Annotated in this window: 182 protein-coding genes, 2 tRNA genes and 1 riboswitch (1 of these 185 cut by a window edge); of the genes, 91 read left to right on the top strand and 93 right to left on the bottom strand. The window is 61.1% G+C overall.

Going from position 1 to position 230686, the window contains the following annotated elements; all coding sequences use genetic code 11:
• Together AC0IXA_RS13555 and AC0IXA_RS13550 are read left to right on the top strand one after the other, a co-directional pair.
• On the top strand, positions 1–514 hold the 3' portion of the coding sequence (locus AC0IXA_RS13555; RefSeq protein ID WP_471813435.1) for a 2-oxoglutarate and iron-dependent oxygenase domain-containing protein. It extends 452 nt beyond the left edge of the window; only the last 514 of its 966 coding nucleotides appear in the window; the start codon falls outside the window, past its left edge; its stop codon occupies positions 512–514.
• 80 nt (positions 515–594) lie between these two features.
• On the top strand, positions 595–1548 hold the full coding sequence (locus AC0IXA_RS13550; RefSeq protein WP_024011466.1) for an adenosine deaminase: 954 nt from the start codon (positions 595–597) through the stop codon (positions 1546–1548).
• Between the two features lie 127 nt (positions 1549–1675).
• Here the strand turns inward: AC0IXA_RS13550 and AC0IXA_RS13545 are convergent, their stop codons facing one another.
• The 3 genes from AC0IXA_RS13545 to AC0IXA_RS13535 all read right to left on the bottom strand — a co-directional run bounded on the left by AC0IXA_RS13545 (position 1676) and on the right by AC0IXA_RS13535 (position 5167).
• Positions 1676–3058: an MFS transporter gene (locus AC0IXA_RS13545; protein WP_341638548.1), complete on the bottom strand. Its 1383-nt coding sequence runs from the start codon at positions 3056–3058 to the stop codon at positions 1676–1678.
• A gap of 127 nt (positions 3059–3185) precedes the next feature.
• A complete protein-coding gene (locus tag AC0IXA_RS13540; protein ID WP_471813432.1) occupies positions 3186–3920 on the bottom strand; it encodes an ArsR/SmtB family transcription factor in 735 nt (244 codons plus the stop codon).
• 317 nt (positions 3921–4237) lie between these two features.
• Positions 4238–5167: a LysR family transcriptional regulator gene (locus AC0IXA_RS13535; RefSeq protein ID WP_471813430.1), complete on the bottom strand. Its 930-nt coding sequence runs from the start codon at positions 5165–5167 to the stop codon at positions 4238–4240.
• A gap of 136 nt (positions 5168–5303) precedes the next feature.
• Between AC0IXA_RS13535 and AC0IXA_RS13530 the strand changes: the two genes are divergently transcribed.
• Complete coding sequence (locus AC0IXA_RS13530; RefSeq protein WP_471813428.1) at positions 5304–6317, top strand: zinc-binding alcohol dehydrogenase family protein; 1014 nt, start codon at positions 5304–5306, stop codon at positions 6315–6317.
• Between the two features lie 152 nt (positions 6318–6469).
• Positions 6470–6643, top strand: a complete 174-nt coding sequence (locus tag AC0IXA_RS13525; RefSeq protein ID WP_016771823.1) for a hypothetical protein — start codon at positions 6470–6472, stop codon at positions 6641–6643.
• Between the two features lie 17 nt (positions 6644–6660).
• Here AC0IXA_RS13525 and AC0IXA_RS13520 read toward each other — a convergent pair whose 3' ends face one another.
• A complete protein-coding gene (locus AC0IXA_RS13520; RefSeq protein WP_341638545.1) occupies positions 6661–7857 on the bottom strand; it encodes a multidrug effflux MFS transporter in 1197 nt (398 codons plus the stop codon).
• A gap of 87 nt (positions 7858–7944) precedes the next feature.
• Entirely contained in the window at positions 7945–8142 is a 198-nt protein-coding gene (locus tag AC0IXA_RS13515) for a heavy-metal-associated domain-containing protein (protein WP_341638544.1), read from the bottom strand.
• A gap of 148 nt (positions 8143–8290) precedes the next feature.
• On the opposite strand from AC0IXA_RS13515, the gene AC0IXA_RS13510 reads away from it, so the two are divergent.
• The 3 genes from AC0IXA_RS13510 to cueR all read left to right on the top strand — a co-directional run bounded on the left by AC0IXA_RS13510 (position 8291) and on the right by cueR (position 11686).
• The gene (locus tag AC0IXA_RS13510) at positions 8291–8674 is read left to right on the top strand and encodes a hypothetical protein (RefSeq protein ID WP_341638543.1); all 384 of its coding nucleotides are present in this window, start codon (positions 8291–8293) and stop codon (positions 8672–8674) included.
• 208 nt (positions 8675–8882) lie between these two features.
• Positions 8883–11276 (top strand): copper resistance metal-translocating P1-type ATPase CueA, encoded by a 2394-nt coding sequence (gene cueA, locus AC0IXA_RS13505; RefSeq protein WP_471813425.1) that lies wholly within the window; start codon positions 8883–8885, stop codon positions 11274–11276.
• The gene (gene cueR, locus AC0IXA_RS13500; RefSeq protein WP_323168513.1) at positions 11273–11686 is read left to right on the top strand and encodes a Cu(I)-responsive transcriptional regulator; all 414 of its coding nucleotides are present in this window, start codon (positions 11273–11275) and stop codon (positions 11684–11686) included. Before cueA ends, cueR begins: the two co-directional genes overlap by 4 nt.
• On the opposite strand, the gene AC0IXA_RS13495 is transcribed toward cueR, so the two are convergent.
• The 3 genes from AC0IXA_RS13495 to AC0IXA_RS13485 all read right to left on the bottom strand — a co-directional run bounded on the left by AC0IXA_RS13495 (position 11640) and on the right by AC0IXA_RS13485 (position 15650).
• On the bottom strand, positions 11640–12848 hold the full coding sequence (locus tag AC0IXA_RS13495; protein WP_471813423.1) for an MFS transporter: 1209 nt from the start codon (positions 12846–12848) through the stop codon (positions 11640–11642). The genes cueR and AC0IXA_RS13495 overlap by 47 nt on opposite strands.
• Positions 12849–13144: 296 nt before the next feature.
• Entirely contained in the window at positions 13145–14041 is an 897-nt protein-coding gene (locus AC0IXA_RS13490; RefSeq protein WP_016771829.1) for a PA4780 family RIO1-like protein kinase, read from the bottom strand.
• Positions 14042–14372: 331 nt separating this feature from the next.
• Positions 14373–15650 carry an acetyl-CoA C-acetyltransferase gene (locus AC0IXA_RS13485; protein WP_341638540.1) on the bottom strand — a complete coding sequence of 426 codons (1278 nt, stop codon included), beginning with the start codon at positions 15648–15650 and terminating at the stop codon, positions 14373–14375.
• 237 nt (positions 15651–15887) lie between these two features.
• Here AC0IXA_RS13485 and AC0IXA_RS13480 point away from each other — a divergent pair, with 237 nt between their 5' ends.
• The 5 genes from AC0IXA_RS13480 to AC0IXA_RS13460 all read left to right on the top strand — a co-directional run bounded on the left by AC0IXA_RS13480 (position 15888) and on the right by AC0IXA_RS13460 (position 22650).
• Positions 15888–17240, top strand: coding sequence for a 3-oxoacyl-ACP reductase (locus AC0IXA_RS13480; protein WP_341638539.1), 1353 nt, complete (start codon positions 15888–15890; stop codon positions 17238–17240).
• Between the two features lie 2 nt (positions 17241–17242).
• Positions 17243–18097 (top strand): MaoC family dehydratase, encoded by an 855-nt coding sequence (locus AC0IXA_RS13475; RefSeq protein ID WP_341638538.1) that lies wholly within the window; start codon positions 17243–17245, stop codon positions 18095–18097.
• Between the two features lie 302 nt (positions 18098–18399).
• Complete coding sequence (locus AC0IXA_RS13470) at positions 18400–19962, top strand: collagen-like triple helix repeat-containing protein (protein ID WP_471813419.1); 1563 nt, start codon at positions 18400–18402, stop codon at positions 19960–19962.
• A gap of 134 nt (positions 19963–20096) precedes the next feature.
• Entirely contained in the window at positions 20097–21767 is a 1671-nt protein-coding gene (locus AC0IXA_RS13465) for a ShlB/FhaC/HecB family hemolysin secretion/activation protein (protein WP_460154318.1), read from the top strand.
• A 520-nt stretch (positions 21768–22287) separates the two neighbouring features.
• Positions 22288–22650 (top strand): DUF6124 family protein, encoded by a 363-nt coding sequence (locus AC0IXA_RS13460; RefSeq protein WP_110603762.1) that lies wholly within the window; start codon positions 22288–22290, stop codon positions 22648–22650.
• Between the two features lie 789 nt (positions 22651–23439).
• Here AC0IXA_RS13460 and AC0IXA_RS13455 read toward each other — a convergent pair.
• Both AC0IXA_RS13455 and AC0IXA_RS13450 read right to left on the bottom strand, forming a co-directional pair.
• Positions 23440–23847 carry a response regulator gene (locus AC0IXA_RS13455; RefSeq protein WP_341638534.1) on the bottom strand — a complete coding sequence of 136 codons (408 nt, stop codon included), beginning with the start codon at positions 23845–23847 and terminating at the stop codon, positions 23440–23442.
• A gap of 70 nt (positions 23848–23917) precedes the next feature.
• Positions 23918–24124, bottom strand: coding sequence for a Flp family type IVb pilin (locus tag AC0IXA_RS13450; RefSeq protein ID WP_038861137.1), 207 nt, complete (start codon positions 24122–24124; stop codon positions 23918–23920).
• A 338-nt stretch (positions 24125–24462) separates the two neighbouring features.
• Between AC0IXA_RS13450 and cpaB the strand changes: the two genes are divergently transcribed.
• From cpaB to AC0IXA_RS13410, 8 genes are read left to right on the top strand one after another with little or no spacing between them, the layout of a single operon-like run.
• Entirely contained in the window at positions 24463–25404 is a 942-nt protein-coding gene (gene cpaB / locus AC0IXA_RS13445) for a Flp pilus assembly protein CpaB (protein WP_471813416.1), read from the top strand.
• A gap of 20 nt (positions 25405–25424) precedes the next feature.
• Positions 25425–26642: a type II and III secretion system protein family protein gene (locus tag AC0IXA_RS13440; RefSeq protein WP_024011445.1), complete on the top strand. Its 1218-nt coding sequence runs from the start codon at positions 25425–25427 to the stop codon at positions 26640–26642.
• Positions 26639–27829, top strand: a complete 1191-nt coding sequence (locus AC0IXA_RS13435) for a pilus assembly protein (protein ID WP_471813414.1) — start codon at positions 26639–26641, stop codon at positions 27827–27829. The genes AC0IXA_RS13440 and AC0IXA_RS13435 overlap by 4 nt, the downstream gene beginning before the upstream one ends.
• Positions 27826–29094 carry a CpaF family protein gene (locus AC0IXA_RS13430; protein WP_039763729.1) on the top strand — a complete coding sequence of 423 codons (1269 nt, stop codon included), beginning with the start codon at positions 27826–27828 and terminating at the stop codon, positions 29092–29094. Before AC0IXA_RS13435 ends, AC0IXA_RS13430 begins: the two co-directional genes overlap by 4 nt.
• 17 nt (positions 29095–29111) lie before the next feature.
• A complete protein-coding gene (locus tag AC0IXA_RS13425; protein ID WP_471813412.1) occupies positions 29112–29996 on the top strand; it encodes a type II secretion system F family protein in 885 nt (294 codons plus the stop codon).
• Between the two features lies 1 nt (position 29997).
• The gene (locus AC0IXA_RS13420; protein ID WP_471813410.1) at positions 29998–30882 is read left to right on the top strand and encodes a type II secretion system F family protein; all 885 of its coding nucleotides are present in this window, start codon (positions 29998–30000) and stop codon (positions 30880–30882) included.
• Positions 30883–30905: 23 nt separating this feature from the next.
• The gene (locus AC0IXA_RS13415) at positions 30906–31628 is read left to right on the top strand and encodes a tetratricopeptide repeat protein (RefSeq protein ID WP_471813408.1); all 723 of its coding nucleotides are present in this window, start codon (positions 30906–30908) and stop codon (positions 31626–31628) included.
• 9 nt (positions 31629–31637) lie between these two features.
• Positions 31638–31910: a DUF3613 domain-containing protein gene (locus AC0IXA_RS13410; RefSeq protein WP_110647083.1), complete on the top strand. Its 273-nt coding sequence runs from the start codon at positions 31638–31640 to the stop codon at positions 31908–31910.
• Positions 31911–32022: 112 nt separating this feature from the next.
• Here AC0IXA_RS13410 and AC0IXA_RS13405 read toward each other — a convergent pair whose 3' ends face one another.
• From AC0IXA_RS13405 to AC0IXA_RS13395, 3 genes are all read right to left on the bottom strand, one after another.
• Positions 32023–32385 (bottom strand): DUF6124 family protein, encoded by a 363-nt coding sequence (locus AC0IXA_RS13405; RefSeq protein WP_122508647.1) that lies wholly within the window; start codon positions 32383–32385, stop codon positions 32023–32025.
• Positions 32386–33409: 1024 nt separating this feature from the next.
• Positions 33410–34189: a response regulator gene (locus tag AC0IXA_RS13400; protein WP_166554736.1), complete on the bottom strand. Its 780-nt coding sequence runs from the start codon at positions 34187–34189 to the stop codon at positions 33410–33412.
• Positions 34190–34295: 106 nt separating this feature from the next.
• Positions 34296–34766, bottom strand: coding sequence for an A24 family peptidase (locus AC0IXA_RS13395; protein WP_471813406.1), 471 nt, complete (start codon positions 34764–34766; stop codon positions 34296–34298).
• A gap of 75 nt (positions 34767–34841) precedes the next feature.
• On the opposite strand from AC0IXA_RS13395, the gene AC0IXA_RS13390 reads away from it, so the two are divergent.
• Entirely contained in the window at positions 34842–35288 is a 447-nt protein-coding gene (locus AC0IXA_RS13390) for a TadE/TadG family type IV pilus assembly protein (RefSeq protein ID WP_471813404.1), read from the top strand.
• The gene (locus AC0IXA_RS13385) at positions 35285–38047 is read left to right on the top strand and encodes a PAS domain-containing sensor histidine kinase (RefSeq protein ID WP_471813402.1); all 2763 of its coding nucleotides are present in this window, start codon (positions 35285–35287) and stop codon (positions 38045–38047) included. The genes AC0IXA_RS13390 and AC0IXA_RS13385 overlap by 4 nt, the downstream gene beginning before the upstream one ends.
• Here the strand turns inward: AC0IXA_RS13385 and AC0IXA_RS13380 are convergent.
• The 5 genes from AC0IXA_RS13380 to AC0IXA_RS13360 all read right to left on the bottom strand — a co-directional run bounded on the left by AC0IXA_RS13380 (position 38032) and on the right by AC0IXA_RS13360 (position 42522).
• A complete protein-coding gene (locus tag AC0IXA_RS13380; protein WP_471813400.1) occupies positions 38032–40029 on the bottom strand; it encodes a pilus assembly protein TadG-related protein in 1998 nt (665 codons plus the stop codon). The two genes, AC0IXA_RS13385 and AC0IXA_RS13380, sit on opposite strands and share 16 nt — an antisense overlap.
• 218 nt (positions 40030–40247) lie before the next feature.
• The gene (locus AC0IXA_RS13375; protein WP_016771849.1) at positions 40248–40805 is read right to left on the bottom strand and encodes a DUF4136 domain-containing protein; all 558 of its coding nucleotides are present in this window, start codon (positions 40803–40805) and stop codon (positions 40248–40250) included.
• A 41-nt stretch (positions 40806–40846) separates the two neighbouring features.
• Positions 40847–41458 (bottom strand): DUF4136 domain-containing protein, encoded by a 612-nt coding sequence (locus tag AC0IXA_RS13370; RefSeq protein ID WP_471813398.1) that lies wholly within the window; start codon positions 41456–41458, stop codon positions 40847–40849.
• 12 nt (positions 41459–41470) lie between these two features.
• Positions 41471–42220: a methyltransferase gene (locus tag AC0IXA_RS13365; protein ID WP_471813396.1), complete on the bottom strand. Its 750-nt coding sequence runs from the start codon at positions 42218–42220 to the stop codon at positions 41471–41473.
• The gene (locus AC0IXA_RS13360) at positions 42220–42522 is read right to left on the bottom strand and encodes a MazG-like family protein (RefSeq protein WP_016771852.1); all 303 of its coding nucleotides are present in this window, start codon (positions 42520–42522) and stop codon (positions 42220–42222) included. The genes AC0IXA_RS13365 and AC0IXA_RS13360 overlap by 1 nt, the downstream gene beginning before the upstream one ends.
• A 245-nt stretch (positions 42523–42767) precedes the next feature.
• Between AC0IXA_RS13360 and AC0IXA_RS13355 the strand changes: the two genes are divergently transcribed.
• Positions 42768–43061, top strand: a complete 294-nt coding sequence (locus AC0IXA_RS13355) for a hypothetical protein (protein ID WP_016771853.1) — start codon at positions 42768–42770, stop codon at positions 43059–43061.
• A gap of 57 nt (positions 43062–43118) precedes the next feature.
• On the opposite strand, the gene AC0IXA_RS13350 is transcribed toward AC0IXA_RS13355, so the two are convergent.
• Positions 43119–43559 (bottom strand): ecotin family protein, encoded by a 441-nt coding sequence (locus AC0IXA_RS13350; protein WP_341638526.1) that lies wholly within the window; start codon positions 43557–43559, stop codon positions 43119–43121.
• A gap of 160 nt (positions 43560–43719) precedes the next feature.
• Between AC0IXA_RS13350 and AC0IXA_RS13345 the strand changes: the two genes are divergently transcribed.
• On the top strand, positions 43720–45069 hold the full coding sequence (locus AC0IXA_RS13345) for an MATE family efflux transporter (protein ID WP_471813393.1): 1350 nt from the start codon (positions 43720–43722) through the stop codon (positions 45067–45069).
• Between the two features lie 9 nt (positions 45070–45078).
• Here AC0IXA_RS13345 and AC0IXA_RS13340 read toward each other — a convergent pair whose 3' ends face one another.
• The 6 genes from AC0IXA_RS13340 to AC0IXA_RS13315 form a co-directional block, all read right to left on the bottom strand.
• Positions 45079–45870, bottom strand: a complete 792-nt coding sequence (locus AC0IXA_RS13340) for a DUF4123 domain-containing protein (protein ID WP_016771855.1) — start codon at positions 45868–45870, stop codon at positions 45079–45081.
• Positions 45867–47213: a type VI secretion system Vgr family protein gene (locus tag AC0IXA_RS13335; protein ID WP_471813391.1), complete on the bottom strand. Its 1347-nt coding sequence runs from the start codon at positions 47211–47213 to the stop codon at positions 45867–45869. The genes AC0IXA_RS13340 and AC0IXA_RS13335 overlap by 4 nt, the downstream gene beginning before the upstream one ends.
• A gap of 233 nt (positions 47214–47446) precedes the next feature.
• Complete coding sequence (speA, locus tag AC0IXA_RS13330; protein ID WP_016771856.1) at positions 47447–49360, bottom strand: arginine decarboxylase; 1914 nt, start codon at positions 49358–49360, stop codon at positions 47447–47449.
• 220 nt (positions 49361–49580) lie between these two features.
• Complete coding sequence (locus tag AC0IXA_RS13325) at positions 49581–49952, bottom strand: translation initiation factor Sui1 (RefSeq protein ID WP_007914613.1); 372 nt, start codon at positions 49950–49952, stop codon at positions 49581–49583.
• Between the two features lie 185 nt (positions 49953–50137).
• Complete coding sequence (locus AC0IXA_RS13320) at positions 50138–50695, bottom strand: NUDIX hydrolase (RefSeq protein ID WP_122508639.1); 558 nt, start codon at positions 50693–50695, stop codon at positions 50138–50140.
• A 3-nt stretch (positions 50696–50698) separates the two neighbouring features.
• On the bottom strand, positions 50699–51766 hold the full coding sequence (locus tag AC0IXA_RS13315; RefSeq protein ID WP_016771859.1) for a DUF2333 family protein: 1068 nt from the start codon (positions 51764–51766) through the stop codon (positions 50699–50701).
• A 415-nt stretch (positions 51767–52181) separates the two neighbouring features.
• On the opposite strand from AC0IXA_RS13315, the gene gcbA reads away from it, so the two are divergent.
• From gcbA to accC, 5 genes are all read left to right on the top strand, one after another.
• Positions 52182–53852: a diguanylate cyclase GcbA gene (gcbA, locus tag AC0IXA_RS13310; RefSeq protein ID WP_016771860.1), complete on the top strand. Its 1671-nt coding sequence runs from the start codon at positions 52182–52184 to the stop codon at positions 53850–53852.
• Between the two features lie 51 nt (positions 53853–53903).
• On the top strand, positions 53904–55850 hold the full coding sequence (locus AC0IXA_RS13305; RefSeq protein WP_471813387.1) for a methyl-accepting chemotaxis protein: 1947 nt from the start codon (positions 53904–53906) through the stop codon (positions 55848–55850).
• 241 nt (positions 55851–56091) lie between these two features.
• Positions 56092–56547: a type II 3-dehydroquinate dehydratase gene (aroQ, locus tag AC0IXA_RS13300; protein WP_016771861.1), complete on the top strand. Its 456-nt coding sequence runs from the start codon at positions 56092–56094 to the stop codon at positions 56545–56547.
• A 24-nt stretch (positions 56548–56571) separates the two neighbouring features.
• On the top strand, positions 56572–57030 hold the full coding sequence (accB, locus tag AC0IXA_RS13295; protein ID WP_016771862.1) for an acetyl-CoA carboxylase biotin carboxyl carrier protein: 459 nt from the start codon (positions 56572–56574) through the stop codon (positions 57028–57030).
• Between the two features lie 17 nt (positions 57031–57047).
• The gene (gene accC / locus AC0IXA_RS13290; RefSeq protein WP_024011424.1) at positions 57048–58403 is read left to right on the top strand and encodes an acetyl-CoA carboxylase biotin carboxylase subunit; all 1356 of its coding nucleotides are present in this window, start codon (positions 57048–57050) and stop codon (positions 58401–58403) included.
• 65 nt (positions 58404–58468) lie between these two features.
• Here the strand turns inward: accC and AC0IXA_RS13285 are convergent, their stop codons facing one another.
• Entirely contained in the window at positions 58469–62422 is a 3954-nt protein-coding gene (locus tag AC0IXA_RS13285; protein WP_471813384.1) for a type III effector 1, read from the bottom strand.
• A 194-nt stretch (positions 62423–62616) separates the two neighbouring features.
• Between AC0IXA_RS13285 and prmA the strand changes: the two genes are divergently transcribed.
• The 8 genes from prmA to AC0IXA_RS13245 all read left to right on the top strand — a co-directional run bounded on the left by prmA (position 62617) and on the right by AC0IXA_RS13245 (position 72971).
• Positions 62617–63495, top strand: coding sequence for a 50S ribosomal protein L11 methyltransferase (gene prmA, locus AC0IXA_RS13280; protein ID WP_471813382.1), 879 nt, complete (start codon positions 62617–62619; stop codon positions 63493–63495).
• A gap of 30 nt (positions 63496–63525) precedes the next feature.
• Positions 63526–64785: a DUF3426 domain-containing protein gene (locus AC0IXA_RS13275; RefSeq protein ID WP_471813380.1), complete on the top strand. Its 1260-nt coding sequence runs from the start codon at positions 63526–63528 to the stop codon at positions 64783–64785.
• Between the two features lie 184 nt (positions 64786–64969).
• The gene (gene dusB / locus AC0IXA_RS13270) at positions 64970–65980 is read left to right on the top strand and encodes a tRNA dihydrouridine synthase DusB (protein WP_016771866.1); all 1011 of its coding nucleotides are present in this window, start codon (positions 64970–64972) and stop codon (positions 65978–65980) included.
• Complete coding sequence (fis, locus tag AC0IXA_RS13265; protein WP_002555375.1) at positions 65977–66297, top strand: DNA-binding transcriptional regulator Fis; 321 nt, start codon at positions 65977–65979, stop codon at positions 66295–66297. Before dusB ends, fis begins: the two co-directional genes overlap by 4 nt.
• A gap of 83 nt (positions 66298–66380) precedes the next feature.
• Positions 66381–67988: a bifunctional phosphoribosylaminoimidazolecarboxamide formyltransferase/IMP cyclohydrolase gene (gene purH, locus AC0IXA_RS13260; protein ID WP_071174281.1), complete on the top strand. Its 1608-nt coding sequence runs from the start codon at positions 66381–66383 to the stop codon at positions 67986–67988.
• Positions 67989–68139: 151 nt separating this feature from the next.
• Positions 68140–69435 (top strand): phosphoribosylamine--glycine ligase, encoded by a 1296-nt coding sequence (purD, locus tag AC0IXA_RS13255; RefSeq protein ID WP_073471778.1) that lies wholly within the window; start codon positions 68140–68142, stop codon positions 69433–69435.
• A 99-nt stretch (positions 69436–69534) separates the two neighbouring features.
• A complete protein-coding gene (locus tag AC0IXA_RS13250; protein WP_122610421.1) occupies positions 69535–72312 on the top strand; it encodes a hybrid sensor histidine kinase/response regulator in 2778 nt (925 codons plus the stop codon).
• Between the two features lie 62 nt (positions 72313–72374).
• Complete coding sequence (locus tag AC0IXA_RS13245; protein ID WP_016771870.1) at positions 72375–72971, top strand: MarC family protein; 597 nt, start codon at positions 72375–72377, stop codon at positions 72969–72971.
• A 77-nt stretch (positions 72972–73048) separates the two neighbouring features.
• Here the strand turns inward: AC0IXA_RS13245 and AC0IXA_RS13240 are convergent, their stop codons facing one another.
• The 5 genes from AC0IXA_RS13240 to cobG all read right to left on the bottom strand — a co-directional run bounded on the left by AC0IXA_RS13240 (position 73049) and on the right by cobG (position 84872).
• Positions 73049–80155: a TcdA/TcdB pore-forming domain-containing protein gene (locus AC0IXA_RS13240; RefSeq protein WP_471813374.1), complete on the bottom strand. Its 7107-nt coding sequence runs from the start codon at positions 80153–80155 to the stop codon at positions 73049–73051.
• Positions 80156–80523: 368 nt separating this feature from the next.
• The gene (cobJ, locus tag AC0IXA_RS13235) at positions 80524–82224 is read right to left on the bottom strand and encodes a precorrin-3B C(17)-methyltransferase (RefSeq protein WP_341638516.1); all 1701 of its coding nucleotides are present in this window, start codon (positions 82222–82224) and stop codon (positions 80524–80526) included.
• Positions 82224–82958, bottom strand: coding sequence for a precorrin-2 C(20)-methyltransferase (locus AC0IXA_RS13230; protein ID WP_373877941.1), 735 nt, complete (start codon positions 82956–82958; stop codon positions 82224–82226). Before AC0IXA_RS13230 ends, cobJ begins: the two co-directional genes overlap by 1 nt.
• On the bottom strand, positions 82955–83581 hold the full coding sequence (locus AC0IXA_RS13225; RefSeq protein ID WP_024011415.1) for a precorrin-8X methylmutase: 627 nt from the start codon (positions 83579–83581) through the stop codon (positions 82955–82957). Before AC0IXA_RS13225 ends, AC0IXA_RS13230 begins: the two co-directional genes overlap by 4 nt.
• Positions 83574–84872 (bottom strand): precorrin-3B synthase, encoded by a 1299-nt coding sequence (gene cobG, locus AC0IXA_RS13220; RefSeq protein WP_471813371.1) that lies wholly within the window; start codon positions 84870–84872, stop codon positions 83574–83576. Before cobG ends, AC0IXA_RS13225 begins: the two co-directional genes overlap by 8 nt.
• Positions 84873–85003: 131 nt before the next feature.
• Between cobG and cbiE the strand changes: the two genes are divergently transcribed.
• The 10 genes from cbiE to AC0IXA_RS13170 all read left to right on the top strand — a co-directional run bounded on the left by cbiE (position 85004) and on the right by AC0IXA_RS13170 (position 94007).
• Positions 85004–86215, top strand: coding sequence for a precorrin-6y C5,15-methyltransferase (decarboxylating) subunit CbiE (gene cbiE, locus AC0IXA_RS13215; RefSeq protein ID WP_471813369.1), 1212 nt, complete (start codon positions 85004–85006; stop codon positions 86213–86215).
• Positions 86208–87305, top strand: a complete 1098-nt coding sequence (locus AC0IXA_RS13210) for a cobalt-precorrin-5B (C(1))-methyltransferase (protein WP_471813367.1) — start codon at positions 86208–86210, stop codon at positions 87303–87305. The genes cbiE and AC0IXA_RS13210 overlap by 8 nt, the downstream gene beginning before the upstream one ends.
• Entirely contained in the window at positions 87302–88030 is a 729-nt protein-coding gene (locus AC0IXA_RS13205) for a cobalt-precorrin-6A reductase (protein WP_471813365.1), read from the top strand. Before AC0IXA_RS13210 ends, AC0IXA_RS13205 begins: the two co-directional genes overlap by 4 nt.
• Before the next feature lie 158 nt (positions 88031–88188).
• Positions 88189–88491: a type II toxin-antitoxin system RelE/ParE family toxin gene (locus AC0IXA_RS13200; RefSeq protein WP_122606498.1), complete on the top strand. Its 303-nt coding sequence runs from the start codon at positions 88189–88191 to the stop codon at positions 88489–88491.
• Positions 88492–88494: 3 nt separating this feature from the next.
• Positions 88495–88785: an addiction module antidote protein gene (locus tag AC0IXA_RS13195; protein WP_007914567.1), complete on the top strand. Its 291-nt coding sequence runs from the start codon at positions 88495–88497 to the stop codon at positions 88783–88785.
• Between the two features lie 98 nt (positions 88786–88883).
• Positions 88884–89282 carry a DUF2946 domain-containing protein gene (locus tag AC0IXA_RS13190; protein WP_471813362.1) on the top strand — a complete coding sequence of 133 codons (399 nt, stop codon included), beginning with the start codon at positions 88884–88886 and terminating at the stop codon, positions 89280–89282.
• Positions 89283–89330: 48 nt separating this feature from the next.
• Positions 89331–89810 carry a copper chaperone PCu(A)C gene (locus AC0IXA_RS13185; protein WP_471813360.1) on the top strand — a complete coding sequence of 160 codons (480 nt, stop codon included), beginning with the start codon at positions 89331–89333 and terminating at the stop codon, positions 89808–89810.
• A gap of 21 nt (positions 89811–89831) precedes the next feature.
• Complete coding sequence (locus tag AC0IXA_RS13180) at positions 89832–90278, top strand: DUF2946 domain-containing protein (RefSeq protein WP_471813358.1); 447 nt, start codon at positions 89832–89834, stop codon at positions 90276–90278.
• An 84-nt stretch (positions 90279–90362) separates the two neighbouring features.
• Positions 90363–92483 (top strand): TonB-dependent copper receptor, encoded by a 2121-nt coding sequence (locus AC0IXA_RS13175; protein ID WP_471813356.1) that lies wholly within the window; start codon positions 90363–90365, stop codon positions 92481–92483.
• Positions 92484–92633: 150 nt separating this feature from the next.
• On the top strand, positions 92634–94007 hold the full coding sequence (locus tag AC0IXA_RS13170) for a PepSY-associated TM helix domain-containing protein (RefSeq protein WP_471813354.1): 1374 nt from the start codon (positions 92634–92636) through the stop codon (positions 94005–94007).
• Between the two features lie 46 nt (positions 94008–94053).
• On the opposite strand, the gene AC0IXA_RS13165 is transcribed toward AC0IXA_RS13170, so the two are convergent.
• Positions 94054–98862, bottom strand: a complete 4809-nt coding sequence (locus AC0IXA_RS13165) for a DUF4329 domain-containing protein (RefSeq protein WP_471813352.1) — start codon at positions 98860–98862, stop codon at positions 94054–94056.
• A 300-nt stretch (positions 98863–99162) separates the two neighbouring features.
• On the opposite strand from AC0IXA_RS13165, the gene urtA reads away from it, so the two are divergent.
• The 11 genes from urtA to ureC all read left to right on the top strand — a co-directional run bounded on the left by urtA (position 99163) and on the right by ureC (position 109502).
• Positions 99163–100428: an urea ABC transporter substrate-binding protein gene (gene urtA, locus AC0IXA_RS13160; RefSeq protein WP_016771886.1), complete on the top strand. Its 1266-nt coding sequence runs from the start codon at positions 99163–99165 to the stop codon at positions 100426–100428.
• Between the two features lie 229 nt (positions 100429–100657).
• A complete protein-coding gene (gene urtB / locus AC0IXA_RS13155; RefSeq protein ID WP_217864479.1) occupies positions 100658–102160 on the top strand; it encodes an urea ABC transporter permease subunit UrtB in 1503 nt (500 codons plus the stop codon).
• A complete protein-coding gene (gene urtC, locus AC0IXA_RS13150) occupies positions 102160–103239 on the top strand; it encodes an urea ABC transporter permease subunit UrtC (RefSeq protein ID WP_122751722.1) in 1080 nt (359 codons plus the stop codon). The genes urtB and urtC overlap by 1 nt, the downstream gene beginning before the upstream one ends.
• Positions 103236–104105 (top strand): urea ABC transporter ATP-binding protein UrtD, encoded by an 870-nt coding sequence (gene urtD / locus AC0IXA_RS13145; RefSeq protein WP_016771888.1) that lies wholly within the window; start codon positions 103236–103238, stop codon positions 104103–104105. Before urtC ends, urtD begins: the two co-directional genes overlap by 4 nt.
• Before the next feature lie 135 nt (positions 104106–104240).
• Positions 104241–104939 carry an urea ABC transporter ATP-binding subunit UrtE gene (gene urtE / locus AC0IXA_RS13140; protein WP_281881544.1) on the top strand — a complete coding sequence of 233 codons (699 nt, stop codon included), beginning with the start codon at positions 104241–104243 and terminating at the stop codon, positions 104937–104939.
• 44 nt (positions 104940–104983) lie between these two features.
• Positions 104984–105823: an urease accessory protein UreD gene (locus AC0IXA_RS13135; protein ID WP_471813350.1), complete on the top strand. Its 840-nt coding sequence runs from the start codon at positions 104984–104986 to the stop codon at positions 105821–105823.
• Positions 105824–105977: 154 nt separating this feature from the next.
• Positions 105978–106280: an urease subunit gamma gene (ureA, locus tag AC0IXA_RS13130; protein WP_003221215.1), complete on the top strand. Its 303-nt coding sequence runs from the start codon at positions 105978–105980 to the stop codon at positions 106278–106280.
• Positions 106281–106289: 9 nt separating this feature from the next.
• Positions 106290–106823 carry a GNAT family N-acetyltransferase gene (locus AC0IXA_RS13125; protein WP_422492388.1) on the top strand — a complete coding sequence of 178 codons (534 nt, stop codon included), beginning with the start codon at positions 106290–106292 and terminating at the stop codon, positions 106821–106823.
• Positions 106824–106828: 5 nt separating this feature from the next.
• Positions 106829–107365, top strand: a complete 537-nt coding sequence (locus AC0IXA_RS13120) for a GNAT family N-acetyltransferase (protein WP_073471741.1) — start codon at positions 106829–106831, stop codon at positions 107363–107365.
• Positions 107362–107670: an urease subunit beta gene (locus AC0IXA_RS13115; protein ID WP_016771893.1), complete on the top strand. Its 309-nt coding sequence runs from the start codon at positions 107362–107364 to the stop codon at positions 107668–107670. The genes AC0IXA_RS13120 and AC0IXA_RS13115 overlap by 4 nt, the downstream gene beginning before the upstream one ends.
• A gap of 131 nt (positions 107671–107801) precedes the next feature.
• A complete protein-coding gene (gene ureC / locus AC0IXA_RS13110; RefSeq protein WP_471813347.1) occupies positions 107802–109502 on the top strand; it encodes an urease subunit alpha in 1701 nt (566 codons plus the stop codon).
• A gap of 60 nt (positions 109503–109562) precedes the next feature.
• Here ureC and AC0IXA_RS13105 read toward each other — a convergent pair whose 3' ends face one another.
• The 3 genes from AC0IXA_RS13105 to AC0IXA_RS13095 all read right to left on the bottom strand — a co-directional run bounded on the left by AC0IXA_RS13105 (position 109563) and on the right by AC0IXA_RS13095 (position 112440).
• Positions 109563–110963: a hypothetical protein gene (locus AC0IXA_RS13105; RefSeq protein ID WP_471813345.1), complete on the bottom strand. Its 1401-nt coding sequence runs from the start codon at positions 110961–110963 to the stop codon at positions 109563–109565.
• A gap of 203 nt (positions 110964–111166) precedes the next feature.
• Positions 111167–111472, bottom strand: a complete 306-nt coding sequence (locus tag AC0IXA_RS13100; protein ID WP_016771896.1) for a chaperone modulator CbpM — start codon at positions 111470–111472, stop codon at positions 111167–111169.
• A 23-nt stretch (positions 111473–111495) separates the two neighbouring features.
• A complete protein-coding gene (locus tag AC0IXA_RS13095) occupies positions 111496–112440 on the bottom strand; it encodes a DnaJ C-terminal domain-containing protein (RefSeq protein ID WP_110603615.1) in 945 nt (314 codons plus the stop codon).
• A 292-nt stretch (positions 112441–112732) separates the two neighbouring features.
• Here AC0IXA_RS13095 and AC0IXA_RS13090 point away from each other — a divergent pair, with 292 nt between their 5' ends.
• Positions 112733–114007: an Hsp70 family protein gene (locus AC0IXA_RS13090; RefSeq protein WP_130929365.1), complete on the top strand. Its 1275-nt coding sequence runs from the start codon at positions 112733–112735 to the stop codon at positions 114005–114007.
• 176 nt (positions 114008–114183) lie between these two features.
• On the opposite strand, the gene AC0IXA_RS13085 is transcribed toward AC0IXA_RS13090, so the two are convergent.
• The 3 genes from AC0IXA_RS13085 to AC0IXA_RS13075 all read right to left on the bottom strand — a co-directional run bounded on the left by AC0IXA_RS13085 (position 114184) and on the right by AC0IXA_RS13075 (position 116565).
• A complete protein-coding gene (locus tag AC0IXA_RS13085; protein WP_016771899.1) occupies positions 114184–115197 on the bottom strand; it encodes an AI-2E family transporter in 1014 nt (337 codons plus the stop codon).
• Positions 115198–115401: 204 nt separating this feature from the next.
• Entirely contained in the window at positions 115402–115707 is a 306-nt protein-coding gene (locus AC0IXA_RS13080; protein WP_016771900.1) for a PsiF family protein, read from the bottom strand.
• A gap of 63 nt (positions 115708–115770) precedes the next feature.
• Positions 115771–116565: an AraC family transcriptional regulator gene (locus AC0IXA_RS13075; protein ID WP_341638499.1), complete on the bottom strand. Its 795-nt coding sequence runs from the start codon at positions 116563–116565 to the stop codon at positions 115771–115773.
• Positions 116566–116661: 96 nt separating this feature from the next.
• On the opposite strand from AC0IXA_RS13075, the gene AC0IXA_RS13070 reads away from it, so the two are divergent.
• Positions 116662–117549, top strand: coding sequence for a DMT family transporter (locus tag AC0IXA_RS13070; protein ID WP_341638498.1), 888 nt, complete (start codon positions 116662–116664; stop codon positions 117547–117549).
• 95 nt (positions 117550–117644) lie between these two features.
• On the opposite strand, the gene AC0IXA_RS13065 is transcribed toward AC0IXA_RS13070, so the two are convergent.
• Positions 117645–118523 (bottom strand): alpha/beta fold hydrolase, encoded by an 879-nt coding sequence (locus AC0IXA_RS13065; RefSeq protein ID WP_471813342.1) that lies wholly within the window; start codon positions 118521–118523, stop codon positions 117645–117647.
• Positions 118524–118816: 293 nt separating this feature from the next.
• On the opposite strand from AC0IXA_RS13065, the gene AC0IXA_RS13060 reads away from it, so the two are divergent.
• Positions 118817–119347, top strand: coding sequence for a ferritin-like domain-containing protein (locus AC0IXA_RS13060; protein WP_016771904.1), 531 nt, complete (start codon positions 118817–118819; stop codon positions 119345–119347).
• A gap of 101 nt (positions 119348–119448) precedes the next feature.
• Here AC0IXA_RS13060 and AC0IXA_RS13055 read toward each other — a convergent pair whose 3' ends face one another.
• On the bottom strand, positions 119449–121524 hold the full coding sequence (locus AC0IXA_RS13055) for an AsmA family protein (RefSeq protein ID WP_471813340.1): 2076 nt from the start codon (positions 121522–121524) through the stop codon (positions 119449–119451).
• 384 nt (positions 121525–121908) lie between these two features.
• Here AC0IXA_RS13055 and AC0IXA_RS13050 point away from each other — a divergent pair, with 384 nt between their 5' ends.
• The 7 genes from AC0IXA_RS13050 to AC0IXA_RS13020 all read left to right on the top strand — a co-directional run bounded on the left by AC0IXA_RS13050 (position 121909) and on the right by AC0IXA_RS13020 (position 127124).
• Positions 121909–122415: a hypothetical protein gene (locus AC0IXA_RS13050; protein WP_123443926.1), complete on the top strand. Its 507-nt coding sequence runs from the start codon at positions 121909–121911 to the stop codon at positions 122413–122415.
• A 154-nt stretch (positions 122416–122569) separates the two neighbouring features.
• Entirely contained in the window at positions 122570–123202 is a 633-nt protein-coding gene (locus AC0IXA_RS13045; protein ID WP_016771906.1) for a TetR family transcriptional regulator, read from the top strand.
• Between the two features lie 299 nt (positions 123203–123501).
• Positions 123502–124002 carry an urease accessory protein UreE gene (ureE, locus tag AC0IXA_RS13040; RefSeq protein WP_122699778.1) on the top strand — a complete coding sequence of 167 codons (501 nt, stop codon included), beginning with the start codon at positions 123502–123504 and terminating at the stop codon, positions 124000–124002.
• Positions 123999–124673 carry an urease accessory protein UreF gene (locus AC0IXA_RS13035; protein WP_258710931.1) on the top strand — a complete coding sequence of 225 codons (675 nt, stop codon included), beginning with the start codon at positions 123999–124001 and terminating at the stop codon, positions 124671–124673. The genes ureE and AC0IXA_RS13035 overlap by 4 nt, the downstream gene beginning before the upstream one ends.
• Positions 124674–124696: 23 nt before the next feature.
• On the top strand, positions 124697–125311 hold the full coding sequence (ureG, locus tag AC0IXA_RS13030) for an urease accessory protein UreG (RefSeq protein ID WP_016771910.1): 615 nt from the start codon (positions 124697–124699) through the stop codon (positions 125309–125311).
• A gap of 27 nt (positions 125312–125338) precedes the next feature.
• The gene (locus AC0IXA_RS13025; RefSeq protein WP_471813337.1) at positions 125339–125917 is read left to right on the top strand and encodes a HupE/UreJ family protein; all 579 of its coding nucleotides are present in this window, start codon (positions 125339–125341) and stop codon (positions 125915–125917) included.
• A 73-nt stretch (positions 125918–125990) separates the two neighbouring features.
• Complete coding sequence (locus AC0IXA_RS13020; protein ID WP_341638495.1) at positions 125991–127124, top strand: AGE family epimerase/isomerase; 1134 nt, start codon at positions 125991–125993, stop codon at positions 127122–127124.
• A 176-nt stretch (positions 127125–127300) separates the two neighbouring features.
• On the opposite strand, the gene AC0IXA_RS13015 is transcribed toward AC0IXA_RS13020, so the two are convergent.
• From AC0IXA_RS13015 to amaB, 9 genes are all read right to left on the bottom strand, one after another.
• A complete protein-coding gene (locus AC0IXA_RS13015; RefSeq protein WP_076565455.1) occupies positions 127301–128206 on the bottom strand; it encodes a cation diffusion facilitator family transporter in 906 nt (301 codons plus the stop codon).
• A gap of 177 nt (positions 128207–128383) precedes the next feature.
• Positions 128384–129148, bottom strand: coding sequence for an SDR family oxidoreductase (locus AC0IXA_RS13010; RefSeq protein ID WP_016771914.1), 765 nt, complete (start codon positions 129146–129148; stop codon positions 128384–128386).
• Between the two features lie 743 nt (positions 129149–129891).
• Positions 129892–130608: an ABC transporter ATP-binding protein gene (locus AC0IXA_RS13005; protein WP_016771915.1), complete on the bottom strand. Its 717-nt coding sequence runs from the start codon at positions 130606–130608 to the stop codon at positions 129892–129894.
• Positions 130605–131477: an ABC transporter ATP-binding protein gene (locus tag AC0IXA_RS13000; protein ID WP_016771916.1), complete on the bottom strand. Its 873-nt coding sequence runs from the start codon at positions 131475–131477 to the stop codon at positions 130605–130607. Before AC0IXA_RS13000 ends, AC0IXA_RS13005 begins: the two co-directional genes overlap by 4 nt.
• A complete protein-coding gene (gene livM / locus AC0IXA_RS12995) occupies positions 131474–132775 on the bottom strand; it encodes a high-affinity branched-chain amino acid ABC transporter permease LivM (RefSeq protein ID WP_016771917.1) in 1302 nt (433 codons plus the stop codon). The genes AC0IXA_RS13000 and livM overlap by 4 nt, the downstream gene beginning before the upstream one ends.
• A 3-nt stretch (positions 132776–132778) precedes the next feature.
• On the bottom strand, positions 132779–133693 hold the full coding sequence (locus AC0IXA_RS12990) for an ABC transporter permease subunit (protein WP_016771918.1): 915 nt from the start codon (positions 133691–133693) through the stop codon (positions 132779–132781).
• Positions 133694–133934: 241 nt separating this feature from the next.
• Complete coding sequence (locus AC0IXA_RS12985) at positions 133935–135068, bottom strand: ABC transporter substrate-binding protein (RefSeq protein ID WP_041480713.1); 1134 nt, start codon at positions 135066–135068, stop codon at positions 133935–133937.
• 368 nt (positions 135069–135436) lie between these two features.
• Complete coding sequence (gene amaA, locus AC0IXA_RS12980; RefSeq protein WP_471813334.1) at positions 135437–136720, bottom strand: L-pipecolate oxidase; 1284 nt, start codon at positions 136718–136720, stop codon at positions 135437–135439.
• 90 nt (positions 136721–136810) lie between these two features.
• On the bottom strand, positions 136811–138301 hold the full coding sequence (gene amaB, locus AC0IXA_RS12975; RefSeq protein WP_471813332.1) for an L-piperidine-6-carboxylate dehydrogenase: 1491 nt from the start codon (positions 138299–138301) through the stop codon (positions 136811–136813).
• A gap of 164 nt (positions 138302–138465) precedes the next feature.
• Between amaB and AC0IXA_RS12970 the strand changes: the two genes are divergently transcribed.
• The 3 genes from AC0IXA_RS12970 to nadE all read left to right on the top strand — a co-directional run bounded on the left by AC0IXA_RS12970 (position 138466) and on the right by nadE (position 141634).
• Complete coding sequence (locus tag AC0IXA_RS12970) at positions 138466–139365, top strand: LysR family transcriptional regulator (RefSeq protein WP_071174249.1); 900 nt, start codon at positions 138466–138468, stop codon at positions 139363–139365.
• A gap of 213 nt (positions 139366–139578) precedes the next feature.
• Positions 139579–140802 carry a nicotinate phosphoribosyltransferase gene (gene pncB / locus AC0IXA_RS12965; protein WP_024011382.1) on the top strand — a complete coding sequence of 408 codons (1224 nt, stop codon included), beginning with the start codon at positions 139579–139581 and terminating at the stop codon, positions 140800–140802.
• 4 nt (positions 140803–140806) lie between these two features.
• Positions 140807–141634, top strand: coding sequence for an ammonia-dependent NAD(+) synthetase (gene nadE / locus AC0IXA_RS12960; RefSeq protein WP_016771924.1), 828 nt, complete (start codon positions 140807–140809; stop codon positions 141632–141634).
• A gap of 166 nt (positions 141635–141800) precedes the next feature.
• Here nadE and azu read toward each other — a convergent pair whose 3' ends face one another.
• The gene (azu, locus tag AC0IXA_RS12955) at positions 141801–142244 is read right to left on the bottom strand and encodes an azurin (RefSeq protein ID WP_016771925.1); all 444 of its coding nucleotides are present in this window, start codon (positions 142242–142244) and stop codon (positions 141801–141803) included.
• Positions 142245–142586: 342 nt separating this feature from the next.
• On the opposite strand from azu, the gene AC0IXA_RS12950 reads away from it, so the two are divergent.
• Together AC0IXA_RS12950 and AC0IXA_RS12945 are read left to right on the top strand one after the other, a co-directional pair.
• Positions 142587–143174: an LOG family protein gene (locus AC0IXA_RS12950; RefSeq protein ID WP_024011379.1), complete on the top strand. Its 588-nt coding sequence runs from the start codon at positions 142587–142589 to the stop codon at positions 143172–143174.
• 68 nt (positions 143175–143242) lie between these two features.
• Positions 143243–143431 (top strand): hypothetical protein, encoded by a 189-nt coding sequence (locus AC0IXA_RS12945; RefSeq protein ID WP_039756918.1) that lies wholly within the window; start codon positions 143243–143245, stop codon positions 143429–143431.
• A gap of 209 nt (positions 143432–143640) precedes the next feature.
• Here the strand turns inward: AC0IXA_RS12945 and AC0IXA_RS12940 are convergent, their stop codons facing one another.
• From AC0IXA_RS12940 to AC0IXA_RS12925, 4 genes are all read right to left on the bottom strand, one after another.
• A complete protein-coding gene (locus AC0IXA_RS12940) occupies positions 143641–144531 on the bottom strand; it encodes a transglutaminase family protein (RefSeq protein ID WP_056787573.1) in 891 nt (296 codons plus the stop codon).
• Positions 144531–147017, bottom strand: a complete 2487-nt coding sequence (locus tag AC0IXA_RS12935) for a circularly permuted type 2 ATP-grasp protein (protein WP_471813328.1) — start codon at positions 147015–147017, stop codon at positions 144531–144533. Before AC0IXA_RS12935 ends, AC0IXA_RS12940 begins: the two co-directional genes overlap by 1 nt.
• Positions 147018–147105: 88 nt before the next feature.
• Positions 147106–150381, bottom strand: a complete 3276-nt coding sequence (locus AC0IXA_RS12930) for a transglutaminase family protein (RefSeq protein ID WP_471813326.1) — start codon at positions 150379–150381, stop codon at positions 147106–147108.
• Between the two features lie 352 nt (positions 150382–150733).
• The gene (locus tag AC0IXA_RS12925; protein WP_016771932.1) at positions 150734–153037 is read right to left on the bottom strand and encodes a YgiQ family radical SAM protein; all 2304 of its coding nucleotides are present in this window, start codon (positions 153035–153037) and stop codon (positions 150734–150736) included.
• Between the two features lie 226 nt (positions 153038–153263).
• Between AC0IXA_RS12925 and AC0IXA_RS12920 the strand changes: the two genes are divergently transcribed.
• From AC0IXA_RS12920 to AC0IXA_RS12910, 3 genes are read left to right on the top strand one after another with little or no spacing between them, the layout of a single operon-like run.
• Complete coding sequence (locus AC0IXA_RS12920) at positions 153264–155972, top strand: hypothetical protein (protein WP_471813324.1); 2709 nt, start codon at positions 153264–153266, stop codon at positions 155970–155972.
• Positions 155973–155975: 3 nt separating this feature from the next.
• Positions 155976–158657, top strand: coding sequence for a hypothetical protein (locus AC0IXA_RS12915; protein ID WP_471813322.1), 2682 nt, complete (start codon positions 155976–155978; stop codon positions 158655–158657).
• Positions 158658–158660: 3 nt separating this feature from the next.
• Positions 158661–163301, top strand: coding sequence for an NEL-type E3 ubiquitin ligase domain-containing protein (locus AC0IXA_RS12910; RefSeq protein ID WP_471813320.1), 4641 nt, complete (start codon positions 158661–158663; stop codon positions 163299–163301).
• A 38-nt stretch (positions 163302–163339) separates the two neighbouring features.
• On the opposite strand, the gene dnaB is transcribed toward AC0IXA_RS12910, so the two are convergent.
• The 7 genes from dnaB to rnr all read right to left on the bottom strand — a co-directional run bounded on the left by dnaB (position 163340) and on the right by rnr (position 170625).
• Positions 163340–164737 carry a replicative DNA helicase gene (dnaB, locus tag AC0IXA_RS12905; protein WP_016771936.1) on the bottom strand — a complete coding sequence of 466 codons (1398 nt, stop codon included), beginning with the start codon at positions 164735–164737 and terminating at the stop codon, positions 163340–163342.
• Positions 164738–164856: 119 nt separating this feature from the next.
• Entirely contained in the window at positions 164857–165303 is a 447-nt protein-coding gene (gene rplI, locus AC0IXA_RS12900) for a 50S ribosomal protein L9 (RefSeq protein ID WP_003221136.1), read from the bottom strand.
• 18 nt (positions 165304–165321) lie between these two features.
• Positions 165322–166215, bottom strand: coding sequence for a hypothetical protein (locus tag AC0IXA_RS12895; protein WP_122508589.1), 894 nt, complete (start codon positions 166213–166215; stop codon positions 165322–165324).
• A 36-nt stretch (positions 166216–166251) separates the two neighbouring features.
• Positions 166252–166482, bottom strand: coding sequence for a 30S ribosomal protein S18 (rpsR, locus tag AC0IXA_RS12890; protein ID WP_002551829.1), 231 nt, complete (start codon positions 166480–166482; stop codon positions 166252–166254).
• Between the two features lie 29 nt (positions 166483–166511).
• Positions 166512–166934: a 30S ribosomal protein S6 gene (gene rpsF / locus AC0IXA_RS12885; protein ID WP_016771938.1), complete on the bottom strand. Its 423-nt coding sequence runs from the start codon at positions 166932–166934 to the stop codon at positions 166512–166514.
• A gap of 296 nt (positions 166935–167230) precedes the next feature.
• Entirely contained in the window at positions 167231–167998 is a 768-nt protein-coding gene (gene rlmB / locus AC0IXA_RS12880) for a 23S rRNA (guanosine(2251)-2'-O)-methyltransferase RlmB (protein ID WP_095180954.1), read from the bottom strand.
• On the bottom strand, positions 167995–170625 hold the full coding sequence (gene rnr, locus AC0IXA_RS12875; RefSeq protein ID WP_471813311.1) for a ribonuclease R: 2631 nt from the start codon (positions 170623–170625) through the stop codon (positions 167995–167997). Before rnr ends, rlmB begins: the two co-directional genes overlap by 4 nt.
• A gap of 225 nt (positions 170626–170850) precedes the next feature.
• On the opposite strand from rnr, the gene AC0IXA_RS12870 reads away from it, so the two are divergent.
• The 4 genes from AC0IXA_RS12870 (at position 170851) to AC0IXA_RS12855 (ending at position 174080) form a co-directional block, all read left to right on the top strand.
• Positions 170851–170937: transfer RNA gene (locus AC0IXA_RS12870), tRNA-Leu, on the top strand.
• Positions 170938–171117: 180 nt separating this feature from the next.
• Positions 171118–171204 (top strand) — tRNA-Leu (locus AC0IXA_RS12865).
• 300 nt (positions 171205–171504) lie between these two features.
• Positions 171505–172515, top strand: a complete 1011-nt coding sequence (locus tag AC0IXA_RS12860; RefSeq protein ID WP_471813309.1) for an extracellular solute-binding protein — start codon at positions 171505–171507, stop codon at positions 172513–172515.
• Complete coding sequence (locus AC0IXA_RS12855) at positions 172515–174080, top strand: ABC transporter permease (protein ID WP_471813307.1); 1566 nt, start codon at positions 172515–172517, stop codon at positions 174078–174080. The genes AC0IXA_RS12860 and AC0IXA_RS12855 overlap by 1 nt, the downstream gene beginning before the upstream one ends.
• A 90-nt stretch (positions 174081–174170) precedes the next feature.
• Here the strand turns inward: AC0IXA_RS12855 and AC0IXA_RS12850 are convergent, their stop codons facing one another.
• From AC0IXA_RS12850 to AC0IXA_RS12795, 12 genes are all read right to left on the bottom strand, one after another.
• Entirely contained in the window at positions 174171–176105 is a 1935-nt protein-coding gene (locus AC0IXA_RS12850) for a methyl-accepting chemotaxis protein (RefSeq protein WP_110602740.1), read from the bottom strand.
• Between the two features lie 139 nt (positions 176106–176244).
• Entirely contained in the window at positions 176245–177534 is a 1290-nt protein-coding gene (locus AC0IXA_RS12845; RefSeq protein WP_016771943.1) for an adenylosuccinate synthase, read from the bottom strand.
• 54 nt (positions 177535–177588) lie between these two features.
• The gene (locus tag AC0IXA_RS12840; RefSeq protein ID WP_016771944.1) at positions 177589–178776 is read right to left on the bottom strand and encodes an ATP phosphoribosyltransferase regulatory subunit; all 1188 of its coding nucleotides are present in this window, start codon (positions 178774–178776) and stop codon (positions 177589–177591) included.
• A gap of 312 nt (positions 178777–179088) precedes the next feature.
• Positions 179089–179958: a protease modulator HflC gene (gene hflC / locus AC0IXA_RS12835; protein WP_016771945.1), complete on the bottom strand. Its 870-nt coding sequence runs from the start codon at positions 179956–179958 to the stop codon at positions 179089–179091.
• Positions 179958–181124, bottom strand: a complete 1167-nt coding sequence (gene hflK, locus AC0IXA_RS12830) for an FtsH protease activity modulator HflK (RefSeq protein WP_024011368.1) — start codon at positions 181122–181124, stop codon at positions 179958–179960. The genes hflC and hflK overlap by 1 nt, the downstream gene beginning before the upstream one ends.
• 96 nt (positions 181125–181220) lie before the next feature.
• Complete coding sequence (hflX, locus tag AC0IXA_RS12825) at positions 181221–182522, bottom strand: ribosome rescue GTPase HflX (RefSeq protein ID WP_016771946.1); 1302 nt, start codon at positions 182520–182522, stop codon at positions 181221–181223.
• Between the two features lie 12 nt (positions 182523–182534).
• The gene (gene hfq, locus AC0IXA_RS12820; protein ID WP_016771947.1) at positions 182535–182801 is read right to left on the bottom strand and encodes an RNA chaperone Hfq; all 267 of its coding nucleotides are present in this window, start codon (positions 182799–182801) and stop codon (positions 182535–182537) included.
• 95 nt (positions 182802–182896) lie between these two features.
• Positions 182897–183868: a tRNA (adenosine(37)-N6)-dimethylallyltransferase MiaA gene (gene miaA / locus AC0IXA_RS12815; RefSeq protein WP_471813304.1), complete on the bottom strand. Its 972-nt coding sequence runs from the start codon at positions 183866–183868 to the stop codon at positions 182897–182899.
• A complete protein-coding gene (gene mutL, locus AC0IXA_RS12810) occupies positions 183868–185775 on the bottom strand; it encodes a DNA mismatch repair endonuclease MutL (RefSeq protein WP_217879223.1) in 1908 nt (635 codons plus the stop codon). The genes miaA and mutL overlap by 1 nt, the downstream gene beginning before the upstream one ends.
• Complete coding sequence (locus AC0IXA_RS12805) at positions 185772–187151, bottom strand: N-acetylmuramoyl-L-alanine amidase (protein WP_471813447.1); 1380 nt, start codon at positions 187149–187151, stop codon at positions 185772–185774. The genes mutL and AC0IXA_RS12805 overlap by 4 nt, the downstream gene beginning before the upstream one ends.
• A 51-nt stretch (positions 187152–187202) precedes the next feature.
• A complete protein-coding gene (gene tsaE, locus AC0IXA_RS12800) occupies positions 187203–187673 on the bottom strand; it encodes a tRNA (adenosine(37)-N6)-threonylcarbamoyltransferase complex ATPase subunit type 1 TsaE (protein ID WP_016771950.1) in 471 nt (156 codons plus the stop codon).
• Positions 187661–189160, bottom strand: coding sequence for an NAD(P)H-hydrate dehydratase (locus tag AC0IXA_RS12795; RefSeq protein ID WP_471813302.1), 1500 nt, complete (start codon positions 189158–189160; stop codon positions 187661–187663). Before AC0IXA_RS12795 ends, tsaE begins: the two co-directional genes overlap by 13 nt.
• Positions 189161–189223: 63 nt before the next feature.
• On the opposite strand from AC0IXA_RS12795, the gene queG reads away from it, so the two are divergent.
• Positions 189224–190297, top strand: coding sequence for a tRNA epoxyqueuosine(34) reductase QueG (gene queG / locus AC0IXA_RS12790; protein ID WP_471813300.1), 1074 nt, complete (start codon positions 189224–189226; stop codon positions 190295–190297).
• Positions 190298–190322: 25 nt separating this feature from the next.
• Here queG and AC0IXA_RS12785 read toward each other — a convergent pair whose 3' ends face one another.
• The 6 genes from AC0IXA_RS12785 to orn all read right to left on the bottom strand — a co-directional run bounded on the left by AC0IXA_RS12785 (position 190323) and on the right by orn (position 201656).
• A complete protein-coding gene (locus AC0IXA_RS12785) occupies positions 190323–195092 on the bottom strand; it encodes an RHS repeat domain-containing protein (protein WP_471813298.1) in 4770 nt (1589 codons plus the stop codon).
• Between the two features lie 67 nt (positions 195093–195159).
• Complete coding sequence (locus tag AC0IXA_RS12780; RefSeq protein ID WP_471813296.1) at positions 195160–196146, bottom strand: hypothetical protein; 987 nt, start codon at positions 196144–196146, stop codon at positions 195160–195162.
• Positions 196147–196485: 339 nt separating this feature from the next.
• The gene (locus AC0IXA_RS12775; RefSeq protein ID WP_471813294.1) at positions 196486–199008 is read right to left on the bottom strand and encodes a leucine-rich repeat domain-containing protein; all 2523 of its coding nucleotides are present in this window, start codon (positions 199006–199008) and stop codon (positions 196486–196488) included.
• A 178-nt stretch (positions 199009–199186) separates the two neighbouring features.
• A complete protein-coding gene (locus AC0IXA_RS12770) occupies positions 199187–200221 on the bottom strand; it encodes a hypothetical protein (RefSeq protein ID WP_341638477.1) in 1035 nt (344 codons plus the stop codon).
• Between the two features lie 175 nt (positions 200222–200396).
• The gene (locus tag AC0IXA_RS12765; protein ID WP_016771956.1) at positions 200397–201008 is read right to left on the bottom strand and encodes a trimeric intracellular cation channel family protein; all 612 of its coding nucleotides are present in this window, start codon (positions 201006–201008) and stop codon (positions 200397–200399) included.
• Between the two features lie 105 nt (positions 201009–201113).
• The gene (gene orn, locus AC0IXA_RS12760; RefSeq protein WP_016771957.1) at positions 201114–201656 is read right to left on the bottom strand and encodes an oligoribonuclease; all 543 of its coding nucleotides are present in this window, start codon (positions 201654–201656) and stop codon (positions 201114–201116) included.
• A gap of 107 nt (positions 201657–201763) precedes the next feature.
• Here orn and rsgA point away from each other — a divergent pair, with 107 nt between their 5' ends.
• The 3 genes from rsgA (at position 201764) to AC0IXA_RS12745 (ending at position 204552) form a co-directional block, all read left to right on the top strand.
• On the top strand, positions 201764–202795 hold the full coding sequence (rsgA, locus tag AC0IXA_RS12755; RefSeq protein ID WP_024011360.1) for a small ribosomal subunit biogenesis GTPase RsgA: 1032 nt from the start codon (positions 201764–201766) through the stop codon (positions 202793–202795).
• A 312-nt stretch (positions 202796–203107) separates the two neighbouring features.
• Positions 203108–204067 (top strand): caspase family protein, encoded by a 960-nt coding sequence (locus tag AC0IXA_RS12750; RefSeq protein ID WP_341638476.1) that lies wholly within the window; start codon positions 203108–203110, stop codon positions 204065–204067.
• A complete protein-coding gene (locus tag AC0IXA_RS12745) occupies positions 204067–204552 on the top strand; it encodes a toll/interleukin-1 receptor domain-containing protein (RefSeq protein ID WP_341638475.1) in 486 nt (161 codons plus the stop codon). Before AC0IXA_RS12750 ends, AC0IXA_RS12745 begins: the two co-directional genes overlap by 1 nt.
• Positions 204553–204657: 105 nt before the next feature.
• Here the strand turns inward: AC0IXA_RS12745 and motB are convergent, their stop codons facing one another.
• Positions 204658–205698, bottom strand: a complete 1041-nt coding sequence (gene motB, locus AC0IXA_RS12740) for a flagellar motor protein MotB (protein WP_341638474.1) — start codon at positions 205696–205698, stop codon at positions 204658–204660.
• 3 nt (positions 205699–205701) lie between these two features.
• On the bottom strand, positions 205702–206553 hold the full coding sequence (gene motA, locus AC0IXA_RS12735; RefSeq protein WP_024011357.1) for a flagellar motor stator protein MotA: 852 nt from the start codon (positions 206551–206553) through the stop codon (positions 205702–205704).
• 166 nt (positions 206554–206719) lie between these two features.
• Between motA and AC0IXA_RS12730 the strand changes: the two genes are divergently transcribed.
• The 4 genes from AC0IXA_RS12730 to AC0IXA_RS12715 all read left to right on the top strand — a co-directional run bounded on the left by AC0IXA_RS12730 (position 206720) and on the right by AC0IXA_RS12715 (position 211809).
• On the top strand, positions 206720–208258 hold the full coding sequence (locus AC0IXA_RS12730) for an HDOD domain-containing protein (protein WP_341638473.1): 1539 nt from the start codon (positions 206720–206722) through the stop codon (positions 208256–208258).
• Positions 208259–208300: 42 nt separating this feature from the next.
• Positions 208301–209134, top strand: coding sequence for a thiosulfate sulfurtransferase (gene rhdA / locus AC0IXA_RS12725; protein ID WP_341638472.1), 834 nt, complete (start codon positions 208301–208303; stop codon positions 209132–209134).
• On the top strand, positions 209134–209994 hold the full coding sequence (gene asd / locus AC0IXA_RS12720) for an archaetidylserine decarboxylase (RefSeq protein ID WP_024011354.1): 861 nt from the start codon (positions 209134–209136) through the stop codon (positions 209992–209994). The genes rhdA and asd overlap by 1 nt, the downstream gene beginning before the upstream one ends.
• Before the next feature lie 66 nt (positions 209995–210060).
• Positions 210061–211809: a molecular chaperone gene (locus AC0IXA_RS12715; protein WP_341638471.1), complete on the top strand. Its 1749-nt coding sequence runs from the start codon at positions 210061–210063 to the stop codon at positions 211807–211809.
• Between the two features lie 91 nt (positions 211810–211900).
• Here the strand turns inward: AC0IXA_RS12715 and serB are convergent, their stop codons facing one another.
• Positions 211901–213115, bottom strand: coding sequence for a phosphoserine phosphatase SerB (serB, locus tag AC0IXA_RS12710; protein ID WP_041477650.1), 1215 nt, complete (start codon positions 213113–213115; stop codon positions 211901–211903).
• A gap of 134 nt (positions 213116–213249) precedes the next feature.
• Between serB and AC0IXA_RS12705 the strand changes: the two genes are divergently transcribed.
• Positions 213250–214755, top strand: coding sequence for an AhpA/YtjB family protein (locus tag AC0IXA_RS12705; RefSeq protein ID WP_341638470.1), 1506 nt, complete (start codon positions 213250–213252; stop codon positions 214753–214755).
• Between the two features lie 158 nt (positions 214756–214913).
• Here the strand turns inward: AC0IXA_RS12705 and AC0IXA_RS12700 are convergent, their stop codons facing one another.
• The 9 genes from AC0IXA_RS12700 to AC0IXA_RS12660 all read right to left on the bottom strand — a co-directional run bounded on the left by AC0IXA_RS12700 (position 214914) and on the right by AC0IXA_RS12660 (position 224292).
• Positions 214914–215624: a PqiC family protein gene (locus tag AC0IXA_RS12700; RefSeq protein ID WP_137215188.1), complete on the bottom strand. Its 711-nt coding sequence runs from the start codon at positions 215622–215624 to the stop codon at positions 214914–214916.
• A gap of 185 nt (positions 215625–215809) precedes the next feature.
• Positions 215810–218074, bottom strand: coding sequence for a DNA topoisomerase IV subunit A (parC, locus tag AC0IXA_RS12695; RefSeq protein WP_125917491.1), 2265 nt, complete (start codon positions 218072–218074; stop codon positions 215810–215812).
• A gap of 7 nt (positions 218075–218081) precedes the next feature.
• On the bottom strand, positions 218082–218606 hold the full coding sequence (locus tag AC0IXA_RS12690; protein ID WP_122601468.1) for a retropepsin-like aspartic protease family protein: 525 nt from the start codon (positions 218604–218606) through the stop codon (positions 218082–218084).
• Positions 218603–219592, bottom strand: a complete 990-nt coding sequence (locus AC0IXA_RS12685; protein ID WP_341638469.1) for an esterase-like activity of phytase family protein — start codon at positions 219590–219592, stop codon at positions 218603–218605. Before AC0IXA_RS12685 ends, AC0IXA_RS12690 begins: the two co-directional genes overlap by 4 nt.
• Positions 219592–221499 carry a DNA topoisomerase IV subunit B gene (gene parE / locus AC0IXA_RS12680; protein WP_024011346.1) on the bottom strand — a complete coding sequence of 636 codons (1908 nt, stop codon included), beginning with the start codon at positions 221497–221499 and terminating at the stop codon, positions 219592–219594. The genes AC0IXA_RS12685 and parE overlap by 1 nt, the downstream gene beginning before the upstream one ends.
• Positions 221500–221540: 41 nt before the next feature.
• Positions 221541–222149 (bottom strand): YqiA/YcfP family alpha/beta fold hydrolase, encoded by a 609-nt coding sequence (locus AC0IXA_RS12675; protein WP_016771970.1) that lies wholly within the window; start codon positions 222147–222149, stop codon positions 221541–221543.
• Between the two features lie 169 nt (positions 222150–222318).
• Entirely contained in the window at positions 222319–223134 is an 816-nt protein-coding gene (gene cpdA, locus AC0IXA_RS12670) for a 3',5'-cyclic-AMP phosphodiesterase (RefSeq protein WP_341638468.1), read from the bottom strand.
• Between the two features lie 97 nt (positions 223135–223231).
• Entirely contained in the window at positions 223232–223684 is a 453-nt protein-coding gene (locus AC0IXA_RS12665; RefSeq protein WP_016771972.1) for a DUF1249 domain-containing protein, read from the bottom strand.
• Entirely contained in the window at positions 223675–224292 is a 618-nt protein-coding gene (locus tag AC0IXA_RS12660; RefSeq protein ID WP_024011344.1) for an NUDIX domain-containing protein, read from the bottom strand. The genes AC0IXA_RS12665 and AC0IXA_RS12660 overlap by 10 nt, the downstream gene beginning before the upstream one ends.
• A gap of 228 nt (positions 224293–224520) precedes the next feature.
• On the opposite strand from AC0IXA_RS12660, the gene AC0IXA_RS12655 reads away from it, so the two are divergent.
• Positions 224521–225267, top strand: coding sequence for an RsiV family protein (locus tag AC0IXA_RS12655; RefSeq protein WP_186567420.1), 747 nt, complete (start codon positions 224521–224523; stop codon positions 225265–225267).
• Here AC0IXA_RS12655 and cytX read toward each other — a convergent pair.
• Positions 225236–226528 carry a putative hydroxymethylpyrimidine transporter CytX gene (cytX, locus tag AC0IXA_RS12650; protein ID WP_341638467.1) on the bottom strand — a complete coding sequence of 431 codons (1293 nt, stop codon included), beginning with the start codon at positions 226526–226528 and terminating at the stop codon, positions 225236–225238. The two genes, AC0IXA_RS12655 and cytX, sit on opposite strands and share 32 nt — an antisense overlap.
• A gap of 116 nt (positions 226529–226644) precedes the next feature.
• Positions 226645–228534: a phosphomethylpyrimidine synthase ThiC gene (gene thiC / locus AC0IXA_RS12645; protein ID WP_471813288.1), complete on the bottom strand. Its 1890-nt coding sequence runs from the start codon at positions 228532–228534 to the stop codon at positions 226645–226647.
• Positions 228535–228678: 144 nt separating this feature from the next.
• Positions 228679–228784: riboswitch (TPP riboswitch) on the bottom strand.
• 204 nt (positions 228785–228988) lie between these two features.
• Here thiC and AC0IXA_RS12640 point away from each other — a divergent pair.
• Complete coding sequence (locus tag AC0IXA_RS12640; protein WP_016771977.1) at positions 228989–230422, top strand: TolC family outer membrane protein; 1434 nt, start codon at positions 228989–228991, stop codon at positions 230420–230422.
• Positions 230423–230686 lie beyond the last annotated feature (264 nt).

Here is a 230686-nt window from a genome sequence, read left to right as displayed (position 1 = left end):
GCGGGCGATGACCATTGCGCTGGGCATCGAGCGCGACTTCTTCGATTCGCGCTTTGTCGACCCGGTCAGCGTGTTGCGCATGATCCATTATCCGCCGCGTCACACCGCCAGCTCCGCCGAGCAACAAGGTGCCGGCGCCCATACCGATTACGGCTGCATCACCCTGCTCTATCAGAACAGCGCCGGCGGTTTGCAGGTGAAGAACGTCAATGGTGAATGGATCGACGCGCCACCGATTGACGGCACGTTCGTGGTCAACCTCGGCGACATGATGGCGCGCTGGAGCAACGACCGTTATCGCTCGACGCCGCACCGGGTGATCAGCCCGCTGGGCGTGGATCGTTATTCGATGCCGTTCTTCGCCGAACCGCACCCGGACACGCGCATCGAATGCCTGCCCGGTTGCCAGGACGCACAGCATCCGGCGAAATATCCGACCACCACCTGCGCGCAATTCCTGCTGTCGCGCTTCGCCGATACCTACGCCTATCGCCGTGAACAAGAGGCGGTTTGATCGATCACCTGGTCAGGTTTTGCCAATTGTTGCGGCCAGCCTCTGTAGAATGCCGGCATTGCACCTGATGAGAAAAGACTATGTACGACTGGCTCAACGCCCTGCCCAAAGCCGAACTGCACCTGCATCTGGAAGGTTCGCTGGAGCCTGAACTGCTGTTCGCCCTGGCCGAACGCAACAAGATCGCCCTGCCGTGGAGCGACGTCGAAACCCTGCGCAAGGCTTACGCCTTCAACAACCTGCAGGAATTTCTCGATCTGTATTACCAGGGCGCCGACGTGCTGCGCACCTCGCAGGACTTCTACGACCTGACCTGGGCCTACCTGCTGCGCTGCAAAGCACAGAACGTGATTCATACCGAACCGTTTTTCGATCCGCAGACCCACACCGACCGGGGCATCCCGTTCGAAGTGGTGCTCAACGGCATCGCCGCCGCGCTCAAGGATGGCGAGACGCAACTGGGTATCAGCAGCGGTTTGATCCTCAGCTTCCTGCGCCACCTCAGCGAAGACGAAGCGCAGAAAACCCTCGATCAGGCGCTGCCGTTCCGTGATGCGTTTGTCGCGGTCGGGCTCGACAGTTCCGAGATGGGCCACCCGCCGAGCAAATTCAAACGCGTCTTCGATCGCGCCCGCGACGAAGGCTTCCTCACCGTCGCCCACGCTGGTGAAGAAGGCCCGCCGGAGTACATCTGGGAAGCCATCGACCTGCTGAAAATCCAGCGCATCGACCATGGCGTGCGCGCCATCGAAGACGAGCGCCTGATGCAGCGGATCATCGACGAGCAGATTCCGCTGACCGTATGCCCGCTGTCGAACACCAAGCTCTGCGTGTTCGATCACATGTCGCAGCACAACATCCTCGACATGCTCGAGCGCGGCGTGAAGGTCACGGTGAACTCAGATGACCCGGCGTATTTCGGCGGGTACGTGACCGAGAACTTCCATGCGCTGCACGAGCATCTGGGCATGACCCAGGATCAGGCCAAGCGCCTGGCGCAGAACAGCCTGGATGCGCGGTTGGTAAAACCGTAAGCAACTGCAAAATCACATCAATACCTGTGGGAGCGGGCTTGCCCGCGATAGCGGATTGTCAGTCAACATAGATGTTGAATTTTGCTGGCCCCATCGCGGGCAAGCCCGCTCCCACAGGGTGCTGCGTTTATTTGAATGGCTGCGCTTCGGTCAGCTCTTCCAGGGTCTTGCCCCGCGTCTCCATCCCGAACAGCCACACCACTCCCGCCGCGATCGCGAAGCACGCCGCGCCCAGCGCGAACACCCCGCCCTGCCCGGTAATCGGGAACACCAGCCCGGTCACCAGTGGCCCGAGCAGCGAGCCGACGCGGCCGATGGCCGAGGCGAATCCCGAGCCGGTTGCCCGCGCTGAAGTCGGATACAGCTCTGGCGTGTAGGTGTAGAGCACCGCCCACATGCCGAACAGGAAAAACTGCATCAACAATCCGGTGCCGATCAGCAACGCGACGTTGCCGCCGAACACCGCGCTCTGCCCATACAGAAACGCCATCACCCCGCCGCCGAGCAGGGTGACGATGCACACCGGTTTACGCCCCCAACGCTCGACCAACCATGCCGCCATGAGGAAGCCGGGAATCCCGCCGAGCGAGATCAGCACGGTGTAATACACTGATTGCGTCACGGCGAAACCTGACTGCTGCAGCAATGCGCTGAGCCAGGAAGTCAGCCCGTAGAAACCCAGCAATGCGAAGAACCACAGACTCCAGATCATTGTCGTGCGCTGGCGATATTGCGGCGACCAGATCTGCTTGAGTGCCGAGAAGAAATTACCCGGTGGCGTCACCGTGCGTGGCAAACGAACCGGTTCCGGTAACGCCGCACCGCTCAGCGAAGCACGCACCCGCGCTTCAATGCCGTTCAACACCTTGTCCGCGTCGGCGTCGCGCCCGGCCTGTTCCAGCCAGCGCGGCGACTCAGGGATGAAAAAGCGGATTGCCAGGACAAACACCGCAGGCACCGCCAGTACCAGGAAGATATCGCGCCAGCCAATCAGCGGCAGCAGGAAGTACGAGAGCACGCCCGCCGCGACAAAACCCAGCGGCCAGAAGCCGTCCATCAGGGCGATGTAGCGCCCGCGTCGTTGCGCCGGAATCAATTCCGACAGCATCGACTGTGCGATGGGAAACTCCATGCCCATGCCGATTCCGAGCAGGATGCGAAACAGCGTCAGCGTCTCCACCGTCTGCGCCGTCGAACACAGGTAACTGGCCACGCCCCACAACACGATGCTCCACTGAAACACCGGTTTGCGCCCGAAGCGGTCGGCGAGCATTCCCGACAGCGACGCCCCGAGCACCATGCCGAAGAAGCTCGAGCTGGCCAGCAGCCCTGCCTGTGCACTGCTCAGGCCGAACTCGGCTTTGATCGAGCCGAGCAGGAAAGTCATCATCGCCAGATCCATGGAGTCGAAGAAAAACGCCAAGGCAATGATGATGAAAATGACGCGGTGATAGCCGCTGAGCGGCAGCCGTTCCAGGCGTTCAGCCGCACTAAAGCGTTGTGTATTCATGTTGTGCTCCCCCATCCGGAAAATCCCCGGATCGAGTGTGCGCGATGGTCATACAGAGGTCGTACTGGATGAGACCTGTTCACAGCCGTGGACGACGTCAGCCTTCAGCTCATCGCCGAGCAACGCTCTAGAACGCTGTTACCAGCTCGGTTTCCTTGGCAAAGCGATGGATTTCGCGCTGGCCCGTCGCGGTCAACTGCAAGGCGCGGGAATCGTTGGGCAAGGTCAGCCAGCCGGACTGCATGAACAACTGCAACAGCGCCGCGCCCAGTGAACCGCCCATGTGCGGACGGCGCTCGCTCCAGTCCGGGCAGGCGCAGGCGACCTGCACGTTGCGGTGGGCCAGGGCCTGGATGAACACTCCGCGCTGCGCCAGTCGGGTGGAGCCCTTGTGCGTCACCACTACCCGCTGCTCAAGCTGCTCGATCCAGCCGGCATCGAGCAGGCGCTGATACAGGTCGGCCGCCAGGGTACCGCCCAGATGATCGTCGCAGAACCGCGCGCGCAACAGCGAAGACGGCGCCGCCTGCGGCCTGACCATGGGAGTCGTGCGTTTCAGCGCATCAGGGATTTGCCGTGGCGCGCTGGCAATGGTGGCGCTGGCCAGTGCTTCGATCGCCGCGCCGATTTCCGGTGCCGCCAGGCGAAAGAAGCGTTTGCGCCCACGCATTTCGATGTTCAACAGCCCCCCTGCGGACAGGCGTCCCAGATGCGCACTGGCCGACGACGGCGAGAGCCCGGCCAGCAGCGCCAGCTCTTCGGCTTGCCGGGCCGAGCCATCCATCAACGCCCACATCATCGCGCTGCGCTTGGGGTCGGCCAGCAATGTCGCGATCTGGCTGATGCACGGTGCATGTTCCATATGTTCACTCCCTGTTGAATCGTATCGTCTACCGCTCGGAGACATCCTGGCCGGTTATGGGGCATCGGCCAACACGCGAAAATCGCCCGGGATCGGTGGCAAGGGATGCCACCGACACCAGCTGCTCCGGCACACAACCTGGCAGCAGAAGTAGCAACCGTCACCAAAAGCCGGCAACGCGTTACGGGGTCTGCGCGCCGGGTGTCAGTGCAGGCATGAGGCGGGCGCTAGTATAAGCGGGTTAAGCCAGACGTCCTGCGCCTGGGCCTGGGCAGGTGGCGATTGTTCCTGACAGAAATTTCTCTAATTGCCTGCGACTAATGATCAACTTTGAGGAAACCGGGAAATTGACTACTCAATTCGGCGCATCGGCTGGCGAGCATCTCCCTCAGCAGGTTCACCGGCTTACTCAATTGTGCGCGATGGGCGCACAACAGATTCAGCGGTGCGCGCTCACACAGCAGTTCCGGCATCAGCACTTTGAGGCGTCCGGCGAGCACATCGGCGCCGACGTCGAGCCAGGATTTGTAGGCAATACCGGCACCGGCCAACGCCCATAGCCGCACGACGTCAGCGTCATCGCTGAAGCGGTCGCCACTCACGGTCAGGCCGACTTCACGCTTGCTATCGTGAAAACTCCAGTGGTCATGAACGCGGCTGCCGAGCATGTACAAAAGGCAGTTGTGCTGGGCCAGTTGTTCGAGCTGACGCGGCTCGCCATGCCGGGCCAGATAGTCGGGGGACGCGCACAACACCCGGCGATTGTGTGGCGCGATGGGCAAGGCGATCAGGCTGGAATCTTCCGGCTCGCCATAGCGCAGGGCGATGTCCACCGGTTGCCGAAACAGGTCGGCGATGCGGTCGCCAAGCAGCAGGCGCACCGTCAGTTTCGGGTGTTCACGCTGGAACGCGTCGAGCCACGGCAGCAGCAGATTGCGGCCGAAGTCCGAGGGCGCCGAAAGCTGCAAAATCCCGCTGACCTGATCCTGACCGCTGGCGAGCAGTCGACGCCCCTCGTCGAGATTACTCAGGGCGGCGCGGGCATACTCAAGAAAGCCTTCGCCCTCGGCGGTCAGGCGCAGGCTGCGGGTCGACCGCGCCAGCAGCCGCGCACCGAGTTGCTGCTCGATGCGCTTCAACGCCGCGCTGGCCACAGCGGCCGACATGTCCATCACCCGCGCCGCCGCTGAGAGACTGCCCAGATCCGCCGCGCGAACAAACAACTGCAAGTCATCAAAACGCAGCATGCACCGCCTCGATTATCAAAAAAATATTGAAAGAGCCTGCTCTTTTAGCCGGTTTTATCGCGCAGAGAAATAGCCAATGATGACCTCTATCGAATTCAGCCGTTTTCCTTCTTCTATCAACTGTACGGAGCCATCCATGAAAGCCATTGCCTATTACGCTTCCCTGCCGATCAGCGACGCCAAGTCCCTGCAGGACATTGAACTGCCAGAACCGGTCGCTGGCCCGCGCGACCTCTTGGTGGAGGTCAAAGCCATCTCGGTCAACCCGGTCGACACCAAAGTGCGGCAGAACGTGGCGCCGGAAAACGGCGCGGCGAAAGTGCTGGGCTGGGACGTTGCCGGTGTGGTCAAGGCGGTCGGCAGCGACGTCACCCTGTTCAAGGCCGGTGACAAGGTGTTCTACGCCGGTTCGATTGCCCGGGCCGGTGGCAACAGCGAGTTGCACGTGGTCGATGAGCGCATCGTCGGTCACATGCCCAAGTCCCTCGGTTTTGCCGAAGCCGCTGCGCTGCCGCTGACCGCGATCACTGCGTGGGAATTGCTTTTCGAGCGCCTGCAAATCAGCGAAGGCAGCAATGATGAAGGCCAGAGCCTGCTGATCGTTGGTGCGGCGGGCGGCGTGGGCTCGATCCTCACTCAATTGGCCAAGCAATTGACCGGCCTGAAAGTCATCGGTACCGCGTCCCGTGCGCAAACCCGTGACTGGGTCAGCGCACTCGGTGCCGATCTGGTCATCGATCACAGCCAGCCGCTGAGCGAAGAATTGAAACGCGCCGGCATTGCCAGCGTGACCCACGTCGCCAGCCTGACCCAGACCGACCAGCATCTGGCGCAACTGGTCGAAGCCCTCGCGCCGCAAGGCAAGCTGGCGCTGATCGACGATCCGAAGTCCCTCGACATCAGCCTGCTCAAGCGCAAGAGCCTGTCGCTGCACTGGGAGTTCATGTACACCCGCTCGCTGTTCGAAACGCCGGACATGATCGAACAGCACAAGCTGCTCAACCGCGTCGCTGAGCTGATTGACGCCGGCACTCTGAAGACCACCCTGGGCGAGCACTTCGGCGCGATCAACGCGGCCAACTTGCGCCGTGCCCATGAGCTGCTGGAAAGCGGCAAGGCCAAGGGGAAAATTGTTTTAGAAGGTTTCTAAAAAAATAAAGCCTCGCAAACGCTCGTGATGCCAGAGCGGTTGCGGGGCTTTTTGCCGTCAGTCGGTTGCTTGACCCTTGTCACAATTGCGCGGGTATCGGGGTCTACAATCGAAGCCTCTGCGATACATCTTTTACGCAAGGGAGGTCAGCAATGAAGATCCTGATAAAAGAAGTGGCAAAGTCTCAATGGCAGGTGCGTCTGGACCAGCACGTCGTGACCTTTCGCAGTGAAGCCGAGGCTCTGGCCTTCACTCGCACCCTCGAAGCGCGACTCTGCGCGCCCCACCGGATTCCCGAACCCAGCCAGCAGCGCGCCGCCGGCTGAGCTCCAAAGTCGAGCGTTCAGACCTGGGCTTGCGCCAGCGCCCGGGCATTCTGCAAGCGCCGGGTGAGCAGCGCGACGCTCACCACCAGCAAACCGCAAAGGCTGATGACCATGGCCATCGGCACGGCGCTGCCATCGTGCAACACCCCCACCAACGCGGCGGCACCGGCGGCGATGCTGAATTGCAGGCAACCGAGCATTGCCGATGCACTGCCGGCACGGGCGCCCTGACCGTTCATCGCGCAGGCCGAGGCGTTGGGAATGATGCAGCCGAGGCTGGCAATGCAGATGAACAGCGGAATCAGCAACGGCCACAAGGCCTCTGGACGCATCGCGCTCACCGCCAGCAACGTCAGCCCGGCGAGGAAGTACACCCACACCGCGCGCACCAGCAAAAACGCCGGACCACGCTTGACCAGCAAACGAGCATTGACCTGCGCCACCAGAATGAAGCCCGCCGCATTGGTGCCGAACAGCCAGCCAAAATGCTCGGCGGGTACACCGTAGAGCTTGATGAACACAAACGGTGAACCGGCGATGTAGGCGAACATGCCGGCGATGGCGATGCCACCGGTCAGGGCATGGCCGAGGTAGACCGAATCCTTGACCAGTCGCGCGTACTGGCGCAACGCACCGGACAACGGCTGGCGCGGCACGTGGGCCGGCATGCTTTCCGGCAGCCCCAACGCCACCGCCAGACCCGCCGCCGCACTGAACCCGGTGAGGACCAGAAAGATCGACTGCCAACCCGTGGTATTGACCAGCAGCCCACCGAGCATCGGCGCCAGAATCGGCGCCAGGCCCATCACCAGCATCAATTGGGAAAACACCTTCGCCGAGCCCACCGCGTCGCACTTGTCGGCAACCACCGCGCGGGAAATCACCATGCCCGCACAGCCACCGAGTGCCTGGACGAAACGCGCGCCGATCAGCCATTCCAGGCTCGGCGCGTAGGCGCAGGCCAATGACGCCAGGGTGAACAGAGCAACGCCGCTGAGCAGCGGAAGTCGCCGGCCGAAACGATCGGAAATCGGCCCGTAAGCCAGTTGGCCCAGAGACAGACCAAGGAAGTACGCCGCCAGCGTCAGCTGGACATGCTGCTCATCGGTGCCGAAGGCCAGCGCCATGGCCGGGAAGGCAGGTAAATAGAAGTCGATCGCCAAAGGACCGAAGGCGCTCAAGGCGCCGAGTATCAAAATCGTGCGGAAATTCATCAGGCATCCAGGTGGGCAAGTCGCAGCCCGACAGTCTAGCCGCGCCCGGACGCCTTGAACATTCCGATAGCTCGCTAACGATCAATTTCAGACGAGCTTCACCTCATAACCCTCTTCGCGGATCGCTGCGATGACCTGATCGGCACTTAGCGCGCTTTCGACGCCGACTTCCTTGGCTGCCAGATCGACGCGCACGCTGGCCGCCGGATCCATGGCTTGCACCGCTTGAGTAATGGCTTTGACGCAATGACCGCAGGACATGCCTTGAACATTGAACACTTGCATGGGAAGACTCCTTTGAGTGAGGTTGTCGGCAGTCTCAGGCTTGCCACGATGGCAAGGTCAAGTTCTGCGAAAAACTGCCGGGCTGGCAATCGGCGCCGCGCTCGGCCAAGCTGCGTGCATCAATGACTCGAATTCAGGAGATTCAGCCATGCGCTGGTCAGCTTTGGGCCTGTTTGGCTTGCTCAGCCTTTTCGCCGCCGTCCCGCAGGTGCAAGCCGCCGGCGAGGATTACGCGGTACTGATCATTTCCCGCGAGCGCCTCGAAGTGGCGACCTCGTGCGAGATCGGCGTGTATATCCAGGACCAACTCTCGGCACGCCTGTTCCAGGAGCAGAGCGCTTCGTTCAACCTGCCGCCGGGCAAGGTTTCGCTGCGCCTGAAACTGCTGCCGGGCCAGGCACCGGGTTGCAACCCCGGCATGCTCGCACCGGGTTCGCAGGAAGTCGTGCTGCGTGCCGGGGATGTGCTGAAGTTCCGCCTGGCGATGAATGCCGAAGGCGTGTACCTGAAGCGGGCTGGCCTGGGTTACTGAGCCAATCGCCGATCCGTTGCCGATCGTTCCCACGCTCTGCGTGGGAATGCAGCCATGGACGCTCTGCGTCCCGAAGCGTGACGCGGAGCGTCACAGGAGGCATTCCCACGCGGAGCGTGGGAACGATCAACATCTTGCGGAATGGTGCTTGACCTTGCCCGCATGGCAAGGTTGATCCTGTAGACATCCACTACAGGGAGCGCGACCGATGTCCGAATCCACCACTTTCGACCTGCCGATTGCCGGCATGACCTGCGCCAGTTGCGCCGGGCGTGTCGAGCGGGCGCTGCGCAAGGTCAGCGGCGCCAGTGCCGTCAGCGTCAACCTCGCCACCGAACAGGCCCGGGTACAGGCGCCCGGCGACAGCCTGCCGGCGCTGATGCAAGCCGTGGAGCGCGCCGGTTACAGCGTGCCCCGGCAAACCGTCGAATTGAGCATCGACGGCATGACCTGCGCGTCCTGCGTCGGTCGCGTCGAACGCGCCCTGAGCAAAGTCCCAGGCGTGAGCAGCGTCAGTGTCAATCTGGCCAACGAACGTGCGCACATCGAATTGCTCGGCCAGGTCGATACGCAATCCCTGCTCGACGCAGTGAGCAAGGCCGGTTACTCGGCCAGCGTCTGGCAAGCCGAACGGCCACAGTCCGATGACCAGCAAAAACGCCTGCACCGCGAGCGCTGGGCATTGATCTGTGCGATCGCCCTTGCTCTGCCGTTGGTGTTGCCGATGTTGCTGCAGCCGTTCGGCATTCATTGGATGCTCCCGGCCTGGGCGCAATTCGCCCTCGCCACCCCCGTGCAATTCATCTTCGGCGCACGCTTTTATGTGGCGGCGTGGAAAGCCGTGCGCGCCGGCGCCGGCAACATGGACCTGCTCGTCGCCCTCGGCACCAGCGCCGGTTATGGCCTGAGTGTCTATGAATGGGCCAGCGCGGCAGGACGCATGCCGCATCTGTATTTCGAGGCCTCGGCGGTGGTCATCGCTTTGGTGTTGCTCGGCAAATATCTCGAAAGCCGCGCCAAACGCCAGACCGCCAGCGCCATTCGCGCTCTTGAAGCGTTGCGGCCGGAGCGGGCGATTCAAGTCATCGACGGGCGTGAGCAGGACGTTGCGATCAGCGCCCTGCGCCTCGACGATCTGGTGCTGGTCAAACCCGGCGAACGCTTCCCGGTGGATGGCGAAGTCGTCGAAGGCCAGAGCCACGCCGACGAAGCGCTGATCAGCGGCGAAAGCCTGCCAGTGCCAAAACAACCGGGCGACAAGGTCACCGGCGGCGCGATCAACGGCGAGGGTCGTTTGCTGGTGCGCACCCAGGCGCTCGGGGCGGAAACGGTGCTGGCGCGGATCATTCGTCTGGTCGAAGACGCGCAAGCAGCGAAAGCGCCGATCCAGAAACTGGTGGACAAGGTCAGCCAGATTTTCGTGCCGACCGTGTTGCTGATTGCCCTGGCCACGCTGATCGGCTGGTGGCTGTACGGCGCACCGCTGGAAACTGCGGTGATCAATGCCGTCGCCGTACTGGTGATCGCCTGCCCGTGCGCCCTCGGCCTCGCCACTCCGACGGCGATCATGGCCGGCACCGGCGTAGCGGCGCGCCACGGCATTCTGATCAAGGACGCCGAAGCGCTGGAGCGCGCCCATGAAGTCAGCAGCGTGGTGTTCGACAAGACCGGCACGCTGACCTCGGGCACGCCGCGTATCGCGCACTTCAGCGCGGTCGATGGTGACGAGAATAATCTGCTGACCTTGGCCGGTGCATTGCAGCGCGGCAGCGAGCATCCGTTGGCCAGAGCGGTGCTGGATGCCGCCGCCGAACGCGGCTTGGACGTGCCCGATGTCAGCGACAGCCAGGCGCTGACCGGACGCGGCATCGCCGGCACGCTGGATGGCCGGCGCCTGGCGCTGGGCAATCGGCGGATGCTCGACGAAAGCGCCTTGAGTGCCGGTGAATTGAGCACATCCGCCGAAGCGTGGGAACGCGAAGGCCGCACACTGTCGTGGCTGATCGAACAAAGTCCTCAGCCGAAGGTGCTGGGTCTGTTCGCCTTCGGTGACACGCTGAAACCCGGCGCTCTGCAAGCGGTGCAACAACTCGCCGCACGGGATATCCAGAGCCACCTGCTGACCGGCGACAATCGTGGCAGCGCACGGGTGGTGGCCGAGGCTCTGGGCATCCAAAATGTCCACGCCGAAGTGCTGCCTGCCGACAAGGCCGCGACCGTCGCCGAGCTGAAGAAAACCGGCGTGGTCGCGATGGTCGGCGACGGCATCAACGACGCCCCGGCGCTCGCCGCCGCAGACATCGGCATCGCCATGGGCGGCGGCACCGACGTTGCCATGCACGCGGCCGGTATCACCCTGATGCGCGGCGATCCGCGACTGGTGCCGGCGGCGCTGGAGATCAGTCGCAAGACCTACGCGAAGATTCGCCAGAACCTGTTCTGGGCCTTTGTCTACAACCTGATCGGCATTCCGCTGGCGGTGTTCGGTTTCCTCAATCCGGTGCTGGCCGGTGCGGCGATGGCGCTGTCGAGCGTCAGCGTGGTGAGCAATGCGCTACTGTTGAAAACCTGGAAACCCAAGGACCTGGAGGAACACCGATGAACATCGGCCAAGCAGCCCGGCAGAGTGGCCTGAGCGCAAAAATGATTCGTTATTACGAGTCGATCGGCCTGCTCAAAGCGGCCAATCGCACCGACAGCGGCTACCGCGTGTACGGCAGCGATGACCTGCACACGCTGGCGTTTATCAAGCGCTCGCGGGATCTGGGCTTTTCCCTGGAAGAGGTCGGCAAGCTGCTGACCCTCTGGCAGGATCGCCAGCGCGCCAGCGCCGATGTGAAAGCACTGGCGCGCCAGCACATCGACGAGCTGAACCAGAAGATCCGCGAGCTCGGCGAGTTGCGCGACACCCTGCAGGATCTGGTCAAGCATTGCAGCGGCGACCATCGCCCGGACTGCCCGATCCTCAAGGAGCTGGCGTCGGGCTGCTGCGCGCAACCCGCCCGCGCCTGATCCCCAGCAGCGTCACCACGCACAACGTACCGAGGGGAATGCCGTGGAACAGCATGACCACGGCCCCCGGCGTCCACCACGCATAGAACGGCGCAGCGACCAACATGCCGATGCCGAAACCGCTCATCTGCAGCAAGGTCAGCACGCTGAAAATCGGCAGGCGCAACGCCGCAGGTTCCCGTTGCAGCCGTGACATCAGGCTGACTTCGGAAACCCCGTCGCCAAGCCCCGCCGGCAAGGCGAACAGCAGCAGACCGTAGAGGCTGTGCTGCTGGAACATCAGAATGAAACCGCAGGACATCAGCGCCACGCCGCAGAAAAATCTTCTTTCAAGGTGGCTGTTCTCCGAGCCCTTGAGGTGACTGGCGATGCGTGCGCCGAGCAGTTTGCCGCCGGCCCATACCGCAAGCGCCAGGCCCAAGGTCGTACTCGCCGCCTCGGGCGTGAGCAGTTTCGAAATGATCGGGAAGCCGACGTTATGCGCGGCACTGCCCAAGGTGTCGGCCATGGTCACCGCGAGCATGGCCGCGACCACTGGCACCGAACGCAGGCCTTGCCGCAGCGCAAACCATTCACCGCGTTGCGGCTGTTCGCTGACATCGGTTTTTTCGAAACGCAGCGGCACGATCAGCAGCGCCGCGAGCAAATAGGTCAGCGCGTTGAGGGCGAAGACCGTTTCGAAACCAAAAGCAGCCACCAGCAACCCCGACACCAGACTGCCGCCGACCATCGCCGCAGAAGAAGCTGAAGTGATCCAGGCATTGGCCTTGAGCAATTGCGCCGGCGCGATCAAACGCGGCAACTGGCTGTTGAGGCCGATGGCGAACATCGAATTGCCCAAGCCGAGGCCGAAGGCAATCAACGGCAACAGCCACGCCTGCTGATTCGCCGGTGTGATCAACAGCAGTCCCAGCAGTGCGGCGCGCAACAGATCGAAAGCAATCAGCGGCGCGCGGCCCTGCCAGCGCCGGTAGAAGCGCGTGCCGATCAGGCTGGCGAAAATTCCGCCACCGACGCGGCTGGCAAGGAAGATGCCGACGCTCATGGCGCTGTTGCTCAGCAAATAAACGTAAGTGGCCAGCGCGACCATGTTGAGGAAGGCGCCGAAATCGGAGATCAGCCGGGCGGTTACGATCAGGTGGATGTTGCGCGGGGTGGTCACATTCAGTCCTTGAGTGTGGTTGGAGCTGTGGACAGTAGACGCGAATAAGCCAGGATCCGAAAGCCCCCTCACCCTAGCCCTCTCCCAAAGGGAGAGGGGACCGATTGGGGGATATTTGGGAGATACACCGACCTGAACGTTTTTCTTTGAATCCATAATCGACTCGGTTTTTTCAGGTCGATGTATGGCTAAAGACACCTCGGTCGGCCCCCTCTCCCTCCGGGAGAGGGCTGGGGTGAGGGTGCTTTTTGACTCAAACAAAAAACCCGGCCGAAGCCGGATTTTTCATCACGCGATCACTGCATCCACGGCGGTGGAGGCGGTTCTTCGGGTTTGCCTTTCGGCGCGTCGTCCGCCGCGCGAATGGCCTGCTTGCGTTCCTCGTCGAGGCGCGCCGCTTCGATTTCGCGCAGCACCCCGCCAACATCGGCCAGGTCCTCCGGATCGTCGAACTCGCCGGTCAGCACACTGTTCGGGTGCAAGGTGCCGGCTTCGTACAACGCCCACATTTCCTTGGCATATTTGGTCTTCTTCAATTCCGGCGCGAAACGGCCGAAGTACGAAGCCATGTTGCCAACGTCACGCTCGAGCATGCTGAACGCGTGGTTGTTACCCGCAGCGTCGACTGCCTGGGGCAGGTCAATAATCACCGGACCGGTCGGGGTCAGCAGCACGTTGAACTCGGAGAGGTCACCGTGCACCAGACCGGTACACAACATCAACACGATCTGCGAAATCAGGAACGCGTGATACTCGCGCGCCTGATCCGGCTCCAGTACCACGTCGTTCAGACGCGGCGCGGCGTCGCCGAATTCGTCGGCCACCAGCTCCATCAACAGCACGCCGTCGAGGAAGTCATAGGGTTTGGGCACTCGCACACCGGCGCCGGCCAGACGGAACAGCGCCGCCACTTCGGCGTTCTGCCAGGCGTCTTCGGTCTCTTTGCGACCGAACTTGGACCCCTTCGCCATGGCCCGCGCCTGACGGCTGTTACGAACCTTGCGGCCTTCCTGATACTCGGCTGCCTGGCGGAAACTGCGTTTATTCGCCTCCTTGTAGACCTTGGCGCAACGTAACTGATTGCCGCAGCGCACTACATAAACAGCTGCCTCTTTGCCACTCATCAGTGGGCGCAGCACTTCGTCGACCAGACCGTCCTCGATCAGGGGTTCAATGCGTTTTGGAGTCTTCATCAGCTTTTATTGTGGGTCCTTTATTACCAAACACGCGAATGTCACTCGTTATACGGCAATCCTCGCCCGACGGGGAGGGGTTGCCGACCTGTGAACCTTGAAGATGCACACACTGTGCCGGATCAATCGCAGCGACCCGGGCGAATCATAGCCGAGACCGTGGCATTGATTGGTATCGGTCGGCAAGGGCATTTGCGACAGAATCTGACATGCACATGCATCGGAAACCCTGTGGGAGCGAGCCTGCTCGCGAAAGCGGTCTGTCAGCAGAGAATGATGGCGACTGACACGGCGCCTTCGCGAGCAGGCTCACTCCTACACGGGATCGCGTTTAGCGTTCGATAATCGCGGTGACACCCTGCCCGCCCGCTGCACAGATCGAGATCAACCCTCGCCCCTTGCCCGCCGCATCCAGCAGCTTGGCCAGATTCGCGACAATGCGCCCGCCCGTCGCAGCAAACGGGTGCCCCGCCGCCAGCGAACTGCCTTTGACGTTAAGCCGACTGCGATCAATCGAACCCAGGGCCGCGTCGAGCCCCAAGCGGGTTTTGCAATATTCCGGATCTTCCCAGGCCTTGAGCGTGCACAGGACCTGCGCAGCGAAGGCTTCGTGAATTTCGTAGTAATCAAAATCCTGCAACGTCAGCCCATTGCGCGCCAGCAAGCGTGGCACGGCATATACCGGCGCCATCAGCAGGCCCTCGGCACCGTTGACGAAATCCACCGCCGCCGCCTCTCCGTCGCGCAGATAAGCGAGGATCGGCAAGCCGCGCGCTTTGGCCCATTCCTCACTTCCCAGCAACACCACCGAAGCGCCATCGGTGAGCGGCGTAGAGTTACCCGCCGTCAGCGTGCCCTTGGCGCTTTTCTCGAAGGCCGGTTTCAGCGTGGCGAGTTTTTCCAGGGTCAGGTCCGGGCGCAGATTGTTGTCGCGGGTCAGGCCGAGGAACGGCGTCATCAGATCGTTGTGCCAGCCTTCGCTGTAGGAAGCGGCGAGTTTGTGGTGGCTTTCGAGGGCCAGTTGATCCTGTTCTTCGCGGGGAATATTCCAGGTCTGCGCCATCAGTTCGCAATGCTCGCCCATCGACAGGCCAGTGCGTGGCTCGCCGTTGCGCGGGAATTCGGGAATCAGATGCCGGGGGCGCAACTGCAAAAGGGTTTTCAGTTTGTCGCCGGTGCTCTTGGCGCGGTTGGCCTGTAGAAGAATCCTGCGCAGGCCTTCGCTGACGCTGATCGGCGCATCGGAAGTGGTGTCGACGCCGCCGGCGATGCCGCAGTCGATCTGGCCGAGGGCGATTTTGTTGGCCACCAGCAGCGCCGCTTCCAGACCGGTGCCGCAGGCTTGCTGGATGTCATAGGCCGGTGTCGCTGGAGACAGGCGCGAGCCGAGCACGCATTCGCGGGTCAGGTTCATATCCCGTGACAATTTGAGCACCGCGCCGGTAACCACCTCGCCGATGCGCTGGCCGTGCAGGTTGTAGCGTTCGATCAGGCCTTCCAGCGCGGCGGTGAGCATCGCCTGATTGCTGGCGGTGGCGTACGGCCCGTTGGAGCGGGCGAAAGGGATGCGGTTACCGCCGATGATCGCGACGCGGCGCAGCTGGGTCATGGATAACTCCTGTGGAATTTGCGGATTCACATGGAAACCTGTGGGAGCTGGCTTGCCAGCGATGGGGGCGGCATTTCCAACCCTTCAGCGGCTGGCACTCCGCCATCGCGGGCAAGCCCGCTCCCACAGGGTCAGTGGTCTACTCTGCTAAACCAGCGTAGGCCTTAATGCGCCGATCGAACGATTGATTGCCGTGGACAGTCCACACTTTGAACCCCAACTTCTGGAGAGCGTTCCATGTCTGACCGCTATATCGACTTCGCCAACTCATCCTTCGGCCATCGTCTGGTCGGGGCCTTGGGCCTGCCGTCGCCGGTGCGGCTGGAACGCTGGCAGGCGGGGCGTCTGCGGCCGATCGAGGGCGCCCTGTTGATCGGTGGCGGGCCGCTGGCCGAACGGATCAGCGGGTTTGCCAATCGCTTGACCGACGCGATCTACAGCTACGGCACCGAGCCCTCGCTGGCCACCGCGTGGATCCCCGGCCACGGGCCGAAAATCAAAGCGGTGGTGTTCGACGCCAGCGCTCTGCAACACACTGACCAGCTCAAGCAACTGCGCGAATTCTTCCAGCCATTGATGAAGAACCTCGACCATAGCGCGCATCTGGTGATCCTCGGTCGCGCGCCGGAATCCTTGAGTGATCCATTCGCCTCCAGCGCACAACGAGCACTCGAAGGCTTCTCCCGCTCACTGGCCAAAGAGCTGCGCGGCGGTGGCACCTTGCAGCTGATTTACGTCGGCGAAGGTGCCGAAGATCAACTGGAAGGCCCGCTGCGATTTTTCCTCTCGCCGAAAAGTGCATTCGTTTCCGGCCAGGTGATTCGCCTGACCGCGTGCGCTACGCCAGTCACTGACTGGACCCGCCCGCTGGCCGGGCGCAAGGCGCTGGTCACCGGTGCCGCGCGCGGCATCGGCGCGTCGATTGCCGAAACCCTGGCCCGTGATGGCGCCGAGGTGATCCTCCTCGACGTACCGCCAGCCAAGACCGACCTTGAGGCCCTTGCCGCGCGCCTCGGCGGCCGTGCGATCACCCTCGATATCTGCGCCGATGACGCCGCCGCGCAATTGATCGAACAGCTGCCCGACGGCCTCGACATCCTCGTGCACAACGCCGGCATCACCCGTGACAAAACCCTGGCCAACATGACCCCGGAATTCTGGGACGCGGTGCTGGCCGTCAACCTCAACGCGCCGCAAGTGCTGACCAAGGCGCTGCTCGACAGCGGCACCCTGCGCGACAACGCACGGGTGGTCCTGCTCGCCTCGATCAGCGGCATCGCCGGCAATCGCGGGCAGACCAATTACGCGGCGAGCAAGGCTGGCCTGATCGGTCTGGCCCAGGCCTGGGCGCCGACGCTGCTGGAACGCGGCATCAGCGTCAACGCCGTGGCTCCCGGTTTCATCGAAACGCAAATGACCGCGCACATTCCGTTCGGCCTGCGCGAAGCCGGGCGGCGCATGAGTTCGCTGGGCCAGGGCGGCTTGCCGCAAGACGTCGCCGAAGCCGTGGCGTGGCTGGCGCAACCGGGCACGGGCGCGTTCACCGGGCAGGCGTTGCGGGTCTGTGGGCAAAGCGTTCTGGGGGCTTGAGCATGAGCATCGAATGGCACACGCTGGATCGCGAACCGAGTCTGCCCGCGCTGTACTCGCGCGCAGCGACGCGACGCAAAATCACCGGTACGCAACTGCCCGACAGCGGCCTGCGCTGCTGGGTCGATATCGACGGCAAGCGGCTGGCGGCCTATCGCAAGGTCTGCGGTTTCGTCGATGACGGCCTGCTGCCGCCGACCTATCCACACATCCTCGCCTTCGCCTTGCAGATGCAATTGCTCACGGCCAGGGACTTTCCGTTCCCGCTGCTGGGGCTGATTCACCTGAGCAACCGCATCCGCGTGCTGCGGCCGATGGGCGCCATCAGTCGCGCGCAAGTCAGCGTGCGCGTGCACAACCTGCAACCACATGCCAAGGGCGCGACATTCGATCTGTTGACCACCCTCGACGATCAGCTCGGGCCGCTGTGGGAAGCCGAAAGCCGGATGCTCTGTCGCGGGGTGAAACTCGAGGGCGAGGCGCTGGCTCAGGACTGGCAGCCGTCACAGGATTTGCTCGAAGTGACGCGCTGGACTGCGCCGGCCGATATCGGTCGCCAGTATGCGAAAGTCTCCGGCGACTACAACCCGATTCACCTGAGTGCGGCGAGCGCCAAGCTGTTCGGTTTTCCCACGGCGATCGCGCATGGCTTGTGGAACAAGGCACGCACGCTGGCGGCGCTCTCTGATCACCTGCCCAAAGCCAACCTGGAAATCGCCGTGCACTTTCGCAAACCGGTGCGCCTGCCCAGTGAAGTGACATTGCTGGCCAGTGCCGCGGGCTCCAGCGGTGAGTTGCGCCTGGTCGGTGCCGGCGACCTGGAACATATGGTCGGTCAGTGGCAACCGATCGCCTGATCTGGCGGGGCGGAAAACCCGTTAATTGTGTATATATCACTTAAGTTTTTCCGCGCCCTGCCCGCCGCTTTGCAAAAAACCGAGCCTTGAATTTCAAGGCTTTTTTTTGCCCGTTTATTACTTGGGTACTAGTCCTTCGGCATAGCGCCGAGCCCTCTATATAAAGGGGTTAATACCAACTTGAGAATGGTGAAAAACCTGCCGTCGACTGAGATTACAGCCACGGACGAGGCATCGCCGACGACAGATCGGCGAGCCATCGAAGGCAACGTAACGTTGTGACAGGTGCAGGAATCTCAATCATGAAAACTCAAGTGATGTGGTCCAAATCGGCAATCGCGCTGGCACTGATTCTTTCGGTCGGCCTCGTCGGCTGCAGCAGCGGCGGTGGCGGCCATCGCAGCAGTTCGGGCAGCTCGACGGCGGACGGCACGGCGGGCACCGATGGCAGCGGTGGCGCGGGCGGCGGAAGCGGCGGCGATACTGCCGGCACTGGCGGCGGAACCGGTGGCACTGGCGGTACCGGCGGTGGCACTGATCCGACCAACCCAACCAATCCGACAGACCCGACCGATCCCACCAACCCGACCAATCCCGCTGCACCTTCGCTGGTGACCACAACACTTGTTCAGGATGTCGGCAAAACCGTCAGCGGTGTCGGTGATGGCGTCGGCCAGATCGGTGATTCGCTGAGCACGGTTCCAGTCGCTGGCGGCATCGTACAAAGCCTGGCCAACACCACCGGCAACGTCGTCAGTACCTTGGGCGATGGTGTCAGCAATGGCATCGGCAAACTGGCCACTGACCCCAACGGTCTGACCACCACAGCGGCCTCGCTTGGCGGCGTGGTTTCCGATGTTGGCGACGGCGTGTCGGACCTCAGCGTCAAACTGAACACAACGACCCGTAGCGTTCCCGTCGTGGGCGGCGTAGTCACCCGCGTGGCGCCGCTGGTCGATGGCATCGGTGAAAAAGTCACCATGCTTGGCGACACCCTCAACACCTCACTGACCAGCGGCCCGACCAGCCAGTTGACCAACAAGGTCGGCAGCGGCCTGGTGCCGGTGATCGCCATGGTCGAAAGCACCACCGACAAGCTCGGCGATGCCACCGGCCTGGGTGATCCGCTCAAAGGGGTGATCTCGAAAGTGGGCGGCACGGTGAACAGCCTCGGCGGCAAAGTTACCGACGCAGGCAGCGGCAATGCCCTGACCAACACCCTCGGCGGCGCGCTGAGCAACACCGGCACGGCGGTCGGCAAAGCGGGCGGCCTGGTGTCCAATGGCACTGGCTCGGGTACTGGCGGCATCGGTGGCATCGGTGGTGGCCTCGGCGGTACCGGCCTGCTGCAAACCGTCGGTGGTGCGGTGGTCAACGTCGGCAGCGGCCTGAATGCCGGCAGCACCAGCGGCGTGGTCAGTGCCGGCGGTGTTACCGCTGGCGGGCTGGGCACCACGATTGCGTCGATCAACACCGTACTCGGCGGCTCGGGCACACCGATCACTGCAACCACGTCGCCGCTGGCGAGTGTCGGCGCCGCAGTCGGTACGGGCCTCAATCCGGTCACCAGCGCGGTCACCACTGTCACTCAACAGGTCGGCGCCGCTACCGGTCTCGGCACTCCGGTCGCTGGTCTTACAAATCAGGTGGGCGCCGCAGTCGGCAATCTCGGCGGAGCGATTGCCGCCACCAACAACCCGGTCACCACTGCTGTCGGCGGTCTGGTTACCAACGTCGGCGGCACCGTGGCAGCGGTCGGTGGTCTGGTCAACAGCGGCACTGCCACTGGCGGCGGCACGGCAACCGGTGGTCTGGGCGGGGTACTCGGTGGCCTGACCGGCGCGCTGGGCGGCACTCAACGCTAAATTGCACCTGGCCGATTCGACGGCCTTACCTACAGCGCCTACGCTTGGTTGAGGGCGGAAGATTCCCACGAGTCTTCCGCCTTTTTTCTACGGAAAAACTTGCCCTGTGCTGTGTTCTGACCATGGAGTGTCCTATGCGCGTACTGGCATCCCTGCTGTGCCTGAGCCTCAGTTCCGCTGCCCTCGCCGACACCTTGCCCAGTTTTCTCAACAGTAACGAAACCATCCGCAACCTCCCCGTACCCAACCTGCCCGCCGACGCCTATCGGCCGAGCGCGGCGCCGCTGCAAGTGCCGGACCCGGGTGCGACCGCCGCGCAGCCACTGCTGATGGAAACCAAAGTCAACCTCAAGACCGTGCAGATCGAAGGCGGCACGATCTACCCGCTCAACGAACTCGCGGAAATCTACAAGCCACTGATCGGCCGCCAGGCCAGCCTTGCCGAACTGATCGAAGCCACGCGCAACATCACCCGTCGCTATCAGCAGGACGGCTATCTGTTGTCCTACGCGTTCCTGCCGCAACAGAGCTTCGATGACGGCGTGGCGCGGGTGGTGCTGGTCGAGGGCTACGTGCGCGATATCCAGATGCAGGGCGACATCGGCCGGGTCAAAGGCCTGCTCGACAAACTCGCCGCGAAAATCCAGGCCGAACGCCCGCTGACGCGCAAAACCTTCGAGCGCTACACCACGCTGATGAGCCGCATTCCCGGGGTAACCATTCAAGCGCAAGTGCCGCCACCGGGCACCACCGATGGCGCGACCACACTGGTCGCCCAGGCCAGTCGCAAACCGTTCACCAGCACCCTGAGCACCACCGAAGACAACCGTAACGGCCCGCAAGCGTTGCTCGGTGTCAGCAGCAATTCGCAGACGTCGATGGGCGAACAGTTGAGCCTCAGCGGCCTGTTTCCACCGGGCGACGATAAAGAGCATTACTACCGTCTCGACTACAGCCAGTTCCTCGATACCGAGGGCACGCAACTCAACGTCTCGGCCTCGCGTTACCGCGCCGACCCGGACACCGAAGTGCTGGTGGGCGGTGGCGGACGCCTGAGTACTCACCGCGAGAACGATCGCTACTCGATCGGCTTCAGCACGCCCCTGATCGCCTCCGCCAACGAACTGCTGACCGCCGGCTCGCGCCTGTATGCGGTCGACGACAAGACGCGCTACGACGGCATCAACTTTCCCTTCAGCACCGAACTGCGCACCGACGTCCGCGCCCTGGCTTTCGAAGGCGACTGGCGCAAGGCCGACGCCCGCCAACTGCGCATCCTCAGTGCCGGTGTCTACCAGGGCTTCGACAGCCTCGGCGCGCACACCAACTACGACGACATCGACCTGGATTTCTTCCGCGTCAGACTGTCCGGCGTGCAGAGCGACAAGTTTCTCGACAACTGGCAAGGCGTGCTCTCGGCGGCGCTGTACTGGAGCGACGACACCTTGCCTGACAGCGAACGCGCCGTATTCGGCGGGCAGAACTTCGGCCGTGGCTACCCCGACGACCAGGCCTCGGGCGACAAGGGTTGGGGCGTGGCCTACGAGGTCAACTACAGCTTCAACCGCGACGGCAACTGGGTGCGCATCCTGCAACCCTACGTCGTCGTCGACCGCTCGCGCAGCTGGTTCAACCAACTGCCGGTGCAGGCCAACAACCTGTCATCGACAGCCGTCGGGCTGAGGTTCGGCGATGCCAAGTACTACAACGTCGCCCTGGAAGTGGCGAAGGCCATGTCCGATGAAGCGCTGGATACGTTGAACCGCAAGCCTCGGTACAGCATCAGTTTCAGTTATCAGTTGTGATGGCCGAGCGGTGTGTCAGTCAGGATTTTTTTGACTGACGCACCGCCTTCGCGAGCAGGCTCGCTCCCACAGATTCGGCGGTGTTCACGGTTCCTCAGTACAACCGCCGGCCCTGTAGGAGCAAGCCTGCTCGCGAAAGCGTTCGGCTATTCAACCGATTTATCGCAGCGCTTAAACCAGCCGTTTAAACACACGCCCCGTTACCTCGCAACAGCCCACAAATCCTTGCGCCTTTGCCTACGGCTACGCCAGAATCCGCCGGCTTGTGCGCCTGGGGCGCGGGTTCTATCGTTTGCCTGCCACTGCTCATCAGTGGTCGGGTTTAGTCGCCCGCTTGTCCACGACGCACAGGTTCCTGTCAGCCAGGTATTGCATACCTGCACTTGATGGTGGCTGTGCGCAGGGCGCCTTCGGGCGCGCCGATTTCGTGGCTCATCGGTCGACTAACCTGCGTGCAGCTGCCTCCCTTTCGTTTAGTCGCGAACGGGTTGCGGCCCTACTCCATCAGGAGACTGAGCCCGTGAAAAAAATAACGCCCGATCCACCTCTTGCCGATCCAGCCTTCGCCGACCCGCTCGTCGAAGCGCAAAAACTCAAGGAAGCCGCCGACCGCGCCATCGATTACTACCTCAACCCCCGCCTCATCAAAGACCCTGCCGCACCGCGCAAACCCAGCACCCTGTTCATCGTCGACCCGGCTGCGGACAACGAAACCCTGTTGGTCCATGCCTGCGAATCACTGGCCTCGGCAAGCATCATGGCCAGCGACCTCGCCGGATTTATCGATGGACCGCAGCGCAGCTCCCTGCTGGGAATACAGCAAGTGATCATGCTGGGCGAACTGGCAGTCAACCGCGTACTGGACAGGCTCGTGCCGGAGTGACAAGAGCAAGAGGTTGATTGCGCAGGTGGTGAGTCAGGCAGAGCGTTGTCGGCTGGCAGGCCGCCTTCGCTGGCAAGCCAGCTCCCACAGTTTGAATCGAGTACATCAGCGAGAAACAGGTCGGCTGGCAGGCCGCCTTCGCCGGCAAGCCAGCTCCCACAGTTTGATCGGGTGCGTTCAGTGAGAAACAGGTCGGCTGTCAGGCCGTCTTCGCGAGCAGGCTCACTCCTACAGTTTTGATCGTGGGTGTTCAGTGAGAGACAGGTCGGCTGGCATGCCGCCTTCGCTGGCAAGCCAGCTCCCACAGGATTGATGTACATCAGGAAGAAAATGGTTGGCTGGCATGCCGCCTTCGCGAGCAGGCTCGCTCCCACAGAACAGCAAAATCAAAATCAAATCAAAATCAAAATCAAAAGATCGCAGCCTTCGGCAGCTCCTACACGATGAGCGTTAGCTCGAGTACCGCTTTTGATCTTGATCCACGGGCGACGTCGGAAGGCTGAGTGGAGGGATTGATCCGGGCGTGGGAGCGCAGCGACCGTTCGACGAAGTCGAACACAGCGGAAGGAGGTGCAGCGAAGCAAACCGTAGCCGCTGCGCCCGGATCAGTCACGGAGCGAAGGAACCCGAGCCTGCGAGGGCCGAACGCAGGAGCAAGCCTTTTCGGTTACCTTTTTGGCGTTTGAAAAAGGTGACCCGCCGTAAGGGCGGAACCGTAATCAGCCACCCCCACAGCAACGGATATTCACCCAAAACCCCACCAACACGGTCGGCCCAAAGGCCGCCGAGTCACCCGGCCTGCACCCGAGGCTCGGGAAACAGATTATTGAGAGTCTCCAACAACCTCACGTGATAAATCGGCTTGCGAAACAGATCCAGCACCTGCAACCGCAACATATCGCTGACATCCTCCATATCCGCATGCCCCGACATCACAATCACCGGCAAATGCTCCCGCGACGTATGCTCACGCAGCCGCCTGATCAGCGACATGCCCGACTCCTCGGGCATACGCAGATCAGTAATCACCAAAGCAATATCCGGATGCCGGGTCAACAGATGCAACGCCAGCTTCACCGACGTCGCGGTATGACAGGTAAAGCCCTCCCCCTCCAGCAACTCCGCCAACTCCAGCAACGCGTCTTCTTCATCATCAACCAGAAGCAGTTGTTGGCGGGGCGACGAAGACGCGTTCATAGGCAATACCTGAATACTGAAAGGTAAATCCAGTGTAGTGCGATATCAGCCAAGTGCAGAGTTCACAAAATCACGGCGTTGGCCGGGTCACAGCCGTACCATCGAGCGAGGTCAGAATATTGTTGAAGATCGCCAAGACCCTGTCTCCAAGCGGAGTGACGAACGCCACAACCACCACCGCCACCATCGCCACCACAATCGCATACTCGATCGCCGAAGCACCCTCTTCACTGCGGGCAAATGCGCGAGCCTTGGCCATCAGATAATCAAAAGTCATACCAAACATAGCTCCACTCCTTCGCGCCTCTGGCGCCGACATCACCACTGCGGCAAGGTTCCACCGTGCCACCTGAGCATTGTCAACAAACCCCCGCCCAACAACTGTAAGAACGCATTAATCACAAAGCATTAATCCCATCGTTTTTCCGCCGTTTCCGGCTGTTAACTGGCCAGAGTCATACTTTGGTACGGTTATTTCGCCTGTCATTAATGGCGCTTTTGCTTGGATCAGCTAGCTTGGAAATAGCGAAATAGTTGCATGTTCATAGCTGCCGAAGCAGTCCGCCTTTCGCAAGCAAATGCAATCGGTTGTGCAGCAGGAAAGGGAGAGCCGTCATGAACAGTCGCGTCACCATGGGCCTAGCCGCGTTGCTGTTGCTCGGCGCGGTTTTTGTCGGTTACTGGGGGCTGGTGCTCAGTCGTCAGCCGGCCCCGGTCGCCGAGGCGCCCGTCGCCCCAGCGGTCAGCATTGAACAGACTGTCGCGATTGCCGAAGACCAGACCCGCCAACCGGTGGTGGTGCTGCTCCACGATGTAGCGCCGTTCACGCCGTTGACCGCCGCCGATGTGACCGTGGAAAAACTGCGCAGCGCACCGGCCGGCAGCCTGACCAGCATTGAACAAGCAGTCGGCCGCACACCTTGGCGCCACCTCAGCGCCGGCACCTGGCTCAATGACGAAAGCTTCCAGGCTGGCGGTGCGTTGGCGCGGATGATTCGCCGCGACGAGCGCGCACTGACCGTGGCCGTCGATGAGGTGATCGGTGGCGCCGGGCAGTTGCTGCCGGGCGATTACGTCGATGTGCTGCTGTATCTGCGCGAGGACGCGAGCAATCTGCAGCAGTCGGCGCAGATCGCCGTTCCGGCCCTGCGCGTACTCGGGATCGGTGATCAGTACGGCCTGACCAACGATGGCCAACCGGCATCCCCCAACCTCAGCGCCGAAGAAAAACTCAAACAGGACCAGCGCCGCATCGCCGCACGCACCGTGGTGCTGGCGGTGCCGGAACAACTGCTCAGCCGCCTGATGCTCGCCACTCAAGTCGGCACCTTGCGCCTCGCGGTGCGCAGCAGCGAAGAACAACGGCTGGCCAAATACTGGGCCGGCGAAGCGCAATCGCCCGCGCACCTGGATCGCACCAACAGCCGGCTTTTCCAGTTCACTCAACTCGCCCTGGGCAGCGCCCAAAGAGCACCTGCCACCGCGAGTGCCGGCGCGGCGCCGAGGCCTGCGGTGGAAATCATTCGCGGCAACCAGATCAGCCAACAAACCCCATGACTGCGCAAGGATTCACGTGCATGCAGAGTCGACTCAGACCGACATTGAAACCGGCGCTCCGGGCCTTGCTGTTGTTGGGATTGACGATGGACAGCGCCTTCGCGGCGGTGGGCAACTGCTCGGCACTGCCGCGCCTGCCCTCGGTGATCGAAATCGGTGAAGGCTTCCAGCAGGACATGCAGTCACCGGTGGCAATCACTCGGCTGGCAGTGGGCGATCCGAAAATTGCCGACGTGCATGCCAATGGCGGTTCGTCCTTTTTGCTCACGGGCGTCGGCCCCGGCGCGACCAGCCTGATGGTCTGGACGGCCTGTTCGGCGCAGCCGCAACAAGCCATGGTCTTCGTCCAAGGCGCGGCGACCACGGCGCTGACCAGCAGCGTGCCGTCGGACGATCCGACCCTGCCGTCGCAAGTGCAGACCGACATCCGTTTCGTCGAAGTCAGCCGCACCAAACTCAAGGAAGCCACGGCGTCGCTGATCGGCACGCGCGGTAATTTCCTGTTCGGTTCGCCCGGCACGCTGCCACCAATTGACGGCGTGCCGCAGCCACGCCTGCCGGTGGATAACTCGCTGTTCAATTTCTCCTGGGTCGGCGGCAAGACCATGGCGATCATCAACGCCCTGGAAACCAGCGGCTTCGCCTACACCCTGGCGCGACCAAGTCTGGTGGCGTTGAACGGGCAGAGTGCAAGCTTCTTGGCCGGCGGGGAAATCCCGATTCCGGTGCCCAGTTCCGGCAGCGACAGCGTGTCGATCGAGTACAAGGAGTTTGGCATCCGCCTGACCCTGACGCCGACCATCATCGGCCGCGACCGCATCGCCTTGAAAGTCGCCCCGGAGGTCAGCGAACTGGATTTTGCCAACGCGGTGAACATCGCCGGCACCACCGTTCCGGCGCTGACCATCCGCCGCACCGATACCAGCGTGTCACTGGGTGATGGCGAAAGTTTCGTCATCAGCGGTTTGATCAGCACCACCAACAGCTCGCAAGTGAACAAGTTTCCCGGCCTGGGTGACATTCCCATCCTCGGCGCGTTTTTCAAAGGTTCGCAGATCAAACGCGAAGAGCGCGAGCTGCTGATGATCGTCACCCCGCACCTGGTCCAGCCACTGGCGGCGGACGCGCGACTGCCGTCGTTGCCGGGGGAGAAACTGCGCAATTACGACCCGAATTTCTATCGCATGTTCTTCCTCGAGAACGGCAACTTCGACAAGCGCAGCGGGTTGTCGCAATGAACCAGAATCTCAGTCAGACCTTCCTCGCCATCACCCGCAACAGCACCGATCTGGAATGGCTGCAAAGCGCCCTCGCGCCACTCGGCCAGGTCATCAGCGCCGGTGCCGGCAGCCTCGACGAATTGCTCGCACTGGTCGATGTAACGTTCGCCAATCTGGTCTTCGTCGGTCTCGACCGCGAGCATGTCGTGGCGCAGAGCGCGCTGATCGAAGGTGCGCTGGAAGCCAAGCCGATGCTGGCGATCGTTGCTCTTGGCGACGGCATGGACAATCAGCTTGTGCTCAATGCGATGCGCGCCGGCGCGCGGGATTTTGTCGCCTATGGCTCGCGTTCCAGCGAAGTCGCCGGACTGGTGCGGCGCCTGGGCAAACGCCTGCCCGCCGTCACTCCCAATACCCAGCTCGGCGGGCTTACCGTGATGTACGGCGTGCAGAGCAGTTCCGACGGTGCCTTGCTCGCCAATCACATGGCCATGGTCGTGCAGAAAAGCGGCCAGCAAACCCTGCTGCTCGACCTCGGTCTGCCCCGGGGCGACAGCCTCGCGTTGTTGGGACTGGAGAGTTCGTTTCACTTCGGCGATGCCCTGCGTCATTTGCGCCGCCTCGACGCGACGCTGATCGACAGCGCATTCACCAGCGCCGACCACGGCCTGCGCATTCTTGCCTACGCCAACACTGACGAGCCGCTGGAAACCACCAGCGCCGCCGAGCTGTACATGCTGCTCAGCGCCCTGCGCCAACACTTTCAGCACATTGTCGTGAACCTCACCGGGCAGGCCGACAGTGAGGCATTGCGCACCTTCGTCAGCCATTGCGACAAACTGCTGTGGTACACCGACCAGAACGTACTCAACTGCCGACGCAACCTCGCCGTGCTCAACCAGTGGCGCGAGAAAGGCATGAAACTCGAGCACGGGCGCTTGCTGATCGATCGCTACCTGAGCAACGTTGCGCCGGATGCCGATACCCTGGGCAAGACCTTCAATCTGGAAGTCATCGCCATGCTGGCGTTCAGTCCCGATGTGCGCCTGAACGCGAAAAACCAGGGCGTGAGTCTGTTCGAACTGGCGCCGCGAGAGAAACTCACCCAGAGCCTGCGCGCCCTCGGCGAACGTTTGGCCAAGCGTTCCGAAGGCCTGAGCAAACCGAAAGTCACCTGGTTTGATCGTCTGCGAGGTAACTCATGAGCGCAGAAAAACTCTTTGGCGCGACGCCACGCGGAGCGATCGGTAACAGCGATCACGAAGGCCTGAAACTGGTCCTGCACCGCTACATCATCGACGCCATCGAGGAGTCGGGGAAAAACCTGCTGGAAGGTTCGCGCCAGCAACTGGCGCAGTTCGTCACCGACAAGGTCGCCGAATACATCGCGCGTTTGCACCTGGCGATTTCGCGCTACGAGATGGAGCGCCTGGGCGAGGAAATCGTCGACGAACTCACCGGATTCGGCCCACTGGAAGTCCTGCTGCGCGACCCGTCGGTGACGGAAATTCTGGTCAACGGCCCGCACCGGGTGTTCATCGAGCGCGACGGCGTTTTGCATCAGAGCGATCTGCGTTTTATCGATGCGCATCACGTCGAGCGGGTCATGCAACGCATCCTTGCGCCGCTCGGCCGCCGCCTCGATGAGTCCTCGCCGATGGTCGATGCGCGCCTGCCCGATGGCAGCCGGGTCAACGCGATCATCCCGCCGATTGCCCTCGACGGCCCGTGCCTGTCGATCCGCAAGTTCCGCAAGGACATGCTCAAGAGCACCGACCTGATGGCGATGCAGACCATCGATCTGGCGATTTTCGAATTCCTGCAGAACGCCGTGGGCAGGCGCTGCAACATCCTGATCAGTGGCGGCACCGGCACCGGCAAGACCACGCTGTTGAACATCCTCAGCCAGTTGATCAACCCGCACGAACGGCTGGTGACCATCGAAGACGTCGCCGAACTGCAGCTCGGCCATCCGCATGTGGTGCGCCTGGAAACCCGTCCGCCGAATGCCGAGGGTCATGGCGAGGTCAAGGCCAGCGACCTGATTCGCAACGCCCTGCGCATGCGTCCCGACCGGATCATTCTCGGCGAGATCCGTGGCGTCGAAGTGGTCGACGTGCTCACCGCGATGAACACCGGCCACGACGGTTCGATGAGCACCGTGCATGCCAACAATGCGCAGGACGCGTTGCTGCGTCTGGAGACTCTGGTCGGCCTGACCGGGCGCTCGATCGCCGAACGCACCTTGCGCCAGATGATCTGCGCCGCCCTCGACGTGATCATTCAACTGACACGCATGCCCGACGGTCGACGCTGCGTCAGTGAAGTGGTGGAAGTGGTCGGCATCCGCGAGGACGTCTACGTCACCAACACCCTGTTCCGCCTCGACCGCCGCACGGGGTTCGGCTTTGTGCGCGAAGCGGTCAACCCGGCCGGCGACAAGCTGCGCCAAGACGCTCACCTGGGCTGACGGCGAGGAGCACGCAGATGCTGGGACCGATCATTCTTATCGCCATTTGCCTGATGCTGCTCGGGCTGTCGATCTATCTGTTCCTGCAAGGCCTGCGCAAGACCGCGACGGAAAAAGTCCTCAATCGACTCGCTGCGGGGCAACCGCAATTGGCCGTGGAACAGACGAAATGGGTGGGATTGGAGCGCATGTTTTTGCGTGCCGGCCTCGGTCAGCCGAGCGAGCGCTTCGGCCTGTGGCTGAGCCTGTGGGCGGCGGCCATGGGCCTGGGATTTCTGCTCGGGAGCTGGGTTGGTTTGCTGATCATGTTGCTCGTCCCGCCCGTGACGTTGCGGCTGTACATCGCCATTCGCTACCGACGGCGGATCCGCCGCATGATCGAACAACTGCCGCAATTGCTCGACCACACCGTGCGCAGTCTCAAGTCCGGGCGCACGCTGAGCGATGCGGTGCTGGGCGGCATAGAGGCCAGTGAAGATCCCTTGAAAGCGGCCATGGGCCGGGTGCAGCGCAACGTGCAACTGGGGGTGAACCTGCCCGATGCGGTCAGCGATTTTGCCGAGCTCTACGAGCAGGACGAATTGCGCATGTTCGCCCTCGGCCTGAAGGTCAATCACCGCTACGGCGGCAATGCCAGTGAACTGCTGGAGAACCTGATCAAACTGATCCGCGAACGCGATCAGGGCGCTCGACAGCTGCGCGCGTTGACGGGGGAAACGCGCATGACCGCTTGGGTGCTCGGTTTGCTGCCGCTGATTCTGGTGAGCTACTTCATGCTGACCAACCCCGGCTACATGCTCGGCATGTGGCACGACGAAAGCGGCCAGACCATGCTGCTCAGCGCCGCCGTATTGCAGGTGATGGGCAGTCTGGCGCTGTGGCGCATGTTGCGGAGCGTTTGAGATGGTCTGGCTCGCGGCGTTGCTGTTGCTCCTCGGTTCGCTGTTATTGCTGGGCAATCACCTGTTCACCGAGCGCCGCCGCGTGCGTCAGGTGCATCAGCGCTTGCACGGCCAATTGGTGCGGGAGAACCGTTTCGGCCACTGGCTGCGCGCGCTGGGCAACAGCCGTTTCGGCCGGGGTTCGGTGAGCATCGACAGCGAAACCCAGACCCTGCTCGGCCGCCTCGGCTGGCGCCGCGCCAACGAGCGCGCGCTCTTCGCCGCCTGCCAGATCGGCACGCCGCTGCTCGCTCTGGGGCTGGCGATCTTTTTGCAGGAAGTGTTTTTCCCGCAGACCAGCCACCGCTGGATGGCGCCGATGTTCGCTGCGGGCGGCGGCTATTTACTGCCCAAACGCCTGCTCGCCTACGCCGCCGCCCGCCGACAGAAAACCATCGCCGTGGAAATTTCCACGTTCATTCCGCTGCTGCGCATCCTCTTCGAATCCGGCATGGCCGTTGAACAAGCGCTGCGCGTGCTCAGCGTCGAAGCACAGAAACTGCTGCCGGAGCTGACCAGCGAACTGCGCCTGATCCTCAGCCGCGTCGACTCCGGTCTGGAGCTGGGTCAGGAGCTGAACAAGACCGCGGTGATGCTCGCGGTGGACGAATTCACCGACACCTGCGTGATTCTCCAGCAACTGATCCACCAGGGCGGCGGTGCGATGAAATCACTGCTGGCACTCAAGCAATTACTGGACGACCGACGCCTGACCCGGCTGCAGGAATACATCTCGAAGATGTCGGCGAAGATGTCGGTGGTGATGATGCTGTTTCTGTTTCCGGCCCTGCTGATCGTACTGGCCGGCCCGGGTTTCACCGCCATTGCCCGCGCGTTCGCAAACTGACCTTGGCTCATGGAGAGCGTTTGATGAAAGTACTGATAGTCATGGCAAGTCTGTTGCTGCTCAGCGGCTGCGCCACGGATGGCCAGGCGCCGTGGACCTCGCTGCTGTCGCCGTCCAGCTGCAGCAAACTCACGTCGGAGCAGGAACTGTCGCTGAACCTCGCCGATGATCTGACCAGCGACGGCAAGCTCCACGCCAGCCTGGCCAATCTGCAAAGCCTGCCGGACAACCTCAGCGAAGTGCGCCTGCGCAAAGCCAAGGTCTATCGCCTGCTCGGCCGCAGCGAAGCCGAGCCGCTCTACCGCAGCCTGCTCGGCGGCTGCCTCACCGCCCAGGCCGAACATGGCCTGGGCCAGGTCTACGCCGCCCGTGGCGACAACGGCCAGGCCCAGGCCCACCTGCAACGCGCCGCGCGCCTGGCGCCCACCGACGAAAAAATCCGCAATGACCTCGGCGTGGTCTACCTCAACCAACTGCGCCTCAACGAAGCGAAATTCGAATTCCTCACCGCCATCGAGCTGAGCCAGAACAATCAACTGGCGACGCTGAACATGGTCACCCTGCTGCTCTACCAGAACGACTGGCCGCAAGCTGCGGAAATCGTCAGCCGCTCGAAACTGAGCCCGGAACAATTCACCGAAGCGCAGCAACGCGCGGAAAAACTCAAAGCCCCGGCCCACGCAAAAGCCGCACCCGGCGACCGCGTCGCCGCCTTCATCGACCCGCTACCGCCGACGCTCGAATAGGAGACAGCCATGACCATCCGCAAAGGCCTGTGCTACCTGACCCTGCTCACCCTGCCCCTCAGCGCCCACGCCATCGACACCGGCCCTGCTTCTGCGCAGCAGCAGGAAACCGAAGGCTGGCTGGTCCTGCAAAGCCGCAACAAAGCCGCCTCGCCGAAACCGCAAAGCGCCACCGCCACCGAACGCGAACTGGCGATGCAGCGCTGGCTGAAGAAATACCAATACGAGATCCCGGATTTTTACGATCCGGATGCGGGCGGGAAGATCGAGAGCAAGAATTAGTTTGGTGGAGCCCTTGAAGGCCCCTTCGCGAGCAGGCTCGCTCCCACAGTTTGCAATGCATTTCCCCTGTGGGAGCGAGCCTGCTCGCGAAGAACGATAACGCGGTCGCAGGTCAGCTCTGCGGATCCACCCGATCCAGCGCCCGATTCACCGCCAACTCCGCCAGCATGACAATCTGCTGAATTGCCAACGCCGTGCTGCGCTGAAACCCGCTCAACTCGCCAGCGAAATTACTCGCCATCGCACTCGCTGACGCCAGCGACTCACAGGCATGCGCCAACAGGCTTTCGGTATCGACATTGGGCACCACCATGAACAGCGTGCTGGGCGGGTGCGGTTTTGCAGGTGCGGGGCAGAGATAGAAATCGAGCGCGCGTTTTATCGCTTCGCGGTTTTTCACCAGATCGTCGGCGCGCATGGCGTCTTCGAGCGGCGTGGTGGGGGATGGGGGTGGGTCTGGGATCAGTTTGTCCATGAGAACTCCTACTTGGCTGTGACGCCCTCTTCTGTCGTTTCCACACGACAAAAGGTGGCAGCTGTACGCAGGGTGGAAAACCGATAAGTAGGCAACCGGCCAGACCAAAGTCTGCCCACGCACAGCCGCCGCGACACAGTTTGCAGACGAACGAACACGCCGACAACGATTACGGTAGCAATGCAAAGCAACTACTTGAATTTCAGGTTTCCACACCTGGACGCTGAGTTGTCAGCGACAGCCAGAGACTAGTGACCCGACGTCCGACGGACAACCTGAAAACCTTGTGGGAAGGTTCTGGCAAATCAGACACAGATTTAAACAATCAAAATCAAAAGCACCCTCACCCTAGCCCTCTCCCAGAGGGAGAGGGGACCGACCCGAGTTGTTTGGGCGAAGTACACCGACCTGAAATACCGAGTTGAATACAGATTTTGAAGCAGATCAAAAGCACCCTCACCCTAGCCCTCTCCCAGAGGAGAGGGGACCGACCGAGTTGTTTGGGTCAGGTATGCCGACCTGAGATACCGAGTCGAATGCAAATTTTGAACAACCCGCAAATCGGCTCCCTCTCCCTCGGGAGAGGGCTGGGGTGAGGGGCGAATCCAGCGCAAAACAAAAGCCAGACACCGCATGCTTTTCACCACTCAAAACAATGAGCGCAAGCTCGAGTAGCTTTTGATCTTGATCTTGATCTGGGAGCCCGTCGGCAGGCTGAGTGGAGGGATTGATCCGGGCGTGGGAGCGCAGCGACCGTACGACGCAGTCGTACACAGCGGAAGGAGGTGCAGCGAAGCAAACCGTAGCCGCTGCGTCAGGATCGATCCCGGAGCGAAGGAACCCCGAGCCCCAGCGAGGGGCCGAACGTCAGGGCGAAGACCTTTTGGTTACTTTGGGCTGGGCCGGCATTCCGGCGTTTGCCAAAAGTGACCCGCCGTAAGGGCGGAACCGTAATCAGCGACACCAAAAAAAACGGATATTCACCCCAACCACCCAAAGCATGGTCGGCCCAAAGGCCGCCAATTCAATGCGCCGTAACCCGCTGCCGCCCCGCCGAACTACCAGGAGAAAGCGCCAAAGCCAACTGCGTCCGATTATGCATATGCGTCAACCGCAACACCTGCGACACATACAACTTCACCGTATTCTCGGTAATCCCCAACTCACAGGCAATCTGATAATTGGTCTGCCCCTTGCCCACCAACCGCGCCACATCCAACTGCCGGGGCGACAACTGACTGAACACCGCCGGCATCTCCACGGACTCAGGCTCACCATCACTCACCACCGGCACGGGCGAGCGCCGCACCTTGTCCAGATCCTGATAAAGGTCATCAATCGACTCGGACAAAAACTGCAACTTCTGATTCAAATGCCCCAGATGCAGATTCTTCTGCCGCTCCTGCAAAGCCAGTTCCTGGCGCTGCACACCCTCAAGCAACTCTGCCAGATCGATCGGCTTCTGATAGTAATCGGCAATCCCCGCACGCAACGCCTTGATCACATCCTGCTTGTCGGCGCGCCCGGTGAGCATGATCGCCTCGAACACCCGCTGCTTGCCGGCCAGACGCTGCAACGCCTGGATCAACTCGATGCCGTCCATGTCCGGCATGTGCAAGTCACTCAGCACCAGACCGATGTCCGGGTCCGCCCGGAACAGCTCGATGGCTTCAAGACTCGAGTCGCACGGCACGCAACGGTAGCCACTGCTCTCGAGAAACTCACAGAGTTCTTCAACGATCAGCGGCTGATCATCGACCACGAGGATTTTTACCGAATTAGGCTTGTTCACGAACCACTCCATTTGCTCGGCCAACGCTGACGATTCCTGCACTTTGGTGGCGTATTCGCCTGAATTGAAAGTAGACCCACTTTCCGACTATGTACATAGGACTAGTGGCACCCCGCGATCAGGTGATCCAGTACAGCGAAAGCACTACCCCTACCCACACGAACGGCGCAAATGGCAGCTTTTTTGACTTGTCCGGGGCCAGATGACGCACATGCTCTCTAACCCCTTGAGCCATATGAGGCCAGACTTTTGGCGCGAGCAGCAGCCACAGCACGCTGGCCACGCCCGCGCCGATAAACGCGCCAAGAACGAATATGCCGTTCGTCGCAAGAGCCAGGGCTGTCATTAATTTCACATCGCCGGCGCCCATGCGGCCCAAGAAATAACCCGGCAGCGTCAGCAGCAGAGCGATCAGGCAGGCCCAGCCGCCCTGCCCCGCGTCGGCGCCCAGCCAAGTAGTGCCAGTCGCCAACAACCAGACCAACGCCAGCGCGCCGACGCCTAACGTCAAAGCATTGGAAATTCGCCGCTGCCGGGCATCTTGGGCGGCGCAGATCGCCAGCCAGATCAGAACAAGGGAAATCTGCATCCGCTGAAAGCCGTCCGTTTTGCCTGATTGATTCTATGCTGATACTACGCAGTGACTGTCAGGGTAGACGCACGCATGAAAAACGGCTTTCGCAGGTCGCAAAAAGGTGTGGTGGCGATCGAATTCGCCTTGGTGTTCATCATCTTTTTCGCAGTGTTTTACGGGTTGGTCAGCTACGGCCTGCCCTTCGTGATGATGCAATCGTTCAACCAGGCCACCGCTGAGGCGGTGCGCCGCAGCGTTGCGGTGGACCCGACCACGCCGAACTATTCGACGGTGGTGGTCAACACCGCCAATGCCGCGCTGACCCAGCAACTGCAATGGCTGCCTTCGGCCTTGAATCTGGTGGTCGGCACCGACACCAGTGCGGCCTACGACGCGGGGACTGGCACCCTGACCGTCAGCGTCAATTACCCGGTGAGCAAGCTCAATCAGATCATGCCGTTTCTGGTGCTGCCCGGGATCGGCACGGTGCCCAATCTGCCCACGCACCTCACCGCCCGCTCGAGCCTGCAATTTTGACCGCCGGCGATAAGCTTTTCGGGCGCTTGCTCAAGCGCGCCCCCGTCGCAGCCCACGACTTGCCGGACCACCTCGGCGCGCCGCCGATCGGCCTGCATTTTTATCTGGACGGCAACGGCGATGTGTTGCAGATCGCCGGCCCGCTGCGGCATTTGCTCGCCCAGCACAAACCTCAGGGTCAGCCGCTGCCGCTCCGCGCCTACCTGCTGCCGCACAGTCTGCTGACCATCGAAGGTCAGCCGCGAGACTGGCAAGGGCAATTGCTCGATCTGGATTTCAGCGGCCTGAATGATCAGCCGCTGCACCTTCGCGGCTGGGTGCAGCCACTAAACGATGGCTGGCAACTGCAGATGCTCGACATCGCCGACCTGTTGCTCGAACGTCAGCAAGCGCGCGACCGCGACGCCTGCCAGACCCTCGCCGCGCAGGTCAGCGATCGTCTGCGCACGTGCAGCCTGACGCGTCTGCCGACGGTGCTTGGCGAACAATTGCAGGCCATCGCCCAGCGCTGGCACATCCCCTGCCTCGCCGTGGCGTTACTGGATGAACAGGCCCAGGGCTGGCAGATTCATCAACAGTTTCGCGGCCACGATGCCCCGCAGCTGTGGGAGGACGGCCAGCCGCTGGGCACGCCGCTGGACAGCCTCAACGGCAGCGCGCCGCAACGCCTCGCCGGCCCGCAGGGCCGCTATGAACACTCGCGATTGCAGGCCACGTTCGGCAACGCCAACGGTTTCGCCGTGCCCTACAGCAATGACCAGGGCGTGGTCGCCTGGCTGCTCTGCGGGTTTTATACGGTCGACAACGTGGCGCCATGGCTGACCGATCGCGACTGGCTGACCCTGGCCGGCGCGCTGGCCGGGCCGCTGCTCAGCCGCTTGCGCGAGCAGCGCCATGTGCAATCGATGGAGCGTCTTGATTCCCTGCAAAACCTGCTCGGCACCGGCTGGTGGGAAATCAGTGCCGAAGAGCAGATTGCACTGGCGCCGACGCTGGCCTCGGCACTGAATCTCAGCGATCGCCTGCTGCCGGTAGAAGACTGGCTGTCGCTGTTTCATCCCGCCGATCGCGCCGAGTTGCGCAGCCGCCTGCGCGCCCTGCAACTGCAAGGAGAAGCGCTGACCCTGAGCGTGCGTCTGCACCGCGCGGAGGTCGGCGCAGCAGCGACGTGGTATCGGATTCAGGGCCAGGTCAGCGGCACCGGTGAGCATCGGCGTCTGGTCGGGTTCATGCTCGACATCAGCGACATCCAGAATCAACAACAGCGCGCCGCTGCCGCCCATGCGCGGCTCGATAATCTGATTGCCAGCTCACCGGCGGTGATCTACGTGCAGCGCTATGCAGAAGGTGCACTGATCCCGGCGTTTTTCAGCGCCAGCCTGCAACCCTTGCTGGGCTGGACGCTGGAAGATTGCGATGCAGCAACACTGGTCGAGCGCGTGCATCCCGACGACCGTGAACTGTATTTCCAGCGCAACCGCCAGCTGCTGCGCGAAGGCTCGGTGCGCGCGCGTTATCGCCTGCGCGACAACCGTGGCGAGTATCACTGGCTGCTCGATGAGGCAAAACTGCTGCGCAACGATCTCGGCCTGCCGGTCGAGGCGGTGGGCCTGTGGCTGGACGTCACCGACGCAACGCTTGCCGCCGAGCAGGTGCGGCAAAGCGAAGAGCGCTATCGGATTCTGGTCGAGGACTCGCCGGCGATGATCTGCCGTTATCGCCCGGACCTGACGCTGATCTTTGGCAACCGACCGTTGGCGACTTATCTGGAATGCACCCCGGAACAACTGCCCGGGGTTGATCTGGGTGGCTGGATGTCCGAAGAACAGCGCGCAGCGTTCGTTCAACGCTTGAGCCAACTGACGCCGGAACAGCCAGTGAGTACAGCGGAAATCAGCCTGCAATTGCCCAGACGCGAACACGCCTGGTGGGTCTGGTCGGATCGCGGCGTGTTCGACGAGAGTGGGCAACTGCTCGAAGTGCAAGCCGTGGGCCGCGACAACACCGAGGTGCGCCGCTCGCAACAGCAACTCACCCAAAGCGCGAAAATGGCCACCCTCGGCGAAATGGCCACCGGCCTTGCCCACGAGATCAATCAACCGCTGAACGTGATGCGCATGGCCATCGTCAACGTGCTCAAGCGCCTCGGCAACGGTGAGGTGCAGGTCGATTATCTGACCGACAAACTCAACCGCATCGACGCTCAGGTTCAACGCGCGGCGAAGGTGGTTGACCACATGCGCGTGTTCGGCCGGCGCTCGGAAATCGAACAACAGCTGTTCAATCCGGCCCAAGCCATCGAAGGCACCCTGTCGCTACTGGCCGAAGGCATGCGCGGCAAAGGTGTCGATCTGCGCATCAGTGAGACCGGTTTCGAGGCGCAGGTGCGCGGCTACGTCGATCAGTTGGAGCAGGTGCTGATCAATCTGATGGTCAATGCCCGCGACGCCCTGCTCGGCAAACGCGAGGGCGACTCAACGTTCAAGCCGTGGATTTCGATCTACGCCGAGCGCGACGAGGAAAGCGTGCGGCTGTGGGTCGAGGACAATGGCGGCGGTATCGATCCGCGTTTGCTGGAGCGGATCTTCGAGCCGTTCTTCACCACCAAGCCGATTGGCGTCGGCACCGGTCTGGGCCTGTCGGTGAGCTACGGCATCATCGCCAACATGGGCGGGCAATTGAGCGTGCGCAACTCCACGGAGGGCGCACGGTTCTGCATCGAATTGCCTATTGCCACGGATGATCAGATCACCAGATAGGCCTTGCCGGTCTGCCCGCAGGTCATGTTGGCGCCCACCTCGGTGTTCATCAGATTGATGCCCAGGCCTTTGAGCAAATTATTCAACAACGGGTCGAGCAAGGGACTGATCAAACCGGTGACCACTGGCAACAAGCGGTTGCTGACGTCGCTGATCAACGAAGCCACACCGGTGACGACAGCGCCCAGCGGGTTGCTGCCCACGGGTTTGTAGACGATCAGGTTGATGCCCGACAGGGTGTTCGCCAGGCTGCCGACGATGTTGCTGGTCGGCGCGGCCGGTAGCACGCTGGGCGGCAGTTTCAGATTGGCCGGGGTGGCGAAGGGTGTGGTGCTGGAGAACAGCAGATTCTGCGTGGTCTGCGCGACGCTGGTGTCGAGTTTGATGGCGATGCCGCCCGCGCCGTATTGCACGTGGGAGGCGGCATCGCAACTGCCGATGCCGAGAATCCTGTGGCAGGTGATGATGCCGAGATCGACCAGCGGCAGCGGCGCCACCGTTGGTTCGGCGACTGAAGAGAACGCCGCGACAGGATCGATCTTGCCGAGTTTGAGATCTGCCAGAGAGGTCGTGGTGGCGGCAGTCAGGCTTTTGCTGCCGCTGTCGTCGGTCGGGCAGCGGTAATCGGTGACATAGCTTTTCGCCCCGCCGGCATCCAGCGCGATGTCGATCTGCGGTGAGGGCAGCAGCTTCGGATCGAGCTGTTGGCAACCGGCACCCAACAGGCAGAACACTGAATTGATTGTGTCCACCAGATTCAGGCTCAACAGCGCATTGAGCGTCGGCGTCAGCGTACCGACCAGGCCCAGCACCGCATTGGTCAGCCCCGTCACCCCCGTGAGCACCGGCAGATTCACCGACAGCAGCGTGCGCACCTGCGCAGTGCGCACATAAATTCGGTCCGGTCCCAGCGGGTCGGCCTTGGCCCGCGCCGGGTCGCCAATTGCCGAGAACTGCGGCGGTTCGATCACCTTCACCCGTACCGTGACACCTGCCAGCCCCAGCACGTTGACCGGCAAGTTCGCCGCCACCGCGCTCTTGCTGTTGGCCAGTTGCACCACGCCTTGCACCAGTTGCAGCAATTGCAGATTGGCATCCAGCCCCGCCGCCGTCGTGCCGGTCTGCAGTTGCAGGATCTCGCCGAGTCTGACCGGCGCCGCGTTGATCGCGGCGACCTGCAACTGGCCCAGCGCGGTGACCACTTGCGCAGTCGCGCCGTTGAGCTGCACCACCGTCGCTGCGGCCTGAATCAACTGCGTCACCGTCGCTTGGGTGTTGAGCAATTGCGTGTAGTTGCCGGCACCGACGTTGAGGTCGATGGCCAGTTGATCGAGGTATTTGAGCAGGTTGATATCGGTGTGCAGCAAGCCGTCCCAGCCCACCGCCGTGAGGTTGACGCTGCCGCCGAGCAACCCGGAAAACAGCGGATTGAGGATGTTCGACTGCGCCGTGTCGATGCTGGCGAGGGTGCTGCGAATATTCAGTTGGGCGACGGTCGGCTGCGGTTTGGCCGCGACTGCCGAAGCATTGAGCGTGGTATTGAGGCTGACCGGCGTGGCACTGAACAGCGCCTGCACACCGCCAGCAAAACTGCTGGTGACCGTACGACTGGCAACGACTTTGACTGCGCTTGATTGCGTGGCATCGACAGTGAAACTGCGCATACCGCTGGCAGCGGTGGCCAGTGTGCCGCAGGTGGTCGCGAGCGTATTGGCGGCATCCACCACGTAGCCATTGCGCAGCGCACTTTGCCCGGCATAACTGGCGGCGCTCAGCCCGGGCAGGCAATTGCCGCCGCGACTGACGGCTTCAAGGGCGGCGGTATCGACGACCCGCTGCAATTTGCGCTGTTCCATGTACAAGCGACCGCTGTCGACCACTAGCAGCATCATCACCAGCGCCAGACTCAAAGTGGCGGCTGCCATCAAGCCGATCGCCCCGCGTTGCCGGGCCGGGCCGTTGCCTTGCGATCCTGGCGACATGGCGCACTCCTTTGCCGGCGCAGTGCCGAGCGCTACCTCCGTTAATGAAAAAGAGTGTAGACGCGGTCGGTCGAGAGTGCTGGCGTCGCGCCATTCCTGTCAGCACCGCCACTGTGGGAGCGAGCCTGCTCGCGAAAGCGTCGTGCCAGAGGATTCATGCTGCATGACACACCGCCTTCGCGAGCAGGCTCGCTCCCACAGGGACGGTTCAGAGCGGTTCAACGCGGTGGATAGTTGGCCAGGATCCGTGCGACGGTCTCGCGAATGGCATTGCTGCGGTCAGCCGGATTCGGGCGGTTGCTGAGCATTTGTTCATCGCTGCCACGCCAGACCAGTTTGCCGTCCTTGCCGTCGAGCAGGTCGATCTGAATGGTCGCGACCTTGTAGGTGATGTTGCGCGTTTCGTTGTACATCGGTGCGCCCCAGTAGCCGTTCCACGGGCCGCCCCAACCGCCGCCGTAATTGGTCGTCACCTGCTGCTGCCGGTCCTCGACGATCAGGTAGGTCTGCACGCTAAGATCACCCTTGCCGCCGCCAGCAGCCGGGCGCAAACCGCGCTGATCGAGTTGATCGGCCACCGCCTGGCGGATGCGCTGTTCGGTCAAGTCACTCTTGATGCGTGGATCATCGGGGCGATATTGCAGGGCCGGGTCTTTCCAGCTCCAGCTGCGATAAGCGGCAAAGTCGCGGCTGGCGTCGAAATCGTGATTGACCTGATTGGCGGCGCAGGCACTGAGCAGCGCGGCAACAGCGAGTAGAGCGAGACGGCGGAACATGATTTTTCTCCGGGTGAAGGCATGAACCTGCTGACACGACGTCAGCTGGGAGGATACGCCGCCATGGCTTTTTCCACAGCCTCGCGGATCGCATCGGCGCGTTCGATCTGATTGCCCTGGGTGCCGGTCTCGGCGCTGGCGCTCCACACTGGCTGACCATTGCCGGCATCGAACAGATCGACCCGCACCACCACGACCTGCTCCTGATAGGTGCGCACGATCGGCACGCTGTTGTACATGCCGTAACCGCGACCATAACGATCATAGCCGCCGTATCCGCCGTAGTAGCCGTAGTCGTCGCGAACCTGACGCAAACGGGTTTCCAGACGCAGGTCGGCGCTGACCAGCAGGTCGGCCGGGCGGTTGTCGCGCATCGGCCGCAAGCCGCGTTGGTCGAGGGCGTTGCTGACCGCCTCGGCCACTTGCGCCGAATCGGCCCACGCCGTGCCCGGCGGCAACTGCCCGTCGCGCCAGGCCCAGTTGCGGTAGCGCCCGTAATCACGCCGCGGCGCCGGGTAGGCGCTACGGTCGAAGGTGGTGGCGGCTTGCGGCGGTGCCGGCGGCAACGGCCGTGACTGGGCCACGTAGGGGTTGCTGCCTTGGCAAGCGGCCAACCCCAGACTTATCAGCAATAACCCGCATCGAGCTTTCATGTCGCGCTCCGCTCAGATCGGCCGGCAGATCCAGTGCAAGTAACGCCCAAGCCCGGCGAAGCCTGGGTGACGACGGTGCGCGAGTTCCATTTCCAGCAAGTCCGCCAGTTCGGCGCGGGCCTGGAATTCCACCGGCATGTAATCGTGAAATACCCGTACGCCGCTCTCACTTTCGACCTGCCACATTCCGGCGAGTTGCGTTGCCAATTCCCGTGGGTCGAGAGGCTGCTGCGGGGTCAGGCTCTGCTTTTCGCCGGCCATGACGTTCTTGCGCATTTTCTTGAAATGGCCCTTGAGCAGATTGCGATAAATCAGCGCATCACGGTTGTAGAACGCCAGCGACAGCCAGCCGCCGGGCTTGGTCAACTGATGCAGCACCGGCAGGATTGCGTGGGGCTCGGCGAGCCATTCCAGCACGGCGTGGCAGATCACCAGATCGTAGGGCTCGGTGAGCTGGCCGAGCAGTTCCTGCCATGGCGCCTGAATGAATGTCGCGGTTTGTCCGGCTTCGGCAAAACGCTGACGCGCGCCTTCGAGCATCGGTTCCGCCGGCTCGGTGAAGGTGACGTCATGGCCGCGCTCGGCCAGCCACAGCGACATGTGCCCAAGGCCGCCGCCTATATCCAGCACGCGCAGCGGACGATCCGGCAAGGCCTCGCTCAGGTCGGCCTGCAACACGGCGAGGCGAATCGCGCCTTTGGCGCCGCCGTAGATTTTTTCGGCGAAGCGCGTGGCCAACTGGTCGAAATGACGGTCGCTCATCAGCTGAACCGCCGTTCGCTGTCGGCGAGCTTGGCGCGCACCACTTCATTCATGTCCAGACCCAGTTCGCTGCACAGCAGCAACAGATACAGAACGATATCGCCGACTTCCTGCCCGGCATGCGCGAGTTTGTCCGCCGGTAACTGGCGTGACTGGTCTTCCGTCAGCCACTGGAAGATTTCCACCAGCTCGGCCATTTCGACGCTGGCGGCCATGGCGAGGTTTTTCGGGCTGTGAAATTGCCGCCAGTCATTGCGGTCACGAATGGCGTGCAGGCGTTCGGTCAGTTCAACAAGGTTCATCGGGCTCTCCTGAAGACGCATAGCTTCGGGGGGATGCGGGCTGAAGGCAAGCAGCGCAGATGATCAATTGTGGGGGCAAGCCTGCTCGCGAAGGCGGTGGATCATCCAGACCGGATTTGCCTGACACGCCGCCTTCGCGAGCAAGCTCGCTCCCACACATGATCCGGGCAAACCTTCTATCATGCAGGGAACTCGGCCGCCCTCGGCGTGGCCCAAGGCTCAGCTCTTTCATCAGGGATGCACACATGCGTGTAGAAAGCTTTTTCGAATGGCTCGGCCAGGCACTCGGTTCGGTCATCCGCTTTATCGTCGATGGCCTCAGTGGCCTGTTCAACATGCTCAGCAATGCCGGCAGCAACTTTGTCGATGGCCTGGCGCAAACGCTGGGGATGGACACCTCGATCATCAGCATCATCGCGCTGATCGTTGGCTTGATGCTGTTATGGTCGGCGATTCGGGCGTTCATGAATGCGTCGATCATTGCCGGGATCATCTGGCTGTTGCTGGGGTTGTGGTTGTTGAGCTGGATTATTCACTGATCACCTTCCCCTCTTTCAGCTCGGCGAAGAGGGGAAGGTGGGACATCAATCAGGTTTTTACTCAATCGAGGTTGTTTTTTCTTCGACGACATACGAGATATCGATGTCCCGGTGAGCATGAATAACGATCGGATGCGCACTTGAATAGTCCAGTGTGTTATCCGTCAGGACCAATGCCATTGTTTCCACATGGGTCACCGGACAAGCTACTTTTGTGGAGTCGAAATACGGGTAATCCAGGCGGAAGTAACCCGACGGATTTTTTTTCAGCTTGGCAGGCGTCAAAAAAACCTGGTTGCAATCCACCGCTCGCTCGATCTCAGCTTTGATCACGACATTCAGACTCGCCTCGTCGCTACGCTTTTTCAACCAGATGATGTGCTTTCTGTAGGGTTGGCTGACCGGCGCGTTCTCTGCGCTGTCAAAGTAACCGGTCGAGCGAAGTGTTCTGGCTACAGCGTTGGAAACTTCGGTGATGATGCTCTGGGTATGGTCCATATATCGCCTATGCAGATTGGGTGGTAGTTAATTTCAAGGCGATTCAAACCCGGGCAAGGGCCACACGTGCGGTAGATATGTATATCGTGGAATTCAAAGACCACGGGTACAGCAAATCTTCAGCGAATGGATACAATCCCCGCTCCCCCAAGGAGCCTGCATGTCCTCTCTGATTACCGACTGGCGCGATCGCCCGACTCACCGCAAGGTCTGGGCGCTGGCTGCGCCGATGATTCTTTCCAATATTTCCGTGCCGCTGGTGGCGCTGGTCGACAGCACTGTCATCGGCCACCTGCCGCACGCCCATCAACTGGGTGCGGTGGCGGTCGGTGCAAGTCTGTACACGTTTCTGGCCTGGGCGATGGGTTTTCTGCGCATGGGCACCACCGGGTTTGCCGCGCAGGCTGCCGGGCGCAGCGATGGCGCGGCGTTGCGGCAGATTCTCTTGCAGGGCCTGCTGCTGGCGATGGGGCTGGCCGTCGTGCTCGGCACTCTTGGCGTGCCGCTCAGTGGCGTTGCCCTGCACTTCATGCAACCGTCGGCTGAACTGGATCAGCTGACCCGGGAGTTTTTCCACACGCGTCTGTTTGGCTTGCCCGCAGCGCTGGCGACGTATGCGCTGGTCGGCTGGTTCCTCGGCACGCAGAACGCGCGGGCGCCGCTGGCGATTCTGCTGAGCACCAACCTGATCAACATTGTCCTCAATCTGTGGTTTGTCATCGGCCTTGACTGGGGCGTGGTCGGCTCGGCGCGCGCTTCGGTAATCGCCGAATGGAGCGGCGCCCTGCTCGGCCTGTGGCTGACGCGCACAGCGTTGCGCGCCTATCCGGGGCAGATCATCTGGTCGGCGCTGAAAGTCTGGCAGAGTTGGCGGCCGCTGCTGGCGGTCAACCGGGACATTTTCATCCGCAGCCTCGCCCTGCAATCGGTGTTTTTCCTGATCACCGTGCAAGGCGCGCGGATCGGCGATGCGACTGTGGCAGCCAATGCGCTGCTGCTCAACGGCCTGCTGCTGACGGCCCATGCACTGGACGGACTGGCGCATGCCGTTGAAGCCTTGTGCGGCCATGCCATCGGCGCCCGGGATCGCCTGGCCTTGCGTCGATCGCTGGTAGTGGCCGGCGGCTGGTCGCTGATCGCCAGCCTCGGGTTCGCTGTGCTGTTTCTGCTCGCCGGGCACCTGTTCATCGAGATGCAGACCGACATTCAGAGCGTGCGCGACACGGCGTTCATCTATCTGCCCTACCTCGCCGTGCTGCCGCTGATTGCGGTGTGGAGCTACCTGCTCGACGGCCTGTTCATCGGCGCCACCCGTGCGCGGGAAATGCGTAACGGCATGCTGCTGACGGTGTTGTTGCTCCTGCCATTCGCCTGGTTCTTGCAAGCGCTGGGCAATCACGGCCTGTGGATATCTTTTCTGCTGTTCATGGTCTTGCGCAGCGTGACCCTTGGCGCGCAAGCCTTGTGGCTCAAGCGCAGCGATGGCTGGTTCAGCGGCAAGGCTCACTGACCAGAAAAGTCAGTCCGCCGCGCCCCACTGCCGACGCAGAAAGTCGAGCCGTTCCGGCTGGGTCAGTCCGGCCGGCGGCACGACCAGCACGGCGCGCGGATTGAGCAGGCGCAGCCACAGCCAGCCATCCAGCACGGCACGATCGCTGAAACCCAGCGCCAGACCTTGTTGCACATGCACAGCGATCGTCTGGTAATCAACCCTCAGAGACTGGCACCAGCGCCAGATGTGCTGCTCCAGCAAACAGGTCTGCAGACGCTCGCGCTGGCGCCGGGTCAGGCTTTCTTCGATGCCCAAAGGTTCGACGAGCAGACCGGGATTGCGCAGCTGTTGCCAGCCCTGACTGCCGATGGCGCGGTCCGCCCAGGTGCCGCCAAACCAGCGCAACTGGCGGATTGGCCCGAGCCAGCGACTCAGTTGCGTGGCGTCACAGGCGTCGAAGAAATAACTGGCGGTCTGACGGTTGTAATAGCTGAGCAAGGCCCGATGATTCAAACCGAACGAGACGGTAAGCATGCGCTGCAAGTGGCTGAGCAGCTGCTGCGCCGGTATCTCGCAGCTCAGTAACAGGCCGCGCCAGGTGTCCGGGTCGCGCAGGCACAGGGCGGTCAATGCCGGGCTCTCGCGCAAATCGACGAGGACCGGACCGTGCTCACTGACCGGCTGAAATTCGGTGCCGTCGAACAAGCGGTGCCGCTGCACATCGGCAAACCCTTGGCGCAAGGTCAGCAGGGCGCGTGCCGCGTCCGGGGTGTCGAGCAACAGCCATTGCGCCATGGGCTCAAGCGCCGCGCCGCTCATCGTGCGCTGCTCTGATCGAGCGCGGTGAGCAGCCGGCAACTGCAAACGGACTCGGCGCAGTGGTTGAAGCTGCCACCGCCCGGCATCAGGCACAGCAACAGCAACGGCTCGCCAGACTGCAACAATTGCTGCAACCCATCGCTCACCAGCAGTTCCGGGAGCGATACCGGTTCATCGTCCTCGACCGCAGCCTCTGGCAACACCGAGGGCTGGAGCACGCCGCTGACCACCGGCTGATCGGGATCGCCTTCGAGGAAACTCACCACGACTTCCACGCCATCGGCGAGTGCCGCCGAGGGCAGCTCGTTCAAATCAGGCGCGAGCGGTAGCCAGCAATGGCTCGGCGCTGCGCCTTCGCCCTGGTAGAGCCAGTCGAATTGCACCGCCACCGGCCGCGCGCGATCCGGCTGCGGCTCATCGACGCTGACCACCCAGGCACGCTGCAAGCTGTGCATGCGCTGCTTGGACTGCGCAGCGGCGGGCGCACAGACGGGTACCCGCGCGGCCGCGAACAGGCGATTGCAATAGGGCGATTCGAGAGATTGATCGGCACGGTGTTCGATGCGGGTCAGCAGCCATGGCCGGTTGCATTCGAGGAAAGGATGGCCGTCCAGCGGCAACCACTGACCACTGCGCAAGGCCGGCAGATCGCTGTGGCCTTCGGCATCGGGGCCTCGCTGGCTGGCCTGCGAGTCTTCGCGCAGTCGCCATTGGCGGACGGCTGGAGCGACGCCCTGCTGGTCATGCTCGCCCTGATAGTGCGCGACGTCTGCCTGGGGCATCCGCGTCGGATCGTCGCCGAACACCAGGCAGTGCCTGTCGCGGTGATGCTCGAAGTAATAGTGAATGCGCGCCTCTGCGCACAGGCGCTGGAGCAGTTGCAGATCGGATTCGCGGTATTGCGTGCAGAAGGTGCGGGCCGGGTAGTCGCTGTGCAACTCGTAACGTCGCTGCTGGCCGACGATGCCATGTTCGCGCAGCACCTGTTCGATGATCTGCGGCACGCAGCGGCCGCTGAAGATGCGCTGGCTCAAACGCAGGTCGAGGCAGTCGACCCTCGGCCCGAGACGTACTCGGCACAAACGCAAGCCATGGCCGTGCTCGTGCTGGACAAGGCTGTGCAATTGCCCGTGCACACCCTGGTCGGGCGCGCCGAAACACAGAAACGCAGAACGGTGCAGCAGGCCGGCTAGATCCAGATGCGGATCGTCGATCACCACATCGATCTCGAAGGCGAAGGGTTCGCTGAGCGCTTCCCTTCCGGTAAAGGCGAGAACTTCGAAGGGGTCGGACAGGCCCGCTACATCGAGACGAAACGACGGCTCGTTGACTGGATCGAACATGGGCGGATCTCTACAGGAGGGGCGGCCGGGGATTCTCGCCGAGAGGCATGGCCGAGTAGAGAGGCGAAGTACAACTTAGGAAATGACCTACGCGAAAAGCAGACCAGATGAGTTTGCTGACCGTGATAGCACAGGTTTTCGAGAAAAAATCAGGAGATGTCCCACCGGGTTGTCCGACTTTTCCACAGCTTGCGGAAAAAAATCAGACAACCCGGCCGGAGCGCTATCGGGTCTCAGGAAGACAGATAGGAGGAGCGGGTCAGGCCCAGACGCAAGGCATCGAGGAACTGCGTGCGCTCGCTGGCACTGATGCGGGCACTGGCGCACTTGTCGCGGTAGTGAGTCATCAGTTCTTCCGGCGACAAGTGCACGTAACGCAGCATGTCTTCGATGGTGTCGTGGGTCTCGATACCGGCGTGGTACACGCTGCCATCGGCGTTCTGGTAGATGTTCACCGAGTCGGTGTCACCGAACAGGTTGTGCATGTCACCGAGGATTTCCTGATAGGCGCCGACCAGGAACACGCCCAGCAGGTAATCTTCGCCTTCATTCAACGCGTGCACCGGCAGGCTGGTTTCGATGCTCTGCTCGTCGACGTACTGGTTGATCTTGCCGTCGGAGTCGCAGGTCAGATCCTGCAGCACCGCGCGGCGCAGCGGCTCTTCGTCGAGGCGATGCAGCGGGATGATCGGCAACACCTGATCGATCGCCCAGGTGTCCGGCAGGCTCTGGAACACCGAGAAGTTGCAGATGTACTTGTCGGCCAGCTTGTCGTTGAGTTCGTCGAGCACCTGGCGGTGCGAACGCTGACGCGCCTTCAGCGAGTTGTGCAAGCGCCGGCACACGGCGAAGTAGCACTGCTCGGCCAGGGCTTTTTCCGCCAGGGTCAGCTTGCCATCGGCATACTGCGCGGCCACGTCGCTCATGTAGTGGGTGGCGCGCCAGTAGGTTTCGGTGACCATTTCGATGTCGGTCGGGCCGAGCAGATCGACCAGCCACTGCACGGTTTCCGGCAGGCTTTCCTTGTTTTCGATCAGCGGGATTTCGTCGTTGTGTTTCTCGACGTCGGTGACCTGCACCACCAGCATTGCGTGGTGCGCGGTCAGCGAACGACCACTCTCGGAGAAGATGTGCGGATGCGGCAGGCTCTGCGCGTCGCAGAACTCCTTGAGCATGCCGACCACGACACCGGCGTAATCGTCCATGTCGTAGTTGATCGAACTGGCGTTGCGCGAGTGGGTGCCGTCGTAGTCGACACCGAGGCCGCCGCCGACGTCGATGTGATCGACCGGCAGACCGAGGTTGCGCAATTCGCCGTAGTAACGGATCGCTTCCTTGAAGCCGTGCTGATAGTCAGCGAGGTTGGCGATCTGCGAACCCATGTGGAAGTGCAGCAGGCGGATGCCCTGATCCAGGCCGGCGCCACGGAAGCGCTCGACCACCGACAGCAGTTGCGCCGCCGACAGGCCGAATTTGGATTTCTCGCCACCGGTGTCCGCCCATTTCGAGGAGGCCAGCGACGACAGGCGCACGCGCAGCCCCACCTGCGGCTTGACCTTCAGCGAGGCGGCTTCTTCGATCACCAGACCGACTTCGGACTCTTTCTCGATGACGATGAACACGTTGTGGCCGAGCTTCTGGCCCATCAGCGCCAGACGGATGAACTCGCGGTCCTTGTAACCGTTGCAGACGATGGTGCCGCCCTTCGGCGCCAGCGCCAGCACCGCCAGCAGCTCAGGCTTGGAGCCGGCTTCCAGACCGATGGAGACGTTCTGGGTGGCGATGATGTTCTCGATCACCGCTTCCTGCTGGTTGACCTTGATCGGGTACAGCGCGGTGTATTTGCTCTGGTATTCCAGGCGCTCGATGTTGGAATCGAAAGCGCCGGTCAACTGACGGACACGGTCTTGCAGGATGTCGGGGAACCGCACCAGCAGCGGCAAGGACAAACCGCTCTTGCGCAGTTGGTCGACTTGTTCGAACAGGTCGATGGGCGAGCTGCTCGGGCCGTTCGGACGTACTTCGACGCGACCGGCTTCATTGATCGCGAAATACCCGGCCCCCCAATGGCGAATCCCGTAAACGCTGCGGCTGTCCGCAACTGTCCATTGGCTGCCATCGTCTTTACGTGTGCGTCGTACGGACATCGAAGTCCCCTATAAAGAAGTCAGAGTGCGTCGCCTGACGTTCAGGCCGGCGCAGTCTAAAGAATGAAAATGACGGTTCGTCAGTGCGGCGGTAGACCGCACTGACTGCGTGGAGTTTAGAAACCGGTCATGAACAGGCTCTGTGAAAACCATGGCGACGACGCCGGATCCGAGAACACTCGAAGCCGGATCAAGCCGCCGGAGGGTTTCACAGAGGCTGCTAGCCGCCGGATTTCTTCGCTTTGAAACCGTGCTTGATCAGCTCTGCCAAGAGTAGCTCGACGTGATCGCCCTGGATTTCGATGATGCCGTCCTTCAACGCCCCGCCGGTGCCACAACGTTTCTTCAACGTCGTCGCCAGCTCCTTGAGCGCGTCTTCGGCCAGGGGCACGCCGGTGATGGTGGTCACCGTCTTGCCGCCACGGCCCTTGCTTTCGCGACGCACGCGGGCAATGCCGTCACCGGCCGGGATCACGGTTTGTTTGCAGATACAGGCGTCCACCGGCTTGCTGCATTCCGGGCAATGACGACCTGCGTCGGTGGAAAATACCAGGCCGCCCAGGGCGGCGAAGGATGCGGCTTTCTTGGCCACCGGCAATCCTCTCGGGAGGACAAAGACTGATCGCAACCTTGGGCAAGGTCAGCGACCGCGAAGCCCCACTCAGGCAGGGGCAGCGCTACTGCATCGGCGCTTTTGGGAAGCGTTCGGTGCAGTTTGAAAAGGTCGCGCAGTGTAACGGCAAAAATCGCGATTGCTAAGTGCCAATCGGCGCCAATTCATGTGTTCTTTGCGACGTTGCTTTGCTGCGCCTTGAGATAGCGCTTCAGCGCGGCCAGAGAGTCCGGGCAATAAGGCTTTTCGCTGATTTCGCGCATGACCTGTTCGACGGGGATGAATCGCGCTTCGAGGACTTCTTCCGGCTGCAGTTTCAGCGGCCCGTCCCACACGGCGGAAAACGCCGAACACCACAGGCGGTTGCCGGTGTCTTCGAAGTAGAAGTGATCGTGAGCGATGAGTTCGACGCCGCTGACGCCCAGCTCTTCTGCAAGCTCGCGCGCCGCCGACTCGGCGTAGCTTTCGTCAGCCTGGACCATGCCGCCTGCGGCAACATCCCAGTAACCGGGGTAAATCGCCTTGCTCAACGTGCGCCGGTGCACGCACAGCTCACCGGCGGAATTGAACAGCATGATGTAGGTGCCACGGCCAATCAGCCCGCGCTCGCGCAAGTCGGAGCGCACCAGCGCACCGAGCAAGTTGTCCTGCTCGTCGACCCAAGCGATCTGTTCGGCGTCCGAGGCGGCGCGATGGGCCGCCTCTCTTGTGCTCTGGCTCACGTATCAGCCCTGATTGAGCAGTTGACGCAAATCGATCACTGCAGCGTTGGCCCGGGAAATGTAGTTGGCCATGACCAGCGAGTGGTTGGCCAATACGCCAAAACCGCTGCCATTGAGGATCATCGGACTCCACACCGGCTCTTGCGAAGCCTCCAGCTCACGGATGATCTGGCGCACGCTGACGGTGGCGTTCTTCTTCGCCAGCACATCGGCGAAGTCGACTTCGATGGCGCGCAGCAGATGCGACAGCGCCCAGGCCTGACCGCGTGCTTCGTAGAACACGTTGTCGATCTGCATCCACGGGGTTTCCACGACTTCTTCGTCAACCTGCGGCACTTCGCCGACCGCCGGAACTTCGGTCTTCAGCGCAGTATTGAGCTTGACCCGGCCGACACTGGCCGACAGGCGTTGCGACAACGAACCGAGACGGGTGCCGACATCGCCCAGCCAGTTGTTGAGGTTGTCGGCGCGGGCGTAGAACAGCGCGTTTTTCTGATTCGGATCCGACAAGCGCGACTGATAACGGCTCAGGGAGTTGATGCCTTCCTGGTATTCCGACTCGCTGGACGGCAGCACCCAGCTCTTGTTATCGAAGTTGAAGCGTGGTTCGGCCTTGGCCAGATCGGCGTCTTCGGCGGACTGTGATTGCGAACGGGCAAAATCCTTGCGCAGGGCGCGGGTCAGGTCACGCACCTGCACCAGCACGCCATATTCCCAGCTCGGCGTGTTGTCCATCCACAGGCCCGGCGGGAAACGGTCATTGGAAATGTAACCGCCCGGCTTGTTGAGCAAGGTGCCGGCAACGGTCTTCAGGGTCTCGACCGTGGTGTAGCCGACCACCATTTGCTTGCCCTCTTTCTCGGCAGCGACCTGGGCGTTCTGCGCCACCGGAAACAGCTCCGGTTCCTGGCTCCAGTACCAGCCCAGCGCGATGGTGACCAGCAAATACAGACCGACCACTGTGGCCAGCGCCCGGCTGAACAGCAGCCCGCCGACATAGCTGCGGGTGGCCGACTTGGGCTCGGCGGCACGTTCAGGCGCGCTGCCCGCGCGGTTTTTCCAGTCCAGCATGGCGATATCCTTTCAATCACTTGGGTTCAACGGTTCGACCACAACCATACAACAACGTGCCAAGGCCGGGCACCCGTCGCTAACGATAAGCCGCAAATGGTGCGGCCCGATGACGCTTCGCGACACACTAAGGGATTCCCTGATACGGCAACGCCAGCAACGCAGTGAACTCTGATCTGGATTCGGCCCGAGCAGCGATGTACAAATTCCCGACTGTTCTGCCCTGCCCTTCAAGCCAAGCGTCCGGATTTCGGGCATCTGACTGACCTGCAAGTGCATGAGAAAACCACCCGGTCAGAAACTGAATCGTGTCGTCCAGCAGATTATTGACGTACGACACTCGTCTAAGGGAAAAGAGGTGCTAGCATAGAGCCACCAGTCGATCTCAGCATGCACCCTAACTAGTAGTCAGGATATGACCGAGCCAGAAGACCCCAGCCGTGAGCGTCTCAAGCACCACTTTGCCCAGCGGGTAATTCATCAGGCACGTCAGATTCTTGAGATATGGCAGCGCCTGCAACGTAGCGAGTGGTCCACCGTCGATCTTGCCGAACTGAGCGAGGCGAATCTGCGTCTGCTGCGTTTTGCCGAGCGTTTCGAACAGCCGGAACACACTCAGTTGGCGCACCACATCAGCCAGTCGCTGCAAGCGGTGGATGCCAACCGTGGGCGCCTCAGCAGCGGCCTGATCACTGATCTGAATCGCTTGATGCAGCGCCTGTCGCGTACCGGCCTGCGCCATGGTGATCAGCTCGACCAGACGTTCCTGCCGCCGCTGCGCAAGCCGATCTACGTAATGTTGCAGGATCACGACCGCGCCGAACGCCTGGCCAAGCAGCTCGAATTCTTTGGCCTCAGCGCGCAGGCACTGGACAGCGTGGCAGCGTTTCGTTCGTCGATGGTCGAGCGCTTGCCCGCGGCTATCGTCATGGACGTGGATTTCAGTGGCCCCGGCATCGGCCTGAAACTCGCCGCCGAAGCTCAGGTCGGCCTCGAAGAACCCCTGCCGCTGCTGTTCTTCAGCCTGCACGAAACCGACACCCCGACCCGCCTCGCCGCCGTGCGCGCCGGTGGCCAGGAATTCCTCACCGGCACCCTTGAAGCCTCGAGCCTGCTGGAAAAAATCGAAGTGCTGACCTGCGTTGCCCAGTACGAGCCCTATAAAGTGCTGATCATCGACGACTCGCGCGCCCAGGCCTTGCACACCGAGCGCCTGCTCAACAGCGCCGGGATTGTCACCCGCACCCTGATCGAACCGATTCAGGCAATGGCCGAACTGGCGGATTTCCAGCCGGACCTGATCATCCTCGACATGTACATGCCGGCCTGCACCGGCACCGAGCTGGCCAAAGTCATCCGTCACAACGACCGCTACGTCAGCGTGCCGATCATTTACCTGTCGGCCGAGGATGATCTGGACAAGCAGCTCGACGCCATGAGCGAGGGCGGCGATGACTTCCTGACCAAGCCGATCAAACCGCGACACCTGATCACCACTGTGCGCAACCGCGCCGCGCGGGCGCGCAATCTCAAGGCGCGGATGGTTCGCGACAGCCTCACCGGCCTGTACAACCACACGCACATCCTGCAATTGCTCGAAGACTGCTCGTTCCGCGCCCGCCGCGAGAACAAGCCGCTGAGCTTTGCCATGCTCGATATCGACCACTTCAAACGGGTCAACGACAGCCACGGCCACCCCATGGGCGACCGGGTGATCAAGAGCCTGGCGCTGTTTCTCAAGCAGCGTTTGCGCAAGACCGACTTCATCGGCCGTTACGGCGGTGAAGAGTTCGCCATCGTCATGCCCGACACCGATATCGACGCGGCGCACAAAGTCCTCGACGAAATTCGTCAGCGCTTTGCCGAGATTCATTACCCGGCGCAGCCGCAGGATCTGTGGTGCACCTTCAGCGCTGGCGTGGTGGAAATGTGCGATGACTCCGACAGCCTGATGATGGCCAGCCAGGCCGACGAGGCGCTGTACCGTGCCAAAGGTGCCGGACGCAATCGGGTGCAGACCGCGCGACAGTCAAAGCAAAGTGCCACTTTTTCATCGGAATCCACTGATTCGGTCATAACCTTGTAATAGAACCGCAATAAATTCAGGCGCTTACCATTTCTGCCGTTGGTAGCCGTCATGCGCCTGAAGTTGCTCACCAATCTCAACACTCTGCTGCTGGTCGCCGTCTGCGTGGCCCTGGGCGCCACGCTGTGGTGGTCGCAAAAAGCCCTCGAACGTCCGTATCTGTTGATGGAGCGTTACCTCGGGCTGTCGCAACAATTTCAGAACGAGGTGGCGCGCAACGTTGAGGATTACCTCGCCAGCGGTGACGCGCTGCGTCTGAGCAGCGCCGCTCAGGCCATCGACAGCGTGCACAAGCAACTGGGTGAGTTACCGCCGACGCTGGCCGACACCGTGCGGCCAAGCCTGTCGAGCCTTGATGAATTCAGCAAAACCGACCTGCTCGCCGCTGGCAAACTGGCCGGCGATCCGCAGGCGCTGCTGTTGCAGGCCGAACGCGAACTCAGCGCCAGCCTCGACCAGCTCAACACCTACGCCAATGGCAACGCCGCCTACCTCGCACCACTGCTCGCCGCATCGCAGCATCTGGGCAAACTGTCGCTGGCACGGGACAAACTGGTCAGCAGCGGGCGCAGTCAACTGGCTGCCGATGTCGAGCGCGAAGTAAGCAACATGCGCGCTCAGGCCCAGGCCATCGATGCCCTGCCCTTGCTCGGGGTGGTCACCAGCAACGAATCGAGCAGTGACGATTTCGCCGCGCTGATGGGCATCGAAAACACTGATAAGGCCGCCGCCGAAGATGCCGGTGTCGGCCTCAAACGCGAACTGAACAGCTTGCTCGGCCGCTATCCGGCGGAACTGGCGCGCACCCGCGAGCAGATCCAGAAACGCGCCGAGCTCAGCGCCGCGACCCACGAAAAAATCGCCAGCGTGCGACACGCCATCGCCGGCCTCGAACCGGTGGTACGCGCGCAACACGGGCAGATCCAGGGCGAAGTGCGCCTGATGCAAGGCGTGATGATTGGCCTGATTCTGCTGATCGCCCTGCTCATCGATACCTTGCAGCGGCGCCTGGCCCGCACCCTGACCAACCTCGCCCCGGCATTGTCGACCTGGGCCGAGGGCGATTTCAGTCGCGACATCCAACTGGGCAAGACCAATCGTGAACTGCACGACATCGAAGCGTCGCTCAATCGATTGCGCGCCTATCTGGTGGATCTGGTCGGCACCATTCGTGGCAACGCCGAGCAAGTCGCAGGCAGCAGCCGCACCCTCGCCGAACTGAGCAATGACTTGCACAGCGGCGCCGAGCATCAGGCAGGTGACACTGCGCTGATTCGCGACTCGCTGGGTGGACTCGAGGCGACCATTCAGCAAGTGGCCGGCGATGCCCGGCAGGCTGCGGACGCCAGCCGTCATGCCGGACTGGCCGTCGAGCATGGCCAGACGGTGATCGGCCAGAGCCTGACCGGGCTGCATGCGCTGGTCGGTGAAGTTCAAGGCAATGCGCAGATGATCGAACATCTGGCCGAAGAGTCGGCAACCATTGGCGGAGTGCTGACGGTGATTCGTTCGATTGCGGATCAGACCAATCTGCTCGCCCTGAACGCCGCAATCGAGGCGGCCCGCGCCGGGGAGATGGGCCGTGGATTTGCAGTCGTAGCCGAGGAGGTGCGCTCGCTGGCACAACGCACCGCTGGGGCCACGGCGGAAATCCAGACGCTGATCGCCGGCCTGCAGACCGCCGCGCGGCAATCGGTCGAAGGCATGCGCGCGCAGGTCGAACACGCCGAAGCCACGGCCAGTCAGGCGCAAGCGGCCGACGGTGCATTGGACAAAATCGTCGGCGCGATCCAGACCATCGCCGACACCGCCGTGCGCATCGCCGATGTCACTGCGCAGCAAAGTGGCGCGGTCAGCGAGATCCGCGATCACAGCGAGCGCATTCATCAATTGGGTGGGGATAACCTGCTGCGCATCGGCCAAGGGCGCGAACAGGGCGAGAACCTGTTGATTCTCGGCGGCCAATTGCATACGGCCGTTCAGGCCTTCCGCGTCTGACACACCGCCTTCGCCAGCAGGCTCGCTCCCACTTTGGAATGCATACCCCTGTGGGAGCGAGCCTGCTCGCGAAGAGGCCCTTGCCAACATCGCGAATGACCGGATCAGCTCACCCGGTCACAAATTTCGCGCAAACATCGCCCATCGTGCCGCCTATTGCATGGAACTGGACAGTCACAAAGGCTTTGCGGCATAGTCGCCGGGTTCTGACGACTGCTCATTGATAACAAGGACAACGCAGATGGCAACGCTACTGGTGCTGCACGGCCCCAACCTGAACCTGCTCGGCACCCGGGAACCGGGGACCTACGGGTCGACGACCCTGGCGCAGATCAATCAGGATCTGGAGCGGCGCGCCCGCGAAGCCGGCCATCATCTGCTGCATCTGCAAAGCAACGCCGAGTACGAATTGATCGATCGCATCCACGCTGCGCGCGGTGAAGGCGTGGATTTCATTCTGATCAATCCGGCGGCTTTTACGCACACAAGTGTTGCATTACGTGACGCGCTGCTGGGAGTGAGCATCCCATTCATCGAAGTGCATTTGTCCAACGTGCACAAGCGCGAACCTTTCCGCCATCACTCCTACTTCTCCGATGTAGCGGTAGGAGTGATCTGCGGCCTTGGCGCCAGCGGTTACCGACTGGCCCTGGAGGCCGCACTAGAGCAGCTTGAACACCAAGCTATACGCCCCTGACCGACCCTTGGGAGTTGATGATTCATGGATATCCGTAAAGTTAAGAAACTGATCGAATTGCTGGAAGAGTCCGGCATCGACGAGCTCGAGATCAAGGAAGGCGAAGAGTCCGTACGCATCAGCCGTCACAGCAAGACCCCGGCGCAGCAGTACTACGCGCCAGCCCCGATGCAGGCTCCGGCCGCTGCCCCTGCTGCCGCGCCAGTCGCTGCCGCTGCTCCGGCTGCCGCTGCTGCACCCGCGCTGAACGGCACCGTTGCCCGTTCGCCGATGGTCGGCACCTTCTACCGTAAATCTTCGCCAACCTCGCCAGCCTTCGTTGAAGTCGGCCAGACCGTGAAGAAAGGCGACACCCTGTGCATCGTCGAAGCCATGAAGATGATGAACCACATCGAAGCTGAAACCAGCGGTGTGATCGAATCCATCCTCGTCGAAGACGGCCAGCCGGTTGAGTACGACCAACCGCTGTTCACCATCGTTTGAACCGCGGAGAGCCTTTGATGACTGCGAAGTTGGAAAAAGTTCTGATCGCTAACCGCGGTGAGATCGCCCTGCGGATTCTGCGTGCCTGCAAAGAGATGGGCATCAAGACCGTCGCCGTTTACTCCAAGGCCGACAAAGAGCTGATGCACCTGGGTCTGGCAGACGAATCCGTCTGCATCGGCCCGGCGTCCGCCGCTCAGTCTTACCTGCACATTCCGGCCATCATCGCTGCCGCTGAAGTGACCGGCGCTACCGCCATTCACCCAGGCTACGGTTTCCTCGCGGAAAACGCCGATTTTGCCGAGCAGGTCGAGAACTCCGGCTTCGCCTTCATCGGCCCGAAAGCCGACACCATCCGCCTGATGGGCGACAAGGTATCGGCCAAGCACGCGATGATCGAAGCAGGCGTACCGACCGTTCCAGGTTCTGACGGCCCGCTGCCGGAAGACGAAGAAACGGCGCTGCGCATCGGTCGTGAAGTCGGCTACCCGGTGATCATCAAGGCCGCCGGTGGCGGTGGTGGTCGCGGCATGCGTGTGGTGCACAAGGAAGAAGACCTGATCGCCTCGGCGAAACTGACCCGCTCCGAAGCAGGCGCGGCGTTCGGCAACCCGATGGTCTATCTGGAAAAATTCCTCACCAACCCGCGCCACGTCGAAGTGCAGGTACTTTCCGACGGCCAGGGCCACGCCATCCACCTGGGCGACCGCGACTGCTCGCTGCAGCGTCGGCACCAGAAGGTTCTCGAAGAAGCACCGGCACCGGGCATCGACGAGAAGGCGCGCCAGGAAGTATTGGCTCGCTGCGTCAAGGCATGCATCGACATCGGCTACCGTGGCGCCGGTACTTTCGAGTTCCTCTACGAGAACGGCCGTTTCTACTTCATCGAAATGAACACCCGTGTTCAGGTGGAGCACCCGGTTTCGGAGATGGTCACCGGTATCGACATCGTCAAGGAGATGCTCAGCATCGCCGCTGGCAACAAGCTGTCGTTCACTCAGGATGACGTGGTCATCCGCGGTCACTCGCTGGAGTGCCGGATCAACGCTGAAGATCCGAAGACCTTCATGCCGAGCCCGGGCACGGTCAAGCATTTCCACGCCCCAGGCGGCAACGGCGTTCGCGTCGATTCGCACCTGTACAGCGGTTATGCCGTGCCACCGAACTACGACTCGCTGATCGGCAAGCTGATCACTTACGGCGCAACCCGCGACGAAGCCATGGCACGCATGCGCAATGCCCTGGACGAAATCGTGGTCGACGGGATCAAGACCAACATCCCGCTGCACCGTGACCTGGTTCGTGACGAAGGCTTCTGCAAGGGCGGTGTGAACATTCACTACCTCGAGCACAAGCTGGCCAAACAGTCGTAAGGCTGAAGCGGCATGAAAAACCCGATCCCTGCGGATCGGGTTTTTTTATGCCTGCAACAAACCCATCAGACCATTACCGTGGAGAACGCCTGCTGCTCGACCATTGTGGCAGATGCCCGCAGGCCAGCCTCATCGACCACCACTCCTGCGGCGTTTTCATGTAACGGCCTGCGGGTGAACCGCCTCGTAAAGTGTCGGGCACGTACCGAGAGCCCGTCCTTGGCATAGCTCGATCTGGCGATAAGCGGGTCGTACAGCCTGCCAATCTGACCAGAGGAATGCTTGAACACTCTCGAGACTCCATTGTTCAGATTCAGCACCACGCCATAACTGTTGCCCAGGCACGACGAGTACGACCAGTAATCCCAGGTCGGCTGCAGGCCCTGTTCGCGCAAAACGCGCCTGACCGGACCGCCGATGTCAGCACCCGCCGACAGCCAGTCGCCGCCCACCAGCGTGGCGCGAATGTTCTGCGGTGCTCCCCCCAGACGCTCCAGCACCTGCGTGACACTTCGCTCGATCAAGGGGCGAATATTGTGATCAAAATGAATGACCGCCCCCACCCTTGTCGTCGGGTTATACAGCGAGGCGATGACGCAACTCTGCGCATTCAACGAAAACAGATAGTTATCTGGCGATCCGGGACGAAAATGCGCCACCACCGCTTCGCCCTGCAGCGCGCCGCGGTTCAGCACGGGCTCGACACCTCCAGGAAAAGCATCATTCAAATCGCTCACGCGCCCAAGGTTGCGCACGTTGCCACCCGTGAGCCCGACCCTGGCGTGTGTCCACTTGCCGCCCGCAGTAAGACGTATCGGTTGCTGATAGATGGCGGTCGGGCGACGGGCATCGACCAGGCTCAGCCCACCGAAGTGCGGATTTTCCCTGACCAGGAAATACTTGCCCTTGTTGCGAATGTAATAGGCCGGTTGCGGCTGCGCAGCGCTGGGCGGACTGCGCCATGTGCCGAAAAAGACGCCTTCTTCGGTCACCCTTTGCAAACGCTCGGGCGCCTTGCTGACGGCCTGCCTGGCATGGAAGCGTACTTCGCGGATCGCTGGCAGCGCTTCCCTGCGCAGCGGAGCTACGGTGTTCAGACGCTCTGACAATAACGAGACCGGCCTCAAGGTGTGCTTCAGACTTCTGGCCGCACCGCCCAGCCACTTGATCGCACTGCCGGCGCCGACCATAGCGAACAACGCGCCCCACGACGCCTCCAGCCAGTGGCCGAGCGCGCCATCGACGTCACCCTCCAGATGCGCAGCGACCGCCTGACCGGCGCTGACGGCGATGAACACGACATCGAGCAGCAAGGCAAACGGAGGGAACACCATGCAAAACGGTGCAGCTGCAAACATCAGCCCCTTGACCACTTGGCGTTCGATCATTTGCGCGCGGCTGGTGGTGATGTCCTGCACATCCGTGACCGCGCGCTCGATGTACGCGTTGAACTCGCTGCGCGCGTCAATCAGGCGCTGCGCTTCGTACAGCGTATCGACGCGTTGTTTTTTTGCCGCAATCGCATACAGGGTGCGCGACACGATACTGCGCGCGGCAACCGGCGTACGCGCCATTAAGTAGTCATGCAAAGCGCTGGCGATGTCGCCGAACAGTGATTGATATGCGCGCACCACAATGCCGTCGGGCGCATCAGGCGTGTACAGCCACCAGGACGGCTCAGGGTTGAACGAGGTCAGGACATAAACCCCGAGCACGACGTGATGGCGCACCGTGAACCTGAACACGCCGTCACTTTCAACCATGCTGGCGCCCGGAAAATGCGTATCCGGCGCTGGCACCTGGCTCAACAGAGAGACCTGACGGACCAGCGCTGAATACACCGCGTCGCTCAATCGCGCCTGACTTCTGGCCACGCGCAAATCACGGTCCATCTTTGACAGCAATACGTTGCGGTAGGCAAAGCGACGCGGTTCGTAGGCAGCATCACGCGGGTCGAGATATTTGCCACGGATCTCGCTGGCGTATTTTTCACCCAGCCACGCCCGGCGCAGATACAGCGCCAGATCGGCGCTGCGCACCTGGCTCAGATCCTGGCCAACCGACGATCGCACGCCTCTTTTCGGATGTTCGATGCCGGAGTTGTCATCGTAGCCGTGAATGGCCAGGTCGAGCAGCGTGGCAACCTGCTGCTTCCTGCGGTCGGCGACGCCAGGGTTGTAATCGATCAACACAGTGGCCGGATCGACCGGTTCCAGCACGTTCTTGCTGCGCATATAGGGCGTGATCGCTGCGGCAACCGTGCGCCTGGCGAAATCGACAAAAACCTCGAAACCGCCCAGCAGCTCGTTGAACACCTGCTGATGAACGATCAGTTCCTGATTGAGGCTGCTGATGCGCCGGCGAGCCTCGAGCCCGAGCGTCGTGTACCAGCGCAGCGAGTTGTCCTGCTCGACCCGCTGCAGGTTGTTTGCCAGGCCCATTTTTGCAGCGGCGTCGACGCATTCGGTGAACGGCAGGGGCGCTCGGCGAAGGTCACTCTGCATGCCCCAGAGAGCAGGGCTGGCCGCAGCGGCCAACAGATAATCCCGTGCAGGGTGATGTGCAGCCGGCGAAAGCTGCTGCAACAGATACTCGCGACCGGATTCGCTCTGCGTCCAGCTCCACACTTCGCCGGTCAACGCCGCGATCGAAGGTAACCGGACCCACTCCTGACCGTCCGGCTTGTTGGGCGCGTACAGCACCAGGTTATTCACCGTTTGCTCAGTCTCTGCCTGGTAGAACACCAGAAGATCGGCGCACTGCATGCCGTTGGGCAGCGTCAGTGCCGCCACTTGCAACGGTTTGTTTATAGCGTGCCCAGTCCACAACTGCTCCAGACGCTCATGGTCGGAGTCCGACAGATGAGCTGCGCAGCGCGCGACGAATGCGCTCTGCCGAAGCCGTGCGGCAAACCAGTCGACAAGTGCCTTTTGCACCTCTATACGCTCGTACTGTTCGGCGAGAACGCGCAGGTAGTCCGCCGGATAATCCTGCTCCGCCAGCATGTCGGCAATGAATGTCGGCTTCAGTGACTGGTTGCGCAATGGCGCAGGACTGCTGATCTCCAGTACCGCTGCGAAGTCCTGCCCGATCGGCCCGCATGCCAGCAGGTCACTGAGGCTGCGATTGTGGGTCGGCTCACCGACCGCCGAGCGCCATCTGAGCCGCACGTCGATCCGGTCTGGTTCAACCGTCATGTCGAGCTTGAGCTGAATGTATTCGATGGCCTGCTGGCGGGCAAAGTCGCGCAACGAGCCGTAGCCCAGCAGCAGGTCATCGAGTGCTGCCTGGGCCAGTGAGGTCTGCTCCTGATAATCGCGCAACGAGGCGCGATCCGGCTCCTTCAGCGCCTTCATCCATGACGGCAGTTGCGCGAAGGAATGGGCCTCGAGAATCTTTTTTTCTGCACCGGCTGCCAGGGCGGTCAATCGATACCGACGCGTGCTGCGGGCCTGAACCCGGTCGATTTTGCTGCGCAATTGATCCAGTGTCAGGCCCGCCAGTTGATCACGGCGCAACAGCAACTCGATGTCTTTGACATAGCGCCGCAGCTTGCGTTTGATCAGGCGATCGAACAACGCCTCCCGCCCTTTTGTCGCCCAATGTTCTCGCAGGTATTTTTTGTACTGATCGAGGAAGTGCAACGAAACGCTATCCACCGTCCGGATCACATGCTCATGACGGCTGGACGGCAAACCGGGATCGGCGCCCCCAGGCCAGCGAAATGGCGCGTCCTGGATCGCGAGGAACATGACTGGCCGGCCGTCGATAAGCTTTTGCAGAATGGCGTCAAGCAGGGCAACCACAAAGCCCGGGGCGAAATGACCGTCCGGGTAATGCCTGCGCAGTTCAGTCAATGCGAAATGCTCCAGCGCCTCGAGCAACGTCATCTGGCTGTTCAAGCGCTTGTCGATCATCACCTGCCAGCGCGTGATGCGCAGCAGGATCTCCTGCACCGACCCCGTAGACGCAGCGGCTATCGGTGGTTTTTCTTCTACAGTCCCTTGTTGATCCGCCATGTCGTCCAGCCTTTTGTTGCGTAGAGATGAGCGCTCACTCTATTTGCCGACAAAAGTGCTCAGGCCATACATATGTATATCGCGGCCGCGAATGTGTAACAGCCAAGCGGTGTGTCCACTTTGCCGGCGACCTGGCGTAAACTGCGCGCTTTTGCAGCTTCGGGCTGCCCCACAGATTTTCAAAGGTGCCCGCCATGCCTTGGCTGCAAGTCCGTCTCGCCATCACCCCGGAACAAGCCGAAACCTACGAGGACGCATTCCTCGAAGTCGGCGCCGTGTCGGTGACTTTCATGGACGCCGAAGACCAGCCGATCTTCGAACCGGAACTCAACACCACGCCGCTGTGGTCGCACACCCACTTGCTGGCGCTGTTCGAAGGCGGTACCGAACCGGAACCGGTGCTGGCCCATCTGGAATTGCTGACCGGCAGCCCGTTGCCCGAACATCACAGCGAAGTCATCGAGGACCAGGACTGGGAACGCAGCTGGATGGACGGTTTCGAGCCGATGCGTTTCGGCCAGCGCCTGTGGATCGTGCCGAGCTGGCACGCCGCACCCGAGCCTGACGCGGTCAATCTGCTGCTGGACCCGGGCCTGGCGTTCGGCACCGGCACCCACCCGACCACCGCACTGTGCCTGGAATGGCTCGACGGTCAGGATCTGAAAGACTGCCACGTGCTGGATTTCGGGTGTGGCTCGGGGATTCTGGCGATTGCCGCCCTGCTGCTCGGCGCCAAGGAAGCCGTGGGCACCGACATCGACGTGCAAGCGCTGGAAGCCTCGCGCGACAACGCCGGGCGCAACAACATTGCCGATGAGCTGTTGCCGCTGTACCTGCCCGAGGATCTGCCGCCGGTTCCGGCCGACGTGCTGGTGGCCAACATTCTCGCCGGCCCGCTGGTGTCGCTGGCGCCGCAACTGTCCAGCCTGGTCAAGAGCGGTGGGCGCCTGGCGTTGTCGGGCATTCTCGCCGAGCAGGGCGAAGAAGTAGCGGCAGCTTATGCGCAGGACTTCGAGCTCGACCCGATCGCCACTCGCGACGGCTGGGTGCGCATCACCGGGCGTCGGCGCTAAAATGACCGCTTGCCTGAACCGGATCGCCGCATGACCGACAGTTTCGTCACCCAATGCCCGCATTGCCAGACCAGTTTCCGCGTCAACCATGCTCAGTTGAGCGTGGCGCGCGGCGTGGTTCGTTGCGGCTCCTGCCTGCAAGTGTTCAATGCCGCCAAGCAGCTGCTCGAGCAACATTCTGGCAAGGACACGGTGACGCCGCTCGCACCAGCGCTGCCTGAAGCGCCCGCGCCTGTCAGCGATTCTGCGGTCGTCGAACAGATCCCCGCACCGCGCGCCATCAGCCAGAAGCAATGGAGCGCGTCGGAACTGGATCTGGACAGCCTCGATCTGGACGAAGAACTCGCCCGCCTCGAACAGCGCGAAATCCAGCCCGCCGCCGAATTCGGCCGTACCCGCGAAGAATCCTTGAGCGCCCGGCGCGACAGCCCGGAACCGGACGAAGGCACATGGCCCGACAGCCTGTTCAGCGAACCTGCCGATGAGCGCAGCGTAGCGCAGGATATCGAGCCGGATATCGACGGCGTCGAAACCCTCGAACCCGAGCGCACCGAACCCTCGTTATCACTGGAACCGGTGGATCTGGATGACGAGCCGCCGATACCGCAACTGCGCCTGCACGATCCGATTGACCCGACCGCCCGCCGCGAACGCTTCTCGGCCAGCGACGACAGCGATGACGACGATCTGCCATTGATCACCTCGCCGCGCAAAAAACGCGAACGGGCCGAGCCCGGCGTGCGCGCCGAGGTCCTGCAGGATCTGACCGACGACCCGCTGCAACTGGACTGGCAGCAACGCCGCTCGCCCTGGGGCCGGCGCCTGCTCTGGCTGGTGCTGGTGGTATTGGCCGCCGCCGGCCTTGCCGCTCAGTACGTTGCCTATCACTTCGAGGAACTGGCGCGGCAGGATCAATACCGACCGTGGTTCCAGCAGATCTGCCCGCAGATCGGCTGCACCGTGCCGTCAAAGGTCGATATCGGCAAAATCAAGAGCAGCAACCTGGTGGTGCGCAGCCATCCCGAGTTCAGCGGGGCACTGGTGGTCGATGCGATCATTTACAACCGGGCGACGTTTTCCCAGCCGTTCCCCTTGCTCGAACTGCGTTTTGCCGACCTCAATGGTCATCTGATCGCCAGTCGTCGCTTCAAACCCGGCGAGTACCTGAGCGGCGATCTCGAGGGCCTGGCGGAAATGCCGCCGCAGACGCCGATCCACATCGCCCTGGATATTCTCGATCCGGGGCCGAAAGCGGTGAATTACAGCCTGAACTTCCACTCGCCGGAATGAACCGCTTCAGCGTTTCCCGATTGACGGCATTTTTCTGACTGATCGCAGCCGACCAAACCGTTGGCGATAACAGAATAACTGTTCAGATTTTGTTCAATTCAGCCTTTAACCAGTCATCGAGAGCGGGTATCATGCCCACCCTTTTTCGAACTCTCATGATCCGGCCCCACTTCAGGGAAGTCCTATGTCGGCGGTACGCATCGGCCCATATACATTGCAGAACGGTTTGATTCTCGCCCCGATGGCGGGCGTCACCGACCAGCCCTTTCGTCAGCTGTGCAAGCGTCTGGGCGCAGGGCTTGTAGTCTCGGAAATGGTCACCAGCGACATGAGCCTGTGGAATACCCGCAAGTCGCGCATGCGCATGATCCACGAAGGCGATCCCGAGCCGCGCTCGGTGCAGATCGCCGGTGGCGACGCGCAGATGCTGGCCGATGCGGCACGGGCCAACGTCGAACTGGGCGCACAGATTATCGATATCAACATGGGTTGCCCGGCCAAGAAGGTCTGCAACAAGGCCGCCGGCTCCGCGTTGCTGAAAGACGAAGCACTGGTGACCGAGATCCTGCAGGCCGTAGTGGCCGCGGTTGATGTACCGGTCACCCTGAAGATCCGCACGGGTTGGGATCGCGAAAACAAGAATGGCCTGAACGTGGCGAAGATCGCCGAACAGGCCGGGATCACTGCGCTGGCCGTGCATGGCCGTACGCGCGCCGATCTGTACACAGGGGAAGCCGAGTACGACACGATTGCCGCGATCAAGCAGGCGGTGTCGATCCCGGTGTTTGCCAATGGCGATATCGATTCGCCGGAAAAGGCCCGATACGTGCTTGACGCGACCGGTGCCGATGGCCTGCTGATAGGCCGGGCCGCTCAAGGGCGGCCATGGATTTTTCGCGAGATCGATCATTTCCTGCGCACCGGCGAGAAATTGCCCGCGCCGGAACTGAGCGAAGTGGAACGCATTCTGCTGGAGCATCTGGCTGCCCTTCACGCCTTCTATGGCGACGTGATGGGCGTGCGCATTGCCCGCAAGCATGTGGGCTGGTATCTCGCAACCTTGCCGGGCGCCAGGGAGTTTCGCGCCCGTTTCAATCGTTTGGATGGTACGGAAACACAATGCGCCGACGTTCGGGAGTTCTTCGCCGAGCGTTACAAGAGCCTGACAGGGGACGAAGAAGGGGTGGCCGCATGACGATGATGACCGAGACTTTAGTGAGTGGAACAACACCCGTGAGCGACAACGTGAATTTGAAACAGCACCTCAACACGCCGAGCGAAGAAGGCCAGACCCTTCGCGGGAGTGTCGAGAAGGCGCTGCACAATTATTTCGCCCACCTTGAGGGCGCGTCCGTCACGGATGTGTACAACCTGGTGCTGTCCGAAGTCGAGGCGCCCCTGCTCGAAAGCGTGATGAACTACGTCAAGGGCAACCAGACCAAGGCCAGTGAGCTGCTGGGACTGAACCGCGGCACGCTGCGCAAGAAACTCAAGCAGTACGATCTGCTGTAAGCATTCAATCAAACCAGAAAGGCGCCCGCGTAAAAAACGGTCGCCTTTTTTGCTGACTTCCTTTGCTTTTGATGGAAATTGAGATGACCGACCAGACTACCCGCCTGCCGATCCGCCGCGCCTTGATCAGCGTTTCCGACAAGACCGGGATCCTCGAATTCGCCAAGGAGCTTGAAGCTCTGGGCGTCGAGATCCTCTCCACCGGCGGAACGTTCAAGCTGCTGCGTGACAACGGCGTTGCCGCAGTGGAAGTCGCGGATTACACCGGTTTCGCCGAGATGATGGACGGTCGGGTGAAAACCCTGCACCCGAAAATCCACGGCGGCATCCTCGGTCGTCGCGGTACTGACGACGCGATCATGAACGAGCACGGCATCAAGCCGATCGATCTGGTAGCGGTCAACCTGTACCCGTTCGAAGCGACCATCAACAAGCCAGGCTGCGACCTGCCGACCGCCATCGAGAACATCGATATCGGCGGCCCGACCATGGTCCGTTCCGCAGCGAAAAACCACAAAGACGTGGCCATCGTGGTGAATGCCAGCGATTACGCCAACGTCCTGGAAAACCTCAAGGCCGGCGGCCTGACCTACGCCCAGCGTTTCGACCTGATGCTCAAGGCTTTCGAACATACCGCCGCCTACGACGGCATGATCGCCAACTACATGGGCACCGTGAACCAGGCCGCTGAAACCTTGAGCACTGAAGGTCGCAGCGAATTCCCGCGCACCTTCAACAGCCAGTTCATCAAGGCTCAGGAAATGCGCTACGGCGAGAACCCGCACCAGAGCGCGGCGTTCTACGTGGAAGCCAAGCCTGCCGAAGTCGGCATCGCCACCGCGACCCAGCTGCAAGGCAAAGAACTGTCGTACAACAACGTCGCCGACACCGACGCGGCGCTGGAATGCGTGAAGAGCTTCGTCAAGCCAGCCTGCGTGATCGTCAAGCACGCCAACCCGTGCGGCGTGGCGGTCAGCCCGGACGCTGAAGGCGGCATCCGCCAGGCTTACGAACTGGCCTACGCCACCGACACCGAGTCGGCGTTCGGCGGCATCATCGCCTTCAACCGTGAACTGGATGCCGAGACCGCCAAGGCGATCGTCGAGCGTCAGTTCGTTGAAGTGATCATTGCGCCAAGCGTCAGCGAAGAAGCCCGCGCCATCGTCGCGGCCAAAGCCAACGTACGCCTGCTGGCCTGCGGCGAGTGGTCGGCTGAGCGCGCCGCTGCCTGGGATTACAAGCGCGTCAACGGTGGCCTGCTGGTGCAGAGCCGCGATATCGGCATGATCAGCGCCGATGACCTGAAAGTGGTGACCAAACGCGCGCCGACCGAACAGGAAATCCACGACCTGATCTTCGCCTGGAAAGTCGCCAAATACGTCAAATCCAATGCCATCGTCTACGCCAAGAACCGCCAGACCATCGGTGTCGGCGCCGGCCAGATGAGCCGCGTCAACTCGGCGCGTATCGCTGCGATCAAGGCTGAACACGCCGGTTTGCAGGTGGCCGGTTCGGTCATGGCGTCCGATGCATTCTTCCCGTTCCGTGACGGCCTCGACAACGCGGCCAAGGTCGGCATCACTGCGGTGATCCAGCCGGGCGGCTCGATGCGTGACAACGAAGTGATTGCTGCTGCTGATGAAGCCGGCATCGCAATGGTATTCACCGGCATGCGCCACTTCCGTCATTGATTATTTTGCTTGATCGTACCCACGCTCCGCGTGGGCACGCAGCCCGGGACGCTCCGCGTCCCTCGGACGCGGAGCGTCCGTAGAGGCATTCCCACGCGGAGCGTGGGAACGATCAGCCCCCACAGAATTAGCGTCATCCGAGGTTTTTGAAATGAATGTTTTGATCATTGGCAGCGGTGGCCGTGAACACGCTCTGGCCTGGAAAGTGGCTCAGGATCCGCGTGTGCAGAAGGTTTTCGTTGCACCGGGCAACGCTGGCACCGCTATTGAAGCCAAGTGCGAGAACGTCGCCATCGACGTGCTGGCGCTGGAGCAACTGGCTGACTTCGCCGAGAAAAACGTTTCCCTGACCATCGTCGGCCCGGAAGTGCCGCTGGTGGCTGGCGTGGTCGATCTGTTCCGCTCCCGTGGCCTGGACTGCTTCGGTCCAACTGCCGGTGCTGCGCAACTGGAAGGCTCGAAAGCCTTCACCAAGGATTTCCTCGCCCGCCACAAGATCCCGACCGCCGATTACCAGAACTTCACCGAGATCGAGCCGGCCCTGGCTTATCTGCGTGAGAAAGGCGCGCCGATCGTGATCAAGGCCGATGGCCTGGCTGCTGGCAAAGGCGTAATCGTCGCCATGACCCTGGCCGAAGCCGAAGACGCCGTGCGTGACATGCTCGCCGGAAACTCGTTTGGCGACGCCGGTTCGCGCGTGGTGATCGAAGAATTTCTCGACGGCGAAGAAGCCTCGTTCATCGTCATGGTCGACGGCAAGAACGTGCTGCCGATGGCCACCAGCCAGGACCACAAACGCGTCGGTGACGGCGACAGCGGCCCGAACACCGGCGGCATGGGCGCCTACTCCCCTGCCCCGGTGGTCACCGCCGACGTGCATCAGCGCGTGATGGACCAGGTGATCTGGCCGACCGTGCGCGGCATGGCCGACGAAGGCAACGTCTACACTGGTTTCCTCTATGCCGGTCTGATGATCGACAAGGCCGGTAACCCGAAAGTCATCGAGTTCAACTGCCGCTTCGGCGATCCGGAAACCCAACCGGTGATGCTGCGTCTGCAATCGAGCCTGGTGCTGCTGGTCGAAGCCGCATTGGCGCAAGCGCTGGACAAGATTGAAGCGCAATGGGATCCGCGTCCGAGCGTTGGCATCGTGCTGGCCGCTGGCGGCTACCCGGGCGACTACGCCAAAGGCGCAGCGATCAACGGTCTGGACGCGGCGGCAGCTCTGGAAGGCAAAGTCTTCCACGCCGGCACCGCGCTGAAAGACGGTCAGGTCGTTACTGCCGGTGGTCGTGTACTGTGTGCCACTGCCATGGGCGCCACCGTCGGCGAAGCTCAGCAGCAGGCCTACAAACTGGCCGCTGCCATCGACTGGGAAGGCTGCTTCTACCGCAAGGACATCGGCTACCGCGCCATTGCCCGTGAACGCGGCGAAACCCAGGAGTAAGCGATCCATCAGGCCCGGCGCGGGATGCCATTCCTCGCCGGGCTGTTCGGTCGTCGCGCATCGTTATATTCTGGCATCAACCTACGAAGGGATTTCGCCGTGCGCTGGCTCAGGATTGCCATAAGCTTCACCGTCACGCTGATGACCTTGCTCTGCACGCTCCCGGCCCAGGCCGCGCAAGGCAGTGGCTGGTCGGTATTGCTTGACGATCAGGGCATCCTGCAACTGAGCGACATCCGCTCCGCTCGCTACACCAATCAATTCAGCCCCATCGAGCTTGACCGCCTGACCGCGGCCGAACCCGACGGCGCCCTGTGGCTGCGCTTCAAACTGGCGCCGGGCAAGCACGAACAAGTGCTGCGCATCTTTGCCCCCGACCTGTCCCAGCTCAATCTCTACGTGCTCGACGGCGACCGGCTGATCGAGCAACGCAATACCGGCAACGAACGGCCCCAGGCCGAACATCCATTGCCGAGCAGCGATTTCATGCTGCCGCTGCCCCAGGCCGACAAACCGCTGGACGTCTACGTACGCATGGTTTCCGGCCATCAGCTGCGCCCGCACATCACCCTGCAAGCGGCAATCGAAGGCGCCGCCGATCAGAAGCAGACGCTGATTTTCGGCCTGCTGTTCGGCTGCCTCGCCATGCTCCTGCTGCACAACTTGGTGCGCTACGCCTACTCGCGCTCGCGCAGCAGTCTGTGGCTGGCGATCTGTGAAGGCCTGCTGGGGCTGAGTCTGTTTCTGTTGCTCAACCTTGCCGGTCCGTGGCTGCCGAACTGGCAAGCCATTCAGACGCCGGGCGCTTATCTGGCACTGCTGCTGACGGCTCCAGCCGGGTTGATGTTCGCCCTGCGCTTCTTTGCGCCACTGGGCCAGCACGCGCTGAACAAACTGCTGTGGGGCGACATTCTGTTGATCGTCACGTGCAGCCTGTTGCTGCTGTTCGTCAACACCTTGCCGCTGAACATCATCACCTACGCCCTGGTCGCACTGGCCGGCCTGAGCATGTTGCTGGTGGGCTTCTATCACTGGCAAAAAGGCTATCGCCCGGCGCGTCTGTTCGTCGCCGCCATGGTCGTGTTCAACATCGGCACCCTGGTTATCCTGCCGGCGCTGCTGGGGCTGACACTGGTCACGCCGCAAGGCCTGATCATGACGCTGATGGTGTTCATCTGCATCAGCGGCCTGCTGATGAGCATTGCCTTGGGCGAGCGACAGCGCAGCATCACCGAAAGCCGTTTCAGCATCAGCCGCGACCTCGCGGCAAGCAACGCCGAAATCAACGCCAAAGCCGAATTCCTCGCCAAGATCAGCCACGAAATCCGCACACCGATGAACGGCGTACTGGGCATGACCGAGCTACTGCTGGGCACGCCGCTGTCGGTCAAGCAACGTGATTACGTGCAGACCATCCACAGCGCCGGCAACGAACTGCTGACGCTGATCAACGAGATCCTCGACATCTCCAAGCTCGAATCCGGGCAGATCGAACTCGATGACGTGCAGTTCGACCTCAACGCCCTGATCGACGATTGCCTGAGCATCTACCGGGCCAAGGCCGAGCAACAGAACGTCGAGCTGATCAGCTTCATCCAGCCGCAAGTGCCACGGGTGATCAGCGGCGATCCGACGCGTCTGCGCCAGACCTTGCTGAGCCTGCTGGAAAACGCCCTGAAGAAAACCGAAGAAGGCGAGGTGCTGATCGTCGTTGCATTGGACGAGCGCAGCAGCAAACCGCGCCTGCGCATTGCCGTGCAGGACAGCGGCGTGCCGATGGAGCCGGAAGAGCGCGAGGCGCTGCTGCACGCCGAATTGCACAGCAAGCACTTCCTCTCGGCCAATCGCCTGGGCGGCAATCTTGGCCTGGTGATTGCGCGCCAACTGATTCGTCTGATGCAAGGCGAGTTCGGCATCAAGAGCGGCGCCACTCAGGGCAGCACTTTGTGGCTGACCTTGCCCCTGGACCCGGATCGCCTCGAACATCCGACATCCGATCTGGACAGCCCGCTGCAAGGCGCGCGGGTGCTGGTGGTCGACGATAACGACACCTGCCGCAAAGTGCTGGTACAGCAATGCAGCGCCTGGGGCCTGAATGTCAGCGCCGTACCGTCGGGCAAGGAAGCGCTGGCGCTGCTGCGCACCAAGGCGCACCTGCGCGATTACTTCGACGTGGTCCTGCTCGACCAGAACATGCCCGGCATGACCGGCATGCAACTGGCCGCGAAGATCAAGGAAGACCCGAGCCTGAACCACGACATTCTGCTGATCATGCTCACCGGCATCAGCAACGCGCCGAGCAAGATCATTGCGCGCAATTCGGGGATCAAACGGATTCTGGCCAAACCGGTGGCCGGTTATACGCTCAAGACCACGCTGGCGGACGAACTCAATCAGCGCAACAAGGGCCAGGTGGTGTTCCAGCCGCAAGTCGTTACGGCGGCCACAGCGGCCAAGGTGCCGAGCGACTTCCGCATCCTCGTCGCCGAAGACAACACCATTTCGACCAAAGTGATTCGCGGCATGCTCGGCAAGCTCAATCTGCAACCGGATACCGCGAGCAATGGCGAAGAAGCGCTGCAAGCGATGAAGGCCCAACGTTACGACCTGGTGCTGATGGACTGCGAAATGCCGATCCTCGATGGCTTCTCCGCGACGCAGCAACTGCGCGCCTGGGAAGTCAGCAATCAGCGCATCCGCACACCGATCGTCGCCCTCACCGCGCACATTCTCGCCGAACACAAAGAACGCGCCCGCCAGGCCGGCATGGACGGGCACATGTCCAAACCGGTGGAGCTGTCGCAACTGCGTGAACTGATCGAGCATTGGGTCGCCGAACGCGATCAGCAGAACCGGGCCACGACCCAGCCGTCGTAAACCGACAGATTGTCCGGTGCCTGTTAGACTCCCCCCGACTCCATCGCCAGTGAGCTTGCATCATGCTCCATGTGTTGTTCAGCGTTTATCTGAAGATGCTGGTGCTCTACAGCCCGTTCTTCGTGTTGTCCTGCTTTATCAGCCTGACCCGTGGCTATTCGCGCAAGGAACAGCGGCGTCTGGCGTGGAAGGTCGCCCTCGCCACACTGATTTCCAGTGTTCTGCTGTATTTGTTCGGGCGGGTGATTTTCGATGTCTTCGGCATCACCGTGGACGCCTTCCGCATCGGTGCCGGCAGCGTGTTGTTCATTTCCGCGCTGGGCATGGCTCAGGGCAAACCGGCGGTGCAGGCCGATAACGTGCAGCAGGACGTGACCATCGTGCCGCTGACCATTCCGCTGACGGTCGGCCCCGGCACCATCGGCGCCTTGCTGGTAATGGGCGTCAGCCAGCCGCACTGGGACGACAAGCTCACCGCAATCATGAGTATTGCGCTCGCCAGTTTCACTGTCGGTGTGGTGCTGTACCTGTCCAATCGCATCGAGCGGATTCTCGGCGATCAGGGCTTGCAGATTGTCAGCCGCTTGATGGGATTGTTCGTTTGCGCGCTGGCAGCGCAAATCATCTTTACCGGTGTGAAGGGTTATCTGGTGCCTTGAGCATTGTCGCAGTGCAACCGCCACAACAGACGCCGCGTACGGTCACCGTTCGCGGCGTTTTGTTGTGCATGGCGGCCTCAGCGCAGCGCTGCGATCACCGCTGTCAGGCTGACCGTGGCCTCGACACCGCGCGCAGTGGCGAAGGCTTGCAGCCCTTGAGCCAGCGTCAAGGTATGTGGCCGCCCGGCGATGGGCAGCATCAGTAGCAGTGGGCGTTGTCCGTCGAAATTACGCACGATCAGACTGTGTCCGGAGTCCGGATCGGTCAGCACCACATCGTCATCGACCCGTGACATCCACCAATGCCCGCACTCGTCCAGATCCAGATCCAGCAGGCAAGGTTCTGCCGTTTCAGCATCTGTAGCCTGTCGTCCATCGACCACGATGCAGTCCAGGCGCTGGAAGGACGCTTGCGACAGCCGATAACCCGAGGTCTGCGCACCGAAAGCCAGCAGCAGCCTGGCGACGCCTTCGGGCAGCAATGGCTCGATCTCTGTCATGTCATCACCCACCTCGAGCGCCAGGACTTCGGCGTCGCGCTGGGCATAACTGCCGGGCAGCCAGACGCCGTCGTTCGGGCCGGCGCTGAAAATCAACTGGTCGACCGGGTCGAACAGCATCGGCTGCTTCGACCCGCGCGTACCGAGAAATGCCGACCACTGCCCGTCGCTGCGCCCGGCCAGATCGAACAGCCGGTCAAGTTGCGGCAGGTAATACAGGTAGCGTCCGGTTGCACTTGCCACTTGTATGACAGACGCGTGGGCATGTCCGTGCAACAACGCTCGCAGGCGCGCACGTAACTGTTCATCACTCTGACCCGGCACATGAGACCAGCGATTTTCCACGCCAACGATCATTGCCGGCTGGTTATCCAGCAATTGCAGATGCACCCCGTCGAGGGTCTGCGCGACCAGCCCTTCACCCTGGCGTCGCACCTCAGCAAAAGTCCATGACGTCCAGACCTTTTCAGGCCTGCCGAGCGCCTCCGATTTCAGCAAGCGATGGTCCTCGGCAAACACTCCCCGCAGTGCTTCGATCGCCATCAGCGGCTGGCGATAAAGTTGTCCGGTGCTGATTTCAAGCAACCAGACCGCGCTGTTATCCGGGGTCAGACCGAGCAGCGCCAGCTCCTTGCCCTGACCGATATCGGCCACAGCGATTCTGCCATCGACACACCATGCCGCCAGGAACGCCTGACCTGCCACATCACGTAAACCGAAGATCGGCAACGGCAGCAACGGCGCTTTCGTGGCCAGCGCGGGCAATGCGCTCAACCAATCGGGATGTCGCTGCAGCCAACGCGGCCCGACACCGGCGAACCGCAGGATCGACGGCTTATCGGCCTGATCGAGCCACGCCTCATCGCTTCTGTGGGCAAGGGAAGGTACCCCGTACTGAAACACAATCGCGTCGTCGATCGCTGCCGCTGCCGGCACGTCGACGATATCGATTTCGAACAGTCGGCCGTCGTCCTTGGTGGCGATGAAACGCTGATTGGTCTGAGTGACCTCCACCACATCGTGTTCGATCACCACATTCTGCCAATGACCGGCACGGGGTTCGATGCCGCGGCTGATCGTCCGCTCCTGCGGGCTATAGAACAGCACCGCGTTGTTTTCCGCGCTGGACGGCACCAGCATCAACAAGTCCTCGGGCCAGGACCGGTCCTGCCCGGCCTGAATGCACTTGCCCGTCGCCTTGTTCAGCCAGGCCCGGTCGCGCCGACGCAACCCGGCATAGCCTTCCACGACAATGAACGGAACATAAGACCAGCCGCTGCTGCTGGCGGGCGTGTCTGGCGATTCGCGCCTGAACGGGGCATCGATTTGTCGAAGCGCTTCGCGCGGTTCGAACCGATAATCCTCTGCCGCGAAAGTGATCTTGCAAGCCGTCAGCTCCACCTGCTGAGCGGTGATCCGATACTCGATGGTGGTGGTGCCATGCAACGCTTCTGCCGTCAGCCTCTGCGCAATCCGCAGCGCACCATCGGCTTGTTGTTGGCAGCCAATGATCGTCGATCCCCTACGCGGATTTTTCAGTCGGTAGCGATGCTGGACAGTACCGGTCAGCACATCGACCCGCCATAGCGATGGATGATCGGGATGGTAGAACCACGCATGGCGGGCGCTGACGCCTGCCAGAACCACGCCCTCGTTGACCTCCTGCGGCAGGTTACGTGCGAACAGCACCCGATCCCGCGCAGTGTCGTAATAGCCGGTGGTCACCACTGGCTGGCCCGGCGAATTGAACGGCACTCTGAACTTACGTAACGGCAAATACGCTGCGGTCAGTTGCCCGCTGGTGACCTGAACGCGCAGATAGCGCAGAACCGGCGCCGGGATGCCGCTGGCTGCCATGTTGGCGCTGCGCTGCTGATCCGCAGCTTCGTTTTCGTAGTCGAGAACAACACCGATCAGATGCAGGCTGAGGCCTGTCCAGTCGATCCGGAACAGCCCCTCGGCCAGCTCGATGACACCGTCGAAACGATTCAACACCACGCCATCGACCAGCATGTCAGGTGCGCTGTCGATGCTGTCCCGTGGCTTTTCCCGAAAGCTGACCTGTTCCACCCGGGCCCAGGCCGCCTGCACCGTCCACGTCACCCGTTCCCAGCCCTGCGCTTGTTCAAAATTCACCGCCAGCAGGCCTGGCACCAATCGAATCCGGTATTGCCCCTGCGGTGCGGTGATCCGGTAGGCAATCTTCTCGCGCCACTCTGGTGGCAGGTCCGGAACCACCAGTTGGCTGACCTCAGCGCTCAACTGCACCTTGATGGTCGTGGCCATGAAGACCGGATGCAGCTTGAAGAGTATGTGCGGCGCAAACGGCGTACTGAACAGGTAGAACACCCGGTTACCGAGCGCGTCATATTCCAGCTGATGTGCCAGGCGGTCATGCAACCGCGGATAGCGGGTCTTGGAAAAAGGCACGGCCCCGGCGCTGCCGAGCTGATATTCGTAGCCGTAGTAACAGACGGGTGAACAGGGCAGCACCAGCGCCTCGGGCAAGGTCCCCCAGACGCTGCCGACAGCAGGCCGTTGAAAGGCTCTGGGGATGTTGATCGCGGCATGTCGCCTGGCTGGATCATCGTCGTACTGCGGCAGCTCCAGCGCACTACCTTTCCAGGGGTAAAACTTCTGCCCCTCGAACGCCACCCTTCTGCTGTGCAGATCCACCTCGGTAATCACGGCCAGTGCGGGGAACTGCAAGACCGCACCAGCGCGTTCGTAAGATTGCTGATAAGCGTCGTGAATCTGCGAGAGGTGCTCGCCAATGGCCGCAGCCTTGTCCATGATCTGCCCGAGATTGCTGGCAATGGCGGTCACCCCGATACCCACGCCCAGTAGCGGCACGGCCAGCGCTGCGGCGAATGCGGCCACCGTTCCGCCCGCTGCCAGGGCGACAAGATCCAGACCCAGCGCCGCCGTGTTGAACGCCAGGGACGTGGAGAACCGCGCTCGCTGCTCATGATTCTCTGCCTGCGTCAGGTTGTAGATGTCGAAGCCGATATTGGCCACGGAAAATGCCACACCAACGCCCATCGTGGCCTGTCCTGCCAGGCGTGCGGCGAATGAGCCCTGCTGCAACGCCCGCTCGGCCGCTGCTACCTGACGCACCAGTTGGACGATCTGCACAGCATCGCTGGCGACACCAAAGCCCAGCTGTGCATAACTGACGTACACCTGGATCTGCAGAGCAACGGTCAGCGCCGGCACGGTATCGCCAGCACGGTAATCGCGCTGGCGCATTTCACTGATCAGCGTCTGGATCGCAAAGGCAAAACTTAGCCGGCTGCCCCCGTCGTGGTCAGCCGTCTGCCCGGGCCTGGCCGCGCCGCCCTGCACGAGTCGTTCGACGTATTGCCTGATTTTCTGAAAGCGCGAATCGCGGGTGATCACCGTCAGGGTGTTTTGCGCATCGCGCGGATCGATCAGGGTAATGCTGTGGCCGCCGTCGGCTTTGTTGCCGAGGGTATCGAGCAATGGCACGTAATCACGCGCCAGGTTGTGCTCACGGCGCAAGCGCTCGGTCGCCTGCTCGAACTCGCTGGCCCAGTAGCGTGCATCCAGTTGCGCGAGACTGGCGCCCAGCCGAGCGTTTTCCCCAAGAGACCGGGTACGGGCCAGCGCTTGCTTGTGCCAGATCGACGCTCCCTGCGGATCGGCCAGTGCAACGTTGTGCAGAAAACTGTCCACGCGCAGATCCGATGACAGCCTGCGTTCGGCGATCGCCGAGGTGTCCAGTTCGATCACGTTGAATGGCGCATTGGCCGCATAGCCCAAGCCATAAAGCTTCGCCAGTGCGTTGTCGTCCGCGCTCAGATAACGCTCTACGCCACGCTGCAACTGCGCGCCATCGGCAAACCCATAGAGAGCAAAGTTGGGGTCGTAGAAGCGATAGGCCGCTTCCTCACCGGTTCGCACTTTGGCCAGCAGCAGGGCGTGGTCGCCAGTGTCGAGCAGCAGCACCGCAGGCGTCGCACTGGCGTCCAGCGCGGCCATGATGCTGTCCATGCGCTGCACGCCGCGAGCGCTGCCGACCTCGCCGGTGGGCAAGGCGCGCAGTTCGTCCAGCGCACTGCGCAACGCCTGCGAGCCAAGTTCGTCGGGACTCGCGCCGGCGTTGGCGACATGCCCGACCAACGCCCTTTCCGCCGGCTCGCCAGCGGCAACGGCGGCGCCCATCAGCAGCGCCAGCGGATAACAGCGGCGCCCCGGGTCGCCTGCGTTGTGCTGCAACAGATCCTGCGGCAACTGCTTGACCGACACCGCGCCGGCCTTGAAAAAGACGTCACGCACCTGGCCGCTGCGCTGCAAGATCTGCGTGCGAAACTCCTGCCGGGCGCTGCGCTTGATCTGACCGATACGCTCGCCCCACTGGCGCAGCGTCAGCGGCTCGGACATGGCTTGCACCTTGAGCTCGCGGGTCGTCAATGTGGCCGTCGGCAGGTCGCGTTCCAGCCCGTTTTCGAACGCCGCCGAGCGGCGCTGGCGCACGGCTTTTTCAATCGCATCGTAGCGCGCGAAAGTGCCGTCGCGGTCGGTGCCGATGGCCAGGTCGCGCACCTGTTGCCAGGTATCGGCGAACCCGCCATCGTCCACGCTCGTCGCGCCGAAAATCCCCCCGAGCACGACCCGCATCGCGGGACTCAGTTGCTCCAGCGGCAGCGTGCCGTGGGCGATGCGGCTGAACAGTTCGTTGAGATGGCTGACAGAATCCGCGCCACGGGAACTCGGCACCACGACAGATCCTTGCGCCAGCACCTGTTGGCGGGTGTCGAAGTCGATGACCACGGCTTGATCGAAGGTAACCTCCCCGCTCAGCTTGTCTCGCATCGCTCGAATGAACGGCTCGCCCAGATCATCCATCAAGCGCTGCAGCACCGCTGTCAACAGCACCGGTTTGCCCTCGACAACAGGCCAGCCGCGCTCGAAGATCAGGCTTCGATCGCTGAGCAGGTCGGACAAGCGTCCGGCATAAAGGGATTTGAGCTTGCCCTCGGCCCAGCGGGCGTGTTCCATCTCCAGCCAGTCTTTTTCCGTGCCCCTGACGATCCAGCCGGAAATGGTCTCTTCTTCGGTATTGACGTTATAGCCCTCGCGCAAACGCTGTTGCGCCAACACCTCACGAGTGAAAAACGGATCGCAATTTGCTTCGATGTATTCATGCAATCCGGCGAGGGCCGCGCCCGGGCCGGTGAGCGTTACCGTTCCCCCCGCGTCATTACGAATGCCGTCCTGGTAATAGGTGACAACCGCTTTGAGCAATTGGTAGGCATAAGCTTCATTCCAGTTGGTGAAGTTCGACCTGACCAACATCTCTTCGATGACTGCCGCAGCGACCGTGGTCAGGGTTTCACTGTCGGCCCACCCGGATTCCGAGTTGGCCATGCGTCTTTCAACTTCAGTAAGCACGTCGTAATTAAGCCGAATGACTTGCATGATCGACATCGTCATGCCGCTACCCGGCTGGGCGATGAAATGTGCATTCATTTCTTCGCCGATTTGCAGCCCCATGCGAAAGCCGTTCTCACCGGCCTCCACGGTTTGTGGCGGCACGAACAGTTCAAGCACGTCGGGTTTGCTGCGAGCAAAATCCTCGAAAAGTTGTTTATGTTGTTGTGGAAGACTGTCGGTTCTGTCGGGGTAATGCTGTGGATCGCGTCCAGGCATCAACTGCGGGTTATTGTTCAACAGAAGTTGCAGAACCGCGATTTTCTGCGTCTGGCTGTAATCGCTGATATCGACACCGCCCAACTTGTCGAGCAGTGGCGGCAGATAATCCATGTCGGTATAACGCCCGCCTTCACGAAGTTCCGCCTGCAAGCGCACTACATCGCTCGCCGCAGCGAAATTGCCACGCATTGACACTTCGCGGCGGTAGACGTCCGCCAGCAAGTCGTCGGCTAAAGCGTGAGTGACATCGCGCAATTGCAGATCCGGACCCTCCATCGCCAGATGGCTGTCGAGGCAGCGCTGACGGAAAGCCTGCAGCGTCGCGCGGTCCTTGCCATACGCACGCACCATCAGATCGATGCGTGCTTCATCGGTTCGCCCCTTCCACTTCGGCTGGCTGAGGTAGTCGAACATCTGCTGTTTCAACACCCGTGCGCGGTCTTCAATCATCGTCGCCAGTCGCCCGGCATGCTTGAGTGCAGCGCCACCGGACGCCATCGCATCAGCCCTGGCACTGTCGAGAATGACCCGGTTCATCTCGAAAGCCAGCAACGCATCGCTGTCGTACCAAAGGTTGAAGCGGTAACCCTCCGCCGCCATCACCTGGCGCCAGATATTCATGTAATCGCGCTGATTGACACCGACTTCGCTGCCGCCAACCCAAACGAAATGGATTACCTTCGGAACCGGCCGGGTCAGCCCCGACAACATTTCCACGGTCGTCGAAAGCCGTGACAGATAACGTTGCAGCCCGCGCGCAATGTCATCGACAGCCACCGGGACAGGGGTTTTCTTGCGTTTGAGCAGCGCTGCAAGTTGCTCTTGAAACAAGCTCGCCAGGGTCAACAACGACACCGGATCGGTCGTTTGACTGGCTTGCTGGTAACAGTCGTTCAGCGCTTGGTACTGCGCCGAGGCAGAGAACTCCCGCAACGTCCTGGAAAGCACTGAATACTCTTGCGCAGATATGAACGCTCGCCCGAACGAATAATCGTTTTTCAAAGCCATTACACACTCCTTGTTTATTAAATGGCTCATTGACCGCGCACACTTTCGCGCCACTGCAGAGCGGTAGATTGATTTGAACGACACTCGACAAGTGCTGTGAACACAGCACCCTAGTGGGCGGATACGCGCCACACAAACAACAAGGAATACAAAGCTTGTCCCCGGCAATATCTGATAACACCGGAGCAGTACGCTGTAACGGCAGCGAAATAATTAGCGGACCGGCGCGACCGTCAGGCATAAAAAATGGTCCTGCCCTGTGGGACATGACCATTGTTTATTGCTGGTGGAAAACAATTGAAACTTCAATCGGACTTACAACCGCTCAAACTTTCCCGTCGCTGAGAATTGCATGAGCGGAGGGTTTTTCAGGAAAGCGGTTTTTCACCATACCAACGCGGCGTGTACACCCATTCACCGCCCCCGGCACGGGCGAAGGTGCAGGTGGTCGAAGAGCCGATCAACACCATGGTGCGCATGTCCACCTGTTCCGGTGTCAATGCGCCCAGGGTCGTGGTGCGCAGCGTCTGCCCCGGCCGGCCGATGTCCCGACCAAGGACCACCGGTGTTTCAGGCAAGCGGTGATGCGCAACGATCTCCAGCGCCCGGCCCAACTGCCACGGGCGCGCCCGGGAAATCGGGTTGTAGAACGCCAGGGCCAGATCCGCTTCGGCGGCCAGATCCAGACGCTTTTCGATGATCGACCACGGCTTGAGGTTGTCCGACAGCGACATCACGCAGAAGTCGTGGCCCAGCGGCGCACCGGCCTGAGCCGCAGTGGCCAGCGAGGCGGAAACGCCCGGGAGGATTTCCAGATCAACGCTGTGCCACGCCGGATCGTCCGATTCGTGCAGGGCTTCGAGCACCGCAGCGGCCATGGCGAATACGCCCGGGTCGCCCGAGGAAACCACGATCACCGAGCGTCCCTCGGCAGCGAGGCGGAAAGCATGGCGGGCGCGCTGCATTTCTTCGCGATTGTCGGTGCAGTGCTGCACCTGATCATCGCGGAACGGGCCGGCCATGCGCACGTAGGTTTCATAGCCAAGCACATCGGTGGCGCGGGCCAGTTCGGCTTTCACCGCGGGCACCATCAGTTCGGCGGCGCCGGGGCCAAGGCCAATGACCGCGAGGCGACCACGCGGGCGGCCGATCTGCGCGACGTCCAGCGGTTGCTCGGCAATTGCGATAGCCAGATGTTCCGCGCTGATCACCTTCGCCGCAGGCACTGCAACGCGCGCCAACGTCTGAAGATCGTTTTGCGCCGCGACGAAGCGCAGCGGCACGCCCAACTCGAGCGCAGCCTCGCGCAGATTTGATGCAGCCATTTCAGCGTCCGCTGCCACCAGACACGCCAGTGCCGGCACGGCGACGCTGGCCTGGTGCAACGCAGCGCGAATGGCGTTCGGCAGATCCGCCACGTCAGCGCTCACTGCCACCGCCACACTGCGCGGGTAAATCAGCAATTCATCGGCACTGGCCACCCGCTGCGCACTGCTTACATGAATCGACCGCTGCGCCTGCGGATCCTGCGGCAACTGCGCCTGATCCAGCCACGGCGCCGCGCCTTCGATGCGCACACTGTGCCCGGCGAGCAGATCGGAAACGAAGCGTTTGCCCGATTCCAGATCAGCCAGTGCGTAGCCGCTTGGCGGATTGAGCAGGCAGGTGCCAAAGCGCAATTCGCCGCTGGTGGTGATCGCCGGCGCGACTTGCAGCGCCGCCGCAATCTCCCGGGCCATGACGTTGACCCCGCCGAGGCCACCGAGCAACGGCACCACCGCGCTGCCGTCTTCGGCCACGGCCAGCACAGCGGGTTCGGCGCCTTTCTCCAGCAACAGCGGCGCCAGGGTGCGAATGACAATGCCGGCCGCGCACAGGGCAATGATCGGCGTGTCCTGTTGATACAACGCGCGCAGGGTCGCGCCGAATTCCTCATAGCGGCTGTCGGCGCCTTCAACCCGTCCGGCAAGGCCATGGATTTGCGCCGCCGGGTAGACCTGCTGAATGCGCCGCGCCGTGGCGAGGCTGCCCTGGCCGAGAATGACGATGGCGGGAGTCGCTTGGCTCATCAACCTTGCCACCGTTCGCCCGGGACGATGATCAGCGAGAAGTACGGCGAGGACATCGGCTCGACCTGATCCATCGGCACGATTTTCTGGTTGGCCATGGTCGCGCGCTCGACATACAGCGCGCGCTCGGCGAGACCGAGTTCTTCCAGCACCTGACGCACCTTGGGAAAGTTGCGCCCCAGTTTCATGATCACCGCCGCATCGGCATCGGCCAGACGCCGCTTCAATTCTTCCTGGGGCAGCACGCCGGAAAGCACCGACAGGCTCTGATTGCGATACACCAGCGGCGCGCCGAGCACCGAAGCGCCGCCGAGCATCGAGCACACTCCGGGGACGACTTCGGCCTCATAACGGCTGGCGAGGCGGTCGTGCAGGTACATGTAGGAACCGTAGAAGAACGGGTCGCCTTCGCAGATCACCGCCACGTCGCGGCCGGCATCCAGATGCTCGGCGACCGCCACAGCGGCTTCGTCATAGAAATCGCTGATGACCTGTTCATACGACAGCGGCGCCGGCAACGCCTCGGTGGTCACCGGATAGACCAGCGGCAGCAGATTTTGCGCCTCGACCAGATGCGCCTCGATGATGCCGAACGCATTGCCCTTCTTGCCCTTGGCCACGAAATACGCGACCACCGGCGATTCGCGCAGCAGGCGCAAGGCTTTGACGGTGATCAGTTCCGGATCACCGGGGCCGACACCGAGGCCGATCAGACGTCCTTTGGCCTGCATCATTCGATCTCCGTGGCGAGGGCATTGACGGCGGCGGCGGCCATGGCGCTGCCGCCCAGCCGGCCTTGCATGATCACGAACGGCACGCCGCGACTGTCGGCCGCCAACGCCGCTTTCGATTCGGCAGCGCCGACAAAACCCACGGGGAAGCCGAGGATCAGTGCCGGTTTCGGCGCGCCGGCGTCGAGCATTTCCAGCAAGTAGAACAGCGCGGTCGGTGCGTTGCCGATCACCACCACACTGCCTTCGAGGTGCGGGCGCCACAGTTCCAGCGCGGCGGCCGAGCGGGTGTTGCCCAGCTCACGAGCAAGCTCCGGCACGCTGTCGTCGCGCAAAGTGCAGATCACTTGGTTATTGGCCGGCAGGCGCGCGCGGGTCACGCCTTCGGAGACCATCCGCGCGTCGCAGAGAATCGGCGCACCGGCCGCCAGAGCATCGCGCCCGGCCTTGCCCGCGCCCTCGGAAAATTGCAGACCGTCGACGGCCTCGACCATGCCGCAGGCGTGGATCACCCGCACCGCAAGCTTTTCCAGATCGGCGGGAATGCGCGCCAGATTGGCCTCGCGGCGAATGATCGCGAAGGAGTTGCGATAGATCTCCTGACCGTCGCGGATGTAATCAAGCATCAAGGGGGCTCCGGGAGCGGGCGTCGAGCAGGGTCGCGGCCGCATCAATAGTAAGGTTGCAGGCGTGCAGCGTGCCGAATCCGGGCTGTGCTGCATCGCGAAAATAGAGGTCGTAATGACCGGGGGCGACGGCCAGCAGCGTGGCTGGCGCGCAGTGGGCGGCGGCGCAGGAGCGCGAGCAGCCCGACAGGTGCACGCTGAGCCCTGCGGGCAGCAAAGGTGCCAGTTGCCGGGCATCCTGCTTGGTGTCGGCAAGGCCTTTGCCGCAGCCATCGGCGCCGGTGCAGGCGATCAGCCTTGTCAGCGGTTCGGCGTCGGTCGTCAGCAGGCCCAACGCCCGCAACTGCTCAAGCACGTTGTCGGTATCCGTGGCTTTCACGTTCGGCAGCAGCAGGCTCTGCCACGGCGTGAAGCGCAGACTGCCATCGCCAGACTGTCGGGCCAGTTGCGCCGCGCCACGCAGCATCGCCGGATCAAGTCGGCCCAGTGGCGGCACCACGCCGACGTAGCAGCGACCTTGCGTGTTCTGCTGATGAGCGCCGATGTGCAGCGCGTCTGCCGACGTCGGGCGCTGCCAGTTGCGGATTGCTTTGACCGATACGCGCTCGCGCAACGATTCAAGAAGCGCGAGCCTGGGCAACTCGTCGAGCAGATGGCGCATCCGTGTTTGCTCTGGCCGGGCCAGGTCGAGGAACAGCTCCAGCGCGGCGACCACCAGCGCGTGAGCGTTGTCCTGAGTCACAGCGCCGAGAGGGCGATCGGTCGGGCAACCGGCAAGACCGAATGCCCAGAGGACTTCGCCGTCACGCTCGAATGCCGACAACCACAGATCATGGGGATGTTCGAGCATCGCCAGCGCTTCGCCGCCATCGAGCTGCACGGCGAACTTGGCGCTCAACTCATGGAAGCGCGGATGGCTTTGCAAGGTGTCGAGGATTTGCCCTGCGAGCGGGCGCGTGTCGATCAGCATCTGCCGATCGATGCCGGCGGCCGGGCTGAGCATCAGATTGCGCACATCGTCGCCGGCAGCGTTCTTTGGCCCGAGGCCAGCGGCCAGCAAGCGCTCGATCAGCGCTGCCGATTGCGCACCGATGCCGCGAATCTGCAGATTGCCGCGATTGGTCGCTTCGATCGCACCGCTCGCAAACGCTTCGGCGGCAGCGGCCACCGCATCGGCCTGATCAGCACTGGTCGAACCGCCATCGAGCTTGATCCGGCAGATACCGCCGTCCAGTGCCTGGACGATACGCAGCAACCCCGGACAGGCCGAGGGGCGTAAAGCGGTGGACATCGGGCGTTCGTTCAAGGGGCTGACCGGTTGCGTGGCAGAGGCGCTTCGCGGGCGAAGGCGCGGTATTATGCCTGCTTTGTCCGGCGGCATGAAAAGTCTGCCCGTCGGAACGCCACGTTTGAGGAATATAGATGTCACCCTGGCTGACGATCGTGGGAATCGGTGAAGACGGCTTCAAGGGCCTGGGCAAGAACGCCCGGCGTGCTCTGCTGGGCGCTTCGCGGATCGTCGGCGGCCAGCGTCAGCTGGACCTGCTGCCGCCGTGCATCGGCGGCGAGCGGCAATTGTGGCCGAGTCCGTTTTCCCTCGCGCCGGTGCTCGAGTCGCGTGGCGAGCCGGTCTGCGTGCTGGCCAGCGGTGATCCGATGTTCTACGGCGTCGGTGCCAGCTTGGCGCGTCAGGTGCCGAGCGCCGAGATGGCGATCATTCCCGCGCCTTCGTCCTGCGCATTGGCGGCGGCGCGCCTGGGCTGGCCGTTGCAAGAGGTGACGGTTGTGTCGCTGGTGGCGCGTCCGTTGGCGGCGCTCAATGCACACCTGTTCAGCGGCGTGCGTCTGTTGTTGCTGAGCAATGACGGCAGCAGCCCGGCCGCCGTTGCGCAATTGCTGTGCGAACGTGGTTTCGGCCCAAGTCGCATGACTGTTCTGGAACGTCTGGGCGGCGACGCCGAACGACGTATCGAACGCAGCGCCAGCGAATGGGGCGATGCGGCGGTCGCCGACCTCAATGTCGTCGCTGTCGAGTGCCTGGCCGACTCCGGTGTTGCCGGCCTGTCGCGCCTCGCCGGTTTGCCCGATTCGGCGTTCCGTCACGATGGCCAGTTGACCAAGCGCGACGTGCGCGCCATCACCCTCGCCCGCCTGGCGCCGAAACCCGGCGAACTGCTCTGGGATGTCGGCGCCGGCAGCGGCTCGATCGGCATCGAGTGGATGCGTGCGCACCCGAGCTGTCGTGCCATGGCGGTCGAGGCCGACGAGGGCCGTCAGCAATTGATCGAACACAACCGCGATGCGCTGGGCGTACCCGGCCTGCAACTGATTCGTGGCAAGGCGCCGCAAGCGCTGGATAACCTCGAACTGCCGGACGCTGTTTTTATCGGCGGCGGCGTCACCCGTGAGGGTGTATTCGAAACCTGCTGGGACCGGCTCAAGCCCGGCGGCCGATTGGTGGCCAACGCCGTGACCCTGCAAAGCGAAGTCACCCTGGTGCACTGGCGCGAACAATACGGCGGTGAGCTGACGCGCATCCATGTCGCCCAGGCGCAACCGCTTGGCGAGTTCGACACCTGGCGTCAGGCATTGCCGATCACCCTGCTGGAACTGGTCAAACCCCTCGATGCGTGACGAAACCGCCGAACAACCCGCGCCCCTGCGCAGCGGCCTCACCACCGGCAGCTGCGCCACCGCCACCAGCCTCGCCGCTGCGCGCCTGTTGCTCACCGGCATCGCTGCCGACGCGGTGCACATCACTTTGCCCAAGGGCAAACAGGTGCAGATGCGCCTGGAGTTCTGCCGACTGAGCGAAGACGGCGCCGAAGCCGGTACGATCAAGGATGCCGGCGATGACCCTGATGTCACCCACGGCGCCCTGCTTTACTCACAGGTGCGCCTGTCAGCCGAACCGGGAATTCGCTTCAACGCCGGTGTCGGCGTCGGCATGGTGACCCGACCAGGTCTGGTATTGGCCGTCGGCGAGCCGGCGATCAATCCGGTGCCACGCAAAATGATCAGCGATCACCTGACCTTGCTCGCCGCCGAAACCGGCTACGGTGGCGGCTTCGAGGTCACGATCAATGTCGAGGGCGGCGCAGAACTGGCGCTGAAAACCATGAATCCACGGCTGGGCATTCTTGGCGGCCTGTCGATCCTCGGTACCAGCGGCATCGTCCGACCGTTTTCCTGCGCCGCCTACATCGCCTCGATCCATCAGGGCATCGACGTGGCGAAAACCAACGGCTATCTGCACATCGCCGCGTGCACCGGCAACGCCAGCGAAGACACCATGCGCCGGGTCTACGACCTGCCGGAAATTGCCCTGATCGAGATGGGTGACTTTGTCGGCGCGGTGCTCAAGCATCTGCGCAAAGTACCTGTGGATAAACTCAGCCTGTGCGGCGGCTTCGGCAAGATCAGCAAACTCGCCGCCGGGCATATGGATCTGCATTCGCGGCATTCGAGCATCGATTTGCCGCAGCTGGCCGAGTGGGCGGCGGCGATTGGCGCGGACCCGGCGTTGCAGCAAGGCATTCGCGAAGCCAATACCAGCCAACAAGCCTTGGCCATGGCCAGCGCGGCGGGCATTGCTTTGGGAGATGAGGTTTGTCGCCATGCGCTGAATTTCGCTCGCAGCGTAGTGCCGGCGCAGGTCCAGGTCGAGGTGTTTGCCATTGATCGTCAAGGCGGGATTGTCGGCCACGCCGGAGGTTTTGCATGAAACGGATCTTGCTGCTCGGCGGTGTCACTGAAGCGCTGGCGATTGCCCGCACGCTCGGCCCACAACATATCTACAGCCTCGCCGGCGTTGGCCGGGTGCCGAGCGATTTGCGCTGCCAGGTTCGGGTCGGCGGCTATGGCGGCGCTGAGGGTCTGGCGCAGTTCATCGCCGATGAAGGTGTCGATCTGCTGCTCGACGCTACCCACCCGTACGCCGCACAAATCAGCGCCAACGCCGCCCGCGCGGCACGGCTTGCCGGCATTCCCTGCTGGGCCTTGCGCCGCCCCGCCTGGCAGCCGCAAGCAGGCGATGACTGGCGCGAGGTCAGTGACTGGGCCGAACTGATCACAGCGCTGCAACCGTTCCACCGCCCGCTGTTCACCCTCGGCCGCGAACCACTGCAACACCTCGACGAAATCCCCGCCCACCAGTTCTGGACCCTGCGCGCCCTCGACGTCTATCCCGGCAACCCACGCTGCGAAGTGATCGGCGCACGCGGGCCGTTTCTGCTGGAAGACGAGCGAGCGCTATTCGAGCGCCGACAGATCGATGTACTGATCAGCAAGAACAGCGGCAGCACCGCCACCGAGCCGAAGCTCGAAGTGGCGCGTGAGCGCAGAGTGCCAGTGCTGGTGTTGAAGCGCCCGGGGTTGCCGGGGGTTGATCGGGAATTTCGATCAGCGTCTGAAGTCCTTGAAGCCCTGGCGACGTCAGACATTTCCTAAAATTGAATTTATGTGCGAATTGGCCTGCATATTTTACAGACGCAGCCGACTGTTCCTCCCTACCTCCTGAATCCAATACTTCGGTTCCTTTAATCAAAACAAGCAGACAGCCAGAAAAGCGGCTTGCCAGCTTGTATCCCAAGGAATACGATCCCAACATGATCGCTTTTGAACGATCCCGCATATTTTCCGAATGGCTCGACTCCTTGAAAGACATAAAAGGGAAAGGCCGAATCATCTCCAGAATTAAAACAGCCGAAAATGGCAACTTCGGCGATTGCGGGTTCGTCGGTGACACTGTTTATGAAATGCGTGTTCATTACGGCCCTGGTTACAGGATGTACTTCACACGCAAAGGCGAAGTGATTTATCTGCTGCTGATCGGGGGCGATAAATCGACACAAAAAAGAGATATCAAACGCGCCGTGCAGATGGCTCATAACATCGGAAATGAGGAGTAAATCATGACCGAAGAATTCGCCCGTTTTGACGCCGCCGAGTACCTCAAAACTCCCGAGGACATGGCGGCATATCTAGATGCCTGTTTTGACGATGACGAAGGCGACGGCGTCCTTATCCGTGCAGCGCTCAATGACATCGCCCGGGCTCAAGGCATGACACAAGTGGCGCGGGATGCAGGTTTGGGCCGCGAAAGTCTTTATAAAGCCCTGAGTAGCACTGGCAATCCCGAATTCGCAACTATCATGAAAGTCATGAAGGCTCTGGGTTTGAGATTGCATGCCGTAACGCTGTGAATGAACTGCGACACCAAACCGCACGACGCTTTTTTACTTATCGGCCCTGATCAGGCTAAATGGGCCGCGCCTGATCGCCCACCCAACGGACCTGTCCCATGAACCGACGCCGGTTAGCATTTGCCTGGATCGCCTGCTTTGCAGTGCTGTTCAACATGCTCGCCATGCCGCTGAGCGGGGCGATGGCGCAGGCGGGCGGTGCACCGGCCGAGCAGATACTCTGGAGCAGTTTCTGCACCGGCAGCGGCATGAAGATGGTGGCGATCGACATCGGTGCCACGGATCAGAAGGCCCCGCAGAACGACAGCCATTCGAACATGCAGCACTGCTGGTGTTGCTCAGGTGGGGCGCCATTGCTGGCGCTGCCGGGGCATTCGCCGCAGCTGTATTTCGCGCAATTTGAAAGCAACCGCAGCGTTGCGCCCGCCTCCCTGCAAGCCCCGACGCCGCGCCAGCAATGGCCGAGTCTCAATCCCCGTGCATCCCCTCTGGTCTGATTGGTTCGCGCCCTGAATCCGCGTTTCAAATCGTTCTGGAGAACTGCCATGTTGAAGAAACTCTTCGTCCTCGCTGCGCTGTTGTTGCCGGCGTGCTTCGCCCATGCCCATGAATACAAGGCGGGTGCGCTGGAAATCGCCCATCCGTGGTCGCAGGAACTGCCGCCGAATGCGCCGACCGTCGCCGCCTACTTCATCATTCACAACACCGGCAAAAGCGCCGATCGCCTGCTCAGCGTCAACTCGCCCATCGCTGCACAAGCGCAGTTGCACGAGCACGTGATGCAGGGCGATCTGATGAAGATGCAGCAAGTGCCAAGCGTGGAAATCCCCGCCGGCGGCACCGTGACCTTCGCGCCGATGGCTTACCACGTGATGCTGCTCAACCCGAGCGATCGCAGTCTGCTCAGCGACGGCATGCGCTTCCCGATGACCCTGCATTTCGAAAAGGCCGGTGACGTCAGCGTTGAAGTTGCCGTGCAGAAAAAAGCGCCGGAATCCGCTCAGGGCCACGTCCACGCTCAGTAACCGTTTCGGCTGACTTCGCCCATGCGTCCGTTGCGCACCAGGCCCGTCCCGCATCACCGTCAGACTCAAGCGCTGACGCGTGGCAGCTGGATCGCCCTGTTCGCCATGCTGATGATCTTCATCGGTCCTCTGATTTCTCAGTCGATGCCGATGGATCAACACGCCTCGACCTCGATGCCAATGAGCATGGACATGTCGATGGACACGCCCGGCATGGATCACAGCGGCCATGCAGCCCAGCCTGCGGCCGAGCATTGCCCGCCGCAATCTTCGCATCACGTGCTGTGGGAAAAATGCGGCTATTGCAGCCTGCTGTTTAACTGCCCGGCACTGACCGGCGGCGGCGATTTCGTCGCTTTCAACATCCCGCCACCGAACACCTTCACCCCACCCTCCCCGCGTCTGGGCCATGCCCGCCAACCCTTCTTCCCCGGCGCCCGCACCCGCGCCCCGCCCATCGCCACGTAAACACGCACCTCTGATTGCACACGGTTGAGAAGACAGCTCCAGGCTGCCGGCCGTGGTGTTTACGACTGTTCGATGGAAATTGTCATGTCCAGGTTTACTGCTGTCCCCTGCGCGGAATCTGCCCGCGCGCACTTTGCCCTGAATGAATCGCGGATTCGTTGCAGGCACGCGATTGCCGCCCTTTGCGGCCTGCTGCTGACACCGCTGGCGTTGGCTGATGATCACGCGAGCCACGAAAGTGAATTGAGCCCGACGGTGATCACTGCCATCGCCCCGAGCTCACCACTGACGATCGTCACCAACCCCAGGGATCCGCGCCAACCAGTGCCGGCCAGTGACGGTGGCGATTATCTGAAGACCATTCCCGGCTTCGCTCTGGTGCGCAATGGCGGCACCAACGGCGATCCGGTGCTGCGCGGCATGTTTGGTTCGCGGCTGAACATCCTTACTAACGGCAGCATGATGCTCGGCGCCTGCCCTGGTCGGATGGACGCGCCGACCTCGTACATCTCGCCGGAAACCTACGACAAGCTCACGGTGATCAAAGGCCCGCAGACCGTCCTCTGGGGGCCGGGCGCATCGGCCGGTACGGTGCTGTTCGACCGTGAGCCGGAGAACTTCGGCGAACTCGGCACTCGCGTCAACGCCAGCATCCTGGCTGGCTCCCACGGCCGTTTCGACAAGGTTGTCGACGCGGCTGCCGGCGGCCCTCAGGGTTACGTGCGGGTGATCGGCAACACCGCGCATTCGGACGATTACCGCGATGGCAACAACGACATCGTCGCCTCGCGTTACGACAAGTGGAACGGCGATGTCGCACTGGGCTGGACGCCGGATGCCGACACTCTGATCGAGCTCACCGCCGGCAAGGGCGACGGCGAGGCGCGGTATGCCGGGCGCGGCATGGACGGTTCGCAGTTCCTGCGTGAAAGCCTCGGCCTGCGCTTCGAGAAATCCAACATCAGCGAGGTGCTGGAAAAACTCGAAGCGCAGGTCTACTACAACTACGCCGACCATGTGATGGACAACTACACCCTGCGCACGCCCTCCGGCACCGGCATGATGGCGGGACCGATGGCGTCCAACGTCGACCGACGCACCCTCGGCGCGCGAATCAAGGCGACCTGGCGTTGGGCGGACATTCAACTGATCACCGGGCTGGATGCGCAGACCAACGAGCACCGTCAGCGCAGTGCGATGGGCATCGATACCTACAAGGACCTGCCGTACAGCAAGGACGCCGATTTCCATAACTACGGCGTGTTCAGCGAAATGACCTGGTACGCCGCCGAGCGTGATCGCCTGATCACTGGCGCACGGGTGGATCGCGCTTCGGCCAAGGATTACCGGCAGACCACCGGGTCGGGGATGATGTCCCGTCCCAACCCGACCGCCGACGACACCCGCGCCGACACCCTGCCCAGCGGCTTCATCCGTTACGAGCATGACCTCGCCGACAGCCCGACCACGCTCTACGCCGGCCTCGGTCACGCGCAACGCTTTCCGGATTACTGGGAGTTGTTCTCACCCAAGTCCGGCCCGGCAGGATCGGTCAATGCGTTCGACTCGATCAAACCGGAAAAGACCACGCAGTTCGACTTCGGCGTGAACTACAAGAGCGCCGACCTCGAAGCCTGGGCCTCGGGTTACATCGGTGTGGTACGCGATTACATCCTGTTCGACTACACGCCGGGAATGATGGGCATGAGCACTTCGCGTGCCGAGAACATCGACGCGCGGATCATGGGCGGCGAACTCGGAGCTGCCTACAACCTGACCGACAACTGGCAAGCCGATGCGACCCTGGCCTACGCCTGGGGCAAGAACAGCAGCGACGGCTCGGCCCTGCCGCAGATGCCGCCGCTGGATGCGCGTTTCGGCCTGACCTACAGCGAGGCCAAGTGGAGCGCCGGCGCACTCTGGCGAGTGGTCGCCGCGCAGCACCGCATCGACGCGAACAAGGGCAACGTGGTCGGCAAGGATTACGCCCAGAGCTCGGGCTTCGGCGTGTTCTCGCTCAACGGCGCGTACCGCATCAACCAGCACTGGAAGGTCAGCAGCGGTGTCGACAACCTGTTCGGCAAAGCCTACGCCGAGCACCTGAATCTGGCTGGCAACGCCGGGTTCGGTTACCCGGCCAATGACCCACAGGCAATTAATGAACCGGGGCGCACGCTCTGGACCAAAGTGGATATGAGTTTCTGACACCAACACCTACCCATGTGGGAGCGAGCCTGCTCGCGAAGAGGCCGGCGCATTCAATATTGATGTCGTCTGGCATGACGCCTTCGCGAGCAGGCTCGCTCCCACAGGTAACAGACAACGAAAAGAACCAAGCCAAGCGGAGCACACGTGATGCAAAAGCCTCAACCCAATTTCTACAACCTGGCCTGGCGCTGGCATTTCTATGCCGGGCTGTTCGTCGCGCCGTTCATGGTGATGCTGGCCCTGACCGGGATCATTTATCTGTTCAAACCGCAGCTCGATTCGCTGATGTACAGCAGCCTGCTCGAAGTACCGGTCGGGCACCACACGGTGCCGGCCGATGACTTGCTGCAACGGGTGAAAGCTGCCTATCCGCAAGGCCAGGTCACTCAGTACCTGCCGCCGGTGAATGCCGAGCGCAGCGCGCAATTCGTGGTGAAAGACGCCGGTCACGAACTCAACGTATTCGTCGATCCGTACCACGGTGACATTCTCGGCGAGCAGGATGCCAAGCAGAATCTGCAAGCCATCGCCCGTGCGATCCACGGCGAATTGATGATCGGCACGGTCGGCGATCGGCTGATCGAAATGGCCGCTGGCTGGGGCGTGGTGCTGGTGGTCTCGGGACTGTTTCTGTGGTGGCCGCGTGGTCAGGCGGCGGGCATCCTGTGGCCGCGCCTGAGCAGTCGCGGTCGGCTGTTGTGGCGCGATCTGCATGCGGTCACGGGGTTCTGGGGCGCAACATTGCTGCTGGTGATGTTGCTCAGCGGCATGACCTGGACCGGTTTCTGGGGCAAGCAATACGCGCAGGTGTGGAACGTGTTTCCAGCCGCAATGTGGGACAACGTGCCGACTTCCGACATCGAGGCACGCAGCCTCAACAGCGCGACCCGCCAGACCGTGCCATGGGCGATGGAAAACACACCGATGCCAATGTCCGGCGACCACGCCGAACACATGAATCACGGCAATGCCCATGCCGGTCCCGCTGCACCCGAAGTCAGCCTGCAGGATGTGCAAAACATCGCCAGCGAACGCAAGGTGGAGCCCGGCTACAGCATCACCCTGCCGACCACCGCCACCGGCGTGTTCACCATTGCCGTGTTCGCCGATGACCCACGCAACGACGCCACCCTGCATATCGATCAGTACACCGGCAAGGTTCTCGCCGATGTGCGTTTCGAGCATTACGGCACCGTTGCTCGCGCTACCGAAATCGGCGTGATGCTCCACGAAGGCAAGATGTTCGGCACCTTCAACCAGATCGTCGTGCTGCTGATCTGCCTGATGATTCTGCTCAGCGCCGTCAGTGGTGTAGTGATCTGGTGGAAACGCCGGCCTGAAGGCAAGTTCGGTGTGCCGCCGCTGCGCCATGATCTGCCGAAGTGGAAAACCGGCGTGGCGATCATGCTGGTGCTGGCGGTGGTGTTTCCGCTGGTGGGGGCTTCGCTGCTGTTCGTGTGGTTGCTTGACCGGTTTGTCTTGCCACGAGTCGCCCGGCGCACCGTCGATCTACCGCGCTGATAGTGTGGCGCGGGCTCAGTGGCCCGCGCCCGACTCGGCACTCGAATTACAACTCATCTCTGATTCGCACGGCACCATCGGCCGCCGGCTGTTGCCGACGGGTTCGCCAACCACTGCCCAGGTGCCCGGTATGGCGCCAATACGCGCCTGCCACCAACACCTGAAATTCGCCCAATTGCAGGAGTCGCGAGACAAATTGCCCAGGCGTGAGGCGGCTGACCCATTGCCCGTTTTCATAAACGACCGAACGGGTCAGCAGCAGATCCCGTTCGGCGTCTGAGTACACTGGCGTGTATTTGAGCAACTCATGGCCGGGCGTGGAGTAGTAATACCCACGAATATCGAAACCTTGGTTTTTCAACTCGTGGGTGTGTGCATACACCAGCGCGGGTTCGGCGAAATTACTGCGGATCTGTTCGTTGTCAGCGACCAGCAAGGTATTGCCCGACAGGCTGAATTGATGACTGGCCACGACGGCATAACCGTCAGGGAAGCGCGGTGCAGGTCGGCGCCAGTCGGTCGCAGGGTCCTTGGCGGTACGGAAAAGACGCAGACGAAGATTTTCCTCGTTGGCGAACCACGCAACAGGCTCCAGCGGGACAAAGCGCTGGCCGGACTCTTCCCCGAGAACCGCGCCCTCATAGCCGGTCCGACCGAGTATTTCATTGTCGGTCCGTTGCTGGGCATAGCGGGCAGCATCGTCGGAATGCTGGAAGATCGGTCCCAGCGCCGGAACCGGATGATTTTGCCAATGGCGCTCACGAGATATCTCGGCAAGGCCCGGTTGCCAGCCCTCCCCGACCCGACCACGGCGAGACCAGCAGGGGCTGGTTTCAATGACATGCAGGTCACCGGCTCGCGCCATCCGATTTACGTATTCAACAAGGCTGAAGGTGCCCTTGCTGTTGTTGCGTTCATCAATAGCCGCCTGCTCCATTGACACAAAAGCGTTGGGGCGCAATTCCACTTGCCCGAACCGGTCGAAGAATGTGCCGGGCTCGAACGCGTGCAGTTGCAGCCTCAGCAGCGCTCCGTCGGCGCAGGAGAAGTAGATCGGCTTGTAACCCTGTGGCGTACTGGCCCGTCGACACGCCTGCTGGACTTCGCTGGGCATGATCAGCACATGCCGGATATCCGTGGATCGTGCGCCAAGCGGCGGCAGGACGGCGCGCAGATAAATCGAATCCAGCAGAAAGCCTGATGGCAGTCGCCCGTGCTCGAAGATCCGGTCCAGCGCCAGCGCAGACCGTTGTGCAGTCAGCGGCAGACTGGCAAGAAACACACCGACGGCCGAGCGCAGGATGACACCGAAAGTCTGCGTATCGCGGCTCACCGCCAGCTCATGGACATATCGAGCGGCCGCATCCGCCTGAAGGTATAACGGGCTGCACACCGCCGCAGTAGCGGCTTTGCTGTAATCCGTCACGATCTGCAGATCGGCGGAGAACGGCACCCAGCGCGATACTTGCCGGGGCAGGCCCCACAGGTCACTGCCGGTGACGACCTGCAAATAACCGGTTCTGGCGAGCGAGTCGATCCAGTCGATCGGTTTCAATTCACCGCTGTAAAGGCGCTGCTTGATGGTCTCGCCATCCAGTGATGCGGGCAGGCTATTGCTTGCCGTCAGGGCAATCGACAGATCGGCGCGCAGACGCTCCCACAACCCAGGCTGATAGCGAATCGTCGCACCGTCCGGCGCAAACAGGTATTCATCCCAGACCACAGGCTTGCGCGTGAATGCCGAGTACAAGGTGTCGACCGACAGCATGTTCAAGTAGATCTGTTTGTCGATGGCCGAAAACGCTACCGACAGCTCCCTCGGGACTCTGGAGCGGTAACGCGCAACGATCCGGCAATTTTCTGGAAACAGTCCGGCAGCGCGAGCCTCGTCGGCGATGATCTCGCTACTGTCGAAATTTTCGCGTGTCACTTCAATCGGCAAGGTAGCGACGTAGAGGCCGTCGGAGCGTTTCAGAATGACACCGCCATAGAGCTTGTCGGTGCTCTGCGGCAACAGCGATCGGGCATGCACCGCCGCATCGTCGGCACTGTGAAAAACCGGCCCCAGGGCGCGTCGCTGCAGATTTGCGTAAGGCTGCCAGGTTTTCTTGACCAAACCCGGCCGGTCCCAGCACAGACTCGTACGCAGCACGTCAAGTTGACCACTGTCGACCACGGTGTGCACGAAGTCGGATGGCAACAGCCTTTGCGCAGCGAGATCGTCCTTGAGCGTTTGCAGCGTCGTCTGCGAGCTGTCGTTGTAGAACAACTTGCTGGAGCTGTTGAACACATACCTGAGCAGAGCACCATCACCAGTGGCGATATACAAAGTTCTGTGGCGGCCAGTGGCGACGACCGGGCGCCGCTCGGAGAGATACATGGCAACGGTCAGCGTCTCTGGCGTGACGAAGTAATGCGCGAGCCAGTCCTGGGGATGGCGCAAGGTTTCCCCGATTCGCTGGTGCATGTAATACACGGCATGCAGGTCGAAGCCATCCGGGTACTGATACCAGGGAGCTGTCCTGCTGGAACTGAACACCGACTCCTGACGAAACAGATTAGTGCCGCTATCGCTGACGGGTATCAGCTCGCTGGCGATGTATTCCTCCCGCTCCACGTGCTTGAGAATGAAGCCGAACCAGGTTTTCTTCTCGTCGTGCAAATGCACGTCAGTACTGGATTGACTCAGTGCTGCCTCGTCCGCCGAGGAAAACACCGCACCAAAGAAAATCCTCGCAGGACGCTTCCACGGCATTGTCGTGGCGCCAGGCGCAGGCACTTGCGTTGGCGGATATGGCTGCAAAGAGAGATCTGGCAATGACGGTTTCGGTAACGTCGGCAGCGGCGGCTCCGACTCGCCTGGTTCAGCCACTGGCGCTACTGGCAGGCTCCAGTCAGCGCCGATTTGCCCGCGATAGCCCCACAGTGCGTGATCGATCAGGTTGAACAAGACGCCGGCCTGCGCCTGTTCACGCACAAAGGCCTGTGGCCGTTCAGTGCCGTTGCGCAGCGCACTGGCAAGCTCGCCCGGGTGCTTGCCAGTGCCGAGGCGTCTGGCCAGCTCCCTGGCGACGATGGTGGTGTAGGGCTGGAACCTGATCAGGCTGTCACCGGCACCAGAGCAATACAGAGCGATCCCGTCGACCAGGGTCTGCCGCAGCTCGTCAACGTTGAGCATCTGCACGTCCAGCAGAGCCTCGGCACGGGTCCAGCGCAGATACCGGATATGCACCGGGTCAAGTTGCGAAAGCGCAACGTGAGCGACATAACGCGCATGCATGGTGTGGTCGTCTGGAAACACCGGCCGACCGTGATTGTCCAGAGGATAAAGCCGCCCCTGGCTGAGCGTATCGATATCCCCGGGCAAGGGTTCGGTCACCACGAAACGCTTGTCGCTACGCTGAAAAACATACCCCGCGTACTGCTGATCACGGCGAATGCCCACGAGCTCATGGGCATGGCGAACCGCATCATCGGCCGCCAGAAAAGCCCGGCTCAATCGCGGCCAGGGGAAATTGGCGAAGGGCTGCCATTGCAGATCCACCGGCCCCAGATGCGCCCACAACGCACTGCCGCGCACGACCTCCAGGGTCCCGGCCAGTACCAGCATCGAAACAAATGCGCAGGTATCCAGTGTGCCGGCCAATAGCCTTGCCTGCACACCATTGTCACTGACCGTGCCGTCCGACTGCGTAACGCTCAGTGCCGCTTCGATCGAATCGCCGCTGAAGCGGTACTTCAACATCGCATGATCCTGCGCCCGCATGTACAGCGACAACGCACGCCCTGCTTGCGCCAGATGTTGGCTGCGGGCATTCGCTTCGATAGCGACGGCGATCTCTCGGGGCGTGAAGAAGTTCTCGTAGAGCCACGGCTGAGCGGGCGGAAACTGTGCAGGGTCGGGCCGCGAGGCGAAGTAAAAGCCCTCCAGCAAATAACCCCTGGGCAGCTGCAATTGCCCCTGGGCATCAACCGGAAATATTCGCTCAGGATCCCATGCCGCCAGTCCGGCCGGGCGCGCATGGATGGCGACATACTCCTCGCCGGTCAGTTTTTTCAAGATCAGGCCTGTCGTCTGCGCGCCTCTTGATTTCAACGCGGCCAGCACGGCGCGTTCGGCATTGACGCATACACGGGTCATCAGCGGCAGTTCGGTGACCGCACCCGCGGAGAACGACGCGCCGACCCTCCAGTCCGCGGGTACGCGCCCCACCGAGTAGCCCCAGTCGGCATTCGAAACAATGACTTTGAGCTCACCCACGGTCGCCAGCTTGTTGATCACCGCCATCACGTCATAGGCCCCCGCCGGATGGCCCGACGGCCCGCCTGACTGCTGCCAGAGAAAGTAGTCGCGCTCCTCGGGCGAGCCGCTCGAGACGTATTTGAGCAAGCTGCCATCCGGGCCTGAAAGGTAAGCGCTGCGGAAAAAATCCCGCGCCGACACATCGCCAATGAAATCGCCGCCTGAATAGAAACTCATGAACAGCCGGAGCAGCGTTTCATCCTGACGCCGATTGCCATTGCGGAACTCGGCATGGATCGGCGGATGGCTGTGAACGCTGGCGACGCACCGGTAGCCCAGCGGATGAAGCATGCCGCCAAGGACATCGGTCTGCACAATTGTGCCGAAGTCAAAACCCGTGGCTTGCCCGGCGATGGGTGAAGTGGCGAGCAATTTCCCGTCCGGACGCAGCAGGATCACGCTGCCGTACTCTTTGTCCGGGTTCAGTGGAATCCGCGTGTGCACCCAATAGGCGGCGTCCTCTTCAGTCAGAAAGGCCGGGCTCAGTGGCGGCAGCTTGAACGTTGCTGAAGAACTTGCGGTACGACCGGATCGGCCTGAGACATGACTCATAAAAACCTGCGCAGAGAATCGGGATGAGCGCGTGAGTGTGGGCCGTCGGTTTTCACCTGCTGTGGTACATGTTTATCGTTTCTGTATCCGCATCTGCGCGACAGCTGCGCCCCAATCTGGCGCAACTGGACGCACCATCGCCCGACTACCGTCCCCTCCTGGTGCACGCCCACAGCGCGCAAGCGCTCTGGCACGACATTTTCTTGCCTGAACGCGACCGGGCACAGCCTTTGCAAAACACACCTTCAGTCGTCCGCATCTGCCAACCAGAAAAAATCGAATGTTCATGGAGATCGCACAATGAAGCGTCGCAGTTTGATCAAGGCTTTCACACTCACGGCATCCATTGCCGCGATGGGCATGACCTGGACTGTCCAGGCCGCCGAGACCATCAAGGTCGGGATTCTGCATTCGTTGTCCGGCACCATGGCGATCTCCGAAACGTCGCTCAAGGACATGGCGCTGATGACCATCGACGAGATCAACGCCAAGGGCGGTGTGAACGGCAAGATGCTCGAGCCGGTGGTGGTCGACCCCGCTTCCAACTGGCCGCTGTTCGCCGAAAAGGGCCGACAGCTGCTGACCCAGGACAAGGTCGCGGTGGTGTTCGGCTGCTGGACCTCGGTGTCGCGTAAATCGGTATTGCCGGTGTTCGAAGAGCTCAATGGCCTGCTGTTCTACCCGGTGCAGTACGAAGGCGAAGAGATGTCGCCGAACGTCTTCTACACCGGCGCCGCGCCGAACCAGCAAGCGATCCCCGCCGTTGAATACCTGATGAGCGAAGAAGGCGGCAGCGCCAAGCGCTACTTCCTGCTCGGCACCGACTACGTCTACCCGCGCACCACCAACAAGATCCTGCGCGCGTTCCTGCATTCCAAAGGCGTGGCCGACAAGGACATCGAAGAGGTCTACACGCCGTTCGGTCACAGCGATTACCAGACCATCGTTGCCAACATCAAAAAATTCTCCGCCGGCGGCAAGACTGCCGTCATTTCCACCGTCAACGGCGACTCCAACGTGCCGTTCTACAAAGAGCTGGCCAACCAGGGCCTGAAAGCCACCGATGTACCGGTGGTGGCGTTCTCGGTCGGTGAAGAAGAACTGCGCGGCATCGACACCAAACCGCTGGTGGGCAACCTCGCGGCGTGGAACTACTTCGAGTCGGTGGAAAATCCTGCGAACAAGAAATTCGTCGCGGACTGGAAAGCCTATGCGAAGAAACACAATCTGCCGGGCGCCGATAAAGCGGTGACCAACGACCCGATGGAAGCCACCTACGTCGGCATCCACATGTGGGCGCAGGCGGTCGAGAAAGCCAAATCCACTGACGTCGACAAGGTTCGCGAAGCGCTGGCCGGGCAGACCTTTGCTGCGCCGTCCGGTTACACGTTGACCATGGACAAGACCAATCACCACCTGCACAAGCCCGTGATGATCGGCGAAATCCAGAGCGACGGTCAGTTCAACGTCGTGTGGCAGACCGAAGGCCCGATCCGCGCGCAACCATGGAGCCCGTATATTCAGGGCAACGACAAGAAGCCGGATTATGCGGTGAAGAGCAACTGAGGCGAATTCAACCTTTGAGGCGGGCTTGAGTTTTCCCCCTCACCGGAACGCCGCCCGCCCAGCCCTCTCCCTCAGGGAGAGGGGGAAAGGGAGTCGATCTTCATGCTTTTCAAAGCCTGAGCTCGACTCGAATTCGCAGGTCGCAGCACATCGCCCAGACACCTCGGTCAGTCCCCTCTCCCTCCGGGAGAGGGTTAGGGTGAGGGGGCGGTTGAACAGGACACCACCAATGCCCACTGCCATACACCGCTTGCTTCTCGCCATCGCACTGTTGCTGCCGATGCTCGCTCACGCCGGCGACGCCGAAGACTTCGTCGCGGCCAACCCGATGCAACAGGCCAAACTGCTGGAAGCCTGGGCCGCGCAGCCCGATCCGGCGCGTATCGAATTGCTCAACGCCCTGCAGCAAGGCGAGCTGACGATCGACGGCCAAGCGAAAACCCTGCGCCTGAACAATCGCCTGCGGGGTCTGATCGACACCGCGATGGCCAGCCATCAATTGCTCGCTGCTGACGGCAAAATCCGTCTGAGCGCCGCACAGCAATTGCAGAAAAGCGCGAAACCCGCGCAGCTGAAGTTTCTCGACCAGCAACTGGCTGGGGAAAAAGACCCAAGCGTCCACGCGGCCCTGAGCCTCGCGCTGGCCAACCTGCAACTGGTCGACAGCGACCCGGCGGTGCGCCTTGCAGCGGTGCGGTTGCTCGGTGAAACCGGCGATCCGCTGGCACGCACGCGCCTGGAAGGTTTGCTCGAACCGGGCGTGGAAAGCGATGCCGGTGTGCGCACCGCCGCTGAAACCAGCCTCGCTCAGGTCAAGCGCAAATTGCTGATCGGCGAAGTGCTCGGCCAGGCCTTCAGCGGCATGTCGCTGGGCTCGATTCTGCTGCTCGCCGCCCTCGGCCTGGCGATCACCTTCGGCCTGCTCGGGGTGATCAACATGGCCCACGGCGAGATGCTGATGCTCGGCGCCTACTCGACCTATGTCGTGCAGTTGATGTTCCAGCGTTACGCGCCGCAGGCCATCGAGTTCTATCCGCTGATCGCGCTGCCAGTGGCGTTCTTCGTCACCGCCGCCATTGGCATGGCGCTGGAGCGCACGGTTATTCGCCATCTCTATGGTCGGCCGCTGGAAACCCTGCTCGCGACCTGGGGCATCAGCCTGATGCTGATCCAGCTGGTGCGGCTGGTGTTCGGTGCGCAGAACGTTGAAGTGGCCAACCCGGCGTGGCTGTCCGGCGGTATTCAAGTGCTGCCCAATCTGGTGCTGCCGTACAACCGCATCGTCATCATCGCTTTCGCATTGTTCGTGGTGGTGCTGACCTGGCTGCTGCTGAACAAGACCCGCCTCGGCCTCAACGTTCGCGCCGTTACCCAGAACCGCAACATGGCCGCCTGCTGCGGCGTGCCAACCGGGCGCGTGGACATGCTCGCCTTCGGTCTCGGCTCGGGCATCGCCGGGCTGGGCGGCGTGGCGCTGAGCCAGATCGGCAACGTCGGTCCCGACCTTGGCCAGAGCTACATCATCGACTCGTTCCTGGTGGTGGTGCTCGGCGGCGTCGGCCAACTGGCCGGTAGCGTGCTCGCCGCATTTGGCCTGGGCATCGCCAACAAGATTCTCGAACCGCAGATCGGTGCGGTGCTCGGCAAGATCCTGATCCTCGCGCTGATCATTCTGTTCATTCAGAAACGTCCGCAAGGCCTCTTCGCACTGAAAGGACGGGTGATCGACTGATGAACCAGCCTCTGTTAGTCACGGCCACACAAAAGGCCGGGCCGAAAGTCACGCTCGCGGTCGGCGGGGTGATCCTCGCGCTGCTGATCGTTCTGCCGCTGCTCTCGTTGTTGTCGCCAGACAATGCCCTGCACGTCTCGGCCTACACGCTGACCCTGGTCGGCAAAATCCTCTGCTACGCCATCGTTGCTCTGGCGCTGGATCTGGTCTGGGGTTACGCCGGCCTGCTGTCGCTGGGCCACGGTCTGTTCTTCGCCCTCGGCGGGTACGCGATGGGCATGTACCTGATGCGTCAGGCCGCCGGCGATGGCTTGCCAGCGTTCATGACTTTCCTGTCGTGGAGCGAATTGCCCTGGTACTGGACCGGCACCAGCAGCTTTATCTGGGCCATGTGTCTGGTGGTGCTGGCGCCGGGTCTGCTGGCGCTGGTGTTCGGTTTTTTCGCCTTCCGTTCGCGGATCAAGGGCGTGTATTTCTCGATCATGACCCAGGCGCTGACCTTCGCCGGCATGCTCCTGTTTTTCCGCAACGAGACCGGGTTTGGCGGCAACAACGGCTTCACCAATTTCCGCACGATCCTCGGTTTCGGCATCACCGAACCGGGCACCCGCGCGGTGCTGTTTCTGGCCACGGTGTTGCTGCTGGTGGCGAGCCTGTTCATCGGCTGGCGCCTGGCGCAGAGCAAGTTCGGCCGAGTGCTGACGGCGTTGCGCGATGCGGAAAACCGTTTGATGTTCTGCGGCTACGACCCGCGCGGTTTCAAGCTGTTCGTCTGGGTGCTGAGTGCGGTGTTGTGCGGTCTCGCCGGAGCGCTTTATGTCCCGCAGGTCGGCATCATCAACCCCAGCGAAATGTCGCCGACCAACTCGATCGAAGCGGCGGTGTGGGTCGCCCTTGGCGGGCGCGGCACGCTGATCGGGCCGCTGCTCGGCGCCGGCGTGGTCAACGGCATGAAGAGCTGGTTCACCGTGGCCTTCCCGGAATACTGGCTGTTCTTCCTCGGCGCGCTGTTCATCGTCGTGACGTTGTACCTGCCCAAGGGCGTGATCGGTCTGCTGAAGAAACGAGGTGAACAATGAGAGTCACAGCGAGTGCTGAATTCATGCTGGAGCCGGCGTTTTTCCCCGTGGAACCGAACAAGGACGAAGGTACCAGCCGCGACTCGATCGGCCTCGGCCAGCGCGTCGGCCCGGGCCTCGATACGCGTCACGGCACGATCCTGACTTTGGAAGACATCAGCGTCAGCTTCGACGGCTTCCGTGCGCTGAACAATCTCAACCTGTACATCGGCGTCGGCGAACTGCGCTGCATCATCGGCCCCAACGGCGCGGGCAAGACCACGCTGATGGACGTGATCACCGGCAAGACCCGGCCCAGCCACGGCAAGGCCTGGTTCGGTGAAACCCTGGACCTGACGCAGATGAGCGAAGTGCAGATTGCCCAGTCCGGCATCGGCCGCAAATTCCAGAAGCCGACGGTGTTCGAAGCCTTGAGCGTGTTCGAAAACCTGGAGCTGGCGCAGAAGACCGACAAGTCGGTGTGGGCGAGTTTGCGTGCGCGCCTGAGTGGCGAGCAGAAGGATCGCATCAGCGAAGTGCTCGAGACGATTCGCCTGACCACCTCGGTCAATCGCCAGGCCGGGCTGTTGTCCCACGGCCAGAAGCAGTTTCTCGAGATCGGCATGTTGCTGATGCAGGACCCGCAATTGCTCCTGCTCGACGAACCGGTGGCGGGCATGACCGACGCCGAAACCGAGTTCACCGCTGAGCTGTTCAAATCGCTGGCCGGCAAGCATTCGCTGATGGTGGTCGAGCACGACATGGGCTTTGTCGGCTCGATTGCCGACCACGTCACGGTGCTGCATCAGGGCAGCGTGCTGGCGGAAGGCTCGCTTGAGCAAGTGCAGGAAAACGAGCGGGTGATCGAGGTCTACCTCGGCCGCTGAAGACCTAGATCGTTCCCACGCTCTGCGTGGGAATGCCGCCATGGACGCTCTGCGTCCGCCGTTATGTGACGCGGAGCGTCACGGGATGCGTTCCCACGCAGAGCGTGGGAACGATCACCGGGGGAGAATTTGGACATGCTGCAAGTCGACAAGCTGCATCAGTACTACGGCGGTAGCCACATCCTGCGCGGCCTGAGCTTTGACGTGAAGGTCGGCGAAGTGACCTGCCTGCTCGGCCGTAACGGCGTGGGCAAGACCACCCTGCTCAAATGCCTGATGGGCCTGCTGCCGGCCAAGGAAGGTGCGGTGAACTGGGAAGGCAAACCGATCACCACGTTCAGACCGCATCAGCGTGTGCATGCCGGTATCGCCTACGTGCCGCAGGGCCGTGAGATCTTCGGGCGCCTGACGGTAGAAGAAAATCTGCTGATGGGCCTGTCACGCTTTCCAGGCTCAGAAGCCAAAGAAGTTCCAGGTTTCATCTACGAACTGTTCCCGGTGCTGCTACAAATGAAGCAGCGCCGTGGCGGCGATCTGTCCGGTGGTCAGCAACAGCAACTGGCGATCGGCCGCGCATTGGCCAGCCGCCCGCGCCTGCTGATTCTTGATGAGCCGACCGAAGGCATTCAACCGTCGGTGATCAAGGAAATCGGCGCGGTGATCAAGCAGCTCGCGGCGCGCGGTGACATGGCGATTCTGCTGGTCGAGCAGTTCTACGATTTCGCCGCCGAACTGGCCGATCAATACCTGGTGATGTCGCGGGGCGAGATCGTCCAGCAGGGTCGCGGTGAAAATATGGAGGCCGAAGGTGTACGCGGGCTGGTCACGATCTAACGCGCCGGTCTAATCTGTAGCTTCCTAACGATAATCACAAAACCATGAATTCGATTGTTGCACCTGCCCTGTTTACCCCGAGCTGGCACGCCGAGCTGGAACTGGCCTACGCGCGTTTCGGCGACTGCACGCGCCCGGTCATGCGCCGTCACCTCGGCCCGCTGCGGGTGCAAAAGCATCTGTACGCCGAAGGCCCCGAGGTCTGCCAGCACATCATCGTCCACCCACCGGGCGGAATTGCCGGTGGTGATCGGCTCGATATCAGCGCGCGCGTCGAACACAACGCCTGGGCGCAAATCACCAGCCCCGGCGCCGCCAAGTGGTATCGCGCCGGTGGACCGGCTTATCAGCAGCTCGACTTGCAAGTCGCTGCCGGCGCGACCCTGGAATGGCTGCCGCAGGAAACCATCGTCTACAGCGCCGCGCAGGCCGAGTTGGCCACAACGATCGAGCTCGAAGGCGATGCGCGGCTGTTCTACTGGGACGTGGTGGCGCTCGGTCGTCCGGCCAGCGGCGAGCGTTTTGACCTCGGGCATTTTCAGGCGCACCTGGATATCCGCCGCGATGGTCAGTTGCTCTGGCACGAACGGCAGCGCATTGTCGGTGCGGACGGTTTACTCGACTCGCCGATCGGCCTGGATGGCAATCCGGTGTTCGCAACGATGCTGGTGACCGGTGAGATAGACGCCGGGTTGCTGGAGCGCTGCCGCTCGCTGGGGCACGAAGTGCGTGGAGACTTGACCCAGTTGCCAGGGTTGCTGGTGGCGCGGTGTCTGGCCGGTGAAGCGTTACTCGCCCGCGCCTGGCTGATTGATTTATGGCGACTGCTAAGGCCTGCGCTGCTGGGCCGCGAGGCCATGCCCCCCCGAATCTGGAACACCTGAAATGCATTGCCCTGTAGGAGCTGACGAGTGAAACGAGGCTGCGATCTTTTGATCTTGATCTTTAACAGCAAGATCAAAAGATCGCAGCCTTCGGCAGCTCCTACAGATCGCGATCGACCTGATCATTCTTAACTGCCGATATTGGATTCCAACAATGGACCTGACTCCACGCGAAAAAGACAAACTGCTGATCTTCACCGCCGGCCTCGTCGCCGAGCGGCGGCTGGCCCGTGGCGTGAAACTCAACTACCCGGAAGCCATGGCCTACATCTCCGCCGCGCTGCTCGAAGGCGCCCGCGACGGCCAGACCGTGGCCGAGCTGATGCATTACGGCACCACCCTGCTCAGCCGCGAACAAGTGATGGAAGGCATCCCGGAAATGATCCCGGAGATCCAGGTCGAGGCGACGTTCCCCGACGGCACCAAACTGGTCACCGTTCACCAGCCGATCGTCTGAGGCCGCGCCATGACTTACAGCATTCGCGATGCGAGCCGGGCCGACCTGCCGGCGATCCGCGACATCTACAACGACGCCGTGCTCAACACCACGGCGATCTGGAACGAACAAGCGGTCGACCTCGGCAATCGCCAGGCATGGTTCGACGCGCGTCAGTTGCAGGCGTATCCGATTCTGGTGATCGTCGACCGTGAAAACGCAGTGCTGGGTTACGCCTCGTTCGGCGACTGGCGCCCGTTCGATGGCTTCCGCCACACCGTCGAGCACTCGGTGTACGTGCGAAGCGATCAACGCGGCAACGGCCTCGGCCCGCAACTGATGACTGCCCTGATCGAACGCGCCAGAGCCTGCGGCAAACACGTCATGGTCGCCGCCATCGAAAGCGGCAACGCTGCCTCGATCCGCTTGCACGAGCGCGCCGGTTTCAGCATCACCGGGCAGATGCCGCAAGTGGGCACCAAGTTCGGCCGCTGGCTCGATCTGACCTTCATGCAGTTGACCCTCAATCCCGGCGCACAGCCGCCGGGTGCCCACAAGGAGTGATGTCGATGAACGCCGCCCAGTTGCGCCGCGTCAACGCTGAAAGCTTTGCCCACTATCGCCAGGGCCTGATCGATCTGCTGCTCGACGCCGTCGGTTACGGCGCCAGCGTCGGCTTCATGGCCGACCTCGATGCCGCCCAGGCCCGCGCGTATTTCGATGAGGTGCAGGACAACATCAACAAGGGCAGCACGCTGCTCTGGGTGGTGGTGAAGGACGAGCAGGTGCTGGCCAGCGTGCAACTGGGCCTATGCCAGAAGGCCAATGGCCTGAACCGCGCCGAAGTACAGAAACTGCTGGTGCGCGAACACGCGCGGCGCCGTGGCCTCGGCCAGCAACTGATGCAGGCGCTGGAACTCGAAGCGCCCAAGCACAAGCGCGGCATGCTCTATCTCGACACCGAGGCCGGCTCGCCGGCAGAAGATTTCTACAAGGCGCTGGGCTACGTGCGCGCCGGCGAAATTCCCGATTACGCCTGCGATCCCAACGGCACCTATCGCCCGACCGCTCTCTATTACAAAGTCCTGCAAGGAGCCCAGCGATGATTCCTGGCCAATACCAGATCCAGCCCGGCGACATCGAACTCAACGTCGGCCGCCGCACCGTGAGCCTGAAAGTCGCCAACAGCGGCGACCGGCCGATCCAGGTCGGCTCGCATTTCCACTTTTTTGAAACAAACGACGCGCTGACCTTCGATCGCGCCGCCAGTCGCGGCATGCGCCTGAACATCCCCGCCGGCACCGCCGTGCGCTTCGAGCCGGGCCAGAGCCGTGAAGTCGAGCTGGTCGATTACGCGGGGCATCGCCGGGTGTTCGGCTTTGCCGGACGCATCATGGGTGATCTCGACTGACGGATCATTCCCACGCTCCGCGTGGGAATGCATCCCGTGACGCTCCGCGTCACAAAAGGCGGACGCAGAGCGTCCATGGCGGCATTCCCACGCAGAGCGTGGGAACGATCATTGAATCCCAAGGCAAGCACATGAAGATTTCTAGAAGCGCCTACGCCGACATGTTCGGCCCCACCGTCGGCGACAAGGTGCGCCTGGCCGATACCGAGCTGTGGATCGAAGTCGAAAAGGACTTCACCACTTATGGCGAGGAAGTGAAGTTCGGCGGTGGCAAAGTCATCCGCGACGGCCAGGGCCAGAGCCAGTTGCTCGCCGCCGAAGTGGTCGACACGCTGATCACCAACGCGCTGATCATCGACCACTGGGGCATCGTCAAGGCCGACGTCGGCCTCAAGGACGGGCGCATCGCCGCGATCGGCAAGGCCGGCAACCCCGACGTGCAGCCCAACGTGACCATCGCCATCGGCGCCGGCACCGAAGTGATTGCCGGCGAAGGCATGATCCTCACCGCTGGCGGCATCGACACGCATATCCACTTCATTTGCCCACAGCAGATCGAAGAAGCGTTGATGAGCGGCGTCACCACCATGATCGGCGGCGGCACCGGTCCCGCTACCGGCACCAACGCCACCACCTGCACCTCCGGCCCGTGGCATCTGGCGCGCATGCTCCAGGCCGCCGATGCCTTCCCGATGAACATCGGCCTCACCGGCAAAGGCAACGCCAGCCTGCCGGAGCCGTTGATCGAACAGGTCAAGGCCGGCGCCATCGGCCTCAAGCTGCACGAAGACTGGGGCACCACCCCGGCGAGCATCGACAACTGCCTCAACGTTGCCGATCAGTACGACGTGCAGGTGGCGATCCACACCGACACCCTCAACGAATCCGGCTTCGTCGAAACCACCCTCGGCGCATTCAAGGGCCGCACCATCCACACCTATCACACCGAAGGTGCCGGTGGCGGCCACGCGCCGGACATCATCAAGGCCTGCGGTTTCCCCAACGTGCTGCCGAGTTCGACCAACCCGACCCGGCCGTTCACCCGCAACACCATCGACGAACACCTCGACATGCTGATGGTCTGCCACCACCTCGACCCGAGTATTGCCGAAGACGTCGCCTTCGCCGAAAGCCGTATCCGCCGCGAAACCATTGCCGCTGAAGACATCCTCCACGACCTCGGCGCGTTCTCGATGATCAGCTCCGACAGTCAGGCCATGGGCCGCGTCGGTGAAGTCATCACGCGCACCTGGCAGACCGCCGACAAGATGAAAAAACAGCGCGGCCCACTGCCCCAGGACGGCGAGGGCAACGACAACTTCCGCGCCAAGCGTTACATCGCCAAGTACACCATCAACCCGGCGATTACCCACGGCATCAGCCATGAAGTCGGCTCGATCGAAGTCGGCAAGTGGGCCGATCTGGTGCTGTGGCGTCCCGCGTTCTTTGGTGTGAAACCGACGCTGATTCTCAAAGGTGGCGCGATTGCCGCGAGCCTGATGGGCGACGCCAACGCCTCGATTCCGACGCCGCAACCGGTGCACTACCGCCCGATGTTCGCCAGCTACGGTGGCTCGCTGCACGCCACCAGCCTGACCTTTATCAGCCAGGCAGCGCAGGCGGCCGGATTGCCGGAGGCTCTGGGGCTGAAGAAGCAGATCGCTGTGGTGAAGGGCTGCCGCGAAGTGCAGAAAACCGACCTCATCCACAATGACTATCTGCCGAACATCGATGTCGATCCGCAGACCTATCAGGTCAAGGCCGATGGCGTGTTGCTGTGGTGCGAACCGGCGGAAACGCTGCCGATGGCGCAGCGCTATTTTCTGTTTTGATTAGGGGGCGCGCTGAATACGGACTCGCTGGCTCGTATTCAGCAGCTATCGCTCAGGCGATCACGGAAACAACTTCGCGATGTCCGCGTCGCTGTAGTTGTAATTGATGCGCAACTCGGTTCCTGCCGGAATATCTTCGGTAGCGAAGATGGCGTTGAGAATGAAGTCGCGGGTGACCAGTTCCTTGCCTATCAACTGTTGCGCTTCAACATCGAATGGCACGAATTCGACGTTATAACCATCCGTGGCCTGGCGAACCGGCTTGCCCGTTGCGTTGTACCAGAAATGCGTATTGATCCTGGAGATGATCGTGTCACCGACCATCGCCAGCTGGACGGGGATCAGATATCCAGGTCCTGGCTGGTAACGCACGCCGACCTTCATGGTGTATGACTGCTGGGGGAGCGGCACAAGACGTCCTGGCATGATGGCGCCAGCATAGACGCCGACCACCTCGCCTCGGCTGATGCGCCGGTTGGCAACCACCATGGACTGGCCGACCAGGGCCCGCTCACCGGGCGCACGCATGTCGGCCTCGGTGAACAGTCGCCATTGCAGCTTTTCTTCATACAGCCGCGCGACATGCTCGTAGGCGCCAAACTTGATGTACGGCTTGATCTGCTCGGAGGTGTATCGGCCGCCGTCTTCGAAACGCACGAGGGTCTGGAGCTTCTTTATGCGGATAGGCGTGCCGGCGATGTCCCGGAATGGATATTTGCCGTTATTGGCTCGGTCGTAGACCCCAGGCCGATTGCTGAGAAACGAAAAGCGCGTTTCGCTGCGCATTGCACTCAACTCGTCAGCAGTGAAAGGTTTGACGGGCATCGACTCGGACGCCAGATAGAAATGTTCATCTGCCGCATCGACATCGTCGGGCAGCTCTTCAAGGGCTGACTCATAGTCTTCATCATTCTGCCGCGCCGCCCTGCGGCTTTTACCCGGTACAACGGCGGCGTCCGGCGATGCGCTGAAATCCTCCAGCGAGTACCAGTGCTTGTTCAACGGATCGTAGGCAAGCACTGGACCGGACGGCTGCAGCTCGCTGGACAACCGGGCCCGATGCAGACCGGTCTCGGCATCGACGCCGATCAGCACCGTACCACCGCCCTGCAAGTCCGCGTATTGGCGACCCTTGAATACGCGAAACCCGTCAACGTTCGCTTGCGGTAGAGGGGCTGTCGAGGCAATCAGGTAACGCTCCAGCGCGGAGGCTGCAACCGCTGGGACGGAACCCGACGTAGACGGCTTCGGATGGACTTGCACGCTGTGCGGCGTGGCTGCAATTTCCATTTGCTGCGTGCTACTGCCGGGTTCGCTGGTATCGGGCGGGGTCTTGCGAATGAACGGACCGGGGGTCAGGTGCGGCGACTCGATACCGTGCGTGGCGGAATCCCGGGATGTGCGTCCAGGGGTGGTGATATCGACTGCGCCCGGCTTGGGCGGCTTGGGTCTGACTGGCATTGACAGGCTTCCTTGCAAAGATTGCGCAGCGCTGGCCAGTCTGGCTGGCGCTACGACCGTCGGCATCCATTGCCAACATGTGCCCGGAAAACTATCAGACCATCCAGCCGGTTCATACCGGGTGAAACACTCGCAAACACTAACCCGGCACAAGCGGGCCGGCTCGCGATGTGGCCGGATCAGACCTCATCGCCTCAAACAACTTATTCGACCACCAGCCGCCCCAACCGCTGGCGCAACATGCGGTTCTCGGCGCGCAACTGCTTCACCTCATCCAGCAGATCCAGCGCCAGCGCCACGCCTTCCCACTCCAGTTCCAGATCACGGCGCAGCTTCGCCGCGCGCTTGGCCAAGGCCAATTCGTAGTCGGTGAAGCGCCATTCCCGGGGCTGCGCGCCCTGAGGTTCGAGGATGCCGTGCTCGACGATTTCGATCACGTAGACGTCCGACAAATCGGCCGCCTCACAGAATTCTGCCAGGTCCAGTTGAACGATCAGGGGGCTGCTCATGATGGGCTACTCCGTCGTCGGGTTCAGAAGTTCTCTCGCGGGTTGAATGCGGCTTTCTTCGCCAGTTCCTGCCACAGCGCCTTGACCTCCTCGTCGGAGGCTTTCGGCATCACGGCCTTGAGCTGCACGAACAGGTAACCGCGTTCGCCGGCCTTGTTCAGCAGGCCATGGCCCTTGGCGCGCATGCGCTGGCCGTTCTGGCTGCCGGCCGGGACCTTGAGGTTGATCTTGCCGGTCAAGGTCGGCACGGCCACTTCAGTGCCCAATGCCAATTCCCACGGAGCCAGGGGCAAGGTGATGATCAGGTTCTCGCCTTCAACGTCGAATTTCGGGTGCGGCGCAAACCGGATGGTCAGGTACAGATCGCCATTCGCCCCGCCACCGATGCCCGGTGCGCCCTGGCCTTTCAGGCGAATCCGCTCGCCGTCGGTAACGCCGGCCGGAATCTTCACGTTCAGGCTCTTGCTGGTGTTGCTGACATGCTGGCCGTGCGCGTTGTATTGCGGCACCTGAAAGGTGACTTTCTTCGATTCGTTCGACAGGGTTTCTTCGAGGAAGACCGGCAGTTCCATTTCCACGTCTTGCCCTCGGCGTCCGCGTGATTGGCGGCTCTCGGCGCCACCGAAACCGGGGCCGCGATTGCCGAAGATCGAACTGAAGAAATCCGAGAAGTCGCCCGTGTCGCCACCGCCACCGCCGAAGCCGCCACGGCTCTGCCAGCCCGGCGGGCCCTGGAACGGCTGACCGTGCTGGCCATAACGGCGCAGTTCGTCGTATTCGGCGCGTTTGTCGGCGCTTTTCAGCGCTTCATAGGCTTCCGAGGCGTCCTTGAACTTGGCCTCGGCGTCTTTTTCCTTGCTGACATCGGGGTGGTATTTGCGCGCCAGCTTGCGATAGGCCGCCTTGATGGCCTTGTCGTCGGCTGTCGGCTCCACGCCGAGTATCTTGTAATAGTCTTTGAAGTCCATGGAAGGATCACCATCCGTTATCGATTTCGCGCCGAGGCCAGCATGCGCCCGATTGGCACGTGCCGGGTTGACCGATCTCAAGTTTGTGACCGGGTGGCGCCGCAGAAGTTTATCGGCAGTGGACGACGGTTCTTGCGACCGCCGGTGTGTCTGCCGGCCCATGCCAGCAAGTTTGGGGCGAAGCGGCGCTTTTCAAGCTGTCTGCCGGCGAAATAGCGGATGACCGGCCTTCGAATCTGCCGCGCACTGGCATACACTGCGCGGCCGTTTTTTTGACCGGAATCCGAAAGACATGAAAGACGCCTCTCCAGCCCGTGCCTGCGGCATCGACTTCGGCACGTCCAACTCCACCGTCGGCTGGCTGCGCCCCGGCATGGACACCATGATCGCGCTGGAAGACGACAAGATCACCCTGCCGTCGGTGGTCTTCTTCAACATCGAGGAACGTCGCCCGGTCTACGGCCGCCTGGCCTTGCACGAGTATCTGGAAGGCTACGAAGGCCGGCTGATGCGCTCGTTGAAAAGCCTGCTCGGCTCCAAGCTGATCAAGCACGACACCAGCGTCCTCGGCACAGCGATGCCGTTCAAGGACCTGCTCGGGCTGTTCATCGGCCAGCTCAAGAGCCGCGCCGAAACCGCCGCCGGTCGGGAATTCGAGCAAGTGGTGCTGGGCCGTCCGGTGTTCTTCGTCGATGACGATCCGCTGGCTGACCAGGAAGCCGAAGACACCCTGGTCGAGGTGGCGCGCAAAATCGGTTTCAAAGATGTGTCGTTCCAGTACGAACCGATCGCGGCAGCGTTCGACTACGAGTCGACCATCGAGAAAGAAGAGCTGGTACTGATCGTCGACATCGGCGGTGGTACCTCTGACTTCTCGCTGGTGCGCCTGTCGCCCGAGCGCCGTGGTGTCGACAACCGTCACGATGACATCCTCGCCACCGGCGGTGTGCACATCGGTGGTACTGACTTCGACAAACAGCTGAGCCTGCAAGGCCTGATGCCGCTGTTCGGCTACGGCAGCCGGATGAAGAGCGGCGCCTACATGCCAACCAGCCACCACATGAACCTGGCGACCTGGCACACGATCAACTCGGTGTACTCGCAGAAATCCACGCTGGCGCTGGGCAGCATGCGCTACGACATCGAAGACACCGGCGGTATCGATCGCCTGTTCAAGCTGATCGAACAGCGCGCCGGGCACTGGCTGGCGATGGAAGTGGAAGAAACCAAGATCCAGCTGACCCACGCCGACAGCCGCCACGTACCGCTTGACCGCATCGAAGCCGGGCTGAGCGTCGAGCTGAGCCGCGCGTTGTTCGAATCGGCGATCGAGGCTTTGCTGGAGCGTGTGCGCGGCAGCGTTACGCAGTTGTTGAATGACGCTGGCGTGGCGGTCGATCAGGTCGACACGGTGTTCTTCACTGGGGGCTCCAGCGGCATCCCGGCCCTGCGCAACAGCGTCTCGGCAATGCTGCCGAACGCCCGGCATGTCGAAGGCAACATCTTTGGCAGCATTGGTAGCGGTTTGGCGATTGAAGCGATGAAGCGCTACGGTTCGATGGCCTGATCACAATCTGTGGCGAAGAGCCTTTGTGGCGAGGGGATTTATCCTGTGGCGAGGGGATTTATCCCCGTTGGGCCGCGAAGCGGCCCCGCTCCTGAGCTTGAAAGCAGGGGCCTGCTGCGCAGGCCAACGGGGATAAATCCCCTCGCCACAGATGCATTCAATTCAGTTGCCTGGCCTTAGACCATCCCGCCCAGCTTCAACTCACTCTTCAGATACGCGTAATAAATCGGTCCCGCCACCACCCCCGGCAGGCCGAACGCGGCTTCGAACACCAGCATCGCCAGAAGCAACTCCCACGACTTGGCACTGATCTGCCCGCCGACGATGCGCGCGTTGAGAAAGTATTCGAGCTTGTGGATAACGATCAGATAGCCAAGCGCGGCGATCGCCACCCAGATCGACAGCGACAGGCCGACGATGGTGATCAGCGTGTTCGACATCAGGTTGCCGATCACCGGCAGCAGGCCGAGCAGGAAGGTCAGCACGATCAGGGTTTTGGTCAGCGGCAGCTTGATGCCGAACATCGGCAGGATCACCGCGAGGAAGATCCCGGTGAACACGGTGTTGAGCAGGGAAATCTTGATCTGCGCGAAGACAATATTGCGAAACGCCTGCACCAGCAGATGCAAACGGTCGAACAAAGCGGCGGCCAACGGCTTGCGCTTGGTCACGTCGGGGATGCGCTGCAGGGCGATGATCGCGCCGAGCACCATGCCAATCAGCAGGGTGACGAACATGTGCGCAGCGTCCTTGCCGACCAGTTGCAGGTCGGCCAGATGCTTGCTCGCCCACTCGCCGATCGCCACGCGAAATTCCGCCGCGCTGGCCGGCAGGTAAGCGTCGATGAACGGCGGCAACTGTCCGCGCGCGCGATCGACCACGCCCATGAATTTATCGAGCGAGGCGCCGGGGTTTTCCGCTTCATGCAGGAGGAAACTGATGGCGCCGGCGAAGATCAGCGCCAGCGCACTTACTACCAGCGTGCCGAGCAGCGCCACCGCCAACCAGCGCGCACGCCGCCCTTCGATCAGCCGTTGCAGTTGCGGGGTGAGCATGTTCACCAGCTCGAACACCAGCAACCCGGCCAGCAGGCTCGGCAGCAGGCGCAGCGGCAGCACCAGCAGCAAACCGCCAAAAATGATGATGCAACTGACCCAGAACACAACATGACGCTGAGAAAACGTTGGCATACAGCCTCAAAACGAACGGCGTGAAAGGATGGGCAGTCTGCCAGCGATCCGGGGTTAGCACTAGGGATATGCGGGGCGTGGGATTGGCGGTGCATTCAGCGACGCTTTCGCGAGCAGGCTCGCTCCCACAGGGGAATGCATTTCAAATGTGGGAGCGAGCCTGCTCGCGAAGAGGCCGGCACGCTCACCACATTATTTACCCTTTCACTTTTTCTTCAGACACTCACTCATGAACGCCTTGCGCGCATCGCCGGTCAGCGCCTTGGTTTTCGCATCGGCATTGCAGGTGGTCATCTTCTGCTGCTGCGGTGTCAGCTCCTTGCCATCGTTGGCTGCGGGTGCCGCTTTCAGGCAGGTGCTCATGAACGCCTTGCGCTCGTCGCCCTTGAGGCTCTTGGCGGTCGCATCGGCATTGCAGGTGGTCATCTTGTTCTGTTGCGCCGTGGCGGCGAAACCCTGGGAACACACAAGCAGCCCGATCATCAACAACGGCACACGCAACATCTTCATGGAGTTTTCTCCTTGTTGCCGCACCGATGGATGCGGCCTCTGTCGTAGTGTAGTCAAAGCTTGTTACACCTTCCTGCCCTCGAGGTGGCTGCGCCGATACTGCTCCGGCGGGCAACCGGCCTGGCGGGCGAACATGGCGATGAACGCCGAGCCGCTGCTGTAGCCGAGGTCGAAAGCGATTTCCTGCACCGAACGCGAGGTTTCCAGCGCCTCGATCGCCGCCAGATAACGCAAGCGCTGACGCCACTCGCCAAAGCTCATGCCCAGCTCGCGGACAAACTGCCGGGCCAGGGTGCGCTCGCTGACATGCACTTGCGCGGCCCAATGCGCCAACGGTTGGTTGTCGCCCGGCGCAGCCTGCAAGGCGTCGAGAATCGTCAGTAAGCCCGGGCTGCTCGCATATGGCAGGTAACATTCCTGCACCGGTGCCTGTTGCAGTTGATCGACCAATACCTGGGCCAGACGCTGATCGGCCTCATGCTCCGGAATCTTCACATCGCGGGCGGCGAAGTCTTTGAGAATCGCCTTGAGAATGTCACTGATCGCCAATGTGCAGGCGCGCGCCGGCAACCGTGCGCAAACGCTTGGATCAAGACACACCGCGCGATAGTTGACTGGCTGATGACTGTAGAAACTGTGCTCGACCTCGGGCGGCACCCACACCGCATACTGCGGCGGCGACATGAAGCGGCTGCCGTCGACATCCATGTGCAATACGCCATGGGCCGCGTATTCCAGCGTGCCCCAAGGGTGCCGGTGTGGCGCGGCATATTCGTGGGCATTGAAATCGGCGTAGCGGAAGTACACCGCTGACGGCAATTCGTTGAAATCGAGCAGATCGATGTGTTTGCTGTTCATGCTGTCCGGATGCAGAGGCAGGTTGTCCGGTTCGCAGTATAGGCCTGCATCCAGACAGGCGATAATCGCCCTTCATCAACGTTCTGGTTTTGTCCCATGCAATACGCGTTTCCCCTGCTGGCGATTTTCATTTGGGCCGGCAACACCGTGATCAACAAACTGGCGGTCGGCGCGATCTTCCCCGCCGAGATCGGTTTCTATCGCTGGCTGCTGGCCGGCGTGCTGTTCACGCCATTCATGCTGAAGAAAGTCATCGCCCACTGGCCGCAAATTCGGCCGAACCTGAGGCGGATTTTCGTACTCGGCGTGCTCGGCATGGCGGTGTATCAGAGCCTCGCCTATTTCGCCGCAACACTGACCACCGCGACCAACATGGGCATCATCCTGTCGTTGATGCCATTGATGTCGCTGGCCATGGCGATCATCAGCCTCGGCCAGCGCCTGACCGCTGGTGCCTTGGTCGGCGCGGTGCTGTCGTTCGCTGGCGTGCTGGTGGTGGTGTCGTCCGGCAGCCTCGGTGCGCTGCTGCAACACGGGGTCAATCTGGGCGATGCGATGATGCTGATCGCCACGCTGGCCTACGCCGTTTACAGCACGCTGTTGAAAAAGTGGCAACTGCGCCTGCCGCCACTGGTGCTGCTGTACTTGCAGGTGCTGGTGGCGATTGTGGTGTTGTTTCCGCTGTTCGCGATGTCGCCGAAGACCGGGCTGAACCTGCAGAACGTGCCGCTGGTGCTGTATGCATGCCTGCTGGCCTCGATGGTCGCGCCGCTGGCGTGGATGCAGGCGGTGCAGCGACTGGGGCCGAGCCGGACGACGCTGTTTTTCAATCTGCTGCCATTGATTACCGCGCTGATTGCGGCGGTGGTGTTGAAGGAACAGTTGGCGATGTATCACCTGGTGGGCGGGTTGCTGACCTTGGCTGGGGTGGTTTTGTCGGAGCGCTGGACCACGGTGCTGGGCCGGCGGGTCGGCGTTGCCTGACAAGGCCCCTTCGCGAGCAGGCTCGCTCCCACAGGTATCCGCATTTCAATGTGGGAGCGAGCCTGCTCGCGAAGAACGATGACGCGGTTTGACTGCTAACACCCAGCAGCCTCCAGCCGCGCCGCATGCTCGACAAACAGCCTTACCGGATCCGCGCCCTTGCCCACCAGTCCCAGCGACTGATTGACGATGTCGAAATGATCCAGCGGATAGTCATCACCGATCACCGTGCCCAGATGCGAGCTGTAACGGCCGACCATGCCATCGCATTGCCCCGGCTCACGGACGAAGGTCTTGGCGAACAGGCGACAACTGCGGTTGGTGCCGTCAAAAAGATTGCCGCCACGATCGGTCTTGCCCGGTTGCAGCGTCCCTGACCAGGAGTAATAGCGCACACCGTTGACCTCTTCCGGCCCCTGCCCGCCCCACGTTTCCGGCAGCCCTTGTGGATAACGTTGGATGAATAATGCAACGCCCGCCGTGGTCAGCGATTGGTGGGAAGCGTGGATATCTACCGGCAGTTTCGGCCCGTGGTAACCAGTGTCGAGCAATGCCATGACCCAGCCGATCAGGCGCAGCAACGCTTCGAGCAAGCGCCCCTTGGCGCTGTTGGCGGGATAGTGCTTTTCCAGATAATCGGCCAGTTCGGAGCCGTGATTCGGCCCGGCCACCGATGTTACCGAGGCGACCAGATCCGGGCGCTTCGCCGCCGCATACCGCGCGGTCAACGCGCCTTGGCTGTGGCCGAACAGATTGACCTTTTGCGCCCCGCTCTCGCGCAGGATTTCCTCGATCCGCGCCAGCAATTGCTCGCCGCGCACTTCCGTGGAGTTGAGTGGCGAGACCTGCACCGCGACCACCGTCGCACCACCACGGCGCAAGGCCTTGATGATGCCGAACCAATACGGATAAAGCACCAGCCGGACAAAGCCGAGCATGCCCGGCACCAGCACCAGTGGATAACGTGTCGACATGGGGTACATCCTTGTGCGCGATGGGTGGATGTCAGACGTGCAAGACGCCCGCCAAGCATCCACCTCGACGATGACAACTCAACGATAAGCCTACTTCAGCCCGCCACGATCCGCTCCACCGAAACCGAATTGACCAGCGTCAGGCCCTCCGGACATCGCAGTCTTCAACAGTTCCTGCACCGTGTCCGGCGTAAATCGCATAAAACTTTTCGCTTCGCTCAAGACTCACACCCTGAGTAGCGACCGCGTCTTCAGAACGTGGCGCCTATCGGATTAGCCTCCAGGAGAATGAAATGAGTGACGTGCATTTGTCTGATGTTCAAACCCTGCGCGAACGCGCGCGGCAACACGTGGAAAACGGCGCGGTCACCGAGGGCTACAACGCCAACCGTGAAGAAATACTGCGTTTGCTCAATGAGTCGCTGGCCACCGAGCTGGTGTGCACCTTGCGCTACAAGCGCCACTACTTCATGGCCAACGGCTTGAAAGCCAACGTCGCCGCCGACGAATTTCTCGAGCACGCCAACCAGGAAGCCGAGCATGCCGATCGCCTCGCCGAACGCATCGTGCAACTGGGCGGTGAGCCTGAGTTCAACCCTGACCTGCTGAGCAAGATGTCCCACGCGCAATACGTGGCCGGCAACACACTCAAGGAAATGGTTTACGAAGATCTAGTGGCCGAGCGCATCGCCATCGACAGCTACCGCGAAATCATCCAGTACATCGGTGACAAGGACCCGACCACCCGCCGCATTTTCGAAGACATCCTCGCCCAGGAAGAAGAGCACGCCGACGACATGGCGGACATCCTCAACGACCTGTAATCCTTAACAGCAAAACATCGCAGCCTTCGGCAGCTCCTACAGGGGGAACGCATTTCAAATGTAGGAGCTGCCGAAGGCTGCGATCTTTTGATCTGCCCTGCTTACTTGCTGGGTTTAACGGTCACCGGCGCCTTGCCCTGCTTCATCTGCTCCAGCAACGGCGCGCACTGATTCGGCTCGCCACCGCTTGGCGCCACCAGCGCCAGCAACCCCGCCGCCGGTGCGGCTATCACGCCCAACGCGACCATCCCCGCCCCACGCAGCATCAACGGTACGGCTTTGACGCCGGCATCCGGTTTGATGAACTTGCCGCGCACATACAGCGGCGAGCGCAGCGAGATCAGACGCCAGCCTTTGGATTCCGGGGTCACGGTCAGATCGAGTTGCTCGGTGGCCATGTTCGCCGTGCCATCGATGTAGATGATTGCGTTCTCGGTATCGAAGACAAACAGCCGTGTCGTGGCCAGGCCGGTCTTGATGTCGAAGTCCGCCGCCGCGCAATTGATCTTCACTTCCTTGTCGCCAAAGATCTTGCCGACCACGTAGTTGCCGACGTTGAGCCCGGCCAGTTCCATCAGCTCGCGGCTGATCGCACCGTCGTTGATCAGCATCTTCAGATTGCCGTTGGCGCCACCGAGGAGCTTGGCCACGGAGTTGCCGCGGCCACTGATGTCGGCGTCGCCATTGAGCTCACCGAAACTGGTTTTCATCGGCTCGAAGGTCGGGAACAGCTCTTTGAGTTTGAATTTGCGTGCGGTCAAACGCGCCCGGCCTTCCAGCGGCTCGGTGCGGCCATTGAGGCGGATCAGCGCATCCAGCGTGCCGCCGGCGACGCCAAAGCGCAGCGGTTCCAGGCTGAGCTCGCCGTCGTTGAGTTTCAGATGGGTATAGAGGTCGTTGAACGGCAGCTTCTCGCTGTGGACGATGCGTTTGCCGGTGAACTCGACATCGGCATCCATGGCGCGCCAGCGATCAGTCTTAAACTCTTCGACCGGCAGGACTTTGTCTGCCGGCTGCTTGCTCGCGCCGCCACGGGCCTTTTGCTCGATGTTGGAATCAGCCCCGATCAACGGTGCAAGGTCGGCGAACAGCAGTTGATTGGAGAGCAACGCACCCGTGAGTTTCGGCCGTGGCTGACTGGCCACGTAGGTAAGGTCGCCGTGGATGTCGCTGTCGCCGATCTTGCCGTTGAATTTTTCATAAGTGAATTTCGCCCCGGCCTCGTCATGCAGCTTGGCGATCAGGTGGCCGTCGGTGGAATACGGTGGGGTGTCCGGCAGGGTCACGCCGGTCAGCGGGTAAAGATTGCCGAGGCTGTCGCCAGCGAGCTTCAAGCGCAGGTCCAGGGCGCCGAGATTCAGCGGGTCGGTCAGGGTGCCAGCCAGTTCAATACGGGTGTCGCCGATCTTCGCCTGGGCCTGCAACGGGAACGGCTTGCTCGCGTCCTGCAATGCCAGCAACCCGCCGATCTTGCCCTGCCCGGTGAGGTTCTGCCCGTGATACTGGCCTTTGACCTTGAGTGCGAAGGCATAGTCCTGCGGTGCGCCGCCCTTGTCCTGAGCGGTTTTCGCCGCTTTGTCGCCGACAATCTCGCTGAATGGAATCGGCTTGCCGAGCGGGTCGATCAGCACATCGAGGTTGGTCTTCAAGGTCTGGTCGTCGAGGGTCACGTGGCCCTTGTCGAAACCGATCGCGCCGATATCGACCACCCAGCTCGACGGCTCGGCGTTCGGGTCCTTGGGATCGAATTTGAACGTCCAGTTGGCGCGGCCATCGGCCAGACGTTGCAGTTCGGCATTCGGCTCGGTCAGGTCGATGCGCGGAATCACCACGCGCTGGGCCAGCAGGGCCAGCGGCGAAATGCGCAGCTCGACGCGTTTCAGAGTGACCATCTGCGCCTGCTTCGACCAGTCCGGGTTGCCCAGGCTCAAGTCCTCGGCGACCACGTGCGGCCAAGGCACCCAGGAGCGCCAGCCGCCTTCTTCCGGCTCACGCTGCCAGATCACCGCGAGGTTGCCGTTGATGGCAAACGCCCGGCGCAGTTCTTCCGAAACTTTGGCGTTGATCGTGGGTTTGATCCGGTTCCAGTCGAAAAACACGATGATCAGAATCAAGGCTGCCAGCAGCAGCGCGAGGATGGCGAAGGTCCAGCTGAAGATTTTTCCAGTGCGCGTCATGCACAAAGCTCCTGATCACGACCGCACGCCGAACATCCCGACGCACAGCTGAAACGGCAGACCGAAGCGGCCCTTATGCAGTCTGTGACTGGCGAAAGGCCCGCAGGTTTAATTGAAAGGCAGTTTAAGCCATAAAAAGCCCGGCAAAACTGACCGATCGGTCGAGCAGTGTTACCGCCACCCGCACTTTTGCGAGGCACGAGTGAGTCGAAAATACCCACGACGGTGCAAAATCGTCGCCCGCAAAGGCGCGATCTAGAGCCTTCGCGCCGAACAATCAATTCTGTTGATTATTACCATTGCGTTTATGAACTTTTATATCGACTTATCGAGAGTAGCATTGCCCTCGTACCCACTTTATCGCCCTCCCAAGGAGCCACTATCATGAAACGCCAATTACTGCTCAGCCTTACCCTGTCGATGCTAGCCAGCACTGCTTTCGCCCTGCCCGCTGCCGATCAGGCTACTCCGCAAGTCAAAGACAGCCACTCGGTGTTTAGCCAAACCGTAGCTTCCGACGGTTCCGAGCGCACGCCACAAGGTCAGACCCTGGCTGAAAACGGCCGCAACCGCCTCGAAGAAAAAGGCCTGGTTCAAGACGGCTCGGATCGCACCCCTCAAGGCCAGGCCCTGGCTGAAAACGGTCGCAACCGCCTCGAAGAAAAAGGCCTGGTTCAGGACGGCTCTGATCGCACCCCACAAGGTCAGATCCTCGCTTCCGACGGTACCGAGCGCACCCCACAAGGCCAGACCCTGGCATCTGACGGTTCCGAGCGCACTCCACAGGGCCAGACCCTGGCTGATGACGGCTTCGATAAAACCCCACTGGGTCAAGCCCTCGCTGAAGGCGGTGGTGACCGTGTGATCGAACGCAACAGCAAATTGAGCTGAGCCCATGACGGCCCGGCAAAAAAGCCCAATCAGCGGATTGGGCTTTTGACTTTTCAGCTTCTGTAAAACCCTCGCTGAACGACTCCCCGTTCGACGCCGACAAAGCCGATTTGCTAGAGTGCGGCGCTTGTCCTGCCGAAGAACACACCCTGCGATGCTGCCCCGCGCCGAACAGAAACAACAGACCCGCAACGCCCTGATGGACGCTGCCCGCCACCTGATGGAAAGCGGCCGAGGATTCGGCAGCCTGAGCCTGCGCGAAGTGAGCAAGACCGCCGGCATCGTGCCTACCGGTTTCTACCGGCACTTCGCCGATATGGACGAGTTGGGGCTGGTGCTGGTCAGCGAAGTCGGCCAGACCTTCCGCGAGACCATCCGCCTTGTGCGCCACAATGAATTCGTCATGGGCGGCATCATCGACGCTTCGGTGCGCATCTTCCTTGATGTGGTCAACGCCAACCGCTCGCAATTCCTGTTTCTCGCCCGCGAACAATACGGCGGCTCGCTGCCGGTACGTCAGGCAATCGGACGCCTGCGGGAGAACATCAGCGCCGACCTCGCGGCGGACCTTGCGCTGATGCCCAAGCTGCAACATCTGGATCTGGCCGGCCTCAGCGTGATGGCCGACCTGATCGTCAAATCGGTGTTCGCCACCCTCCCCGACATCATCGACCCGCCCGCCGAAGCCTTGCCGGAGCATCTGACCCCACAGGCGAAGATCACCCAGCAACTGCGCTTCATCTTCATCGGCCTCAAGCACTGGCAAGGGCTGGGCAGTACCGAGTAATCCCTTCTTTATCTGACACAGCGCAAATCCCCTGTGGGAGCGAGCCTGCTCGCGAAAGCGCTGGATCAGCTGAATACATCTGTCTGACACGGCGCACTCCCGACCAGGCTCGCTCCCACATAGAACATCCGCCACGGCCTCGCTTTGGTGCATGACAAATCCTTCATGCACCAAAACCTTCCAGAATCGCCGCGCCTGTTGAAAGATCAGGCACGCGCCGACAGCTATTTCCTACAGATCGCCCGATTGGCGCGGCGCTTGCTCTAGCCCAATCAACGTTCATTGCTGGAAGCTTTCCGATGCTGGTGATTCATCGCAGAATCGACCCTCAACCCGCCTGGGCCGCCGAGCTGCACCTGACCTTCGAAGCGCGCAGCAAAAGCCGTTTGCGCTGTTTCAGTGCCGAAGGCGAAGACGTCGGGTTGTTTTTGGAGCGCGGCCAGCCACCGCTGTATGACGGCGAATGTCTGCAGGCCGAAGACGGCCGTGTCGTGCGCGTCTGCGCCCGTCCCGAACAACTGCTCCACGTCACGTGCGCCAATGCGTTCGAACTGACGCGCGCGGCCTATCACCTCGGCAACCGCCACGTCGCCCTGCAAGTCGGCGATGGCTGGCTGCGCCTGCTCGACGATTACGTGCTCAAAGCGATGCTCGAACAGCTCGGCGCCCGGGTCGAGGCTATCGAAGCGCCGTTCCAGCCGGAACACGGCGCTTACGGCGGCGGCCATCATCACTCCCGCCACGGTGACGAAGACTTCAACTACGCGCCGAAACTCCATCAGTTCGGCGTGCGCCTGTGAATCCGGCCTGGGCGCTGCTGCGTCTGGCCAGTCCGCAATTGCCGATTGGCGGCTACAGCTATTCCCAAGGTCTGGAAATGGCGGTGGATAACGGCCGGGTCCACAACCCTGACGGCGCCCGGCGCTGGATCAGCGATCAACTGCTGCTCAATCTCGCCCGCTTCGAAGCGCCGCTGCTGTTGGCGCATTGCCAAGCCGCAGCAAATGAAAACTGGGCCGAATTACGACAACTCTGCGAGAGCCACCGCGCCAGTCGCGAAACCCGTGAGCTGCATCTGGAGAGCCGGCAGATGGGCTACTCCCTGCAGCAGTTGTTGAACGGTTTGCCAGAACTCGATGCGCCCGCCCGCGACTTTCTTGACCAGACCCCAGAACCGCATCTGGCCCTGTGCTGGGCACTGGCGGCACGCGCCTGGGGCATCAGCCCGCAGGATGCTCTTGCCGCGTGGCTGTGGAGCTGGTTGGAAAACCAGCTCGCCGTGTTGATGAAGACCCTGCCGTTGGGCCAGCAAGCCGCCCAGCGCCTGACCAGCGAACTGCTGCCACTGCTGCAACAGGCCCAGCACGATGCGACCCACATCAACCCCGAACACATCGGCAGCGCCGCGTTTGGCCTGTCCCTGGCGTGCATGGCCCACGAGCGCCAGTACAGCCGTCTCTTCCGCTCTTAGGGCTGTTTATTTTGGAGAATGAAATGGATACACAACCTCTGCGCGTCGGCATCGGCGGCCCGGTCGGTTCCGGCAAAACTGCGCTGACACTCGCCCTGTGCCTGGCCCTGCGCGAGCGCTACAACCTCGCCGTGGTCACCAACGACATCTACACCCGCGAAGACGCCGATTTCCTGGTGCGCAACGAAGCCCTCGCGCCGGAGCGGATCATCGGCGTGGAAACCGGCGGCTGCCCGCACACGGCGATCCGTGAAGACGCCTCGATCAACCTCGAAGCGGTCGATCAACTGAACCGGCGCTTTCCCGGGCTGGATCTGATTCTGGTGGAGTCCGGCGGCGACAACCTCTCGGCGACCTTCAGCCCGGAGCTGTCGGATCTGACCATCTACGTGATCGACGTCTCCGCCGGCGACAAGCTGCCGCGCAAGGGCGGCCCGGGGATCTGCAAGTCCGACCTGCTGGTGATCAACAAGATCGACCTCGCGCCACTGGTGGGCGCCTCGCTGGAAATGATGGACAGCGACACCAAACGCATGCGCAACGGCAAGCCGTTCGTGTTCAGCAACCAGAAAACCGGTCAGGGCCTCGAAGAAATCATCGCCTTCATCGAACGTCAGGGCCTGCTGACCGCCGCCTGATCCACTTATCCACAAGGAAGCTTATCCATGACACTCAAACGCATTCTTGGCGCTCTGGCGTTGCTGCTGACACCGGCACTGGCGTTCGCTCATCCGGGGCATGGCGACAGCGGCCTCGTCGCGGGCATCAGCCACCCGATCGGCGGGCTCGACCACTTGCTGGCAATGCTCGCCGTCGGTTTGTGGGCGGCGCAGCAACAAGGCGCGGCGCGCTGGGCGCTGCCGTGCACCTTTGTCGGCACCATGTTGCTCGGAGGTTTGCTCGGTTTTGAAGGGCTGGAGTTGCCGGCGCTGGAGAGCGGGATAGCCGCCTCGGTATTGGCGCTGGGCCTGGCCGTGGCACTGGCAGTGCGTCCGCCGCTGGTGATGGCGGTGGCAGCGACGGCGCTGTTTGCGCTGTTCCATGGCGTGGCGCATGGGCTGGAGCTGCCGGACATGAGCAGCCCGTGGGCGTATGCGGCCGGGTTTGTGGCCGCGACGGCGGTGTTGCATGCACTCGGTTATGGCGTGGTGCGAGTTCTTCCGCAGGCAGCGGCGCCGCTGGTGCGGTTGGCGGGTGCGGCTTCGGCGGCGACTGGGGTGTGGTTGCTCGCGAAGACGGCCTGACAGACACCGCCTCTCTCAAGCAGTGCTCTCTGCTACCATGTCGCGCAATCGCCCCAGCCCGTGACGCCCGCCCATGCCCCACGCTTCCCGCTCCACCGCCCTGCCCGAATTGACCGCCCTGTTTGGCCAAGTGCAGCAGCACTTCCTCGACGTGATCGTGCCGCTGTGGCAAGGCCCGGGCTGGAATGCCGACATGGCGTTGCCCTATGAGGCGCTGGACGCTACACACCAGCCGTTGCCAGTGCAGCGCTATCGGGCGATGGCCTGCGCACGGCAGCTGTATCTGTTCTCCAGCCTGATCGGGGTTGTGGATAACGCCGAAGTCCGCGCCGCCGCGTTGTTCCGTTCGCTGCAACGGCATTTCCATGATGCCGAGCACGGCGGCTGGTTCTACAGCATCGACGCACAGGGCAAGCCGCTGGACCAGCGCAAGGATCTCTACACCCACGCCTTCATCCTGTTCGCCTGCGCGCATTACTGGGACAAGTCTCGGGATTCGCTGGCCGAGTCGACATTGAACGCCGCGCTGGAAATCATCGGCCGCCGATTCGCCACCGGCGACGGTTTGTACGAAGCCTGCCTTGAGCGTGATTGGCTCACCCTGCAAACCGGGCCACTGCAAAATCCGCTGATGCATCTGGCCGAAGCTTTTCTGGCGACCCTCGCCGTGCGTGAAGACCCGCAAACGCAGAAGGCCCTGCTTGAGTTATGCACAGCCATGCACAAGCAGTTCGTCGATCCGCAATACGGCGTGTTGATGGAGAAGCCGCTGGGTGCTGTGGATAACTGGTACGAGCCGGGACACCAGTTCGAATGGTATTTCCTGCTCGAATCGTCGGCGCTGTTGCGCGATTCGAAACTGCACCGGGCGCTGGATCGGGCATTTGCCTTTACCGAGCAGTACGGCGTGCTGGAGTCCTGCGGCGCGGTGCGGGCGATGCTTGATCTGGAAAGCAATGGCCGGCCCAGGGATTCGACCCAGCGGATCTGGGCTCAAGCCGAATACCTGCGCGCGCTGACCATGCGGGCGGACAGCGAAGCAGTGGTGCTGCGCCAGTTGCAGGCGTTGCAGCAGCGGTTTCTGCATGCCGGCGGCTGGCATGAGTGTCGCGATGAGAATGGAGAGGTCAGCCGCAAGGACATGCCTTCGACCACGCCTTATCATTTGGCGACTTGCTACGTCGGCCTGGCTGAATATCTTCGCTGACCCGTGCAAAGCAGGATTTGGGGCTAGAGGGTTACCGTGGCGAGGGGATTTCCCCGTTGGGGCGCGTAGCGGCCCTGAAAAGAGCGGGGCCGCTGCGCGCCCCAACGGGGATAAATCCCCTCGCCACAATAAATCCCCTCGCCACAACTGTGTTCTCAGCAGACATCCGGATCAGATCAGGCAATCCACTTCTTGTCCCCGGTGAAGCTGATCGTCAGCCACCTCGCCGCATCCGGCTCGCCCAACTGCGCCGATATCTGCTCACGTAGCGCGTCCAGCTGCGCGACATTGCGCAGCGGATAATCCGCCGGCAACACCACATGAATTTCGATGAACCGCGCCCGGCCGTGCTTTTGCACGTAGGACACGTAATCGTCGAAACCATGCTCGACCTTCGCCACCTCCATGACCTGCCTGACCTGCTCATCCAGAGTGTCCGGGGCGATTCCCAGCACATCACGCAACGCCGGGCCGAGGATCTTCAACGCCGGGGGCAGCATGGTCAGCGCCAGCACGATCAGGATCAGCGGGTCGACATACACCGCCCACTCGCCATAGCCCTGGGACTTGAGCAGCAGCGCGGCGAGGAAACTGATCAACAACCCCACCGAGAGCATCGCGTCGACCAGCCAACTGATGTTGTCGAACTGGATCAGGCTGGATTTGAGCGTGCGATTACGCCGGCGCACGTAGAAGAAGTAGGCGAACTCGACGACGGTGAATACCGCCGCGTAGACGATCACCAGACCCAACTCGATATCACGGCCACCATTGATGATGCCGAACACACCGTTGAGAAAGGCGTAGATGGCGATCAACAGCAGGAAGCTACCCTCGATCAGCAGCACCATCGGCTCCAGATGCCAGAAGCCGAACTGGAAACGCTGATTGCTTTGCTTGGCGATCAGCCGGGCGGTGATCAGCATCAGGATTTTGATGAATGTCGCGATCAGCGAAAAAAAGCCATCGAACAGGATGGATTGCGAACCTGAAACAAAACCGGTGACGATCCCGGCAATCGACACCGCCAGCATCAGCAGCGTCGACTGTTTGAGCAGTGCCTGCTCACCTCGGTTACTCACTTGAACTCCTCATGAAACCTTGCACACCGCCGAATGCAGTGGGCTGGTTGAGTGCGGAGTTTAGCTTATCGTCCTGTTTTGCCTGTGCCGGCCTTTTCGCGAGCAGGCTCGCTCCCACAGTTTGGAATGCATTCTCCTGTGGGAGCGAGCCTGCTCGCGAATGGCCTCAGCGCGGTATCAAGCCTTGTTACGCTCGATGGCAAACCCGGCCCAGGTCTGGCTCACCGGCATCAGCTCCAGGCTGTTGATGTTGATATGCGCCGGGGTGTTCATGACCCAGAAGATCGTCTCGGCGATGTCCTGCGGCTGGATCGGCTCGGCGCCGGCGTAAGTGGCGTTGTAGCGTTCCTGGTCACCGGCAAAACGCACCAGCGAGAACTCGCTTTCGCACAGGCCGGGCTCAATGTTGCTGACCCGCACGCCAGTGCCTTGCAAGTCGCAACGCAGGTTCAGCGAGAACTGTTTGACGAAGGCTTTGCTCGCGCCATACACGTGGCTGCCCGGGTACGGGTAGTTACCGGCGATGGAACCGAGGTTGACGATACCGGCGCCACGGCCGTGGGCGATCAGCCGAGGCAGCAGCAGGCGGGTGGCGTACATCAGGCCTTTGACGTTGGTGTCGACCATGGTGTCCCAGTCATCCAGATCGCACTTCGGCGCGGGGTCGACACCGAGCGCCAGGCCGGCGTTGTTGATCAGGCCTCGGAGTTTGGCAAACGACGGCGGCAGGTTGGCGATCGCCTCCTCCATCGCCTTGCGATCACGCACATCGAGAACCAGACCATGCACTTCGGTCTGCTTCGACAGTTCAGCGCACAGGGCATTGAGGCGTTCTTCACGACGGCCGGTCAGTACCAGCTTCCAGCCAGCCTCGGCAAAACGCCGGGCACAGGCTTCACCAAAACCGGACGTCGCGCCGGTGATAAACAGGGTGTCGGACATCGTGTTCTCCTTGCTTCGGCCGCCACGGCAGCCCTTGGAATAGAAAATCAGCAGGCAGCATGCCCGCCCTCGCGGATACGGGCAACACTTGCCAGCTGTACAAAAATCAACCAGACCTGCCGAGGCCATAGCCAGCGTGGCCTGTAGCCATGTGCACGCATGTTATCCACAGTCTGCTCCACAGTTTCCGGGGGCAAGTGCAAACGCGCAAAGCCGCGCCACACAAGGCTTTGCGGGCGAAATGGAAAGTTTTTTGCTTGACCGTGAGGCGGGGGATGTGCGGCACAGGGCATTTTGCACGACGGACGGTGCAACCGGGTGATTGCGCGAGGCCAGCAATTACGGCGCTCCGCGAGGTCTTTCCAGAGTTTAGTCACAGACTTATCCACAGGCTTTTACACACAACAGTACCCGACCTGGATGCGCTATAAAAAGGTTGACAATGGCGCCTCACGCCTGCTTTAAACTGACTGATCAAAAAACAATCACAAGCCCGGAGGCCACGGATTACAAGGCCTGCAACCATATACACCCACGTTATTCACAGCCAGTTCCACAGTAACCGGGGACAAGTCAAAACTGTGGAAAAACAGCCATTTGCAGCGTCTATATGTCGCGCTTTGGCAGCTTGGAGAATTTGTTTTCCACAATTTCGGGAATTACCCAATTTACCTGTGGTGGATCCCAAAAATAAAAAACCCCGGGACTCTCGTCGCCGGGGCTGTGTACAACCGCGAGAAGAATCAGTGCCCGCCCAGATAGGCGTTACGCACCTCCTCATTCACCAGCAGTTCTTTGCCGGTGCCGGTCAGGCGAATCTCGCCGTTGACCATCACATACGCCCGGTCCGACAGCTTCAGCGCATGGTTGGCGTTCTGCTCGACGAGGAAAATCGTCATCCCGGTTTTCGCCAGCTCGCGTAGCGTGGCGAAAATCTGCTTCACCACGATCGGTGCCAGACCCAGGCTCGGCTCATCGAGCAGCAACAGCTTCGGCCGGCTCATCAGCGCACGGGCGATGGCGAGCATCTGCTGTTCACCGCCAGACATGGTCATCGCCCGCTGATTGCGCCGCTCTTCAAGCCGTGGGAACAGCTCGAACATGCGCTGCATGTCCTCTTTGGCGTACTTGTCGCCAATCGGGATGGTGCCCATCAGCAGGTTTTCCTCGACGGTCATGTCCGGGAACACCCGGCGCCCTTCCGGCGACTGCGCAATACCGTTGGAGGCGATGTAGTGCGAGGACTTCTGCGTGATATCGACGCCCTGATAGAGAATCTGCCCGCCCGCCGCTCGTGGCTGGCCGAAGATCGACATCAGCAGGGTCGACTTGCCGGCACCGTTGGAGCCGATCAGGCTGACGGTTTCGCCTTCGTTGATCTGCAAAGAAACGCCTTTGAGCGCCTGGATCGGGCCGTAGAACACGTCCAGATTGCGTAGTTCGAGGATCGGTTGGCTCATACCAGCTCCTCTTCGTCGGCGCCCAGATAGGCCGCGATCACTTTCGGATCGTTGCGGATCGCTTCCGGCCCGCCTTCGGCGATGACGATGCCGTGGTCGAGAACCACGATGTGATCGGAAATGCTCATGACCATGCCCATGTCGTGTTCGATCAGCACCACGGTCAGATCGTGCTCGTCGCGCAGCAGCCGGATCATCGCGCTGAGCGCTTCGGTTTCCTGAGGGTTGAGGCCAGCGGCCGGTTCGTCGAGGCAAATGATCTGCGGCCGCGTGCACATGGCCCGAGCGATCTCCAGACGGCGTTGTTGGCCGTACGAGAGTTCACCGGCGAGACGGTTGGCGCAGTCGACCAGATCGACCACTTCCAGCCAGTAGAACGCGACATCCAGCGCATCGCTCTCGGCCTTGCGATAGCCCTTGGTGTTGAGAATACCGGCGAGCATGTTGCGGTTGACCCACATGTGCTGCGCCACCAGCAGGTTTTCCAGCACCGACATTTCCTTGAACAGGCGAATGTTCTGGAACGTCCGAGCCAGACCTGCACGGTTCACCAGATGAGTACCGCCGAACATTTTGTAGTACATGCGGCTGAGGAAGGATTTCGGCGAGACGAAATCGGTCGGTTTGAACGACTCGCCCAGCAACTGGATGACGTTGGTCTGCTGGCCGCGCACGTTGAGTTCGATCTTGCCGCCCGTGGCCTTGTAGAAACCGGTCAGGCAGTTGAACACCGTGGTCTTGCCGGCACCATTGGGTCCGATCAGGGCGAAGATCGAATTGCGTTTGACCTTCAGGCTGACATCGCTCAACGCCTTGATGCCACCGAAATGCATCATCAGTTTTTCAACAGAGAGTACGACTTCACTCATGGCGCAGTCCTCTCGTAGTGAATGGCACCTTTGCGTGGTTTGACCCCGGTGCGGCTGATGCGGATCAGCCCGCGTGGTCGCCAGATCATCATCAACACCATCAGGATGCCGAACAGCAGCACGCGGTATTCAGCGAAGCCGCGCAGCAGTTCCGGAGCGACGGTGAGCACAAACGCGGCGATGACTACGCCAATGGTCGAGCCCATGCCGCCGAGCACGACGATGGCGAGGATCAGCGCCGATTCGAAGAAGGTGAACGAGGTCGGGTTGACGAAGCCTTGATAGGTGGCGAAGAACACCCCGGCCAGACCCGCCGTCGACGCACCGATGGTGAACGCCGAGAGTTTGACCAGCACGTGGTTGAGGCCCATCGAGCGGCAGGCGATTTCATCTTCGCGCAGGGCTTCCCAGGCGCGACCCACCGGCATCTTCACCAGCCGATGCTTGACGTACAACACCGCCAGCACCACCAGGAACAGCACCGCGTAGATGAAGTAATACTTCACGTCCGGGTTGTAGGTCAGGCCGAAGAACTCATGGAACGGTACTCCGCCATCCTTCGCCCGCTTGCCGAACTCCAGGCCGAAGAACGTCGGCAGTGGCGCCGGCATGCCGTTCGGGCCGCCGGTCAGGGACAGCCAGTTGTTCAGCACCAGACGAATGATTTCACCGAAACCCAGGGTCACGATCGCCAGATAGTCACCGTGCAGACGCAACACCGGGAAACCGAGAATGCAACCGGCCAGGCCTGCGGTGATCGCCGCCAGCGGCAGCACGGTCCAGAAGCCCAGACCCAGATATTGGTAACCCAGCGCCAGACCGTAGGCACCGATGGCGTAGAACGCCACGTAACCAAGGTCGAGCAGCCCGGCCAGACCGACCACGATGTTCAGCCCCAGCCCCAGCAGCACGTAGATCAAACCGAGGATGACCACCCCCAGCAGATAGGAGTTGGAGACAAACGGCACGATGATAGCCAGCACAATGATCAGCGGGATGATCCAGCGCAGCCGCGATTTGTAATCTGCCGGCAGCACGTGCACGCCGGAACCGCTGCTCTCGAACCCGTCGAGGATCTTCAGGCCCTTGGGCGTTTGCAGGAACAGGCTGAGGGCAAAGCGACCGGCCATGACGATGGCAATGATCCACGCCACGCGGGTCGCTTCGAGGTTGAAGCTGTAGCCGTCGAGGACCACGCCGACAATCGGCCCGAACACGATCAGCGCAATCAGGCCGGCAAGAATCGCCTCGACCAGACTTTTTTTGATATCGATGGATTTTTCAGTGGTTGCAGACATCGCTTACACCTTCGACACAAGAGGACGGCCCAACAGGCCCTGCGGCCGGAAGACCAGTACGAGGACGAGCAGCGAGAAACTGAACACGTCTTTGTAGTCGGAGTTGACCAGACCGGAGAACAGCGACTCGGAGATGCCGAGGATGATCCCGCCGAGCATCGCGCCGGGCAGTGAACCGATGCCGCCCAGAACCGCTGCGGTGAACGCCTTGATGCCGATGATGAAGCCGGCATAGAAGTCGAACGTGCCGTAGTTCATGGTGATCAGCACACCGGCCAGTGCGGCCATGGCTGCACCGATGATGAACACGTAGGAAATCACCCGGTCGGTGTTGATCCCCAGGATCGAGGCCATCTTGCGGTCTTGCTGGGTCGCGCGGCACATGCGGCCGAGCTTGGTGTATTTGATGACGTAGGTCAGCAGCCCCATGCCGACAAACGCGGCGATCAGGATGAAGACTTTGGTGTAGGTCAGTTGTACGAAGCCGGTGCCGACTTCAACACGCCAGGCACCGGTCAGCAGCGTAGGTACGCCCTGTTGTTTGGCGCCCTGAGCGATCTGTGCGTAGTTCTGCAGAATCAGCGAAATACCGATGGCGCTGATCAGCGGCGCCAGGCGGGTCGAGTTACGCAGGGGTTTGTAGGCAACACGCTCGATGACCCAGCCATACACCGCCGTGACGACGATGGTGAAGATCAGCGTGCCGAGCATCAGCAGCGGGAAGGATTCGATACCGAAGTAAGCCAGCAGAGCCAGACTGATTGCCGCCAGGTAAGCGGAAATCATGTAAACCTCGCCGTGGGCGAAGTTGATCATGCCGATGATGCCGTAGACCATTGTGTAGCCGATGGCGATCAGGCCATAGACCGACCCGAGGGTCAGGCCATTGACCAGTTGCTGCAGGAAAATACCATCCATAACGCAATCTCACGCAGTGAGAACCTGCGCACCACGGGTGCGCGGTTCTTCTAGGAAAAATACAGATGTACGTCGGAGCAATGTCGGAGCGTGATCAGCCCGATCGCCACTGAATCCTGGGGGAGCTGGCTTGCCAGCGATAGCGGTGGATCAGCCAACTTGTGTGTCGATTGACCTGACGCCATCGCGGGCAAGCCCGCTCCCACAGGGTTTCAAGTGAGCCGAGTGATCGCTTCAGCCCTTACTTCTGCTTTTCCAGCTGGTGGTATTTGCCGTCCTTGTCCCACTGGTAAACCACGTAGTCGGAGACTTTCAGGTCGCCTTTGGCGTCCCAGGTCTTCTCGCCCATCACGGTTTTCACCGGGTTGGCCTTCAGCCACTTGGCAGCGGCTTCGCCGTCGTTTTTCTTCGCGCCGTTGAACGCTGCCGCCAGGGTCTGAACCGAGGCGTAGGCGTACAGGGTGTAGCCCTCAGGCTCGGTACCGGCCTTGCGGAACGCGTCCACTACGGTCTTGCTTTCAGGCAACAGGCGCGGGTCGGCGCCGAAGGTCATCAGCACGCCATCGGTGAATTGCGGGCCGCCAGCGGTGGTCACCAGTTCGTCGGTCACGATGCCGTCGTCGGACATGAACTTGACGTCTTTCAGACCTTGTTCACGCAGCTGGCGAACCAGCGGACCGGCTTCCGGGTGCAGGCCGCCGAAGTAGACGACATCGGCGCCGGCGCCACGGATCTTGGTGACGATGGTGCTGAAGTCTTTCTCGCCACGGGTCAGGCCTTCGTACAGCACAGGCTTGACGCCGCGTTTTTCCAGCTGAGCCTTGGTGGCGTCTGCCAGACCTTGGCCGTAGGTGTCCTTGTCGTGCAGCACGACAACCTTCTTGCCCTTGAGCATGTCGACGATGTAATCGCCGGCGACGATGCCTTGCTGGTCGTCACGTCCGCACATACGGAACATGGCGCTGAGGCCGCGTTCGGTAACTTGCGGGTTGGTCGAGCCCGGGGTGATCGCGATGATCCCGGCTTCGTCGTAGATTTCCGAGGCTGGAATGGTCGACGAGGAGCAGAAGTGGCCGACCACGCCGGCGACTTTCTGGTTGGTGAGGTCCTTGGCGACCGTCACTGCCTGCTTCGGTTCGCAGGCGTCATCGCCTTTGACCAGGACGATTTTTTCCCCATTGACGCCACCCGCCGCGTTGACCGCATCGGCCGCCGCCTGTGCACCCTTCATGTACTGCTCGCCGAATGCCGCGTTGGCACCGGTCATAGGACCCGCTACACCGATCTTTATATCAGCTTGAGCAAACGCAGAAACACCCAGCGCAGTAGCGACTGCGAGGGCCAGAAAGCCTTTCTTGTAAAACGTCTGGGACATGAGGTGGTGCTCCAAGGTTTTTTTTAGTTGGCACTGCGACTTCACTTCACTCAAAGCGCAGAGCAAGGCCCGTGCCATCGGTTTTTTATTCTTCAAAAAGTCGCTGCGTTGTTGTTATTTCGACTGTTTCGTTCCCATTTTCATTGGGCGTGCAACCGTCTAAACCGCGGAAGGTGAAACCGTAAATTTATTCAGGCGCAACCCGCGCGCGCCATCATTGCAACCGCAGCGGCAAACGACGTGCAACCAGCCTGTAACAGCCCGCGTCACCGAACTGCACACTGCTGGTGCGGGACTGCTACAACCCGCACCATTACAGGCTAGTCGCTGGATGCAAAAGCGCCGCTTGCGGCAACAAATTTCAACACTCAAATGACGATGCGCAGGCACTGGCCCGCGTGATACAGGGAAAAACCGGCCTCGTACAGGCAACTGCGCAAGCCCACACCAGCCAGGGGCTGCATCGGTGCGAAGGGAATCGGCAGTGCCTGCGGATCACCGTTGCACAGGTAATCGGCGAAGGCTTTGCCGACGACCGTGCCGGTGGTGACGCCGCGACCGTTATAACCGGTGACGGCTACCAGTCCCGGCGCCGGTTCGAACAGGCGCATCAAGTGATCAGGAGTGAATGCAATGCGCCCGGTCCAGGTGCATTCCCACTCGACCGGCTTCAGATTGGGGAAATAATGCTGCTGCACCCGATCAGCCCAGGCTTTGAGAAACCAGGTCGGTTTCTGGTTGCCATTGCCGAGGCTGCCGAGCAACAGGCGCCCGTCCTTGTCGCGGCGGATGCTGCTCAGCACCTGACGGGTGTCCCACGAGCCCTGCCCACCCGGAAGAATTGCCTGCGCGGCATCTTCGCTGAGCGGCACCGAGGCGACCTGGTAGTAATAACCGGGAAAGAAATTGCGCTTGAGTTCGGTCCAGTCGCCTTCGGTATAGGCGTTGGAGGCGATGACCACTTGTTCAGCGAGCACCGAACCCTGAGCGGTCTGCACCGACCAGTTCTGCCCGATGCGCTCAAGGCGTGTCACCGGCGAATGATCGAACATCTGCCCGCCGAGCCCGCGCACCGCACTGGCCAGCCCGGTGACATAGGCCATCGGATTGAGCGTGCCAGCACGACGATCAAGCAGCGCGGCGGCGATTTTCTGCGTGCCGGTGGCTTGCTCGCAGGCCTTGCCGGTGAGCAGTTCGACCGGCGCGCCACGGCGCTTCCATTGCTGTTCGCGACTGCGCAGGTCCGCCTCGCCCTTGGCGTTGTGCGCCATGTGCAAGGTGCCCTCGCGGCGCAATTGGCAATCGATCTGGTATTTATCCACAAGGCTGAACACCAGCGCCGGCGCCGCACCGAGCATGCGGTTGAGCTGACTGCCGACCGCCTCGCCGAAACCGGCCTCGATCTCGTCCGGAGGAATCCACATGCCGGCGTTGACCAATCCGACGTTGCGCCCGGAGCCACCATGCCCTGCACGATGCGCTTCCAGCACGCAGACGCTTTTGCCTTTTTCCAACAGATGCAGCGCCGCCGACAACCCGGTGAACCCGGCGCCGATCACACAGACATCGACCTTGACCTCGCCACTGAGCGCGGTGTTATCCGGCCGTTGTGGCGTGAGCTTTTCCCACAGACATTCTTCGCGTAACGGCATTGCCAAGCTCCTGTCGGAGCAGCCGCAAGCTCCAAGCTACAAGCTGCAAGCCGGTCTGCTTGACGCTTGTAGCTTGAAGCTTGTAGCTGCTTAATCGAATGTAATGCCCTGCGCCAACGGCAATTCCAGCGAGTAGTTGACGGTGTTGGTCTGCCGGCGCATGTACGCGCGCCAGGCATCGGAGCCGGACTCACGGCCGCCGCCGGTCTCTTTCTCGCCACCAAAGGCACCGCCGATTTCCGCGCCGCTCGGGCCGATGTTGACGTTGGCGATGCCGCAGTCGCTGCCGACCGCCGACATGAACTGCTCAGCCTCGCGCACATCGGTGGTGAAGATGCACGACGACAGACCTTGCGGCACGGCATTGTTCAGGCGCAGCGCTTCCTCGAAATCGCTGTAGCCGACCACATAGAGAATCGGCGCGAAGGTTTCGCTGCAGACCACGTCGCTCTGCTCGGGCATTTCCACGATGGCCGGCGAGACGTAATAGGCATTGGGGTATTGCTCTTCGAGCTGACGCTTGCCGCCAAACACCCGACCGCCTTCGCTCAATGCCTGCTCCAAGGCGTCCTGCATGTTTTCAAAACTGTGTTTGTCGATCAGCGGGCCGACCAGATTGCCTTCAAGCGGATGGCCGATACGTACTTTCGAATAGGCAGCCTTGAGGCGGGTGACGATTTCTTCCTTGACCGATTCATGAGCGATCAGTCGACGCAAGGTCGTGCAGCGTTGCCCGGCGGTGCCGACGGCGCTGAACAGAATCGCGCGCACCGCCATGTCCAGATCGGCGCTCGGGCCGAGGATCATCGCGTTGTTGCCACCCAGCTCAAGAATGCTGCGGGCGAAACGCGCGGCGACTTTCGGCGCTACTTCGCGGCCCATGCGCGTGCTGCCGGTGGCACTGATCAGCGCGACACGCGGATCATCGACCAGCGCTTCGCCGGCATCGCGACCGCCGATCACCACCTGGCACAGGCTCGCCGGGGCATCGCTGAAATTCTTCACTACGCGATCGAACAGCGCCTGACAGGCCAGCGCGGTCAGCGGGGTTTTCTCCGACGGTTTCCACACCACCGGGTTGCCGCAGACCAGCGCCAGGGTGGTGTTCCACGCCCACACTGCGACCGGGAAGTTGAACGCGCTGATGACGCCGACCACGCCAAGCGGATGCCAGGTTTCACGCATATGGTGGCCCGGGCGCTCGGAGGCGATGGTCAGACCGTACAACTGGCGCGACAGGCCAACGGCGAAGTCGCAGATGTCGATCATCTCCTGCACTTCACCCAGACCTTCCTGAGTGATCTTGCCGGCCTCCCACGATACCAGCTCGCCAAGGTCGGCCTTGTACTCGCGCAACACTTCGCCGAACTGGCGCACCAGCTCACCGCGACGCGGTGCCGGCACCTTGCGCCAGTGCTCGAATGCATGATCTGCGCGACTGATGTGTTGCTCGACTTCGGCAGCGCCTTCCCAGTTCACCGAGGCAATTTCGCTGCCGTCGATGGGCGAATGCACCGGCACTTTGCCGTTCTGGTACAGGGCCGGGTTGACTCCCAGACGATCAAGCAATGCGGCTACCATCGGTCTCTCCTCAAGCAAAAACAGAATGTGTGCGGCCATCTTTCGCATGGCCGGTCAGGCCTTTAGTTGTAGCCTCACTGCGGCGATGCAACAAACGACCTTTACGCCAGATATCATTCCGTTTATTCATGCTGCCTGGCGAAAGACAAGAAAAAGGACTGGCCATGCTGAACAAACGCCACTTGCCCTCGATCACCGCGCTGCAATGCTTCGAGGCCGTGACCCGGCACCTGAGTTTTACCCGCGCCGCCGAAGAGCTGAACCTGACCCAGAGTGCGGTGAGCAAACAGGTCGCACAGCTTGAAGAACTGTTGCAGCACTTGCTGTTCCGCCGCGTGCGTCGGCGCTTGCAGATGACGCCGGCCGGGGATTTGTATCTGGTCGAGGTCAGAAAAATCCTCAGCCAAGTGGAGATGTCGACGCATTACCTGCGTTCCTACGGCGGCGAGACCGAAGTCCTGCGTGTCTCCACCCCTTCGACTTTCGGCGCCCGTTGGCTGGTGCCGCGCCTGAAAGGCTGGCGCCTGCGCCATCCGTCGATTCATCTGGATCTGTGCAACGAGCAGGAGGCCGACGATCTGTTGCAGGGGCGCAGCGATCTGGCCTTCTATTTCGGCCAGGCTTCGCGTCCGGGCACCGAATGCCTGAAATTGTTCGGCGAACAACTGGTACCGGTCTGCGCCCCGGGCAGCCTGCCGGACACGCCATTCACTGACCCGACGCAACTCACCGACCTGGTGCTGCTGCAAAATGCCTCGCGACCGCAGGCCTGGCATGACTGGTTCGACAGTCAGGGTTACCACACCGAACACAGCTACCACGGGCCGCGTTTCGAAACCTTTTACATGTGCATCCGCGCCGCCCAGGTCGGATGTGGCGTGGCGCTGCTGCCGCGGTTTCTGGTGGAAGAGGAATTGGCCGAAGGCAAACTGGTCATACCCTGGCAGCATGCGATGCCCAGCAGCGATGCCTATTACCTGGCCTACCCGGAGCACGCGGCGGAAGTGCCGAAGGTGCGGGATTTTGTCAAATGGATGCTTGAACAAATCGATAGCCCGGTGTGAGTCAACCGGGATCCCTGTGGGAGCGAGCCTGCTCGCGAAAGCGTCGGGTCAGCCACATCATCTTTAACTGACACACCGCATTCGCGAGCAGGCTCGCTCTCACAGTGGATCTGCGGCGCTCTGAAAAAGTGCTGGCAATCCCCACCGCCGATATGCGCCACTAGCGCCATCGATATAGACCGCGCCAGGCGCGGCGCAACTGGAGACCCGTTTATGAGCGAGAGTGTGTTTGCCGATCGCATCGTGCAGAACCTGCTCGACACCGACTTCTACAAGCTGACGATGATGCAGGCGGTGCTGCACAACTACCCCAACGTCGAAGTCGAATGGGAGTTCCGCTGCCGCAATGCCGAGGATCTGCGTCCGTATCTGGCCGAAATCCGCCATCAGATCGAACGTCTGGCCGAGCTGAGCCTGAGTGCCGATCAGTTGAGTTTTCTCGAGCGCATCAGCTTCCTGAAACCGGATTTTCTGCGCTTCCTTGGCCTGTTCCGCTTCAACCTGCGCTACCTGCACACCGGCATCGAGAACGGAGAACTGTTCATCCGTCTGCGCGGGCCATGGCTGCATGTGATCCTCTACGAAGTGCCGCTGCTGGCGATCGTCAGCGAAGTGCGCAATCGCTATCGCTACCGGGAGACTTCGCTGGAGCAGGCCCGCGAACAGCTGTATCGCAAGTTCGACTGGCTGACCGCCAATGCCTCGGCCGATGAGCTGTCGCAACTGCAGGTTGCCGATTTCGGCACGCGCCGGCGCTTTTCCTTTGGTGTGCAGGCCGAAGTGGTCAACGTGCTCAAGCACGACTTCCCGGGTCGTTTCGTCGGTACCAGCAACGTGCATCTGTCCCGCGAACTGGACATGAAACCGCTGGGCACCATGGCCCATGAGTGGATCATGGCCCATCAGCAACTCGGCCCGCGTCTGATCGACAGCCAGATCGCCGCGCTCGACTGCTGGGTGCGCGAGTACCGTGGCCTGCTCGGCATTGCCCTCACCGATTGCATCACCACCGATGCGTTTCTTGGCGATTTCGATCTGTTCTTCGCCAAGCTCTTCGACGGTCTGCGCCATGACTCCGGGGACCCGGTGGCGTGGGGCGAAAAGTGCATCGCGCACTACCACAAGCTCGGCATCGACCCGATGAGCAAGACCCTGGTGTTCTCCGACAGTCTGACCCTGCCGAAATCGTTGGAGATTTTCCGCGCGCTGCACGGTCGCATCAATGTGAGCTTCGGCATCGGTACCAACCTCACCTGCGATATCCCGGGTGTCGAACCGATGAGCATCGTGCTTAAAATGACCGCCTGCAACGGCCAGCCGGTGGCGAAGATCTCCGACGAGCCTGGCAAGACCCACTGCAAAGATCCGAATTTCGTCGCCTATTTGCGACATGTGTTTCAGGTTCCTGCCGAATCCAGTCTATCTAGCAAGGAGTGAATTCATGCAAGCCGTACAGCGTGAGATTGCTGAGCAGCTCAAGGTGCAACCACCGTTCGCCGACGATCAGGCCCTGCAGGCCGAAGTCGCCCGGCGCCTGACGTTCATTCAGGACTGTCTGGTCAATTCCGGGCTCAAGACCCTGGTGCTAGGCATCAGCGGCGGCGTCGATTCACTGACCGCCGGCCTCCTGGCCCAGCGCGCGGTGCGTGAACTGCGCGAAAAGACCGGCGACGACCGCTACAAATTCATCGCCGTGCGCCTGCCCTACGAAACCCAGTTCGACGAGCACGACGCCAAGGCCTCGCTCGACTGCATCGCCCCTGACGAAATCCACACCGTGAACATCGGCCCGGCGGTCAAGGCGCTGGCGGCTCAGGTGTCGGCGTTCGAAGGCAAACCTGCGGCGTCAGTGGATTTCGTGCTGGGCAATACCAAGGCGCGGATGCGCATGGTCGCGCAGTACACGATTGCCGGGGTGGCGGGCGGTCTGGTGATTGGCACCGACCACGCGGCGGAAGCGGTGATGGGTTTCTTCACCAAATTCGGCGATGGCGCCTGCGACCTCGCCCCGCTCAGCGGCCTGGTGAAAAATCAGGTGCGTGCGATTGCCCGCAGCTTTGGCGCGCCGGAAACGCTGGTCGAGAAAGTGCCGACTGCTGACTTGGAAGATCTTTCGCCGGGCAAACCGGACGAAGCAGCGCATGGCGTGACCTATGCCGAGATCGATGCGTTTCTGCACGGGGAAACGGTGCGGGACGAGGCGGCGAAGATCATCGTTGATACGTACAACAAGACTCATCACAAGCGGGTCATGCCGTTTGCGCCTTGAGGTATGGAAGTGCCTGCACGAGCCTGTAGGAGCCTGTAGGAGCTGACGAGTGCAACGAGGCTGCGATCTTTTGATCTTGCTTTCAAGATCAAGATCAAAAGATCGCAGCCTTCGGCAGCTCCTACACAAAAAAGCGTCCCGGGGGGACGCTTTTTTTGTGTCTGGTTTACTTGACGACGATAGTGCCTTTCATCATCGAGATGTGGCCAGGGAACGAGCAGAAGAAGCCGTAGCCACCGTCAGCCACCTTGGCAACGTCGAAGGTCACCGAGTCGGTTTCCTTGGCGCCGATGATCTTGGTGTGGGCGATGATGCGCGCGTCGCCGTCCTTCAGGTAGTTCTTGTCGATACCGGCTGCCAGGCCGTCGGTAGCAATCGGCTGCATGTCAGCTTCTTTGCTGATCACCAGGTTATGGCCCATGACGTTCTTCGGCAGGCTGCCGGAGTGGGTCAGTTCGACGGTGAAGGTCTTACAGCTCTTGTCGATCACGATTTCCTTGGTGTTGAAGGACATCTGATCGGTGGAATCAACGGTGGTTTTGCACTCGGCAGCCATCAATTGGCTGCTGGCCAGCGCCAGCAGGGATACCGCAACAACTTTGGAAAACATGGTGAATCTCCAAGGCAGGGTTAACAAAAACACTAGTGGTGGAAAGACTGCCTGAAATCATCGCAAGTTCATATGACTTGAGTCAAAAATTGTATACAACTTTCAGGCTATGACACTCATCGACACAATCTAACGGCCATTTCGTTGGGCCAGCCCTATGATCGGCCCACCTACTGAAACGGAGTGCCTGTCATGTTCTTCAACGGTTTGCTGTGCAGCTTGCTCGCCGCCTACGCTTGTGGCGCCAGCGGTACTTTTGAATCACCCGAACGCGAAGTCTAGTCCTTGGAGCGCAGCGTGCCAGCCGTTACCCTGTGCGACTGATCGACTCAGGAGTAACGCATGTCGCTGAAATCCGTTTGTGTGTTTTGCGGTGCCAACGCCGGTACCGTGCCGGCCTACACTGAAGCTGCCGTGGCCCTTGGCCGGGCATTGGCCGAGCGAAATCTGACGCTGGTCTACGGCGGCGGCGCGGTCGGCTTGATGGGCATTGTGGCTGATGCCGCGCTGGCCGCTGGCGGCGAAGTGATCGGCATCATTCCGCAAAGCCTGATGGACAAGGAGATCGGCCACAAGAGCCTGACGCGCCTGGAAGTGGTCGACGGCATGCATGCGCGCAAGGCGCGGATGGCCGAACTCAGCGATGCATTCATCGCCCTGCCCGGCGGCCTCGGCACGCTGGAAGAGCTGTTCGAAGTCTGGACCTGGGGCCAGCTCGGCTATCACGGCAAGCCTTTGGGGCTGCTGGAAGTGAACGGTTTCTACAGCAAGCTCACGGCTTTTCTCGATCATATCGTCGGCGAAGGCTTCGTTCGCGCGCCACACCGTGACATGCTGCAAGTGAGCGAATCGCCAGATTCCCTGCTCGACGCCCTCGATCAGTGGCAGCCGACCGTCACGCCCAAGTGGGTCGACCAAAAACCCGGTTAACCCCCGGACACCGATACAGGGCAGAATACGCGCCGCTCAACCTCACCTTCGACCCCAGAGGATCGCCCATGGCCAAACCCAATTACTCCTTCGCCAAACGTCAACGAGACCTGGCAAAGGAACAGAAGAAAGAGGAAAAGCTTCAGCGCAAGAAGCAAACCGCTGAAGAAGCGGCACTGAACCCTGACGGTGAAGTGGCGACCGATGATGATGTTGATGCATCCGATGCACCGAAAGATCAGGCGCCCGACGCCTGAGCCCCACCGGGTTTGATGATCGAATCAGACCCTGCGGATTTGTGACGGGGCTGGCGGTTTTGCTGCCGGCCCTCACAGCCCTGCTTTCTCTGACACACCAAAATCCCTTGTGGGAGCGAGCCTGCTCGCGAATGCGATATATCTGTTACAAATCTATTGGCTGACCTGACGCTTTCGCGAGCAGGCTCGCTCCCACATTTGAAGACTCATCAATTCTGAGGCATCACCGTAACCCGCACTTCAGGGTCGTGATTACCGCCACCGAGAATCACCCCACGCAGCGGCGACACATCGGAGAAATCCCTTCCCCACGCCAGCGTGATGTGTTCCAGCGCCGGCTGCACATTGTTGGTCGGATCGAAATCCACCCAGCCCGATACCGGACAGAACACCGATACCCACGCGTGCGAGGCGTCGGCGCCAATCAGGCGTGGCTGCCCCGGCGGCGGCTGGGTCAGCAGGTAGCCGCTGACATAACGCGCCGCCAGACCGCGCGAGCGCACACAGGCCAGCATCAGATGAGCGAAGTCCTGACACACGCCGCGTCGACGCTCCAGCACTTCCACCAGCGGCGTCGCCACCTGGGTGGCTTCGGCATCGAAGGTGAATTCGCTGAAGATCTTCTGCATCAGCGCCTGCACCCCGAGCAGCAACGGTCGCCCTGGCGGAAAACAGCTTTGCGAGAACTCGACGAAGCTGCGCTTCAAATGCACATAAGGTGACTGGAACCGGTAGCGACAGGCTTCGAGCAAGTCGGCGGACAACGGCTGACTGCTGTAGGTCAGCGCATCGCGGGTCTGCTCCCACGCTGGCGACTGGTTGAAATCCAGCGCCGGCCGCGCCAGCACCTCGACCGTCAGCCGGGCGTTGACCTGCAATTGGTCATGGGGCCGTTCAAATGCCAGACGCGTCAACGGATTGCCGAATACGTCCAGTTCATCACGGCGCATGGTCGGCTCGGGGCTGATCAGCAACTGCTGCTCGGTGCAGCGCTGCCAGCTGCATTCGCGCGGCCACAAGTGCGCCAGTTGCTGCGCGAGGGAGACCGGGCTGTCGTAGTGATAACAGGTGTCGTGGAAGATCTGATATTGAGCGCTCATCACACGGACACCGTTCGCTGGCTGACATCATCGACATGGGCGAAATGGCGCAGGGCCAGACGATCCGATACCTGGCCGCTGGCCTCGGCGATGTCCTGCAACAGATCGGCCAGACCATCCAGCGCGGCACGTACGCTGGATTTGCCGAACAACGGATTTTCCAGACAACCGAGATCAAACCGCGACAGGCGCTCGACCAGTTGCGGCAGCGCGGTTTCCCGAGGCGCGGCGAAATCGTCGTTCAGGCGTTTCAGCGTGCGGGTGACCAGTTTCAGCTGAAACAGCACCGCGTGGGGGTTCTGCTCATCCAGCAGCAGCAAATCCAGCACCGGAATCAATTGCGCCACCGCCAGATAGCGTGAGCGGTAGGTGATGCTGCTGTTACCCAACTCCAGCAACCACTCCAGCCCGGCCTGATCAAAAGCACCAGCACCGCGCAGAAATGCGGCGAGGCTGCTGCTGAGAAATTGCAGGCGTTCGATGCGCCGGCCAATCATCAGAAAACGCCAGCCTTCGTCGCGGGTCATGTCATCCAGCGCAAACCCCGATAGCGCTGCCAGCGACATCACCAGACGGTTGAGAAAATCCAGCAGTTCGCCGAAGTCCGGTTCATCGACTTCCAGCTCCAGCGCCTCGCGCTGCAATTCGACCAGCGCCTGCCAGTTTTCCCGGGACAGCTTGCCGCGCACTTGCGAGGCGGCCCATTGCAGGCGTTGCAAGTTGGAGCGCAGGCTGAACGACCAATCCTCGCCCAGCAACGCAGCGAGCAGGCGCTGCGGCAGTTCGCCCTCATCCGGCAACAGCGCCAGCCGCTCGCCGAGATCGACCGCTGCTTGCAGCGCCTGCGGATCATCGCCATCGACGTAACGCGTGAGCATGATGCGCAGCAGCCGCGCGCTGTCGTCGCAGCGTTCGCAGTAGCGGCCGAACCAGAACAGGTTTTCCACCACCCGCGACGGCAGGTACGGATCGCGCCGCACCAGATCGTGCACGCCGACACTGCGTTGCGCCTTCCACTGCCCGCCACTTGGCGCACGATCGCTGAGCACCCAGGTGTCCTTGCTCGCCCCGCCGCGCTGCATCGACACCACTTCGGCATCGGCATCGGCCGCCACTCGGGTCAGACCACCCGGCAACACGCGGTAGCCATCGTGGCTGGCCACCGCATACATGCGCATGCCGATCGCGCGGGGTTGCAGATGACCGTCCTCGGCTTGCCACACCGGCGCCTGCGACAGTTGTGCGAGTTCTTGCGCGACGTAGGCATAAGGCCGTGCCTGCATACGCTGCGCCAGCTCGAGGCGCTGACTGTCACTCAAATCACGGCCGAACACCGGGGCGAAGCTCTGCGACGGGAACGCCGGTTTGATCAACAGCTCCGGAAGTTTTTCCAGCGCCTGCGCCAGCACTGGCGCTTCACCGCACCACCAGGTGGCGATCGACGGCAGGATCAGTTCTTCGCCGAACAGGTATTGATTGATCTTCGGCAGAAACCCCAGCAGCCCTGGCGATTCCAGCACGCCGCTGCCCAGCGCATTGGCGACCAGTACCCGCCCTTGGCGCACCGCTTCGAGCAGGCCGGGGACGCCGAGCGCCGAGTCGGTACGCAGTTCCAGCGGGTCGCAGAAATCATCGTCGAGGCGGCGCATGATCGCGTGCACCCGACGCAGGCCGCTGAGGGTCTTCAGGTACACCGTGGCATTGCGCACAGTCAGATCGCCGCCCTCGACCAGCGGATAACCGAGCTGACGGGCCAGATACAGATGTTCGAAATAACTTTCGTTGAACCGCCCCGGCGTCAGCAGCACCACCAGCGGTGCGTCATCGCCCTGCGGCGCCTGACGGGCCAAAGTTTCCTGCAAGGTGCGGAAGAAACCGGCCAGATGCTGAACCTTCAGATCACGGTACAAATCGGGAAAGGCGCGGGAGACGATGGTGCGGTTTTCCAGCGCATAGCCGGCCCCGGACGGCGCCTGGGTGCGATCGGCAGTGACCCACCAGCGACCATCCGGCGTGCGCGCCAGATCCACGGCATACAAATGCAAAAAGGCTGACTCGGGCGGGGCAATGCCCTGACAGGGCCAGAGAAAATTGTTGTGCCCGAATACCAGCTCGGCGGGCAGCAGGCCTTCGCTGATCAACCGCTGCGGACCGTACAGATCCGCCAGCACTGCGTTGAGCAAGCGCGCACGCTGAGCGATGCCGGCGGACAATTGCTGCCATTCATCAGCCGCGATCACATGGGGCAGCAGATCCAGCTCCCACGGCCGGTCAGCGCCCTTGGGATCGGCATAGACGTTATAGGTGACGCCGTTTTCCTGAATCTGCCGCGCCAGCAAGGCCTGACGCTGCACCAGTTGCGCTGGACTGCTGCGCTGCAACTGATCGAACAGGCGCTGCCAATGCGCACGCACTGCGCCGCTGCCGTCGAGCAGTTCGTGATAGGTGCCCGCAGTCAGCGGGTAGCGGTCTAACAGGTCAGGCATGGAAAGCTCGGCAGACAGCAGGGAACGGTCAGACTAACGCAGGCACATGACACGCGGATATACGAAAAATCCGCGTGTTGCGTAGGCTCTAGTAACGGCGCAGGTCGATGGTCATCGGTAGCTCGTCATTGGTTTCTACCTTGGGTACGGGAAGTTTCCCCGGCGTGTGTCCGAGGCGGAAGAAACGCGCCATGCGCCGGCTCTCCGCTTCATTGGCATTGACCGGCAAGGTCTCGTAATTGCGCCCACCGGGATGGGCCACGTGGTACTGGCAACCACCCAGCGAACGCCCCATCCAGGTATCGAGCAGGTCGAACACCAACGGCGCGTGCACCGGTATGGTCGGATGCAGGCAGTTGGCTGGTTGCCACGCCCGAAAGCGCACCCCGGCGACAAACTCACCCACCCGCCCGGTCGGGTGCAACGGCACCGCGACGCCGTTGCAGGTCAGCAAATAACGTTGTGGCGGCAAGCCGTTGAGTTTGACCTGCAAGCGCTCCAGCGATGAATCGACGTAGCGCACCGTGCCGCCCGCCGAGCCCTCCTCGCCCAGCACGTGCCAGGGTTCAAGCGCCTGACGCAGCTCCAGCTCGATGCCATTGACGGCGTAGTCGCCGACCTTGGGAAAACGAAACTCCAGATGCGCCGCGAACCACTCCGCACGCAACGGATAGCCGGCGTTATTGAGTTCGACGATGACGTCGGCGAAATCCTCTTCGATAAAGTGCGGCAGCAAAAAGCGATCGTGCAGCTCGGTGCCCCAGCGTGCCAGTTTCGCCGGCGCATAAGGCTCGCGCCAGAACCGCGCGACCAGTGCCCGCAGCAACAACTGCTGAGCCAGACTCATGCGCGCATGGGGCGGCATTTCAAAAGCGCGCAGTTCCAGCAAGCCGAGACGCCCGGTGGCGCCGTCCGGTGAATACAGTTTGTCGATGCAGAATTCGGCGCGATGGGTATTGCCGGTGACGTCGATCAGCAGATTGCGCAACAGTCGATCGACCAGCCACGGCGCACATTCCTCGCCCGGTTCCGGCATCTGCGCGAAAGCGATTTCCAGTTCGTACAAGGCGTCATTACGCGCCTCGTCGACCCGTGGCGCTTGGGACGTCGGGCCGATGAAGAGGCCGGAAAACAGGTACGACAGCGAAGGATGGTTGTGCCAGTAACTGATCAGGCTGCGCAGCAGATCCGGCCGCCGCAGAAACGGTGAGTCCGCCGGTGTCGCGCCGCCGAGGACGAAATGATTGCCGCCGCCGGTGCCGGTGTGGCGTCCGTCGATCATGAACTTCTCGGTGGTCAGCCGGGTTTGCCGTGCCTGTTCGTAGAGAAACTCGGTGCGCTCGACCAACTCGTCCCAGCTCGCCGATGGCTGCACGTTGACCTCGATCACGCCCAGGTCCGGAGTGACACGGAAATTGCTCAGGCGCGGATCACTCGGTGGTTCATAGCCTTCCAGCAGCACCGGGCAATGCAATTCTTCGGCGGTGGCCTCAATGGCCGAGACCAGTTCCAGATAATCCTCGACCCGCTCCAGCGGCGGCATGAACAGATACAGCCGCCCTTCGCGGGCCTCGGCGCAGAATGCGGTGCGGGTCAGCCAGTCAGCGGACTCATCGATTTTCGGCACCCGCTCATCCGGCGCAGCAGGTTCGCCGTGAAGCCCGAGCTGCGCGGCATCCGGCAGTGCAGCAAAGTCCTGATTCGGGTCAGTGGGATGGATGAAAGGATATTCCGCCGCTTTCACCCAAGGCTGCGACGCCAGCGGCAAGCGATAACCCAGCGGCGAATCGCCTGGCACCAGGCGACAGTCCTCATCACGCAGATACCAACGCCCGCTCTGCCATTGATCGCCCTTGGCCGTGCGCGCCAGCGGCAGCACGTGACCGATCACCTTGTTCAGGCCCTGACTGAAGACCTTGCGCAACCGGGCGCGCTCCAATGGCTCTTCCAGACGCGAATCTTCGGCGCTGACGTTGCCGGGCAACGCGCCCTCGCGCCAGAGGTAATAGAGATGATCCTCGTAAGCCGGGAAGACGAAGCGAGCCGGCAACTTCAGGCGCTCGGCGACACTGGCCAGAAAACGTCCGGCCAGTTCGCCGTCGGCGCCGTAGTCCTGCTGTTCGTCGGCGATCAACGCGTCGTTGTGCCAGATCGGCTGACCGTCGCGGCGCCAGTAACAATTGAGCGACCAGCGCGGCAACTGCTCGCCGGGATACCACTTGCCCTGACCGAAATGCACCAGCCCCTGCGGTGCATATTGCTTGCGCATGCGTTGAAACAGTTCGGCGGACAGCCGACGCTTGTCCGGCCCCAGCGCGGCGGTGTTCCATTCGGCGCCGTCCGGGTCGTCGATGGAGACGAAGGTCGGCTCGCCGCCCATGGTCAGGCGCACATCGCCTTCGAGCAGATCGGCATCGATCTGCCGCCCCAGCGCCTGGATCGCCCGCCACTGTTCATCGGTGTAGGGCTTGGTGACACGTGGCGCTTCCCAGATTCGCTCGACCGACATTTCGTGGCTGAACTGCGTCTCGCAAGGCTCGACCAGACCACTGATCGGTGCCGCCGAGGACGGATCGGGACTGCAGGCCAACGGAATATGACCCTCCCCGGCGAACAACCCGGACGTGGCATCGAGGCCGATCCAGCCGGCCCCCGGCAGATACACCTCGCACCAGGCATGCAGGTCGGTGAAGTCGACGTCGGTGCCGGACGGGCCGTCGAGGCTTTTCACATCGGCGGTCAGTTGAATCAGGTAGCCGGAAACAAACCGCGCCGCCAGACCGAGATTACGCAACAGCTGCACCAGCAACCATGCCGAATCACGGCAGGAACCGGAGGCGTGTTGCAGTGTGTGCTCCGGAGTCTGCACGCCGGGCTCCATGCGGATCAGGTAGCCGATGTCTTCGCTGAGGCGCTGATTGAGCGCCACCAGAAAATCCACCGCCGGCAGTGGCGTGCGGTCGATGCTGTCCAGGTAAGCCTTGAACGTTGGCGTCAGCGGCAGGGTTTCGAGGTACGGCGCCAGCTCCTTGCGCTCGTCGGCGGCGTAGCTGAACGGGATTCGCTCGGCGTACGGTTCGAGGAAGAAATCGAACGGATTGAACACCGCCATTTCCGCGACCAGATCGACTTCGATGCGCAGCTCTGCGGTTTTTTCCGGGAACACCAGGCGTGCCAGGTAATTGCCCTGGGGGTCTTGCTGCCAGTTGATGAAATGCTGCTCGGGCGAGACTTTCAGCGCATAGGAAAGAATTCGCGTGCGGCTGTGGGGCGCCGGGCGCAGGCGGACGATCTGCGGGCCGAGTTCGACAGCGCGGTCGTAGCGATAATGCGTGACGTGATGCAATGCGACATGAATCGACACGGCGTGCCTCCTGCGAGCCTGGGCGTATGGGAAAGCGCGCAAGACTTATGCCATGCACAGGCTTGCGCGCTTTCGCGAAATGCTCAAGGCAGTACAGCACCAAAACCGGGCGATGCGAGGAAATGCTTTGGCGAGTTTGCTTCTATTTGTGGCAAGCAACAGCTGATGCCGCGTTTGATCGGACGCTTTCGCGAGCAGGCTCGCTCCCACATGTGGAATGCGTTCCCCTGTGGGAGCGAGCCTGCTCGCGAAGAGGCCAGCGGCAACAACTTGATCGTTCCCGCGCGGAGCGTGGGAACGATCAGCAAAACGCCAACCCGAAGGTTGGCGTTCTGTTCAGCTCAAGCAGTGTTTAGCGCGGCACGACCGGCTTGCGTGTCGGCTTCGGCCCTTTGCCTTTGGCCGCATCCTTGCGTTCCTTGGCCGCCTGCTGGTTGCGGGCGAATGCCGCAGCCTTGGCCTGTTCACGCTTGTCCCACGGATTACCGCCATCACTGGCACGCGGCGGCAAACCGGTGTGCTGAGTGAGGATCTTGGTGGTCTTTTCCTTGGCGACCTTGTGGCTGCCGGCCGGCGTCGAATTCTTGCGACGGGCGCTCTGGTAGCTGTCGGTGGCCGGCTGATGTGCCGGGATCAACTGATCCTTGCCCGGGCCGATCAGATCGGCGCGGCCCATGCGAATCAGCGCTTCACGCAGCATCGGCCAGCCTTTCGGGTCGTGATAACGCAAGAACGCCTTGTGCAGACGACGCTGATCTTCGCTCTTGACAATGGTCACGCCGTCGCTCTTGTACGTCACCTTGCGCAGCGGGTTCTTGCCCGAGTGGTACATCGCCGTAGCGGTGGCCATCGGCGACGGGTAGAACGCCTGCACCTGGTCGGCGCGGAAGCCATTGCCCTTGAGCCACAGGGCGAGGTTCATCATGTCTTCGTCGGTGGTGCCCGGGTGGGCGGCGATGAAGTAAGGAATCAGGTACTGCTCCTTGCCCGCTTCCTTGGTGTACTTCTCGAACATGCGCTTGAACTTGTCATAGCTGCCGATGCCCGGTTTCATCATCTGGTTGAGCGGACCTTCCTCGGTGTGTTCCGGGGCGATCTTCAGGTAACCGCCGACGTGGTGGGTCACCAGCTCCTTGACGTACTCCGGCGACTCCACGGCGAGGTCGTAGCGCAAACCGGAGGCGATCAGAATCTTCTTCACACCCGGCAGGGCACGGGCGCTGCGATACAGCTGGATCAGCGACGAGTGGTCGGTGTTCAGGTTCGGGCAAATACCGGGGAACACGCACGATGGCTTGCGGCACGCGGATTCGATTTCCGGGCTCTTGCAGGCGATGCGGTACATGTTCGCAGTCGGGCCGCCGAGGTCGGAAATGACCCCGGTGAAGCCTGGGACCTTGTCGCGGATCTCTTCGATTTCGCGAATGATCGACTCTTCGGAACGGTTCTGGATGATGCGGCCTTCGTGCTCGGTGATCGAGCAGAAGGTGCAGCCACCAAAGCAGCCACGCATGATGTTCACCGAGAAACGGATCATGTCGTACGCCGGGATCTTCTCCTTGCCGTACGCCGGGTGCGGCACACGGGCGTAAGGCATGCCGAACACGTAGTCCATTTCTTCAGTGGTCATCGGAATCGGCGGCGGGTTGAACCAGACATCAAGCTCGCCATGCTTCTGCACCAGCGCACGGGCGTTGCCCGGGTTGGTTTCCAGGTGCAACACGCGGTTGGCGTGGGCGTACAGCACCGGGTCGTTACGCACCTTCTCCATCGACGGCAGGCGGATCACGGTCTTGTCGCGGGTCATGCGCGGGCTGGCCAGAATCTGCACAACCTTGGCTTCCTGCGGATCTTCGACCGGGCCTTTTTCCTGCTCGATGGCGCAGGCCTGGGTGTCCTGGGTATTCACGTACGGGTTGATGATCTTGTCGACCTTGCCCGGACGGTCGATGCGCGTGGAGTCGACTTCGTACCAGCCCTGCGGCGTGTCGCGACGGATGAACGCGGTGCCGCGCACATCGGTGATGTCTTCGATCTTGTGGCCCCACGACAGGCGCTGGGCAACTTCGACAATCGCGCGCTCGGCGTTGCCGTACAGCAGAATGTCGGCGCTGGCGTCGATCAGGATCGAGTTGCGCACGCGATCCTGCCAATAGTCGTAGTGGGCGATGCGGCGCAGCGAGGCTTCGATGCCGCCGAGCACGATCGGCACGTGCTTGTAGGCTTCCTTGCAGCGCTGGCTGTAAACCAGGCTGGCGCGATCCGGACGCTTGCCGGCCATGCCGCCGGGGGTGTACGCGTCATCGGAACGGATTTTCTTGTCCGCGGTGTAGCGGTTGATCATCGAGTCCATGTTGCCCGCCGCGACGCCAAAGAACAGGTTCGGCTCGCCGAGCTTCATGAAGTCGTCTTTGGACTGCCAGTTCGGCTGCGCGATGATCCCGACGCGGAAGCCTTGCGACTCCAGCAGCCGGCCGATGATCGCCATGCCGAACGACGGATGATCGACGTAGGCATCACCGGTAACAATGATGATGTCGCACGAATCCCAGCCGAGCTGATCCATCTCCTCCCTGCTCATCGGCAGGAATGGCGCTGGTCCGAAACATTCGGCCCAATATTTTGGATAGTCAAATAACGGCTTGGCTGCTTGCATGTCGACGACCGGTGTTGAAGTGAAAAATCGCGGGCGCGGAATATAGCACAAATTTTGACCAATTCCGACGACGGTGGTCGGTTTCTCTGTGCGCTGCTCTCGCGCCGCCAACCCGCCACACATTACGCGTTTTTGTTGAACGCACGACGCACGAAACGGCAAGGAAGCCGCCCGCCCGTCGCACTCCCAAGAGCAGCGGGGCATTAAACGCAAAGGAAGACAGGCAATGGCACCCAAACCGCCAACCAGAGGCATCACGACCGTCTCGGTTCATAATCCGCGACCCGATTATTCGATAACCCGGCCTGGTTTCACGGCGCTTTTCGATGGCGGACCGGGGCACAGAATCCCCGCACGCCCGACGCCGTCAGCGGTACAAACATCGATCGATAGCGGGCTCAACCGCATTATCTCCGTGCCTGCGCAGGTGACGGTCAGCACGACAGCGGTTGCGCAATCTGCTGCAGTTGTGCGCGAACGCCCCTTGAGAGATTACTGGATCACTTCGCTGGTCGAGCTGCCGTTGGCCGATGTCGAAGGGATTTCGACGCTCAAGGGACGTCAGTATGTCCAAGTGCCTGAGGGTGGCACCGTGCAGGTCGGTCTGGACACCGCCAGCGGTCTTTACCGGGCGAAATTGCCCAGCGAATTGCACCCGTCTGGACCGCTATTGCAGTTCGATGCCGACAGCCGTCTTTGGCAACCGATCGAAACATGGGCGCCATCGACCTACCCGCTATCCCCGACCCGGCTGGAGGCGTTTCGCACTGATCTGGATTTCAACACGGTCGAGCCGGGGGAGGATGGCCTGTTGCGCTTCAACGGCAAACTCTATGTGCAGATCGAGAATCACGCCTATCAGGTCCTGCATGATCTTGATGCATCAACGCCGCAGAGGGCGGTCATGCGCATCGTTCGCCCCGAAGATCCGATCGCCGCCGATGCGACAAACGTTTACGTTGCATCCCGTTCCGGCAGATCGGAAGCGATCACTTTCAATGCTCAATCCGGCTGGCGCGGGACCTCCTTGACAGGCGTAGCCGGAATGCCGAGAGGCGCAGCAGCGCAACCCTCAGACTTATGGCAGCACCTGGAGGTGGCAGTCGCACTCGAGGGTATCAACAAGCGGATCAAGCTGGATCAGGATAAACGTGAACAGCTGATAAACGCATGGCTGGAGGCAAGTAAAGCGCAGGGAGAGCATGCGCAAACCGTTCGACAAGAAACAATTGCGCTGCTTGACCGCGAGATTCACTGCCACAAACAACTGAAACATCTTGGAAAGGCGCTGAAATACTACGAGGAGCAAAAATCCTCGATCAAGCGCTTCCTGAAGCAGGACGATTACATAGAAAACATAATCAGGCTGCAAAAAAAACAGATGATCGTCTATCAGCAACTGATCGAATGCGGCCTGACGCGCCACGCCCTGGAGGGTCCGATGATCAGCCTCGACCCGCAGCGGCTTCCGCGAACAGTCAACGTTCTGGGCAGGATCCTGAGTCATCTGAAAAAGCGCCAGCACATCGCCGATCACCTGGTGAAAAAATGGCGGGTCTCGCCAGACGACTTCAGGGCGGATGTTCTCTCACCAATGGACACCCATAACGTTGTTGCTTCCTGGGTCCTGAGCAAAAGTCTGATGCTGGACAATCCACAATCGGCCGGCAACGCCCCTCTGGCATCAGAACTGGCGACCCGCTTCGGTCAGGCAACCTTTGTTTACGGAGCGCTTGGCGCAGTTCCCGAGGCTTCCCGCCCTGCCGTATTGAATGGTCTGCTCCAGGAATGCACAGCCATCCGCCAGTGGTTCGAACGCCTTGATCTGGCTGCGGGGGAGCAGCACGCGACTTCACGCATGGAGATCACTGCAGAACTGGAAATATTCGAGCAAATGCTGGTAGGCCGCTTGAACCAGCTGCTCCAACAGGCTGACCGTCCGCTGCTGACGTTCGACCAGCAGGACGTTGATTTCGAGTTCATACCGGCCCAGGACAGAAGCGGCGGCCAACCGCCGCCCAAGCTCATCTTTGGGGCAAAGAAGAACGGCGTCTACAAGTTCCATGTCGGCGAGCGTCGACGCACTGCGCAAAACGAGAAGGTCATCGAGGTCCGCAACCTCCACAATCCCAGGCAGCCGTCACAGACCTATGACCCTGGACGCGGTGAATGGCGTGCGCCCCGGGCAACGCCGCAGAGGAGCTTGCCGTCATTGGTTGCCGAAGCCAATCAGCACCTCGACCGCGTCGAAGCGCATATACGCGCAGCCCTGCGCGAAGAACGGCAAAAAAACCATCCGAACAACATCGTCGAGATGCTTGAAAGCAAAGCCGAGGCATTCAATGACACCGCATTGCAGCTGCAGCGACCGGAACTGGCCCATGGCGAGACAGGCGCGCTGATTCGGCAACTGCAGGACGCCAGTCAACGCCTGCGTGATGAGGGCGAAAACATCCGCCTGCGAATCTATAAAGATAAGCACGTTCTGAACATCGACCGGCTGCTGTACCTGATCGACAAGGGCCACGTGAACGCCCGGAAAGTCGAGAGCCGATTGAAACGCGGTAAAGGTTCGGATCGGGATTATCTCGACATCTATGTAGTCACCGATGCCCGTACCCACGATCCCCTCTGGCACGCACACTTTCATTATGCGAGGCGGGATTCCTCCGACTTGAATTTCAACGTGCCCGGCGCGCACCTGAAAACCCTTGAGCAAAGCCGCATGGGTGTGCGTTCGCAGCGCCGGGAAGAACTGGCGCAGCGGCCACACCGACCTATCTGGCGCGCCCACCTCGATAGCCACACAGCGCAGAAAATTTTCGACCTCGCCGCCGCCTCTGCTCCTCCCATGACACAGCCTCAGGCAATGACGCCGAACAGGCCGGCAGCTTCCGTTGAAGAAGCTACCGTGCAACGACTACAAGGAATGTAAGACATGCCAGGCAAAACGCCTTCCAAAGGCACTTCAACCGTTAATGTCCATCGCCAACCGGATACGCCAGGAGCCGCACTCGCGCTACGCCCTGCCCCCCCCGACATAACCCTGCGAGCGGGCTTCGAAAATGCGACGTCGATCGATCCGCAATTCCGACCGGGCAGGCCAACAGACAGCATCGACCACGACGCAATCACTCCAGCTCCTACCGTTAGCGTGCGCCCATTGACGTCGCCGAACGAAACACCACGCGCAGCCTTTCTACCACTGGAGCATTATCGGGTGATGGCCGCTGCCAGCTTGCCGACAGCCAATACCGAGGGTTTCAGAGTTCACAAAGGCCGCCAATACGTCGACGTGGTCGATGTCGGGATCGTGCTGGTCGCCAAAGACGCCGACACCGGACTGTACCGGGCACATCTTGCAAGCGAATCGAAACCTTCCGGCCCGGTTTTGTTCCGCGATCGTGATAGCGGATTCTGGCGTGCAAATGATGACGACGAAGTCAACACTGCCCCTCTTACCCATGTCGGCCTGCAAGCGTTTCGCACGGATCTGGACTTCAGCACCAGCGCACCCGACATCGACGGTTTGTTTCGACACGACGGCAAGCGCTACGCGCTCATTCACGATCATGCTTATCAGGTAATGCTTGATAAGGATGGATCTACGCCGGTGCAAAAGGTCTGGCGCATTGTTAATGCCAAGGATCCCGTGGCCATTGATGATGACAACATCTATCACGCCAGCCGCAGTGGAGAGTCGCGGGCCGTCACACGCAACGCCAACAATACCTGGGTTGCTGTGTCCACCGGTTTGCTGGGAGGCATGCGCCGCCAGGAGGGGATCCCGATTCTGCTGCAACGGTATGAGCCATTCGTCACGCGAATGAACGAGATCAACGAGTCCGCTGAGCGCTATTACGTGCTTGCGGCGCGGGCAAATGCTCTGCCGAGCGGAAGCGCCGAGCGGACGGCGGCATGGATTGGCGTTGAAGTTCACTTGCTCAAGCACATCAAAAAGCAGGCTGACAATTTGCAGTCAATACTCGACCACAAATCCTGGTTGATACATCTGAAAGCCAACGGGGTTTTCGCCGAAGAGTTGCACGCCCTTCGCCTGGATCGGGTGGTATACCTGAACCGACTGATGACAGTCATGAACTTCAGAGGCGAGTCTGTATTCACCACTCTGACCGCTGACAACTGTAAAAAAATCATCAGCTTCATGAACAAAAAGCTGAAGCTTCTCGAAGACCGGGAAGTGGTGATGGGACAGATCCTGAAAGCAGACCGAGGAGCAGCCCCCGCACTTGCAGAACTCCGTAATGAAGTGGCCACGGTCGAGCGAATCAACTTCAACAAGTTGAACATGTACGTCCACCTGTTCGCAGGCACGCCTGACTACCCGCCAAATGTGACCATGCGCTCGCTTCACGCCATCGACCTGATCACCGGCGATCTGCAAAACATTCCCGAAGGCGCGCAGTCGTTGTCACTGATGCTGACCCTCGATCAGATAAGAGCTGAGAGAGGCCGCTTTGAAGCAGAGCTGCCGGCAGGCAGCGTCAAAGCCGAGTACGCCAGGGAGATCCTCGCGCTGACCGATCAGTTCGAGACCGGCATCGAAACCCGCTTGAAAGAAATCTTCGCCTCGTTCAACCGCAATACCGAGCTGCCCAGCCTGGATCAGAACATCGACATCGACTTCATCCCGTCCCGGCCAAGCGATAGCGTGTCAGCCCGACCGCCGTCGCTGAGAAAGGTGTTCCGCACCCGACGGCACGGCACTTCCAGAGTAATGGCTGGCGACACGGAAACCGCCGCAGATGGCAGCGTTATCGTCAAGGTTTCCAACCCGTTCCAGCCCAATGGCCCGGTCGAGCGATACGAAAAAAGACAGGGTGAATGGCTGCCTGTTCGCCCGCCCATCGCCAGCACTCCGCGGCCGGAACTGATCGCCGAGGCCAACCGCTTATTGGTTGACGTCGAAAGGCACATTGCCCAGGCACAGACCAGAGAAACCGCTAAAGACAATCCGACGGAAATCATTGAAGAGCTGGAAAAAGCCATCGACCCGCTCAATGAACAGGCACGCCGCCTGCAAAACCAAGATACAGCGGCCGAGGATGCCGAGATTCAGAACCTGAGCGAGCGTTTGCAAAGAGCTGCAGACACACTGTCCGCGCATGGCCAAAGCGTGCTGGTGCGGATGTACAAGAACAAGGACGTGCTGGACATTTTGCGGCTCAATTATCTGATCGATCACGCTGAGCTGAACGCCGTCAAAACGGTTGACCGCAAACAGCTGGGCAAAGGCCGGGACAAATCCTTTCTCGACGTTTACTCGATCAGGGATAGCGCTAACGATGCGCCATTGTGGGAAGCGCATTTTCACTATGAAAAACTGAGCAGCGAGCCGCTGAACTTCACCATCAAGGGCAGTCATCTCAAAACGCTGGAACAGAGCAGACGCGGCATCCAATCCCAACGCCGGGACGAGCAGGCCGGCCTGACCCACGTGCCAATCTGGCGCCAATATCTCGATGGACGCACAGGGCAGAAAATCTTCGACCTGGCCGCCGCCTCTGCTCCCCCCATGACACAGCCTCAGGCAATGACGCCGAACAGGCCGGCAGCTTCCGTTGAAGAAGCTACCGCGCAACGACTACAAGGAATGTAAGACATGCGCAGCAAAACGCCGCACCCAGTTACTCCCCCCGGTAATTTTCATCTTCGACCGGATACTTCCACAGATACGATTGCGCAGCGTCCCATCCTCACGCCGCGCCCCGGTCTTGACCAAACCGCGTTGAGCGGCCCGCACTTGCGCGCAAACCGGCGCATGGACAGCAACGATCCTGATGCGATCATCCCGGCCCCGAATGTCACAGTACATGCGGCTGCATCAGTGCCGGAGACCGTGGTCAACGCTGGCCACCGTTTCGAACATTACCGCGTCGCTGCAGCAACCGGCTTGCCTGACGCCGACGCCGAAGGACTGAGGACATTCAAGGGTCGCCACTATGTGGAAATGTCCGATGGCGGTTTCGTGCAGGTGCGCAAGGACGCGCAGAGCGGCCTCTGGCGCGCCGGGCTGGCGAGCGAATCCACGCCCTCCGGACCGCTGATGCTGCACGATCCCGAGAATGGGCGATGGCATGCGCTGGAATTTTCGCCGCCAGGCACCTTCTCTTTATCGGTGGCACGTCTGCAAGCGTTCCGCACGCCGCTCGACTTCAGCACCAGCTCACCCGACAGCGACGGGCTGCACCGCCATGACGGCAAACTTTATGCAGTGATCGATGATCACGGCTATCAGGTCTTGCACGACCCCGATGCGTCGACGCCTCTGGCCGAGGTGATGCGCATCGTTCGCCCGCAAGATCCTGTCGCCGCCGACGTCGACAACATCTATAGCGCGACGCGCCTGGGAAGATCAGAGCCTGTGGTGTTCGATGCCCATCAGGGCTGGCAAGGCATCGTAGTCGGCGGAGCCGGCGGAATGCAGCGCGGCAGTCCCGACCAACCGGCTTCACCGGGGCTGCGGGAACGGCTCAACACCGCGATCAACCGGCTGCGCACACCACAATCGCGACTGCGACAACTTTACCCCTCTCTGGACAGCGAGCAGATCCGCACGCTGCTGAGCCCCCACAGCGGCGATGTACAAGGCTTCTTGACCCGCGTCGAGACTGAATACAAGACCTTGAAGCTGGAACTCGCGACCTGGCTGAAAACCAGTGCGCTGGCCGGCGGGGCGGTCCATCCCTCGGTGGAGCGCGCCGCGCAAGAGATCAAGCGTTGCTGGAAACGGCAGACGGGAACAACGCTGCAACTGGATCTTGGCGACGCAGGCATTGCTCCGCTGTCCGCAGATTTCAGCCATGTACGCACGCTGCACTTGCAGGCGGTGGCATGGTCGGCGGGATCCGAAACTTTTCTCACCGGGTTCACAGCCCTTGAACGCTTGAAAATCAACGCTTCGGCGCTCGATAAACCGCCGGCGAACCTCACGCAGATGCCCGGCCTCAAGGAATTGGACCTGCGAGCGAACCGCATTGAACTGAACGAGCAAACCGCCGGCGAGCTGGCTTCGCTCAGCCAACTGGAAAACCTTGATCTGTCGGACAACCCGCTGGGCAAAACCCTGGATTTCAGCGGCATGCTCCAGCTCAAGACCGTGAATCTGCGCAACACCGGGCTGGATGAATGGCCAACCGGGCTGCGAGATCAGCTAGCGATAGAGTCGCTCGATCTGCGCAATAACCGATTGCGTGAAATTCCGCAGACAGTCATCAGCCCGGCGAGTGATCAATTGCTCGCCATTGCCAACATCAACCGCATCACCCTGATCGAAGGCAACCCCTTTGCCAGCGGCTACTGGCGCCGGCTGGAACTGTACTGGCAGCGGGTAACGGCCGAATACCCGGCACTGATCACCAGCGCACGCACAGGTGCATTCCGGATTGATGGCGACATCCCCGAAGTCGCTATGCTGCTGCAGATGTATCCGGACAAAACGCCACAAACTGCCCGGGAGTACCTGATTGGCCTGGGGGATGGCGCAGAAGCCACCGTCAGCCAGCGTTTCGAAGAGTTCAAGGCGCTCGATGCGCAACTGCTGGCCTACGTCGCCAAGAGCCAGCCGGGAACATCCAGCGTCGCCGGGCGGGAAAAGGCTCGGGCAGAACACATTGCCCGGATCATCAAGGACTGCTGGCTTCAGGAGTCGACGGGCCTCACGCTGCCACCATTGCACGGACCGCTACCACCACTGACTGCCGACTTCAGTCGGTTGAAGTTGCTCTCCCTCGATAGCGTTGTCTGGTCCGACTCTGCCGACACGTTCCTGTCGCGGTTGCCGAATCTGGAAAACTTGACGATCAGCCACTCCGGCCTGGAAAAAATGCCCGCAGGCATCACAGCGATGAGCCGGCTCGCCCATGTGAATCTGTCGTCAAACCAGATAAAACTCGATGAGAACAGCGCTGGTGCATTGAGTGCATTGCATCAGTTGGTCAGCATCGACCTGTCGAACAACCCACTCCAGATGCTGCCCGATTTCAGTGCGATGTCCGGGCTGCAGACACTGGACCTGAAGAACACCGGCATCAGCGAGTGGCCCACCGGCCTGGCTGACAAGATCACCTTGACCGGCCTCGACCTCAGCAACAATAAACTGCGCGAAGTCCCCGACGCACACATCAACCCGCCAGCCGATCAATTGGCTGTGGTCGCGCGGATCAACAACCACACGCTGCTTGAAGGCAATGACTTCCCTTCGCCTTACTGGAGGAAGTTCGATCGCTACTGGCGAAAACTCAACGAACTGCATCCGCAGTTAATGACTCCGGCCCACCCCGCGGTATTCGACAGTGAGAACTCGCGCGCGCAGCGCTACCGAAAACTGTTTCCGAGCAAAAGCATCAAGGAATGCCGGGAGTTTATCTGGAACCATGACAAGGCCACTGTCGCGACCAGGCTGTTGGAGCTCGAGCAGGATTTCGCCGTGTTGAAAAACCAGCTGGATAACTGGGTGTTTTCGGGAGGCAGCAATCCTCTGCGCTATATCCGCGTCAATCAGTTGCAGATCAACACGCAAACCCGCAATGAGCGCATCGAGGCACGGGATCGGATCATCAGTTGCTGGCGACGTGAAACGCCGCAGAAACACGCCTTCGACGGCACGCCGATAGGTCTGGAACTGGATTTGAGCGGCCTCACATTGCCGACCCTACCGGATCTGAACACCGATTTCAGCCATGTCGGCTCGCTGAAACTCAACAACATGAATCTCACCGAATCCCCGGAAGGATTCCTGACCCGCTTCCGCCATCTGCGCTGGCTGAACATGGCCAACAATCGTCTCAGGGATCTCCCGCCGGCCATCGGCGAAATGCACGGGATGACCCGTTTGTTTTTGCAGGGCAATCAACTCGAACTCACCGCCGAGACCGCGCAGATACTGGCCGGGAGAACGACCCTCAGGGCCTTGTGGATACACGACAATCCGCACTTGAACGTGAGCCCGGATTTCAGCGCGATCACCGATATGCGCGAGGTCGACATGTCAAACACCGGCATCGAAAGCTGGCCCACCGGACTGTACGATCAGCCCCTGCTGGGCAAGATCCATCTGAACAACAACCGAATCACGAGGCTGCCCGACTTTGTCGTCGCACCGGCAGCGGATCGCCTGACGCATTCAATTCAAGTCAACAGCGGCACTCAGATAAGCAATAACCCCCTGAGCGCATACACTCGGGAACGCCTGGCCGGCTACAGTGAGCGGCTGCGCCACTCCGCAACATCGCTTTACAATCCTCTGAACCTGCTGACCACTTCTGCCCCGGCAGCCCGCCCACAGCCGGCGCTAATGAACGCTGCGTCGGCCTATCCGCAGTTGACCGTCGGTATGACGGCAACCGAGGCGACGAAGCGCACCGCGCAGCTGGACAGACTGAAAGCACAGGACGGCTCGGATGGCTTTTTCAACATCATTTCCAGACTCGGCCACCACGCCGATTTCCGCCGACAGGTCTGGGACGTGGTTGATGCCATCAGCGAGAACAACGTGCAATCACGCGCTCTGCGCAGAGATATTTTTGATCGCGCCTGCGAAGCCGGCTGCACTGACCTTGCCGCCGCCACATTTACTGACCTGCAAGTGTTGGCCATGACGCATACGGCCAGGGTGCAGGCGAAGCAAGACGGGGATGGCACTCGACTGGTGGATTTGTCCAGAGGTCTGTTCAGGCTCAGACAGGTCGACGAACTGGCCGCAGCAGACATCGCTGCGAGCAGGGCAATCGCCAACGATCCACAGGTTTCTGCGAGTGAGCGCAATACCCATCGCCTGCGCTTGCGCGATCCTCATGAAATGACCATGGCTTACCGCTTTGGCCTCAAGGATCAGCTGCAATTGCCGTTTCAGCCACAGTCACTGTCCTTTATCGGCATGGCCGGCGTCACACCGCCCATGCTGGAAGTCGCCTACCGTAAAGTCATCGCCTTGAACAACTCCCCCGAAGAGTTTCAGGCTCTGGTGTCGATGGATTTCTGGCAGGACTTCATCACGCACAAATATTCGTCCCGGTTCGACGCCGCGCGTCAACCCTATCAACAGAGGCAGGCGGCACTGGATGAGCACGTTGCGAAAAAATTACTGACCCAGGCTGAATACGACGCGCAAACCAATGACGTCACGGCACAGTTGGCCATTAGCGAAGCGACGCTCATCCAGTCACTGACGCGCGAGGAAATTCGCCCCGGTGAGGCAGTTGAAAAACCTGCCAGCAGCGAGACGGCAGTTTCGGCCGATTGAAGCAGGCCACGACAGCAGCCGGATGATCCGGCCTGCTGTCATTCGTCGTCGTCGAAGTTGTAACTGCCCGGTGCGAGGTTTTCGAAGCGCGTGTATTTACCGATGAACGCCAGCCGAATGAAACCGATCGGGCCGTTACGCTGCTTGCCGATGATGATTTCGGCGATGCCCTTGTGCTCGGTTTCCGGGTGATACACCTCGTCGCGGTAAACGAACATGATTACGTCGGCGTCCTGCTCGATCGCTCCGGATTCCCGCAAGTCGGAGTTCACCGGGCGTTTGTTCGGGCGCTGTTCGAGGGAACGGTTGAGCTGCGACAGCGCCACTACCGGACAGTTGAATTCCTTGGCCAGGGCTTTCAGGGATCGCGAGATCTCGGAAATCTCGTTGGTGCGGTTGTCACCGCTGGACCCGGGAATCTGCATCAGTTGCAGGTAGTCGATCATGATCAGGCCGACATCGCCGTGCTCACGCACCAGACGCCGGGTCCGCGCGCGCATTTCCGACGGGCTGATACCGGCGGTGTCATCGATGAACAGTTTGCGGTCATTCAGCAGGTTGACCGCCGACGTCAGGCGCGGCCAGTCGTCGTCTTCGAGTTGGCCCGAACGCACTTTGGTCTGATCGATTCGGCCGAGCGAAGACAGCATACGCATGATCAGCGATTCGCCTGGCATCTCGAGGGAGTAAACCAGGACAGCCTTCTCGCTGCGCAACACGGCGTTTTCCACCAGGTTCATCGCGAAGGTGGTCTTACCCATCGAAGGTCGGCCGGCGACAATGATCAGGTCGGACGGCTGCAAGCCGCTGGTCTTCTCGTCGAGGTCGGTGTAACCCGTAGACAGACCGGTGATCGCGTCGGCGGTGTTGAACAACGTGTCGATGCGGTCGATGGCCTTGGTCAGCAGCTCATTGACGCCGACCGGGCCGCCGGTCTTGGGCCGCGCTTCGGCGATCTGGAAGATCTGCCGTTCGGCTTCGTCGAGGATTTCTTCAGCGGTGCGACCTTCCGGGTTGAAGGCGCTGTCGGCAATCTCGGTGCTGATGCCGATCAATTGGCGCAACGTCGCCCGCTGGCGGACGATCTGCGCATAGGCCTTGATGTTGGCGACCGACGGCGTATTTTTTGCCAGTTCGCCAAGGTAGCCGAGGCCGCCGACTTGCGACGTCTGGCCTTCCTTGTCCAATTGCTCGGCAAGGGTAACGACGTCGATCGGCGAGTTCTGATCGGCCAGTTTGGCGATCGCACGGAAAATCAGACGGTGGTCATGTCGATAGAAATCGCCATCGGAGACTTGATCAAGCACGCGTTCCCAGGCGTTGTTGTCCAGCATCAGACCACCGAGTACAGCCTGTTCAGCCTCGATGGAATGCGGCGGCACCTTCAGGGCAGCGGTTTGCAGATCGTATTGCTCGGGAGCGGAGATATCGTTCATGGCCACTTGAGTATTAGTGAAAAGCAGGGGATTCAGAAAGACAAAGGGCACGACCTGTAAACAGGATCGTGCCCGATGTTAACCGCCTGACGGACAAGCCGCCAGCCGATCCGTGTTGCTTAAGCTGCTACCACGACAACGCGTACGGTGGCTTCAACTTCGGCGTGCAGGTGCACGGCCACGTCGAATTCACCCACGTTGCGGATGGTGCCGTTCGGCAGACGAACTTCGCTCTTCTGCACTTCAACGCCGGAGGCGGTCAGTGCGTCAGCGATGTCGTGAGTACCGATCGAACCGAACAGCTTGCCTTCGTCGCCAGCGGTGGCAGTGATGGTCACTTCCAGCTCGGCCAGTTGGGCAGCACGGCTTTCAGCCGATGCCTTACGGTCTGCGGCGGCTTTTTCCAGCTCGGCGCGACGCTCTTCGAACGCAGCCAGGTTGGCAGCGGTCGCAGCGGTAGCCTTGCCGAAAGGCAGCAGGTAGTTACGGCCGTAACCGGCCTTAACGTTTACTTTGTCGCCCAGGTTGCCCAGGTTGGCGATTTTTTCCAGAAGGATCAGTTGCATGTGAAAATCCTCTAACTTTTAACCTTCACCGTTCGCGCTGTCGGTGTCTTTCGACACGTGACGACCGCGAAAATCAATCAGGCTGTCGACAATGGCCAGAACCACGAGCAACGGATAGATCAGCTGCATGAACAACAGCAGCGTGACGTACAACCCCACCAGCCAGAAACCGGCCAGTCGCTTCTGCCCGACCAGCCCGTGAATCAGGGCCAGCCCGGCGAACACCAGCGGTACACTGCACAACGGCGTCAACATGGCCATCTGTGCGCCGAGATTCGGGCCCAGAAGCATCAACGCCAGCAGTAACATCGCCGGCCCCAGCGGGATGCGGATGGCGCGAAACTCGCGACCGAAACCACCCGGGTTGTACAACAACGCCTGCCAATGCCGCCCGACAATCAGGCTCAGCACGCTGACGATCTGCAACAAGGCCGCAATCAGTCCGGTCAGGACCGGTGCAATCAGGGACGCGAAACGCGCTTGCTCATCGACCGACAATTGCTTGTAGGTCTCACCGAGAAGTGCCGGCATGACCTTTATAAGGGCCTGTGCAAGCATCTCGATCTGGGCCGCAAACGCGACCCCGAGCACCACTGAAAACACCACTCCGATCACTACGCTGACCAGCAGCGTGCGGACCCAGGATTCGCTTGCGCGCAAAACCAACGCAAGCACCGCAGAGCCCAGCAGCACCAGAAGTGCCCGTGGGTCATCGGCATACAGCCACCAGATCAAGGCCGGCAGCAGTCCCAGCGACAGAACGCCCAGGGCGTCCGTCAATCCGCGCCGCAGCAGCACAAGGCTCCCGGCGGCAGCACCCAACCAATACAACAACGGCAATGTTGCACATCCGGCCACCACGAGAGTGGCCTGCATTCGGCCTCGCATGATGAACTCAGCTAAGGCGCGCATGCATTCAATCCTTTGCTACTTGTCGACTGCCCGGTCTCAGCGGCCGTGGCTGTCGGTGTAGGCCAGCAGGGCCAGGAAGCGGGCGCGCTTGATAGCGGTGGCCAGCTGACGCTGATAACGAGCTTTGGTACCGGTGATGCGGCTTGGAACGATTTTGCCGGTCTCGGATACGTAGGCTTTCAGAGTGTTGAGATCTTTGTAATCGATCTCTTTCACGTCTTCAGCGGTGAAGCGGCAGAATTTACGACGACGGAAGAAACGTGCCATTTGATAGGCTCCTTAATAAGGTCCGTGGATTACTCGTCAGCGTTATCGCTGTTGTCGCTGTCATCACTGTCGGTGCCTTCGGCGCCTTCGTGCTCAGGACGGTCGCGACGCTCACGGCGCTCACTGCGGTTTTCTTCAGCCTTGAGCATCTCGGACTGGCCGGTAACGGCTTCGTCGCGACGGATGACCAGGTTACGGATCACTGCATCGTTGTAGCGGAAGTTGTCTTCCAGCTCGGCCAGGGCCTTGCCAGTGCATTCAACGTTCAGCATCACGTAGTGAGCCTTGTGAACATTGTTGATTGCGTAGGCCAGTTGACGACGGCCCCAATCTTCCAGACGGTGGATTTTGCCGCCGTCTTCTTCGATCAGCTTGGTGTAACGCTCAACCATGCCGCCGACTTGCTCGCTCTGATCCGGGTGGACCAGAAAGATGATTTCGTAATGACGCATGAATGCTCCTTACGGGTTGTAGCCTGCCGCTCAAAAACGGTCAGACAAGGAGTGAATGACACTTATGGACTTGCTGGCGCGGGGCACATGCGTGCCTGCCGTCACAGCAAGGGGCGCAATTGTAGAGAAGGGACTGCGGGGGCGCAAGGCAATTGGTGAATATTTGAACAACCACCGGGCGACCCGTGTAGGAGCTGCCGAGGGCTGCGATCTTTTGACTTTGATTTTTTCAAAGCAAGATCAAAAGATCGCAGCCTCGTTTCACTCGACAGCTCCTACAGGGGATTTGCAGCAGGTCAGGACTTCTTCGCAGTAGCCTTGGCCTTCGCACCGCGCTGGCGCTGCGCTTCGAACAGGCAAACGCCAGTGGCGACCGAGACGTTGAGGCTGCTGACACTACCGGCCATCGGCAGGTTCACCAGATAGTCGCAATGCTCGCGGGTCAGGCGGCGCATGCCTTTGCCTTCGGCGCCCATGATCAGGATGGTCGGGCCGGTGAGGTCCTGGTCATAAATGCTGACCTCGGCTTCACCTGCGGTGCCTACTACCCACAAACCGCGCTGCTGGAGTTTTTCCAAAGTGCGCGCCAGGTTGGTCACGGCCACCAGCGGAATCACTTCCGCTGCGCCGCAGGCGACTTTACGCACCACCGGAGTCAGCGTGGCCGACTTGTCCTTCGGCACGATCACCGCCAGCGCACCGGCCGCATCGGCCGAGCGCAGGCAGGCGCCGAGGTTGTGCGGATCGGTCACACCGTCGAGCACCAGCAACAGCGGCGCGCCTTCGGTGCGATCAAGCAACTCGTCGAGCATCGCTTCGCCCCAGACCTGGCTCGGGCTGACTTCCGCGACCACGCCCTGATGCACGCCTTCAACCCAGGCGTCCATTTCGCGGCGCTCGGCCTGGCCGACCTGAACACGGTTTTCATTGGCCAGCTCGACCAGCGTCTGCACGCGCGGATCGTTGCGGCTTTCCGCCAACCAGATCTGCTTGACGCGTTTGGGGTGGTGACGCAGCAACGCTTCTACCGCGTGAACGCCGTAGATTTTTTCCAACTGACTCATGACTTCGCCTTCGGTTTACGCGCCCCGCCACTTTTGGCTGGAGCGGAACCCGCTTTGGGCGGGCCCTTACGGTGTTTGCTCGGCTTGGCTGGCTTGCCGTCGGTCGCCCTGTCAGGCGCCGACCGCCCGGTCTTTCCCCCGGACGCCGCTTTACCACCGTTTTTCGCATCGGCCAGCAAGGCCCTCTTCAATTCACGGCTTTTGCGCAGCTCGGCGTTTTTCGCCACGGCGTCGCTCGGGCGATAGGCTTCGGCAACCTTTTCCTTGGCCGGACGACGGCTGGCGGTTTTCGCTGGAGCCTTTTCTTCCGCAGCCCTGGCAGCAGGCGCAGCGGTTTCGGCGCCACGTTTCTTGCGACCGATCGGCGCGCTGATGGTTTTTTCCGCCATCTCGAAATCGATCTTGCGCTCGTCGAGGTCGACGCGCATGACGCGTACTTCAACGGTGTCGCCAAGACGGAAACTGCGACCGGTGCGCTCGCCCGCCAAGCGGTGATGCACAGGATCAAAGTGGTAGTAATCACCCGGCAGTGCGGTGACGTGCACCAGGCCTTCGACGTAGATGTCGGTCAGTTCGACGAACAGACCAAAACCGGTAACAGCGGTGATTACGCCCGGGAACGATTCGCCGACGCGATCCTTCATGAACTCGCACTTGAGCCAGTTCACCACGTCACGGGTCGCCTCGTCGGCGCGGCGCTCGCTCATCGAGCACTGCTCGCCAAGCTGCTCCAGCGCCGCTTCGTCGTACGGATAGATGCGCGCTTTCGGAATGGTCATCGCACCGGCACGACGAACGTGCGGGGTGTCCTGTTTCGAATGGATCACGCTGCGGATCGCGCGGTGCGTGAGCAGGTCCGGGTAACGACGGATCGGCGAAGTGAAGTGGGTATAGGCTTCGTAATTCAGGCCGAAGTGGCCGTCGTTTTCAGCGCTGTACACCGCCTGACTCAACGAACGCAGCATCACAGTCTGGATCAGGTGGAAATCCGGACGATCCTTGATGCTCGCGAGCAAAGCCTGATAATCCTTCGGCGACGGACCGTCCTTGCCTTTGTGCAGGGACAGGCCGAGCTCACCAAGGAACGCGCGCAGCTTTTCCAGACGCTCTGGCGGCGGACCAGCGTGAACACGATACAGCGCAGGGATTTCGTGCTTCTTGAGGAATTCGGCAGTGGCCACGTTGGCGGCCAGCATGCACTCCTCGATCAGCTTGTGCGCATCGTTGCGCACGGTCGGACGGATTTCCGCGATCTTGCGCTCGGAGCCGAAGATGATCCGGGTTTCCTGGGTTTCGAAATCGATCGCGCCACGCACGTGACGGGCGGCCAGCAATACCTTGTACAACGCGTAGAGCTGCTTGAGGTGCGGGACGACGTCGGTGTACTCGCCACGCAATTTGCGCGCTTCGGTAGCCTTCGGCGTTTCCAGCATCGCGCTGACCTTGTTGTAGGTCAGACGGGCGTGGGAATGGATCACCGCTTCATAGAAGCAGTAGTCGGTCATTTCGCCGGACTTGGAGATGGTCATCTCGCAAACCATGGCCAGACGATCGACTTGCGGGTTCAGCGAGCACAGGCCGTTGGACAGTTGCTCGGGCAGCATCGGAATCACGCGCTCGGGGAAATACACCGAGTTGCCGCGAACCTGAGCTTCGTTGTCCAGCGCCGAGCCGATCTTCACGTAACTGGAAACGTCGGCAATCGCCACGTACAACTTCCAGCCACCGGAGAACAGGCGCAGCTTGCCCGGTTTGGCTTCGCAGTAGACCGCGTCATCGAAGTCGCGGGCGTCTTCACCATCGATGGTGACGAACGGCAGATGGCGCAAGTCGATGCGCTTCTCTTTGTCTTTTTCTTCAACTTCCGGCTTGAGCTTGGCGGCTTCTTTCACAACCGCTTCAGGCCAGACGTGCGGAATGTCGTAAGTGCGCAGGGCAACGTCGATTTCCATGCCCGGCGCCATGTAGTTGCCGACCACTTCGACCACATCGCCTTGCGGCTGGAAGCGCGGCGTTGGCCAGTGGGTGATTTTCACCTCGACGAACTGACCGATCTGCGCGTTGGCGTTGCGCCCCGGCGTCACCAGCACTTCCTGCTGGATCTTCGGATTGTCGGCAACGACGAAACCGATGCCGCCTTCTTCGAAGTAGCGACCGACGATGGTTTCGTGAGCGCGGGACACCACTTCGACGATCACACCTTCACGGCGACCACGACGGTCGAGACCGGAAACCCGGGCCAGCGCACGGTCACCATCGAACACCAGACGCATTTGCGCCGGGCTCATGAACAGATCGTCGCTGCCGTCGTCCGGCACCAGGAAGCCGAAACCGTCACGATGACCGCTGATGCGGCCGAGGATCAGGTCGAGCTTGTCGACCGGCGCGTAAGTGCCACGGCGGGTGTAGATCAGTTGAGCGTCGCGCTCCATGGCGCGCAAGCGGCGGCGCAGGGCCTCGATCTGGTCTTCTGTGGTCAGACCAAACTCTTCGACCAGTTGCTCGCGGGCAGCAGGCGAACCCCGATCGGCGAGGTGCGCCAGGATCAGTTCGCGGCTGGGAATAGGGTTTTCGTATTTTTCCGCTTCACGAGCGGCCTCGGGATCGAGGGACTGCCAATCGGCCATTAGAGAGTTTTCACCTTGTCTATATGCGGGTTAGTTTGGCATAGGCGCCGTGAAACGGGAAATTTCCGCTTCTATAAGGCTGTGCAAGGCCTTGTATCGACGCTCCGACACCGTTTTGAACGCCGCTGGTAAAAAAATTCAGTTTTTTCTGCGGCAGGGGTTTACAGTTAAAAAGACGCTCCGTATAGTGCGCGCCATCGACGACGCACAAGCGCTTTCGATGATGCCCAGGTGGTGAAATTGGTAGACACGCCAGCTTCAGGTGCTGGTGACCTTACGGTCGTGGAAGTTCGAGTCTTCTCCTGGGCACCAATTTCGAGTTTGAGACTAGATCAGTTTCAACACTCACACAAAACCCGCGAAAGCGGGTTTTTTGCATTTGCGGGAAAGCTTTTGTTCACACTGATTTATTAAAACCAAATCAGGGGTTTACAGATCAAAAAGGCCTCCGTATAGTGCGCCACATCAACAGCGGCAACGCTTGCGATGATTGCCCAGATGGTGAAATTGGTAGACACGCCAGCTTCAGGTGCTGGTGACCTTACGGTCGTGGAAGTTCGAGTCTTCTTCTGGGCACCAATTCAAATTCAAGGTTCAGGCCTTGGATCTCACAAAAACCCGCGAAAGCGGGTTTTTGCGTTTCTGGCTTCCTGAATTCCCGCAGGTCTTGAAGGAGCGTGTAGGAGCTGACGAGTGCAACGAGGCTGCGATCTTTTGATCTTGCTTTTGACCCCCTACCGTTTAACAGCAAGATCAAAAAGATCGCAGCCTTCGGCAGCTCCTACACAATCACCAGTCGCCCCACAAGGCGCACTTGAGAAACAATATCGTTTATCATTGTTGCAAGTTTTTGCAATGCGACAGTGAGGAACCCTGCGAATGACGTTTCGAAATACCCTGCGCCGAGGCCTGACCTTCACCCTCCTCGGCCTGGCACTCGCCACTCCCCTCACCCAGGCTGCCGATGCGGTTTCCCTGACTCTCTACAACGGCCAGCACAAGGAAGTCGGCGACGCGATTGCCAAGGCTTTCGAAGCCAAGACCGGCATCCACGTCAATGTGCGCAAAGGCAGCAGCAACCAGCTCGCGAGCCAGATCATCGAAGAAGGCGACCGCTCGCCCGCCGATGTGATCTACACCGAAGAGTCGCCGCCGCTGAATAACCTCGGCGAACAGGGTCTGCTGGCCAAGGCCGATGACGCCACCCTAGCGGTTTTGCAGGAAAAATACGTCGCCACCAACGGTACCTGGATCGGCGTTACCGCGCGCGTGCGCGTGGTCGCGTTCAATCCGAAACTGATCGATGAAAAAGACCTGCCGAAATCGGTGATGGAATTCTCCGAGCCGCAGTGGCAAGGCAAGGTCGGCTTCGTTCCTACCAGTGGCGCCTTCCAGGAACAGGCCGTAGCAATCATCAAGCTGCACGGTCGTGACGCCGCCGAAGAATGGCTGACCGGCCTGCGCGCGTTCGGCAAAACCTACAGCAACAACATGGTCGCGCTTAAAGCGGTGGAAAACGGCGAAGTCGCTACCGTCCTGGTGAACAACTACTACTGGTTCGCCCTGCAACGCGAGAAAGGCAAGCTCGACTCCAAGCTGCATTATTTCACCGGCGGCGACGCTGGCGGCCTGATCACCGTGTCCAGCGCTGCCGTGCTGAAATCCAGCAAACACCCAAAAGAAGCACAGCAATTCCTCGCCTTCATGGCCAGCGAAGAAGGTCAGCGCGTGATCACTCAGACCACCGCCGAATACCCGCTGCACAAAGGCATGGAATCGGATCGCGGCCTCAAGCCGTTCAGCGAACTGGAAGCGCCGAACGTCACTCCGGCGGATCTGGGCAACGCTGAAGAAGCGCTGGAACTGGAACGCGAAGTTGGCCTGAACTGATGGCAGCATCGTTATCGGCCCCCGCCGCGCGCGGGGGTTACGTGCCACGACGCAAACGGCCGTCGATCTGGCTGGTGCTGCCGGTATTGCTACTGGTGGTCATGAGCCTGCTGCCACTGGCCTATGTCGGACTGAAAGCCTGGCAGGCCGGCTGGGCCGAGGCGCTGCATTTGCTGTGGCGCCCGTATGTGTTCGGCCTGTTGCGCAACACCTTGGCACTGATGGTCGGCGTGACGGTTACCTGCGCCGTGATAGGTCTGTCGCTGGCGTGGCTGCTGGAGCGCAGCAATCTGCCGGGGCGGCGCCTGTGGGGCGTGATCCTGTGCCTGCCGTTTGCGGTGCCGGCGTTTGTCAGCAGCTTCACCTGGGTCTCGCTCAGCGCGCAATTCGAAGGCCTCGGCGGGGCGATTCTGGTGATGAGCTTGTCGAAGTATCCGCTGATTTTCCTGCCAGTTGCGGCGACCCTGCGCAATCTCGATCCCTCCCTCGAAGAATCCGCCCGCACGCTGGGACAGAATCGCTGGGGCGTGTTTTTCCGCGTCACCCTGCCGCTGCTGTGGCCATCGCTGCTGGCCGGTTCGCTGCTGATTGCCCTGCACATGCTGGTGGAGTTCGGCGCGCTGTCGATCATCGGCCTGCAAACCTTCACCACGGCGATCTACCAGCAATTCGAACTGGAATTCAGCAACGCCAATGCTGCGATGCTTTCGGCAGTTTTGCTGGCGCTGTGTCTGCTGTTGTTGTGGCTGGAACTACGGGTGCGTGGCAAGGGCCGGCATGTACGCACCGGCCAGGGCGCGGCGCGGCAGGCCGAACAGGTAAAGCTTGGACCGTGGGCGGCGGCAGGTCAGTTGTATTGCCTGTTGCTGGCGATTATCGGCAGCGGCATTCCGTTGGGGATGTTGGCGTATTGGCTGGCGGTCGGCTCATCGGCGGCGTTCCCGGTAGCGGCGATCACCGAGGCGCTGCTGTCATCGCTGGCATTGTCATTGGGCGGCGCGGCGTTGTGTCTGGTTTTGGCAGTGCCGGTCGGGTTGCTGGTGGTGCGCTATAAAGGCCGATTGGCAATCTGGGCCGAACGCCTGCCTTATCTGTTGCACGCGCTGCCGGGGCTGGTGATTGCGTTGACGCTGGTGTATTTCGCCCTGCATTACGTGCCAGTGCTGTATCAGACGTCGGGCTTGCTGCTGATCGCCTATGCGCTGCTGCTCCTGCCATTGGCGCAGGCGCCGATCCGTACTGCGCTGAACAAGGCTGCACCGCAGCTGGAAGAAGCGGCGCGGACATTAGGCGCATCGTCGTTCACCGCGTTTTGCCGGGTGACCTTGCCGATCATTTTCCCGGCACTGGGCGCAGCGTTTGCGCTGGTATTTCTTGATGCGATGAAGGAATTGACGGCAACGTTGCTGCTTAGCCCAACCGGACTCAATACATTGGCGACCGAAGTCTGGGCGCATACGGCGAATGTCGAGTTTGCCGCGGCGGCGCCTTATGCGGCGTTGTTGATTGTGGTCTCCGGGTTGCCGGTTTATCTGCTGACGACACGGATGTATCTGAGCCGCTGATACCGTATTCGCGAGCAGGCTCGCTCTCACAATGGGTTGAGTTTCCCTGTGGGAGCGAGCCTGCTCGCGAAGAGGCCAGCCCGGATACCACTAAGCGCGGAACTGCCCCAGGCTGGCTTTCAATTGCGCCGCCAGACCATCCAGCACCTTGCCACTGGCCGTGGTCTCCACCACTGCCTGCGCCGCTTTCTCGGCCTGCGCATGAATCGTTTCGACGCGCCCACGCACTGCCTGTGCACCCTGCGCCTGATGCGCTGCTGCTTGCGTCGCCAGTCCGATCGCCGCATGCACCTGCTCGACCGAAGCCTGCACCGACTGCTGCAACCGCGCACTGTCGCGCAAGACCAGCAAACCTTCGCTGGCCTGCCGTCCGGCCTGACCAATCGCCTCGACTGCCTCACGTGCGCCCTGCTGCAGAGCGACGATGTGCGCTTGGATATCACCCGTCGAGCTCTGCGTTTTGCTCGCCAGTGCACGCACTTCATCCGCCACCACGGCAAACCCACGCCCGGTCTCACCGGCGCGCGCCGCCTCGATCGCAGCGTTCAATGCCAGCAGGTTGGTCTGCTCGGCGATGCCGTGAATCACCGTCAACACCACCTCGATCTGCTCGCTCTGCTGCGCCAGTCGCTCGATAACCTTCGCCCCGGTATCGACCTGCCCGGCCAGCGCTTCGATCAGGCTGCCAACTTTCGCCGAAGTCCGGGTGTTCTCATCGGTGGCCTGACGAATATCGACAACCTGCTTCAGCGCCGCCTGCATTGCCTGGCTTTCCGACTGCGCCTCGTCTGCCATTTGCGACAGCGCGCGAAGGCTTTCTGCAACTTCATCGCGCTGCATTCCGGCAGCCGCATCGGCGCCAGCGTTGCGCAAGGTCATCGCGCCGATTTCCACGCCAGTGCGCTGAGCGACATCACCGGCCTCGCGCACGATCGGCTGCAATTTATCCACAAAGCGATTGACCGCTGAGGCCATGTCGCCGATTTCATCCTTGCTGTTGATCTGCACTCGCTTGGTCAGATCGCCCTCGCCTGCGGCCAGATCGTCCATCGCCGCATTGAGCATTTTCAGACGATTGACCACACGATGACCGAGCACCACGGCCAGCAACAGCAGCACGCCACAACCGACCAGTGCCAGGCCAAGGCCGATACGCCAGCGCAGTGTCGCGGCAGCGTCTTGAACGGTTTGCGCAGTGTTGGCTTTCATTTCGCCAGCGGTGCCCTGCGCCGATTGCAGGCGCGCCTGCATCGCCTTGGCACTGTCCGCCGCTGCGCCTTTGAGGCTGTCACCGACCAATTGATCGCTGCTGGCAATCAGCGCCAGGAAGCGCTTGTCGAGCTCGGCGAGATCGGTTTCCACCGAGGCCGTGGACACACCCATCAGCACTTTGCCGATCTCCACGCCATTGGGATTGATCGAGGCTTCGAGGTAGTAAACCGAAGGATCGTTTTTCGCCGCATCCAACACCTTATCCAGCGCACGCTCGCCCTGACCTTTTTCCAGCAAGGCCTTGTTGATCGGGTTTTCACGGTTGAGGTAACGAGTCAAATGCTGGCCGGTGGCGTCGTCATACACCACGAACAGCACGTTGGGATTGCGCTGGGCGCGACGAGCGAACTCCGAGAGCGTCGGCACGTCGCTGTCCCACATGGCACGCGGCGCTACGGATGCAAGCAACTGCGCCATGTCGTTGGCCGAATCCTTCAGATCCTTTTCCAGCGTCGCCCGCAGTTGCGCCTGCTCTTCTTTGAGGCGTGCGGACAGGCCAGCCGTGAGGCGCTGACGAGTGCTGGCCGATAACGCATCAAGACTTGAAGTGACTTCACGCCCCGCCTGCTCCAGCTCACCGGAGAGTTTCTGGCTGTCGGCACCCAGGCGCACAGCCAGATCGGCTTCCAGCGCGGTCACCGTGCTCCGCGTCAGGGCAACCGCCACCAACACCTGCACCAAAAGGGCGATACCAAGGGTAACGAACACCGGCCGCAACAAACGGCTTTGTAACAGTGAGAGAACGGCTGACACTTTAAATCCCTCTACTTCTGACGCCATTAATTTGATGGCACTCTTGTAGGCAGATTCACAGCAAAGGTCATGCCGTCCAACAGGCATAAACGACAAAGGCCCCGATTAAGGGGCCTTTGTTTTTTACATCAACAACTTATCAAGCGAACGGATGACGCAGCACGATGGTTTCGTTGCGGTCCGGGCCCGTCGAAATAATGTCGATCGGCGCGCCGATCAACTCTTCAACGCGTTTGATGTAGGCACGAGCATTGGCCGGCAGCTCTTCCAGGGTCTTGGCGCCCACGGTCGATTCGCTCCAGCCCGGTACTTCTTCGTACACCGGCTGCAGGCCGACGTAGCTGTCAGCATCGGTCGGGGCAACAGCATTGCCCTGCGCGTCCTTGTAGCCGACGCAGATGTTGATGGTTTCCAGACCGTCAAGCACGTCCAGCTTGGTCAGGCAGATGCCCGAGATGCTGTTCACGTCGATAGCGCGACGCAGGATGACGGCGTCAAACCAGCCGCAGCGACGGGCACGGCCGGTGGTAGCGCCGAACTCGTGACCCTGCTTGGCCAGGTGCGCACCGACTTCGTCAAACAGCTCGGTCGGGAACGGGCCGGAACCGACGCGAGTGGTGTAGGCCTTGGTGATGCCCAGGATGTAGTCGAGGAACATCGGACCCACGCCCGAACCGGTCGCCACGCCACCAGCGGTGGTGTTGGAGCTGGTCACGTACGGGTAGGTGCCGTGGTCGATGTCGAGCAACGAACCTTGCGCGCCTTCGAACATGATGTCCTTGCCGGCACGACGCAGGTCGTGCAGCTCGGCAGTCACGTCGAGCATCAGCGGCTTGAGCAGCTCAGCGTATTCCTTGCACTCGGCCAGGGTCTTTTCGAATTCGATGGCTGGCTCTTTGTAGTAACCGACCAGCATGAAGTTGTGGTAATCCACCAGTTCACGCAGCTTGTCTTCGAAGCGTGGCATGTTCAGCAGGTCGCCGACACGCAGGCCACGACGGGCAACCTTGTCTTCGTAAGCCGGGCCGATGCCGCGACCGGTGGTACCGATCTTCAGCTCGCCACGGGCCTTTTCACGGGCCTGGTCCAGCGCGACGTGGAAGGACAGGATCAGCGGGCAGGACGGGCTGATACGCAGGCGCTCGCGCACCGGTACGCCTTTCTCTTCCAGCTTGGTGATCTCGCGCAGCAGGGCGTCAGGTGCAACCACCACGCCGTTGCCGATCAGGCATTGCACGCCTTCGCGCAGCACGCCCGACGGAATCAGGTGCAAGACGGTTTTCTCGCCGTCGATCACCAGCGTGTGACCCGCGTTGTGGCCACCCTGGTAGCGCACTACGGCGGCAGCATGTTCGGTCAGCAGATCAACGATCTTGCCTTTGCCCTCATCACCCCACTGGGTGCCCAGGACTACGACATTCTTACCCATAACACTTGTCCTCATTCGCGCAAACTTGGTGCCGGCGATGGCCGGCAGGAAAACTCAAGAAGCCAGTGGCGATACTTGCCAAAGCCCGTTCTGCTGAATCAATTGCCGGTCGCAGTCCGCATCACGGGCGGCGGCCAAAGGTTGTCCAGGCAAGGCCTGAACGACACGCTGACCCTCACTGCGCAACTGGCAAACCTGCTGCCAGAGTGCCGCATCCGTACTGTCAGGCATCCAGATACCGCCAGACGGTAGCTCGATCTCAGCACGCCCCAGGGTCACCAGGGTTTTCAAATCGGTAGAGAAACCAGTCGCCGGACGGGCGCGACCGAAGTCGGCACCGATGTCATCGTAACGACCGCCCTGAGCGATGGACTGGCCAACGCCCGGCACGAACACCGCGAACACCACACCGGTGTGGTAGTGGTAGCCGCGCAACTCGCCGAGGTCGAAATACAGCGGCAGCTGCGGGAAGCGCACGGAAAGACGCTCGGCGATCGCCAGCAGATCTTCCAGCGCCGCCAGCACCGGCGCCGGCGCATTGGCCAGACGCTCGCGCGCAGCGCTCAACACTTCACGGCCGCCACACAGATCAACCAGTGCGCGCAGCATGCCCGACAGATCGGCCGGCAGGCCTTCGGTCAGGGTAATCACTTCATCGATGGCCTTGCGCTGCAGGGCATCGAACAACTGCTGCTCGACTTCACCGGACAGACCAGCGGCACGCGCCAGACCACGGTAGATGCCGACATGGCCGAGGTCCATGTGCACGTCCGGCACATCGGCCAGTTGCAGCATGGCCAGCATCAGGCTGATGACTTCGACATCGCTGCTCGGGCTGGCGTCGCCGTACAGCTCGGCGCCCAGCTGGATCGGGCTGCGCGAGGACGACAATGCACGCGGCTGAGCATGCAGGACGCTGCCGGCGTAGCACAGACGGCTCGGGCCTTCGCGACGCAGGGTGTGCGCATCGATGCGCGCCACTTGCGGCGTGATGTCGGCGCGGAAACCCATCTGCCGGCCCGATTGCGGGTCGATGACCTTGAAGGTACGCAGATCCAGGTCCTGGCCCGCGCCGGTCAGCAGGGATTCCAGGTACTCGATATGGGGAGTCACGACGAACTCGTAACCCCAGCTCTGGAACAGATCCAACACCTGACGACGCGCGACTTCAATGCGCGCCGCCTCCGGTGGCAGTACTTCTTCGATGCCATCTGGCAGCAGCCAGCGGTCTACCGTTGCCATTACGCCATTCCCCTTTGATCCGGGCGGCCAGCACTAGGCGAGCCTTGAGTGAAGCAGAAAATGACCGGGGCGTTCAAAACGCACGCGCATGAACGACGCAGCGAAAGGCCGGCTGGCGGCTTCGCCCATCACTTTCCTCGAAAAACGCCCGGGCTATTCAAACCCGATGTCTGCAACAAAAACAGCAATCAAACGTGCAGACGCAAAAAAGCCGGGAATTTCCCGGCTGCCGCATCATACACACGTTTTCCGAAAGGATCACCCCGCCCGAGGTTTTAGCCGCCGGGCGGACTGATTCAGGTCAACGTCGTATCAAGGTTTGGCTTTTTCCAGATAACGGAAGAAGTCGCTGCTTGGGTCGAGGACCAGGACGTCGGATTTGTTCGCGAAGCTTTCACGGTAGGCACGCAGGCTACGGTAGAAACCGTAGAACTCCTGGTCCTGGCCGTAGGCCTTGGAGTAGATCGCAGCAGCCTGGGCGTCACCGTCACCGCGAACCTCTTCGGATTCACGATAGGCTTCAGCCAGCAGCACGCGGCGTTGACGATCGGCGTCGGCACGGATGCCTTCGGCCAGCTCGTTACCCTTGGCGCGGTGCTCGCGAGCTTCACGCTCACGCTCGGTGCTCATACGTTCGAACACACTGCGGTTCACTTCCTTCGGCAGATCGATGGCCTTGACCCGGACATCGACCACTTCGATACCCAGCTCTTTTTCCGCCATCTTGTTCAGCGACGCAGTGATGTCAGCCATCAGCGCATCACGCTCACCCGACACCACTTCGTGCAGGGTGCGCTTGCCGAACTGGTCACGCAGGCCCGATTCGAGACGACGGGACAAACGCTCGTCGGCGATCTGCTTCAGACCCGAAGTCGCGGTGTAGAAGCGCTCGGCATCTTTCACCCGCCACTTGGCGTAGGCATCGACCATCACGGCTTTCTTTTCCAGAGTCAGGAAGCGCTGCGTCGGTGCATCGAGCGTCAGCAGACGCGCGTCGAATTTGCGCACCTGGTTGACGTAAGGCACCTTCACATGCAGACCCGGCTGGACATCGGCCTGAACCACACGACCGAATTGCAGCAGCACCGCGCGCTCGGTCTGAGCGACGATATAGAAGCAATTCCAGCCCACCAGTACCACAACGACGCCAACGATCAGGGCGATCAGCGATTTATTGCTCATCAGCGGGTCTCCCTTGTACGCGTCTGCGGCACGTCGGTGACATGCGGCGTGACGTCCGTGTTGTTGCTGGCGGCCGAACCGGTCACCGGCGCATTACCCGAACTGTTCTGGATCATCTTGTCCAACGGCAGGTAGAGCAGATTGCTCTGGCCGTTCTTGTTGCCGGTCACGAGTACCTTGCTGGTATTGCTGAAGACTTCCTGCATGGTGTCCAGGTACAGACGCTCGCGGGTGACTTCAGGTGCCTTGCGATACTCGGCGACCAGTTTGGTAAAGCGATCAGCCTCACCCTTGGCGCGCGAGATGGTCTCGTCGCGGTAACCGTTGGCATCTTCGATGATGCGCTGGGCCTGACCACGGGCTTCCGGCACCACACCATTGGCGTAGGTTTCGGCCTGGTTGCGCGAACGCTGCTCGTCTTCACGGGCGCGGATCACGTCATCGAAGGCTTCCTGCACTTCACGCGGTGCCGCTGCGCTCTGTACGTTGACCTGAGTGACGGTGATACCGGTGCGATAGGTATCGAGGAAACGTTGCAGACGCTCCTTGATTTCGCTGGCCATCAATTCACGACCTTCGGTCAGCACCTGGTCCATGGCGGTGGAACCGACCACGTGACGCAGCGCACTTTCGGTCGCGTGCTGCAGGCTGATTTCCGGCTGATCGACGTTCAGCACGAAGTCCTGCAGGTTGCTGATCTTGTACTGCACGGTCAGCGGCACTTCGACGATGTTTTCGTCTTCGGTCAGCATCTGGCCCTGCTTGGTGTACGCACGCTCACGCGTCACGTTCTCCATGTACTTCTTGTCGATCGGCGGGAAGTAGATGTTCAGGCCCGGGCCGACAGTCTCGTAGTACTTGCCGAAGCGCAGCACCACAGCCTGCTCCTGCTCGTCCACCACGTAGACCGCGCTGTACAGCCAGACAGCCGCCAGCACGACCAGGCCGATGCCGAGCAGACCGCCGAAGCCGCCACTGCTGCGCCCCGACCCGCCGCCGTCATCACCGCGTTTCTTACCACCACCGAACAACCCGTTCAGGCTTTCCTGCAGCTTTCGGAAGGCCTCGTCGAGATCCGGTGGCCCCTTGCGGTCGCCGTTATTGCGGCGCTTGCCACCCCAGGGATCCTGATTATTCGAGTTGCCACCCGGCTCATTCCAAGCCATAGCGCTCTCCATCTGATAAAGCAAAGACGCACCCACGGCGCGCCGACCAATGCTACAGAATGCCTGCCGTTGCGGCACAACCGCTTTGTCAGGCTTTTATTGCAAAGTGTGTTGCTCGATGAATTCCATCGGCTGCAATCCTTCGCGGCTTACCAATCGATTCAACTCGATCCGGGGCAAACGAACGGCCAGCAGGCTGACACCTTCTTCATCGTATTCTTCTTTCTGCACCGCACCGAGTTCGAAGAACTGCGCACGCAATCGAGCGAAGCGTTGCGGCAAGCGCAAGGTACCGACGAACAGATCACTGCCGAGCAACTCGGCGATGGCCTGTTCAAGCAATTCCAGACCGCTGCCATCACGCGCCGAGAGCCAGACCCGTTGCGGCTTGCCATCGGCATCGCGCTGGATCTGCGGCTCGACGCCCTCAAGCAAATCGAGTTTGTTATAGACCTCGAGGATCGGCAAGTCCTGGGCACCAATCTCGCCCAGCACCACCATCACCTGCTCGATCTGCAACATGCGATCCGGTTCGGCCGCATCGATCACGTGCAGCAGCAGGTCGGAATTGCTCGACTCTTCGAGCGTAGACCGAAATGCCTCGACCAGCTTGTGTGGCAGGTGACGAATGAAACCCACCGTGTCGGCGAGGACAATCGGACCGAGGTCGTCAAGTTCCAGCCGGCGCAGGGTCGGGTCGAGTGTGGCGAACAGTTGATCGGCCGCGTACACCTCGGACTTCGTCACGTTGTTGAAGAGTGTCGATTTGCCCGCGTTGGTGTATCCCACCAGCGAAACGGTAGGAATGTCCGCACGGGATCGGCCACGGCGCGACTGCTCGCGCTGACTACGTACCTTCTCCAGCCGCCCCTTGATCTGACGCAGGCGAACCCGCAGCAGACGGCGGTCGGTTTCCAGCTGGGTTTCACCCGGGCCGCGCATACCGATACCGCCACCCTGACGCTCAAGGTGAGTCCAGCCGCGAACCAGCCGTGTGCTCATGTGGTCAAGCTGGGCCAGTTCGACCTGCAGCTTGCCCTCATGGGTGCGTGCGCGTTGGGCAAAGATGTCAAGAATCAGCCCGGTGCGGTCGATCACGCGACACTCGAAAACACGTTCGAGGTTGCGTTCCTGACTGGGCGTGAGGATGTGATTGAAAATCACCAGATCGGCTTCTTCAGCCTTGACCAGGTCGCGCAGTTCCTCGACCTTGCCGCTGCCGATCAGATATTTGGCGGTTGGCCGATGACGCGGCACGTTAAAAAACGCGACGGTCTCGGCGCCAGCCGAATTTGCCAGCTCCTGAAACTCCTGCGGATCTTCGCGCGCCTCAGGGTCCTGTCCATCCAAGTGAACGAGGATGACTCGTTCACCACCACCGTGGCGCTCAAAGAACAAAGGAGACTCCTATCAGGCGTTACCCGGCGCTGCATCGGCATCGCCCTGTTCGTTTTCGGTTGCGCTAGGCAGACGAATTGGACGAACCGGCACGACGGTCGAGATAGCGTGTTTGTAGACCATCTGGCTGACGGTGTTTTTCAGCAGGATCACGAACTGGTCGAACGACTCGATCGTCCCTTGCAGCTTGATACCGTTGACCAGATAGATGGAAACCCCGACTTTCTCTTTACGTAAAGTGTTCAGGTAAGGGTCTTGTAGCGAATGCCCTTTTGACATGTGCCGCACTCCTTTAAGGATTCAATAATAAAAACAGGTAAATTCAGATGGCTTCGGCCGTCACACCCCCAAGGATAGACGGCAATTGCAAGGACTCAGCTCAATATGGAGATGGTCCCAAGGTATTTCAAGGCGCGTGGCAGATTGTCGCAATCAAGACTGTCCAGCCAGTGCAAATCGTCCCAGCTGCGCAGCCAGGTAAACTGGCGTTTGGCCAATTGGCGCGTGGCGATGATGCCCCGCTCCTGCATCTGGGCCAATGTCAGCTTGCCGTCCAGGTAATCCCAGACTTGGCGGTAGCCTACCGCACGTATAGACGGCAACCCGGAATGCAGGTCACTTCTTTTACGCAGGGCTACGACCTCGTCGATGAATCCCTGTTCCAACATATTTGTGAATCTTTGTTCAATTCGCTGGTGCAGAACCTGACGATTCGCCGGAGCAATGGCCAGGTTCGCGACAGTATAGGGCAATTGTTGGCGTCCCGAAGCGGCTGCTTCAGTACTTTGCGCAGATTGTTGCTCGCGCAGGGCGGTCATGCTCTGCCCGCTGACTCGATACACTTCCAGTGCCCGACTCAAGCGCTGCGGATCATTGGGATGAATGCGCGCCGCCGACACCGGATCGATCTGCGCCAACTGCTCGTGCAGCGCTTGCCAGCCAAGGCGTGCAGCTTCCTCTTCGATCTGCGCGCGCACGTCTGGATCCGCCGCCGGCATGTCCGCCAGACCTTCGACCAAAGCCTTGTAATAGAGCATGGTGCCGCCGACCAGCAGCGGGATCTTTCCTCGCCCGGTGATCTCGGCCATGGCCTGCAACGCGTCGCGACGGAAATCGGCAGCGGAATACGCTTCAGCGGGATCGAGGATGTCGATCAGCCGGTGCGGGTATTGCGCCAGCAACTCTTTCGAAGGCTTGGCCGTGCCGATGTCCATGCCGCGGTAGACCAGCGCCGAATCGACACTGATCAACTCGCACGGCAGCACCTTGGTCAGCTCGATGGCCAGATCGGTCTTGCCCGCAGCGGTCGGGCCCATCAGGAAAATCGCTGGAGGCAGCTGGCTCATCAACGACCGCGCAGGAACAGTTTGTCCAGATCGTCCAGGCCCAGCTGGGTCCAGGTCGGTCGGCCATGGTTGCATTGACCGCTGCGTTCGGTGTTTTCCATATCACGCAACAGACCGTTCATTTCCGGCAGGGCCAGACGCCGGTTGGCGCGGATCGCGCCGTGGCAGGCCATGGTGCCGAGCAGTTCGTTGAGGTGCGCCTGGATACGGTCGCTGGTGCCGTACTCCATCAAATCCGAAAGCACGTCACCGACCAGTCGATTGGCTTCGGCCTGCTTGAGCAATGCCGGAATCTGCCGGATCGCCAGGGTTTCCGGGCCAAGGCGCTGCAATTCGAAACCGAGACGCTGAAACCACGCCGCATGCTCTTCAGCACAATCGGCCTCGCGCTGACTGACCGCCAGCGACTCCGGCACCAGCAGCGGCTGGCCACTGAGACCTTCGCTGGCCATGGCGATTTTCAGCCGCTCGTACATGATCCGCTCGTGGGCGGCATGCATGTCCACCAGCACCAGACCATGGGCGTTCTCAGACAAAATATAGATGCCCTTGAGCTGCGCCAGTGCATAGCCGAGCGGCGGGATATCTTCCTGACCGGTCGGCAGTGCGCTGGCATTGGCTTCAGGCAGCGGCGCGAAGAACTCCTTGTATGCAGCTTGCGCCTCGGCAGCAGGCAGCGCCGATTGTGGACGCGGCGTGTATTGATACTGATAAGCGCCGCCAGCGCTGGCCCCGGACGAAGTATTGAACGCCGGTTGCGCCTGCGGCTGCTCCAGTAGCGCATTGGCGGCCAGACGCATCTCGCCCTGTGGGCCGAATTCGCCCGCCTCGATCCCGCTCGGCCGAACGATCGCCGTGGTGACCGAGCCGGCCAATTGATCTTCCGGACGCACATCGCCCAACGCGCGGTGCAGCGTGCCATACAGGAAATCGTGGACCATGCGCCCGTCACGGAAGCGCACTTCGTGCTTGGTCGGGTGCACGTTGACATCTACCGCCGCCGGATCGACCTCGAAAAACAGCGCGAAGGTCGGGTGCCGGCCATTGAACAGCACATCGCGATAAGCCTGACGCACCGCGTGGGCGACCAGTTTGTCGCGCACTGCCCGACCGTTCACAAAGAAATACTGCAAGTCAGCCTGGCTACGGTTGAAGGTCGGCAAACCGACCCAGCCCCACAGGTGCAGGCCATTGCGTTCGATCTCGATCGGCAGCGCCTGCTCAAGGAAACCTGAACCGCAAATCGCCGCCACACGCCGCGCACGGGCCGCATCATCGTGGGCCTCGTGCAGGCTGAGGATGGTCTTGCCGTTGTGGCGCAGATGAAAAGCCACGTCGAAGCGCGCCAGCGCCAGACGCTTGATCACTTCTTGCAGGTGATCGAATTCGGTTTTTTCGGTCTTGAGAAATTTGCGCCGGGCCGGGGTGTTGAAGAACAGGTCGCGGACTTCCACCGAAGTGCCGACCGGATGCGCCGCCGGCTGCACGCGCGGCGCCATGTCCCGGCCTTCAGTCTCGACCTGCCAGGCCTGATCGGCATCGCGGGTGCGCGAGGTCAGGGTCAGACGCGCCACGGAGCTGATCGACGCCAGCGCCTCGCCACGGAAACCCAGGCTCATCACCTGCTCGAGGTCTTCGAGGTTGCGAATCTTGCTGGTGGCGTGACGGGCCAAGGCCAGCGGCAGGTCATCGGCAGAAATACCGCTGCCGTCATCGCGCACGCGCAGCAGCTTGACGCCGCCCTGCTCGACATCGACATCGATACGCTTGGCGCCGGAGTCGAGGCTGTTTTCCAGCAACTCCTTGATCACCGAAGCCGGGCGCTCAACCACCTCACCGGCGGCAATCTGGTTCGCCAGCCGCGGGCTGAGCAGCTCGATGCGCGCCGTGTTCAATATCTGGTTCATTCTTTGGACGCCAGTTCGGTGCCTGGAATGGTCAGGTGCTGACCGACTTTCAACTCGTCACTTTTCAGGTTGTTTGCAGCACGCAAGGTGGCCGGCGAGACCTGATAGCGCACGCCGATCATCGCCAGGGTTTCCCCCGGGCCGACACGGTGGTCGCGCGGGCCTTGGGCGATCTTGCCGGAATCACGCAGCCAGGCAATGTAAGTGCCCGGTGGCGGATTCTGCTGGAAGAACTGGCGCACGCCGCTGCTGATCGAACGGGCCAGCGCTTGCTGGTGGCTCGATGCGGACAGTTTGTTCGCTTCGTTGGCGTTGGAGATGAAGCCGGTTTCGACCAGGATCGACGGAATGTCCGGCGACTTCAGCACCATGAACCCGGCTTGTTCCACACGTTGTTTGTGCAGCGGCGTGACGCGACCGATGTTGGTCAGCACTTTTTGCCCGACGTTGAGGCTGGAGGTCAGCGACGCGGTCATCGACAGATCGAGCAACACGCCCGCCAGCATACGGTCCTTGTCGTCGAGGCTGACGTTGCCGGCACCGCCAATCAGGTCGGACCGGTTTTCACTGTCGGCCAGCCAACGGGCGGTTTCGGACGTAGCGCCACGATCAGACAGGGCGAACACCGACGCCCCGAACGCGGCTGCGGACGGCGCGGCGTCGGCGTGGATCGAGACGAACAGGTCGGCGCCCTTCTTGCGGGCGATTTCGGTACGCCCGCGCAATGGAATGAAGTAGTCGCCGGTACGGGTCAGCTCGGCGCGGAAGCCTTTCATGCCGTTGACCTGACGCTGCAACTCGCGAGCGATCTGCAGTACCACGTCTTTCTCACGCTGGCCGCGCGAGCCGGACGCGCCCGGGTCTTCGCCACCGTGGCCGGCATCGATCACGACGATAATGTCGCGTTTGCCGGCCGGGGCTGGCGGCAGCTTGATCGCCGGTTCAGTCGGGGTCACCGGCACTGCCGGCACGGTTGCCACCGATGGCGTCGGGGCCGGCGGCGGCGCGGCATCGGCCGGGTTGTCGAACAGATCGACCACCAGACGGTTGCCATACTGCGCGTTCGGCGCCAGCGAGAAGCTTTTCGGAGTGACGGCTTTTTTCAGGTCAATGACCACGCGCAGGTCGGTCGGGGTGCGCTGGGCCGAGCGCATCGCAGTGATCGGCGTGTTCGCGGTCTGCACGTTCAACGGCGCGCCGAGGGTGGCGCCGCTTATGTCGATTACCAGCCGGTCCGGGGCTGTCAGGGTGAAAACGCTGTGCTGCACCGGGCCGCTGAGGTCAAAGACCAGTCGCGTGTTGTCCGGCGCCCGCCACAGGCGCACGCTGTTGACCTTTGAATCGGCCACAGCGTTGACGGTTACTGCCATCAACATCAGTCCAGCGGCAGCCACCAACGCGCGAAAGCGCATACCAAACCCCATCATTTAATTGGATTCCAATGCCAAAGCGGCACACCAGGCCTCGCCACGCGAGCCCTGGGCTAAAATTTTCAGCGAACGCCCGCTGTCTTGCGGGCTAATGGTAATGGTCAGGTCAGGCTTTGGCAAAAAGCCTGCACCTTTATCGGGCCACTCGATCAGGCACAGGGCATCGTCTTCGAAGTAGTCGCGGATGCCGAGAAACTCCAGCTCCTCGGGATCGACCAGGCGATACAGGTCGAAGTGGAAGGCACGAATGTCACCGATCTCGTAGGGCTCGACCAAAGTGAAGGTCGGACTTTTTACCGCGCCAACATGCCCCAAACCACGAATGATGCCCCGCGACAGAGTGGTTTTACCCATGCCCAGATTGCCTTCGAGAAAAATCAGGCCATGGCCCTGGGTGACGCGGGCGATCCGTGCGCCAAAGTCGCTCATCGCCTGTTCATCGGCCAGGTACAGGGTTACTTCAGACACGGTGCTTGCTCCTCCAACAACTGACGAATGGCTGGAATCAGATCACTGGCCGCCAGCCCACGGCCGAATTTGCCTTGTTGCATACCCGCGTTGGCGTGCAGCCAGACGGCCAGGCATGCCGCATCGAACGCGCCCATGCCTTGGGCCAGCAATGCGCCGGTCAGACCGGCCAGTACATCACCCAACCCGCCTGTGGCCATCGCCGGATGGCCCTGATGACAGAGGGCCAGACGCCCGTCTGGATGGGCGATCAGACTGCCGGCACCTTTCAGAACCACTACCGCTGAATACTTTTTGCTCAACGCCAGAGCAGCGGCCGGGCGATCGGCCTGCACCTCAGTGGTGCTGACGCCAAGCAAGCGCGCCGCTTCACCCGGATGCGGGGTGATCACGCAATCCTTGGGCAACTGGACAAAATCGCTGGCCAGCAGGTTCAACGCGTCAGCGTCCCACACCTGCGGCAATGGTGCATTGGCGGCAGCCGACAACAGGGCACGGCCCCAACTGGCCTGACCGAGTCCCGGCCCGACCACCAATACCGAAACCTTTTCCAGCAGACCCATCAGTTGATTGGCTGACGAGGTACCGAGCGCCATCGCCTCCGGCACCCGAGTCAGCGCCGCCGGCACATGCTCTGGGCGAGTCGCCAGCGAAACCATGCCCGCGCCGCCGCGCAAGGCCATTTCCGTGCTGAGCAGAATCGCTCCACCGAAACCGTGATCGCCGCCAATCAGTAACACATGACCAAAGCGCCCCTTGTGCGAGGTCGGCGCACGCGGCGCAAGTGCTGGGAGATTAGCGGCGCTCAGGCGCTGAGCGCAGACAGGAATGTCACTGAAAATTTCGTCGGCGGCTTGCAGATCGCTGAAGACCAGTTCGCCGATATGATCCGCCGCGTCGCCGGTCAACAGCCCGATCTTCATAGCAATGAATGTCACCGTTAGATCGGCGTGGACCGCGACACCCAGTTCACGCCCGGTATCGGCACATAGCCCGGAAGGGATATCGACCGCCGCTACCGGCAAACCGCAGGCGTTGATCGCCTTGATCGTCGAGGCATAGGGCTCACGCACTTCGCCGCTCAGACCTGTGCCGAGCAAGGCATCGAGGACGACACCGCGCAGCTCGCTCTGCGCCTGCCAGCATTGCACCACAACACCGTCAGCTACGGATTCGGCATGGGCCAGTGCGGCATCGCCCTGCAAACGCTGCGGATCGCCGACGGCGAGAACGCGCACCGTCCAACCGGCCCGCAGCGCCAGCCCGGCCACCAGATAACCGTCGCCAGCGTTGTTGCCGTGCCCGGCAAGCACCGTCAGTTCGTTCGCTGCCGGCCACTTGCGCACCACTGCGCGCCACGTCGCGCGGGCGGCGCGCTGCATCAATTCGAAGCCCGGCGTGCCGGCGGCGATCAGCCGCGCGTCGAGTTCGCGCACCTGCGCGGCACGGTACAGCGCGTCGGGTAATTCATCTTTCGTCTGCGGCATGCGTCTTCGGGCTCCGATGTCTGGCAGAATTATACGCACCTCAGCTCCGGTTTCTCTCGCCTCATGTCCGCCATCACCACAGACCTGCCCGCCCTCGCCCAATCGATCAAGGATTGGGGCCGCGAGCTGGGCTTCCAGCAAGTCGGCATCAGCGGTCTGGACCTGGCCGAACACGAGCAGCATCTGCAACGCTGGCTCGACGCCGGCTATCACGGCGATATGGACTACATGGGCGCCCATGGCAGCAAACGCTCGCACCCCGACGAGCTGGTGCCGGGCACGTTGCGCGTGGTTTCCCTGCGCATGGACTACTTGCCGGGCGATACCGAAATGGCCAAACGCCTGGCTGAACCGGAAAAGGCTTACGTGTCGCGTTATGCCTTGGGGCGCGATTACCACAAATTGATCCGTAAACGTGTTCAACAATTGGCCGACAGGATCCAGGCAGAGATCGGCCCGTTCGGTTTTCGTGCCTTTGTCGACAGTGCGCCAGTGCTGGAAAAAGCCATCGCCGAGCAAGCCGGGCTGGGCTGGATCGGCAAAAACACCCTTGTACTGAATCGCAAGGCCGGCAGTTACTTCTTCCTCAGTGAGCTGTTCGTCGACCTGCCGCTACCGGTGGACGAGCCGCACAGCACCGAACATTGCGGACGCTGCACCGCCTGTCTGGATATCTGCCCGACCAACGCCTTCGTCGGCCCCTATGTGCTGGACGCGCGGCGCTGCATTTCCTATTTGACCATTGAGCTGAAAACCGCGATTCCCGAAGAATTGCGGCCGTTGATAGGCAATCGGGTGTTTGGCTGCGATGACTGCCAGATCGTCTGTCCATGGAACCGCTTCGCCCGGCCAACCGGTGAAAGTGATTTCAAGCCACGGCACAACCTCAACAATGCTGAATTGGCCGAGCTGTTCATGTGGGATGAAGAAAAGTTCTTGAGCAGCACCGAAGGCTCGCCGTTGCGACGTGCCGGGTATGAGCGCTGGTTGCGCAATCTTGCGGTGGGGCTGGGAAATGCGCCTTCAACGATTCCGGTGCTGGAAGCGTTGAAGGCGCGACGGGATTATCCGTCAGAGTTGGTCAAAGAACATGTGGAGTGGGCGCTTGAACAGCACTCCAGACCTTCACACCCATAACGGGCAGGCGAAGTATTCAGAGTGCTCATGTGCGCGTTGTAACCATATTTTTGGCCGATCTCATTATTGCGTTGGTCTCTCCGTCGGTCCAATGGCCGCCCGCCCGCAGGACTCTGCAAACTCTCTGTTTACTGTCCTCCAGAAGATAAATACGCTCCCCGCGTCCTTTCGAGGCCGTAAAAAGAACATGCGTTACTTTTCTTCCATCACCGGCTGCGCCGAATGCCTCGTAATACATCCTGGAGCTCCTGGCTGCCTGGAGGGGGGACATATCGCTTTCCACGAGCTGGAAGAATTCGTCGGCCATCGTCTTATGAACGGCATGGACGTAGTCTTCTGTCTCTGGCCTGATTAATTGCCAAGGTCTCTCCGCCGCTTCCTCCGCGGGCGCATTCGCTCTACTTGCATTTTGCCTCCCGCGTCCTCCTCCCCCAAGCCGTCGTGCTGCTCTGGCTGTGTCGCCTCTATTAGGGCTGAGGCCTTTGCTAAAAGCTGAAGCCATCTTCCTGCCCGCATTCACAGCAGCTTTTGCACCCGCCGCCAAACCTGCACCGAGCGAAGCGAGCCCGAGACCAAAACTGATCCAGCCCAATATCTCGCCCGCTTGAGAACCCGGTGCGAGTTCATTGATCACCTCGCTGGCAATACCCGCCAGGCCTGAAGCAACCGCCAGCCCCAATGCCGCCACTGCCCATGGCGTCGCCGCGCCCATCGTCACTACGCTGGCAACAATTCCGAGAATACTCAGGCCGATGCCCAGGATCGATTGCCAGGAGACATGCCCGGTAGGGTCAACCCGGTTGACCGGGTCGCCCAGGCAATAACTGTAGGCATTCAATCCGCCCGCACCGAACGGACTCATGCTATCGGGGGCAAGAAAACGCATCAGTGTAGGACTATAGGCCCGGTAACCGTTGCCCAGCAGATACAGCCCGGTAACCGGATCCAGCTGTTCGCCGTTGAACCCCGCCAGGCTGAACAATCCGCCGTCGGCAGGACGATGCCCATAAGGGCTGTAGGCGCAATCGGTGAGCTGCTCCTTACCCAGTGTAGCCAGCACGCTTTGCTGTTGATCGGTGCCAAACAGCTGCGCGCTGGCGTTCAAACCGAGTTGCCGCTGGCCCACAAGCGCGCCACCGTGACGCACGACACTGAATGAATTTTCACCACTGACCTCATTGGCAACCCGACCTGCGTGGTAGTAACGCTGCACAGTCGCCTTTTCGGGTTGCGACAGTTCAACCAGATCGTCGAAACCGTCGTAATGGTAACCACGGATCACTGATCCCCCTGTGTCGGACAACTGCTCAAGACGTCCGAACGCGTCATAGGCCAGCGTTCGCGCCTGGTCATCCTTGATCATCCTGCCGTTGGCGTCGTATTCCAGCGTCACTGCTGGTGGATAGTCGACATGGGAATGTTTGACTGCACTGAGCTGTACCGGATCGGGATTGTCATAACTGAAGGTGGTCAGATTCACGCCCAGCGGGAACTTCGTCTGCACGGTAAGAATGTTGTCCAGCGCATCGAAGGTGAACGTCTGCTGAATAATTTCCTTGCCATACGGGTCACGGGGCTTTTGGGTGCCAGCACAGTCGTACTGGATCAAGCGCCCGCGCACGTCGTAGGTGAACTGTTCATCACGTAAGAGTTGAGTGCCACGTCTGGACACTTTCTGCGCCAGTTTGCCAGCCAGCGTGTAAGTCGATTCGAGGGTCTGGTCAGGCTGACCCTGAATCTCGAATGTACGCCGGGTTTCACGACCGATATCGTCATAGGCGAACCGGGTGATCATCTGACGCTTGATCGAGGTGTCTTCGGTTTTCGTCCACTCCAGCATCCCCGTCCGGGCGTTGTAGTGGAACTCGGTTGTCAGCAAGCCTTGCGAGGCGGATAGAAGGCGGCCGAACTCATCGTATTCAGATCTGTTGTCGGTACCGAGCACATCAACGTGGGTGATTGGTCGCCCCTGCAGGGACCAGGTACTGGACGTTGCTTTCGTGACAGCGCCGAAGGTCGTCGTTTCGGATTTCAGGCGCCCGGAAGGATGATAGGCAAAGCTGCGGCTCCTGCCGCTTTCGGTACAGGTCAAGAGTTTGCCGCTGACGGGGTCATAGGTCATGGTTGTGACCAGGTCCTCTGCCTTGCGCTCAGTCAGCAAACCGCCCAGTTCCCGCAAATAAGTGAATTCGGTTTTTTTGCCATCAGCACTCTTGCACCACTGTGGCTGAGTGAAGCCCGCTTCATAACCAGCCTCGGACTTTCGCCCGCCCACAGTACTCTGGATCAACCGCCCCAAACCGTCATACGTTTGCTGGCCCAGCACTTTGTCACCGACCTTGATGTCGATCGCAAGCCCTTCATCACTATGCTCGGCGTACTCGGTCACGACCTTACTGCCGTCGGGCAGGACACTGCGGGTCATTCGGTCAAAAACGTCGTACTCATATCGGCTGGTGTTGCCGACAGGGTCTGTCTGGCTGGCTGTGCGCCCATAACCGTCATAGGTGTAAACGGTTTTGCCCAGACTCTTGTTCTTCACATTGAAGCTTTCGACACTCAGCGGTTTTCCGAAATCATTGACGACGGTGATCGTCTTGCCCATGCCCTGGAGCCAATTGGTCTGCCGGCGAAGCACCGGATCCGCCTCGCTGTGTTCGATACGCCCATCATCGTGCAGAGTCTTGCTGACCTGGCCCCAGGAATCGAATTCATAGCGAGTGCTGACCGGATAAGGTTTGCCATCACGCCAATCAGTCAGCGTCACTTTCACCTTGTGACCGACTGAATCATGCAGGACAGAATGAAGCGTGCGCGTCTGAATGAGACCGTCCTTGTCGGGATGGTCGCAGTCCTTTTCCTGAACGGTGATTACCCGTTCCAGTCCGTCATAGGCGACTTTTTGCTCGCCGCCAGCAGGATCCGTGGTCACCATTGTCGCCGGCTGCTGTTTGCTGGCGGCCAGATAGGCCCACCGGGTAGCGCCCGCATAGGGGGTGCCGGCAGCAACGGTTTTGCACACTGCCCGGCCGATTGCATCGTATTCATATTCGATGTGCTCGCCATCGACACCGACTTCAGAGACCTGTAATCCGGTCAGCGTCGACAGCACTTTCTCACTGGTCTGCAGCGCGCCGTCGAATCCGCGCGTGCCGGACCTGACTCGCAGCCTGTCACCCTCAAGCTCATAGGAAAATTCGATAGCGGTTTTTTTATCATTCAGGGTGACACTTTGCTCTTTTGTGGCTCCATGCTTGAGTGGATCCTTGGGCGTATTCAGATAGCTGCGTGCGGTTTTCGAACGCAACACCTCTACACCCTCCACCACTTCGAAAAAACGCTCCTCGACCGGTAACACAGAGGCCAGTTCAGCACCCTCAAGCGCCGGATGCAAAGCGTAGTCGTAGTGGGTGACTGTCGAAGCACCATCCGATGCGGCAGCACTCACCGTCCTCTTTTTCGGGAATCTGGAAAAGCCCAGCGGATCCTCCGGGCAGTTATCCCCGCCAATGGCCGGATAGTATTCCGTCGTAGTCGTCACCCCAGTGGGCTCAACCTGCTTGAGCAAGTTACCTTCGCCATCGAACTCAGTGATCGTGGTTTCCACACGCTGCTGTTGGGTGCGCCGATCGAGGTACGTCACCGTATGGACCTTAGGCATGCGGAACTGGGCCACCTGCTCACTGAACGGCTTGGCAACGGAACAGTGATACTCCGTGGCGGTGGCGATCTGCGCGTCGCCACAGGTTGTAACCTCAGCCACCAACAGATGGAATTTGTTGTAGGTGCGTTTAATGCGGGTATGTACTTTGCCGCTGACCAGCAAGTGCTCGTCCGAGGTGTAGAAGTAGCTGCTGGGCGCCAGATAGAGCGGATCCAGGTCACTATCCTTGGCTGGAAGGAGGCCCTGCCCAAGGAAGTTATGGTCGGAGTACGTGTATGTCTTGCACACTCTGGGCTGGCCGCGCCCTGGGTAGACATCGTGAGCGATAACAAACGGCAGTGTCTGTTCCACACCGCTGATGAAGCGGTGGCCGTGCCGCTTGTAGCGAATGATTTCGACCCCGCGCAGCGGATTGACGATGCGATGAACATAGCTGGTTCCAGCGATGACTTCATACTCAAGGTCCCAACCCTTACCAACCGGCAGTTCGATGGCCGTCACCCGAGAGTTTTTCAAGATCAGCTTGTAGTTGGAACTGGAAGCAGTGTCGGGATGCCGGGACAGCGTCACCTGACCTGCCGCGCGGGTGATTTTCAACAGGCAGCGCTTGGCATCACTGACTTCGGCCAATCGGGGAAACTGGTTGAACAACTCATGCTTGAGGGTAATGCTCACACCGTTCGCCGCGATTATTTTTTCCACGACGGCGACCTGAGTACCGGCCAGGACTTTGAGCAGTTCCCGCCGACCATCCTTGTATCGAACTTCATAGCGCCCTGCTCCAGTGACTGACACCTTTGCCGTTTGCAGTTTCATTTCCTTGAACTTCAGGCCGCTAGACGTCTCGACAGCCTTGTAGCGTTCACCGTTGGACAAGGTCATGACTTTGCTGCGCAAGTCATAATTGGTCAGGGTCAAAGACCAGCCAACGCCGAAACCGCTATCGGCCTGATTGAGCGGATTGAAGCTCACTGAAAGTGCAAGCTCCGGACCATTGAGGTCTGCCGAGTGCAACTTGCCAAGCGAAAATGCACACGTATACATGCCCGTGCGCGGATCAACGCCTCCGGAAACAAACTCACCGAAGTTGAACGCGTTGGAGTGAACAGCGGAAGATGAATTACTTTCCATAGAAAAATATCCTTTATTCCAGGTGCAAATTTAAACAGGTCGAGCTGGGCAACGAAAAATCGCCGAGTCAGGCAAATTGTTTTGTTGAGCGTTTCGACTCACCCAGAATAAAAGTCCGCTGTTCTGTATCACCCTTGATAGCAAGCCAGTGTTCCGTACCGAACTCATCAATCACGGCGAGTTCGAACGCACCTCTCGTCGCCGGCTTCTCTTCCGTCTGTAGAGTCGTGCGCTGCACCAGCGTCAATACACCAGGCACATCGTTAATCGGGAAAGTAATAAAACCCAGAGGGGTATTGACCGAAGCCGATCGCCCATAGATTGGCGCGAGATAGCCATAAAAACTCCTACCGCCACCACTGTAGTGGTTTATCGTGCCCGACGAGTACACCATTACCGCGTCTTCAGCATCATACGAATTAAGTCTTATATCGGCGCTATACCAGTCAAGCAAGTTTATCTGGCGACCGTCAGCACGAAGCCCGAGATGAAAATACTGAATGCGTTCCTCGTACACTCTTTCGCTGAAAGTACCGTATTTATAAAGAGAGAAACTGTTCTGAGTGTATTTTTTCGGGAGAATCGCCTCCAGCGTGACACTGCTGTCGAAACCAACCCCATTACTTCGCAATACCGCGCCGTTCAAGGAAATCTCGGCAGCCACTTCCATGATTCCAGGTCGGGAAGCCGAAACCCAAAACTGTAAAATCTGTACCGGATCTGCGGCGTTGCTGATCCGGTTGTCAATGACCCGCGGGACTTCTGTCAGCCGCGTTGCCCCACCCGACATTTCGTGAGCGTAACGATTTTCCTGAATCGATACACTCCAGTCTCCCTCCAATGGGCGAGCACCGTTATAGGCAATCAGCCGCAGTGACTGCAATGCGGGATGTCCGTGCAGCGATACGCCGTCGCCGTTGTTATCGATCCCGTGAAGAAGCACCAACACACGCACCTGCATGCGACCGTTGGCGTAGAGCACTTTGTGCTGACCATGATTCGTGGCGTCGAGTTTTACCTCGATACGGGATATACCTACTTGCTCATCAAACATTTCACAATACCTTGCGGATTAATAGACTTTACCCCTAAGGGCTCAGCAAAGTATTGAGGTTCGCCTTGAATTAAAACAGCCGAAACATTCAACCAATTGTAAGCCTGCAATAACCTAACACCTTTATCACTAACTCACACAAAACCTCATATATTCAAAAATCCCAATCCCTCATGATGTAAAGCTCATAACATTGTTCCTAACCCATGATTTCAGCACGCTGCAACTCCTTCCCCTCCTGACTTCAAAACCTAACAGAATCAGGAGGGGTGCCACTGAGCGGTTTATTCTTTTCAGTATATGTTAGACCGATAAAGCAGCTGTTACTTTCGCCCACACTCAACCACTGTCTGACTCTGTCGAGAACCCGCTCTCAGAGGACTCACTATCGAAATCAAACTGAGGAACTTCCTCATCCACCTGAATTTCCATCTTGCGATCCATACTGGAGTTTTCAAGAAACTGCTTAATTCGCTGCCTCGATGCGTCATTCAACGGGTTATTTGACAACCCGACAAAGAGATTCTGTGTATCCGGAATCTCGAACAACTCATACCCCACGTCGGCAATATTATTATCATGCAATGCGACGACACCCAGTTTCCTGAGGGTATCTATACCTGAAGGAATGCTGGCAAGATTTGCGTTGCTCAGCATCAATCCGGTTAACCCTGTCATGTAGCCTACATGTGGAGCAACCGTCAGAGGGTTGTTTGCCAGATTCAACCGGGTAAGTGTTTCGATTCTGGATAACCCTTCAACTTCGACCTCGGACAGTCTTAGCGAGCAGCCGTCCAGCGTAAGCTCGCTTAACTGGCGCATTTGAAATATTCCTGAGGGAAATGTCTCCACGTCAATGCCGAAGACTCCCAAGAATTGAATATTGGGGAAACTGTCCAGAAACGCACCTATCCGTGCGCCCGGTTCATTTGCGGTCAGGATCAACTCTGTGACGTACTCGAATCTGGTGGACAATCTCGGTAACTCACCAGAAAAATCGACATAGTAAGAAAAGTGATCGTCTCCCTCCCGCCACCTCGAAACCGACTTGCGTTGCCAGATATCTTGCAGCTTTGCGCTGAACCGCTCGCGAGCCTGGCGTTGTTCTGCAATTTGCGGTGCGCCCTGCGATGAATCCGTGCGGGTCGACAATCCTTGGGCACTCCAGATCGCCAACTCATTGCGCAGTGTCGCCAACTCTGTCTCCAGGCGAGTCAAGACCCTGGCTGCGTCCGACTTCAGACGCTCGGAAATGAACATGGCTAGTTCTTGTTCGGCAAGCTGCGGATAAAGATCACGGACACGCTCTTCAACGGACTTTGTCGACGTCGGGTTGACATCGCCGCCCCCTCGCAGCCCCGCTTGCACGTGCTGGGCGCTGGCCGGAACAGCCGTTACCTGTACCGGTGCCAGTCCCAGCAATTCGCTCACGCGTTGGCGCGACGGCAATGGCTGTGCACGTACCAGCTGCCGCAGAGCCGCACCACCGCCCTGCGCTACACCGAGCAATTGGCGCTGCCCGGGCAGTAAAAGGAGCCAGACGGCGGCATACAGATCCGTCCGACCTTGGGGTGACGGGACGCCGCTGAGTTGGATAACGTAGCCTTCATGCTGACGAATAAACTTGTGACGCACTGACGACCGAGCATCGCCAATAGCACTCAATAACTCACCCTCTGACGCTTGCCGACGAATCTCGATACGAATCTGTCGCGGCCAAAGATCAAGCTGCCCGATCATCTGCAATGCCAGCAGATCACTGTCCAGACTGGCTACCGAATCCAGATAGATTCCTGCGCACGCCCTGGCGAGACGCACCTCGCGTAGCGCCACCAGCGTCTTTTCTGCCATGTGCCTCGGCATTCCCGGCCGCAGGCGCAAATGCATATGGTCGGCGGCACTGGCCTCTCGCCACAACGCCTGAGCGATGGTCTTGGGCAGGTCGGGAAAAATCCGTCGCATCAGCAATGTGTTGGCATCGCAATCAAGTTCGAACGCCCGCTCACTCTGCTCAAAAAGCAAGGCGCTGGATTGTTCGATAACGCGCTCGCTCAGATCATCTGCCCGTGGCGGCAACAAAGCCTGCAGTTGTGAATCAGCCTGCGCACGCACGGTGGGATCGGAATGTTGCACCTGGGTGATGAACAGCTGGATCTTTTGATCGAGGGCAAAACGTCTCGCTGTGTCCTGCAGCAATGCCAGCGAGGTGGGATGAATCTCGGACCTGTGCACTATCGTTGTGTCTACGCCGCTCACTGCGAGCATGCGTTTGATCATCAATGGAGAAAAATCTTCTATTGAATATTCCGCGCCGGTAAGCAGTTCTGCCGCGCGTTTTTGTTCGGAATAGACAGTTGCAACCGGATTGGCCGACTCAGGGTCGTCCAGCGGATGCCACAACCGGCCCTCGCTGTCAGGTCTCAACAGCGGACCGGAAGGATGCAGTTCTCTGGCATGTGTGGCGCGAAGCAAACCGCTCTCAGCATCTCGGACCACTTGTACGATGTGGTTATCAGCGACGGCAACATACTGACGATGCTTCAAGGTTTTGATACCCAGTGCAACGGAATCATCGAGACCCTCTTGCGAGGGTATCCAGTAGCTTTCCAGGGAATCTTGTGCGGAAAACCTTGGGAATTCGTCAAATGTGGAATACGTCGTGGTCATGCTCACATTGAAGCCAGGCGTTATCGCCAGCGGATCTGATGAAGAGGGCGAATGCAGCGGTTCCTGATGATGTGCAACAGTCAAATGCGCCACTGTCGAAGACGAGGACAACGGTCGGTGGGAGACATCAATGCTGGAATCGGAGGGTTTGGTTGGGACAGATACAGGTTTGATCTTCGGCGGTTTGCCAGTCATGATCGCTCATCCTTGAGAGGGGGTGCGCTGGCCACACAGAGCTGCAGGGCCAACGCGAGTCATCAGAAAAGCACTTTCGTGCATATGCCTGATCATCGACATGGCAGTTTAACTGCAGTCGAAATGCCAAACGCATATACATCTACTACATTCACCGACATTGCATCAGTGAACGAACTCAGCCTCGTTGAAGATATAAATTACGCTCGCGAAAATTCACGCGGATTGCCAGTTTATGCTCAGTACCATATTCATCGATCGCGATGAAGTGGAGGACGCCGCCATATTTTTGTGGCCCGGTGCTTTTCGAGTATTCAGATAGAGCCTGGACGATGGTCAACTCCCCGTCGCTTTGAGTATTTACGTGATAATGCTTCGAGTTCCATGTTTGCGCATCACTGGTAAAAGTGTATGCAAACGGATCACCCCTGTCAGGCAAAGAGACGACTACACTGGAGTTTTCGGGACGCACAAAAATGCATTCCATGTAATTTGTTTTTATTTCGTTAAGCCTGTTACCACCCGCAAAATCGTAATCCTTGCCCTCTTCTGCCCCCTCTGCAATCCAGTCGACCAGCCGGATCTGCTTCCCACCCGGGTACAGTCCCAAATGGTACTTCCAGATACGGTTGCCGGGCGACTCATTACCAATCCTGGTCTGGTACAAGCGAAATACTCCGTCTACGCCATATGTCGAAGGCGTTTCCGCTTCTACAGTCACGCTGCTGTAATGAACACTGGCAGGCGTGGTTCCGTTACTGAGGATCGTCTCCCCGTTCACGGACAGGCGCGCACCGATCTCAGTCGTTCCGGCGCTCGATGAGGAAACCCAGAACGTACGAACCTGTGGATGAACGCTGTCATTCTCAAGATCATCGTCGTGCCTGTCTTCGGCGTCAGGTGCAGGACGTGCCTCACGCGTAAACCGCCCTTGGACTGCGCTCGCGACCCAGCCATCGCGCAAGGTCTTGCCGGTCGCGTAATGAATAAGCTGGATGCTTTCCATTACATCTGCGGGTACATGCATTGCGTTGCCGTCGGCGTCCACTCCGGCAACGAGTACTTGAACTTTGACCTGCATTCGGCCATTAGCGACAAGTGCCCTGCTTTGAGTATTATTACCGGCATCAAACTTGACTTGTAATTTGGACAGTCCCGCCAGGGTGGGCGGATTGTCATTTTGATTGTCTGTAACATCCATGCTTTCACTCATAATGCAGCTCCTTTTTGAGAATGTAATTTGATACTGACATCGGAAATATGTCAGCGAAAAAACTACATACCCATCAAGCAAAGATCAAAGTGAAAAATGTAAGAAATATGCGCACGCCATTCACAAATAACTCATTAGCTATTAATCAGCTTCAATGGCAATGACGCATGATCGATCAGTGTTCGTCGTTATAAACGAACTTCGGCATTTCCCAATGAAAACGAATGGCCAGCAGACGCAGCAAGAATCCGCCAAACAACGTGATCAGAATGGCTTGTTCACCCGGCACATTGAGATAAAGACACAACATGTAGCACCACGCCGCAGCAAATGAGACGCTGGCGTAAAGTTCGCGGCGAAAGATCAAGGGAATATCGTTGCAGAAGATATCGCGAAGAATACCGCCAAAAACGCCGGTGATGACTCCGCTGACGGAAGCCACCAACATGCCGTGACCCATTTCCAGCGCCGTCATGCAACCGATCAAAGTAAATGCCACCAGTCCAACTGCATCGAGCACCAGAAACAGCGAGCGCAGGTGGCGCATCCAGCGCGCAGCGAATACGGTGAACATCGCTGCCACCGAGGTCAGCACCAGATATTCCGGATGTTTGACCCAGGTCAGCGGGTAATGCCCAAGCAACACGTCGCGCACCGAACCGCCACCGAGCGCGGTGATGCAGGCGATCAGCACCACGCCGAACCAGTCCATGCCACGTCGGCCGGCGGACAGCGCGCCAGTCATGGCTTCGGCGGTGATGGCGATCAGATAGAGCATCAGCAACATGGTGGCAGTCCAGGCAGGAAGGCGCGCAGTCTAGCCATTTCAGCGCCGCACCAGAAGAGGGCGCGCCTTTCGCGAGCAGGCTCGCGAAGGCGGAAAGACGCTCCCTCAGAACTTGATGAAGTGCTTGCGGTAATGCTGCAACTCGGCGATCGATTCGCGGATGTCGTCCAGCGCCAGATGCGTGCTGCCCTTCTTGAAGCTGTCGCGCACGTCCGGAGCCCAGCGCGCGGCCAGCTCCTTGAGCGTCGAGACGTCGAGGTTGCGGTAGTGGAAGTAGCTTTCCAGCGCCTTCATGTGGGTATAAAGGAAGCGACGATCCTGGCAGATGCTGTTGCCGCAGATCGGCGATTTGCCCTTCGGCACCCACTTTTCCAGGAAGGCGATGGTCTCAGCTTCCGCCTCAGCCATGCTGATGCGGCTGTCGCGTACACGCTGGGTCAGGCCGGAATTGCCGTGGGTGCGGGTGTTCCATTCGTCCATGCGCGCGAGCACTTCGTCGCTGTGATGGATGGCGATCACCGGGCCTTCGGCCAATGTGTTCAGTTCACTGTCGGTGACGATGGTGGCCATTTCGATGATGACGTCGTTGTCCGGGTCCAGACCGGTCATTTCCAGGTCGATCCAGATCAGGTTCTGCGGGTTTTGCATATTCGGGCTCCTAGGCAATGCTGCGCAGTTTAGCCTAGGCCGGTGGCCGGGCGTGCTAAACTCGCGGCCGTTTTACCTAATCGCTGCATTCTTCAGACGGAACACCCATGGCCAAACGCCAACTCAATCGTCGTCAAAACTGGCGCATCGAAAAGATTCAGGGCGAGCGCGCCGCACGCGCCGCCAAACGCGAGTCCTCGGCGGTCGAAGCCCTCGAGGGCGGCGATCTCGGCCCTGAGCAACATGGCCTGGTGATCGCCCACTTCGGTGTGCAGGTCGAAGTCGAAGCCGTTGACGGCGAACTCGCCGGCCAAGTGTTCCGCTGCCACTTGCGCGCCAACCTGCCAGCGCTGGTCACCGGCGACAAAGTGGTCTGGCGCGCCGGCAACCAGGGCATTGGCGTGATCGTCGCGCAACTGCCGCGCAGCACCGAACTGTGCCGCCCCGACAGCCGTGGCCAGCTCAAGCCGGTTGCCGCCAACGTCGACATGATCGTCATCGTTTTCGCGCCGCTGCCCGAGCCTCACGCCAACCTGATCGACCGCTATCTGGTCGCCGCCGAACATGCCGGCATCCGCCCTCTGCTGCTGCTGAACAAATTCGACCTGATCGACGAGCAGAACGCCCCGGCGCTGAACGCGTTGCTGGCGGTGTATCGCACGCTGGGTTATCCGGTGCTGGAAGTCTCGGCGCACCACGGCGACGGCATGGAGCAACTGCAAAAGCAGCTCGACGGGCGCATCAGCGTATTCGTTGGTCAGTCCGGCGTCGGCAAGTCGTCGCTGGTCAACAGCCTGCTGCCGGAAGTCGAAACCCGCGTCGGGCCGTTGTCCGAGCTATCCGGTCAGGGCACGCACACCACCACCACCGCGCGCCTGTTCCACTTCCCTGGCGGCGGCGAACTGATCGACTCCCCGGGCATCCGCGAATTCGGTCTGGGCCATGTCAGCCGCGCCGACGTCGAAGCCGGTTTCATCGAGTTCGACGACCTGCTTGGCACCTGCCGTTTCCGTGACTGCAAGCACGATCGCGAACCGGGTTGTGCGCTGCTCAAGGCACTCGAAGACGGACGCATCCAGCAGCAGCGGATGAACAGCTATCGCTCGATCATCGCCAGCCTGCCTGAAAACGGCTATTAAACAGTCACGCCGGCGGCCCTGCGCGATGGGCTGCCGGTCGTCGGACTGCATCTGACTCACCTCTCTCCTCTTAAACGTCAGCTTCTTCTGTAGGCACTTGCACGACTGCTTGCAGGACCTTTCTGTTTTGCCGCGCAGATCTTGTAGGCCTGAGCCAGCGGCCTACATTTCTTTCCTCCTTCGCTCACAGCGACCATCGAGGAAAGCCATGCCAACCTGTCTTTTGTTCATCATCCATTCGTCTCGCGACGCCCGCCCGTGCAATACCCACAGAATCCCCGGCGCGATCCGCCTGCACAAGGCGGTGTGACCATGCGCAAGGCATTGTTCATCGGCATCAACGATTACACGCATATCGGCGGGCTCAGCGGTTGCTGCAACGACGCCATGGCCATGGCTTCGGTATTGAAAAGCAACGCCAACGGCGACCCCAACTTCAAAAATGTCGTACTGACGTCTGCCGAGGATTACCTGAGCCGAGAAAAACTCGAAGACCAGATCCGCGAGTTGTTTTCCGGCGACTGCAACGTCGCTCTGCTGTATTTCGCCGGTCATGGCGGTTTCGATGCCGACACTGACGAAGGCATGCTGATACCGCAGGACTACCGCAACGCCAAGGACGGCATCCGCATCAGCGACATTCTCAACTGGGCGGACAAAGCCACGCGGATCAAAAACAAAATGATCATCCTCGACTGCTGCGAAAGCGGTTCGGCCGGCGAAGTGCGCGCCTTGCGCAGCGAGAGCAGCATGGTCAGCGAAGGCATGACCATCCTCACCGCCTGCAAAAAAGCCGAGCCGGCACTGGAGGGCGCGCAGCACGGCGTGTTCACCGGCCTGCTGCTGCAAGCGCTGCATGGCGGCGCGGCGAATATCCTCGGCAAAATCACCCCCGGCAGCCTGTACTCCTTCGTCGACAACGCGCTCGGCCCGTGGGAGCAGCGTCCGGTGTTCAAGACCAATGTGTCGCAGTTCATTTCCCTGCGCGAAGTCTCGCCGCTGATTCCCAAGGAGATCCTGCGCAAATTGCCGGACTGGTTCGCCGAAGCCGAATCGGTCTTCCCGCTCGACCCCAGCTACGAACCCACCGAAATGGCGTTCATACCGGAGCACGGCGAGATCTTCGCCCAATTGCAAAAGTGCAACCGCCACAGCCTGATCGAACCGGTCGACGCCGAGCACATGTACTACGCCGCCATTCACTCCACCGGCTGCCGCCTGACGGCACTCGGTGCCTATTACCGCGAACTCGCCCTCAAAGGACATTTCTGATGCCAGTCTTTATCAGCTACCGCCATGTGGATCGCACTCATGCGATCGCCATCAACACCCGTCTGACCCAAGCGAAGATCAGGACTTACCTCGACGTGCTGGACCCGGAATCGCAGACCACCGACGACATCACCGGGGTCATTACCCGCAACATCACCGAGTGCACGCATCTGCTGGCGGTGGTATCGGAGAAGACTGCACTGTCGTGGTGGGTGCCGTTCGAGATTGGCGAGGCGACGATCAGCAACCGGCGGATCTGTACGTTCAAGACCGGGCCGGCACAACTGCCGATCTATCTGGACAAGTGGCCGAAGCTGAGCACGGCCAGCGACCTGGATTTCTTTATCGATGCGTATCGGGATGAGGTGTCGAACAAGCGGTCGATAACCCTGGATTCGTTCAGCGACTCGGTGAAAGGGGCGTACAAGCGCGATGCAGAGATGTTTCATGAACAGTTGAAGAATCGGATTCGTCGGGGATTCTGAGACTGTGCCGGCCTGTCCCCGATTATTTTAGTAACGCTACGAAATGGTTGGGGGCATGAAGCGATAGCCACAAAAAAGCCGACATCACTGTCGGCTTTTTTTCACTTACTGCTTCGGCGCTGGCGCCGCCCCACCCGGCTCAGCCGGTTTCGGCGCCGCATCGTCAAACAGATTCAACCGCTCGCGCAACTCGTGAGCCGGCACTGGCTGTTTGTCCGCCGGCAGCGCATTCGGATCAACCGGGGCTGCCGGAGCAGCACCGTTCTGACCTTCATCCGCCGGTTTCGCCGCCTCAGGCCCCTGCGCACCTTCGATGGCGGCCTGGGCTTTCTTCGTCAGCACGACAATATCGATGCGGCGGTTGACCGGGTTGAACGGATTTTCCCGATCAAACAACGCCGACGAGGCATAACCGACCACCCGCGCCACCTGCGCATCCGGATAGCTGCCCGCGACCAATGCGCGACGCGCGGCGTTGGCACGGTTGGCCGAGAGTTCCCAGTTGCCGTAGTCGCCAGTGCCGATGTACGGCTTGGCGTCGGTGTGGCCGCTGATGCTGATCTTGTTCGGCACCGCTTTGATGGTGTCGGCCATGGCCAGCAGGATGTCTTCGAAGTACGGCTTCAGGCGTGCGGATCCGGAGTCGAACATCGGCCGGTTCTCGGCGTCCATGATCTGGATGCGCAAGCCGTTCGGCGTGATTTCGAAAAGGATCTGATCCTTGAACTTCTGCAGTTGCGGGTTCTCGTCGACCTTGTTCTGCAGTTCTTGCAGGAGCAGTTCGAGACGCTCCTTCTCGACCTGCTCGGCCATGCCTTCAACCTGATCGGTGTCGACCGTGACCTTGTCCGGTTGCGGCTGCGACTTCACTTCCGGGTTGAGGGTGTTTTCCGGCGCCAGGGTCGGCGTACCGCCGAGGTCGATGATGTACGGCGTGCCGCTTTCGGAGAAGCCGACCGGGTCCTTGAAATAACCGGCGATGGCGATCTTCTGTTCCGGCGTAGCGGTGGACAGCAGCCACAGCACCAGGAAGAACGCCATCATCGCCGTGGCGAAGTCGGCGAAGGCGATTTTCCATGCCCCGCCGTGGTGCCCGGCGGCAATGCGCTTGACGCGCTTGACGATGATCGGCTGATTATTTTCCATTTCTTAACGACCGCGAACCGCTTGTTCCAACTCGGCGAAGCTTGGACGGTGCGCCGGGTACAGAACCTTGCGCCCGAACTCGACCGCCAGCGACGGCGGCATGCCGGACGCCGAAGCCACCAGCGAGGCCTTGATGGCTTCGTAGACGTTGAGCTCTTCCTTGGCATCGTGGGCCAGGGAATGCGCCAGCGGACCGAAGAAACCGTACGCCGCGAGAATACCGAAGAAGGTACCGACCAGTGCCGCACCCACGTGCAGACCGATCGACGCCTGGTCGCCCTCGCCCAACGAAGCCATGGTCACCACGATACCGAGTACCGCCGCAACGATACCGAAACCGGGCATGCCGTCGGCGATGCCGTTGACTGCGTGCGATGGGTGCTCGAGGTCTTCCTTGAGGCTGTACAGCTCCATGTCGAACAGGCCTTCCAGTTCGTGCGGAGCCATGTTGCCGGAAGACATGATGCGCAGATAATCGCAGACGAACGCGGTCATGCGTTCATCCTTGAGCACCGCCGGGTACTTGGCGAAGATCGGACTCGCGGCGGCATCTTCGATGTCGCCTTCGATGGCCATCATGCCTTCGCGGCGGCTCTTGTTGAGGATCTCGTAGATCAGCCCGAGCACTTCCAGATAGAAGGTGTGGGTGAAACGCGAACCGAACATGCTCAGGGATTTCTTGAGCACGTGCATCGTCATGTAACCGGGGTTGGCCTGGAGGAACGCGCCGAGGGCCGCACCGCCGATGATCATCACCTCGAAAGGCTGGATCAGGGCGGCAATCTTGCCGTGGGAGAGCACGTATCCGCCGAGCACGCTCGCGAATACGACGATGATGCCGATAATTTTAGCCATAGGTAGAAGGTACTTGTTTAAGTCGGGTTCAAGGTCATATTCGGAAGTTAAAAAATCTCTTCTTCTACTTATCGGCAAAACTGCGCCAGACTATAGCCAGTTCAGGCGAAAAGCCAATTTAGCCCATGCCGGGCGCGTCTACAGTCAGTGAAGATCTCGTCCAGACATGGCTAATGAAACGAACATTCCAGCGGTAAAACCGAGCACCCTCCAGGCTTGGGTCAAGCTGCTCGACAGCGTCCCCCTGCCCGTGCCACAAGAGGCTCACGACAAAGTCTGCCGGGCGATCCGCGACAATCGCAGCTCGCTGCGCGACATCGCCGAGTTGATGCAGGACAGCCCGGCGCTGGCCTTGAGCATCATCCGTGAGGCGAATCGTCACACCCACGGCACCATGGCCGCGCCAGCGGAAAATCTGGAGGTGGCAATCAATCGCCTGGGCCTTGCGCGCACCGAAGAATTGCTCGCGCGCCTGCCGGCCGAACCGCACCGGCAGATCCCCAAGGCTTTGCGCCAATTGCAACTGATCAGCCAACACGCGACACAACAGGCCAACGGCTTTTTTGCCAGTCGTCTGGCGCGGCTGTGGCAGGACATCCACTGGGGCAGCCTGCTGTTTTTGTCGCCGCTATGGCCATTGGCACTGACCTATCCGCAGTTGCTTGAGGAGTGGGAACTGCGGGTGATTCACAAGGGCGAGTCGGCACGTGTGGTTGAAAAGCAATTGTTCGGCGTGCGCCTGTTGAAGATTGCCGAGGCACTGGTCCAGGCCTGGCATCTGCCGATCTGGGTCGAGCAAGGCTACAAGTTGCTGCTCAGCGAACAACGCGAACTGGTCAAAGTGCTGCGCATCGCCCGTGACAGCGAGCACCCGCTGCGCCAGCAGAATCGCCTCGACGAAGACCCAACATTGCGCCGCTGGCTCAATCAACCCGCCAATACCGTGCTGCTGGCCAACGGCCTGGCGCTGTCGGCGCAACAGGCTTGGGACAGTCCGCACAGCAAGCGCTGGCAGTACCTGACCAGCCTGTATCTGCAGATTTCCATGGACGAAGTGCAGCAACAGCTGCACCAGCAAGCGGCGAACAGCGCGCGTCAGCATGCGATGCCTGATTTGTGGCACCCGGCGGTTTCGCTGATCTGGCCGTGGGGCACTCGTCGCTTGCCGGCCGGCATGCTCCCGGCCGCAGCGCCGAATGCAGATGATCTGGGCCAATGGCGTCGGCAATGCGCCGAACTGCTCGCCGAGCCCAGCCGCTTCACCAATGCCATGAGCCTGACCGTCGCCGCCCGCGAGGCACTGGTGGCGAGCGGCATGCGTCGGGTGATGATTCTGATGGCCGACCGCACGCACTCGACCCTGCGCGTGCACCAGACCGCCGGTTTGCCGAAGGATGCGGCGGCGCTGAGTTTTGCCGTCGGCCAGAGCAAAGTCCTGCAACGTCTGCTCGCTCAGCAGGCGCAGGTGCGGATCACGCCGGAGAACAACGGGCAATTCTCTGCCTTATTGCCAGCGAGCCTGCGCACGTTGTTTCGCGGTGAGCATCTGTTCCTGCGTTCGCTGGTCAACAACGGCCGGGTGATCATGATCGTAGTTGCCGATCAGGGCGGCGGGCCGTTCGCCGACATCACCGTACAAGCCTTCGGCAAAACCGCGCAGTGCATCGAAAAAGCCCTGCACAGCTTTAGCAGCCGCGGCCAATGAGCCTGCGCTACAATCCTCCCCTTTGTGCTCTGGAGACCTCACATGTCTGACTTCTCTGGCTTGCCGCTTGTCATCGAGCCGAGCGACCTGCTGCCGCGTCTGGAGTCCCCGGAACTGATTCTGGTGGACCTGACCAGCCCTGCCCGGTATGCCGAAGGTCACTTGCCCGGCGCACGTTTTGTCGACCCGAAACGCACCCAGCTCGGCCAGCCACCGGCGCCCGGGCTGATGCCGGCGAAGGCCGATCTGGAAGCGTTGTTTGGTGAGCTCGGCCATCGCAAAGACTCGGTATACGTCGTGTATGACGATGAGGGCGGTGGCTGGGCCGGGCGCTTCATCTGGCTGCTCGATGTCATTGGCCACGACAAGTACCACTATATAGACGGTGGTCTGCCGGCCTGGCTGGCGGACGGTATGCCGATGTCGATTCAGGTGCCGGCCGCCGTCGGTGGCCCGGTCTCGCTGACCCTGCACGATGAACCGACCGCCACCCGCGAATACCTGCAAAGCCGTCTCGGCGCCGCCGATCTGGCGATCTGGGACGCGCGTGGGCCGCTGGAATATTCCGGCGAGAAAGTCCTCGCCGCCAAGGGCGGACACATCCCCGGCGCGGTCAATTTCGAATGGACCGCCGGCATGGACCAGACTCGTCAGTTGCGTATCCGCAGCGACATGCCGCAGATCCTCGAAAACCTCGGGATCACCAAGGACAAGGAAATCATTACCCATTGCCAGACCCATCACCGGTCGGGCTTCACTTATCTGGTGGCCAAAGCCCTCGGTTATCCGCGGGTCAAGGGCTACGCCGGTTCCTGGGGCGAATGGGGCAACCACCCTGATACGCCAGTCGAGATTCAAGGTTTTAAGGACAACTAATGAAAGAGCGTCTGTTTATCCTCAGCCAGTACCTGCTGCCGCATCACCTGCTGTCGCGCCTGGCCGGCTGCATCGCCGAATGCCGCGTGCGCTGGTTCAAGAATGCCTTCACCCAATGGTTCGCCAAGCGTTATCAAGTGGACATGTCGCAAGCACTGGTCGAAGACCTGACCGCTTACGAGCACTTCAACGCATTCTTCACGCGTGCGTTGAAAGACGGCGCGCGTCCACTGGACGAAACTCCGGGCGCGATCCTCAGCCCGGCCGACGGTGCGGTGAGTCAGCTCGGCCCGATCGAGCACGGTCGCGTGTTCCAGGCCAAGGGCCACAGTTTCAGCGTGCTCGAATTGCTCGGCGGTGATGCGGCCAACGCAGCGCCATTCATGGGCGGCGATTTCGCCACGATCTACCTGTCGCCGAAGGACTACCACCGCGTGCACATGCCTCTGGCCGGCACCCTGCGCGAAATGGTCTACATCCCGGGCCGCATTTTCTCGGTGAACCAGACTACTGCCGAAAACGTCCCGGAGCTGTTCGCCCGCAACGAGCGCGTGGCGTGCATTTTCGACACCGAACGCGGGCCGATGGCCGTGGTGCTGGTCGGCGCGATGATTGTCGCTTCGATTGAAACCGTGTGGGCCGGTCTGGTTACTCCGCCGAAGCGCGAGTTGAAAACCTTCCGCTACGACGAAGCCGCACGCGCACCGATTCATCTGGAAAAAGGCGCGGAACTGGGACGCTTCAAGCTCGGTTCGACGGCAATCGTGCTGTTTGGCCCGGATCAGGTGAAGTGGGCTGAAGAACTGGTGGCCGGTTCGCCAGTGCAGATGGGCCAAGGCCTGGCACTGCCAAAAGCGTGACCCTGTTCGCGGAAGCAGCCGAGGCTGCTTCCGCACACCGCGGCATTTGCTGCTATGGTTTGGCTCATGAGCCAGACCAACTTTTCTCCCAAGCTGCGCGCTCCGACTCCCACGCAAACGCGCCTGTCGTTCTGCGACGCCAGCCCGCGTGATCTCAAGCGCTGGATCGCCGGCCTGCCCAAGGCCAACATCGGCGAAACCGCCCGCCTGCTCTATCAAGGCCTCGGCGAACTGAACCTGTTGCTCACCCCCAGCGACAATCGCCTGCAATTGTTGGAGTTGCTGCGGCCCGAGGTGTATTTCGTCTGCCAGCATCTGGAACGGCACTTTCTGCATCAAGCGATCATGCTCGACGAGCGCTCGCGCAAAGTCAGCAACCTGTGTCAGGCGCTGCAAGGTCAGTTGGCAATCGGCTATAAACAGATCGTTCTGCGCATCCTGCCCAAATACAGCAAGGATCGGGCGACGTTGGTCAGTACCGCCTTGCAACGCGCCGCGCATGCCCTCAAGGCGCAACTGGTGCGCGCCACGCAGCTGTACAGTTCACCGCCGGAACACGCGTGGTTCGAATTGCATCAGCTGTATCGCAGCGCTGCGCAATTGCAACTGCAACAACGGCGGCTGCGCGATGATCTGGCCTTTTTGACCAGCGAACTGAGCGTAGAACAGACCTATATCGCCGCACTGCTATTGGGCAGCGCCCGTTGCAATCAATTGCGCCAGAGCCAGATTGTCCGGCTGGCCGAGGTGATCGAGCCGTGGAGCGCCCTGCTCAAACTGCATCCCGGCAGCGCCGACGACGGTTTGTTCGCCATCAGCCCGGAACTCGATGTCGGCCCGCGCTACCGCAAGATGTTTCGCAGCGAACAACAGAGCGGGCTGCTGGGCTTCGATCCGCAACCGCTGGTCAAACAGCTCGAAACGCACCTGCTGCACGAGTCCACCTCGACCCCACTGCCCGTTTCCGCCGGCCTCAGCGTCGACACCCTGCAACATCTGCACGCTACTTGGGGCCAAGCGGCCGAACGCAGCTTTCAACGCATCGCCGGCCAGGGCACGCTGACCGTGTGCGTTGGCATGAGCGCCCTGCACTTCTACCTCGGCGGCGAGCGCACTTTCAGCGAATTGCTCAAACATCCCGGTGCCCGCGCGGCAAACTTCAGCAGCGTCGTGGCCAGCGGCGAAAAGGACAGCTGGAGTCAGGCGTTCGACGCTGCCCCGCAAAGTAACGATGAGCTGTTGCCGTACGAGGAAATCCAGTACGACCAGTTGAGCGAAGAGGAAGGCCCCGGCAACGCGCCGAACTATCCGACTTACGCCTTGCCGGTGATCAACCATAGTCCTGGCGGTTATTGCCTGGCCTGGCCCAGCGAAGTACCGGCGGAGTTGCAGGCCGGGGAAATGCTCGGGATTCAGGACAGCGAGGGCAAAGGCTGGAGCATTGCGGTGATTCGCTGGATCCGCCAGGTGCGCGGCAGCGGCACGCAGATGGGCATTGAACTGGTAGCGCCACACGCGCAGCCGTGCGGCTTGCAACTGGTGCGAACGAAAGATGATCACAGCCAGTATTTGCGCGGTTTGCTGTTGCCGGAAATCAGTGCGATCGATGTGCCGGCCACCGTGCTTGCGCCGCGCCTGCCCTTTCAGGAAGGCAACAAGGTGTTGATCAATACACAGGGCGAAGAACACCGCGCCGGGCTGGATCGGCGGGTGGCGAGTACGCACAGCTTCAACCAGTTCGCCTATCGCTCGCTGGATCCTGCGCAGAATGGCGGGGGTGAGGAGGATTTTGATTCGTTGTGGAATTCGCTTTGAAGCGAAAGATCGCAGCCTTCGGCAGCTCCTACATTTGGAATGCATTTCCCTGTAGGAGCTGCCGAAGGCTGCGATCTTTGTGCTTTGTCAGTTACAACTGCCCGTCACGATCGCGGAAACCCAGCAGATACAACACACCATCCAGCCCCAGCGTTGAGATCGCCTGCTTCGCCGACTGTTTGACCAGCGGTTTGGCGCGGAACGCCACGCCCAGCCCGGCAATCGCCAGCATCGGCAAGTCGTTGGCGCCGTCGCCGACGGCAATGGTCTGCTCCAGACGCAGACCTTCCTTGTGCGCCAGTTCCTTGAGCAAGTCAGCCTTGCGCTGCGCATCGACAATCGGCTCGATCGCCACGCCGGTGCACTTGCCGTCGACCACTTCCAACTCGTTGGCAAACACGTAATCGATGCCAAGCCTGGCCTGCAGTTGCTTGGCGAAATAAGTGAAGCCGCCGGACAGGATGGCGGTTTTGTAGCCGAGCCGCTTGAGTTCGGCGAACAGGGTTTCGGCGCCTTCGGTCAGGCGCAGCGAGGCGCCGATCGAGTCGAGCACGCTGACGTCGAGGCCCTTGAGCAGCGCCAGACGCTCCTTGAAGCTGGCGCGGAAATCCAGTTCGCCGGCCATGGCGCGCTCGGTGATTTCGGACACTCGATCACCCACGCCGGCCGCCTTGGCCAGCTCATCGATGACTTCCGCTTCGATCAGCGTCGAGTCCATGTCGAACACGGCCAGACGTCGGTTGCGACGGAACAGCGAATCTTCCTGAAAGGCGATATCGACGTTCAATTCCTGGGCAACGCTGAGGAATTCGGCGCGCAGCGCCTGCGGATCGGCAGCTTCGCCGCGCACGGAAAACTCGATGCAACCCTTGCCCTTGTCGGCCGGTGTGTCCAGCGGCATGCGCCCCGACAGACGGTCGATATGGTCGATGTTCAGGCCATATTTGGCGGTGATCGCGCTGACCGCCTGCAACTGGCCGGCGGTGACCTTGCGCGTCAGCAGGGTAACGATGTGGCGCTTCTTGCCCTGATTGCCCACCCATTGCTGGTAGTCCTCTTCGGACACCGGGGTGAAGCGCACTTGCTGATCCAGTTCGTAGCCTTTGAACAGGATGTCCTTGAGCACCGATTTGCCTTGCTCGGAATCGGGAATTTCAACCAGGATGCCGAACGACAGGGTGTCGTGGATCACCGCCTGACCGATGTCGAGAATGTTCACACCACCTTGTGCCAGAACACCGGTGATGGCCGCCGTCAGACCCGGACGGTCGACTCCCGTGATGTTAATCAGGACGATTTCGCGCAACGCGCACCCCCGCAACTGGAAAAAAACCGCATTCTACCCACTTTCAGTGACCATCGGGCACCGCGAGCGCTTTGCCGGTCTGGGGCCTGTCGCTATACTGCGCGTCAACTTCACGGACAAAGAGCCGAGCTCAAGTGAACCGGCCCACGCCAGTCAAAACCGATAACTTCTTCCTGCTGATCTTCCGTGCACTGCGCCATCGCCGTGTACCGATTGCATTGCGCATTGCCAGCCACAACGTGATCCTGGTCGCTCTGGCCCTGGTGATCTATGCCGGGGTGATGGGTCTGCAATTCAAGCAGGCCATGCACGAGCAGGCCGATGCGCTGGGCGAAAGCCTGACCACGCAGACCGCCACCTCCGCCACCGAGCTGCTGGTGTCCAACGACATCCTCAGCCTCAACGTGCTGCTCAACAACCTGACCAAGAACAAACTGGTCGCCCACGCGGCGATCTACAGCGTGGACAACCGCATCCTCGCCGAGTCCGGTCAGCGTCCCAAGCACAGCCTGCTGGGCGAAGCCGAGGGCATGTACGAGAGCAAGATCACTTTCCAGGACGTGACGGCCGGGCAACTGCGCATCAGCCTGGACATGGATCAGTTCCAGCAGCCAATGACCATCAGCCTGCAAAGCATGGGCATTCTGAGCGCGATTCTGCTGGCACTGTCGCTGGCTCTGAGCCTGCGCATGGGCCGTTATCTGTCGACGCCGTTGCTGCAATTGCGCGTGTGGCTGCGCCGCATCGACGCGCACACCCCGGGCATCGATCGTCAGGATGAAATCGGCGATCTGGCGCGCCAGCTGCACGCCAGCTACGCCCCGGAGCCCGAGCCTGAACCCGAGCCGGAATTCGCCGAGGAAGAAGACGAGCCGGAATTCGAGGTGCGTAACCTGCGCGATCCGAGCTTCGACGAAAGCCGCCCGCTGGCCGCGAAGAAACCGGCGCCGCGTCACCTGGTCAGCACGGTCGAAGACGATGATGACGATGACGCCTTCGCCGACCTGCGCGACGAATCGCTAAACGGCGCCGTCCAACCGCTCACGCGCAAACCGAGCCCTGACGTGCCACAGCACACCGCCGTACTGGCCGTGCAACTGGGTTCGCAGGAACAATTGCGTCGTTTGCCTCGCGCACGTCTGGAAGAATTGCAGGAACGCTATCGCGACTGCCTCGAGCAGGCTGCTTCGCTGTATCAGGGCGAAATCGAAACCCTCAACGATGGCAGCACGCTGTTGCTGTTCCACACCGAAGATTGCGGCGACGATTACCTGACCAATGCCATCTGCTGCGGCGAACTGCTGCGTGCTCTGGGTCATCAGTTGCAGATCGAGGTCGCAGACAGCGGCATCACCCTGCAATTGCAGCTGGGCCTGACCCTGGGCGATGAGTTGTTCGGTCTGAGTCAGATTGATCTGCTGCTGACGGATTCGGCGCAGGATGCACTGGCCTTGTCGCAACACAGCCGCAATCTGCTGCTGGTTGAGCGCAAGATCAGTGATGACGCGTTGATCCGCCAACGTGCGCGAATCCGGCCGATCGCCAGCCCTGAGGGCGCTTGCTGTGTGGAGCGGTTGATGGAGCCTTATCCGTCGATGCTGGAGCGGCAACTGGCGCGGATGCATGAGCGCCGGGCGTAAGGCTTAGGCCAGATACGCAAAAGCCCGCAGACGAGTGATTGTCTGCGGGCTTTTTTGTGCGCGGCGTTATTGGAATCGTGCGCATCCCTGAAAAGCCCCTCACCTCCAGACATAACAAAGCCCGCACTAGGCGGGCTCTGTTCTGACTCGTTCCAGCCTCAGAAGCGAAACACTTCCATATCCGTACGAATCGGCGAGGCCATTGGAATCTTCGGCTGCTTCTCGGCATCCGCCGCCGGCGCTGCGGGTTTCGGCGCGGCTTTACGCGGTGCCTCGGCCACGGGCGGCTGGTTGGCCAGTGGCTTGAGCGCCACCGACAGCTGCTCGGCCAGACGCTGCAACAGGATCCCCTGCGCCTGCACCTGGGACGCGGTGCTGCCGGCATGCGTTTCCTGCAGGTGAATGATGCGGTTATCACGCACCTTGCCGCGACGATCGATCAAACGCCACTGCGCATCGAGAATCGCCGGTTGTTTCGCTCCGGAATCCAGACGGGTGATGGTCAGCAACACCTGCACATCGGGCGTGAACCCGGCGGTAGCAGGCGCCAGCACCACACGCTGGCTGTCCAGGTGACCGGCGACCTGACGCATCAGCAACTGATCGATATCCGACGAAAGGCTGCCGGCCCAACGACCGTCGGTCGCCGCTTGCAGGCTGCCGTCGGGTTGACGTTGCAGCAGGGTTTCGCGTTGCAGGTAATCGGCTACAACCACCGGCCCCAGCAAAACCGCCATGCCCGCGCTTTGCGCAGGCTGAACCGGACTTCCGCTGTCCAGTTGGTACAGCGACACCGGCTGGTGAACGCTGCAACCCGCCAGGCCAAGAACGCCGGCGAGCAACAAAATAAGGGGGCGTAGAGCAGTCATCATCCCGTCCAGGTGGCCGCCACAAGGCTGACCACAGTGAAAATACTCAATAAATATGAAGAACGCTCGGCCACGCCGGCGCTTGAAAGGCCATATCATCCGTGAATATGCGTTCCGACTCCAGCGCCAAAGCGTCGATCTACGCGTTTAATCGCAGATCGAACGGTCTAGGAAGGCGTTCTCGCCTAATTGAGGTTTTCGACGAGCAGCGCATCGACCCGTTGGAAGCCCCGCGGAAGTTTGTTTCCGCGCCGTCCACGCTCACCTTTGTAGTGCTCGAGGTCGTCGGCTTTCAGTGACAGGGTCCGTTTGCCAGCCTGCAACACCAGGGTGGCGCCTTCCGGCAGAACGGCGATGTCCGTGACATATTCTTCGCGACTGGCCACGCGCTCACCGGAAATGCCAATGATCTTGTTGCCTTTGCCCTTACCTAATTGTGGCAGATCGCTGATTTTGAAGATCAGCAGGCGACCTTCGGTCGTGACCGAGGCCAGCCAGTTCTGCTCACGATCGGCCACAGGACGCGGCGCAATGACCTTGGCGTTGTTCGGCAGGCTCAACAGCGCCTTGCCAGCCTTGTTCTTCGCTTGCAGGTCTTCGCCTTTGACCACGAAGCCATAACCGGCATCGGAGGCAATCACGTACAGCGCATCGTCTTCGGGCATCAGCACGCATTCGAACGAGGCGCCCGGTGGCGGCGTCAGACGGCCGGTCAAGGGTTCGCCCTGACCACGGGCCGACGGCAAGGTATGCGCGGCGACCGAATAGCTGCGGCCAGTGGAGTCGATGAACACGGCAAACTGGTTGGAGCGCCCCGCCGCCGAGGTCTTGAAGCCATCGCCGGCCTTGTACGACAGACCGGTGGCGTCGATGTCATGGCCCTTGGCCGAACGTACCCAGCCTTTTTCCGACAGTACGACGGTGACTTTCTCGTTCGGCAGCAGATCGTGCTCGCTCAACGCCTTGGCTTCGGCGCGCTCGACGATTGGCGAGCGGCGGTCGTCGCCGTAGGTTTCGGCGTCTTTGAGCAGCTCGGTGCGCACTAGTTTCTTCAGCTTCGCTTCGCTGCCCAGCAGGGCTTGCAGCTTGGCCTGTTCCTTGAGCAGTTCGTCCTGCTCGTCACGCAGCTTCATCTCTTCCAGTCGCGCCAACTGGCGCAAACGGGTGTCGAGGATGTAGTCGGCCTGAATCTCGCTGAGGGCGAAACGCTCGATCAGCTTGGCTTTCGGGTGTTCCTCGGTGCGGATGATGTGGATCACCTCATCCAGGTTGAGGTAGGCGATCAGCAAACCGTCCAACAGGTGCAGGCGCCGTTCGACCTTGTCGAGGCGGAATTGCAGGCGGCGACGCACGGTCAGCACGCGGAATTCCAGCCATTCGACCAGCAGCGCACGCAGGTTTTTCAGCTGTGGCTTGCCGTCCAGGCCGATGATGTTGACGTTGACCCGGTAGGTCGACTCCAGCTCGGTGCTGGCGAACAGGTGCTGCATCAGCGCTTCGTGATCGACGCGGCTGTTGACCGGGATGATCACGATGCGGCACGGGTTTTCGTGGTCGGATTCGTCACGCAGATCGGCGATCTGCGGCGCTTTCGACGGTTTGGCCTGCATCAGCGCGGCGATCTGCTCCAGCACCTTGGCGCCGGAGACCTGATGCGGCAGCGCGGTGACGATGATGTCGCCGTCCTCGACGTGGTACACGGCGCGCATACGCACCGAGCCCTTGCCGGTTTCGTACATCTTCAGCAGGTCGGCGCGCGGCGTGATGATTTCCGCTTCGGTCGGATAGTCCGGACCCTGAATGTGTTCGCAGAGCTGTTCGACCGTGGCTTTCGGCTCATCGAGCAGACGCACGCAGGCGGTGGCGACTTCGCGCAGGTTGTGCGGCGGCACATCGGTGGCCATGCCCACGGCGATACCGGTGGTGCCGTTGAGCAGAATGTTTGGCAGGCGCGCCGGCAACACCAGCGGCTCCTGCAGGGTGCCGTCGAAGTTCGGCCCCCAGTCTGCGGTGCCCTGGCCCAGTTCGCTGAGCAGCACTTCGGAATAGCGCGACAGCCGCGCTTCGGTGTAACGCATGGCGGCGAAGGACTTCGGATCGTCTGGCGCACCCCAGTTGCCCTGGCCGTCGACCAGCGTGTAGCGATAGCTGAACGGCTGCGCCATCAGCACCATCGCTTCGTAGCACGCCGAGTCGCCGTGAGGGTGGAATTTACCGAGCACGTCACCGACGGTACGCGCCGATTTCTTGTGCTTGGAATCAGCGTCCAGTCCCAGCTCGCTCATGGCGTAGACGATACGCCGCTGTACCGGCTTCAGGCCGTCGCCGATATGCGGCAAGGCGCGGTCCATGATCACGTACATGGAGTAGTTGAGGTAGGCATTTTCGGTGAAGTCAGCCAGCGAGCGGCGTTCTACGCCGTCTAAGCTGTCTGCAAGGATGTCGCTCATGCGGGCCTCATCGGTTCGTTGTCTGGCGCAGCAGCATGGTGCCGCCGCGCTGGGTAAATTCAAGTTTGTTCAGGGCGCTCATGCCGAGCAGCACCTGATCGCCATGCAGCCCCGGCGCCACCAGTGCGCGGACATCGCGCAGCACGATGTCGCCCATTTGCAGGCGGGCAATCTTCGTTCGATAGCCCTGGCTCAGGCCGTTGGCCGTGCTCAGGGTCACGCCGAAACCTTCTTGCAGCTTCAAACGCTGGGCCAGATCCGCCGGGATCGCCACATCGGTCGCGCCGGTGTCGAGCATGAACTCCACCGGCTCGCCGTTGATCTGGCCGCTGGCGACAAAATGCCCTTGGGCATTGCTCGCCAGTTTCACTTCGATAAAACCTTCGCCCTGCTCCGACGTGACCACGATGTTCGGATTCTGCTGGCGCTGCTCCCACTGACCGAAAAACCGCGTCGCGAGAAACAGCGCCGCGCACCAGGCGAGGATCATCAACACCCGACCGGCACGCTTGCCCGGCGGTTGCTGGCTCATGGCCTGGCACTCCAGCCACCGTCCGGCGCGGCAAAGCGCCAGACCACCGGGCGGACTTCGCCGTCGGCACGCGGGCCAAAATTGTTGTCGACGCCGATCCAAGCACCTTCGGCATCAATGATCAGCGCTTCTTCCAGTCCGTAGTTCTGCGAGTAGCGGCGATTTTCCTGCAACAGTTCGCCGGCATACGACCAGCACTGCTCGACCTTGGCCGTCTGCGCATCGCGACGGCAGATGTCGAAAGCGTTGCGTTCGAGGGTAAACAGCTTGCCGTTGAACAAGGAAATGTCGGAAAAGTCGCGATGAACCGCTTTCGCTTTCGGAAACTGTGGCGGCTGCATCTCCTTGCCGCCCTCACTGAGCAGCACGCAGCGACCGTCACAATCCCACACCGTCTGCTGGCGCTTGATCAGCAGCAAACCGCGCTTTTGCCGTTCGGCGGCCAGCCACATCTGATCACCGGCCGGGTTGATCGCCAGGCCTTCGAAGATCGAATTGAACTTGAGCAGCAGGCCGCTCGCCCGCGCTTCGCGAACCAGCAGCGGCGAGATTTTCAGCCAGTTAGCCGGGCCACTGACCGGCACCTGCAACACCGCCGCATGGGCCTCACTGACGATGTAGCGATTGCCTACGCTGTCGCAACTGATGCCCTCGAAATCCAGATCGCCACCGCGAATGAACGATGCAGCCCAGGTGCGCGAACTCAAACCCCACGGCAAGCCGCTCTCCGGCACGGGCGGCACGTCGATGTGCACGGTTTGCGCCTGCCAGACCGGATCGCGGGTATCGAGCCGATAGATCTGCTCGTCATCGCGATCGGAAACCGTCCACAGCTCATTGCCGCACATGGCCAGACCCGACAGGTTACCGCCGCGCATGCCTTCGACCGGGTGTTCGGAAAGCAGCCGCAATTGTTGCAGCGGCTCGGCCGACACGCTCAGCGCACTCAGCAGCAACGCACCCGCCAAGGCCCAGCCAAACTGCATCAGGCCAGCACCTCGGCGAGGTTGCCTTTGGATTCCAGCCAGGATTTGCGGTCACCGGCGCGTTTCTTCGCCAGCAGCATGTCCATCATTTCCGAGGTTTCGGCGAAGTCTTCGCCCAGCGTCAACTGCACCAGACGCCGAGTGTTCGGGTCCATGGTGGTTTCACGCAGCTGCGGCGGGTTCATTTCGCCCAGACCCTTGAATCGGGTGACCTGCGGCTTGCCGCGTTTCTTCTCGGCGACCAGGCGATCGAGAATGCCGTCGCGCTCGGCTTCGTCGAGGGCATAGTAGATTTCTTTGCCGAGGTCGATGCGGTACAGCGGCGGCATCGCCACGTAGACGTGACCGGCATCCACCAACGGGCGGAAGTGCTGAACGAACAGCGCGCACAGCAAAGTCGCAATGTGCAGACCGTCGGAGTCGGCGTCGGCGAGGATGCAGATCTTGCCGTAGCGCAGCTGGCTCATGTCCGCCGCGCCCGGATCGACGCCGATGGCCACGGCGATGTTGTGCACTTCCTGGCTGGCGAGCACTTCACTGCCGTCGACTTCCCAGGTATTGAGGATCTTGCCGCGCAACGGCAGGATCGCCTGGAATTCCTTGTCCCGCGCCTGTTTGGCCGAACCGCCGGCGGAGTCACCCTCGACCAGGAACAGCTCGGAACGCATCGGGTCCTGCCCGGCGCAGTCAGCCAGTTTGCCGGGCAATGCCGGACCTTGGGTGACGCGTTTGCGCTCGACTTTCTTGCTCGCCTTGAGGCGACGACCGGCGTTATTGATCGCCAGTTCGGCCAGGGCCAGACCAGTTTCCGGGTTGGCATTGAGCCACAGGCTGAAAGCGTCTTTCACCACACCGGAGACAAACGCCGCTGCTTCACGGGAAGACAGACGCTCTTTGGTCTGGCCGGAGAATTGCGGTTCCTGCATTTTCATCGACAGGACGAACGCGATGCGCTCCCAGACGTCTTCCGGCGCCAGCTTCACGCCGCGCGGCAGCAGGCTGCGGAATTCGCAGAATTCGCGCATCGCATCGAGCAGGCCCTGACGCAGACCGTTGACGTGCGTGCCGCCCTGCGCGGTCGGGATCAGGTTGACGTAGCTTTCCTGCACCGCGTCGCCACCTTCCGGCAGCCACAGCAGCGCCCAGTCGACCGCTTCCTTATTACCGGCGAAGGCGCCGCAGAACGGCTCGTTCGGCAGGCGCTCGAACTCGCTGACCGCATCGACCAGATAAGAGCGCAGGCCGTCTTCGTAATGCCACTCGACTTTCTCGCCGGTGCCTTTGTCTTCGAAGCTGACCAGCAGCCCCGGGCACAACACAGCCTTGGCCTTGAGCACGTGCTTGAGGCGGCTGATGGAAAATTTCGGTGAGTCGAAGTATTTCGGGTCCGGCGCGAAGTACACGCTGGTGCCGGTGTTGCGCTTGCCGACGGTGCCGACGATTTCCAGCTCGGAGGCCTTGAAGCCGTCCTTGAAGGTCATCTGGTATTCGTTGCCGTCACGTTTGACCCGCACGCGCACTTCGGTCGACAGCGCGTTGACCACGGAAATACCCACCCCGTGCAGACCGCCGGAGAACTGGTAGTTCTTGTTGGAGAACTTGCCGCCCGCATGCAACTTGGTGAGGATCAGTTCGACGCCGGACACACCCTCTTCCGGGTGAATGTCGACCGGCATGCCACGGCCGTCGTCGCTGACTTCCAGCGAATGGTCGGCGTGCAGGATGACCTGCACCGATTTGGCGTGGCCGGCCAGGGCTTCGTCGACGCTGTTGTCGATGACTTCCTGGGCGAGGTGGTTCGGCCGACTGGTGTCGGTGTACATGCCGGGGCGTTTGCGCACCGGGTCGAGGCCCGAGAGGACTTCGATGGCGTCGGCGTTATAAGAACTAGCGCTGGGAGTGGCCATAAGGTCTCGTCGTCAGTCATTCATGAAAGAGGGGCAAGACTTCACAGCGTGGTGAAATCGATTGCCTGATACATATCGGCAGCCATGCCGGCAAAACTCAGCAACGCCGGCAATTGCCCGGCAAAGCCCTGGAAACTGTGGTCGCCGCCCGCCTGGATGCGCAAGGCACAGGCGCGGTAATACTGTTGGGCGAGGCGATAATCCAGCGTTTCGTCGCCGGTTTGCAACCAGACCTGATAACGCTGCGGATCCTGCGGTGGTGGCACTTCCAGTTCGGCCAGCGCCGTGACGTGGTCGTGGGTCAGTTCCCAGGTTTCATCGGTGTAGAGGTTCTGCTGCGTGCCCAGATAACCATCGAACATCCGGTGCGGGCTGACCGCCGGGTTGACCAGCAGGGCTTTCAGGCCATGGCGCTCGGCCAGGTGAGTCGCATAGTAGCCGCCGAGCGAACTTCCCACCAGCAACGGCCGGCCCAGCTCGGCGATTGCCTGCTCGAGCTGACCGATGGCTTCACGCGGATGGTGATGCAGCGCCGGCACACGCAATTGCTCGCTCAATCCCAGCCGCTCCATGACCGCGACCAGCTGACAGGCCTTCTTCGAGGCCGGCGCGCTGTTGAAACCGTGGATATAGAGGATCGAACCGGACATTTGAGCTCCCTGGCTGTCGGCGAAAGATAGCGGAGTTTACAGGGAGTCTGCATTGGATGGGCCATACAAATGCACCTGTAGGAGCTGCCGAAGGCTGCGATCTTTTGATCTTGTCTTTTAAAGCGAAAATCAACAGATCGCAGCCTTCGGCAGCTCCTACACGGAGGTCTCAGTAACCGTTGGAGCCGTAATCGACTGTGAACTCGAAGTCGGTGACTCTTTCGATACCGGTTTCCAGTTGCCCATCCGGCAACAACCGCAGCCAGCGATACCCCGGCGCCTGCTCGCCCACTTTGAAATCCGCACTCCCCGGCTCGAACTGGATGCACGTCGAAGGCGAAGCCATCAAGCGCACGCCATTGCGTTCGCGATCGATTTGCTGATGCACATGCCCCCACAACACCGCGCGAACCTGCGGGAAGCGATCCAGCACTTCGAAGAACGCTTCCGGGTTGCGCAGGCCGATCGGCTCCATCCATGCGCAGCCGATCGACACCGGATGATGATGCAGGCACACCAGATGATGACGCTCCGGCGCCTCGCTCAGCGCGCGGGCCAGCAGCTGCAACTGATCATCCTGCAGATAGCCCGGCACCGAACCCGGCACCGCCGAATCCAGCATCGTCACCCGCCAATTGCCGATATCGACTACCGATTCGAGCAAGGTGCTCTGCACCGCCGCCTCGGCCATGACCATCGGCTCGTCGTGATTGCCGGGAATCCAGCGCGCGGGCGCACTGATCTGCGCGCTCAGTTGGCGGAATGCCTGATACGACTGCAGCGTGCCGTCCTGGGAAATATCGCCGGTGGCCAGCAGCAGATCGATCTGCGCCTGTTGCGCCAACACCAGGTCGATGACCCTTTGCAGGCTCTCGCGGGTCTTCATGCCCAGCAGCGTGCCGTCCGCCTCGGCGAACAGGTGGCTGTCGGACAACTGCACCAGCAGCGCCGGGTCGGCGCTGGTCAATGTCGATACGCTGGGCAAGGCGCTCTCCCGGGGCTAAGCACGCAATGGATGGGTGCGGCAATTATGCTGGGGGATGACACAAAGGGGAAACCGCCGAAGCGGACGCAGTTCACAACTAGCGAACGACTTCGTACTCGTGCCCCAACGCCAGACAGTGACTCAGCCATTCGCCCAGAAACACATTGAGCTGGGCCTTTTCATCGGGCTGGTGCATGGCGGCGTTCGGATAAGGATAGATGCCGCGAAAGCGTCGTGCATGTTCGGCGCTGACCACTTCGGCCATGCGCGCGTCGTGATAGACCTGCACTTCCAGTTGCGGCACCGGCAACCACGGCAGGCTGTGCTCCTGGCGCACCTGCAAGGTCGTGGTGTACGGGCAGGTCTGCAGCACTTCGAGGGCGAGCACGCCGAGCATCTGCTCGCCCTGGGTCACGGCGATACGCCGCGCCTCGGGTTCGTTGCGCATGTCCGGCAGCAGTCGCATCAGGCGCGCGTAGTTGGCCTCGCAGGCGGCTTGCAGCCCAACGAGGTCAACCCGATAACGATCGCGCAGCTTGTTTACGACCATAGCCCCCTCACTTCGGCGCGGTTCAGCGCCAGCCACTGCAAGGCGATGATGCTCGCCGCGTTGGCAATACGTCCGTCACGCACGGCCTGCAAGGCATCTTCAAAGGCCCAGACCGTTACGCGAATGTCTTCGGCCTCTTCTTCCAGCCCGTGCAGACCGCCGACACCGTCGGTGCTGCAACGCCCCAGATACAAATGCACGAATTCGTTGCTGCCACCCGGCGATGGGAAGTACTTGGTCATCGGCCACAACGCCTTGATGTCCAGCCCAGCTTCCTCCTGCGCCTCGCGGTGAGCAACTTCTTCCGGTTGCTCATCCTTGTCGATCAGACCGGCGACCAGTTCGACCAGCCACGGGTTGTCGGCCTTGCCCATGGCGCCGACACGAAACTGCTCGATCAGCACCACTTCATCGCGCTGCGGATCGTATGGCAGGACGCACACGGCATCGTGGCGCACGAAGATTTCCCGGTTGATCTCGCGGCTCATGCCCCCGGCGAACAGCTCATGGCGCAGGTGCACACGGTCGAGCTTGTAGAAGCCCTCGTAGCATTTTTCGCGCCGCACGATATCCACGGCGGTCGGAATGGCGTTGGCAAAGTCAGTCATGATCATCCTCTTTACTGCATATCCTTTACGAGGTTTCCGCGTACAACCGGCAACCTCGACTTCGCGCCATCCTAACGCGCCCGCACCGTTTGATGCAGCCCCTTTACCGTCAGCGGGATGGACGGTGAAGCTGAAACACACTCTAATCAGCTTAGTGGCGAACTGACTGCTTCGTTGAGAGTCGAAGCGGTAACTTTTTCGCCTTCCCCTGCTTTCGAAAGGACGCCCATGTCGCTTTTCAAAATTGCCTCTGTGGCCGCTATTGCCCTTACCCTGGGCGCTTGTGCCAGCCTGTTCCAGCCCAACTATCGCACGCCGCTGGAAACCACCCGCGACGCCTCGGAACAACTCAAACCCGGCTGTTCCAACCCCGATTGTCCGCTGGTGAACATCGACACCCTGCGCTTCCCGGGTGAGCCGGCGCTGGATGGCATCATCGAAAAACGTTTGCTGCAAATGACCCGCACCGAGAAGAACGCACCGGTCGCGCCAACCCTGGCCGCCTACCGCGAGCAGTTCCTCGCCAGCGCCGGCCCGCGCAACAGCAGCTATCTGCAAGCGAAAGTACGCGAGCAGCATGACGGACTGGTGATCATCGAGCTGTCGAGCTACCTCGACACCGGCGGCGCCCACGGCACGCCGGGTCGCGGTTTCATCAACTATTCGCGCCAGCAGCACAAGGTGCTGAATCTCTCCGACATGTTGCTGCCGGGTCAGGAAGAGGCATTCTGGAAAGCCGCGCAAGTGGCGCACAACAGTTGGCTGATCAGCACCAAGCTCGATCAGGAGGCGGAATTCGTTGCGAACTGGCCGTTCGTGAAAACCCCGCACGTGGCGCTGACCTACGGTGGCGTGATCCTCAAGTACGACGTGACCACCATCGCGCCCTATGCGCTGGGCCACGTCGAACTGAAGATTCCTTACCCGCGCCTGAACGGCATTCTCAAGCCCGAGCTGTTTCCCGGCCGTAACTGAAGGCCCGGCCCAGCACCAGCTGCAGCAACCCTGCCAGCACCAGCGCCGGCAGGGTTGCGCCGACATCCGGATACAGATTCGCCAGCAAATGGTAGGTGCTCACGCCACCCAGCCACGCCAGCAACGCCGGCCAGCGCAATGCGGCTGAGGCGACCTGAGCACTGCGCTTGCGCAGGATGAAGTGATCCACCAGCACCACGCCGAACAGCGGCGCGAACACCGAGCCGATCAACAGCAGGAAATTCTGGTACTGCGCCAACGGCGCCAGCAGTGCGATCAGCGTGCAGATCACGCCGATGGCCAAGGCCAGATGCTCGACTTTCAGACGCAACAGAATCCCGCTCGAGACCGCTGCCGAATGGATATCGGCAAAAGCGTTTTCCGACTCGTCGAGCAGAATCAGCAACAGCGGAATGCCCAGACCGGCACCAGCCAAGGCCAGCAGCAACGCATTGACTTCACCGCTCGGCGCAAACGCCAGGGTGTAGGCCACGCCAAGGCTCATCAGCCAGAAGTTGCCGATGAAGAAACCCACAGCCGTGCCACCGAAAACATTCTTCGCGCGTTTGCCGAAACGCGAGTAGTCGGCAATCAGCGGCAGCCACGACAGCGGCATGGCGATGGCAATGTCGAAGCCCACGGCAAACGGCATCGAACCGTCACCGGCGCGCGCCCACAGCGCAGCAAGGTCGGCTTTGGCGAACAGGTTCCAGGTCAGCCACAGGCACGCCGCGAGCAGCACCCAGATGCCCCACTTGCGCAGAATCTGCCGCACGAACGTCAACGGCCCGCTCACCGCGAGCAAGGTCGCCAGCGCACCGAAGAACAGCGTCCACAGCATCGGATTGGCCCACAGCGAACCTTCGCTGAAGGCGCGGGTGCCGAGCAGGCTGGCGGCATCGCGCATGACGATGATTTCGAACGAGCCCCAGCCGATCAGTTGCAGCAGATTGAGCAGCGCCGGCAGGCTCGCGCCTTTGCTGCCAAGGCTGAGTTTCAGCGCCGCCATCGATGACAGGCCGGTGTCACTGCCGATCACGCCGACAGCGGCCAGCAATAGCACGCCGACGAGCGTGCCGAGGAAGATCGCCAGCAAAGAACCGGACAGGCCCAGGCCCGGCGCGAGCAATGCGCCGGTCTGCAAAACCATCAGGCCGATGCCGAGGGAGAACCACAGGGAAAACAGATCGCGACCGCCGAAGACACGCTTGTCAGCGGGCACGGCGAGGTCGGGAGAATAAGTGCCGGGTTGAATGCTCAAGGGTGTTATCTCAAAGAGGAGCAGGAAAAAGCTGCAAGCTGCAAGCTGCAAGCCGCAAGTTAAAAGCGGTACGCGGACTGCTTCTAATCTTGCAGCTTGTAGCTTGCCGCTTGTGGCTAGACTTTCTTGTACAGCTGACTGCCTTCCTTCTTGAACCGCTCGGCCTGTTCCGCGAGGCCTTTGGCGACGTCCACATCGACCGCATCGATGCGTTGGTTGGCGGCGTATTCACGGACTTCCTGGGTGATCTTCATCGAGCAGAATTTCGGCCCGCACATCGAGCAGAAATGCGCGACCTTGGCCGAGTCCTTCGGCAGGGTTTCGTCGTGATAGGAACGTGCGGTGTCCGGGTCCAGGCCGAGGTTGAACTGGTCTTCCCAGCGGAATTCGAAACGCGCCTTGCTCAAAGCGTTGTCGCGGATCTGCGCGCCCGGGTGCCCCTTGGCCAGGTCCGCTGCGTGCGCGGCGATCTTGTAAGTGATGATCCCGGTTTTCACGTCATCCTTGTTCGGCAGACCCAAGTGCTCCTTCGGCGTCACGTAGCAGAGCATCGCGCAACCGAACCAGCCGATCATCGCCGCGCCGATACCCGAGGTGATGTGGTCGTAGCCCGGAGCGATGTCGGTAGTCAGCGGGCCGAGGGTGTAGAACGGCGCCTCGTCGCAGCATTCGAGCTGCTTGTCCATGTTCTCTTTGATCAACTGCATCGGCACGTGGCCCGGGCCTTCGATCATGCATTGCACGTCGTGCTTCCAGGCAATCTTGGTCAGCTCGCCGAGGGTTTCCAGTTCGCCGAATTGCGCTTCGTCATTGGCGTCGGCAATCGAGCCCGGACGCAGGCCATCACCCAGCGAGAAGCTGACGTCGTAGGCCTTCATGATTTCGCAGATTTCGTCGAAGTGGGTGTAGAGGAAGTTCTCTTCGTGGTGCGCCAGGCACCACTTGGCCATGATCGAACCACCACGGGAGACGATGCCGGTGACGCGTTTGGCGGTCAGCGGCACGTAACGCAGGAGCACGCCGGCGTGAATGGTGAAGTAGTCGACGCCCTGCTCGGCCTGTTCGATCAGGGTGTCGCGGAACAGCTCCCAGGTCAGGTCTTCAGCGACGCCGTTGACCTTCTCCAGCGCCTGATAGATCGGCACGGTACCGATCGGCACCGGCGAGTTGCGGATGATCCACTCGCGGGTTTCGTGAATGTGTTTGCCGGTGGACAGGTCCATCACGGTGTCCGAACCCCAGCGAATGCCCCAGGTCAGCTTCGCCACTTCTTCTTCGATCGAAGAACCCAGGGCGCTGTTGCCGATATTGCCGTTGATCTTCACCAGGAAGTTACGGCCGATGATCATCGGTTCCAGTTCGACGTGGTTGATGTTGGCGGGAATGATCGCGCGGCCACGAGCGATTTCTTCGCGGACGAATTCCGCGGTTATTTCTTGCGGGATGCTTGCGCCGAAGCTGTGACCGGCGTGTTGCTGCTTGAGCAGGCCGGCCGCGCGCGCTTCTTGCAGCTTCATGTTTTCGCGGATGGCGACGTATTCCATCTCGGCAGTGATGATGCCTTTGCGCGCGTAGTGCATCTGGCTGACGTTGGCCCCGACCTTGGCGCGGCGCGGGTTGTTGACGTGGGCAAAGCGCAGTTTGGTCAGTTCGGCATCGGCCAGACGCTGCTGGCCGAAGTTCGAACTCAGGCCCGGCAGGCGCTCGGTATCGCCACGGTCATCGATCCACGCTGAACGCACATCGGCCAGACCTTTGCGCACGTCGATGACCACGTTCGGATCGGTGTACGGGCCGGAGGTGTCGTAGACCGTGACCGGCGCATTGATCTCGCCGCCGAAATCGGTCGGGGTTACATCGAGGCTGATTTCGCGCATCGGCACGCGGATGTCCGGGCGCGAGCCCTGAACGTAGACTTTTTGCGAACGGGTGAACGGCTTGACCGATTGCTCGTCGACCTTGGCCGAGTCACTCAGGTTGATCGCGTTTTTTTCTTTTGTTGTCATCACAGGCTCTCCAGACAGCATCCAGCAGTGGATTGTCGGAGCAGAACCTGAAAGGCACGGACGCACCAGGACCGGTGCTGTGCATTCGTCATGGCGTTCGATTGTCGAACAATATCCCGGACGAAGCACAAGAGGACTCGCCGGGTGACGAGAAATCTTGTTCCCTACGCAGGCGCTAACCTGATCAGGTTCAACGGGATCCGAAATTATTCGATCTCAGCCTCATAGCAAGGCACCCCGACAAGAACCCGGCCAGTCTAGACACAACCACCGAGGAACGCCAACACCGCAGCAAACGCCATGATGAATGGCGTAAATACCCAGGCTGGCCGATTGTTGCCGGAGCAATGCGCAACTACACTCGCTTGGCCTGCTCAGCCTTGACGCTGTGCGGGCTGCGCCTTACCTTTGGCGCCCGGATTACTTCCATAATATTCATGCTAGGGATCGCCTCATGCTGCGCAAACTTTCACTGGCTGTTGCCGTGTCCTGTGCGTCCAACACAATGGCCTGGGCAGCGGAAGCACCCTTGTCGACCAAAACCGATCTGGTCAGCGTCTACCAGGAAGCGGTCGACAATAACGCCGACCTCGCGGCGGCCCGCGCCCAGTATGGCGCGCAGAAAGAAGTGGTGCCGCAGGCCCGCGCCGGTCTGCTGCCGAACCTGTCCGGTGGCGCCGAAGTCGCCGACGTGCGCACCTCGATCGACCAACCCTCGGCCATCGCCAACCGCAGCGCGCATTCCTATCAGGCGACACTGGCGCAGCCGCTGTTCCGCGCCGATCGCTGGTTCCAGTATCAAGCAGCCAAGGACGTCAACGAACAGGCCGCGCTGCAACTGTCGGCGACCGAACAGAACCTGATCCTGCAATCGGCCGAAAGCTACTTCAACGTGCTGCGCAGCCAGGACAACCTGGCCTCGACCAAGGCTGAAGAAGCGGCGTTCAAACGTCAGCTCGACCAGTCCAACGAGCGTTTCGATGTCGGCCTCTCGGACAAGACCGACGTGCTGCAATCGCAAGCCAGTTACGACACCGCGCGAGCCAACCGTATCGTCGCCCAGCGTCAGGTCGATGATGCGTTCCAGGCGTTGATCACCCTGACCAACCGTCAGTACAACTCGATCCAGGGCATCGTTCATACGCTGCCGATCCTGCCGCCGGCGCCCAACGATGCGAAATCCTGGGTCGACACGGCGGCGCGGCAGAACCTCAATCTGCTCGCCAGCAACTACGCGGTCAGCTCCGCCGAGCAGACGCTCAAGCAGCGCAAGGCCGGCCACTTGCCGACCCTCGACGCCGTGGCGAAATACGAGAAAGGCGACAACGACGCCCTCGGCTTCGCCAACCCCAACTCGTTCGGCGCGCCTTATGGCGGCAACGTCGAGCAGAGCACCCTGGGCCTGCAACTGAACATCCCGATCTACAGCGGCGGGCTGACCAGTTCGCAAGTGCGTCAGTCCTATGCGCAACTGGATCAGAGCGAACAGCAGCGCGAATCGCTGCGCCGGCAAGTGGTGGAAAACACCCGCAATCTGCACCGCGCGGTGAACACCGACGTCGAGCAGGTGCAGGCGCGCCGCCAGTCGATCATCTCCAACCAGAGCGCGGTGGAAGCCACGGAAATCGGTTATCAGGTCGGCACACGGAACATCGTCGACGTGCTCGACGCGCAGCGCCAGCTGTACACCTCGGTGCGCAACTACAACAACACCCGCTACGACTACATCCTCGACAACCTGCGCCTGAAGCAGGCCGCGGGGACGCTGAACCCGGGTGACCTGGAAGACCTGCGGCGTTATCTGAAAGCCGACTACAACCCGGACAAGGATTTCCTGCCGCCGGATCTGGCGTCGGCGGCCGAGGCGCAGCTCAAGGCCCGGCCTTAAACAATCTGGATGAATCCCCTGTGGTGAGGGGATTTATCCCCGATCGGCCGCGCAGCAGTCGTAAATCCTGCTTGCCAGATCTGACTGAATCACCGCGCTGAATGGTTTTGGGGCTGCTTCGCAACCCAGCGGGGATGAATCCCCTCACCACAGCATGGCCCGGCCATAAACAATCTGGAATGAATCCCCTGTGGTGAGGGGATTTATCCCCGTCCGGCTGCGCAGCAGTCGTGAATCCTGCTGGCCAGATCGGACTGAATCACC

The organism is Pseudomonas sp. AC083 (assembly GCF_979253165.1).
The sequence above is the reverse complement of the archived record's forward strand: the minus strand, read 5'-3'. Positions and strand labels throughout refer to the sequence as shown.

What these genes read in the sequence shown, in the direction of transcription:
- AC0IXA_RS13420 (WP_471813410.1), top strand. Translation starts at nt 29,998, where the DNA reads ATGGTCTGGCTCGCGGCGTTGCTGTTGCTCCTCGGTTCGCTGTTATTG.
- AC0IXA_RS13120 (WP_073471741.1), top strand. Translation starts at nt 106,829, where the DNA reads ATGAACGCCGCCCAGTTGCGCCGCGTCAACGCTGAAAGCTTTGCCCAC.
- AC0IXA_RS12920 (WP_471813324.1), top strand. Translation starts at nt 153,264, where the DNA reads ATGGCACCCAAACCGCCAACCAGAGGCATCACGACCGTCTCGGTTCAT.
- cobJ (WP_341638516.1), bottom strand. Translation starts at nt 82,224, where the DNA reads ATGAGCCAAGCGACTCCCGCCATCGTCATTCTCGGCCAGGGCAGCCTC.
- AC0IXA_RS12910 (WP_471813320.1), top strand. Translation starts at nt 158,661, where the DNA reads ATGCGCAGCAAAACGCCGCACCCAGTTACTCCCCCCGGTAATTTTCAT.
- AC0IXA_RS12745 (WP_341638475.1), top strand. Translation starts at nt 204,067, where the DNA reads ATGCCAGTCTTTATCAGCTACCGCCATGTGGATCGCACTCATGCGATC.
- AC0IXA_RS12840 (WP_016771944.1), bottom strand. Translation starts at nt 178,776, where the DNA reads ATGGCAACGGTAGACCGCTGGCTGCTGCCAGATGGCATCGAAGAAGTA.
- AC0IXA_RS13390 (WP_471813404.1), top strand. Translation starts at nt 34,842, where the DNA reads ATGAAAAACGGCTTTCGCAGGTCGCAAAAAGGTGTGGTGGCGATCGAA.
- AC0IXA_RS13075 (WP_341638499.1), bottom strand. Translation starts at nt 116,565, where the DNA reads ATGAACAGCAAACACATCGATCTGCTCGATTTCAACGAATTGCCGTCA.
- AC0IXA_RS13200 (WP_122606498.1), top strand. Translation starts at nt 88,189, where the DNA reads ATGATCGCTTTTGAACGATCCCGCATATTTTCCGAATGGCTCGACTCC.
- pncB (WP_024011382.1), top strand. Translation starts at nt 139,579, where the DNA reads ATGAGCGAGAGTGTGTTTGCCGATCGCATCGTGCAGAACCTGCTCGAC.
- AC0IXA_RS13430 (WP_039763729.1), top strand. Translation starts at nt 27,826, where the DNA reads ATGAGCGCAGAAAAACTCTTTGGCGCGACGCCACGCGGAGCGATCGGT.
- AC0IXA_RS12730 (WP_341638473.1), top strand. Translation starts at nt 206,720, where the DNA reads ATGGCTAATGAAACGAACATTCCAGCGGTAAAACCGAGCACCCTCCAG.
- AC0IXA_RS12640 (WP_016771977.1), top strand. Translation starts at nt 228,989, where the DNA reads ATGCTGCGCAAACTTTCACTGGCTGTTGCCGTGTCCTGTGCGTCCAAC.
- AC0IXA_RS13025 (WP_471813337.1), top strand. Translation starts at nt 125,339, where the DNA reads ATGACACTCAAACGCATTCTTGGCGCTCTGGCGTTGCTGCTGACACCG.
- AC0IXA_RS13405 (WP_122508647.1), bottom strand. Translation starts at nt 32,385, where the DNA reads ATGGACAAACTGATCCCAGACCCACCCCCATCCCCCACCACGCCGCTC.
- AC0IXA_RS13550 (WP_024011466.1), top strand. Translation starts at nt 595, where the DNA reads ATGTACGACTGGCTCAACGCCCTGCCCAAAGCCGAACTGCACCTGCAT.
- motB (WP_341638474.1), bottom strand. Translation starts at nt 205,698, where the DNA reads ATGGAAAATAATCAGCCGATCATCGTCAAGCGCGTCAAGCGCATTGCC.
- AC0IXA_RS12945 (WP_039756918.1), top strand. Translation starts at nt 143,243, where the DNA reads ATGGCCAAACCCAATTACTCCTTCGCCAAACGTCAACGAGACCTGGCA.
- cueA (WP_471813425.1), top strand. Translation starts at nt 8,883, where the DNA reads ATGTCCGAATCCACCACTTTCGACCTGCCGATTGCCGGCATGACCTGC.
- AC0IXA_RS12685 (WP_341638469.1), bottom strand. Translation starts at nt 219,592, where the DNA reads ATGCAGTTTGGCTGGGCCTTGGCGGGTGCGTTGCTGCTGAGTGCGCTG.
- AC0IXA_RS13190 (WP_471813362.1), top strand. Translation starts at nt 88,884, where the DNA reads ATGAACCGACGCCGGTTAGCATTTGCCTGGATCGCCTGCTTTGCAGTG.
- asd (WP_024011354.1), top strand. Translation starts at nt 209,134, where the DNA reads ATGAAAGAGCGTCTGTTTATCCTCAGCCAGTACCTGCTGCCGCATCAC.
- miaA (WP_471813304.1), bottom strand. Translation starts at nt 183,868, where the DNA reads ATGAGCCAGCTGCCTCCAGCGATTTTCCTGATGGGCCCGACCGCTGCG.
- AC0IXA_RS13045 (WP_016771906.1), top strand. Translation starts at nt 122,570, where the DNA reads ATGCTGCCCCGCGCCGAACAGAAACAACAGACCCGCAACGCCCTGATG.
- AC0IXA_RS13340 (WP_016771855.1), bottom strand. Translation starts at nt 45,870, where the DNA reads ATGAGCGGCGCGGCGCTTGAGCCCATGGCGCAATGGCTGTTGCTCGAC.
- AC0IXA_RS13070 (WP_341638498.1), top strand. Translation starts at nt 116,662, where the DNA reads ATGCAATACGCGTTTCCCCTGCTGGCGATTTTCATTTGGGCCGGCAAC.
- AC0IXA_RS13425 (WP_471813412.1), top strand. Translation starts at nt 29,112, where the DNA reads ATGCTGGGACCGATCATTCTTATCGCCATTTGCCTGATGCTGCTCGGG.
- AC0IXA_RS12775 (WP_471813294.1), bottom strand. Translation starts at nt 199,008, where the DNA reads ATGACTGGCAAACCGCCGAAGATCAAACCTGTATCTGTCCCAACCAAA.
- parC (WP_125917491.1), bottom strand. Translation starts at nt 218,074, where the DNA reads ATGAGCGACATCCTTGCAGACAGCTTAGACGGCGTAGAACGCCGCTCG.
- urtC (WP_122751722.1), top strand. Translation starts at nt 102,160, where the DNA reads ATGAACCAGCCTCTGTTAGTCACGGCCACACAAAAGGCCGGGCCGAAA.
- AC0IXA_RS13095 (WP_110603615.1), bottom strand. Translation starts at nt 112,440, where the DNA reads ATGGACTTCAAAGACTATTACAAGATACTCGGCGTGGAGCCGACAGCC.
- cpaB (WP_471813416.1), top strand. Translation starts at nt 24,463, where the DNA reads ATGAACAGTCGCGTCACCATGGGCCTAGCCGCGTTGCTGTTGCTCGGC.
- prmA (WP_471813382.1), top strand. Translation starts at nt 62,617, where the DNA reads ATGCCTTGGCTGCAAGTCCGTCTCGCCATCACCCCGGAACAAGCCGAA.
- AC0IXA_RS13375 (WP_016771849.1), bottom strand. Translation starts at nt 40,805, where the DNA reads ATGTTCCGCCGTCTCGCTCTACTCGCTGTTGCCGCGCTGCTCAGTGCC.
- AC0IXA_RS13435 (WP_471813414.1), top strand. Translation starts at nt 26,639, where the DNA reads ATGAACCAGAATCTCAGTCAGACCTTCCTCGCCATCACCCGCAACAGC.
- AC0IXA_RS13085 (WP_016771899.1), bottom strand. Translation starts at nt 115,197, where the DNA reads ATGCCAACGTTTTCTCAGCGTCATGTTGTGTTCTGGGTCAGTTGCATC.
- AC0IXA_RS13240 (WP_471813374.1), bottom strand. Translation starts at nt 80,155, where the DNA reads ATGGCTTTGAAAAACGATTATTCGTTCGGGCGAGCGTTCATATCTGCG.
- ureA (WP_003221215.1), top strand. Translation starts at nt 105,978, where the DNA reads ATGGACCTGACTCCACGCGAAAAAGACAAACTGCTGATCTTCACCGCC.
- AC0IXA_RS13065 (WP_471813342.1), bottom strand. Translation starts at nt 118,523, where the DNA reads ATGTCGACACGTTATCCACTGGTGCTGGTGCCGGGCATGCTCGGCTTT.
- AC0IXA_RS13475 (WP_341638538.1), top strand. Translation starts at nt 17,243, where the DNA reads ATGAGCATCGAATGGCACACGCTGGATCGCGAACCGAGTCTGCCCGCG.
- AC0IXA_RS13090 (WP_130929365.1), top strand. Translation starts at nt 112,733, where the DNA reads ATGAAAGACGCCTCTCCAGCCCGTGCCTGCGGCATCGACTTCGGCACG.
- cobG (WP_471813371.1), bottom strand. Translation starts at nt 84,872, where the DNA reads ATGTCCACCGCTTTACGCCCCTCGGCCTGTCCGGGGTTGCTGCGTATC.
- AC0IXA_RS13135 (WP_471813350.1), top strand. Translation starts at nt 104,984, where the DNA reads ATGAATTCGATTGTTGCACCTGCCCTGTTTACCCCGAGCTGGCACGCC.
- AC0IXA_RS12765 (WP_016771956.1), bottom strand. Translation starts at nt 201,008, where the DNA reads ATGTTGCTGATGCTCTATCTGATCGCCATCACCGCCGAAGCCATGACT.
- urtD (WP_016771888.1), top strand. Translation starts at nt 103,236, where the DNA reads ATGAGAGTCACAGCGAGTGCTGAATTCATGCTGGAGCCGGCGTTTTTC.
- accB (WP_016771862.1), top strand. Translation starts at nt 56,572, where the DNA reads ATGGATATCCGTAAAGTTAAGAAACTGATCGAATTGCTGGAAGAGTCC.
- urtE (WP_281881544.1), top strand. Translation starts at nt 104,241, where the DNA reads ATGCTGCAAGTCGACAAGCTGCATCAGTACTACGGCGGTAGCCACATC.
- AC0IXA_RS12700 (WP_137215188.1), bottom strand. Translation starts at nt 215,624, where the DNA reads ATGACTGCTCTACGCCCCCTTATTTTGTTGCTCGCCGGCGTTCTTGGC.
- AC0IXA_RS12985 (WP_041480713.1), bottom strand. Translation starts at nt 135,068, where the DNA reads ATGTCCCAGACGTTTTACAAGAAAGGCTTTCTGGCCCTCGCAGTCGCT.
- purD (WP_073471778.1), top strand. Translation starts at nt 68,140, where the DNA reads ATGAATGTTTTGATCATTGGCAGCGGTGGCCGTGAACACGCTCTGGCC.
- AC0IXA_RS13510 (WP_341638543.1), top strand. Translation starts at nt 8,291, where the DNA reads ATGCGCTGGTCAGCTTTGGGCCTGTTTGGCTTGCTCAGCCTTTTCGCC.
- AC0IXA_RS13355 (WP_016771853.1), top strand. Translation starts at nt 42,768, where the DNA reads ATGCGTGTAGAAAGCTTTTTCGAATGGCTCGGCCAGGCACTCGGTTCG.
- ureE (WP_122699778.1), top strand. Translation starts at nt 123,502, where the DNA reads ATGCTGGTGATTCATCGCAGAATCGACCCTCAACCCGCCTGGGCCGCC.
- amaA (WP_471813334.1), bottom strand. Translation starts at nt 136,720, where the DNA reads ATGCCGTTACGCGAAGAATGTCTGTGGGAAAAGCTCACGCCACAACGG.
- AC0IXA_RS13115 (WP_016771893.1), top strand. Translation starts at nt 107,362, where the DNA reads ATGATTCCTGGCCAATACCAGATCCAGCCCGGCGACATCGAACTCAAC.
- AC0IXA_RS12895 (WP_122508589.1), bottom strand. Translation starts at nt 166,215, where the DNA reads ATGCGCGCCTTAGCTGAGTTCATCATGCGAGGCCGAATGCAGGCCACT.
- AC0IXA_RS13545 (WP_341638548.1), bottom strand. Translation starts at nt 3,058, where the DNA reads ATGAATACACAACGCTTTAGTGCGGCTGAACGCCTGGAACGGCTGCCG.
- AC0IXA_RS13210 (WP_471813367.1), top strand. Translation starts at nt 86,208, where the DNA reads ATGCGTGACGAAACCGCCGAACAACCCGCGCCCCTGCGCAGCGGCCTC.
- AC0IXA_RS13105 (WP_471813345.1), bottom strand. Translation starts at nt 110,963, where the DNA reads ATGCCAGTCAGACCCAAGCCGCCCAAGCCGGGCGCAGTCGATATCACC.
- AC0IXA_RS13020 (WP_341638495.1), top strand. Translation starts at nt 125,991, where the DNA reads ATGCCCCACGCTTCCCGCTCCACCGCCCTGCCCGAATTGACCGCCCTG.
- AC0IXA_RS12660 (WP_024011344.1), bottom strand. Translation starts at nt 224,292, where the DNA reads ATGACTGACTTTGCCAACGCCATTCCGACCGCCGTGGATATCGTGCGG.
- dnaB (WP_016771936.1), bottom strand. Translation starts at nt 164,737, where the DNA reads ATGAACGATATCTCCGCTCCCGAGCAATACGATCTGCAAACCGCTGCC.
- AC0IXA_RS13125 (WP_422492388.1), top strand. Translation starts at nt 106,290, where the DNA reads ATGACTTACAGCATTCGCGATGCGAGCCGGGCCGACCTGCCGGCGATC.
- AC0IXA_RS13470 (WP_471813419.1), top strand. Translation starts at nt 18,400, where the DNA reads ATGAAAACTCAAGTGATGTGGTCCAAATCGGCAATCGCGCTGGCACTG.
- AC0IXA_RS13195 (WP_007914567.1), top strand. Translation starts at nt 88,495, where the DNA reads ATGACCGAAGAATTCGCCCGTTTTGACGCCGCCGAGTACCTCAAAACT.
- AC0IXA_RS13450 (WP_038861137.1), bottom strand. Translation starts at nt 24,124, where the DNA reads ATGACTTTTGATTATCTGATGGCCAAGGCTCGCGCATTTGCCCGCAGT.
- AC0IXA_RS12690 (WP_122601468.1), bottom strand. Translation starts at nt 218,606, where the DNA reads ATGAGCCAGCAACCGCCGGGCAAGCGTGCCGGTCGGGTGTTGATGATC.
- hflK (WP_024011368.1), bottom strand. Translation starts at nt 181,124, where the DNA reads ATGGCTTGGAATGAGCCGGGTGGCAACTCGAATAATCAGGATCCCTGG.
- livM (WP_016771917.1), bottom strand. Translation starts at nt 132,775, where the DNA reads ATGTCTGCAACCACTGAAAAATCCATCGATATCAAAAAAAGTCTGGTC.
- AC0IXA_RS13540 (WP_471813432.1), bottom strand. Translation starts at nt 3,920, where the DNA reads ATGGAACATGCACCGTGCATCAGCCAGATCGCGACATTGCTGGCCGAC.
- AC0IXA_RS13380 (WP_471813400.1), bottom strand. Translation starts at nt 40,029, where the DNA reads ATGTCGCCAGGATCGCAAGGCAACGGCCCGGCCCGGCAACGCGGGGCG.
- rhdA (WP_341638472.1), top strand. Translation starts at nt 208,301, where the DNA reads ATGTCTGACTTCTCTGGCTTGCCGCTTGTCATCGAGCCGAGCGACCTG.
- AC0IXA_RS12780 (WP_471813296.1), bottom strand. Translation starts at nt 196,146, where the DNA reads ATGTTTGATGAGCAAGTAGGTATATCCCGTATCGAGGTAAAACTCGAC.
- rsgA (WP_024011360.1), top strand. Translation starts at nt 201,764, where the DNA reads ATGGCCAAACGCCAACTCAATCGTCGTCAAAACTGGCGCATCGAAAAG.
- AC0IXA_RS12940 (WP_056787573.1), bottom strand. Translation starts at nt 144,531, where the DNA reads ATGAGCGCTCAATATCAGATCTTCCACGACACCTGTTATCACTACGAC.
- dusB (WP_016771866.1), top strand. Translation starts at nt 64,970, where the DNA reads ATGTCGGCGGTACGCATCGGCCCATATACATTGCAGAACGGTTTGATT.
- rlmB (WP_095180954.1), bottom strand. Translation starts at nt 167,998, where the DNA reads ATGAGTCAGTTGGAAAAAATCTACGGCGTTCACGCGGTAGAAGCGTTG.
- AC0IXA_RS13185 (WP_471813360.1), top strand. Translation starts at nt 89,331, where the DNA reads ATGTTGAAGAAACTCTTCGTCCTCGCTGCGCTGTTGTTGCCGGCGTGC.
- rpsR (WP_002551829.1), bottom strand. Translation starts at nt 166,482, where the DNA reads ATGGCACGTTTCTTCCGTCGTCGTAAATTCTGCCGCTTCACCGCTGAA.
- nadE (WP_016771924.1), top strand. Translation starts at nt 140,807, where the DNA reads ATGCAAGCCGTACAGCGTGAGATTGCTGAGCAGCTCAAGGTGCAACCA.
- AC0IXA_RS13350 (WP_341638526.1), bottom strand. Translation starts at nt 43,559, where the DNA reads ATGGACCATACCCAGAGCATCATCACCGAAGTTTCCAACGCTGTAGCC.
- AC0IXA_RS13480 (WP_341638539.1), top strand. Translation starts at nt 15,888, where the DNA reads ATGTCTGACCGCTATATCGACTTCGCCAACTCATCCTTCGGCCATCGT.
- AC0IXA_RS13490 (WP_016771829.1), bottom strand. Translation starts at nt 14,041, where the DNA reads ATGAAGACTCCAAAACGCATTGAACCCCTGATCGAGGACGGTCTGGTC.
- speA (WP_016771856.1), bottom strand. Translation starts at nt 49,360, where the DNA reads ATGTCCGTACGACGCACACGTAAAGACGATGGCAGCCAATGGACAGTT.
- AC0IXA_RS13360 (WP_016771852.1), bottom strand. Translation starts at nt 42,522, where the DNA reads ATGAACCTTGTTGAACTGACCGAACGCCTGCACGCCATTCGTGACCGC.
- AC0IXA_RS12925 (WP_016771932.1), bottom strand. Translation starts at nt 153,037, where the DNA reads ATGCAAGCAGCCAAGCCGTTATTTGACTATCCAAAATATTGGGCCGAA.
- urtB (WP_217864479.1), top strand. Translation starts at nt 100,658, where the DNA reads ATGCCCACTGCCATACACCGCTTGCTTCTCGCCATCGCACTGTTGCTG.
- ureC (WP_471813347.1), top strand. Translation starts at nt 107,802, where the DNA reads ATGAAGATTTCTAGAAGCGCCTACGCCGACATGTTCGGCCCCACCGTC.
- cueR (WP_323168513.1), top strand. Translation starts at nt 11,273, where the DNA reads ATGAACATCGGCCAAGCAGCCCGGCAGAGTGGCCTGAGCGCAAAAATG.
- mutL (WP_217879223.1), bottom strand. Translation starts at nt 185,775, where the DNA reads ATGAACCAGATATTGAACACGGCGCGCATCGAGCTGCTCAGCCCGCGG.
- AC0IXA_RS13395 (WP_471813406.1), bottom strand. Translation starts at nt 34,766, where the DNA reads ATGCAGATTTCCCTTGTTCTGATCTGGCTGGCGATCTGCGCCGCCCAA.
- AC0IXA_RS13315 (WP_016771859.1), bottom strand. Translation starts at nt 51,766, where the DNA reads ATGCTGGACTGGAAAAACCGCGCGGGCAGCGCGCCTGAACGTGCCGCC.
- AC0IXA_RS13410 (WP_110647083.1), top strand. Translation starts at nt 31,638, where the DNA reads ATGACCATCCGCAAAGGCCTGTGCTACCTGACCCTGCTCACCCTGCCC.
- AC0IXA_RS12915 (WP_471813322.1), top strand. Translation starts at nt 155,976, where the DNA reads ATGCCAGGCAAAACGCCTTCCAAAGGCACTTCAACCGTTAATGTCCAT.
- queG (WP_471813300.1), top strand. Translation starts at nt 189,224, where the DNA reads ATGTCCGCCATCACCACAGACCTGCCCGCCCTCGCCCAATCGATCAAG.
- AC0IXA_RS13170 (WP_471813354.1), top strand. Translation starts at nt 92,634, where the DNA reads ATGCAAAAGCCTCAACCCAATTTCTACAACCTGGCCTGGCGCTGGCAT.
- purH (WP_071174281.1), top strand. Translation starts at nt 66,381, where the DNA reads ATGACCGACCAGACTACCCGCCTGCCGATCCGCCGCGCCTTGATCAGC.
- AC0IXA_RS13010 (WP_016771914.1), bottom strand. Translation starts at nt 129,148, where the DNA reads ATGTCCGACACCCTGTTTATCACCGGCGCGACGTCCGGTTTTGGTGAA.
- gcbA (WP_016771860.1), top strand. Translation starts at nt 52,182, where the DNA reads ATGACCGAGCCAGAAGACCCCAGCCGTGAGCGTCTCAAGCACCACTTT.
- AC0IXA_RS13520 (WP_341638545.1), bottom strand. Translation starts at nt 7,857, where the DNA reads ATGAATTTCCGCACGATTTTGATACTCGGCGCCTTGAGCGCCTTCGGT.
- AC0IXA_RS13455 (WP_341638534.1), bottom strand. Translation starts at nt 23,847, where the DNA reads ATGAACGCGTCTTCGTCGCCCCGCCAACAACTGCTTCTGGTTGATGAT.
- aroQ (WP_016771861.1), top strand. Translation starts at nt 56,092, where the DNA reads ATGGCAACGCTACTGGTGCTGCACGGCCCCAACCTGAACCTGCTCGGC.
- AC0IXA_RS13415 (WP_471813408.1), top strand. Translation starts at nt 30,906, where the DNA reads ATGAAAGTACTGATAGTCATGGCAAGTCTGTTGCTGCTCAGCGGCTGC.
- rplI (WP_003221136.1), bottom strand. Translation starts at nt 165,303, where the DNA reads ATGCAACTGATCCTTCTGGAAAAAATCGCCAACCTGGGCAACCTGGGC.
- AC0IXA_RS13515 (WP_341638544.1), bottom strand. Translation starts at nt 8,142, where the DNA reads ATGCAAGTGTTCAATGTTCAAGGCATGTCCTGCGGTCATTGCGTCAAA.
- urtA (WP_016771886.1), top strand. Translation starts at nt 99,163, where the DNA reads ATGAAGCGTCGCAGTTTGATCAAGGCTTTCACACTCACGGCATCCATT.
- AC0IXA_RS13400 (WP_166554736.1), bottom strand. Translation starts at nt 34,189, where the DNA reads ATGGAGTGGTTCGTGAACAAGCCTAATTCGGTAAAAATCCTCGTGGTC.
- azu (WP_016771925.1), bottom strand. Translation starts at nt 142,244, where the DNA reads ATGTTTTCCAAAGTTGTTGCGGTATCCCTGCTGGCGCTGGCCAGCAGC.
- AC0IXA_RS12770 (WP_341638477.1), bottom strand. Translation starts at nt 200,221, where the DNA reads ATGAGTGAAAGCATGGATGTTACAGACAATCAAAATGACAATCCGCCC.
- accC (WP_024011424.1), top strand. Translation starts at nt 57,048, where the DNA reads ATGACTGCGAAGTTGGAAAAAGTTCTGATCGCTAACCGCGGTGAGATC.
- AC0IXA_RS13180 (WP_471813358.1), top strand. Translation starts at nt 89,832, where the DNA reads ATGCGTCCGTTGCGCACCAGGCCCGTCCCGCATCACCGTCAGACTCAA.
- AC0IXA_RS13100 (WP_016771896.1), bottom strand. Translation starts at nt 111,472, where the DNA reads ATGAGCAGCCCCCTGATCGTTCAACTGGACCTGGCAGAATTCTGTGAG.
- AC0IXA_RS12860 (WP_471813309.1), top strand. Translation starts at nt 171,505, where the DNA reads ATGACGTTTCGAAATACCCTGCGCCGAGGCCTGACCTTCACCCTCCTC.
- AC0IXA_RS12990 (WP_016771918.1), bottom strand. Translation starts at nt 133,693, where the DNA reads ATGGATGGTATTTTCCTGCAGCAACTGGTCAATGGCCTGACCCTCGGG.
- AC0IXA_RS13005 (WP_016771915.1), bottom strand. Translation starts at nt 130,608, where the DNA reads ATGAGCCAACCGATCCTCGAACTACGCAATCTGGACGTGTTCTACGGC.
- AC0IXA_RS12855 (WP_471813307.1), top strand. Translation starts at nt 172,515, where the DNA reads ATGGCAGCATCGTTATCGGCCCCCGCCGCGCGCGGGGGTTACGTGCCA.
- AC0IXA_RS13275 (WP_471813380.1), top strand. Translation starts at nt 63,526, where the DNA reads ATGACCGACAGTTTCGTCACCCAATGCCCGCATTGCCAGACCAGTTTC.
- AC0IXA_RS13535 (WP_471813430.1), bottom strand. Translation starts at nt 5,167, where the DNA reads ATGCTGCGTTTTGATGACTTGCAGTTGTTTGTTCGCGCGGCGGATCTG.
- AC0IXA_RS13230 (WP_373877941.1), bottom strand. Translation starts at nt 82,958, where the DNA reads ATGATGCAGGCCAAAGGACGTCTGATCGGCCTCGGTGTCGGCCCCGGT.
- AC0IXA_RS13530 (WP_471813428.1), top strand. Translation starts at nt 5,304, where the DNA reads ATGAAAGCCATTGCCTATTACGCTTCCCTGCCGATCAGCGACGCCAAG.
- cbiE (WP_471813369.1), top strand. Translation starts at nt 85,004, where the DNA reads ATGTCACCCTGGCTGACGATCGTGGGAATCGGTGAAGACGGCTTCAAG.
- AC0IXA_RS13365 (WP_471813396.1), bottom strand. Translation starts at nt 42,220, where the DNA reads ATGAGCGACCGTCATTTCGACCAGTTGGCCACGCGCTTCGCCGAAAAA.
- AC0IXA_RS12845 (WP_016771943.1), bottom strand. Translation starts at nt 177,534, where the DNA reads ATGGGTAAGAATGTCGTAGTCCTGGGCACCCAGTGGGGTGATGAGGGC.
- rpsF (WP_016771938.1), bottom strand. Translation starts at nt 166,934, where the DNA reads ATGCGTCATTACGAAATCATCTTTCTGGTCCACCCGGATCAGAGCGAG.
- ureG (WP_016771910.1), top strand. Translation starts at nt 124,697, where the DNA reads ATGGATACACAACCTCTGCGCGTCGGCATCGGCGGCCCGGTCGGTTCC.
- hflC (WP_016771945.1), bottom strand. Translation starts at nt 179,958, where the DNA reads ATGAGCAATAAATCGCTGATCGCCCTGATCGTTGGCGTCGTTGTGGTA.
- AC0IXA_RS13225 (WP_024011415.1), bottom strand. Translation starts at nt 83,581, where the DNA reads ATGCTTGATTACATCCGCGACGGTCAGGAGATCTATCGCAACTCCTTC.
- AC0IXA_RS13285 (WP_471813384.1), bottom strand. Translation starts at nt 62,422, where the DNA reads ATGGCGGATCAACAAGGGACTGTAGAAGAAAAACCACCGATAGCCGCT.
- AC0IXA_RS12715 (WP_341638471.1), top strand. Translation starts at nt 210,061, where the DNA reads ATGAGCCAGACCAACTTTTCTCCCAAGCTGCGCGCTCCGACTCCCACG.
- AC0IXA_RS13440 (WP_024011445.1), top strand. Translation starts at nt 25,425, where the DNA reads ATGCAGAGTCGACTCAGACCGACATTGAAACCGGCGCTCCGGGCCTTG.
- amaB (WP_471813332.1), bottom strand. Translation starts at nt 138,301, where the DNA reads ATGGTAGCCGCATTGCTTGATCGTCTGGGAGTCAACCCGGCCCTGTAC.
- AC0IXA_RS13335 (WP_471813391.1), bottom strand. Translation starts at nt 47,213, where the DNA reads ATGTTCGATCCAGTCAACGAGCCGTCGTTTCGTCTCGATGTAGCGGGC.
- AC0IXA_RS13060 (WP_016771904.1), top strand. Translation starts at nt 118,817, where the DNA reads ATGAGTGACGTGCATTTGTCTGATGTTCAAACCCTGCGCGAACGCGCG.
- AC0IXA_RS13465 (WP_460154318.1), top strand. Translation starts at nt 20,097, where the DNA reads ATGCGCGTACTGGCATCCCTGCTGTGCCTGAGCCTCAGTTCCGCTGCC.
- AC0IXA_RS13165 (WP_471813352.1), bottom strand. Translation starts at nt 98,862, where the DNA reads ATGAGTCATGTCTCAGGCCGATCCGGTCGTACCGCAAGTTCTTCAGCA.
- AC0IXA_RS13205 (WP_471813365.1), top strand. Translation starts at nt 87,302, where the DNA reads ATGAAACGGATCTTGCTGCTCGGCGGTGTCACTGAAGCGCTGGCGATT.
- parE (WP_024011346.1), bottom strand. Translation starts at nt 221,499, where the DNA reads ATGGCCACTCCCAGCGCTAGTTCTTATAACGCCGACGCCATCGAAGTC.
- motA (WP_024011357.1), bottom strand. Translation starts at nt 206,553, where the DNA reads ATGGCTAAAATTATCGGCATCATCGTCGTATTCGCGAGCGTGCTCGGC.
- AC0IXA_RS13080 (WP_016771900.1), bottom strand. Translation starts at nt 115,707, where the DNA reads ATGAAGATGTTGCGTGTGCCGTTGTTGATGATCGGGCTGCTTGTGTGT.
- AC0IXA_RS13245 (WP_016771870.1), top strand. Translation starts at nt 72,375, where the DNA reads ATGCTCCATGTGTTGTTCAGCGTTTATCTGAAGATGCTGGTGCTCTAC.
- fis (WP_002555375.1), top strand. Translation starts at nt 65,977, where the DNA reads ATGACGATGATGACCGAGACTTTAGTGAGTGGAACAACACCCGTGAGC.
- orn (WP_016771957.1), bottom strand. Translation starts at nt 201,656, where the DNA reads ATGCAAAACCCGCAGAACCTGATCTGGATCGACCTGGAAATGACCGGT.
- AC0IXA_RS12785 (WP_471813298.1), bottom strand. Translation starts at nt 195,092, where the DNA reads ATGGAAAGTAATTCATCTTCCGCTGTTCACTCCAACGCGTTCAACTTC.
- AC0IXA_RS13525 (WP_016771823.1), top strand. Translation starts at nt 6,470, where the DNA reads ATGAAGATCCTGATAAAAGAAGTGGCAAAGTCTCAATGGCAGGTGCGT.
- AC0IXA_RS12950 (WP_024011379.1), top strand. Translation starts at nt 142,587, where the DNA reads ATGTCGCTGAAATCCGTTTGTGTGTTTTGCGGTGCCAACGCCGGTACC.
- AC0IXA_RS13000 (WP_016771916.1), bottom strand. Translation starts at nt 131,477, where the DNA reads ATGAGTGAAGTCGTACTCTCTGTTGAAAAACTGATGATGCATTTCGGT.
- AC0IXA_RS13485 (WP_341638540.1), bottom strand. Translation starts at nt 15,650, where the DNA reads ATGACCCAGCTGCGCCGCGTCGCGATCATCGGCGGTAACCGCATCCCT.
- AC0IXA_RS12805 (WP_471813447.1), bottom strand. Translation starts at nt 187,151, where the DNA reads ATGTTGATGGCAGTAACCGTCAACGCTGTGGCCGATTCAAAGGTCAAC.
- AC0IXA_RS13175 (WP_471813356.1), top strand. Translation starts at nt 90,363, where the DNA reads ATGTCCAGGTTTACTGCTGTCCCCTGCGCGGAATCTGCCCGCGCGCAC.
- AC0IXA_RS12675 (WP_016771970.1), bottom strand. Translation starts at nt 222,149, where the DNA reads ATGTCCGGTTCGATCCTCTATATCCACGGTTTCAACAGCGCGCCGGCC.
- AC0IXA_RS13370 (WP_471813398.1), bottom strand. Translation starts at nt 41,458, where the DNA reads ATGAAAGCTCGATGCGGGTTATTGCTGATAAGTCTGGGGTTGGCCGCT.
- AC0IXA_RS13050 (WP_123443926.1), top strand. Translation starts at nt 121,909, where the DNA reads ATGAAACGCCAATTACTGCTCAGCCTTACCCTGTCGATGCTAGCCAGC.
- thiC (WP_471813288.1), bottom strand. Translation starts at nt 228,534, where the DNA reads ATGACAACAAAAGAAAAAAACGCGATCAACCTGAGTGACTCGGCCAAG.
- AC0IXA_RS13305 (WP_471813387.1), top strand. Translation starts at nt 53,904, where the DNA reads ATGCGCCTGAAGTTGCTCACCAATCTCAACACTCTGCTGCTGGTCGCC.
- hfq (WP_016771947.1), bottom strand. Translation starts at nt 182,801, where the DNA reads ATGTCAAAAGGGCATTCGCTACAAGACCCTTACCTGAACACTTTACGT.
- AC0IXA_RS12750 (WP_341638476.1), top strand. Translation starts at nt 203,108, where the DNA reads ATGCGCAAGGCATTGTTCATCGGCATCAACGATTACACGCATATCGGC.
- rnr (WP_471813311.1), bottom strand. Translation starts at nt 170,625, where the DNA reads ATGGCCGATTGGCAGTCCCTCGATCCCGAGGCCGCTCGTGAAGCGGAA.
- AC0IXA_RS13345 (WP_471813393.1), top strand. Translation starts at nt 43,720, where the DNA reads ATGTCCTCTCTGATTACCGACTGGCGCGATCGCCCGACTCACCGCAAG.
- AC0IXA_RS12655 (WP_186567420.1), top strand. Translation starts at nt 224,521, where the DNA reads ATGTCGCTTTTCAAAATTGCCTCTGTGGCCGCTATTGCCCTTACCCTG.
- AC0IXA_RS12665 (WP_016771972.1), bottom strand. Translation starts at nt 223,684, where the DNA reads ATGGTCGTAAACAAGCTGCGCGATCGTTATCGGGTTGACCTCGTTGGG.
- AC0IXA_RS12935 (WP_471813328.1), bottom strand. Translation starts at nt 147,017, where the DNA reads ATGCCTGACCTGTTAGACCGCTACCCGCTGACTGCGGGCACCTATCAC.
- AC0IXA_RS12970 (WP_071174249.1), top strand. Translation starts at nt 138,466, where the DNA reads ATGCTGAACAAACGCCACTTGCCCTCGATCACCGCGCTGCAATGCTTC.
- AC0IXA_RS13055 (WP_471813340.1), bottom strand. Translation starts at nt 121,524, where the DNA reads ATGACGCGCACTGGAAAAATCTTCAGCTGGACCTTCGCCATCCTCGCG.
- AC0IXA_RS12795 (WP_471813302.1), bottom strand. Translation starts at nt 189,160, where the DNA reads ATGCCGCAGACGAAAGATGAATTACCCGACGCGCTGTACCGTGCCGCG.